Origin of the sequence: Pedobacter frigidisoli (assembly GCF_004331675.1) — a bacterium.
Taxonomy (GTDB): Bacteria; Bacteroidota; Bacteroidia; order Sphingobacteriales; family Sphingobacteriaceae; genus Pedobacter; species Pedobacter frigidisoli.
On sequence record NZ_SJSN01000005.1, the window covers coordinates 57,672 to 288,357 of the forward strand.

General features: G+C 37.6%; 193 protein-coding genes, 8 tRNA genes and 1 riboswitch (2 of these 202 only partly in view). Of the genes, 102 read left to right on the forward strand and 99 right to left on the reverse strand.

What is annotated here, in order from left to right; translation table 11 throughout:
• The 14 genes from EZ449_RS07375 to EZ449_RS07440 all read right to left on the reverse strand — a co-directional run.
• A protein-coding gene (locus EZ449_RS07375; RefSeq protein ID WP_131557325.1) for a glycoside hydrolase domain-containing protein crosses the window boundary here: on the reverse strand, nt 1-532 show its 5' portion. Its footprint begins 2,429 nt before the window's first position; 532 of the gene's 2,961 nt are visible here — the first part of the coding sequence; its start codon is at nt 530-532; its stop codon lies beyond the left edge, outside the window.
• Nucleotides 533-786: 254 nt separating this feature from the next.
• Nucleotides 787-3,261: a glutaminase family protein gene (locus EZ449_RS07380; RefSeq protein ID WP_131557326.1), complete on the reverse strand. Its 2,475-nt coding sequence runs from the start codon at nt 3,259-3,261 to the stop codon at nt 787-789.
• An 891-nt stretch (nt 3,262-4,152) separates the two neighbouring features.
• A complete protein-coding gene (locus tag EZ449_RS07385; RefSeq protein ID WP_165499718.1) occupies nt 4,153-4,986 on the reverse strand; it encodes a PKD domain-containing protein in 834 nt (277 codons plus the stop codon).
• Nucleotides 4,987-5,011: 25 nt separating this feature from the next.
• Nucleotides 5,012-6,451 (reverse strand): PA14 domain-containing protein, encoded by a 1,440-nt coding sequence (locus EZ449_RS07390; protein ID WP_131557328.1) that lies wholly within the window; start codon nt 6,449-6,451, stop codon nt 5,012-5,014.
• Between the two features lie 32 nt (nt 6,452-6,483).
• Nucleotides 6,484-8,181 carry a DUF4983 domain-containing protein gene (locus EZ449_RS07395; RefSeq protein ID WP_165499719.1) on the reverse strand — a complete coding sequence of 566 codons (1,698 nt, stop codon included), beginning with the start codon at nt 8,179-8,181 and terminating at the stop codon, nt 6,484-6,486.
• 38 nt (nt 8,182-8,219) lie between these two features.
• Nucleotides 8,220-9,839 carry a DUF5008 domain-containing protein gene (locus EZ449_RS07400; protein ID WP_131557330.1) on the reverse strand — a complete coding sequence of 540 codons (1,620 nt, stop codon included), beginning with the start codon at nt 9,837-9,839 and terminating at the stop codon, nt 8,220-8,222.
• Nucleotides 9,840-9,866: 27 nt separating this feature from the next.
• Nucleotides 9,867-10,592, reverse strand: coding sequence for a hypothetical protein (locus EZ449_RS07405; protein ID WP_131557331.1), 726 nt, complete (start codon nt 10,590-10,592; stop codon nt 9,867-9,869).
• A gap of 18 nt (nt 10,593-10,610) precedes the next feature.
• Complete coding sequence (locus tag EZ449_RS07410) at nt 10,611-12,134, reverse strand: RagB/SusD family nutrient uptake outer membrane protein (RefSeq protein ID WP_131557332.1); 1,524 nt, start codon at nt 12,132-12,134, stop codon at nt 10,611-10,613.
• A gap of 11 nt (nt 12,135-12,145) precedes the next feature.
• Nucleotides 12,146-15,295: a SusC/RagA family TonB-linked outer membrane protein gene (locus tag EZ449_RS07415; RefSeq protein WP_131557333.1), complete on the reverse strand. Its 3,150-nt coding sequence runs from the start codon at nt 15,293-15,295 to the stop codon at nt 12,146-12,148.
• A 21-nt stretch (nt 15,296-15,316) separates the two neighbouring features.
• A complete protein-coding gene (locus EZ449_RS07420) occupies nt 15,317-16,414 on the reverse strand; it encodes a DUF5007 domain-containing protein (protein WP_131557334.1) in 1,098 nt (365 codons plus the stop codon).
• Between the two features lie 36 nt (nt 16,415-16,450).
• Nucleotides 16,451-17,560, reverse strand: coding sequence for a discoidin domain-containing protein (locus EZ449_RS07425; protein ID WP_131557335.1), 1,110 nt, complete (start codon nt 17,558-17,560; stop codon nt 16,451-16,453).
• Between the two features lie 11 nt (nt 17,561-17,571).
• Complete coding sequence (locus EZ449_RS07430) at nt 17,572-19,086, reverse strand: RagB/SusD family nutrient uptake outer membrane protein (protein WP_225872257.1); 1,515 nt, start codon at nt 19,084-19,086, stop codon at nt 17,572-17,574.
• Nucleotides 19,087-19,115: 29 nt separating this feature from the next.
• Nucleotides 19,116-22,112 carry a SusC/RagA family TonB-linked outer membrane protein gene (locus tag EZ449_RS07435; protein WP_131557337.1) on the reverse strand — a complete coding sequence of 999 codons (2,997 nt, stop codon included), beginning with the start codon at nt 22,110-22,112 and terminating at the stop codon, nt 19,116-19,118.
• 516 nt (nt 22,113-22,628) lie between these two features.
• Nucleotides 22,629-24,161: a SulP family inorganic anion transporter gene (locus EZ449_RS07440; protein ID WP_131557338.1), complete on the reverse strand. Its 1,533-nt coding sequence runs from the start codon at nt 24,159-24,161 to the stop codon at nt 22,629-22,631.
• A 218-nt stretch (nt 24,162-24,379) separates the two neighbouring features.
• On the opposite strand from EZ449_RS07440, the gene EZ449_RS07445 reads away from it, so the two are divergent.
• Nucleotides 24,380-24,880, forward strand: a complete 501-nt coding sequence (locus EZ449_RS07445; protein ID WP_131557339.1) for a GNAT family N-acetyltransferase — start codon at nt 24,380-24,382, stop codon at nt 24,878-24,880.
• A gap of 30 nt (nt 24,881-24,910) precedes the next feature.
• Here the strand turns inward: EZ449_RS07445 and EZ449_RS07450 are convergent, their stop codons facing one another.
• A complete protein-coding gene (locus EZ449_RS07450) occupies nt 24,911-25,477 on the reverse strand; it encodes a DUF4256 domain-containing protein (RefSeq protein WP_131557340.1) in 567 nt (188 codons plus the stop codon).
• A gap of 227 nt (nt 25,478-25,704) precedes the next feature.
• Between EZ449_RS07450 and EZ449_RS07455 the strand changes: the two genes are divergently transcribed.
• The gene (locus EZ449_RS07455) at nt 25,705-26,475 is read left to right on the forward strand and encodes an alpha/beta hydrolase family esterase (protein ID WP_225872258.1); all 771 of its coding nucleotides are present in this window, start codon (nt 25,705-25,707) and stop codon (nt 26,473-26,475) included.
• Between the two features lie 273 nt (nt 26,476-26,748).
• Here EZ449_RS07455 and EZ449_RS07460 read toward each other — a convergent pair whose 3' ends face one another.
• The 3 genes from EZ449_RS07460 to EZ449_RS07470 all read right to left on the reverse strand — a co-directional run bounded on the left by EZ449_RS07460 (nt 26,749) and on the right by EZ449_RS07470 (nt 28,393).
• Entirely contained in the window at nt 26,749-27,897 is a 1,149-nt protein-coding gene (locus EZ449_RS07460) for a DmpA family aminopeptidase (RefSeq protein WP_131557342.1), read from the reverse strand.
• Between the two features lie 260 nt (nt 27,898-28,157).
• Nucleotides 28,158-28,234, reverse strand: a tRNA-Asn gene (locus EZ449_RS07465).
• Nucleotides 28,235-28,319: 85 nt separating this feature from the next.
• Nucleotides 28,320-28,393 (reverse strand) — tRNA-Asn (locus EZ449_RS07470).
• A 145-nt stretch (nt 28,394-28,538) separates the two neighbouring features.
• Here EZ449_RS07470 and EZ449_RS07475 point away from each other — a divergent pair.
• The gene (locus EZ449_RS07475; RefSeq protein ID WP_131557343.1) at nt 28,539-29,459 is read left to right on the forward strand and encodes a PfkB family carbohydrate kinase; all 921 of its coding nucleotides are present in this window, start codon (nt 28,539-28,541) and stop codon (nt 29,457-29,459) included.
• A 79-nt stretch (nt 29,460-29,538) separates the two neighbouring features.
• Here EZ449_RS07475 and EZ449_RS07480 read toward each other — a convergent pair whose 3' ends face one another.
• The 3 genes from EZ449_RS07480 to EZ449_RS07490 all read right to left on the reverse strand — a co-directional run bounded on the left by EZ449_RS07480 (nt 29,539) and on the right by EZ449_RS07490 (nt 31,265).
• A complete protein-coding gene (locus EZ449_RS07480; protein WP_131557344.1) occupies nt 29,539-29,772 on the reverse strand; it encodes a cytochrome b5 domain-containing protein in 234 nt (77 codons plus the stop codon).
• A 265-nt stretch (nt 29,773-30,037) separates the two neighbouring features.
• Entirely contained in the window at nt 30,038-30,733 is a 696-nt protein-coding gene (locus tag EZ449_RS07485) for a lycopene cyclase domain-containing protein (protein WP_131557345.1), read from the reverse strand.
• A 1-nt stretch (nt 30,734) separates the two neighbouring features.
• On the reverse strand, nt 30,735-31,265 hold the full coding sequence (locus EZ449_RS07490) for a hypothetical protein (protein WP_131557346.1): 531 nt from the start codon (nt 31,263-31,265) through the stop codon (nt 30,735-30,737).
• Between the two features lie 363 nt (nt 31,266-31,628).
• Between EZ449_RS07490 and EZ449_RS07495 the strand changes: the two genes are divergently transcribed.
• Complete coding sequence (locus EZ449_RS07495) at nt 31,629-33,110, forward strand: phytoene desaturase family protein (RefSeq protein ID WP_131557347.1); 1,482 nt, start codon at nt 31,629-31,631, stop codon at nt 33,108-33,110.
• A gap of 600 nt (nt 33,111-33,710) precedes the next feature.
• Here the strand turns inward: EZ449_RS07495 and EZ449_RS07500 are convergent.
• The 5 genes from EZ449_RS07500 to EZ449_RS07520 all read right to left on the reverse strand — a co-directional run bounded on the left by EZ449_RS07500 (nt 33,711) and on the right by EZ449_RS07520 (nt 37,597).
• A complete protein-coding gene (locus tag EZ449_RS07500; RefSeq protein ID WP_131557348.1) occupies nt 33,711-34,241 on the reverse strand; it encodes an RNA polymerase sigma factor in 531 nt (176 codons plus the stop codon).
• Nucleotides 34,242-34,371: 130 nt separating this feature from the next.
• A complete protein-coding gene (murB, locus tag EZ449_RS07505) occupies nt 34,372-35,388 on the reverse strand; it encodes a UDP-N-acetylmuramate dehydrogenase (protein ID WP_131557349.1) in 1,017 nt (338 codons plus the stop codon).
• Between the two features lie 71 nt (nt 35,389-35,459).
• A complete protein-coding gene (locus EZ449_RS07510; RefSeq protein WP_131557350.1) occupies nt 35,460-36,590 on the reverse strand; it encodes a TlpA disulfide reductase family protein in 1,131 nt (376 codons plus the stop codon).
• A gap of 45 nt (nt 36,591-36,635) precedes the next feature.
• Nucleotides 36,636-37,085 (reverse strand): outer membrane protein assembly factor BamD, encoded by a 450-nt coding sequence (locus EZ449_RS07515; protein WP_131557351.1) that lies wholly within the window; start codon nt 37,083-37,085, stop codon nt 36,636-36,638.
• 11 nt (nt 37,086-37,096) lie between these two features.
• Nucleotides 37,097-37,597 (reverse strand): sterol desaturase family protein, encoded by a 501-nt coding sequence (locus tag EZ449_RS07520; RefSeq protein WP_317130428.1) that lies wholly within the window; start codon nt 37,595-37,597, stop codon nt 37,097-37,099.
• Nucleotides 37,598-37,702: 105 nt separating this feature from the next.
• On the opposite strand from EZ449_RS07520, the gene EZ449_RS07525 reads away from it, so the two are divergent.
• The 5 genes from EZ449_RS07525 (at nt 37,703) to EZ449_RS07545 (ending at nt 45,168) form a co-directional block, all read left to right on the forward strand.
• Nucleotides 37,703-38,308: a TetR/AcrR family transcriptional regulator gene (locus tag EZ449_RS07525; RefSeq protein WP_131557352.1), complete on the forward strand. Its 606-nt coding sequence runs from the start codon at nt 37,703-37,705 to the stop codon at nt 38,306-38,308.
• A 111-nt stretch (nt 38,309-38,419) separates the two neighbouring features.
• A complete protein-coding gene (locus EZ449_RS07530; RefSeq protein ID WP_131557353.1) occupies nt 38,420-39,760 on the forward strand; it encodes a TolC family protein in 1,341 nt (446 codons plus the stop codon).
• A 2-nt stretch (nt 39,761-39,762) separates the two neighbouring features.
• Nucleotides 39,763-40,830: an efflux RND transporter periplasmic adaptor subunit gene (locus tag EZ449_RS07535; RefSeq protein ID WP_131557354.1), complete on the forward strand. Its 1,068-nt coding sequence runs from the start codon at nt 39,763-39,765 to the stop codon at nt 40,828-40,830.
• An 84-nt stretch (nt 40,831-40,914) separates the two neighbouring features.
• Nucleotides 40,915-44,109: an efflux RND transporter permease subunit gene (locus EZ449_RS07540; RefSeq protein ID WP_131557355.1), complete on the forward strand. Its 3,195-nt coding sequence runs from the start codon at nt 40,915-40,917 to the stop codon at nt 44,107-44,109.
• Between the two features lie 255 nt (nt 44,110-44,364).
• Entirely contained in the window at nt 44,365-45,168 is an 804-nt protein-coding gene (locus EZ449_RS07545; protein ID WP_131557356.1) for a hypothetical protein, read from the forward strand.
• Between the two features lie 138 nt (nt 45,169-45,306).
• Here EZ449_RS07545 and EZ449_RS07550 read toward each other — a convergent pair whose 3' ends face one another.
• From EZ449_RS07550 to EZ449_RS07575, 6 genes are all read right to left on the reverse strand, one after another.
• The gene (locus tag EZ449_RS07550; RefSeq protein ID WP_131557357.1) at nt 45,307-46,509 is read right to left on the reverse strand and encodes an MFS transporter; all 1,203 of its coding nucleotides are present in this window, start codon (nt 46,507-46,509) and stop codon (nt 45,307-45,309) included.
• Nucleotides 46,510-46,647: 138 nt separating this feature from the next.
• The gene (locus EZ449_RS07555; protein ID WP_131557358.1) at nt 46,648-48,186 is read right to left on the reverse strand and encodes a choice-of-anchor I family protein; all 1,539 of its coding nucleotides are present in this window, start codon (nt 48,184-48,186) and stop codon (nt 46,648-46,650) included.
• 362 nt (nt 48,187-48,548) lie between these two features.
• Nucleotides 48,549-49,955, reverse strand: coding sequence for a dihydrolipoyl dehydrogenase (lpdA, locus tag EZ449_RS07560; protein WP_131557359.1), 1,407 nt, complete (start codon nt 49,953-49,955; stop codon nt 48,549-48,551).
• A 103-nt stretch (nt 49,956-50,058) separates the two neighbouring features.
• The gene (locus tag EZ449_RS07565) at nt 50,059-50,727 is read right to left on the reverse strand and encodes an HAD family hydrolase (RefSeq protein ID WP_131557360.1); all 669 of its coding nucleotides are present in this window, start codon (nt 50,725-50,727) and stop codon (nt 50,059-50,061) included.
• A 95-nt stretch (nt 50,728-50,822) separates the two neighbouring features.
• Nucleotides 50,823-51,860: an esterase-like activity of phytase family protein gene (locus tag EZ449_RS07570; protein ID WP_165499721.1), complete on the reverse strand. Its 1,038-nt coding sequence runs from the start codon at nt 51,858-51,860 to the stop codon at nt 50,823-50,825.
• 220 nt (nt 51,861-52,080) lie between these two features.
• Nucleotides 52,081-52,983, reverse strand: a complete 903-nt coding sequence (locus EZ449_RS07575) for a DUF6515 family protein (protein WP_131557362.1) — start codon at nt 52,981-52,983, stop codon at nt 52,081-52,083.
• Between the two features lie 193 nt (nt 52,984-53,176).
• On the opposite strand from EZ449_RS07575, the gene EZ449_RS07580 reads away from it, so the two are divergent.
• The 11 genes from EZ449_RS07580 to EZ449_RS07625 all read left to right on the forward strand — a co-directional run bounded on the left by EZ449_RS07580 (nt 53,177) and on the right by EZ449_RS07625 (nt 65,059).
• Complete coding sequence (locus EZ449_RS07580) at nt 53,177-55,045, forward strand: CocE/NonD family hydrolase (protein WP_131557363.1); 1,869 nt, start codon at nt 53,177-53,179, stop codon at nt 55,043-55,045.
• A 6-nt stretch (nt 55,046-55,051) separates the two neighbouring features.
• The gene (locus EZ449_RS07585) at nt 55,052-56,917 is read left to right on the forward strand and encodes a CocE/NonD family hydrolase (protein WP_131557364.1); all 1,866 of its coding nucleotides are present in this window, start codon (nt 55,052-55,054) and stop codon (nt 56,915-56,917) included.
• Between the two features lie 125 nt (nt 56,918-57,042).
• Entirely contained in the window at nt 57,043-58,701 is a 1,659-nt protein-coding gene (locus tag EZ449_RS07590) for a M1 family metallopeptidase (protein ID WP_131557365.1), read from the forward strand.
• Nucleotides 58,702-58,930: 229 nt separating this feature from the next.
• On the forward strand, nt 58,931-59,191 hold the full coding sequence (locus EZ449_RS22610) for a hypothetical protein (protein ID WP_165499722.1): 261 nt from the start codon (nt 58,931-58,933) through the stop codon (nt 59,189-59,191).
• Nucleotides 59,188-59,973: an AI-2E family transporter gene (locus tag EZ449_RS07595; protein ID WP_131557366.1), complete on the forward strand. Its 786-nt coding sequence runs from the start codon at nt 59,188-59,190 to the stop codon at nt 59,971-59,973. The genes EZ449_RS22610 and EZ449_RS07595 overlap by 4 nt, the downstream gene beginning before the upstream one ends.
• Before the next feature lie 80 nt (nt 59,974-60,053).
• Nucleotides 60,054-60,785, forward strand: coding sequence for a head GIN domain-containing protein (locus EZ449_RS07600; protein WP_131557367.1), 732 nt, complete (start codon nt 60,054-60,056; stop codon nt 60,783-60,785).
• Nucleotides 60,786-60,895: 110 nt separating this feature from the next.
• A complete protein-coding gene (locus EZ449_RS07605) occupies nt 60,896-61,342 on the forward strand; it encodes a DinB family protein (protein ID WP_131557368.1) in 447 nt (148 codons plus the stop codon).
• Between the two features lie 121 nt (nt 61,343-61,463).
• Nucleotides 61,464-62,117, forward strand: a complete 654-nt coding sequence (locus EZ449_RS07610) for a hypothetical protein (RefSeq protein WP_131557369.1) — start codon at nt 61,464-61,466, stop codon at nt 62,115-62,117.
• A 78-nt stretch (nt 62,118-62,195) separates the two neighbouring features.
• On the forward strand, nt 62,196-63,083 hold the full coding sequence (locus EZ449_RS07615) for an archaemetzincin (RefSeq protein ID WP_131557370.1): 888 nt from the start codon (nt 62,196-62,198) through the stop codon (nt 63,081-63,083).
• Nucleotides 63,084-63,234: 151 nt separating this feature from the next.
• Nucleotides 63,235-64,128, forward strand: a complete 894-nt coding sequence (locus tag EZ449_RS07620) for an NAD(P)H-binding protein (protein WP_131557371.1) — start codon at nt 63,235-63,237, stop codon at nt 64,126-64,128.
• A gap of 16 nt (nt 64,129-64,144) precedes the next feature.
• On the forward strand, nt 64,145-65,059 hold the full coding sequence (locus EZ449_RS07625) for a helix-turn-helix domain-containing protein (protein WP_131557372.1): 915 nt from the start codon (nt 64,145-64,147) through the stop codon (nt 65,057-65,059).
• Between the two features lie 28 nt (nt 65,060-65,087).
• On the opposite strand, the gene EZ449_RS07630 is transcribed toward EZ449_RS07625, so the two are convergent.
• Together EZ449_RS07630 and EZ449_RS07635 are read right to left on the reverse strand one after the other, a co-directional pair.
• A complete protein-coding gene (locus tag EZ449_RS07630; RefSeq protein WP_225872259.1) occupies nt 65,088-65,978 on the reverse strand; it encodes a hypothetical protein in 891 nt (296 codons plus the stop codon).
• An 85-nt stretch (nt 65,979-66,063) separates the two neighbouring features.
• Complete coding sequence (locus EZ449_RS07635; RefSeq protein ID WP_131557373.1) at nt 66,064-66,768, reverse strand: DUF2490 domain-containing protein; 705 nt, start codon at nt 66,766-66,768, stop codon at nt 66,064-66,066.
• Between the two features lie 384 nt (nt 66,769-67,152).
• Between EZ449_RS07635 and fabV the strand changes: the two genes are divergently transcribed.
• From fabV to EZ449_RS07660, 5 genes are all read left to right on the forward strand, one after another.
• Nucleotides 67,153-68,346 carry an enoyl-ACP reductase FabV gene (gene fabV, locus EZ449_RS07640; RefSeq protein WP_131557374.1) on the forward strand — a complete coding sequence of 398 codons (1,194 nt, stop codon included), beginning with the start codon at nt 67,153-67,155 and terminating at the stop codon, nt 68,344-68,346.
• A 309-nt stretch (nt 68,347-68,655) separates the two neighbouring features.
• Entirely contained in the window at nt 68,656-69,195 is a 540-nt protein-coding gene (locus tag EZ449_RS07645; protein ID WP_225872260.1) for a GNAT family N-acetyltransferase, read from the forward strand.
• Between the two features lie 274 nt (nt 69,196-69,469).
• A complete protein-coding gene (locus tag EZ449_RS07650; protein ID WP_131533794.1) occupies nt 69,470-69,922 on the forward strand; it encodes a cold-shock protein in 453 nt (150 codons plus the stop codon).
• A 662-nt stretch (nt 69,923-70,584) separates the two neighbouring features.
• Nucleotides 70,585-71,286 (forward strand): SIMPL domain-containing protein, encoded by a 702-nt coding sequence (locus EZ449_RS07655; protein ID WP_131557375.1) that lies wholly within the window; start codon nt 70,585-70,587, stop codon nt 71,284-71,286.
• Between the two features lie 99 nt (nt 71,287-71,385).
• A complete protein-coding gene (locus tag EZ449_RS07660; protein WP_131557376.1) occupies nt 71,386-71,700 on the forward strand; it encodes a hypothetical protein in 315 nt (104 codons plus the stop codon).
• Between the two features lie 242 nt (nt 71,701-71,942).
• Here EZ449_RS07660 and serS read toward each other — a convergent pair whose 3' ends face one another.
• Complete coding sequence (serS, locus tag EZ449_RS07665; RefSeq protein ID WP_131557377.1) at nt 71,943-73,214, reverse strand: serine--tRNA ligase; 1,272 nt, start codon at nt 73,212-73,214, stop codon at nt 71,943-71,945.
• Nucleotides 73,215-73,303: 89 nt separating this feature from the next.
• Here serS and rsmI point away from each other — a divergent pair, with 89 nt between their 5' ends.
• The 9 genes from rsmI to EZ449_RS07710 all read left to right on the forward strand — a co-directional run bounded on the left by rsmI (nt 73,304) and on the right by EZ449_RS07710 (nt 79,546).
• Complete coding sequence (gene rsmI / locus EZ449_RS07670; protein WP_131557378.1) at nt 73,304-74,017, forward strand: 16S rRNA (cytidine(1402)-2'-O)-methyltransferase; 714 nt, start codon at nt 73,304-73,306, stop codon at nt 74,015-74,017.
• A gap of 19 nt (nt 74,018-74,036) precedes the next feature.
• Nucleotides 74,037-74,339, forward strand: a complete 303-nt coding sequence (locus tag EZ449_RS07675) for a nucleotidyltransferase family protein (RefSeq protein WP_131557379.1) — start codon at nt 74,037-74,039, stop codon at nt 74,337-74,339.
• Complete coding sequence (locus EZ449_RS07680) at nt 74,336-74,680, forward strand: HepT-like ribonuclease domain-containing protein (RefSeq protein WP_131557380.1); 345 nt, start codon at nt 74,336-74,338, stop codon at nt 74,678-74,680. Before EZ449_RS07675 ends, EZ449_RS07680 begins: the two co-directional genes overlap by 4 nt.
• A gap of 8 nt (nt 74,681-74,688) precedes the next feature.
• The gene (locus EZ449_RS07685) at nt 74,689-75,339 is read left to right on the forward strand and encodes a PH domain-containing protein (protein WP_131557381.1); all 651 of its coding nucleotides are present in this window, start codon (nt 74,689-74,691) and stop codon (nt 75,337-75,339) included.
• 130 nt (nt 75,340-75,469) lie between these two features.
• Nucleotides 75,470-77,083 (forward strand): apolipoprotein N-acyltransferase, encoded by a 1,614-nt coding sequence (gene lnt / locus EZ449_RS07690; RefSeq protein ID WP_131557382.1) that lies wholly within the window; start codon nt 75,470-75,472, stop codon nt 77,081-77,083.
• On the forward strand, nt 77,068-77,574 hold the full coding sequence (locus EZ449_RS07695; protein WP_131557383.1) for a hypothetical protein: 507 nt from the start codon (nt 77,068-77,070) through the stop codon (nt 77,572-77,574). The genes lnt and EZ449_RS07695 overlap by 16 nt, the downstream gene beginning before the upstream one ends.
• Before the next feature lie 6 nt (nt 77,575-77,580).
• Nucleotides 77,581-78,102 carry a signal peptidase II gene (gene lspA / locus EZ449_RS07700; RefSeq protein WP_131557384.1) on the forward strand — a complete coding sequence of 174 codons (522 nt, stop codon included), beginning with the start codon at nt 77,581-77,583 and terminating at the stop codon, nt 78,100-78,102.
• 96 nt (nt 78,103-78,198) lie between these two features.
• Entirely contained in the window at nt 78,199-78,615 is a 417-nt protein-coding gene (locus tag EZ449_RS07705; RefSeq protein WP_205942958.1) for an OsmC family protein, read from the forward strand.
• Between the two features lie 193 nt (nt 78,616-78,808).
• The gene (locus tag EZ449_RS07710) at nt 78,809-79,546 is read left to right on the forward strand and encodes a BspA family leucine-rich repeat surface protein (protein WP_131557386.1); all 738 of its coding nucleotides are present in this window, start codon (nt 78,809-78,811) and stop codon (nt 79,544-79,546) included.
• 56 nt (nt 79,547-79,602) lie between these two features.
• Here the strand turns inward: EZ449_RS07710 and EZ449_RS07715 are convergent, their stop codons facing one another.
• Both EZ449_RS07715 and EZ449_RS07720 read right to left on the reverse strand, forming a co-directional pair.
• A complete protein-coding gene (locus EZ449_RS07715) occupies nt 79,603-81,243 on the reverse strand; it encodes an NAD+ synthase (RefSeq protein WP_131557387.1) in 1,641 nt (546 codons plus the stop codon).
• 30 nt (nt 81,244-81,273) lie between these two features.
• Complete coding sequence (locus EZ449_RS07720) at nt 81,274-81,948, reverse strand: porin family protein (RefSeq protein WP_131557388.1); 675 nt, start codon at nt 81,946-81,948, stop codon at nt 81,274-81,276.
• Between the two features lie 106 nt (nt 81,949-82,054).
• On the opposite strand from EZ449_RS07720, the gene gldB reads away from it, so the two are divergent.
• Both gldB and EZ449_RS07730 read left to right on the forward strand, forming a co-directional pair.
• A complete protein-coding gene (gldB, locus tag EZ449_RS07725; RefSeq protein ID WP_131557389.1) occupies nt 82,055-83,086 on the forward strand; it encodes a gliding motility lipoprotein GldB in 1,032 nt (343 codons plus the stop codon).
• Nucleotides 83,087-83,163: 77 nt separating this feature from the next.
• Nucleotides 83,164-83,979 (forward strand): patatin-like phospholipase family protein, encoded by an 816-nt coding sequence (locus tag EZ449_RS07730; protein WP_131557390.1) that lies wholly within the window; start codon nt 83,164-83,166, stop codon nt 83,977-83,979.
• Nucleotides 83,980-83,987: 8 nt separating this feature from the next.
• Here EZ449_RS07730 and EZ449_RS07735 read toward each other — a convergent pair whose 3' ends face one another.
• From EZ449_RS07735 to gcvT, 3 genes are all read right to left on the reverse strand, one after another.
• A complete protein-coding gene (locus EZ449_RS07735) occupies nt 83,988-84,407 on the reverse strand; it encodes a DUF695 domain-containing protein (protein ID WP_165499723.1) in 420 nt (139 codons plus the stop codon).
• Between the two features lie 22 nt (nt 84,408-84,429).
• Nucleotides 84,430-85,146 (reverse strand): 2-phosphosulfolactate phosphatase, encoded by a 717-nt coding sequence (locus EZ449_RS07740; RefSeq protein WP_131557392.1) that lies wholly within the window; start codon nt 85,144-85,146, stop codon nt 84,430-84,432.
• Nucleotides 85,147-85,229: 83 nt separating this feature from the next.
• Nucleotides 85,230-86,309, reverse strand: a complete 1,080-nt coding sequence (gene gcvT, locus EZ449_RS07745; RefSeq protein ID WP_131557393.1) for a glycine cleavage system aminomethyltransferase GcvT — start codon at nt 86,307-86,309, stop codon at nt 85,230-85,232.
• 304 nt (nt 86,310-86,613) lie between these two features.
• On the opposite strand from gcvT, the gene EZ449_RS07750 reads away from it, so the two are divergent.
• From EZ449_RS07750 to EZ449_RS07785, 8 genes are all read left to right on the forward strand, one after another.
• A complete protein-coding gene (locus tag EZ449_RS07750) occupies nt 86,614-87,072 on the forward strand; it encodes an SRPBCC family protein (protein ID WP_131557394.1) in 459 nt (152 codons plus the stop codon).
• A gap of 62 nt (nt 87,073-87,134) precedes the next feature.
• Nucleotides 87,135-87,689 carry a PH domain-containing protein gene (locus EZ449_RS07755; protein ID WP_131557395.1) on the forward strand — a complete coding sequence of 185 codons (555 nt, stop codon included), beginning with the start codon at nt 87,135-87,137 and terminating at the stop codon, nt 87,687-87,689.
• A complete protein-coding gene (locus EZ449_RS07760) occupies nt 87,686-88,264 on the forward strand; it encodes a YdeI/OmpD-associated family protein (protein ID WP_317130429.1) in 579 nt (192 codons plus the stop codon). The genes EZ449_RS07755 and EZ449_RS07760 overlap by 4 nt, the downstream gene beginning before the upstream one ends.
• A 93-nt stretch (nt 88,265-88,357) precedes the next feature.
• On the forward strand, nt 88,358-89,182 hold the full coding sequence (locus tag EZ449_RS07765) for an SDR family oxidoreductase (protein ID WP_131557396.1): 825 nt from the start codon (nt 88,358-88,360) through the stop codon (nt 89,180-89,182).
• A 5-nt stretch (nt 89,183-89,187) separates the two neighbouring features.
• On the forward strand, nt 89,188-89,490 hold the full coding sequence (locus tag EZ449_RS07770; RefSeq protein ID WP_131557397.1) for a hypothetical protein: 303 nt from the start codon (nt 89,188-89,190) through the stop codon (nt 89,488-89,490).
• 16 nt (nt 89,491-89,506) lie between these two features.
• Complete coding sequence (locus EZ449_RS07775) at nt 89,507-90,430, forward strand: helix-turn-helix domain-containing protein (RefSeq protein WP_131557398.1); 924 nt, start codon at nt 89,507-89,509, stop codon at nt 90,428-90,430.
• A gap of 9 nt (nt 90,431-90,439) precedes the next feature.
• Nucleotides 90,440-90,763 carry a nucleoside triphosphate pyrophosphohydrolase family protein gene (locus tag EZ449_RS07780; protein WP_131557399.1) on the forward strand — a complete coding sequence of 108 codons (324 nt, stop codon included), beginning with the start codon at nt 90,440-90,442 and terminating at the stop codon, nt 90,761-90,763.
• 108 nt (nt 90,764-90,871) lie between these two features.
• Nucleotides 90,872-91,069, forward strand: coding sequence for a hypothetical protein (locus EZ449_RS07785; RefSeq protein ID WP_131557400.1), 198 nt, complete (start codon nt 90,872-90,874; stop codon nt 91,067-91,069).
• A gap of 27 nt (nt 91,070-91,096) precedes the next feature.
• Here EZ449_RS07785 and EZ449_RS07790 read toward each other — a convergent pair whose 3' ends face one another.
• Both EZ449_RS07790 and EZ449_RS07795 read right to left on the reverse strand, forming a co-directional pair.
• On the reverse strand, nt 91,097-92,299 hold the full coding sequence (locus EZ449_RS07790; RefSeq protein ID WP_131557401.1) for a glycosyltransferase: 1,203 nt from the start codon (nt 92,297-92,299) through the stop codon (nt 91,097-91,099).
• 21 nt (nt 92,300-92,320) lie between these two features.
• Nucleotides 92,321-92,929, reverse strand: a complete 609-nt coding sequence (locus EZ449_RS07795; RefSeq protein WP_131557402.1) for a ribonuclease HII — start codon at nt 92,927-92,929, stop codon at nt 92,321-92,323.
• Between the two features lie 79 nt (nt 92,930-93,008).
• On the opposite strand from EZ449_RS07795, the gene EZ449_RS07800 reads away from it, so the two are divergent.
• The 7 genes from EZ449_RS07800 to EZ449_RS07830 all read left to right on the forward strand — a co-directional run bounded on the left by EZ449_RS07800 (nt 93,009) and on the right by EZ449_RS07830 (nt 103,758).
• Entirely contained in the window at nt 93,009-93,356 is a 348-nt protein-coding gene (locus EZ449_RS07800; RefSeq protein WP_131557403.1) for a TfoX/Sxy family protein, read from the forward strand.
• Nucleotides 93,357-93,424: 68 nt separating this feature from the next.
• Nucleotides 93,425-96,280 carry a sensor histidine kinase gene (locus EZ449_RS07805; protein ID WP_225872270.1) on the forward strand — a complete coding sequence of 952 codons (2,856 nt, stop codon included), beginning with the start codon at nt 93,425-93,427 and terminating at the stop codon, nt 96,278-96,280.
• 44 nt (nt 96,281-96,324) lie between these two features.
• Nucleotides 96,325-96,945 (forward strand): response regulator, encoded by a 621-nt coding sequence (locus EZ449_RS07810; RefSeq protein ID WP_131557405.1) that lies wholly within the window; start codon nt 96,325-96,327, stop codon nt 96,943-96,945.
• A gap of 216 nt (nt 96,946-97,161) precedes the next feature.
• Entirely contained in the window at nt 97,162-99,477 is a 2,316-nt protein-coding gene (locus EZ449_RS07815) for a hypothetical protein (protein ID WP_131557406.1), read from the forward strand.
• Nucleotides 99,478-99,500: 23 nt separating this feature from the next.
• Nucleotides 99,501-101,777: a hypothetical protein gene (locus EZ449_RS07820; protein WP_131557407.1), complete on the forward strand. Its 2,277-nt coding sequence runs from the start codon at nt 99,501-99,503 to the stop codon at nt 101,775-101,777.
• Nucleotides 101,767-103,122 (forward strand): proprotein convertase P-domain-containing protein, encoded by a 1,356-nt coding sequence (locus EZ449_RS07825; RefSeq protein ID WP_205942959.1) that lies wholly within the window; start codon nt 101,767-101,769, stop codon nt 103,120-103,122. Before EZ449_RS07820 ends, EZ449_RS07825 begins: the two co-directional genes overlap by 11 nt.
• A gap of 102 nt (nt 103,123-103,224) precedes the next feature.
• Nucleotides 103,225-103,758, forward strand: a complete 534-nt coding sequence (locus EZ449_RS07830; protein ID WP_131557409.1) for a DUF4251 domain-containing protein — start codon at nt 103,225-103,227, stop codon at nt 103,756-103,758.
• 33 nt (nt 103,759-103,791) lie between these two features.
• Here EZ449_RS07830 and EZ449_RS07835 read toward each other — a convergent pair whose 3' ends face one another.
• The 15 genes from EZ449_RS07835 to rsgA all read right to left on the reverse strand — a co-directional run bounded on the left by EZ449_RS07835 (nt 103,792) and on the right by rsgA (nt 119,118).
• On the reverse strand, nt 103,792-104,877 hold the full coding sequence (locus EZ449_RS07835; protein WP_131557410.1) for a glutaminyl-peptide cyclotransferase: 1,086 nt from the start codon (nt 104,875-104,877) through the stop codon (nt 103,792-103,794).
• A complete protein-coding gene (locus tag EZ449_RS07840; RefSeq protein ID WP_131557411.1) occupies nt 104,855-105,220 on the reverse strand; it encodes a YraN family protein in 366 nt (121 codons plus the stop codon). The genes EZ449_RS07835 and EZ449_RS07840 overlap by 23 nt, the downstream gene beginning before the upstream one ends.
• A 109-nt stretch (nt 105,221-105,329) precedes the next feature.
• Complete coding sequence (gene dnaG, locus EZ449_RS07845; protein ID WP_131557412.1) at nt 105,330-107,315, reverse strand: DNA primase; 1,986 nt, start codon at nt 107,313-107,315, stop codon at nt 105,330-105,332.
• Nucleotides 107,316-107,467: 152 nt separating this feature from the next.
• A complete protein-coding gene (locus EZ449_RS07850; RefSeq protein WP_131557413.1) occupies nt 107,468-108,127 on the reverse strand; it encodes an SGNH/GDSL hydrolase family protein in 660 nt (219 codons plus the stop codon).
• A 19-nt stretch (nt 108,128-108,146) separates the two neighbouring features.
• Nucleotides 108,147-108,380 carry a DUF3471 domain-containing protein gene (locus EZ449_RS22800; RefSeq protein ID WP_205942960.1) on the reverse strand — a complete coding sequence of 78 codons (234 nt, stop codon included), beginning with the start codon at nt 108,378-108,380 and terminating at the stop codon, nt 108,147-108,149.
• Between the two features lies 1 nt (nt 108,381).
• Nucleotides 108,382-109,716 (reverse strand): serine hydrolase domain-containing protein, encoded by a 1,335-nt coding sequence (locus tag EZ449_RS07855; protein ID WP_205942961.1) that lies wholly within the window; start codon nt 109,714-109,716, stop codon nt 108,382-108,384.
• 58 nt (nt 109,717-109,774) lie between these two features.
• Nucleotides 109,775-110,716, reverse strand: a complete 942-nt coding sequence (locus EZ449_RS07860) for a hypothetical protein (RefSeq protein WP_131557414.1) — start codon at nt 110,714-110,716, stop codon at nt 109,775-109,777.
• Nucleotides 110,717-110,795: 79 nt separating this feature from the next.
• Nucleotides 110,796-111,980 carry a M20 metallopeptidase family protein gene (locus EZ449_RS07865; protein ID WP_131557415.1) on the reverse strand — a complete coding sequence of 395 codons (1,185 nt, stop codon included), beginning with the start codon at nt 111,978-111,980 and terminating at the stop codon, nt 110,796-110,798.
• The gene (locus EZ449_RS07870) at nt 111,967-112,407 is read right to left on the reverse strand and encodes an SPOR domain-containing protein (RefSeq protein WP_131557416.1); all 441 of its coding nucleotides are present in this window, start codon (nt 112,405-112,407) and stop codon (nt 111,967-111,969) included. Before EZ449_RS07870 ends, EZ449_RS07865 begins: the two co-directional genes overlap by 14 nt.
• Nucleotides 112,408-112,514: 107 nt before the next feature.
• Complete coding sequence (locus EZ449_RS23470; RefSeq protein ID WP_131557417.1) at nt 112,515-112,808, reverse strand: type II toxin-antitoxin system RelE/ParE family toxin; 294 nt, start codon at nt 112,806-112,808, stop codon at nt 112,515-112,517.
• Complete coding sequence (locus tag EZ449_RS07880; protein ID WP_131557418.1) at nt 112,793-113,020, reverse strand: hypothetical protein; 228 nt, start codon at nt 113,018-113,020, stop codon at nt 112,793-112,795. The genes EZ449_RS23470 and EZ449_RS07880 overlap by 16 nt, the downstream gene beginning before the upstream one ends.
• Nucleotides 113,021-113,166: 146 nt before the next feature.
• Nucleotides 113,167-116,469: a preprotein translocase subunit SecA gene (gene secA, locus EZ449_RS07885; protein ID WP_131557419.1), complete on the reverse strand. Its 3,303-nt coding sequence runs from the start codon at nt 116,467-116,469 to the stop codon at nt 113,167-113,169.
• A gap of 140 nt (nt 116,470-116,609) precedes the next feature.
• The gene (locus EZ449_RS07890; protein WP_131557420.1) at nt 116,610-116,909 is read right to left on the reverse strand and encodes a hypothetical protein; all 300 of its coding nucleotides are present in this window, start codon (nt 116,907-116,909) and stop codon (nt 116,610-116,612) included.
• Between the two features lie 162 nt (nt 116,910-117,071).
• Nucleotides 117,072-118,022 (reverse strand): Smr/MutS family protein, encoded by a 951-nt coding sequence (locus EZ449_RS07895; protein WP_131557421.1) that lies wholly within the window; start codon nt 118,020-118,022, stop codon nt 117,072-117,074.
• Between the two features lie 175 nt (nt 118,023-118,197).
• On the reverse strand, nt 118,198-119,118 hold the full coding sequence (gene rsgA / locus EZ449_RS07900; RefSeq protein ID WP_131557423.1) for a ribosome small subunit-dependent GTPase A: 921 nt from the start codon (nt 119,116-119,118) through the stop codon (nt 118,198-118,200).
• A gap of 322 nt (nt 119,119-119,440) precedes the next feature.
• Between rsgA and EZ449_RS07905 the strand changes: the two genes are divergently transcribed.
• The 4 genes from EZ449_RS07905 (at nt 119,441) to thrC (ending at nt 125,648) form a co-directional block, all read left to right on the forward strand.
• Nucleotides 119,441-119,887 carry a GyrI-like domain-containing protein gene (locus EZ449_RS07905; RefSeq protein WP_131557425.1) on the forward strand — a complete coding sequence of 149 codons (447 nt, stop codon included), beginning with the start codon at nt 119,441-119,443 and terminating at the stop codon, nt 119,885-119,887.
• A 677-nt stretch (nt 119,888-120,564) separates the two neighbouring features.
• Nucleotides 120,565-123,009, forward strand: a complete 2,445-nt coding sequence (gene thrA / locus EZ449_RS07910; protein WP_131557427.1) for a bifunctional aspartate kinase/homoserine dehydrogenase I — start codon at nt 120,565-120,567, stop codon at nt 123,007-123,009.
• Between the two features lie 125 nt (nt 123,010-123,134).
• Nucleotides 123,135-124,157, forward strand: a complete 1,023-nt coding sequence (locus tag EZ449_RS07915) for a homoserine kinase (RefSeq protein ID WP_225872263.1) — start codon at nt 123,135-123,137, stop codon at nt 124,155-124,157.
• 183 nt (nt 124,158-124,340) lie between these two features.
• Nucleotides 124,341-125,648 carry a threonine synthase gene (gene thrC / locus EZ449_RS07920; protein WP_131557429.1) on the forward strand — a complete coding sequence of 436 codons (1,308 nt, stop codon included), beginning with the start codon at nt 124,341-124,343 and terminating at the stop codon, nt 125,646-125,648.
• A gap of 25 nt (nt 125,649-125,673) precedes the next feature.
• Here thrC and EZ449_RS07925 read toward each other — a convergent pair whose 3' ends face one another.
• The 9 genes from EZ449_RS07925 to murQ all read right to left on the reverse strand — a co-directional run bounded on the left by EZ449_RS07925 (nt 125,674) and on the right by murQ (nt 135,729).
• Nucleotides 125,674-126,540: a hypothetical protein gene (locus EZ449_RS07925; RefSeq protein ID WP_131557432.1), complete on the reverse strand. Its 867-nt coding sequence runs from the start codon at nt 126,538-126,540 to the stop codon at nt 125,674-125,676.
• A 78-nt stretch (nt 126,541-126,618) separates the two neighbouring features.
• Entirely contained in the window at nt 126,619-127,173 is a 555-nt protein-coding gene (locus tag EZ449_RS07930) for a hypothetical protein (protein WP_131557434.1), read from the reverse strand.
• 99 nt (nt 127,174-127,272) lie between these two features.
• Nucleotides 127,273-127,692, reverse strand: coding sequence for a tail fiber domain-containing protein (locus tag EZ449_RS07935; RefSeq protein ID WP_131557436.1), 420 nt, complete (start codon nt 127,690-127,692; stop codon nt 127,273-127,275).
• 85 nt (nt 127,693-127,777) lie between these two features.
• Entirely contained in the window at nt 127,778-128,077 is a 300-nt protein-coding gene (locus EZ449_RS07940; RefSeq protein WP_131557438.1) for a hypothetical protein, read from the reverse strand.
• Between the two features lie 124 nt (nt 128,078-128,201).
• Nucleotides 128,202-129,155, reverse strand: a complete 954-nt coding sequence (locus EZ449_RS07945) for a methylenetetrahydrofolate reductase (RefSeq protein ID WP_131557440.1) — start codon at nt 129,153-129,155, stop codon at nt 128,202-128,204.
• Between the two features lie 147 nt (nt 129,156-129,302).
• Nucleotides 129,303-133,031: a methionine synthase gene (gene metH / locus EZ449_RS07950; RefSeq protein WP_131557443.1), complete on the reverse strand. Its 3,729-nt coding sequence runs from the start codon at nt 133,029-133,031 to the stop codon at nt 129,303-129,305.
• A gap of 121 nt (nt 133,032-133,152) precedes the next feature.
• Nucleotides 133,153-133,258: riboswitch (SAM riboswitch) on the reverse strand.
• 115 nt (nt 133,259-133,373) lie between these two features.
• A complete protein-coding gene (locus EZ449_RS07955; protein WP_131557445.1) occupies nt 133,374-134,129 on the reverse strand; it encodes a Bax inhibitor-1/YccA family protein in 756 nt (251 codons plus the stop codon).
• A gap of 39 nt (nt 134,130-134,168) precedes the next feature.
• On the reverse strand, nt 134,169-134,735 hold the full coding sequence (locus EZ449_RS07960; RefSeq protein WP_131557447.1) for a hypothetical protein: 567 nt from the start codon (nt 134,733-134,735) through the stop codon (nt 134,169-134,171).
• A gap of 187 nt (nt 134,736-134,922) precedes the next feature.
• The gene (murQ, locus tag EZ449_RS07965) at nt 134,923-135,729 is read right to left on the reverse strand and encodes an N-acetylmuramic acid 6-phosphate etherase (protein WP_131557450.1); all 807 of its coding nucleotides are present in this window, start codon (nt 135,727-135,729) and stop codon (nt 134,923-134,925) included.
• Nucleotides 135,730-135,919: 190 nt separating this feature from the next.
• Here murQ and EZ449_RS07970 point away from each other — a divergent pair, with 190 nt between their 5' ends.
• Nucleotides 135,920-137,527 (forward strand): S41 family peptidase, encoded by a 1,608-nt coding sequence (locus EZ449_RS07970; RefSeq protein ID WP_131557452.1) that lies wholly within the window; start codon nt 135,920-135,922, stop codon nt 137,525-137,527.
• Nucleotides 137,528-137,711: 184 nt separating this feature from the next.
• Complete coding sequence (locus EZ449_RS07975; RefSeq protein ID WP_131557454.1) at nt 137,712-138,221, forward strand: GNAT family N-acetyltransferase; 510 nt, start codon at nt 137,712-137,714, stop codon at nt 138,219-138,221.
• Between the two features lie 30 nt (nt 138,222-138,251).
• On the opposite strand, the gene EZ449_RS07980 is transcribed toward EZ449_RS07975, so the two are convergent.
• From EZ449_RS07980 to era, 3 genes are all read right to left on the reverse strand, one after another.
• Complete coding sequence (locus tag EZ449_RS07980) at nt 138,252-138,761, reverse strand: GNAT family N-acetyltransferase (RefSeq protein WP_205942962.1); 510 nt, start codon at nt 138,759-138,761, stop codon at nt 138,252-138,254.
• Between the two features lie 547 nt (nt 138,762-139,308).
• Complete coding sequence (gene der / locus EZ449_RS07985; protein ID WP_131557456.1) at nt 139,309-140,610, reverse strand: ribosome biogenesis GTPase Der; 1,302 nt, start codon at nt 140,608-140,610, stop codon at nt 139,309-139,311.
• A 130-nt stretch (nt 140,611-140,740) separates the two neighbouring features.
• Nucleotides 140,741-141,637 carry a GTPase Era gene (gene era / locus EZ449_RS07990; protein ID WP_131557458.1) on the reverse strand — a complete coding sequence of 299 codons (897 nt, stop codon included), beginning with the start codon at nt 141,635-141,637 and terminating at the stop codon, nt 140,741-140,743.
• A 115-nt stretch (nt 141,638-141,752) separates the two neighbouring features.
• On the opposite strand from era, the gene EZ449_RS07995 reads away from it, so the two are divergent.
• From EZ449_RS07995 to EZ449_RS08010, 4 genes are all read left to right on the forward strand, one after another.
• Nucleotides 141,753-141,828: transfer RNA gene (locus EZ449_RS07995), tRNA-Met, on the forward strand.
• Between the two features lie 62 nt (nt 141,829-141,890).
• A tRNA-Glu gene (locus tag EZ449_RS08000) sits at nt 141,891-141,962 on the forward strand.
• 346 nt (nt 141,963-142,308) lie between these two features.
• Nucleotides 142,309-142,384, forward strand: a tRNA-Met gene (locus EZ449_RS08005).
• A gap of 31 nt (nt 142,385-142,415) precedes the next feature.
• Nucleotides 142,416-142,487, forward strand: a tRNA-Glu gene (locus tag EZ449_RS08010).
• A gap of 240 nt (nt 142,488-142,727) precedes the next feature.
• Here the strand turns inward: EZ449_RS08010 and EZ449_RS08015 are convergent.
• Nucleotides 142,728-143,810 (reverse strand): AI-2E family transporter, encoded by a 1,083-nt coding sequence (locus EZ449_RS08015; protein WP_131557460.1) that lies wholly within the window; start codon nt 143,808-143,810, stop codon nt 142,728-142,730.
• 170 nt (nt 143,811-143,980) lie between these two features.
• Between EZ449_RS08015 and EZ449_RS08020 the strand changes: the two genes are divergently transcribed.
• A complete protein-coding gene (locus tag EZ449_RS08020) occupies nt 143,981-145,531 on the forward strand; it encodes a L,D-transpeptidase family protein (protein ID WP_131557462.1) in 1,551 nt (516 codons plus the stop codon).
• A gap of 6 nt (nt 145,532-145,537) precedes the next feature.
• Here the strand turns inward: EZ449_RS08020 and EZ449_RS08025 are convergent, their stop codons facing one another.
• Nucleotides 145,538-146,347 carry a murein L,D-transpeptidase catalytic domain family protein gene (locus EZ449_RS08025; protein ID WP_131557464.1) on the reverse strand — a complete coding sequence of 270 codons (810 nt, stop codon included), beginning with the start codon at nt 146,345-146,347 and terminating at the stop codon, nt 145,538-145,540.
• A 451-nt stretch (nt 146,348-146,798) separates the two neighbouring features.
• Here EZ449_RS08025 and EZ449_RS08030 point away from each other — a divergent pair, with 451 nt between their 5' ends.
• The 6 genes from EZ449_RS08030 (at nt 146,799) to EZ449_RS08055 (ending at nt 157,103) form a co-directional block, all read left to right on the forward strand.
• Nucleotides 146,799-148,148, forward strand: coding sequence for a serine/threonine protein kinase (locus EZ449_RS08030; RefSeq protein WP_131557466.1), 1,350 nt, complete (start codon nt 146,799-146,801; stop codon nt 148,146-148,148).
• 46 nt (nt 148,149-148,194) lie between these two features.
• Nucleotides 148,195-149,148 carry a hypothetical protein gene (locus tag EZ449_RS08035; RefSeq protein ID WP_131557468.1) on the forward strand — a complete coding sequence of 318 codons (954 nt, stop codon included), beginning with the start codon at nt 148,195-148,197 and terminating at the stop codon, nt 149,146-149,148.
• A gap of 94 nt (nt 149,149-149,242) precedes the next feature.
• Complete coding sequence (locus EZ449_RS08040; RefSeq protein ID WP_131557470.1) at nt 149,243-150,688, forward strand: PP2C family protein-serine/threonine phosphatase; 1,446 nt, start codon at nt 149,243-149,245, stop codon at nt 150,686-150,688.
• Complete coding sequence (locus EZ449_RS08045; RefSeq protein WP_131557473.1) at nt 150,675-154,763, forward strand: FtsW/RodA/SpoVE family cell cycle protein; 4,089 nt, start codon at nt 150,675-150,677, stop codon at nt 154,761-154,763. Before EZ449_RS08040 ends, EZ449_RS08045 begins: the two co-directional genes overlap by 14 nt.
• Nucleotides 154,764-154,912: 149 nt before the next feature.
• Nucleotides 154,913-155,713 (forward strand): FHA domain-containing protein, encoded by an 801-nt coding sequence (locus EZ449_RS08050; protein WP_225872264.1) that lies wholly within the window; start codon nt 154,913-154,915, stop codon nt 155,711-155,713.
• Nucleotides 155,706-157,103, forward strand: coding sequence for a serine/threonine protein kinase (locus EZ449_RS08055; RefSeq protein WP_131557475.1), 1,398 nt, complete (start codon nt 155,706-155,708; stop codon nt 157,101-157,103). The genes EZ449_RS08050 and EZ449_RS08055 overlap by 8 nt, the downstream gene beginning before the upstream one ends.
• A 123-nt stretch (nt 157,104-157,226) precedes the next feature.
• Here the strand turns inward: EZ449_RS08055 and tssD are convergent, their stop codons facing one another.
• Entirely contained in the window at nt 157,227-157,721 is a 495-nt protein-coding gene (gene tssD, locus EZ449_RS08060; RefSeq protein WP_131557477.1) for a type VI secretion system tube protein TssD, read from the reverse strand.
• A 168-nt stretch (nt 157,722-157,889) separates the two neighbouring features.
• Between tssD and EZ449_RS08065 the strand changes: the two genes are divergently transcribed.
• Together EZ449_RS08065 and EZ449_RS08070 are read left to right on the forward strand one after the other, a co-directional pair.
• Nucleotides 157,890-158,114: a CDGSH iron-sulfur domain-containing protein gene (locus tag EZ449_RS08065; RefSeq protein WP_131557479.1), complete on the forward strand. Its 225-nt coding sequence runs from the start codon at nt 157,890-157,892 to the stop codon at nt 158,112-158,114.
• A gap of 75 nt (nt 158,115-158,189) precedes the next feature.
• Nucleotides 158,190-158,642 carry a GNAT family N-acetyltransferase gene (locus tag EZ449_RS08070; protein ID WP_131557481.1) on the forward strand — a complete coding sequence of 151 codons (453 nt, stop codon included), beginning with the start codon at nt 158,190-158,192 and terminating at the stop codon, nt 158,640-158,642.
• Nucleotides 158,643-158,670: 28 nt separating this feature from the next.
• Here EZ449_RS08070 and EZ449_RS08075 read toward each other — a convergent pair whose 3' ends face one another.
• Nucleotides 158,671-159,474: a helix-turn-helix domain-containing protein gene (locus tag EZ449_RS08075; RefSeq protein ID WP_131557483.1), complete on the reverse strand. Its 804-nt coding sequence runs from the start codon at nt 159,472-159,474 to the stop codon at nt 158,671-158,673.
• A 183-nt stretch (nt 159,475-159,657) separates the two neighbouring features.
• On the reverse strand, nt 159,658-160,533 hold the full coding sequence (locus tag EZ449_RS08080; RefSeq protein WP_131557485.1) for an oxidoreductase: 876 nt from the start codon (nt 160,531-160,533) through the stop codon (nt 159,658-159,660).
• Nucleotides 160,534-160,688: 155 nt separating this feature from the next.
• Between EZ449_RS08080 and EZ449_RS08085 the strand changes: the two genes are divergently transcribed.
• From EZ449_RS08085 to EZ449_RS22805, 6 genes are all read left to right on the forward strand, one after another.
• Nucleotides 160,689-160,898: a hypothetical protein gene (locus EZ449_RS08085; protein ID WP_131557489.1), complete on the forward strand. Its 210-nt coding sequence runs from the start codon at nt 160,689-160,691 to the stop codon at nt 160,896-160,898.
• Nucleotides 160,899-161,015: 117 nt separating this feature from the next.
• Complete coding sequence (locus EZ449_RS08090) at nt 161,016-161,450, forward strand: MarR family transcriptional regulator (RefSeq protein WP_131557498.1); 435 nt, start codon at nt 161,016-161,018, stop codon at nt 161,448-161,450.
• Between the two features lie 17 nt (nt 161,451-161,467).
• Complete coding sequence (locus EZ449_RS08095; RefSeq protein WP_131557500.1) at nt 161,468-162,727, forward strand: MFS transporter; 1,260 nt, start codon at nt 161,468-161,470, stop codon at nt 162,725-162,727.
• 4 nt (nt 162,728-162,731) lie between these two features.
• Nucleotides 162,732-163,292, forward strand: coding sequence for an isochorismatase family protein (locus EZ449_RS08100; protein WP_131557502.1), 561 nt, complete (start codon nt 162,732-162,734; stop codon nt 163,290-163,292).
• A gap of 281 nt (nt 163,293-163,573) precedes the next feature.
• Nucleotides 163,574-163,966 (forward strand): winged helix-turn-helix transcriptional regulator, encoded by a 393-nt coding sequence (locus tag EZ449_RS08105; RefSeq protein ID WP_131557504.1) that lies wholly within the window; start codon nt 163,574-163,576, stop codon nt 163,964-163,966.
• 110 nt (nt 163,967-164,076) lie between these two features.
• Nucleotides 164,077-164,673: a hypothetical protein gene (locus EZ449_RS22805; protein ID WP_205942963.1), complete on the forward strand. Its 597-nt coding sequence runs from the start codon at nt 164,077-164,079 to the stop codon at nt 164,671-164,673.
• A gap of 578 nt (nt 164,674-165,251) precedes the next feature.
• On the opposite strand, the gene EZ449_RS08115 is transcribed toward EZ449_RS22805, so the two are convergent.
• The 6 genes from EZ449_RS08115 to EZ449_RS08140 all read right to left on the reverse strand — a co-directional run bounded on the left by EZ449_RS08115 (nt 165,252) and on the right by EZ449_RS08140 (nt 174,847).
• Nucleotides 165,252-166,130 carry a glycoside hydrolase family 16 protein gene (locus tag EZ449_RS08115; protein ID WP_225872265.1) on the reverse strand — a complete coding sequence of 293 codons (879 nt, stop codon included), beginning with the start codon at nt 166,128-166,130 and terminating at the stop codon, nt 165,252-165,254.
• Between the two features lie 65 nt (nt 166,131-166,195).
• On the reverse strand, nt 166,196-167,599 hold the full coding sequence (locus tag EZ449_RS08120) for a PKD domain-containing protein (protein WP_131557506.1): 1,404 nt from the start codon (nt 167,597-167,599) through the stop codon (nt 166,196-166,198).
• Between the two features lie 14 nt (nt 167,600-167,613).
• Entirely contained in the window at nt 167,614-169,122 is a 1,509-nt protein-coding gene (locus EZ449_RS08125) for a RagB/SusD family nutrient uptake outer membrane protein (RefSeq protein ID WP_205942964.1), read from the reverse strand.
• An 11-nt stretch (nt 169,123-169,133) separates the two neighbouring features.
• The gene (locus EZ449_RS08130; RefSeq protein WP_225872266.1) at nt 169,134-172,490 is read right to left on the reverse strand and encodes a TonB-dependent receptor; all 3,357 of its coding nucleotides are present in this window, start codon (nt 172,488-172,490) and stop codon (nt 169,134-169,136) included.
• A 214-nt stretch (nt 172,491-172,704) separates the two neighbouring features.
• Entirely contained in the window at nt 172,705-173,877 is a 1,173-nt protein-coding gene (locus tag EZ449_RS08135; protein WP_131557510.1) for a FecR family protein, read from the reverse strand.
• A gap of 391 nt (nt 173,878-174,268) precedes the next feature.
• Complete coding sequence (locus EZ449_RS08140; RefSeq protein WP_131557512.1) at nt 174,269-174,847, reverse strand: RNA polymerase sigma factor; 579 nt, start codon at nt 174,845-174,847, stop codon at nt 174,269-174,271.
• Nucleotides 174,848-175,021: 174 nt separating this feature from the next.
• On the opposite strand from EZ449_RS08140, the gene EZ449_RS08145 reads away from it, so the two are divergent.
• The 3 genes from EZ449_RS08145 to EZ449_RS08155 all read left to right on the forward strand — a co-directional run bounded on the left by EZ449_RS08145 (nt 175,022) and on the right by EZ449_RS08155 (nt 177,600).
• Nucleotides 175,022-175,324: an ArsR/SmtB family transcription factor gene (locus EZ449_RS08145; protein WP_131557514.1), complete on the forward strand. Its 303-nt coding sequence runs from the start codon at nt 175,022-175,024 to the stop codon at nt 175,322-175,324.
• A gap of 13 nt (nt 175,325-175,337) precedes the next feature.
• The gene (locus tag EZ449_RS08150) at nt 175,338-176,438 is read left to right on the forward strand and encodes an NADH:flavin oxidoreductase (protein ID WP_131557516.1); all 1,101 of its coding nucleotides are present in this window, start codon (nt 175,338-175,340) and stop codon (nt 176,436-176,438) included.
• A gap of 271 nt (nt 176,439-176,709) precedes the next feature.
• A complete protein-coding gene (locus EZ449_RS08155; protein WP_131557518.1) occupies nt 176,710-177,600 on the forward strand; it encodes a pirin family protein in 891 nt (296 codons plus the stop codon).
• Between the two features lie 194 nt (nt 177,601-177,794).
• Here the strand turns inward: EZ449_RS08155 and EZ449_RS08160 are convergent, their stop codons facing one another.
• Both EZ449_RS08160 and EZ449_RS08165 read right to left on the reverse strand, forming a co-directional pair.
• On the reverse strand, nt 177,795-178,970 hold the full coding sequence (locus EZ449_RS08160) for an outer membrane beta-barrel protein (protein ID WP_131557520.1): 1,176 nt from the start codon (nt 178,968-178,970) through the stop codon (nt 177,795-177,797).
• Nucleotides 178,967-179,605, reverse strand: coding sequence for an RNA polymerase sigma factor (locus tag EZ449_RS08165; RefSeq protein ID WP_131557522.1), 639 nt, complete (start codon nt 179,603-179,605; stop codon nt 178,967-178,969). The genes EZ449_RS08160 and EZ449_RS08165 overlap by 4 nt, the downstream gene beginning before the upstream one ends.
• A 156-nt stretch (nt 179,606-179,761) precedes the next feature.
• Between EZ449_RS08165 and EZ449_RS08170 the strand changes: the two genes are divergently transcribed.
• A complete protein-coding gene (locus EZ449_RS08170) occupies nt 179,762-180,607 on the forward strand; it encodes a hypothetical protein (protein ID WP_131557524.1) in 846 nt (281 codons plus the stop codon).
• A 54-nt stretch (nt 180,608-180,661) separates the two neighbouring features.
• On the opposite strand, the gene EZ449_RS08175 is transcribed toward EZ449_RS08170, so the two are convergent.
• Entirely contained in the window at nt 180,662-181,063 is a 402-nt protein-coding gene (locus tag EZ449_RS08175) for an HIT family protein (RefSeq protein WP_131557526.1), read from the reverse strand.
• An 87-nt stretch (nt 181,064-181,150) separates the two neighbouring features.
• Nucleotides 181,151-181,624, reverse strand: coding sequence for a transcription elongation factor GreA (gene greA, locus EZ449_RS08180; protein ID WP_131557528.1), 474 nt, complete (start codon nt 181,622-181,624; stop codon nt 181,151-181,153).
• 297 nt (nt 181,625-181,921) lie between these two features.
• Here greA and EZ449_RS08185 point away from each other — a divergent pair, with 297 nt between their 5' ends.
• Complete coding sequence (locus EZ449_RS08185) at nt 181,922-183,802, forward strand: M1 family metallopeptidase (RefSeq protein WP_131557530.1); 1,881 nt, start codon at nt 181,922-181,924, stop codon at nt 183,800-183,802.
• Between the two features lie 160 nt (nt 183,803-183,962).
• Here the strand turns inward: EZ449_RS08185 and EZ449_RS08190 are convergent, their stop codons facing one another.
• Nucleotides 183,963-184,439, reverse strand: coding sequence for an OsmC family protein (locus EZ449_RS08190; RefSeq protein ID WP_131557532.1), 477 nt, complete (start codon nt 184,437-184,439; stop codon nt 183,963-183,965).
• A 464-nt stretch (nt 184,440-184,903) separates the two neighbouring features.
• Between EZ449_RS08190 and EZ449_RS08195 the strand changes: the two genes are divergently transcribed.
• Nucleotides 184,904-186,604, forward strand: a complete 1,701-nt coding sequence (locus EZ449_RS08195) for a glycoside hydrolase family 3 protein (RefSeq protein WP_205942965.1) — start codon at nt 184,904-184,906, stop codon at nt 186,602-186,604.
• Nucleotides 186,605-186,877: 273 nt separating this feature from the next.
• The gene (locus EZ449_RS08200; RefSeq protein WP_131557534.1) at nt 186,878-187,090 is read left to right on the forward strand and encodes a hypothetical protein; all 213 of its coding nucleotides are present in this window, start codon (nt 186,878-186,880) and stop codon (nt 187,088-187,090) included.
• Nucleotides 187,091-187,189: 99 nt separating this feature from the next.
• Here EZ449_RS08200 and EZ449_RS08205 read toward each other — a convergent pair whose 3' ends face one another.
• Nucleotides 187,190-187,723: a thioredoxin family protein gene (locus tag EZ449_RS08205; RefSeq protein WP_131557536.1), complete on the reverse strand. Its 534-nt coding sequence runs from the start codon at nt 187,721-187,723 to the stop codon at nt 187,190-187,192.
• Nucleotides 187,724-187,820: 97 nt separating this feature from the next.
• Between EZ449_RS08205 and EZ449_RS08210 the strand changes: the two genes are divergently transcribed.
• The 9 genes from EZ449_RS08210 (at nt 187,821) to EZ449_RS08250 (ending at nt 201,281) form a co-directional block, all read left to right on the forward strand.
• A complete protein-coding gene (locus tag EZ449_RS08210) occupies nt 187,821-188,486 on the forward strand; it encodes a TatD family hydrolase (RefSeq protein WP_131557538.1) in 666 nt (221 codons plus the stop codon).
• Between the two features lie 70 nt (nt 188,487-188,556).
• Nucleotides 188,557-189,351 carry a tRNA threonylcarbamoyladenosine dehydratase gene (locus EZ449_RS08215; RefSeq protein ID WP_131557540.1) on the forward strand — a complete coding sequence of 265 codons (795 nt, stop codon included), beginning with the start codon at nt 188,557-188,559 and terminating at the stop codon, nt 189,349-189,351.
• A gap of 120 nt (nt 189,352-189,471) precedes the next feature.
• Entirely contained in the window at nt 189,472-192,735 is a 3,264-nt protein-coding gene (locus EZ449_RS08220) for a UvrD-helicase domain-containing protein (RefSeq protein ID WP_131557542.1), read from the forward strand.
• Nucleotides 192,736-192,742: 7 nt separating this feature from the next.
• Nucleotides 192,743-195,664, forward strand: coding sequence for a PD-(D/E)XK nuclease family protein (locus EZ449_RS08225; protein ID WP_131557544.1), 2,922 nt, complete (start codon nt 192,743-192,745; stop codon nt 195,662-195,664).
• Nucleotides 195,665-195,857: 193 nt separating this feature from the next.
• Nucleotides 195,858-196,415, forward strand: coding sequence for a GNAT family N-acetyltransferase (locus EZ449_RS08230; protein WP_131557546.1), 558 nt, complete (start codon nt 195,858-195,860; stop codon nt 196,413-196,415).
• A 21-nt stretch (nt 196,416-196,436) separates the two neighbouring features.
• Nucleotides 196,437-196,640 (forward strand): hypothetical protein, encoded by a 204-nt coding sequence (locus tag EZ449_RS08235; protein ID WP_131557548.1) that lies wholly within the window; start codon nt 196,437-196,439, stop codon nt 196,638-196,640.
• A gap of 258 nt (nt 196,641-196,898) precedes the next feature.
• Nucleotides 196,899-197,885 (forward strand): pyruvate dehydrogenase complex E1 component subunit beta, encoded by a 987-nt coding sequence (locus EZ449_RS08240; RefSeq protein ID WP_131557550.1) that lies wholly within the window; start codon nt 196,899-196,901, stop codon nt 197,883-197,885.
• A gap of 375 nt (nt 197,886-198,260) precedes the next feature.
• A complete protein-coding gene (locus tag EZ449_RS08245) occupies nt 198,261-198,635 on the forward strand; it encodes an iron chaperone (RefSeq protein ID WP_131557552.1) in 375 nt (124 codons plus the stop codon).
• A 354-nt stretch (nt 198,636-198,989) separates the two neighbouring features.
• Nucleotides 198,990-201,281 carry a Tex family protein gene (locus EZ449_RS08250; RefSeq protein WP_131557554.1) on the forward strand — a complete coding sequence of 764 codons (2,292 nt, stop codon included), beginning with the start codon at nt 198,990-198,992 and terminating at the stop codon, nt 201,279-201,281.
• Between the two features lie 60 nt (nt 201,282-201,341).
• On the opposite strand, the gene EZ449_RS08255 is transcribed toward EZ449_RS08250, so the two are convergent.
• A complete protein-coding gene (locus tag EZ449_RS08255; protein WP_131557556.1) occupies nt 201,342-202,421 on the reverse strand; it encodes a mechanosensitive ion channel family protein in 1,080 nt (359 codons plus the stop codon).
• 150 nt (nt 202,422-202,571) lie between these two features.
• Here EZ449_RS08255 and pnuC point away from each other — a divergent pair, with 150 nt between their 5' ends.
• Nucleotides 202,572-203,240: a nicotinamide riboside transporter PnuC gene (gene pnuC, locus EZ449_RS08260; protein WP_131557558.1), complete on the forward strand. Its 669-nt coding sequence runs from the start codon at nt 202,572-202,574 to the stop codon at nt 203,238-203,240.
• Nucleotides 203,241-203,439: 199 nt separating this feature from the next.
• Here pnuC and EZ449_RS08265 read toward each other — a convergent pair whose 3' ends face one another.
• Complete coding sequence (locus EZ449_RS08265; protein ID WP_131557560.1) at nt 203,440-204,246, reverse strand: hypothetical protein; 807 nt, start codon at nt 204,244-204,246, stop codon at nt 203,440-203,442.
• Nucleotides 204,247-204,466: 220 nt separating this feature from the next.
• Here EZ449_RS08265 and rplM point away from each other — a divergent pair, with 220 nt between their 5' ends.
• From rplM to tsf, 4 genes are all read left to right on the forward strand, one after another.
• On the forward strand, nt 204,467-204,910 hold the full coding sequence (rplM, locus tag EZ449_RS08270) for a 50S ribosomal protein L13 (RefSeq protein WP_131557562.1): 444 nt from the start codon (nt 204,467-204,469) through the stop codon (nt 204,908-204,910).
• A 3-nt stretch (nt 204,911-204,913) separates the two neighbouring features.
• Nucleotides 204,914-205,300, forward strand: coding sequence for a 30S ribosomal protein S9 (gene rpsI / locus EZ449_RS08275; RefSeq protein ID WP_025145383.1), 387 nt, complete (start codon nt 204,914-204,916; stop codon nt 205,298-205,300).
• Nucleotides 205,301-205,318: 18 nt separating this feature from the next.
• Nucleotides 205,319-206,179, forward strand: coding sequence for a 30S ribosomal protein S2 (rpsB, locus tag EZ449_RS08280; RefSeq protein ID WP_131557564.1), 861 nt, complete (start codon nt 205,319-205,321; stop codon nt 206,177-206,179).
• Nucleotides 206,180-206,308: 129 nt separating this feature from the next.
• Nucleotides 206,309-207,154: a translation elongation factor Ts gene (gene tsf / locus EZ449_RS08285; protein ID WP_131557566.1), complete on the forward strand. Its 846-nt coding sequence runs from the start codon at nt 206,309-206,311 to the stop codon at nt 207,152-207,154.
• A gap of 636 nt (nt 207,155-207,790) precedes the next feature.
• Here tsf and EZ449_RS08290 read toward each other — a convergent pair.
• Complete coding sequence (locus EZ449_RS08290; RefSeq protein WP_131557568.1) at nt 207,791-208,996, reverse strand: FN3 domain-containing metallophosphoesterase family protein; 1,206 nt, start codon at nt 208,994-208,996, stop codon at nt 207,791-207,793.
• A gap of 89 nt (nt 208,997-209,085) precedes the next feature.
• Here EZ449_RS08290 and nagA point away from each other — a divergent pair, with 89 nt between their 5' ends.
• Genes nagA through frr form a run of 3 tightly spaced genes read left to right on the forward strand, consistent with a single transcriptional unit; the run spans nt 209,086 to nt 211,556 of the window.
• Nucleotides 209,086-210,186 carry an N-acetylglucosamine-6-phosphate deacetylase gene (gene nagA, locus EZ449_RS08295; RefSeq protein WP_131557570.1) on the forward strand — a complete coding sequence of 367 codons (1,101 nt, stop codon included), beginning with the start codon at nt 209,086-209,088 and terminating at the stop codon, nt 210,184-210,186.
• 60 nt (nt 210,187-210,246) lie between these two features.
• Nucleotides 210,247-210,951 carry a UMP kinase gene (gene pyrH, locus EZ449_RS08300; protein ID WP_131557572.1) on the forward strand — a complete coding sequence of 235 codons (705 nt, stop codon included), beginning with the start codon at nt 210,247-210,249 and terminating at the stop codon, nt 210,949-210,951.
• A 41-nt stretch (nt 210,952-210,992) separates the two neighbouring features.
• Nucleotides 210,993-211,556, forward strand: coding sequence for a ribosome recycling factor (frr, locus tag EZ449_RS08305; protein WP_131557574.1), 564 nt, complete (start codon nt 210,993-210,995; stop codon nt 211,554-211,556).
• A 145-nt stretch (nt 211,557-211,701) separates the two neighbouring features.
• Here frr and EZ449_RS22615 read toward each other — a convergent pair.
• Together EZ449_RS22615 and EZ449_RS22620 are read right to left on the reverse strand one after the other, a co-directional pair.
• Nucleotides 211,702-211,845: transfer RNA gene (locus EZ449_RS22615), tRNA-Asp, on the reverse strand.
• Between the two features lie 75 nt (nt 211,846-211,920).
• A tRNA-Asp gene (locus EZ449_RS22620) sits at nt 211,921-212,030 on the reverse strand.
• 157 nt (nt 212,031-212,187) lie between these two features.
• Here EZ449_RS22620 and EZ449_RS08310 point away from each other — a divergent pair.
• Nucleotides 212,188-212,664, forward strand: coding sequence for an Lrp/AsnC ligand binding domain-containing protein (locus EZ449_RS08310; protein WP_056848148.1), 477 nt, complete (start codon nt 212,188-212,190; stop codon nt 212,662-212,664).
• Between the two features lie 176 nt (nt 212,665-212,840).
• On the opposite strand, the gene feoB is transcribed toward EZ449_RS08310, so the two are convergent.
• The 6 genes from feoB to gcvH form a co-directional block, all read right to left on the reverse strand.
• The gene (gene feoB / locus EZ449_RS08315) at nt 212,841-214,949 is read right to left on the reverse strand and encodes a ferrous iron transport protein B (RefSeq protein WP_131557576.1); all 2,109 of its coding nucleotides are present in this window, start codon (nt 214,947-214,949) and stop codon (nt 212,841-212,843) included.
• A gap of 10 nt (nt 214,950-214,959) precedes the next feature.
• Nucleotides 214,960-215,175 carry a FeoA family protein gene (locus EZ449_RS08320; RefSeq protein WP_131557579.1) on the reverse strand — a complete coding sequence of 72 codons (216 nt, stop codon included), beginning with the start codon at nt 215,173-215,175 and terminating at the stop codon, nt 214,960-214,962.
• 95 nt (nt 215,176-215,270) lie between these two features.
• Nucleotides 215,271-218,048: a TonB-dependent receptor gene (locus tag EZ449_RS08325; protein WP_131557581.1), complete on the reverse strand. Its 2,778-nt coding sequence runs from the start codon at nt 218,046-218,048 to the stop codon at nt 215,271-215,273.
• Between the two features lie 172 nt (nt 218,049-218,220).
• Nucleotides 218,221-221,040 carry an outer membrane beta-barrel protein gene (locus tag EZ449_RS08330; RefSeq protein WP_131557583.1) on the reverse strand — a complete coding sequence of 940 codons (2,820 nt, stop codon included), beginning with the start codon at nt 221,038-221,040 and terminating at the stop codon, nt 218,221-218,223.
• Nucleotides 221,041-221,296: 256 nt separating this feature from the next.
• Entirely contained in the window at nt 221,297-221,695 is a 399-nt protein-coding gene (locus EZ449_RS08335; RefSeq protein ID WP_131557585.1) for a VanZ family protein, read from the reverse strand.
• A gap of 11 nt (nt 221,696-221,706) precedes the next feature.
• Complete coding sequence (gene gcvH, locus EZ449_RS08340) at nt 221,707-222,087, reverse strand: glycine cleavage system protein GcvH (protein ID WP_131557587.1); 381 nt, start codon at nt 222,085-222,087, stop codon at nt 221,707-221,709.
• A 309-nt stretch (nt 222,088-222,396) separates the two neighbouring features.
• Between gcvH and EZ449_RS08345 the strand changes: the two genes are divergently transcribed.
• The gene (locus EZ449_RS08345; RefSeq protein WP_131557589.1) at nt 222,397-222,852 is read left to right on the forward strand and encodes a hypothetical protein; all 456 of its coding nucleotides are present in this window, start codon (nt 222,397-222,399) and stop codon (nt 222,850-222,852) included.
• A 361-nt stretch (nt 222,853-223,213) separates the two neighbouring features.
• Here the strand turns inward: EZ449_RS08345 and sov are convergent, their stop codons facing one another.
• Together sov and ruvA are read right to left on the reverse strand one after the other, a co-directional pair.
• Nucleotides 223,214-230,395 (reverse strand): T9SS outer membrane translocon Sov/SprA, encoded by a 7,182-nt coding sequence (sov, locus tag EZ449_RS08350; protein ID WP_131557591.1) that lies wholly within the window; start codon nt 230,393-230,395, stop codon nt 223,214-223,216.
• Between the two features lie 11 nt (nt 230,396-230,406).
• A protein-coding gene (ruvA, locus tag EZ449_RS08355) for a Holliday junction branch migration protein RuvA (RefSeq protein WP_131557593.1) crosses the window boundary here: on the reverse strand, nt 230,407-230,686 show its 3' portion. The gene runs 305 nt beyond the window's last position; 280 of the gene's 585 nt are visible here — the last part of the coding sequence; its start codon lies off the right edge, out of view — the gene reads right to left on this strand; the stop codon is at nt 230,407-230,409.

Here is a 230,686-nt window from a genome sequence, read left to right on the forward strand (position 1 = left end):
ATGGATATTTAGATTTTATTGCTGCAGTTTCTTTTGCCATAGCGATAACTTCCATTGGGTAAAAAGAGTTAAAAGCATCAATAGATTGAATTTCTGAAACAGTCGTATTAACCGCTACCTGATTTGATTTACTTACTTTTTTATCATCAGCTTTTAGATAAACGCCTTTTGGATAATTGCTCTTACCCTCATTTTTATAAGGCATGTAATAAACAAAGTATTTCCCTTTCGTTGGTGCTTCAAAATATACATCGGCACTTTCTCTGCTAAAATTATCCACGCCCAAAACCGAAACATTTTTGCCTGCAGCGTCTTGAATAATTATTTTCTTCGATTCAGCATGTTCATCTCTTCGTCTCCAATCTATTTTCACGTGAGCAACTTTGCCTGTTCCATTGAACTGAACCATTACTCTGTGGTTCCCAAGTGAATCAGGATTCCAAGCATTATTTCCGTTAGTATATTTAAGAATTTGAGCACTAACAGATAACTGACAAAGCACCGTGAGGAATAGAAAAAGCCTAAATTTCATTTCGAATTTGTTTTAGGCTAATTTATAGATACCTAGTGGAAATACCGCTATTTAATGAAAAATGAAACAAACGTTTGTTTAGCTTCATCGTTAAGATTATCAATTGCAGGTAAAACAAATCAGCCATGAATGAACCAAGAGGATCTGCCAATTTTGATTTTCTCAAACAGCATAATTGCTTTTAATGTAGCAATAAAAAAGGCTCCACATAAAAATGCAGAGCCTGAAATTGTTAATTTATTTGGTTGAAATTTTTATTTGCCTTGAAGCTTATCGGCGAACATTTTCATATAAAAACCACCTACAACACTACGGGCTTTAAAGTTATCGCGAATACCAGTATTTGAATCATAAAAATCGTTCAATGGCACTCTTGATTCCGTTTCGATTGCATGTTTATAAACCGGGTGAACCAAAGCCTCAAAATCCTTACGCGTTGGTGCGAAAGTAGCTGTCCACAAAATCCAATCGTTCTTGGTGTAAGCTTTTCTACTATCTAATGGAATACCGTATCTATTCTGCTTAGTTAAATAATATTTAGTTTCGGTATCATAGATTTTTTGAGGAAACAAGTTCAATCCCAATACCTTGTCCCAAACCAAATTATATTTTTGACTCCAAGTATTTTTATCATCAAAAGTTAATGCGTAATGATCACCAGCATCGGCCATATCAATCCATTTTGGCACCATACTTTCTGCAATTGCTCTATATTTATTGGCTGTTTCGGAGTACCCAAGCGTTTGTGCCATCTGTGCATAACAGGCAATACCAACAATAGCTTTTACCGATAAGTTTGCGTTTCTAGCCAAGTGACCAGCAAAATCATCCGTACACAATTGCGTTTTTGGATCCAATCCCTCTTTGGTTAAATAATCAGCCCAAGTGGTTAAAGTTTTCCAGTGCAGTTTAGCGTAGTTTGCATTTCCTTGTGCTTTAGCGATTGCTGCTGTTAGGATAATCATGTTTCCCGATTCTTCCACTGGCATTGGCTCGCCGTAAGTTTGACCATTCGCCAAAGGATAAGTACCTAAATCATGAGCAGCCCAAGGGTGAGGATATTTTCCGCTTTCACTGAAATAGAAAATACCATTCAACATCCCTTGTAATAAAGATGGATTGTAAATTAAATATAACGGCGCCGATGGATAGGTTACATCAACCGTATTAATGAAACCACCACTATTATTTTCTTTAGATAACCATAAGATTTCTCCCTCAGGACTTTTAACCAATGTGTGCGCTGCGATACTTTGGCGATAACCCAAAATGCAAAGTTCTGCGTATTCTTTTCCGCCAGATTTTAATGCATCGGCATAAACTGAATTATTGAACGTATTACATTTCTGCATTACTGCAGTATATTGTGTAGCGGCATCTGTTAATTGTCCCTCAATAGTTTCCTTACCAGAAGTGTTCCACCAAGGTCTTAAATTCTTTGTAAAATATTGAACGGAGTAGATTTCATCGTAACCTAATTCAACAAATTTTTCCATTGGCGATTTACCAACAGCACCAAAAGGGATAATGGTATTTAATGAAAGTGCTTTCCCTTGCTTAGCAGTTGATGCAGAATTACCTTTTCTAAAAGCATCAGCAGCATCTTTTTCTGTGGTTACAAACTGAATCGTATTGCTTGTTTTCGGTGCTGCAACATAAAAATATCCCCAATCAATACGCATATCGTCACTAGCCTTTTTCAAAATTGGTTGTTCTACTGTTCCAGTTTTTAGAATAGATAGTTTAGCTGTAGCATATTTGGTTGCTGTAACTTCTTGTGATGGACGATAAACAGCAATATTAGATGATGCGCTTAAGTAAGCCTTAACCTGATGGGTTTTGTTATCATTAGCTTTTACCTGATAAGTGATGTAAGATACTGGTCTGGCGAACAAACCAAGATCGTTCATTAAAAGCGGCGACGTAAATGTTAATTTTAGATCGATTTTACCACACGTAAAGTTATAAATGGTTTGCGTTGCCGTTACATCTACACTCTTTTGCTTAGCAACTTGTACTTTTTGTGCGTTGTCTTTTTCCTTGTCGACCAATCCGAAATCGAGATATCGACCACCGGCAGTGTTTAACAAGTGGATGGCAATAACGTTTTCGCCTGACTTTAAAGCACTTTTATCGCTACTACTTAAGGCAATGTACTGGAAACCACTTGTCCAGCCTTCCTTCGAGTAAACTTTCTTACCATTTAAGAAAACCTCGATATTATCATCGTGATTAATCTTTAAGAAAAGTTCATTTATTGACGCTGGATTGGCAACCGTAAAGTTTCTTCGTACCCAAATATCATGAGATTTCCATAATGTTTTAACGTTTTTTTCATCATCACCAATTGGTGCAGAACCAGTTTTCCAATTGCTGCCCGAATAACTAAATGCGTTCCAATCTCCCTGCGGTTGGTTTTCGGTATATTTTACCTCATATCCTTTTTCATCCGAAGTAGATAATACAGTTTTATAGCTAGGCGTTTCTTTTCCTAAGAAGCGATAAATATTTCCATCGACATTGATTAACCCTAATAAAGATTGATCAGCACCGGTCCAATGGGTTGTTGACGACTCGTTTAACTTATCTGTATTAGACCAAATACTGAAATAAGTGTTATGCGTAATTAACGGATAAGACGGCGCCTTTCGTTCTTGCGCCTGTAGTAAACTGCTAATTAAAAGGCAGCTCACCATGCTCAATAATTTAATGGTTTTGAATTTGTTCATAATTTGTGTGTATGAGTTTTATATGTGTGTTTCGGTTAGAAAAAACTTGGTTAAACGTTTTACTAAAGTATAAAATATTTATTTATTAATTGCCTAAATTTACCATATTCCTGAACTAGATAGCCAGAGAAAAATAAGTAGTTACTCGTATTATCGAGTAGGAAGATAGGGATTAGTTCCCTATCTGTCCTCTCACACCACTGTACGTACCGTTCGGTATACAGCGGTTTGTTGAAACAGTATCTCTTGTCAACTGATGATATTCACCTATTGCCAGGCATTGTGCCCATTGGTTGCACGGCTCGGCTCAGCTCCTCTTATATTTTACTCTCGGATTCCGTCCTACCCTCATATAAGCAGTTCTCTAATGTGGTTCCGCTGTAAACGCTCTACCATAAACTTCCTGTTTCCTTTGCCATTTCAACATTTGGTCCTTCCTGCACCCTAAATGCAGTACTATTACCGCTGCTGACTTCTGAGTGAGCCATTGAACGTCCCCGCCAAATGTTTCCTCTCCTGTAATCGCGCTTACACTCGACAGAACTCATTCAGATCTCCCGGGGTAAGACAATTTACTTCCTATGGATGTGGCCTCTGTATATACGTAATAGTCCCCGTGCAGTATTGGGCTTCTGTCTGTTGGGCAACATCACCCGGACTAAATCCGCCTCATATACAGTTTCTGTTCGTAAGCCCCCATATTTGCCGCAGACTTCTTTCAGATTCGCAGTCACCCACGACACCCTTGTCTCTAGCTAACACTTCCCACTGCTAAGCGTGTTCGGGACTCTAACCCTATAGTCGATTGCCATGCCCGGCGCACCCAAAAAAAATACATGAAGCTTTTACTCTTCATGTATCTCTCAAATTGTGTGCAAAACCAAGCGCTAACTATGGTTGTTTTTTATTGATGGTCCATTCAGACAATTGGAAAACTGTTGCAGATCTAGTTTGCTTAATATAAAGCCTGTAAAACTTGTAAGCTACATAATTATCGAAATGGAATAATTTAGTTTGGTTTCTACTTGTTCCAGTATTTGTATTTTCCCACGGGCTAACACTAACTGTATGCAGATCTCGGTATTGTATACCATCGGTAGAACCTTGTAGTATCCATAACTTCGGGTCGCGGTCGGCGGCATCATTACCAGAGGTTAAGGTATAAGCACCCACCACTTGAGGCGTTTTGAGCTCAAATGTACATCGTTGCGTTCCATCAAAGCCAGCCTGTAAAAATTTCGATTTCGTATCGCCATCTACCAATTTTTTAGAACCCTCTGCACTATCTGCACCAGGCCCAGCCTCTAAATTTACAGAGAAAATTCCACCTACAGTTTGCATGTAGTTTTCGCCACAAATTGAATAGTTTATTGTTGGATCAACTACAGTAATATTTATCTCCTGGCTAGCAGAATATCCTTGACCATTTCTTGCAGTTAATACTACATGATATTTACCTGGAAACCTGTAAACATGTTTAGGTGAAATTTCTACTGAAGTGCTATCATCTCCAAATTGCCACAGTAAAGACTTGTAATTTTGCACATTTGCTGTGAATTGGACTTCAAGAAACTTTGTTGGATCTGGTAATTTAGTCTCAAATACTACTATTGGCTTAGGCTCTTCAACTTCTTGCACAACCTCTACCGGTTCATCTTTTTTACATTTTACCGTTAGTACCACGATAAGTAACAAAAGAGATAATACCCCGAATAATCTTTTCATATTATTTTTCATATCTACTTATTATTTATGGAGTTGGAAATAATTGTTGCTTTGGTATTACCCTTTTGCTTAAAACATTTGGAACTTCAATTTCCAAATAAGCTTGTTGTCCACCTACATTTTCACGGTGATGAGCTTCTATTGTATAACGTTTGCCACGCTCTAAAACTATTGTACCTTTTCTGAAATCCTTATCCCAAGTTGTATTGTAATCATTCACCAGCGCTACACCGTTTACATATAACCTCGAGCCATCATCCCAACGGGTTTGATAGAAAGTATAAGTTCCACGTACTGGAGCTAAAAATTCGCCCTTCCATCTACTTGCATAATTATCTCTACTCAAAGAAACTCCTGCAGAGTTTTTAACATTGTCTGGCCATCCATCCCCACCAAAATTAATCGTTTCATCTACTCTGGTTACAAATGGCGCACGTCCATCATCTGGATCTAATTGAGTATTAGTATAATATTTTGCTGTTAAACCTGTACCATTACCAATAATATAAGAGTTGTTGTCTAGGTTAACATTAGGATCAACAACTACGATTACCTTACCCTTTGTTGGATGGATAACATGGTTGGTTGCATCGCTGATACTGAAAGCGAAAGCAAATTTCTTATTGGCTATAATATTTGCATCGAAAACTGGCCATGGAATGGTAAGTCTAACGGTTGCACTTGATGCACCTGTTGCAAACCTCACTAAAGTATCTATGCCATAATCTTTGGCAGCCAAGTGAATAGCATTTGCGGGAAGCGTACCCTTGGATACTAGGGTTGCAATGGTATCTACGTTTTCCTTAATCTTGATATTGAATGCAGTAGATGGCGCATTTTCCAAGCTTACAATTAACGGAATAGTCACCCCTTCTGGGCCAACAATATAATTTCCACCAAACACCACATTATAAGTCCCACCACCTTGGAAAGTCAAATAATGAATATCTGTAGTCTTAAGTATCTCAGCTGTGTTGATAATTACCAAAATGGATGATTTGCCAGCTGCAATCTTATTGCCTTTTCCAGGAGCGGATAACTTTAATGCAAATGCTACTTTTTTACCAAAGTTACGTTCCAATACCGATCGACGAACGATTGCTATTCCTTCTGAATTATCTGTACCATACGCCACATTAATTACATTTGGATATTCTACGCCTGTTGATGGCATTAAAATGGTATTTGTTAAGGTTCCGTTATTAATCAACTGCGTTACAGTATCGTTATTTAAGGTTAAACCTACCTGAAATGCTTCCTCGGCCATTCCGTTTAGAGAAATTTTAAATGGAACCCTTACAAACTGATTGTCGATAGTAACATTACCAACAACAATTCCCTCACCAGTTATACCTCTACTTGGGGAATCGGCTAACTTCAAATCATCTATTTGTGATTCCTTACAAGAATAGGCGCCAATCATGATGGCAAAACCTATTACTACTGAATATATATTTTTTTTCATTTTCGATATATTTAAATTATCAAATATTCTTGTTATTGATCTAACCAAACTCTACCATCAAGACCCCAAGTTTGCTTATTGGCGACTTTTAACCAGTTTATTATTTGAGAAGGTATATCAGACGTTTGAGGAACCAAAACTGCCAATGTACTTGCAGATGGTGGGCAAATTAAATCGTTAAAATTTTCCCAAGTAAATGCCCCTTGTAAGTTAAAATCACGGGCTTGAGAAGATAAATCGACCATTTTTGAGCCGTTACCATCAGTTGCTGGCCAATAACCTACCAAGAAATTGTACGAAGGGTGACTTTGATCTATAGATGTTTCACAAGCATATTGACCAATTACGCCATCGGGCACACTTAATTTAAAGAAGCGGATATCAGTTACATATACATCGGGCTCACCATGACCATTTCCATTCAAATACCCTAGCTTTAAGGCATTTGTATTGGCTAATGAACCAGAGGCTGTAATCTCTACTTCATTATTAAAAACACCGTTTGTGTAGGTACGGATAAATCTTTGATTACCCCTTTGCTCTAGCTTTACTGAAAGATTTTCCCATCTACCTTGTGTTAAATCTGCACCACGGCATTGTTTATAGTCACCATCAGTTTTACCTCTCCATTCAAAATACCAATAACGCTCTTCCAAATAAATTACCCAGCCAACACTTGGGTGTCCGCTAGACCACTCGTTCCGCTTACCTAAAATACTTGGCCATCTAAAAATATCCTGATTCTTTTTTACCTTAAGCTCAATAGTCATTTTTGTGGTATCATTAATATTATAAACATCAGCATCCACACCAGGAATCTCAGCTCTAATTTCTGTCCCTTTTAATTTAACTGTTTTCCCTAAATATCTATTCCCTGTAAAAGGCTTAACAATAATTCTTTTCTTATAGGTAGAACTATAATAAATGATAAAAGCATTATTGGCAGGTTTGCTAAAGATAGTTTGGTCATCGGTATTTGGAGGTAACGTAAATGCACCACCATCGCTAGATGCAATAACAACTAACCAATCTTCATTATTGTATGTTGGACGTTTTTTTAATGCTGCCATAACCTCACCAACACTTGTATCAAACTTTTCTATTGCAGATTTGTAGCCAGGAAATGAGTTGTCGTACCCATTCGCTATTCCAGCCTTGTCAACATCAGTAAAATGCCCAACAACAACAGAGGCGGTATCTGTAGTTAATTGATTAATTACTGCTGCCTTAACTTGATCATCCGTAGTTAATAAGGTGCTAATGTCTGCACCTGTAGTTAACGACTTAAATACGGTAGAGGAAGTATATGCAGCAATTTTAGTTTGTGGTCTACTTTCCTTTATTCTCTTAAAGATAATTGGATAGTTCTGCAGGTTGTTATTGGTAAGTGCATCATCATTTACCAAATGTTTGGGCTTCTTAACGCCTGTTAACATATTGGCCCAGTTACTTGAGTTTTGTGTTGCCTCAGGTTCGTTTAACGCTACCCAACTATAAATTGATGTTGGCAGCAAAGCTGTGATATTAGGAATGTTTGCAGCCGCTACCGATTGGCCTCTAGCCCCATCTACTATTAGATACAAAACCTTACGATTTCCGTATCTAACCTTTGTAGTGTCGGTTCCATCCTTATCGGTGAGTGTTCTATCGAAATCTTTGTTACAAGAAAATATGGCCGTAGTAATTATTGTGGCGATTACACCAATCAATAACTTATATTTTTTCATCATGCTCATCTTAATTTATATTTGATTAGGCTTCCTAATGGTTATTCAATGGTAACTCTCATAATATTATTCACTGGCTGATTATCGAACCGGTTAAAATTACCAATCAACAATAATGCTTTTTTACCATCGGCAGATTTTGTCTCAATCACATCAGATAAACCTCCATTGAAAGGACCTGTAGCATTGTATCCAGCAGCGAGTTGACCAGCTGCAGTAAGAACCATGAAACCATTTCTAGTAACATTATTGTACTTTCTAAAACCACCACTAACTACAATTAAACCGCCCGAGAGTTGTTTGGCGAAACTTGGAAAACCACCCTCAAGCGATCTTGGAATAAAGGATTCATCCAAACTTCCGTCTTCATTTATAAGCGCCATGCCATTAACAGGCTTGCCATTGTATCGGGTAAAGATCCCAGTAATTAAATATTTTTTGGTAGTTGCGTTATAAGTCAGTGAGCTAATGCCGTTATCAACACCACTACCAGGGTTAAAGCTAGGATCTATTGTTCCATTTGCCGTTAACCTGAGGATGCGCACTGCTGGCTGATCATCAAACGTAACGAAGTTCCCAAATACCATTAGCTTTTCTAAATTCGCAGCATCAGTGTGCATATAAGAATCGATAGGACCATTACCGCTTACATTACCTTTATTTGTTGCAGCATTAAAACGGTAGGTTTTATCTAAACTTCCATCTAAGTTAAACCTCAAAATCTGACGGATTTCGGTACTATCTAAGATAACAGTATCTCTGCTAAAATCATAATTAGCCTTGCGATAATCTCGCTTTACATAATACCTAAAGTTACCTGTTACTAAAATTTTTCCCTGGTGAGGATAAACGCGATTGATGTATTCGTTTGTGCCTCCATTAAATTTAGGGAACCACTTATGAGTGATTGTATCCGTTAAGGTTGGTCTTCTTTGCGTCCTAATGTAAACCGTATCGATTGCACCATTAGGAAATAAGGTTGTGATATTGCTAATATTTTCGGTACGCTGATTGTAGCCATTGAAACCCCCAGCTATTACAAAACGACCCCCAACTTCGATTACTCTAGATAGCTGTCCATTAGCACCTCTACCCGTTCTAAAAGTACGATCGTAATCTCCATCTAGAGATACCCTGGCAATTCTGTTGATAGGCGTAACAATCCCTTTGTTATCATAGTTGTTAAACCCACCAACCACTAAGGCCCTGCCATCGTTCATTTCATAATACTGACTTACATAACCATTAGCACCAGCAGTAGCTTTCCATGTAATATCTGTTTTGATTAAGCCTGTTACAATAAACTGCGGACCCACAATTAATTGATCTCCGATAGAAATTGATGTAACACCAGTACTTCCAGCTTCTGGCACTTTAACAACAATCTCGGTGGCAGAAACGCTTACAACTTCAGCTTTTTCGCCATTGAACATAAATGATAATTGATCTTTGTATGGCATTAGACCTGTTACCTTAACAGTAACTGTGCTTCCCACAATACCCTCAGCAGGTACGGGGGCAAGCGTTTGGCTAATTACGATACCTAAAGGCTGCTTTCCATTACCATACGGATCTTCCCCTAAGTCTTCTTCCTTTTTACAGCTCTGAATAGCCAAGCTAATTAGGAAAAATATGGCTAGAATATATTTGATTCTTTTCATGATTAATTCTTTAATATTAAAACCCAATTATTTGGAAACACTTGGCCTTAAGCCGGTAAAATAAACATCTGAGAAAAACTCGTTAATGTTAAAACCAATATATGTACCATTGTAATTTAAGGTGTGAACAAGCCCATTAGTTGGCTTTATATCTGACGATGAAATAAAATTAGAAAACCAGTTATCGTTAGGTTTTGATATATCGGGGATGTACGAAAGCACCAATTGCCTATAACCGATGTATCTAACGCCATTTGCATCATTAAAATTTACACCAATGTTGGCCACGTTGTTGTTGTAATCGTAATACAATGCGCCAGGGTACACGCTTCTTAAACCTAGATCAATCTGCGGATAATCTTTCAAGCGGTTTATGCCTTTAAACATATAACGTTGGAGGTATTTTTTCCAAATTGCAGGATCGATCTGATCTAATGTTTTGACGGTGTCTCTACCGGAGTAAAACAGCATGTTGTTTAATCCAAAAGTTTTTATGTTGCCGATTGTTCTCTTCACAACATCATCATCAAACGCAAAGAAAGTAAAATCCTCCGTACTAAACTGTTGTTCCATCCCTGCAAGTTTTACAATTTGAGCAACAGTATCGAAAGGCACTTTTTTGGCTTGAAGGTATTGTAGCATATTGCCTTGATAATCAGGATTTGCCTTGCCTCCATCTATATAATATTCATCACGTTTACAGGCATTTAGCATCAGTAAAAGTGCTGCACATATAATAACTAGCTTTTTCATATATAATTTGTTAATAAATTAATTACCACCATTAACCCAATACTCGTTCAATACCATAAATGGATTGTTGTTTAGCGCATTAGCACTTAATGGCCATGTCCAAGCACCTCGATTAAATTTATCAGAGCTCAGTACGTTGTAGGTCCATTGGCTACTTAGAATTCTTTTGGTACGCACTAAATCGAAATAATGATGACCTTCGCCGATAAGTTCTCTAGACCTTTCATAGAATATAAAATCCTTAAGCGCTGAGCCGCCACCACCAGAATATCTAGAGGCTTGGGCACGGTCTCTCACTAAATTAACTAATTTGATAGATTCGTCATCTTGGCCCAGGTTTGCAAGTGCTTCCGCAGCCAAAAGAACTTCGCCACCGTATCTGAAAATCATGAATGTATTATCCGGGTTGGCATCCTCTTCTCCAGTTGAGAAAGAGTTTTGTGCAAATTTCAACATCATAAATTTTCCATTATCGGCAAAAATATCCTCATTAAACCAAGTGGTAATTCTTTTATCGCTCCCATCTTGAAAAATCTTTTGCATATATTCTCCTCTATAATAGGCAAAGCTTACACGGTGTGTGTATTCAGGCCTTTTATATGGGTAATGCAAAAACATATCTGCAACAGGAGAAATATTCGTATTTGCATCACCATAGTTGATACTGCGATAAAACTCGAACAAGCTCTCATCTGATCTTCCCTTAACTACCGTTGCCCACTCATTTATCGGCAGTAACCTAAATGCGCCACTGGCCATCAGTTCTTTACCTAAATCGGCCGTTTCCTGATAATACTTGTTCGCATTGTTCGGATCGAAACCTGCATTCCACATGTTCATTTCCATCATTAATGCAACAATGGCACCTCTGCTTGCACGCACGCCTTTTAACGATGGATCTGTATATGTCCAAGCAATTGAGCCCTTATAAGTTTTTAAATCTGCAATGCACTTGTTTAGCACCGAAACGAAATTCTCTCTCGGCTGGGCAGTAGAGTGGAATGCGTCGGTATAGTACACTACATTTCCGTATAAGCGTACCATAATAAAGTAGCTTAATGAACGGATAAATGCAGCTTCTGCCTTAAAAGAATTTTTTTCGGTTTCTGAAACCCCGGGAACACCTTCATCAAGTTTCGAAATTAAAATATTTGCACCTTGAATGGCTTGGTAATATGCTGTCCAATCGGTTATTCTACCAAAGTTGTAGAAATCCCAAGGTCTGCCGCCAGAAATTAAATTAAGGATATTGTTCTTCCCTAAAATCTCAACAAACTCACGAGCTGGTGCTAAGTCAGATAAGCTTTCGTACAAAACCTCTCCTGAACGATATTCGCCGGTGGCACCAATGAAATGTGTTTCGTTGAATTTACCAAAAACGATTCTCGATAGATTGTAGATATTGGCAACAACATCTTCCTTAGATTGGAAGAAGTTATTTCCAGTTAATTTATCTAAAGGCTGAATATCCAAAAACTTTTTGCACGATGGCAGGCAAAATGATGCTGCAATAACTATGGTATAAATAATAACTTTTTTCATAATAATATTTATTAGTTGCCTGTATTAAGTTCTAAGTTTAAACCAATATTATAGGTACGTGGCACAGGATAGCCTGTTGAAATATCTCTACCCAGAGTGGTTACGTTTTCTGGGTTAGGTCCACTGTACTTAGAGAAAGTAATCAGGTTATTTGTTGAGGCATAAATTCTTAATTGATTTAAGCCAAATCTTTTAATAAACTTTTTATCGAACATGTAAGAAAGTGTTACATTACTTAATTTTAAGTAGGTCCCGCTTTCCTGCCAAAGGGTTTGATCGGCCCTTAATGGTTGAATTTGGTCGAAGCGTTTGTAATCATATGGATATGGGTACTTTGCAACATCACCAGGTGCTCTCCAGATATCCAGATCGTTTAAAGGGACAACGGATGTTAAAGAGAATGGATCACGCATGATTCCGATTCTGTCAGCCAAAGCATTATTCAAAATTGTTCTATCTGCAGTATAGGTTGCATATAAGTTTAACCCCCAGTTTTTATACCTAATGTTGGTTGATAAACCACCCGTTACCAAGGGTTGCGAATTACCTGTAACTTCGTAATCACGACCATCAAGTATGTAATCTCCATTGACGTCTTTCATAATAGGGTCGCCACCTAAAAAGAACTGACCATTAGCTTGGTATCTTCTACCAGTAACAGGGTCTGTCGGAACATCAGTATCGTTTTTGTAAACACCTTGATTAATTCTTAAATAGTTTGATAAAGTATTTCTACCAACGCGATAAACGTTGTGCTGCAAATAGGGAGAGGTATCAAATCTGATGTACTGACCGTTGTATTCGGCTGGTAACTTTAACAACACATCGCGGTTAATTGCGCCATTTACAGAGAATGAAATATCCAAGTCCTTACTCACTACTGGTCTAACGGTAATCATTAATTCCGTACCGTAATTTGCAATACCTAAATCGTTACTTGCCAATTTATTAAAACCAGTACTATTCGATAAAAATCTATCAAACAACAAGTTATCTACTTTTTTATAATAGGTATCGAAGTTTAGTGAAATTCTTTCATTAAATAAACCTAAATCAAACCCTAGGTTATATTGAGAAGTTGTTGTTGGTTTTAAATTTGGATTTGGAACAAGATCATAGTTAATACCTATCGTTGGGTTATTGTTGAAATTTCCGTTTAGGTTATAAATACCATAAATACTCTGTAGATTACCGGTTGGAACAATGTTTTGTCCCCAAGTTAACCTTAAGCTACCATATGATAACCATTTCATATCAACCAGCCAATTCTCTTTGTTAAAGTTCCATCTTAAACCTACGGATGGGTTTTTAGAGTATGGATTTTCTAATCCGCTTGATGACGTACCATCTAAACGATACGAGAATTCTGCTACATACTTTTTATCATAATCGTAAGAAAGTGAACCTGCAAAAGATGCAATGGTAGCATTTCGGTAATTTCCTAATACACCACCTCCTCTTGAATTGTAGGCATCGTAACCTACCGGACCTTGTAACTGATCGTTAGGTGTTCTCTCCTGACGTGTAATTCCTGCCTGCGCTCCTTGTTTGTAAATCTCGTTAAAGGTATTTATGAACAAGTTATGTTTTTCGCCAAACGTTTTTGCATAAGTAATACCATTACGATTATATAACTGGTAATTTCTACCAACATAATCATAAACCTTTGCAAACTGCCCGTTGGCCGCAGCAGGCGTAAAGGTACTTTCCGTATCAGATGTATAGTCATAACTTACTGTTGAGGATACAGCTAAACCAGGTATAACCTCATAACGTGCTTCAACATTTGTTCTTAAGTTTCGAGAATTATTGTCATTTAAGGTTTGTAGTGCAGATAAAACACCACCTGATGCTTGATAGAAAGATGGCGGAGGCAATAATGTAGATGCCTGACCATTTGCTGCAACGCCAGATTGTAAGAGCCCTACACCATTACCCTTATTTTGCTTACCTACCGAACCATTTATGAAACCAAAGAACCTAAACTTTTCATTCGGCTTGAATTCCATGTTCATGTTCAAGTTATAGCGATCGTAACCTGTATTTTTAATTACCCCCTTTTCGGTATAGTAACCAACATTGGCTTTATAGTTGAATTTTGGATCGCCACCATCTAGAGCCAAATTATGACTTTGGTTATAAGTAGTTTGATAAAAAACACTCTGCCAATCGGTTGAGTTGTTCCAATAAGCGTTTAAACTATCGGCCAAGAATGGCGTATTAGAGATCGCTCTGATATCGTTAACGTTTTGCGCATTTAGGATAATCTGTTGAATTTTTAATTGTCTTTCTGAATTACCACCTAAGGTTTCCCGGAGTTTTGGCGGTGCATTTACGAAAGCATTGGTTACATATCTAATTCTTGGAATTTTAGAGTTACCTCTTTTAGTGGTAATGATGATTACACCGTAAGCACCTCTGGACCCATACATTGAAGTTGCCTGAGCATCCTTTAAAATCTGAATATTTTCAATATCCTCCTGCGGGATTAATGAAAGCGGACTTACGCCTGGTCCTTGTGTTTGAAAACCGAATTCAGCTGCTTTATCAGCATCTAAAGGCACACCATCAATAATATACAATGGTGAGGTTGGTTGCAAAAATGATTCGTTACCGCTTCCTGAAATGCTTAAGCTAGATAAACCCCGAACTTGTACAGAACCCCTAAAACCCGGGGCACCAGTATTATTCTGGATATTTAAGCCCGGCACCTTTCCTTGCAAAAGCTGTTCTACATTGGAAACTGGGATATCCTGAACATCTTTTGCCTGTATCAATACCGAAGATCCTGTTGTTGTTTCCTTGCTTCTTTTTTGATAGGCTACAATAATTACCTCATCTAAAGCTGTTCGATCTTCACTAATGGTTACATTGATATTGGTTGCCCCAGTAATTTTGACTCTTTGAGTTGTAAAACCCAAAAACTTAAAAAGCAGTGTTCCACCAATTGGCACATTAACAGAAAACTGTCCTTTACCATTGGTTTGAGTTAGCCCCTTATTCGTTTGCTCCAGTATTACCGAAACCCCTGGAACCCCTTGTTTAGATTCTTTATCCACAACGGTACCATTCACAATAATAAATTTATCTTGCGAGTAAGCACTTGTGCCACAAATTATACATACAATAAGTAATGCATAAAAAAGTATATTTCTTCTCATAATAATAGCTTTAAATGTCACCTACTCGCTGGCAAATTTTGGATTTTCTTTTCTAAAGTGAAACACAATTTCCCAGTCTCCTGCCTTGTAAATGGCGAAATCAACACCGAAGTTGGCTACCGTGCGACCACCACCAAAAGCACCTCTCGAATAACTGAGTTCGGCTTTAGCTCTAGATCCACCCTTGGCATAAAATGTTGGTACTTCTACTAATGGAATAGGATACGCCACGTCATACTGAACATACTTATCAGTCTTTTGCATGTTAAAACCATGGATCATTTTATCCCAAACGGTTTCATTAAAAAATGCTGGATTGATCTCAACCGAATCCTTATTAAGTGCTTTAATCCTAAGTGTATGTCCATTGCCTCCACTAAATGGACGTATGTAGACTACCAAATTATTTTCTTTTTGATTCTTACCCTTATCATTCAAGTCAATATTTGAAGCAACCCCAATTACATTACCCATATAAGGCCTGATGTAGTTCTTAAAACGCTTATCAAGTGGATTGTTAGGATCGGGCGCAGGCCCTCCTGTGTAAAGATTAACATCGTCTGCTGGCTCATACGGGCGCTCTCTCCATGGCCTGATCTGAAAATCCTTAATTAATCTTTCACCACCTGTGTTTTTAACTTTAACATCGAAAAACCTAGTGTCTTGAGAGAAGTTTGTACTGTCAATTGGTCTTGGTTTTATCAGTTGGTTAGTAGATGAAGCCCATAGAATAAATTGACCAGATGAGCGCATTTCGAATAATTGATGCTCCTCAATCTTTCTTTTTGCCTCAATTTCTGCCAGACTGGTTTCAAACCCTGTGTAAGGTGCAGTCCAAACGTAAGTGGGTACTTTCTGAAATATATCGGTAACCGGCTTTCCATCTCCAAACCTTGCATTTATAATTTCGAAGGTAATAGGTTGCGTGGAGTTATCTCCGTTAAACCCGCCTATCAAATTATTTCTGCCGATTATAGGTTCTAGCACTTTATTATCGAAATTTACATTATTACTTAAATAATCCTTTTCTTCTGGTAAATCGTAAAGCTTTTTGCAACCACTGAATAATGCCAGTGCAAATAAGATAAATACAAACTCCTTTTTTATAATTGATTTCATAAGTTTTTCTCTTTTATTTTTTCCGTATTCCATCGCTTATTTCGTTTTATTTATTGTCCATTCTGCAAGCTGGAAAGTACCTCCACTTCTTAACTCAGTGATATTTATGCGGTAGTATTGGTATGCTACTGTATTTGTACACCTAAAAACTTTTTGCTGATATCTTTCCTCGAAAAAGAAATTGTTTACACGATGTAGTTCAGTCCAATTTAGGCCATCATTTGATGCTTCATATGTCCAAGCTTTTGGATCTCGTTCTTGGGCATCATTTGCCGAAATTAAGGTGTATACTGATGAAACCTCTGGCGTCTTGAGTTTGAACTGCATGGTTAAAAAGCCCTGTAAATCACATAAAAACTTGGTATGGTCATCACCATCTATTACTTTTTTAGAGTTTTCGCCACTTGTTGGTCCACCACCATTTTCTCGATTGGCTGAGAATGTACCACCTACCGTAACCATTAAATTTGGTGGAGGTGGAACAAAGGTTAACCGGGTAACAAAACCATCGAAGCCAAAAATATGATCAGGACTTATCACATGTACAATACCGTTTTTAGTTTTGATATTATTAGAAGCAGTTGTACTGGTAGCCCAGTTTCTAATAAATTTGCTTTTTTTGGTATTGCTAAATTCGATAACCTCCGGGCCAGCACCTACCTCTCCAGAAGCAGATCCCTTGGTTGATTTTGCATGCATAGGATAACCAATTTTAACACTGGCCAAATTAAGCCCATCCTGAAGTTTTAAGGAATCAGTTGGTTTTTTACCACGAATGATATAATACGATACCATTGTATCTAGTTGAATTCCGTCAATATTGGATAAGAATAATGGATCCTTATCTGATTGTCTTCTAAGCGTATTTAAGTTTCTTAAAGCCAATTGGAAACTTGGGTTGGTAACAGCGAACAACGTAACGCTACTATCCATTAATGTTTGTTTCAAACCCATTCTATCAATCGCTACAATTAGCGAATCGTAAATACCTGGCTTGCTTTTTAAGTATTCGTATGTATTTCCCGCAAAAGGCGTTGCCTCTTCAGAAGCATCATAATAGCCACCATTTTTTTTACAAGCAGAATACATTAAGGTGAGTGACAACAGCATTGTTATCGCTCCCATATATTTGATTAATTTTTTCATATATGTATGATTTAGCGCCAGTAAGGATTCTGAGTTAATAAATTATTTTGAGATAAAAGCTTACGAGATATTGGCCAGTATATACCACCAGAACTGATTAAAGCATTGAATTTGGCATCGTTTTGTCTAATTTTATTAAAACGAATTAAATCGTACCATCGTTGTCCTTCGCCCATTAACTCACGATGTCTTTCTTCGAAAATAACCTTAAGAACATCATCTGTAGTAGTGTAAGGTGAAGCTTCCCCAGCTGTACGTCTTCTAGAAATGACATTGTTAAGTTCATTTAAAGCACCAATTTGGTCTCCTAAAACGGAAAGCGCTTCAGCACGTAACAACACAATATCTTCTAATCTGGTAAATATTAGGGCACTGGTAAAATACCTGAAGTTTGGATCAGTACCACCACCTTGTATAACTTTAATTTTGCTAAAGATTGGATACTTACCATTTAGGTTGGTAAAATATCGTTCAAATCTTGATTGTCCTAATGTATCCACCGAGAATCGCTCATCTTTGGTCAAATTGAAGTACTTTAAGATCGAATCCTTTGGCAGATAGATATCAGGTATTGATTTCGTGATAACTGGTTCCGCTAAAGTAAGCTCCTCTAAGTGACCTGTTGATGAGCCATCGATATGACCGTAATCAGAGTTAAAACCAAACATTTGTCTGGTATTTTTATTGTAGAAAAAACCATTAGAATTGCTTAGATCTGTTACCGATGTATAACCACCCCCACTTCTGCCATAGTTGTCTTCCACAAATTTTGCATACTTGGCCACATTGGAATAATCTCCGTTCCATGCAGCAACATGTGCTAAAACAGCATAGGCCGTAACTTTTGTGGCAAGCGCCCCGCCCCAACGAACCCGATCTTCATTGTAATAATTACTGGGTTGCTGGATATCGCCATCACTGTATATGTATGGAAGATCCGCTGAAGCCCTTAACATTTCCGACTCCACCCAAGCTAATACCTTCGCTTGGCTCTCACGCGGCTTATTTTCAAAAACACCCTCGTTCGAAGAGATCACAAATGGAACATCACCCCAAATGCGCACCATGTAGAAATAAGCAAAAGCCCTTAAAAATCTAGCTTGAGCAATATCAACGGTCATGTTGTTATCTGAATAGCGTTTATCGTTGGCCTTTACATGCGCAACATTCTCTAAGAAAACATTCGCACCGTTAATAATTGCATAAAACCTGGTCCAATCTGATAATGATTCTATAACAGGATAAGATGCATTTAAATTATTGCTAATCACCGCTTTTAAATCCTGTCTTTTTGGACTTACAAATTCTGCTGTCCTTACATCTCCATAAATCCAGTGTCCGTTGTTATCAGATAGTGCAGCACGAGTTAATGCGTAAACACCCATAATACCTGCACGTGAATCTTCTACGGTATTCCACATGTTCTTCTCCCCCACAACTCGAGTAGAATCTGTTTCCAATGCTTTGTTGCAACTAGACAGTACAATTACAGCAAGCAGGAATGTGTATAATATATTTCTCATCATTGTTGATGTTTTGTTAGTACTTTTTTCCATTATAATTCCATTTTAACACCCAATGTATAAGTTCTTGGTATTGGCTGGCCGTAGCCTGTATCAATACCATCGTAACTAACAAGTTCAGGATCCTGACCGGTGTAAGGCGTAATTACGAACACATTGTTAACCGAGCCATAAATAAAGAATTTATTAATCTTTATATTTTTCTTCTTCAATACATTACCTAAATCATAGCCAACAGATACAGATCTTAGTTTTAGGAATGACCCATTTTCTAAGAATAAATCTTGATCAACACGGTATGGAATCACAGTACTCCATGGATTGTATAGCGGATATTTGGTATAATCACCTCTTTTTTCCCAGAAAGTAATTTCTTTAACTGAAGTGACATCGGTATTTCCTTCACGATTAACGAAGTCGAAACGATTCGCCATATCTTGGTTAATTATCTTTCTACCGAGGTTGAAGTATAAAGTTGTACCTAGGCTCCAATTGCCGTATTTGAATGAGTTATCGAAACCACCTGCTAAAAGCGGCATTGAATGGCCCTTTAACACTTTGTCTTTCTCATCAATAATATTATCACCGTTTTGATCCTTCCAAATCGGGTCTCCGGCTTTTAATGGCGTACCATTGTATTTAAGTGGTTGTCCGTTCACTACTGGAACTTGACTATTTGCTGTGTAAATACCTTCATTCTCCAATAACCAATATTGATCTACCGGTTGGCCAACTTTTAAGAATCGGTTACCAATAATAATTTGATCTAAGCCCCTAGGTAGCGCTTTTAATTTGTTGGTGTTATGATTTAAGTTCAAGGCTGAATTCCAAGAGAATTTACTTTTAGCAATAATTTGAGCGCTGATTGAAAGATCTACACCCGTATTTGTCATATCCAAGCCACTCTCTATAGATTGTTTGTAGCCGTATTCTGCATAGGCTGGAATATTGATCAATTGATTTTTTTCTGCTTTAGTATAGAAATCTACTGATACGTGTAAGCGGTTTTTTAACATAGAAACATCAGCTCCTACGTTTAGCTGATCTGAATAAGACCAAGGAACATCATAGCCTACCCATCCAAAGGAATAAGGTCTGGTAAGTACACCGATTGCATTATAACCTGGAACCGTTAAGTTACCTGTATAACCAACTGAGGCCGTATATTGCGGACCTTGAGCATAGTTATCATAAGTGAATGTACGGCCTAATCTTCCAACACTTGCACGAAGAACTAAATCATCTACAGATCTTGTATCTTTTAATAACTCATTTTTGATGTTCCACGCTGCAGATAGTACTGGTGAATAAAACCAGCGTTTAGTAGGTTGTGCATTTGATGATCCATCTAAGCGCAATGTTCCTGATAAGAAATATTTATCGTTGTAAGAATAATTTGCCTTTCCGTAGAATGACAAAAGATTATCAGCTGTCTTATCTAAGAAACGATAGGTTAGTTCCTTAGGAAATGCCAATGGATTCAAATAGTTTCCATTAAGCGGGTCAGATTCTAATAAATTGATCTTGATATAATCATTAGCACCTCTATAAGCATAAGCGTTGTTATACTTGTAAATATCCCACATCATGGATTGGCCTAATTCTACATGAAAATCGTGAACAGTTTGAAGTTTAAAATCATAGGTTAATTTGTTATCCATCATCAACCTTTGATTAAAGCCATAGTAGTTTGATGCATAACTATTTCCTTGCAGCAATGTTCTCGCATAGAAAATATCTCTATAACCTTCATTATAATCTACATTGAAAGATGAAACAGCCTTAAACTTGCCAAAAGTTGCTATTAACTTTGCGAAGCCCTGAATAGTATTTGTTTTATTATCATCAAAACCTTTGTCATATTCATTTAAATAACTAGCATAGTAATCCTTATTTGGTGCTAATGGAGCACTTAAATCAGGAAAATAATTTAGCTGAGCAAATCGATCTCTTAAGCTTCGGTTTCTGGTACGGTTTATCCTGTTACCATTAATCATAGCTGAGAATAATAACCACTTAACCGGTCTCATATTAATATTGAACATTGCACTGTAGCGATCTAAACCAGTTCCATCTGCTACGCCTTCACTTTTGGTGTTTCCTAATGAAAACCTAAAACTTGCTCTATCAGAACCACCACTCAAGCCTAAGTTAACACCATAAATAAGGGCGTTCTTATAATAAAGATCTGTCCAATCAGATTTACCACTATAAACATTGTTTAGCGAGTCGCTTAAATAAACAGGGTAAATCTCATCATCAGAATATCTACCATTTGTGGTATAAATATCGTAGAACCTTTGTCTAAATTCATTTTCATATCTCCCATTGATAGTGTTAACCGTTGGTTTTTGTACCATTCCGATGTAAGAATTAAAACTAATGCTGCGGGCAACTCCCTCAGCAGATTTTGATTTTAATACAATAACACCATTAACTCCACGTGGCCCGTATTCTGCAACACTTGCAAGATCTTTTAATACTTCGATAGATGCGATGTTATTAATATCGATACCCGCAAGTAAATTAGTTGCAGGGCCAATTCTATTGAAATCGTATTGCTGGATATCAAAGGCAAATGGGTGCTCGCCAACCATAGGGATACCATCTAAAACAACCAGTGGTTGAGAAGAATAAACATCCTTTTTAGACAATAGCGGCATCGGCGCACCTCTTAAGAACATATTCTGGATTGAGCCAGGTTCGCCTGATGGCTCCTGAACATATAACCCAGCATAATTGCCCTTTAAGTTTTGTTGTAGTGAAATGGCTGGAAAAAGAGATAAATCCTTTGTATCCTTTAATACACCACCAGACAATTTATCGTAAATTGTTTTCAGTTTAAGTCGGTCTAGACTATCTTTTCTCAAAGAATCTTTTGGGGTTACAAACTTTACCTTAGTTGTATCCTGAAAGAGAGAATAATTATTTGTTAGACTTGTGTTAAGCCCAGTACTTGCCGCAAAGCTTGATAAAACGTTTAATGAAAGCAGCGCAAAAAGTGCAAGGCACACCCATAAGTATCGCATAGTTAATGGATCTTTAATTGGTAAAAAAATGATTCTTAAAATTTATTTTTTTGGAAGCAGCAAGATATGTCCTGACTTAAAAAGATAGGTACATTGGTTGTAGTAGTTGTTCAATCTCATAATTAGTTAATTTGGTTAAATCAAATATATATAATAGTAAAACGTTTTAATTACAAAATTTAATTTTTATTAAAAATATCACAAATAATTAATAAAATTATTAAAATGATAAATAATAAAGGTTATTATAAATTTTAATTTAATGTATTAAGTTTTATTTTGCCAAAATGAAATACCCAATTATAACATTTAAATGTACTTTTTATGCTGAAGTGCAATAATTTAAGTCGTTTTATGTTAAGCAAACCCAGATCTAGTTAAACGTTTTACCTAAAAGAAAATCATTACGCATTTATAACTGTTAAATTAACGATTATAAATTGGTAAATTCTACTGATTAAAAAGTAGGTAGCTAGTCATACAAGCTTATTCCTCAAGGTTATATTTGGATTAAGGTTACTTTTCGGTAGCAACACGATAGATTGGATCCTCGATGATGTTAACATCAATAATTGCATCAGCATTTTTTAACAAACGTTTACAGTCATTGCTTAAATGTCTTAACTGAAGGGTTTTATTTTGATTACTATAGCTTTCCGTAAGTTTATTTAAGGCGTCGATCCCTGACATATCGTAAACACGACTATCCTTAAAATCCAACACGACAAGCTTAGGATCGTTTTTTACATCGAATAATTCATTAAAATTGGCTACTGACCCGAAAAATAAAGGACCGAAAATTTGATAAACTTTTATTCCATCAATTGTTTCTTCCCTTACCATTATTCTTTTCGAACTTTCCCATGCATATACTAAAGCAGAAATAATTACCCCTACTAATACCGCCAATGCAAGGTTGTGTAGCCAAACCGTAATAACAGCCACCAAAATCCCTATTACTATATCTTGTTTAGGCATTTTATTAATTACCCTAAAGCTCATCCACTCAAAGGTGCCTATTGCAACCATCATCATAACACCAGCAAGTGCAGCCATGGGTAAACGATCGATAACTGGCGCACCTACCAAAATGATTATAAGAATTGTAATGGCGGCGACTACGCCTGATAATCGAGCACGTGCACCAGCAGATAAATTAACGAGCGTTTGGGCAATCATTGGGCAACCTCCCATTCCAGTAAAAAATCCATTAGTAATATTGGCTATTCCCTGTGCAATACTTTCTTTATTTCGGTTTCCCTTTGTGTCGGTAATTTCATCAACTAAATTAAGTGTTAATAACCCTTCGGTTAAGCCTACGCCGGCCATAATTATTGAGTATGGAATAATGATTCTTATGGTCTCAAGATTAATGGGGATTTTGGGAATATGAAACGGAGGAAACCCACCTTTTACCGAAGAAATATCGCTCACCAACTTAGTATCTATACCAAAACCTAGAACAACTAAGAAAACAACAATTATTGCAACAAGTGAAGCTGGAACTGCCTTAGTAATTTTAGGCAGAAAAATCACAATTAAAACGGTGAGTGCAGCTAAACCCATCATCACATATAAAGGCATTCCTGTTAACCATTCCACCTTTCCGTTTACAACGGTCTTGAACTGCTCCAATTGCGACATAAAAATAATGATCGCTAATCCGTTTACAAAACCGAACATAACAGGCTGAGGAACTAGTCTTACAAATTTTCCAAGTTTAAAAAGCCCTACACCAATTTGTATTACTCCCGCAAGCGCCACCGCTGCGAAAACATATTCTATTCCGTTGCTTTTCATTAAAGCAATTAGTACAATTACAGTTGCCCCTGCCCCACCCGAAACCAAACCAGGTCTTCCGCCAAGAATAGCAGTAATAAGGCCCATTATAAACGCAGCATATAAACCGGTTAAAGGAGGAAAGCCCGCTAGAATCGCAAATGACAAAGACTCAGGAATCATTGTCATTGCAACTGTTAGCCCTGCAAGGATTTCTATCTTATAATTAATTTTTTTTGAGAAATCGAAAAGCTGGAGATAAGGTTTCATTCGGATATACGTGATCTACAAATATCAGTTTTAATAATGAATTAGCGATATCAACACTTGTAGAATTAACAATATAGTGTAGATCAAGAAGTTTTAAATTTTGTTTAGTGTTATGGTTAAAAAAAGCAATCAAATTATTTGCAAGTGATTTTTTAGTTTGGAGCAATTTTTACAAATGTCCAATCAATTTGAATGATTCATTATTTTATCTTTGCGAAATGAAGATTAGACTTGCTGTAGAAGCGGATATACCAAAGATTATGCAATTGGTAAAAAAGGTTGTTCCCTTAATGCAAGCCGCAGGAAATTTCCAGTGGGGAAATGATTATCCAAATCCTGGAGTATTTGCAGAGGATATTGAAATTGGTCAATTATGGGTTGCAGAAATTAATGGTGATGTTGCTGGCGTCTCAGCAATTACCAAAGATCAAGATCCAGAGTATGCTGATGCAGGTTGGGAAATTAACGATGAAGCAATTGTAACACACCGATTAGCGGTAGATCCAGATTGCCGAGGAATGGGTATTGCAAGAGCATTAATGGAACAAGCAGAAATTGTGGCCAAAAATAAAGGCATCAAGATATTAAGAGTAGATACCAATAGCGAAAACTTGGCTACTAGGGCACTATTCCCCAAGCTTGGTTACGAATTTAGTGGAGAAATTGGCCTAGCCAAACGACCGGGCTTACGTTTTTATTGTTATGAAAAGTTGTTATAAACCGTATTCCTATACTTGTATCAGTGCAAGCTATACGCTCAATGCCCCACGAAACCCTCTCGCTGCATAATAAGATTCTGCACCATTATGGTAAATAAATATGTTACCGTAGCGGTAATCGGCAAAAATGGCACCGCCATGGTTTCTTATTTCATCAGGAGTTTTGATCCAACTAGATGTTTTAGTATCAAATTTACCTAATAGTTGTAAAGCACGATATTGTTCCTCATTTAAAATATCGATGCCCATTTCTGTAGCCATATTTATTGCGCTATTGGCTGGCTTATTTTCTTTTCTTGAATCCAATGCTTTTTGATCGTAACAAATACTTCTGCGATTTTTAGGGCTTTCAGCCGAGCAATCGAAAAAAACATATTCATCTGTACCTTTTTCATATCCGATAACATCTGGCTCGCCTCCAGTTTTTTCCATTTCATTTAATGACCATAATTTTTCGGAATTATTCTTCAGCTTTGCTTCTACACTAATCCATTCGAGTCCGTTATGCCGATCCATATTTTTCTCGAATCGAGCTTTCAAAAGGTTTATTAGTTCTTGCTTTTCTACGGATGATAATGCTATTTTATTACTACTCATTTCTTAAACTGTGATTTTATTGTTCTGCCTTATGGCTTATTCCACTTACCAATATAGTAAAATTGATGTTTCCATGAAAAATGATTGATGTTTTTGTGAAGAAAATGTACTTGCAAATTCTTAAATCAGCGAATTAAACCAAAGATGTAATCTTTCGTCTTAAAGTTATGCTTAAGAAACCCTTCTCAAACGCATTCATTAAATCTTTTTTATTCCTAGGAATATTGATGATCGTTTCAATAGTCAACGTTTATGCTCAAGCATTGGTTGCGCCTGTTAAAGTGATGCACTGGGTTGTTGGAGATACGTCGAGAGAAGCCATGATTTACATCCCCACTACAGCGAAGACAAAAGCAACGCCAATTATTTTTGTTTTTCATGGGCATGGCGGAACGATGGGAAACATGTTCAGAAGCCGAGGTTTCGAGAAGCTTTGGCCCGAAGCCATTGTTATTTGCCCGCAAGGCCTTAATACCCCAGGGCAGCTGACAGACCCGCAAGGCAAATTGCCTGGATGGCAAAAAACACCTGGCGATATGAAAGATAGAGACTTATTATTTTTTGACGCCATGCTGAAAACACTCCGACAGGACTGTATGGTTGATAATAAAAGAATTTATGCAACAGGCCATTCAAATGGGGGCGGATTTACCTACTTACTTTGGGCCACCAGAGGTGATGTATTTGCATCCTTTGCACCATCAGCTGCCGTAGGCGGTAAAGTTGTACATTTATTAAAACCTAAACCTGCTATGCACATTATGGGTGAGCAAGATCCCTTGGTTAAACCAGAATGGCAAAGGGCAATGTGCCAGCGGATTTTAAAAATCAACGCTTGCAATAATCAAGGAAAAGCGTATGCCCAATATGCCACACTATATTTTTCAACAACTGAAACGCCTGTTGTATTATATGTGCATCCTGGCGGACATACTTACCCATCAGAAGCAAGTGCGGTGGTGATAAGATTTTTTAAAAGTACGGTAAATAAGCAGTAACACCTCAAATTCGTTGCCAAGGCCACTTAAAACTATATTATGCATTTATTAAGTTTATCTAGATGAACTTTCAGCCACCTGATAAGAATGTAGGTTAATTGCATCTAGTGAGAATAAGTTTAGAAAGCTGATAGGCTATGGGCAAAATGACTTTATAAAACAGCACGGATTTGAGCGTTGGGATCTGCTCATAATTACCAACCAACGACTTAGCGAGGCGCATGAACCAAAAATATTGGGTTGATTTATAACAACAAACAAATATTGGCTGGGCTATCGGTTATACTTTTTAAGAATTTGTTGTAAACGGTTTTGAGGTAAAGCGAACACCTTATTCCCGTTTTTACCTTCCATATCTTCAGCAGCTAACAACGCATTTACAATTGCCTCCTCTGTGGCTTCAACGGTTGCTCTAAATATCGGGTCAAGACTCCATTTTGAAATTACATTCCAGGTTTCTTCTGAGTGTTTACTATTGTAAGTAGGGGATGCTGTACTTAACGCTAAAAAAATTTCACCAGAGCCATTACTGGAAATGGATCCTGTTCTGGCAATTCCATGCGTAACTCTCTTTGCTACTAATTTTAATGTTCCTGGTAGTAGTGGGGCATCGGTTGCTACAATTACTATGATTGATCCATCTTTTCGGTCAACCTTATTCTCAATGGGCATTAAGTCTTGAATTTCCTTACCTACCGGAACTCCTGAAACGACTAAGTCTTTCCTTATCCCAAAGTTTGCTTGCACAAATACACCCAAAGTATATTGAACAGAATCTATGGTGAATATCCTCGAGGCTGTTCCACTTCCTCCTTTAAACCAATAGCAAATCATACCAGTTCCGCCACCCACATTTCCCTCTTTTATTTGTTTGTTAGATGCGTTATCTAAAGCCTGCCATACATGCTCTTTTTTGACATGGAATCCATTGATATCATTCAACATTCCATCCCAGGTTTCTGCAACCACAGGTAAGCCAAAAGAAAAATCATCCTGATTATTATTCGAAAATTTCTTAACGCTCCATTCTCCCACCGCATCACGAACAACGCCCACACTATTTGTATTCGTGATGGCAATAGGGCCATTCCCTTTGCCATAATCTTCGATGTAAGGTAGTCCGGTCATTTCGCCATCACCATTAAGAGAAAACCATGCTGCGGGGTAACTCTTATCTGTTTTACCTTTGGGTAAGATAACAGTAACTCCGGTTCTGGCCGCTTTATTTCCGGAGCCACTAATAAGCGTGTTATAGCCAACTTCAATTCCAGGTACATCAGTAATGGCGTTATATTTTCCGGGAATTCCATCAAAAGGAATTCCTAGATCTCTACCACGTTTTTTTATAGCATCTTGAGCTTTGGTAGGCATACTAACCAGGTAGAGAATTGAAATAATTAATAGCTGTTTTAATATATCCATAGGTTTTGATTTCAATAACGTGTTATAGCTCTCCGTTAAGGTAGGAAATCGAAACACAAATCTTCAACTTTAAATATAAGCTAAGTTTCCGTAAAGTAAAATATCAATAATATAAGGGATAGCTTCAGGAAGTGTACAGCATTATAAATGAAATTTCAAACCATTAGGGTGAGTTTCCTGTTTGCGCATATCTTACAAATAATAGTAAATGATGGGCAAAAAAAAAGGGCAAGCGACCGTTTTACCGTGCTTGCCCATTATGGCTCCCTCTGCTGGGCTCGAACCAGCGACCCTCTGATTAACAGTCAGATGCTCTAACCAGCTGAGCTAAGAAGGAATATTTATCCTGGTTTTTATAAACTTACCAAAATCATTTGGTATTCGTATCATAAAAAATCCCCACATTACTGTGAGGATTTTTGCTCCCTCTGCTGGGCTCGAACCAGCGACCCTCTGATTAACAGTCAGATGCTCTAACCAGCTGAGCTAAGAAGGAGTACTGGTCGTTTCCTAAAACGAGGTTGTTTGTGCTTTGCAGTACATATACCCTTGTTCGTTTTGGGAATGCAATATTAGGGCTTTTAAATTATTTATGCAATATTTGCAGTGAAAAATTTTTAAAAAAATTCAAATTAAAATATATGAGCCTGATAATCATAGGTACTGTAGCTTTTGATGCTATTGAAACTCCATTCGGAAAAACGGATAAAATTGTTGGTGGCGCTGCAACCTACGCAAGTTTAGCCGCTTCTTACTTCTACAATAAAGCAAAAATTGTTGCAGTTGTAGGTGATGATTTCCAACAAGCAGACATTGATATTTTTACAGCACACGGAATTGATACCGAAGGACTACAGATTAAAGCAGGAGAAAAATCATTTTTCTGGTCGGGAAAATACCACAACGACATGAACAGTCGCGATACCTTAGTAACAGAATTAAATGTATTGGAGAACTTCGACCCGATTATCCCAGAAAGCTACCAAGATTGTGAGTACTTGATGTTGGGGAACCTTACACCTCAAGTACAACAAACGGTTATTAAACGCCTTAAAAATCGCCCAAAATTAATCGTAATGGATACCATGAATTTCTGGATGGACATTATGATGGATGATTTATTGGAAACCATTAAAATGGTGGATGTTTTAACCATTAACGATGCTGAAGCTCGTCAACTTTCGGGAGAGTATTCCTTAGTTAAGGCAGCGAAGAAAATCCTAGGAATGGGACCAAAATACTTGATCATTAAAAAAGGTGAACATGGTGCATTGTTGTTTCACGAAGATCAGATTTTCTCTGCTCCTGCTTTGCCTTTAGCAGAAGTGTTCGATCCAACTGGTGCCGGTGATACTTTTGCTGGTGGTTTTATTGGTTATCTTGCCAAAGTTGGAACCATCAACTTCAACAACATGAAAAACGCTATTATTTACGGTTCGGCTTTAGCTTCTTTCTGCGTAGAAAAATTCGGAACAGAGAAATTATTAAACTTAACTGATGAAGAGGTTGCAGGAAGAATTCAGGAGTTTGTTAGCTTAAGCGCTTTTAATATTGAACTCTAATCAATTACAATAAGAAGTTTTCAGTTCTAAATTTAGCCGCTAATTCGCAGATTATTATTTTTAATCAATGAATTAGCGGCTATTTTATTTTCCCTATTGGCTCGAACTTTTCAAAAACAGCTTCGGTGTGTGGTGCATCGGGCAATTCGTCGGTCAAATCTTGCCCCGCCCAATGCTCATAATGTTTGCCGTTTCGCCATAAGCGGCTTTCGGTCATATCATAAATAAAACCCTTGTAGGCCACCCAAATTTGCGGTTTATCCTGTCCGTTGCGTAAGGCAAGCTGCTGTTTGGTGTAACTTGGTAAATCCATTATTTAAATTTTCTATTTTTTGGAGCGCAATGTGATTGCAAACTAATTACTTTTTACTTGCTAATCAGCTGCGAGGGCTGATGCTACTTTTTCGCTACAATCGGGGCTAAATGGCAAAAATTGTTTCTCATTTTTGGGATTTGCAGGGTACAGAAACGATGTTCATAAACCTGACAGTCGCGGCAGCCCCAGCTTTTCTGCTGGGCTACAGCAAATGGCAGGACTGAAAACCTCCAAGAACCACAGGCCGTTCATTTTCAAAAAACTATGCAACTTTTGTTTTTATCGCAACCCTATTTTTAAAAAACTCATACAGATAAACATTCAGCAATAGCAAGCCCATTAAATAAAAATGGTCTTCGAAAGGAATACTTCCTACCCGAAAGCCCAAATTTTCATTGTTATTATACATTACAACGGGTATTGCGGTTAGAAAACCATTAACAATATAAAAAGGAATTAGCGCAACCACGTAAGCTCTATAGAACTTATACATAAACCTAAATTCGATGTTTGCATATTCTACATAACCCAGAACCAAAAACAAAAAACCGAAATTAATGACGGTGTACCATCGGTTATAGCCTAAAAAAAGCATGGCGATACACAGGCCCAATAACAAATTACTTACCGAGAAACTATACTTCTGTAAACTATCTTTAGGGAAGTATGCGTTCAAACATTCGTAAATAAAAATACAGGCATAAGGAACGGTTAAGAAGAATAGAATCTCTTCCAACGGCAATCCTAAAAACTTTAATCCCAAAATATAATCGGGATTGAAGGACCAAACGTTTAGTTTAACAAAGAGCAAATCCCAGATGAGGAAAAAACCACCAGTGATGAAAATAGCTGGCAAAACAAATTTCCATTTACTAAAGAAATGTACCTTTTTATCGAAAGATAAAACTAAGGGGAAGAAAATTACGGCAATATTGATGAGCAGATAGGTATAGTTCATTTTAGCTAAACTTCTTTAAAATTTTAATTTCTTCGGCGGTGCAACGCTTGCTCTCTATCATAAACTTGGCAACATTTTTAATGAGTTCTTTATCGGCAACAACAAAGTTATTGTTTTGGTAATGCTTTACAATTTCCTTTCTATCAACGGTCAAATCTTTGCTGAAACCCAAAAACCCTGGGGTAAAATGCTCTATCGAAAACCGCATAAAACGTATTTCCATATTTTCCTTATCCATGTTAATTGCTTTCTGCATGGTTTTTAAAGAAACCTTTACATACTTAATTTTATTGTATGGATTCCATGAGTGCTTTGCTTTTAAGGCTTCTAGCGTACCACAATAAGCGGTAACTAGCGCATTCTTGTTTGGCAACTTATTAAGTTTATCGTAAATAGAATCTGTAAGCTTTGAGTTTTCGACTGCCTTGATCAAATCTGTTTTTAGAACAGAAATCTCTTTAGGCGATAGTTGAGCGCTGCAAATTTGGACTGTAGCAAAAAGTAGAAGAAATAAAAATCGTAGTTTAATCATGTGTTGGCGTAAAGGTAAGAAAAGGGAATTGGTTTTGTATGATTCTTAGGCGCTGTCCTTAGAAGTCAGTATTTCTTGAAAAATTGCATAATCAAATGAACGAGACCAACCATGACCCGATTAAAACTACTCCCAACTCTTTCCTTGAAGATAAGGAGTGGAGTTTGACAAGCATTTTGAAAATTTCTGCACCATTTAAAGTCGCTGGGTTTAACCTACAGAACTATTATAAAACCTGAAAACTGCCCTCAGCACTAACAGCTTCCCTCCAATTTTAGAAAGGGCAAAGGGGTGATAAATTTTGATATTGGTTGTACACAAATTCTCACAAACAAAATCATCAAAATTCGCTTTATTTACACAATGGATAAAAAACCTAAAATTACGGTTATTGGTGCTGGTTTCGCAGGATTATCTGCAGCTGCCTTGCTGGCTAAGGATGGCTGCGAGGTTACTGTTCTAGAAAAAAATGAAATGGCTGGTGGCCGTGCCAGAACCTGGGAAAAAGATGGTTTTTTATTCGATATGGGCCCAAGCTGGTACTGGATGCCTGATGTTTTCGAAAACTATTACCAACTTTTTGGAAAAACCACTTCCGATTTTTACGAGCTAAAAAGATTAAACCCATCTTACAGAATTTACTTCGGAAAAGAGGACACCATAGATGTTCCGGCAACGCTTGAAGATTTATACCAACTTTTTGAAGAACTAGAACCCGGTAGCACGAAAAACTTAGAATCCTTTTTAAACCAAGCGAAATACAAGTACGATGTAGGAATGAATGAGTATGTTTTCAAGCCATCGCATAGTGTTATGGAATATTTCGACCCGCGACTGGCGATTAGCGGAATTAAATTGCAGTTACTCGGGAACATGCGAAAACATGTACACAAACTATTCAAAAATGAGAAACTGAGAAAACTGTTAGAATTCCCGGTTTTGTTTTTGGGCGCCACGCCACAGAATACGCCAGCTTTGTATAGTTTAATGAATTATGCCGATTTAGTCTTGGGCACTTGGTATCCAATCGGCGGGATGCATAAAATTGTTTCGGCTATGCAAAAAATTGCTGAAGAACAAGGCGTGAAGTTTATATTCAATACCGAAGTGAATAAGATAGAGGTTAAAAATAACCTGGCGGAGGAAGTAATCACCGATAAAGGAGCTTACAAAACTGATTTTGTTGTTGGCAATGCCGATTATCACCACATAGACCAACATCTTTTAGATCAAGAATATAGAAATTATGATGAAAAATATTGGGAAAGTAGAACCATGGCCCCATCTTGCCTGCTTTTTTATATTGGCTTAAATAAAAAACTAAATAACATTCTGCACCATAACTTATTCTTCGATGAAAATTTCGACGAACACGCCGAAGAAATCTATACTGATGCCAAATGGCCAGCAAAACCTCTGTTCTATGCTTGTTGTCCGTCGGTTACAGATGCTAGTGTTGCACCAGACGGCTGCGAAAATCTTTTCTTTTTAATTCCGATTGCACCTGGATTGAAAGATAGCGAAACCAAAAGGGAAGAATACTTCAACTTATTGGTCAATCGCTTTAAAGATTTAACTGGAAACGATATTAGCGACAGCATTTTATTTAAAAGAAGTTATGCTATGAATGATTTTGTAGCCGATTATCATGCCTTTAAAGGTAACGCTTATGGATTAGCTAACACTTTGAAACAGACCGCTTTTTTAAAACCAAGGATGAAGAGTAAGGTTTCGAATCTTTTTTTTGCTGGCCAATTAACTGTTCCAGGACCTGGTGTGCCGCCTGCAATCATCTCAGGACAGGTAGTAGCAAAAGAAATAAAAAAAAAGTTAAAAAAAGCTTGACAAATTTAAAATTTCCCTTATCTTTATAACCACAAAACAAAAACAGTGCAAAACAACCTTAAAACGCATAATTGTTCGGGGTTTGCATTTGTTTCGAAATAAGTGAGAAGGCGAATTGTTGAAAGCAAAAATAAGAATCAACTAACCAAATATATGATAAGCAAGAAGGCCCGGTAGTTTCCAGGCCTTTTGCTTTTTACAAGCTTTTTTCTTTTTGTGATTAGCTTTTGCTCAAGACTCAAGGGCTCGAATCCTTTACTTGCCAGTAACCTGATCTTAGTCCCAAATTAAACCTTTTATTTCCCGCAGATCAAAATGATTTTCGGAGATTTTAAGTAAGTCTTGTTTGCTTTAAAAGAAGGATCTTAAACTACTTTACAAATCAAGGCACATTAAGATTGCTAATTATGAATATGTTCTGTGATTTGCCAAAGTTAAATAGACCCGATTGAACGGATGCTGATGCCCTGCCGAACGATCGGCAGGAGGAAAAGCGGGGCCGAAGCCAACCGATGCAATGCTGTAATTGATCCTCTAAAAAATAAGATCATAAAAAAGGCCCAGACAAATCTGAGCCTTATGCTTTTCATTGGGTATTTTTTATGCCGTTTCTGCAACAGCAATATCTTTCGAATATGTTTTAAGGTATTTTTTAAGTATTCCCCTCGCAACGTGGATACGGGTTTTAACAGTTCCGATTGGAATTTGCAACATATCTGCAATTTCATGGTATTTATAACCTTCAAAATAGCGAATAAATGGCACGTAATATTCTTCTGGTAATTGTGCTAGTGCTTTATCAATATCGCCAAGTACAAATTTACTTTCAGCTTGATTTTTAGTCGCACTAAAAGAAAGATTTGCGGAAGAAATATCTTCACTTTGTGTAATTAAAGTATTTGTTTTTACTAAACGGCGGTAATTATTGATAAAGGTATTTTTCATAATGGTAAATAACCAACCTTTCAAGTTTGTACCTTCTTTGAATTTGTTGTAATAAGTAATCGCTTTCAACATCGTATCTTGAACAAGATCATTTGCGTCTTCTGCGTCTTTGGTAAAATTTAAAGCGTAAGATCTAAGTGATACCGAGTGATGGTTAACCAAATGGTTGAATTCAAATTTTGTCATGACGTGTAGCTTTAGGTAAGATTAAAAAACAAATGAATTGATGTTCATTCGCCTAAACCTAAACAAACTTAGTACCAAAAATTTTTGGCACGATGCCAATTGCGTAGAATTACGCAGGCACAAGGTTTCGTCACAGAATATTTACCTCACGTTCTAAAGTGACTCCAAAAGTAGACTTCACACTGTCTATAATCTGTGCAGAAAAATTAAAAACTTCTTTACCTGTTGCATTTCCATGATTAACCAAAACCAATGCTTGGTTTTTCCAGGTTCCAGTTTCGCCCACAACTTTGCCTTTCCAACCACATTGTTCAATTAGCCAACCTGCTGCGAGTTTAATTTTATCGTCGGCAGTTGGGTAATGCACTACATCGGGATGGTTGGCTACAACATCGGCAAATTCATGTTTATCAATTACAGGGTTTTTAAAGAAACTACCAGCATTGCCAATGGTTGATGGATCTGGAAGCTTACTTACCCTAATGTGCGATACGGCCGCAGAAACATCGGCAATATTTGGGGTTTCAATCCCTCTTTTTTGCAGTTCTGTTTCTATGGCGCCGTAAGAGGTATTTATTTTTGGCTGAGCTGATAAGATAAAAGTGACTGATGTAATAATGTATTGTCCTTTTAAGTCACTCTTAAAAATACTTTCACGATAACCGAAATGGCAATCACTAAAATTAAATGTTTTGATTTCTCCAGTCTTGATTTCGAATGCCGTGCAACTGTCAAAAACATCTTTAAGCTCTACACCATAAGCACCAATGTTTTGGATGGGTGATGCGCCAACCGTCCCAGGAATTAAACTTAAATTTTCTACACCCGCAAAACCGTGTTCAACGCAGTAATTTACAAAATCATTCCAAACCACTCCAGCTCCAGCAGTTACGAGAATATTTTCGCCTTCATTGGAAAATTCGATTCCTTTAATACTGATTTTGATTACCAAACCTTGATAATCTTGCGTGAAAAGCACATTGCTCCCACCGCCAATGATTAAAATTTTTTGCGTAGTTATTAAATCGCTTTCAAATAATTCTTTCAAATCATCTTCATTAAATATTTCTGCGAAATGGCTTGCTTTAACATCGATACCGAATGAGTTGTAAGGTTTGAGCGAAATATTTTGCTGGATTTGAAGCATATGTTTTTTTGATTTGCGCTGCAAAAGTAAGAAATAATAAGCTTTGATCTGATCAATTTACAAGGACGATCTTATTCAAAAATTTCTTTTAGCTTATTTTTCAAGTCTACATGAAATTCATCTCCAGCCCCATCATAACGCCCCGCAATTTTTCCTTCTTTATCAATCAAGATGAAAGTGGGATAACCGGATATGCTGTATTGGTTGATAAGATCGTCGGCAGGGTGATCAAAAATAGCATCTTTAAGTAACATATGTTTCCACAAACCTGTTTGATCAACACCAATTACTTTTTTCCAGACCTTAACATCACGATCGCTTGCAATACTGATGATTTCTAATCCCTTAGCATTTAGTTTTCTATAGATTTCGATCAAATCTGGGCTTAATTTTCTGCATTTCACACACCAAGTGCCCCAGAAATCGAGCAAAACATATTTGTTATCCTTAAACGATGATAAATTTAATACAGACCCATCTAATAATTTCGCCGAAAAATTAACCGCAGGTTGCCCAACCTTACTTAAATCGGCATAGCCTAAATTTTTATGAACTACCCTTCCCCAAACACTATTTTTCACCAAAGGAGAAAAACTGTTGTAAAAAAACCTCATTGAATCAAGGGATAATTTTCCCGCAAATAGTAAATAAGGACTAAGATATGATTCAGGGGAATGCCTAACATAATCTAGTTGAAGTTTCTCGGCGGAATTAATAATAATCGATTTTTGTTTACGCAAAGAATCTACCTTTGCTTTTGATAATTCCGAATCACCTTGTTTTCTGATTTCCTTTTCCCAATAAGATAGGGCGTCATCTACCTTATCTATAGCTTCTTTTAATCGAAGTTCCTCCAAAGTTTTTTGTATTTCAGACCCCGAAATTCTTGCTTTGATGAATTGCCCATCTAAAGCTGCTATTTTCATTTGAGTAGGCTCGATAAAAAATCTAATTGATTTAGGACCTTCCATTAAGTTGGTTTCCCTATGAATGAGCACGGCAAAAGTAGGCTCCTCTAATGGTCCATTAAAATAGAATTGACCATTTAACACAGTCGTAGAGTCATTAACCCCATTATACCTAAAAGAAATCTTTTCTCCATCCTTTAAGTTTGTGGTTCCATTTAGCGTAAAACGATCGCTTTGCTGAGGGAAAGTTTCAATAAAAGAAAACAAAAGCAATAAATAAAGCAATATTTTCATAATATAATTGATTTATAATTGGTTAGCAATGATTAAACCTAATCATTATTCCACAATCTTCGTAATTCCCTTATCAAAATTAAAAATCAAACTTTCTGATTTGTCGCTTTCAATTTTAACATTCGATAATTTCCAGCCAATAAATTGAGGTTTTAGTTTTGCTACTTCAAGCAGACTATATCTTTCTTTGGTAAGCTTTGCACTGATGATGCCAACACTATCCGATTCCTCTTGGTCTAGGTGTTCAATCTCACTTTCTAAAACGGCCAAGGTAGAATCGAGCTCATTCCCTTTTTTAATACTATCGGCATGAGCTTGTGGATATATATTATAAAGACTGTCAAGTTTCGCATTTTCAAAATCTAGCTTTTGATCAGAAGTTTTGTATTTGGATTCGACAAGCTCAATCGCTCGGTCTTTATCGGATTTCTTAGCGCATGAAAATAAAAGTGTGACAGTAACGGCAAGCACGAAAAGGTTTATGTGATTTCTCATATTAGATGGATTTAGCTTTTCAGCAACCCTTTCTTAACAAACAATAATCCAAAAGCCCTCCCTTTTTCCTTACCCCTATTCTTATGGTGGATTTTGTGCGCCCTTCTTACGGCCTGCAAATAAGTATTATTGCTTTTAAAAGTCTTCAAACGTCGATGCACAAACCAATCGTGAACTATAAAATAGATTAATCCATAAACGGTAATGCCTAGGCCTATAAAAAATCGATAGCCAAAATTGGTTCTATCGATATACATCAGGTAAAGCGAAAGCCCAGCAAATAATATAGCGAACAAATCATTCCACTCCAAAAAAGAATGACTTTTTTGGTGGTGACTTTTATGCAAAAACCAAAGCGGTCCGTGGAACAAATACTTATGAATAAACCATGAGAAACACTCCATGAAAATGAGTGTCGCAATTATAATAAGCACATTGAATAAAATCGACATTGTTGGGATATTGTAGAAGGTAAAGATATATAAACCAAAGAGAAACGTTTTCAATGTCATTAAAATGTAACCTTATATTCTATTTTTTAATCAAGTGATTAACATTTGAAATAAACATCTAACTTTGACTAAAATATTAAAAAAGTCAGAAAGTAGAAAAGTAAAATGATTGTAGCTGATAAAAAGAGAGAACAGATTATTGAGGGTGCTATAAAACGCTTCAGCCATTTCGGCATTGGCAAAACTACCATGAACGATATTGCCGAAGATCTTTCAGTTTCCAAACCATCTCTTTATTATTACTTTCCAGATAAGAAAAGCCTCATATTCGGTGTTATAGAAAAGGTATTTACCGATTATTTCGATTTATTAAAAAAGAAATATAATCCAGATGCCCCAATTGAAGCCATTCTCTTCCAAACAATAGATATAAGAAATACTTTTTTTATGAAGTATTTCATGTTGCGTATCTCAGAAGGCATGCCCGATATTTTTAGCGATGGTGCGATGAAAGAAAGACTCACAATACTGAAAGGCTCAGAGAAAGCATTTTATGCGGAGTTATTTGAAAAAGCTCAAGAGAAAGGTGAGATTAAGCACGAAAATATGGGCCACGTAGCCGAGCTGTATTTAGAAAGCTTATTAGGCTTAACCAATATGTGCATCGTAGAGCTCGGAAAGGATTTGTTGCCAGATAAGAAAGCAGTTAATAGAATGACTTTGAAGCAAAAAGACCTCTCAACGATTTTCGTTAAGGGATTAAAGTGTTAGAAAGACTAAAGCAAACAGACTAATATAAACAAAAACAACAGGGCGTTTAAAACTCCCTCTCTGTCGGAGAGGGCTGGAGTGAGGCTCTTTAAAAACAAAAATCAATACATTATGCTTAGAGTAAAAATGGTAAAATTAATGCTCATCCTGATCATCGGCATGGCTTTACCGCAACTGGTATCTGCGCAACAGCAGGTTACCTTAAAGGAAGCCCTAACATATGCGCTTCAAAACAATACCAATGTTCGCAAATCGAAATTGGACATTGAACGCGGAAGATATAAGGTTGAGGAAGTTAGAGCGCAGGCTTTACCGCAACTTACAGGTAATGCAGGGTTAACCTACAATCCTATTATTGGTCAATTGGTTGCAAATTTCGGTGGCGAAACACAAGCAATAAAATTAGGTCAGAATTGGAATTCATCAGCTGGTATTCAGCTTTCGCAACAGTTATTTAACCAACAGGTTTTTACGGGTTTGCAAGCAGCAAGATCTAGTGAAGAGTATTATAACCTAACTTCTCAATTAACTGAAGAGCAGATTATAGAAATGGTAGCCAACAACTATTATATGGTATTGGTAAGCAGACAACAGTTAAATGTAATTGACACCAACATTAAAAATGTGGGAGTGGTAGAAAAAATCGTTTCTAATCAATACAAAAATGGTTTGGCCAGAAAAATTGATGTCGATCGGATTAGCGTAAACATTACCAATTTAACTACGCAACGTGAGCAAACGCTTAACTCCATTACTCAATTGGAAAATCAGTTAAAATTTTCGATGGGAATGCCGGTTACAACAGCTATTGTATTACCTAAAACAGAACTAACAGCTGTTAGCAGCCTGCCACAGTTCTCTGAAGCGATCGAATTTGGAAACCGAACTGAGGTTAAGATTTTAGATACCCAAGACAAACTTTTATCGCTACAAAGAAAAGCTTATGTGGCGGAATATTACCCTAGCTTAGCTTTAACAGGTAATTATACTTATTCGAGTCAGAGTGATAGTTTCGATTTCTTAAAATCTAATGCAGCCGCTATTGGATACGGCGCATCAGCAGTGGGCTTAACTTTAAGGGTGCCAATTTTTAATGGTTTTTTAACACGTTCAAAAATCCGTCAGGCAGATGTTGATATCAAGAAAGCCCAAGAAGATAGAAAGGAATCCCTTAACTCCTTAAACTTAGCTTACGAGAATGCTAAAATTCAGCTTCGCAACAACTTGAACACCATCACTTCTCAACGTAAAAACGCAGATTTAGCGCAAGAGATTTACAAGAGCACTCAAAACAACTACAATAACGGCTTAGCTTCATTAACTGATTTATTGGATACTGAAAACTCATTAACCCAAGCTCAAAACAGTTATACACAGGCATTATTAAATTATAAAATAGCCGAAATACAATTAATCAAATCAAACGGAAATATTAAATCGCTAGTACAATAAAAATGAAAAGAGTAATTATAATAATTGTTGTAATTGTTGCAGCCCTTGGTGCAATAGCTTACGTATTAAGCAACAATAAAAAGAAGAACGAAGCAAAAACTGCATTTATTGCTGAAGGTGGTGGCGCAGTTGCTGTTCGTGTTGCTACCGTTGAGAAAAAAGTTGTTGATTTGGATTTTGTTGCAAACGGAAACTTTGCTCCAAAGCAGGAACTAAACTTTTTATCGGAAAATGCTGGTCGCGTTACCGCAATTTATGTTGATGAAGGTGCCCGTGTAAGCAAAGGTCAGGTTTTGGCCCGTGTAGATGCAGAAATCATTAACACAGATAGAGAAACAGCTCAAGCTACCTTACAAAATGCACAAAGAGACGAAGCTCGATACCAAAGCTCTTATGAAACTGGCGGTGTAACACAACAACAGTTAGATCAGGCTAAATTGGCGACACGAAATGCAAAATTGCGTTTACAGGCTTCTCAGAGAAAAGTGAGCGATGCAAATATTAAATCGCCAATTAACGGTATTATAAACAAAAGATATATCGAGGTTGGAGCGTTTGTAAATACACAAGGCACTCAATTATTCGAGATTGTTGATGTTTCTAAATTGAAGTTAAAAGTTAACGTTAACGAATCTCAGGTTGCTAACTTAAAAATTGGTGATAACATCGAGATCAAATCGTCTATATTCCCTGATGAAAAATTCTCTGGAAAAGTAACGTTCATTGCGGCTAAAGCCGATGCAACATTAAACTTCCCAATTGAGGTTGAGGTATCTAACAATACAAAAAACAGTTTAAGGGCTGGTATGTACGGAACTGCAGTATTCAATTTCCCTAAACAAGCACCAAGCATTCTTGTACCCCGCACATCATTTGTTGGTAGTGTAAGTAGCAATCAGGTTTTCGTTTACGATAAATCTAACAATACTTCTAAGGTAAGAAAAGTAGTTACTGGCCGCATTTTAGGAGATAATGTTGAGATTCTTGATGGCCTAAAAGAAGGTGAAACTGTAATTACCAGTGGTCAAATCAACTTAGCTGAAGGTACTGCCGTTAGCATCGTTAAATAGTCTAGTTCACAATTTTCAGTTTGCAGATGTAGAGCAAAGACCATCGGTCTAAAATCTAATATCTCAATACTAATATCTAAAAAAATGAAGATAACAGACATATCTATTAAAAGGCCTTCGCTGGTAATTGTGGTATTTACCGCACTTACCTTACTTGGGCTGCTTAGTTACTTTTCGTTAGGTTATGAATTACTTCCAAAATTCTCAAACAACGTAGTATCTATATCAACCATATATCCTGGTGCATCACCAGCAGAAGTTGAAAATACGGTAACAAAAAAAATCGAGGATGCCGTATCATCGATGGAAAACATTAAGAAACTGAATGCAGTTTCTTACGAAAGTTTATCCGTTGTAACCATTACTTTAACAGATGCAGCAAACATCGATATTTCATTGAACGATGCGCAACGTAAAGTTAATACCATCCTTTCTGATTTACCAGAAGATGTAAAAACACCATCACTAAGTAAATTCTCATTAGATGATTTACCAGTAATTACCATGACAGCTTCGGCAAACATGGATGATGTTACTTTCTACGATTTAATCGACCAAAGAATTGCTCCGGTAATCTCGAGGGTAAGTGGTATAGCACAGGTAAATCTAGTTGGCGGTTCTGAGCGTGAAATCCAGGTTGCGCTAGATGCGGCTAAATTACAAGGCTACAACCTTTCTGTTCCTCAAGTTCAGCAATTGATTTTAAGCTCAAACTTAGATTTCCCTACAGGAAGTGTTAAAACACAAAATCAAGATGTTTTAATTCGTCTATCTGGTAAATACAGAAGTCTTGAGGAGTTAAGAAACTTAGTGTTGATGACCTCTAAAGACGGTGCACAAGTTCGTTTAGGTGACGTGGCCGATGTTCAAGATTCGAAAAAGGAAACAGAGAAACTTGCTCGTATTAATCGTCAATCATCTATTGCCATTCAAATTATTAAACAAAGTGATGCGAATGCCGTAAAAGTGAGTGAAGGTGTACATGCCATTATTGCAAAACTTAAAACTGAATACGGCGCACAAAAGCTAGACATTAAAATTGTAAACGACAGTTCGATTTTCACATTAGAATCGGCAGATGCGGTAATACACGATTTAATTCTCGCAGTGGTGTTGGTAGCATTTGTTATGCTTTTCTTCCTGCACAGTTTACGTAATGCATTAATTGTAATGGTATCTATTCCGGCATCATTAATTGCAACATTTATTGGTATTAGTTTATTCGGTTATACGTTAAACTTAATGTCGTTATTAGGTCTATCACTCGTGGTTGGTATACTAGTGGATGATGCGATTGTGGTATTGGAAAATATCCAACGACACATGGAGATGGGTAAAAACAAAGTAAGAGCAGCCTCTGATGCAACAAGAGAAATTGGTTTTACAGTAGTATCCATTACCATGGTAATTGTGGTGGTGTTCTTCCCTATCGCAGTAAGTTCTGGCTTAGTTTCGAACATTTTGCGTCAATTCTGTGTGGTGGTAATTATTGCAACTTTACTTTCATTAGTGGCATCATTTACCATTGTTCCCTTACTTTTCTCAAGATATGGAAAGCTAGAGCACATTGAAGGTAAAAACATGTTCGGTCGTTTTATTTTATGGTTTGAAAAACAACTTAAAAAATTCACAGTTTGGATTACTAACATCTTAAACTGGTCTTTACGCCACAAAGCATTAACCCTAATTATGGTTTTTGTATTGTTCTTAGGTTCATGTGGTTTATTAGGTGCTGGGTTTATTGGTTCAGAGTTTTTCCCGAAATCTGATAAAGGAGAATTTTTAGTACAGATCGAATTACCGAAAGATGCACCCTTAGAGCAAACGAATTTTTACACCCAAAGGGCTGAAGCTTTCTTAGATAAACAACCAGAAATTATTCAGTTAATTACAACTGTTGGGCAAGCCAGTGGTGATTTTGGTGGAACGCAAGCAACAGCCTACAAATCGGAGATCAACGTAAAGTTAGTCGACCGTAAGGAGCGTGAAGGCGTGTCATCTGATGTATTTGCTACGAAAATGAGTCGTGCATTAGCTAAAGAATTGGTTGGAGCAAAAGTTAAAACCGTGCCGATTAGTATTTTGGGTATCGCAGAAAATGCGCCTATTAGTTTAGTGGTAATGGGCTCAGACTTGGATAGCGCATTGAAATATGCCGAAGGTGCTAAAAAATTATTAGGTACGATTCCGGGAGCTACTGAGATTAAACTTTCTGTAGAAAAAGGAACACCAGAAATTAACGTTCAGGTAGATCGTGATAAAATGGCAGCAGTTGGCTTAACTTTAGCTACGGTAGGTTCTACTATGCAAACCGCTTTTGCCGGCAATACGGATGGTAAATATAGAAAAGGCGAATATGAATACGACATTAACATCCAATATCAAGATTTCAACAGAAAAGATATTGATGATGTACGTAATCTAATTTTCGTAAACGATAAAGGTGCGCAAATTAAGTTATCTCAATTTGCAAACATTACCGAAGGTTCAGGTCCAAGTCAGTTAGAACGTTTAAACAAATCTACATCTGTATCTGTTCAGGCGCAATCAATTGGGCGCCCTACGGGAACAATTGTTTCAGACTTTAAGGCTAAATTAATTGAGTTCCAAGAAAACGGAAAACTGAAAGCACCAGTTGGTGTAAGTTATGCATGGGGTGGCGATGAAGAAAATCAAGCTGAAGGTTTTGGTACTTTAGGTATCGCTTTATTGGCTTCTATTATCTTAGTTTACTTTATTATGGTAGCCTTATACGATAGTTTTATTTACCCATTAGTAGTAATGTTCTCACTTCCATTGGCGTTAATTGGTGCTTTATTAGCTTTAGCTTTAACAAATAACTCATTAGGTATATTTACCATCTTAGGTTTTATTATGTTGATGGGTTTGGTAGCGAAGAACGCGATTATCTTAGTCGATTTCACCAACCACATGAAAGCCGAAGGAAAATCGACAATCGATGCCTTAATTTTAGCCAACCATGCTCGTTTACGTCCAATTTTAATGACAACCATCGCCATGATTTTTGGTATGCTTCCAATTGCATTGGCAAGCGGTGCAGGTGCCGAATGGAAGAATGGTTTGGCTTGGGTTATTGTGGGCGGTTTAACGAGTTCGCTGTTCCTAACCTTAATTGTTGTACCCGTAGTTTACCTCGTTTTCGATAGAATGTTAGACAGACTTGGTTTCAACAAAAAGGTAAAAACAATTGATGAAATGCTAGAAGAACCATACGATCACAAGGATGTATTGGAATATGATGCAGATCTAGAACATTAATATATCCCAAATTAATAATCAAATTAACCTCGATGCAAATCGGGGTTTTTTTATGCTTAATTTTTTGAAAAGGACGGGCAGTTTTTCATCGGGAATCGAAGTCGGGCTGTTCGCTAAATCTTTTTAGTAAAAGCAGCTCCATATCTAAGTAAATGCATCTAAAAAGGATACCACTCCCATCCCGTCTATTTACAAAGTTTGGCACAAAATGCAGATAGCGAAACAAAATAATCCGCAACATTGTATATTAGTGATATGTTTAAAGTCGTTTTATCCCTCTTTCTTATTAGCATTTCATTCTTCGCAAAAGCTCAACATCCACCGGTTTTTCCTGCAATGACTACTGATTCGTCGTTTATTAAGGTTGCAGACCTAAACATCACTTTGGTAAAATACAGTTACAAACCCAATGGCATTAGGTTCTTGGTTGTTCATGATAACGAAGACACAGGCGTAAAAGCAGGTTTCGATTATATCCGCTGGAGCGGTGGAGAATTAATCGACAGCCAATATGGCGGCGTTAGGGATTACACTTTCGATTACATGAGCGATGCTTACAGAATAGATCCTAATGCAATTTATACTGAGGTTGGGGTAAATACACGTTTAAAAAAAGATGCTTACAGCTCTAACGAAGTCGAGAAATTTATCCTCGACGCCGGAAAGCAGATCGTAGATTTTTATGACCCAAAATCTGTTGGTTACTTTTTAACCCTTCACAATAATGCCGATGGTGGTTTTGGAATTTCATCTTATCTACCAGGATACGATTTATCTAGCACTGCAGATTCGGTTTTCATTAACTTCGAAATGGATGGCGATGACTTAATTTATGTAACAGAGCCTCGATTATTTTCTAGCTTAAAAAAAGCAAATGTGAATGTAATCCTGCAATCAAAATTTGTTTCTAACGATGGTTCATTATCTGTTTATGCCATGCAAAATAATATCCCGTACATTAATGTAGAAGTACAGCATGGTCATCAATATGAAAACCTGCGGTTGATTGAGCTTGCCATCGCCGTGCTAAAAGAGCACGGGTTGATAAAGAAAGAGTGATGACTTCCGAAGTTTGAAAGGGCATGATTATTAGAGAAACTTCGCAAATCTTAAAGGATAAATCTCTTTAGTCCGACTTAAACTGACGAAGTTTTCCAACGCTTTGCCCTATGAAATTTCGTAAGTTTATACGTTAACCTAATCAATAGCCCTCATCTTCGTTACCAAAAAGCTAACCAATAACCCAAAAACTCCAATTACACCATACGAATATTGTAGACTAGATAGTGCTGAAATATATCCAATAAGCGGTGGGCCCATTAAAAAGCCCAAGTAACTAACACTAGAAACCATTGCAATTGCCATACCCGGCGATATTTTACCATTTTTTCCTGCTACACTATAAACCGTTGGAACAATACTGGAAACGCCAATACCAACCAACATAAAACCAATTGTGGCCGTAACTACATAAGGTAAAACCACCGAGGTAAACATACCCGCAGAAATAATTAAGCCACTAATTTGAATGGTTCTTTTTCTACCCAGTCTGGCTATAATCCTATCGCCAACAAAACGACCCGTAGCCATCATTACCATAAATGATGCATAACCTAAAATAACAAGGGAAGATGGAGCCTTAACGATTTCCTTGAAGTAAACCCCACTCCAATCGAACATTGCGCCCTCAGTGGCCATGCTGCAAAAACCAATTATACCCAATTGAAGCAGTACTCCTTCTGGTTTAACAAACAACTTCCGTTTACCCTCGGTTTTGGTTCCCTTACCTGGAACAAGGTGTTTATAATTAAAAAATACATTTATGAAAATTAAAGCAACGATTATCCAAAAATGATGGTATGGAGCAATGTGCAGATTCACCATCAACAAACCTATTAAGGCCCCCGTAAAACCCGCAATGCTCCAAGCGCCATGAAACGAGGTCATAATCGGCATGCCGAATAATTTTTCTGCTTCCGAACCTTGGGTATTTACAGCAATGTTGCACATGTTGCCAATTACCCCAAATAAGAAAAGAAAAGCAGCCAAATGCCAAGGCGCACTGGCTAAGCCCAAGTTGCTTAAAGCCAATACATACAGTGGGGCAGTAATCGTTAAAATTGCTTTACTACCATATTTCGTTACTAGGCCGCCAGATATTGGCATAGTAACTAATTGACCTAATGGAAGTGCCAGAAGAATACTCCCCAACTCACCATCAGATAGGCTTAGCGTATGCTTAATATCTGGAATCCTACTTGCCCAACTGGCAAAGGCAATTCCCTGTCCGAAGTAAAACAATGAAACTGCTAAACGAATGCGATTTAGGGAAATTGTAGCAATTGGAGGCTTAACTTCTGTTTGTTTTAATACTTCCTGACTAGCGTTTACTTCTTCCAAAATGTGATTATTATATGAACCGTGGGATGATTTGGCAAAGCTCCTCAAATCAATTGGAAAACTAAAGGCTCTTTTATCATTTGGATATAATTAAAAAGCCCCGATTTTGGGTCGGGGCTTCAAATTTTTGTTTATAAATTAAATTTTGTCGGGTTGAAAAAACCTTACTGTTCCATCCGCCTCATTGGAAACAATCAGCAAGCTACGTCCATTCGGACTATCTTTTGGTTTCACAAATAACACGCCTTCAGGTGCATCGCCAGTTGCAAATAATTGTACAAATTTTGGAGATGCTGGAACACTTACATCATAAACGGCAATCATATCTACCCGCTCCATTCCAATAAAAGCCAAAGTTTTGCCGTTAACTTGCGCAACAGTTACGCCTTCTACTTCCACACCCTTATTATCAGAACGACTATCATCATATTTACCTGCATCTATAACACGCTGCTCTAAATCCTTGCCAATATTAGCAACCAAAGCACCAGTATTAGCATTTAAAATACTTAAGCTTCTTCCTCCTGTTGCATATAATTCATCGTAATCGCCATCACCGTCGGCATCTCCATAGGCTTTGCTTACGGTCAATCTACCAAGATTTGCATCTAGCTGTAAAGTTGCGGCTGTTGGGAATTTCGTTGGATCTAATTTCAAGCTTTTAACCCTTGCTTCTTCATCATATCCTTTCCAAGCCCTGGTATCGCCTTCATTTGCCAGAGCCAAATAAGATGTTCCGCCGGTTGTAAAATATGAAATGGCATCTGGCAAATAGAATGCTTTGATAGGCCAAGTTTCCAATTGTATTTTCTTTCCACTTTTCTCATCGTCACTCACATCCCAAGCGTTTTCAGCCAAGCTAATATCTCTTGTACCTAGCGGATTGATTTTCGTGATGGTTCCTGCAACAATATCAACTTCTGCTACGCCATTATTTTCTTGTAGCGTAACATAAGCCTTTTTAGAATCGGTACTTACCGCAATATATTCTGGTTCGATATCTTGTGCAAAACTTGCATTCGGACCGTAAATTCTAAAACCGCCCGCTACTAATGTTGCCTTTTGCGATTCGAATGAAGTAAAATCAATGGTTTTAACGCTATAATTATCTTTTACATTGATAATTGAAATTGTTCCCTTTGGATCAACTGTATAAGCATCGTTGGGTTCTCCCTCATTGGCAGAAAGAATGTAGTTTCCATCAGGACTAAAAGTTACCATATCTGGCATTGCACCAACGGTGATCTTTTTAACTTCTGATAAATCTGATGTTTTTAACACAACCACATCACCATTTCCCTGTTTATCGGCACCGTCTAAAGCGATAGCCAATAAACCATTGCTAACGGCAACACTATTTATGCCTGCATTACTTGCGAAGGTTAACGTTTTAAGTTTTGTTACCGTTGGGAAAGCGCTCATATCTACAACATCTACCTTCGTACCGCCATCGTTGCTCACCACAAATAATTTTTTTGTTGATGGATCATAAGCAGAAATTTCTGAAGCAAACTCCCCTCCTAAATCAATCACAGCGGTTTCTTTGAAGCTATCGATTTTCTCAGGTAATATGGTTTCTACTGGATCTACAATTGGCTCATCTGTTGAAGTTTTTTTACATGCAGCAAATGCTACAGACGCAATAAGCAATGCGCCAAATAGTTTTTTAAGGTTCATGGTTGTATTAATATCTGAACCGCAAAAATAAATCTGCTTAACGCTCTTTTCTAGTCTCGATCTGTTATCATTTTGTTAAGGAATTGTGAAAGGAAGACTAGAGGTGAAAGACTAAAGCTTAAAGACCAAAGGCCGAATTTGAAATTTGGGCGCTGGGTTTTACATGAGGGATAGTAGTGGAAATCCTTTTTTGATTTTTCTTCAAAAAAGATTGCAACAAATAGCCCGACCCTTGCGCAGCTTGGGGCATGCCCAAAAAATTTGGAAGTGAGATTTTCATCGGTCAACACCATAAAAAAAGCCGATAATTTCTTACCGGCTTTCTTCTATATATTAGCCTGTGATGGCACAGACCAAGGATTTTAAATGTGTATTGCTCTATTATCGGTTGCGGCCAAAGCAGCTTCTTTTAACGCCTCCGTGTAAGTTGGATGCGCATGGCAGGTACGAGCGATATCTTCTGCAGATGCACGGAATTCCATGGCAATAACTGCTTCGGCAATCATATCTGCAGCACGTGGGCCAATCATGTGTACGCCCAAAACTTCATCAGTTGTAGCATCGGCCAAAACCTTAATGAAACCATCGGTATCCATACTCGCTTTTGCTCTTCCGCTTGCCTTGAATGGGAATGAACCCGCCTTATATTTTGTTCCCTTTTCTTTTAATTGCTCTTCGGTTAAACCTACAGAAGCAACTTCTGGCCAAGTGTAAACTACTCCTGGGATTAAATTATAGTTGATGTGTGGTTTTTGTCCGGCGATAGTTTCAGCAACATAAGTTCCCTCATCTTCCGCTTTGTGCGCCAACATTGCACCAGTAATGACATCGCCAATGGCATAAACACCCGGAACCGAAGTTTCTAAATGTTCGTTTACAGGAATTTTCTTTCCTCTTTCTTCTATTGTAATTCCGATTTTATCTAAGCCTAAACCTTCAGAATAAGCCGTACGACCAACAGCAACAATGCAATAATCTGCATCGAAATTTACGGCCTCACCTTTAGCATTTTCTGCAGTAACGGTAACAGTTTTACCTTTTGTAGTTGCGCCTGTAACCTTGTGGTTCATGAAGAATTCCATGCCCAGGTTTTTCTTCAGCACACGTTGAAGTTCTTTACCCAAACCGGTATCCATTGTCGCAATAATTGAAGGTAAAAATTCAATAACTGAAACTTTTGTACCTAAACGAGCGTAAACAGAACCTAATTCTAAACCGATAACACCACCACCGATAACAACCATCGATTTTGGAACTTCTTTAATATTTAAGGCTTCGGTTGAAGTAATAATACGTTTTTTATCGATTGGCAAAAACGGTAAAGCTGTTGGTTTAGAACCTGTAGCAATGATTACGTTTTTAGCGGTTAAGGTTTCAGTAGAACCATCTTCCTTGGTAATTAAAACAGTGTTTTTATCTACGAATGAACCAACGCCCTCGTAAGAATCGATTTTATTTTTCTTGAATAAATAAGTGATACCGGCAGTATTTTGTGCAACAACATCGTCTTTTCGGGCGATCATTTGTGGCATATTAACCTTAAGATTTTTAAGATCGATACCATGAGTGGTAAAAGTATGAGCAGCGTTGTGATAGTGTTCTGATGAATCTAACAATGCTTTTGATGGAATACAGCCTACGTTTAAGCAAGTGCCTCCAAAAGTTTTGTATTTTTCTATAACGGCAGTTTTTAAACCTAACTGAGCACAACGGATTGCGCCTACATAACCGCCCGGCCCTGAACCGATAACAACGACATCGTATTGCATAATTTCTTGAGAATTTTGATTAGTCAAAGGTAATTAAAAAAAGCTGAAAGACTAAAGACCAAAGCTCAAAGCAAAAACATGCAGTAGTAAAATTATGGCGTATTTAGTCGATTAAGTGATTTTTGATGATATAATCTTTAACGTTACCCAGATTCAAAAATAACTGATTGGCAATTTTTAGCTTTTGATGTGCCCTGATATTATTTTGAACGGCGAAACAGGTTATTCCAGCTGCAACTGCAGATTTTACGCCATTTAAGGTATCTTCCAAAACGATGCATTCATCTTTTTGAAAGCCCAACTGCTCCACACAAATATTATAACTTTCGGGATCTGGCTTGCTTTTGCTTACATCGGTTCTGGTAATGAACAAACTGAAATATTTTGCCAAGCCATTTCTTTCAAAAACAGCCTCTACATCTACCCTTGGACTAGCTGTAACGACCGCAAGCGTAAGCCCTTTTTCGTAAAAAAATTTGATAAAATCTAAGGCAAAAGGCATTAATTCGATATCTTTTGTTTTAAATCCATCGAAAGTGATTTGTTCTCTTCTATTGACAAAGTCTTCGAGATTTGCATTAATTTTGTACTTATCGATGATTGTCTTTGCATTCTGCGGTAAAGGAATGCCTGCATAATTTGTTAGCCAATCCTTAAAGTCTAGCGTAACATTGTATTCGCTTAAAAACTCATTCCAACAGTCGAAATGGAATTTTTCTGAATCAATTAATGTTCCATCTAAATCAAATAATAACGCTTTTATTTTACTCATTCTTTCTTAGGGTTGATTGCACAGATTAAGGGATTACACTGATTAGTTTTTTTCGGCTCCCAAACTTCGGACTCCCGACTTCGGACCTCCGTCTATTAAGGAAACACCTCAAACAGAAAAAACTGCTGAATCTGGGCTTTGCCAAAGTTATTATCAACACAGAATACCAAAGATTGATGTCCGTTAGGCAATTTAGGTCCAAAAGTAATTCCCTCAATATTATCGATGTGCATATTTAATGTATCAAAATCGAAAAGTAGTTTTTTGGTTAAAGGTTTTGGAGGATTAGCAACAAATGATGGATTGTTGATTACGTTTTCTGCACCCTTTAAATCGACCAAATAAAGCTTCACAAAGGAATGATCGTCTCGCCCTTTTGCCCAAGCCCTTTCCATTACCAAAAGCATATGGTTATTGATGGCTAATATTTCTGAAATCCCATTCAAATTCCAATCGCTTTCTACAGTTGGCTTAATTGGCAAAGCATCTAAATTGTAGGCGTACTGCGCAACATTCTTTTTATTTTCCATGTCGAATTTCAAAATTCGAGTAAGGGCTTTATCAAATTCAAAATGAGATTGCTGCCCATCTTGATAAAGTGGTTCCTCTAAACTAGCGTACAAGGTTTTGTAATGATCAGCATAAGCTAAGCCCTCGAAAAATGCATTTTTCCTTACACCACTTTCTTGTTTGGTAATGTGGAAACCAGCTGGCAAAGGAATGGTGTCTAAAAATTTTCCATTAGTAGAAATTCGAGTTAACGCAGGTTGAACAATTGTTATATCCGTTTTACGGAATAATCTTTCTCCCTCGTTGCTCCAAATAAAAGTTTGATATATGGGATTGTATCGAACCGATTCTCCATCGGCCTTTGAATTTACGCCATACTGATATTTTGGATATTGGCTACCGTTTTCCTGTAGGATAAAAGTAACGCCAGTAAGTTTAACGGTGTCTATTTTGTTTTCCTTAATATCGATTTTAACAGTATAAATCCTGGCGGGACTAAACTGCGAGGGATCATCGCTGATTAGGTAATATTGATCATTTTTAGCATCGTAATCTATTCCTGATAAACCACCAACCAAGGTGTTTTGGAAAGTACCATTTAATGGCAAAACATATTCACTCAAAAATTTAACAGACGAAATGGAGGTTTCCCTTTTGTTTAGCGGGGCAGATTTATTGACTGCGCAAGATGAGAGAGTTAAAATTATTGCAAAATAGAAAAGGGAGATCTTCGAGGATATTTTTTTCAAATCAAAAATTTTTGTTGTAAAAGTATCGAATTAGATTAAATAAATAAGCCGCTCCAATTTAATATTGAAACGGCTTACCAAAATCAATAATGATTTAAAATAACTTCCCAATTACACGATAAGAAACATTAGTTCCATCAACCACTTCTTCGTAATAAACATCATCGGGAGAAACAAAATATTTCTCATTTTTGATGGTTACTTCCCTGCATCCCTCTGGTAATTGATTAATAATATCCCCAATCTGGTGCGTATCAACAGGACCATCGGTAGTGTTTAAAACGCCATCTTTCCCTGCAACTATATAAACGGTTTTGCCATCGGCATTTTCACCTTGAGTATAATAAACGCCTTTGTACTCGTAATAATCAACACCATCTATTGTTACTAAATTGGCATCAGATGGTAAAGTTGGCACTTCGGCACCTACTGGTGGAACTACAACTTGATAGTTATTTTCATACTGACGATAAAATAAGCCACCGGAATAATAAAACTGATCCTGGCCATAATAAAATGGATAATATCCGTAAGGCAATACATTTAAACGGAAACCGATAAATGGTCTGTAATAATTATAGTAACCAAAATAAGCCCTATTGTTATATCCTGGCCTGCCATAACCTGGGCGGTAACCGTAACCTGGTCTGTAATTTCCACCCGGACGGTAGCCCGGATTTGGACGATAGCCTGGTCTGTTGTAACTATAACCTGATCGCTCTGGCCTTACGCTGGTTCTGCCTGGTCCTGGTGCATAACCACTTCTATTAGGTGCTTGCGAAATTCTATTGCCAGATGATGGAGCTTGCATCGATGGCCTTGAAGAAATTGACCCTCCTCTTGATGGCGATACAGAACTTGATCTGCCACCTCCACTTGGAGCACCACCACCTCCGCCTCTGCTTGGCCTTTGTGCAGAAACATTCTCTACGCTAAATGTTGCAATCATCGCTGCTGCAGCGAAAACAACCAATCCTTTATTTAATAACCTTTTCATTTTCTGTGTTTAATTCAATTATCTATATGACGATGAAAATTCTTAAAAGATTATCCCTTAAAACAATTTAACTAAATTTTGATAAAGGGATGACGAATCCTTTTTTCTTGCTAACAAACCTTTTACGGGATGTTTTTTCTAATGAGTTCTTAATCGCTTATATTTAAATTTTATTCCTAAAAACTAAACCTAAATGAACCTTACTAGAATTTTCAGTCTTTTATTTTGTTTGTTTATATCTCATGAATTGTTGGCTCAGCAAACCGATTCGGCATACGTTAGAGAAAACTATACCAAAATAGAAAGCCAGATTCCCATGCGAGATGGGGTTAAACTCTTCACTTCCATTTATATACCCAAAAATCAATCCAAAAAATATCCTTTTCTGATCAACAGAACACCTTACACCGTTGCGCCGTATGGAGCAGATAAATACAAATTAAGCCTCGGAAATTTCCCAGCAATGATGCGTGAGGGATTTATTTTTGTTTACCAAGATGTACGTGGCCGATGGATGAGCGAGGGCAAGTTTGAGGATATTCGTCCACAGACTACCAAAAAAGGCAAGAACGCAATTGATGAAAGTACCGATACTTACGATACCATTGATTGGTTGGTTAAGAACATAAAGGGCAATAATGGTAATGCAGGGATTTATGGTATCTCTTACCCAGGTTTTTATTCTACTACATCGCTACCAAATGCACATCCTGCCTTAAAAGCGGTTTCACCACAGGCACCCGTTACCGATTGGTTTATGGGAGATGATTTTCATCACCGTGGAACTTTATTTTTAATGGATGCCTTTAGCTTTATGGGCAGTTTTGGCGTTCCTCGTCCGAAACCGATTACACCAGATAAAGGTCCGAAAGGCTTCCAATTTCCTATTCAGGATAATTATCGCTTTTATTTAGAATCTGGTTCCATTAAAAACCTAAAGGATAAATATTTTGCAGATAGCATTCAGTTCTGGAATGATTTAGTGAAGCATCCAAATTTAGATACCTTTTGGAAAGCGAGATTAATTACCCCACATCTAACCAATGTTAAACCAGCCGTAATGGTGGTAGGTGGCTTTTTTGATGCTGAGGATGCTTACGGAACTTTCGATACCTATAAAGCAATTGAAAAACAAAATCCTGGGGCCAATAATATCCTAGTTGCGGGACCATGGTTTCATGGCGGCTGGGTACGTAGCGATGGGTCTTATTTTGGCGATATTCAATTCGGAAAAACTACCAGTATCGATTATCAGCAACAATATGAATTACCTTTCTTTAAACATTACCTAAAGGGTGAGGGAGATTTCAATGCAGCCGAAGCCAATATTTTTGTAACTGGAAGCAACGAATGGAAAAAATTTGCCAGCTGGCCACCAAAAGACGTAGAAAACAAAAATCTTTACCTTCAACCTAATGGGAAACTGGGCTTTGAAAAAGTGGGCAGAACCGATAGCTGGGATGAATATGTAAGCGACCCGAACAATCCTGTACCTTACCAAGATGGCGTTCAAGCCAGGCGTACACGGGAGTACATGATCGATGATCAACGTTTTGCAGCCCGCAGACCAGATGTTAAAACTTTTCAAACCGATGCCTTAACCGAGGATATCACTTTTACTGGGCCAGTTTTAGCAAACTTAGTGGTTTCAACTACCGGAACTGATGCAGATTATGTGGTAAAGTTAATCGATGTTTATCCTGAGGATGCGCCAAACCCAAATCCAAACCCTAAAAATTTAATTATGGGTGGATATGAAATGTTGGTTCGTGGTGAGATTATGCGTGGAAAATACCGCAATAGTTTCGAAAAACCAGAGGCATTTACACCTGGTGCAATCACTAAAGTGAATTATCCATTGCCTGATGTTGCACACACCTTCAAAAAAGGACATAAAATTATGATTCAGATTCAAAACTCTTGGTTTCCACTAGCTGATCGTAATCCGCAAAAATTTATGGATATTTATCAGGCAGAGCCTAGCGATTTCCAAAAAGCAACTCATAAAATTTACCACGACGTGAATAATAGCTCATTCATTACCGTTTCCGTTTTAAAATAAATCAACATGAAATACCTTAGCCTTATTATCATTCTATTTTCGGCCTCAAATTTATTTGCGCAAAGCGATGCCAATTATCCGAAAGAAAACTACACTAAAAAAGAGATTTATATCCCGATGCGAGATGGCACCAAACTTTTTACCGCCATTTATACACCGAAAGATGCTTCATCGAGCAAAAAATATCCAATGATTATGCAGCGCACCTGCTACAGCATTGCACCTTATGGCGAAGATAAGTTCCCAGCACGTTTAGGTCCATCAGAATTGATGATGAAAGAGGGCTATATCGTGGTGATGCAGGATGTTCGTGGTCGTTGGAAAAGTGAAGGCACCTGGACCAACATGACGCCTGTAATCGATAACAAGAAAACTAAAAAGGATGTGGATGAGGGATCAGACACATACGACACGATTGATTGGTTGGTAAAAAATGTAACCAACAATAACGGCAAAGTTGGTCAGTGGGGAATTTCGTACCCTGGTTTTTACACCGCAGCAGGAATTTTAAGTAACCACCCAGCCTTGAAAGCATCATCTCCACAAGCACCAATTTCCGATTTTTTCTTTGATGATTTCCACCACAACGGCTCATTTCTACAAAGCTATTTTTCTACTTTCCCAGTGTTTGGTGTACAGAAGACGGATACCACAAGTAAGGCTTGGTACAATAATCAATTGATCAATCCGAAAACAAAAGATGGTTATCAATTTGCTTTAGATTTAGGTCCATTAACCAATGCAGACAAATACTATAAAAATAATTTCTTCTGGCAAGAAACGGTAAATCACCCAAATTACGATGAATTTTGGCAAAAACGAGGTTTGCTTAAACACTATAGCACCGTTAAACCGGCTGTTATGGTTGTAGGTGGCTGGTATGATGCAGAAGATTTATCCGGTCCGCTGAATATTTACAAGACCATTGAAAAGAAAAATCCAAATGCATATAATACGATTGTAATGGGGCCGTTTGGCCATGGAAGATGGAGTCGTGAAACTGGCCACACCATGCACAGCAACGTTTATTTTGGAGATAGCATTGCTACATTTTATCAAAAGGAAATAGAATCGAATTTTTTTAATCATTTCTTAAAAGGCAATGGCGATAAAAATTCTGGATTGCCAGAGGCTTATATGTTCGATACTGGCAAAAAAGAATGGGAAACTTTCGCAAAATGGCCGGCTGAAAAAGCTTCAAAACAGAAATTGTATTTAGGTTCAGATGGTAAGTTAAGCATGACAGCTGCTGCCAAAGCGGGTTCTGTTAATTACATTAGTGATCCGTTGAAACCTGTACCTTATACCGAAGATTTGACTACAACTTTAGGCTTTACACCACATAATTACATGAGCGAAGACCAGCGTTTTGCGGGTCGCAGACCTGATGTTTTGGTTTATCAGACTGATATTTTAGATAACGATATCACTTTGGGTGGCGAAATAATGTCGCACTTAAAAATTGCCACTACTGGAACTGATGCAGATTTTATTGTAAAATTGATTGATGTTTATCCTGCTGATGAACCAAATAATCCATACATGCCAAACAAGAATATCACTTTAAGCAATTATTGGCAAATGGTACGTTCAGAAATTATGCCGGCTCGTTTCCGTAACAGTTTCGAAAAACCTGAAGCTTTAGTGGCCAACCAAAAAACCGATGTTAATTTTCAGTTGCAAGATGTATTGCACACGTTCAAAAAAGGGCATAGAATTATGATTCAGGTACAAAGTACAGCATTTCCGTTATTTGCTAGAAATCCTCAGAAATTTGTAGATAATCCTTATAAGGCAACGGAAGCCGATTATATAAAAGCCACTCAAACTATTTTTAACGATAGTTTTATCGAGGTTGATGTGATTAGATAAATTGAATTACAAATATGTCTATGGCAACCGTCATTGCGAGGCACGAAGCAATCTTACTACTAATGTTGATAGCGACCGCGTTAAGATTGCTTCGTGCCTCGCAATGACGAAAAATATCACAAAAAATGAAAAAACTACTCTTACTTTTTGCTTTCGCTTTAAGCATTTTCAGTGCAAACGCTCAACTCCTTGGCAAAGACCAAGTGAATTCCCGAGCAGATAGTCTGCGTGGAATGCTTACCCCTTTACGCACTTGCTACGATATTAATTACTACCATTTGGATGTTAAGATCGATCTTGATCAGAAATCAATAAGCGGCAGTAATGAGTTTGCTTTTACGGCGACACAAGATTTTACCAAATTACAATTCGATCTTTTTGCTAATTTAAAAATAGAAAAAGTCGTTTATAATGGCGCATCACTACCTTTTACTAGAGAATACAATGCAGTTTTTGTAACATTTCCTAAAGCGATTAAAAAGGGAAGCAAGGATAAATTCACGGTTTTCTATTCGGGTAACCCGGTAATTGCCCGTAATCCACCTTGGGATGGTGGCTTTATTTTCAAGAAAGATTCGGCAGGAAATCCATTTGTATCTGTTGCTTGCCAAGGTTTTGGCGCAAGTTGCTGGTGGCCAACTAAAGATCATCAAAGTGATGAGGTGGATAGCATGTTAATCAGCATCACCGTAGCCAAAACATTGCAAGAAATATCCAACGGAAGATTAAGAAATACGGTAGATAAAGCAGACGGTTACAAACAATATAATTGGTTCGTGGGTAATCCAATCAACAATTATGATGTATCATTTTACATTGGAAAATATGCGCACTGGCAAGATAGTTACAATGGAGAAAATGGAAAACTTTCCATTGACTATTGGGCCTTACAGGTTGATAGCGCTAAAGCTCGTCCACATTGGGATGCTGATGTAAAGCCAATGCTGAAGTGTTTCGAATATTGGTTCGGACCTTATCCTTGGTATAAAGATGGCTACAAATTGGTTCAGGCACCGCATTTAGGAATGGAGCACCAAACTGCGGTTGCCTATGGAAATCAATTTAGAAAAGGGTATTTGGGCAGAGACTTGAGCGGAACCGGACATGGTTTAAAATGGGATTACATTACCGTTCACGAGAGCGGACACGAATGGTTTGGCAATAATATCACCTCAAAAGATATTGCTGACATGTGGATACACGAAGCCTTTACCGATTACTCTGAAACGCTATTTACCGAATGCTCAGAAAATAAGGAAGCTGGCAACGAATATGTAATTGGTCTGCGAAAAAATATCGATAATGATGCTCCGATTATCGGTCCGTATGGCGTAAATAAAGAAGGTTCTGGCGACATGTATTATAAAGGTGCAAACCTCATTCATACCATCCGCCAGTTAATCAATAACGATGAAAAATTTAGGCAAATTCTTCGTGGCTTAAACAAAACATTCTACCACAAAACAGTAACTACAGCAGAAATAGAAAATTACATAACCAAGCAAAGCGGATTAAAATTAGACAAGGTTTTCGACCAATATCTTCGCCATGCAAAAATCCCTGTGCTGGAATATAAGATCAAAAACAGCACATTATCTTACCGTTGGATCACTGATGTAAAAGATTTCGATATGCCAATTCCAGTAACTTTAAAGGCTGGAAGTTTTGCGCTAATCAAACCAACGAACGAATGGAAAACCACTAAGATTGATGCAAGTGTAACCACTGAAAATTTTAAGAATGATCCGTTATACTACATCCAAATAAAAAAGGATCAGGATTAAATTGATTTAAGGATTTTTAAGATCTATGTCAAGAGATGAACCCAATGCAAATTCGCATTGGGTTTTATTTTTAGCAAAAATTTAATTCGATTGCCGTTAAACATTTGAATATCAATTTATCCAAAACCGAAAACTCAAAATTTATTCTTAATTTGGGTAATCAAACAAAGTTGTATGCTTACCAATCCAAAGACCTCTTCACGCAATGTGATTAAAACTGTTTTTAGTAATGCTGCTTTTGCTCGCACTCATGTTTGCTTTGTATGATGTTCTTCGGGCATTTTTTGGTGTATTTACATTCGCATTAATTTTCTCGGTCTCATTTGCTAAACCCTATGAAAAGTTGGTTAAACTTTTAAAAAACAAACGAAAGTTAGCCGCAACCATTTATGCTGTTTTGTTAATCTCCATTATCACACTGCCATTTGTATTTATCATATCTGCAATTGCCAATCATGTAAAAGAAGCCTCAATTTTATTACTGATGTGAAGCAACATGGCTTGCCACCGCTTCCAAATTGGATTGCAACCTTACCAATAGTTGGTGAACAAATTAAATCATTCTGGAAAAATATATTAATCAATCCACAGGAAACCATAGGCCCGCATGAGCCCCAGATTAAGGCAGCATTTAACCATGTTTTAACTACTGGTGCAGGAATGTTAGGTGCTACATTTCAGTTCGTACTGGGCATCATTATTTCGGCATTCTTTTTAGCTGGAGCCGAGAAAATGTTACTGCCTGTAAAGGCTGCAATGAAACATTTATTGGGTGCAAGAGATGGAATAGAATTGCTCCAAGCAACTGGCCAAGCTGTAAAAGGAATTTCTATTGGCGTAATGGGAACTGCATTTTTTGCGGCATTAATTTCATGGATTGGCTTTGCAATAGCGGGTGTTCCTTTTGCTTTGGGCTTGGCAGCGCTCGTCTTCTTTTTGGTGGTAATTCAAGTTGGACCTTTACTTGTTTGGATACCTTTAATTATCTGGTACGCAACTTTAGGTCACACCAGCTGGACCATCTTCTTAGTGATTTATGCGGTCGGCGTGATGATTATCGATACCATTTTGAAACCTATCCTCATTGCTAAAAGCGGTGGTAAACTTCCCTTTCTGGTTTTATTTCTAGGCGTTGTTGGTGGCATGATTGCTTGGGGATTTACAGGGATGTTTAAGGGCACAATTATCATGGCGGTTTTCTATACCATCTTTACAAAATGGCTCGAAAGAAGAAAAAGTGAACAAGATTTAACAACTGGTGCAACTTTTTAAAAAATCTACCGTCTTATAAAGAAAACCTATTTTAATCGCCTGTTGAGATCAACCTCGAAAAGGCACTAAACTCTACAATAATGAAAAAAATATTCGCCATTTTATTAGCTACATTAACCTTAACATCAAGCATTAATGTAATTGCAAAAGAACAAATCAACATCAATTCTTCAAAACATAACGATGATGAAAGAGATGTAAAAAACTTCAGCGGAGTTGCTGCCGGCGGCCCGATTAATGTAGTAATCACTTTAGGGAGTAAGGAAAGTTGCCGTTTTGAGGGAGATGAAGATGCCATTGCAACCCTAATTACTGAAGTAAAGGGAAATGTACTCATCATCCGCCCACAAAACAGCTGGAAAAGTTGGGAGAAAAAATACGAAAACAGAAAAATTACTGCTTATGTTACCGCTAAAACGATAACAAGCTTAACCATGAGTGGCTCTGGAAGCATGGCTATAAATGGAGCTGTTAACGCTAAGGATTTGGCAGCAACTTTAAGCGGATCGGGCAGCATCAAAGCAACGGTTGATGTTGATGATTTTACTGGCGTAATCAGTGGTTCGGGAAGCATCTCAATAAATGGAAAAGCAGATGATGCAAGCGTGGTAATCAGCGGTTCTGGAAATTTTGCAGGAAAAGGATTTTCAGTGAATGACTTATCTACAACAGTGAGTGGATCTGGTTCTGTGAATATCAAGGCTGATAGAAAAATTGATGCCGTAATAAGCGGTTCTGGAAATGTAAACTATTCGGGAAATGCAACTGTAGATAAAACAGTTATCGGTTCTGGCCGAGTAAGAAAAATCTAAAAAATTCTAATTAATTATAGGAACGTCTCGAAGCAATTCGAGACTTTTTTTTTGTTAAAACACTCCAGATCCCTACTATATTTCTTAAGTTTATTCAATTCTAAAGCTCAATGTATATAGTAATACTCCAATCACTTTTCAGTCGCGATCTTAAACGACTTAAGACTGAAATTGAATCTTATCAAACCGAATCAAATCTGTGGATTATTGATGCTAGCATTTCAAATTCTGCCGGCAATCTTTGTGTCCATTTAATTGGAAATCTGAATACTTATATCGGTGCAACTTTAGGCGGCACTAACTATATTCGAAATCGTGAACTAGAATTTTCATTAAAAGATATTCCGCAAAAGGAATTAATTCTTAAGATTGAAGAAACCGCTAAAATCGTAGATGAAACTTTAAGTAGGCTCACGGATCAGCAAATTGAAGTGGAATACCCAATGTTGGTTTTAGAAGATAAAAGCTCAACAGCATATTTCCTTACCCATTTAACAACACATTTGGCTTATCATTTAGGGCAGATAAATTATCATAGAAGGTTGTTGGATGAGTGAGCTAAACAACTACAATTGGGTATTAAACACTTATATTCGTGTATAAATATTTAAATTGAAATAGTAGTGCAAAGCGATGAGTTATTTGCCACTTTAGGAAGCCCCTGCAACAAACAGAAGAATGATAGAAATTGACGACATAATAGAATTAAAAACTAATAGAGAATCGGAACAGCTATCGTTTGCGACAAGATATTTAGTTCAAATCAATTTTACTTTCGACTTGACAGTAATTTCAGATGGCTTCCGCGGAACTTCTCATTTTTGTGTGAGGCGTGACCAAATTGAAAAAATGTGTTCTGACTTGACTACAATGAGGCAAGTAATATCAGGCAACACAATAATTGAAGACAACGATAGTGATGCAAATATAAATTTCCAAATGAAGCCTCACGGACAAGTAATTGTATATGGACAAGTTGGTGGTTCACATGAAGAAAATTACTTAAAATTCAGTTTTGAACCAGACCAGACTGGCATAGAACCTCTTTTGACAGACTTTCATAAGCTACTTAAAAACGAAGAACCTACAAATCTTTATGAAGCAATTGACTTGATATTATGGAAAGATTGGGACCCAATTGGCATTAATGATATTGCACCAAGGGATGAATATCAAAGCTACACACCAACTATTTTTAAATTAAAAACAATCGGAGCAGACAGTGAGACCATAGCAAAGGCTTTGCACGAAATAGAAGCAGTGACAATTGGAGTGTTAGGAAACCTTGACCATTGCAGGCAAGTTGCAGACAAAATAGTAACCCTGAAATGACAGAAAGAAAAGAGGCATTACCTAAACCGTTATAAACCATTTTGAAAAAACCGAGTAAAAACGAAAAACAAACTTAAAATGCGCTCTTACTTCATCATTGACCTTAAAATAATCATTTATAGCATTTTCCTATTGTCAATTTTACATTCATGTTCTACAGATAAAAAATCTTATTTTAAGACAATAGCCAAAAACGACCTCCCTTTGCAAATGCCTAAACGTGGAGAATGGCGTTATAATCATAACGAAACACCACAAACTCTAGAAGATTTTGTCAATGCTAAACCACTAACACCAAATCAACAACAAAAAATAATTTATCTAAAACCTATTGGTAACTTTTCCCCTCTCCAATTAAAGCAGATAGAGTATACCAGATCTTATATGGCTTTATTCTTCCAACTTAAAACGGTTATATTAGATAAAGTAGGTAATGTTGTAATCCCAAAAAATGCCAGAAGAATCGGACCGGAAAATCATGAGCAACTATTTGCGCCTTATGTTCGAGATTCGGTAGTAATGCTAAATAAACCAGCCGGCGGTATCGTAATAATGGGGATAACAGAAATGGATCTGTACCCAGATAAAAAGTGGAACTTTGTTTTTGGATTAGCATCCTATCAAAAAGGAGTTGCTGTAAGCTCAACTTTTAGATTACAGCACGGTCCCTTATCAGAAAGAAACTACCGGTTGAGTTCAACGAGGTTACTAAAAGTGAGTGCTCATGAAATTGGACACATGTTTGGCTTGAGCCACTGCCTGTATGCGCAATGTTTAATGAATGGAACAAATAGTATGAAAGAAACAGATAAAAGTATTTTAAGGCTCTGCTCACACTGCCAGAGAAAGTTAAATTCAACTCTAAAATACAACAATGAGAATCGCTTAGCACAGCTGATAGCATTTTCCAGAGAGAATAAGATGATCACCGAACTCTCCATGCTCAATGCAGATTTAAATGAGTGAACCAACTATCATAAACTTTATAAAGCGGCGAACTTTATTGTTAAACTAAAATACAAATCTTCTTCTCTCTTTTTCGGCTACAAATCCAGTAGATTCGGCTTCATTTATCAATTTGATTCTTCTGAAATTTGAAGCATCAAATCAATAGAAAATGAAAATTATCATAACAGGTTCGTTAGGTCATATTAGCAAGCCACTTACAAACGAGTTGGTGCAAAAAGGACATGAGGTTACCGTGATCAGCAGTAACCCCGAAAAACAAAAACAGATTGAAGCCTTGGGGGCAAAAGCTGCCATCGGTTCACTACAAGATGTAGATTTTTTAACAACAACTTTTAATGGTGCACATGCCGTTTACACCATGGTTCCTCCAGGAAATTACTTCGATCCTAACCTCGATTTATTAGCATACTTTACCGGCTTTGGGAAAAATTATGTACAAGCCATTCAAGCTTCAGGCATAAAACGTGTGGTTAACTTGAGTACAATTGGTGGAAATTTAGCAGAGGGCAACGGTATTTTAGCGGGTGCACACCAAGTAGAATTGCTTTTAAACGAATTGCCTGAAAACGTAACCATCACACACATGCGTCCCAATTCATTTTACTATAATCTATTTGGATATGTAGAAATGATAAAATCGGCTGGGATTATCGCTGCCAATTATGGTGGAGAAGATATCATTCCATGGGTTTCACCAATTGATATTGCTGCTGCCGTTGCCGAAGAATTAACATCATCCTTTGCGGGTAGAAAAGCCAGATCAGTAGCGAGTGACGATATTTCGGGCAATGAAACTGCCAGGATTTTAGGCGAAGCCATTAGTAAACCAGATTTAAAATGGGTTGTTGTTTCTGATGAAGAAACTTTAAATGGCTTGGTTTCTATTGGAATGAACCCAAAAATCGCAGCTGGTTTGGTGGAGATGTACGGCGCACTTCACAGCGGATTATTAGCGCAAGATTATTACCAAAATAAACCTGCCATAATGGGTAAGGTAAAAATGACAGATTTTGCTAAAGAATTTGCAACTGCATTTAAATAATTAATTACCTTAGATTATGGCCACCACTCATTTTCATAAATTTAAAACGATCAGCGAATTTCATAAGTTCAGAGGTTTACCAAAGCCCGAGCATCCGTTAATCAGCGTTATAAATTTGGCTGATGTTCATAATATGCCTGAGGGTAAAAACAATATTGTTTTCGATTTTTATTCCATTGCCCTGAAGAGAAATTTTAATGCCAAAATAAGGTATGGTCAACAAGAATATGATTTCGATGAAGGCATTATGTTCTTCATTTCACCTGGTCAGATTTTTCGGATTGAGGTAGAGAAAGCAAATCCTTTAAATCATTCGGGATGGATGTTGCTCGTTCATCCCGACTTTTTATGGAACACGCCTTTGGCCAAGATCATTAAGCAATGCGAGTTTTTCGATTATTCTGTACATGAGGCACTTTTTCTTTCTGATAAAGAGGAAAATACCGTCGCGACCATCATGCAAAACATACAGCAGGAATACCATTCGAATATTGATAAATTTAGTCAGAATGTGATACTTGCTCAACTAGAACTGTTGCTTACCTATTCAGATCGATTTTATCATCGCCAGTTTTTGACCAGAAAAATAGCCAATCATACCATCCTCGATCGAATAGAAAGTATGCTAGAAAAATATTTCGAAAATGATCAGCCAACAAAAGGTTTGCCAACCGTTCAATATATTGCACAGACTTTAAATATGTCTCCCAATTATTTAAGTGGCTTGCTAAAGGTTTTAACCGGGCAAAGTACACAACAGCATATTCACGATAAACTCATTGAAAAAGCAAAGGAAAAGTTATCAATAACCAACTTATCGGTGAGTGAAATTGCTTACGAATTGGGCTTCGAACATCCCCAATCCTTCAGCAAATTATTCAAAACCAAAACCAATCTTTCGCCATTAGCGTTCAGGGCTTCTTTTAATTAGGATCTGCAAATAGAATAAGATCGTTAGCTTAGAACTGCACGCCAATTACCCACATATTCTCCAGGTAATTAATCTTCTGACTAGCCTTATCCAGCTCATCCCAACCAGTGGTATGCACATTGGTTAAGTTTGTAGCGCCAACTTTGGTTGTATTTTGGAGATAAATGTTTTTCCAAACGTAGAATTTCAAACCCAATTTAGCCGAAATGCCATAACCAGAAATACTGAAATGGTTATTCCTGCCTTCACCAAAAAGTCGAACATCACTACGTGGAACGAGTAAACCTGCACCCAAACCTGTTTCTAAAGTCAACGACGTATTCCCTCCAGGAGCAACCCAAATATCGTCATACCGCTCAACCTCGATATTGGCATAATTGAAACCATCTGTATGTTCATACGTTAACATGTTTTCTTTAACGTTAATGGTTTGGCCGTTGTAATCTCCAGCCATGGACCCTGTAGGTACATTATCATGGGAAATGTTAGCACCAATATGGCCTGTAATGGCTACATTTTGTGGAATATCCATTACATATTTCATGTGATCCCAACCAATGGAAACACTGTAATTATCTTTAATGAAATAGCCAACGCGGATGTTATATTGAGGAACAGTAATTAAACCTGGATTTAAATATTGCCAACTCAACTTCGATTGCCTATCGTGAGCAACTACATCTTTTAATGTGAAATCGTAATTCGGACCTTGAAATCTGATATCGCTCTTATCATACCAAGAATGGTTATATCCCCAATGAAAATAAAAATCGCCCTTGCGAGAATCTTTTCTTTTATGTTCAGGATTAAATAAGCTTTTTGAAGTGGGTGCAACATCGGTTGATGAAGTAGTAATCTCTTGTGCCTGCATCCGCTTTCCAAACAAGAGCGCTAAAAATAAAATGGAGAATTTTTTCACGCGACAAATTGAGCAAAAAGCAGCATCAATTACAAGATCTTTAACATTTCGTAATCCTAGTGAGACAAAAAATGACTTTTAGACTTTAAAACCTAGTATATACAGCTAATTGAATGATGCTATTATTGGTATGGTTTGATAAATTTTTAACAGCTTGATTCATGTAACCTGCCTCAATATCTAACTTTTTCGAAAAACGGTACCCTAAGGCCAAATAGGCTCTATTTTGGTCGAAAACACTGTTATTAATCTTATCCTTATTTTGGAAGTTTAAGAAAACCTCGTTTTGTAAAGCCACGAAAGCGCCATTGGTAAATGTTGGCTGAGCTTTTTGCAAGGGCTGAATCAACCTAAAAAAGTAACGGAAACGCTGAGAAAATACTTCTTCATTAGGTCGCTCAATAAATCTTTGTTCAACCCTAAAACGATGACTTGCAAAAATTGATTTTAATTTATGTGTATAAATATATTGTTCGAAAATTCGGTGCTCGTTAAATAAATTTTTACTTGTGCCAATCAACCTCAAATCTGTAGTTTGCCACAAATATCCTAGTGCCACATTATGTTTATCATTGATAAAATATTGTAGTGCCGGGCGAATTAAGGTATTCCTAACATATCCCCAATCATCGGCAGAACGGATTTGAGCATCGAACTGCAAGCCCCATTTTTTATTAAACTTAGTGTTGTTTAAAAAAAAGAACCAGCCAGAATTTTGATATTGCGTTTGTGCAGAAAGCTTTCCTAATGCCATGAATGAAATCATAGCCAGTAATAATATTTTTCTCATAAAAAGATAATCCGGTTTATCTGTTGTGCCGCTAAATTAGCAGAAAATTATTAATGTAGAATACTAAAGTTTGGATTCGGGTCTTTCACATGGATAAGTCTTGAACTATGCAACCTTAAATAGTTGTAATATTTTAGCCACTTAAACGGGATAGTAGCGGCAGCCTCCGATTTTTCTATCGGAGCTATAGCGTATAGCCCGAAGAAATAAGCATAAAACTTACTGCAACTGCTTTTCTAATAAAACCCCTATCCGCTACTAAAACTGCTTTATTAAAATTTCATTTAGCGTTAAGGAATTAAAAATTTATCTTCGTTAAAGATTTGGCCTCAACATTACAATAAAAGCCAATTTCTATATTACAAAACGTAAAATAAGAACAAAATGATTATTGAACCGAGAATGAGGGGCTTTATCTGTTTAACGGCACATCCAGATGGTTGCGCTCAAAACGTGATGAACCAAATTGAATATGTAAAATCTAAAGGTGCTATTAATGGCCCTAAAAAAGTTTTGGTAATTGGTGCCTCTACAGGCTTCGGCTTGGCATCGCGAATTGCCGCAGCTTATGGTTCTGATGCAGCTACAATTGGTGTATTTTTCGAGAAAGCACCATCAGCAGGCAAAACAGCCTCTCCGGGTTGGTACAACAGTGCGGCTTTTGAAAAGGAAGCGCATGCGGCAGGTTTATATGCTAAGAGTATTAACGGCGATGCTTTTTCGAAAGAAATTAAGGAGCGTACTTTAGCAACCATTAAAGCTGATTTGGGTCAGGTAGATTTAGTGATTTACAGTTTGGCTTCTCCAGTAAGAAAACACCCTGATACGGAGGTTTTACACCGCTCTACTCTGAAACCAATTGGCGGAACTTACACCAATAAAACGGTTGATTTTCATACCGGAACTGTCTCGGAAATTTCTATTGAACCAGCAACTGAAGAGGATATCGAAAATACAGTGGCTGTTATGGGTGGCGAAGATTGGGCAATGTGGATTGATGCTTTAAAGGCAGAAAACCTATTGGCTGATGGCGCTACAACAGTTGCTTATTCATATATAGGCCCATCTTTAACTGAAGCCGTTTACCGTAAAGGAACCATCGGCAGAGCCAAAGATGATTTAGAAGCAACGGCTTTCAAAATCAGCGATAAATTGAAAGATATTAATGGCAAAGCTTACGTTTCTGTAAACAAAGCATTGGTTACACAGGCAAGTTCAGCGATTCCGGTAATTCCATTATACATTTCTTTATTATACAAAATAATGAAAGCGGAAGGTATTCATGAAGGTACGATTGAGCAAATCCAACGTTTATATGCAGAAAGATTATATACTGGCAGTGCTGTCCAAGTGGATGAGCAAGGCAGAATCAGAATCGACGATTGGGAAATGCGTGAAGATGTACAAGCTAAGGTTGCACAACTTTGGAAAGAAGCCACAACTGAAACCTTACCTGCAATTGGTGATTTAGCTGGTTACCGCTCAGATTTCTTAAGCTTATTTGGTTTCGAAATTGATAAGGTAGATTACCAGAAAGATGCGAATGAATTGGTGGAAATTGAGGGGTTAGTAGAATAAAAATACTTACATCCTCACCCTGTGAAAGTTTGTTCTTTGGATAATTAGTGGAAATCCCTCTCCAAAGGGGAGGGAAACAGCGTTTTTGCTTTTAACCAAGTAATTATAAGATAAATTTTAGAGGCACATCTTTGTTTTTCACAAAACACTTTAAAGCCCTTTCCTTGGGAGAGGGCTAAGGAGGAACAGCATTATTACTTACCTTAATTGGGTAAGGCTTTTGGGTTTCCGCAAAACACTTTAAAGCCCTTTCCTTTGGAGAGGGCTAAGGAGGAACAGTATTTTATTACTTACTTTAATTGGGAGAGGATGATGAATTTCGATTTACAACCTACATTAGAAAACGATTTAATTAGCCTTGTTCCGCTAAAAGCCGAAGATTTCGAAAAATTATTTACTGTAGCTTCAGACCCTTTAATTTGGGAACAGCACCCGAATAAAGACCGCTATAAACGTGATGTTTTCGAGAACTTCTTCAAAGGTGCTATGGAATCGAAAGGTGCTTTTATTGTTTATGATAAGGAAACTAGCGATGTTGTTGGCAGTTCTAGATATTACGAATTCGATGAGGAAAACAGTTCGGTAGCTGTAGGTTATACCTTTATCGGTCGCGATTTTTGGGGTAAGGGGCATAATGCTTCTTTGAAAAAACTGATGCTAGATTACGCTTTTCAGTTTGTAGATAAAGTGATTTTACATATTGGAGCCACTAACTTCCGCTCGCAAAAGGCAACGGAGAAATTGGGCGCCATAAAAGTAAGCGAAATCGAGGTAGCTTATTATGGTGAAGCCGTAAAATGGAATTTCGTTTACCAGATTGATAAGGATAAATGGGAGAACAGAGGATAGAACCGCTGATTCGCAGATTAAAATATTTTAATTAGCCACAGCTGAACGCAGATAAACCGGATATTATGAGGTTCAGCATTTTTATAATCTCAATCCTAAAAATCGCGGTGTCCATCCTTTTTATCTGTGGTTAATCTACGGTTGAAAATCTTTTTAAATCCATAGTTACATACAGCGCTAATTGGAATAAAATCGTATTTCTGCTTTAGTATTGTTATATTTGTATAAATCTCGATTTCACTCACTCCACATAAAACAAAACAATTAAATAAATATGGCTAAATCTCAGGCAACATACAGTAAAAAAGAGAACGAAAAAAAACGACTAAAAAAGCAAAAAGACAAGCAAGAGAAAAAAGAAGAGCGTCAGTCTAATGCAAAAAAGGGCCTAGCGCTTGAAGAAATGTTTGCATACGTTGATGAAAATGGTAATATCTCATCTACTCCACCAGATCCGAAAAAGAAGAAAGTTTTCAATATTGAAGATGTTCAAATCGGAATTACGAGACAAGAAGATATTATTGATGAAAACCCGATTAAAAAAGGAACAGTTACTTTCTTTAACGACAGTAAAGGTTACGGTTTCATTAAAAACACAGAAACTCAGGATAGTATTTTTGTTCACGCAAATGGTTTGGTAACTCAAATTAAAGAAGGCGATAAAGTTACGTTCGAAGTAGAAATGGGTCAGAAAGGACCAACTGCTGTTAAAGTATCAAAGGTTTAAGAAACCTAAAATTAATTCTCCATTTTACAGTTTTCTAAAACTGTAACACGATAAAAATTCTGCAGAAATATCTGCTGCGCTAGGTTTTATAACCATTTATAATTCCGTCTATTTAAGCATAAAACCTTGCGCATATTTTTTTTTTCTAAAAGACTTTTGTCTTTCCATTTAGTATAAATTCTAATTATTAGAAAAGCAGGCTTCGGCATTAATCGGCTACATCAGTCCCGCCATTGCTCATAGTCCTCATTCGCTGCGCTACACTCCGGGCTATTTAGCGCTGTCGGGTTTAAGGGGCAAAAACAATAATTCTTTTTTAACATATCGAAAATCCAATCCCGTCACTTGGGGAGGGCTCATGGGTAGAAAAAAGAAGTTATTTTTTCGTTTCGTAGGAACGTTTCGTACATGTAATTGGCAAAACTGGCTAGCCAAAATGCAACCCGAAATAGCAGTACAATCCTTTGTAAATAAACCCGATAGCAGCGAACACGTAGAGGCAGTCCTCGTGGCTGACAACGTAGTAAAGCGAATAGCGGCATAGGTTTCGCCATTAATTTTCAGTCGATCATTTCCAAAAAAACTAAAAAATAATTCAATCTCGGTGTGGAATTTGCAATACATTTACATCATTACAGCACACACAAAGAAAAATTTGAATTATGAAAAAGTTAATAGCAATTGCATTCGTTGCATTTTTCGGCCTAACCTCAGCAATGGCCCAACAAGTAGATTTACGCAAAAAAATAAGCGTTAGTGGCTCTGCCGAAACGGAAGTTACACCTGATATTATTTACATCAGCATTTCGTTGAAAGAGTACTTAAAAGACAACAATAGCAAGAAAAAAGTAGAGATTACTGATTTAGAAAACCAACTTTTTGCTGCTCTACAAAAAGCAGGCATAGCAAAGGAAAATTTAACAATTAGCAATTTAAGCAGTTGGAATTATGCTACAGAAAAAAAGAAAAACCCTGATTTTTTAGCGAGCAAACAATATCGTTTAAAGGTGAGCGATTTAAACAAGTTCAACGAAATTATTGCTGCAGTTGATGTTAAAGGGATTGCAAACACCAATATCGAAAGCTATGATTATTCGAAAATGGAAAGCTTAAAGAAAGAGCTTAAAATCAAGGCCATTCTAGCTGCAAAGGCAAAAGCAACTTATATGGTCGAGGCTCTGGGCGATAAATTAGGCGGCGTTATCGATATTCAAGATGGTGGTGATGGCGCTATGCCGCAAGCAATGTACAGTAATGTGAGAATGTTGAAATCAGACATGAGTGCTGGTCAAGAATCGGCTGAATTAGATTTCAAAAAAATTAAGCTAAACTTTAGCGTAAACACAGTTTTCGAAATTAAATAGAGAAAGTCGACAACTTTATTAGTCAATATGAAACCTACCAGAACTTTTTGGTAGGTTTTTTGTTAGGTAGACATCGAAACACTAAAAAAATTAAATATTATGAAAAAATTCGTTTACACCCTAGCCCTTATTTTCACATTAGGAATTAGTTTCAACTCTGTTCAGGCTGCTGAAAAACCTGCAAAAAACCCTACGGAATTAACTGCAGAACAAACTTTAAAGTTAGAAAGAATTAAAACCCGTGTTGAAGAAATCAGAGACATGGATAAATCAAACCTGACAAAATCTGAGCGTAAAGCATTACGTAGCGAACTGAGAGAGTTAAAAGGTCAGGCTCGTGCAGTTTCTGGTGGTGTTTACCTTTCAGTTGGTGCAATTATCATCATCATCTTATTATTGATCTTGATTTTATAATCAAACATCGAATACAAAACACATCTACCTATAAAAAACAAAAAGCTTTGCATTACTGCAAAGCTTTTTTTTGTGATAAATTCCCTCATTTCGGTCTGTGATGACACAAACCGAAGAATGAATTTACGCAAGGTATGGAGTTTTCGTCATTGCGAGGTACGAAGCAATCTTAAAGCGGTCGCTACTGGGCTACCCCTAATAGTAAGATAGCTTCGTACCTCGCAATGACGAATTATTGATAATTAATCAATCATATCAAAGCCTGTGTATTTCACTAATGCTTCGGGAATTTTTATTCCATTTTCTGTTTGATAGTTTTCTAAAATCGAGGCAACAATACGCGGCAATGCCAATGCGCTTCCATTAAGTGAATGTGCCAATTGTGCCTTACCTTCTTTTCCTTTAAAACGAAGCTTCAAACGATTGGCTTGGTAAGTCTCGAAATTGGAAACTGATGAAACCTCTAGCCAACGTTCTTGCGCCGCACTCCAAACTTCCATATCGTAAGTCATTGCAGAGGTGAAACCCATATCGCCACCACACAAACGCAAAACACGATAATGTAAGCCCAATTCCTGCAATAAAGATTGCACATATTGGCTCATTTCCTCCAGCGTTTCGTAAGATTTATCGGGATGCGTAATTTGCACTACTTCAACCTTATCAAACTGATGTAAGCGATTTAAACCACGAACATGAGCACCATAAGAACCTGCTTCTCTACGGAAACAGGGAGTATAAGCAGTATTTTTAATCGGTAAATCTTCTTCCTTAAGAATCACGTCACGATATAAATTGGTAACGGGAACCTCCGCAGTTGGAATTAAATATAAATCATCGACAGTTGAGTGGTACATTTGTCCCTCTTTATCTGGCAATTGCCCTGTTCCAAAACCTGAGGCTGCATTAACCAAATGAGGAACTTGCATTTCTCTGTAACCCGCAGCAGTCGCATGATCTAGAAAAAAGTTAATTAAAGCACGTTGTAGCCTCGCTCCTTTTCCCTTATAAACCGGGAAGCCTGCGCCAGTTATCTTCACGCCTAATTCAAAATCAATGATATCGTATTTTGCGGCCAGCTCCCAATGTGGTAAGGCTTTAGTTGGTAATTCTGCTGGCGAACCATGGAGATAAACCACTTCATTTTCTTCTGCAGTTGAACCTTTTGGCACTAAATCATAAGGGAGGTTTGGCAACTGAACCACTGCGTTAAATTGAGCTGTTTCCAATTCATTTAATTTTTCAGTAAGGTTTTTAATATTTTCTTTATGAGAAGTTGTTTCTGCTTTGATTGCTTCTGCTTCTTCTTTTTTGCCGGTACGCATTAAATCGCCAATTTGTTTGGCTGCTGCATTTGCTTCTGCGGAAATACGATCGAGCGAAGTTTGAGTAGAGCGACGATCTTCATCAATTTTAATGATTTCATCTACCAACTCTGGTTGTTTAAAGTTACGCACACTTAAACGTTCTAAAACTTTCTCTCTATTTTCGCGGATATAGTTAACTTGCAGCATTATTTAATTTTTTTACAAAGATAGAAAGAGTTTTCAGTTTTCAGTTTGCAGTTTTCAATCTTGATACTTGATACTTGATACTTGATACTATGAGTGGCAAACTATTTCTCGTACCCACGCCAATAGGCAATTTGGAAGATATGACCTTTAGGGCTATCCGGATTTTAAAAGAATGCGATTTAATTTTGGCGGAAGATACCCGCACCAGTGCCCCAATGTTGAAGCATTTCGGAATCGATAAAAAAGTATTTTCTCATCACCAGCATAATGAACATAAAGCAACCTCGGAGATCATTAAATTCTTAAACGAGGGACAAAAAATTGCCTTAATTTCTGATGCTGGCACGCCAGCAATTTCCGATCCTGGTTTTTTCTTGGTTCGCGAAGCGATAAAAAATGAAATCGCTGTAGAATGTTTGCCTGGTGCTACGGCCTTTGTTCCGGCTCTTGTTAATTCTGGTTTACCTGCCGATGCTTTTTGCTTTGAGGGATTTCTTCCCGTAAAAAAGGGCCGACAAACGAAGTTTAAAAAACTGGCGGAAGAAGATAGAACAATTATACTTTATGAAAGTCCACATCGTTTATTAAAAACTTTGGAAGAATTTGCACAATATTTAGGTGCTGACAGACAAGCATCTGTAAGCAGAGAATTAACCAAGATGTTTGAGGAAACTGTTCGCGGAACTTTAGTTGAAATAAAAACACATTTCGAGAACAATACTTTAAAAGGAGAATTTGTAATTTGCATTGCTGGAAAATCGGTAACGAAAAGCAAAAACAAATATGATGATGCTGAAGAGTAGGATTAATTGAATTAGCGACATGGAAAATTTAATTGAAGAACATTTGCCAGAAATAAAAAGTCTTTTTAAAAAATATGATGTTAAAGAGGCCTATTTATTTGGTAGTGCAGCAAAAAATAAACTAAAAGAAGATAGCGATATTGACTTTCTAATTAATTTTTCTGATAAATCTAACTTTGAAAACTACGGCAATAATTATTTTGATTTGCTTTATGCCTTACAAGATTTACTGAAGAGAGATGTTGATTTAGTTGCAGAGGAAACACTAAGTAATCCATATTTAATTGAAAGTATTAATCAAAGTAAAATTAAATTGATATGAGATTATTAGAAGAAAAAAAACTTCTTACTGATATCAAAATCTCAATTGAGTCTATTTACGACCACTTAGAAAACAACTTTGATTTCGAAATCTACAAAGCAAATAAAACCAAAAGAAGAGCTGTTGAAAGAGAGGTTGAAATTATTGGTGAGGCAATTAATAAGCTACTAAAAGTAAATGATAAAATAGTTATTTCTTATTCAAGGCAAATCGTTGATTTGAGAAATAAAATAATCCATTCTTATGATAATGTCAACGATATCGTTATATGGAAAATTATAATTAAAGATATACCCGTTTTACAAAAAGAGATATCAAACTATCTCGAAGAAAAAATTTAAACCACATTATGATTAGCATAGATAGATTTTTAAGTGACGAACAAGATCCAAAGGCAGTTGAAAAAGTTATTGGAAAATTAAACGACCTTTTAACTATAGGCGAAGAAATTTTATATTTAGCGGTACAAAAAAAACCAGCAGTAAACTTGTTGCCAGATAGCATTGCCATCACCAATAAACGTATTTTTTATTGTGAGCCAGGTAATTTGGGCTTAACAATGAACTTCAAGGATATTTCTTTGAAGAACATTAAAGAGGTTTCTTTTAAGGAGGAATTATTTGGTTCTAAGTTTATTTGTGTGCCGCAAACGGGAGAAAATATCGTTACAGAATTTATCCCTAAAACGCAGGCAAGAAAATCATACCAAGCGGCGAATGAGCAACTCGAAATCTATAAAGAAACGCTTCATCAGCAAAAAATAGAAGAAAATAAAGTTGCTGATGCACCTGTTATTGAGCCTATCCAATCTTTTGCCGATTTTGCACCAATCGAAGCGCCAAGCCCCGAACCAGAACCCATTCAAATTGCAGAGGTTGTAGAAGAACCAGAGGATGAGGCAACGCTAAAACTTAGGAAGTTGAAAACCTTGTACGACAAACACTTGATTACTCAAGAAGAATACGAAGCCAAGAAAGCGAATATTTTAGATAGTTTGTAGCTACAATAATCCGTCATTGCGAGGAGGAACGACGAAGCAATCTTATTTAAAGAATCAAAATCTCAAAAATCACAATTAAAGATTGCTTCGTCACGATAAAATCGTGCCTAGCAATGACGGAATATCCAAAATGAAATCCAAACAAACTTACCTCCTCGCTTTATTAAGCGCATTTTTACTTTGGCTTGCCTGGCCTCCAATACCTTTTACAACTCCACTGTTGCTAATTGCGTTGGTGCCACTATTTATTGCCCTAGAAAGCATATCCAAAAGCAACATTAAAAAAGCAGGCAAACGTATTTTTCTGACCGCAGGCTTAACATTTCTACTTTGGAACACCGCATCCATTTATTGGGTTTATAATGCTATAAGTGCTTATAATGGTGTGGCAGTGGCCATTCCAGTATCCTTAATACCTTATGGTTTAGGTGCTTTATTAATGACATTTGCTTTCTGGCTCTTCTACCGTTTAAGCAAATACGCCAACAGAAAAATCGCTTACCTCGGTTTAATTTCATTTTACATTGCTTTAGAATATTTACAGCAAACCTGGGATTTAGCTTTTCCTTGGATGACCTTAGGCAACGGCTTGGCTGGCATGCACCAATTGGCACAATGGTACGATTACACCGGAATTTATGGTGGTTCGCTTTGGATTTTATTTAGTAATATTTTGGCTTTCGAAGCTTATAGAAAGTTCAAATCTCAAACTGGTTATTTAAAATATAAGCCGCTGGGAATTTGGGCACTCATTGTCATCATTCCCATTGGAATATCATTAACTAAATATCTTACCGCCAAACAAATAGGAACCCCAAGTAACGTAGTGGTGGTTCAACCGAATATTGATCCTTATTTAAAGCTAAGCGATATTCCACCTGCAGAACAAATCAAGATTTTAACCCATTTATCAGATTCTGTAGCCCAAACCAATACTGAATATTTTATTTGGCCTGAAACAGCACTTCCAATTTATGCAGATGAAGACAGAATAAGAAGCTATCCGGAAATCATTGGTTTACAAGGATTTTTAAATAAATACAAGAACGGGACATTAATTACTGGAATAGAAACTATAAAAATCTATCCTGATAAGCGAACAATATCTGCTAAAAAATATCCTAATGGAATGTATCTCGATAACTTCAACTCTGCTATGCAGCTCGAAAACTCTGCTAACGTTCAGTTTTACCATAAATCGAAACTGGTTCCAGGTGCAGAAAAAATGCCTTTCCCAAAAGTTTTCTCTTTTATGGACGGTGTATTTTCTCAGCTAGGCGGAAGTGTAAGCGGTTGGGGTTGGCAAGAAAAACCTAGCGTTTTATATGCTCAAAGTGGAATAGGCGCCGCTCCAGTAGTTTGTTACGAAAGTTTATGGGGAGATTGGATTGGCAAGCAGGTTAAGGATGGAGCGCAATTTATAGCCATTATTACCAACGATGGCTGGTGGGGAAATACTTCTGGTAAATCTCAACACGAAATGTACGCCAAATTGCGGGCAATAGAAACCCATCGTGATGTTGCTCGTTCGGCCAACACAGGAATTTCTTGTTTCATTAATCAACGTGGCGATATTAGGCAAAGTACCAAATGGTGGACAAGAACCGCAATTAAAGGAGATATTAACCTTAATGATGAAATTACTTTTTACGTTAAAAATGGCGATCTTATCGCAAAAATATTAAGTGCTTTGGCCGTTATCTTGGCACTAACTATTCCATATAGAAAATGGGTAAAAAAATAAAAGTTCTAGCTGTGCTATTTTTATTTATAGGTTGTGCAAAAGCACAAATTTATTTAGATAGTCTTGATAAACAATCTAAAGCAATGGTATTAGCATTTAAGGAGAATGATTTTCAAACGCTATTAAAATATACACATCCAAAAATCATCTCACTTATGGGTGGGGTTGATTCAGCTCTGGTAACTCTTAAAAAAGGTGTGGAAATAATTAAAGAACGAGGTGTTTCATATATTGAAGTGAGTACGGGAAAATATGAACAAATAATTAAATTGGGGCAAGTAATTCAATGTTTAATACCTCAAATTTCTGAAGCGAAAGTTCGGGATGAAAAGATCAAAGCTAAGAGCTATTTGATAGGCATTTCCTACAATAATGGAAAAAATTGGTATTTTATTAATGCCAATAAAGAAAGGGAAATGCAACTTAAAAAGTTAATTCCAGAGATTAGTAAAGAGTTAATTATACCAGAATTCACAATGACAGCTAACTAAAATAACATGCAGCACATTAAAAATCTTCGTTGGTCTATCCTTATATTATTGTTAACCTTAAACTTTGGATGCGATCAAATTTCAAAAAAAATTGTGCGTAGCGAGATTAGCGATTATGAGCACATCAGTATTATCAAAGATCGTTTTACACTTACTAAGGTAGAAAATAGTGGTGCTTTTCTAAGTTTGGGCGATCAAATGCCCTATATTTTCAGGTTAATTATCTTAACTGGATTACCATTATTGTTCCTCGGTTATGGTTTGTATTTCTTATTTGCAAAACGTAATCTGCCAATTAGCATGCAAATCGCTCTGTGCTTTTTAATAGGTGGTGGAATAGGTAATCTTTATGATCGCATTGTTCATGGATCTGTAACCGATTTTATGCACATGGACTTCTACATCTTCCAGACTGGCGTTTTTAACTTCGCTGATATTTCTATTATGATTGGCGTTGGTGTGCTTTTAATCCAATCGTTTCGAGGCAAGGTAAAACAGACCGAAGAAACTTCAACTGAAATGGAATAATTGGTTTAAAATGATGATTTCTTAACAAATGAGAAATGCATTTTTACAAACATATAATTATCTTTAGTTGTTAATCAACCAAAATAAAATATCATTATGAAAAGAAATGCAACAGCCGTATGGCAAGGCTCTATTAAAGAAGGAAGTGGTAAACTTACTACTCAAAGCACAACTTTAAGCGATACACAATATTCATTCAATTCTCGTTTTGCTGAAGGCGTAGGAACAAATCCAGAAGAATTAATTGCAGCTGCCCATGCTGGATGTTTTACCATGAAACTATCTGCAAACTTAGCTGAAGCAGGTTTTACGGCTACTAAATTAGAAACTAAATGCGAAATTAACCTAGATCCATCAAAAGGAGAAATTGTAGAATCGCATTTAACATTAACAGCATCTGTTCCAGATTTAACGCAAGAAAAATTTGATCAATTGGTTGCAGATGCAGAGAAGAACTGCCCAATCTCTAAACTATTAAATACAACCATTACTGTTGATGCTACTTTAGCATAAGACAATAAAAAATATTATAGAGCAACTTCTACATAGGGGTTGCTTTTTTTATGAAATTTATACAGGTTGTTATTAAACTGGTTAATTGTGAGAAAACCTGTAAAACACAACTATTTAATTGACAGTTATTTGTGCAATTGAAAACTGACTAATCTCAACTTTATTTAATAGCTTGGTATCTCAATTCATCGATATGAAAAAGTCCCTTATTATTTTAAGTATAGCTGTCTACCTAGTAGGCTTAAATAATGTTAGCGCAAGCACGTTGAGTCAATCCCATCAAAAAGCTTTTATCTCATTAAAGGCTATACAAAAAGTTGATGATGATAAAGAGAAAAGGAAGTTGGCAGTACAGAAAATGACCAACCAGCAGGATTTATTTCATGTTGCCAGCACTGATGAAGATAAGGAGATCAGAAAAATTGCGGTAGGAAAATTAAAAATACAGGAAAGCTTATTTCATGTTGCAAGCACCGACGAGGACAAGGAAATAAGAAAACTGGCTACCGGAAAAATTACTAATCAAGAAAGTTTATTTCACATTGCCAGTATCGATGAAGATAAAGAGATTAGAAAACTAGCTGTTGGTAAAATCAGCAATCAGGAAAGCTTATTCCATATTGCAAGCCTTGATGATGACAAAGAGATAAGGAAAATGGCAGTTGAGAAAATGAATACACAAGATCATTTATTTCACATCGCCAGTAATGATGAGGATAAGGAAATCAGAAAGATTGCAGTGGAGAAGATGAACATAGAGGAAAGTCTATTCCACATTGCTACGTTTGAAAAAGATAGAGAAATTAGAAAAATGGCTGTCGAGAAAATCAGTGATTCAGAAAGTCTTGCTCACATTTTGAATTCTGAAAAGGACAACGAGATTAAAAAAATTGTCCGTGAGAAATTAGATAAATCAGCTGCAAGCAACTGATCTAACTGAAATGCTGAGGTATTCAGTAGTTGATTTCCATCAGCATTATTATTCTTTTAAGCCATATATTTCCCTACAATTGGCATTCTTCTTCCCATACCAAAAGCTTTCGGCGAAACGCGTAAGATTGGTGGAGTTTGATAGCGCTTAAATTCTGCGATATTCACCATTTTTAAAATCCGCTGAACCAATGCCTCATCAAAACCTTGGGCGATAATGGCTTTTGATCCCTGTTTCCTTTCGATATGTTGATACAGAATTTTATCAAGAATATCATATTCGGGTAGCGAATCAGAATCTTTCTGATCTGGCCTTAACTCAGCCGATGGCGGTTTAACAATGGTATTAATCGGAATAATTTCTCGATCCTTGTTGATGTACTTTGCCAGCTCAAAAACCTGTGTTTTATAAACATCGCCAATCACGCCGATTGCACCGCACATATCGCCATATAATGTTCCGTAACCCACGGCGCACTCACTTTTGTTAGAAGTATTAAGCAAAATATAGCCAAACTTATTACTCATTGCCATGTTAACTATCCCACGAATACGGGCCTGAATATTCTCTTCTGCTAAGTTAAATGGTAAACCTTTAAACGCTGGAGCAAGGATAAGATCAAAGGCTTCAGCGGCTTCTTTAATGGGCACAATTTCATGCATACAGCCAATATTGTTCACCAAATCCATAGCATCATTCACAGAATGATCTGAAGAGAATTTAGACGGCATTAAAACCGACATTACATTTTCTGCTCCCAAAGCCCGGCAAGCCAAAGCACAAACTACTGCAGAATCGATTCCGCCAGATAAACCTAACACAGCTTTACTAAAACCAGATTTCCGAAAATAATCCTTAATTCCTAAAACGAGCGCATCGTGAATTTGCTCAATATCAGTCAATCGCTCTGGTTTAGGATATTTATTGCGCACATTTTCTACCTCAGCCAAATCAAAAACCTGAAGATCTTCCTCAAAGTATTTCATTTCAGCTTTCATTGCACCATCGGCATCGAAAACTAGCGAACCACCATCAAAAATAATTTCAGTTTGCGCACCAACTTGGTTTACATAAAACACCGGCAAATTATATTTCTTGGCATTATCAGCCAATACTTGAATTCGCTCATCATCATGTGTATAAGAAAATGGAGAAGCGGCGATATTAATCATGATATCAGGCTGCTGCTTGATCAGTTCATCCATCGGGTTAGAAACATACAACGGATTATCGTTAATGTTCCAAAGATCCTCACAAATGGTTAACGCGATTTTTTTTCCCTTGAAATCGATACAATTGAAATTGGTAGCGGGCTCGAAATAACGGTATTCATCAAACACATCATAAGTAGGCAAAAGCGCCTTTTTCGCCACGGCCTTAACTTGACCATTTTCTATAAAATATGCTGCATTAAATAAATCCTTACCCTGAAGAATATCATTTCGAATGGGTAAGCCCACAATGCAAGCAATATCAATACAATGTTTGGCAATTTCTAAAGCTGCAGTTTCACAGAGTGAGATAAATTCATCAAACTCCAAAAAATCGCGAGGCGGATAACCGCAAATGGCCAACTCGGCAAATACGACCAGGTCTGCACCTTTATCTTTTGCCAATTGAATATTATCGATTATTTTTTTTGTGTTCGCCTCAAAGTTTCCGATATGATAATTGAGTTGTGCAAGCGCTATTTTCATTTTCTAAGTATTGAGTATCAGGTATCAAGATTAAAAGAACAAGCCAAAGTTAAGGGCTAGATAATGATTTTTAACATCTCTGGTTCCATCTTTTGCAATATTAGTAAAACCATTGTTAAAGGTTAAGCCTGCAAGGATACTCGTATTTCCAGAGATATCAAATTCACCTCCGCCGCCAATGATTAAGCCGGCACGGTAAAATCTACTGTAATCGGTGATGTTAACATTGTCGCCAACTTGTGCACTGCTTCTGATAGCATCTTGTTTCGCACCAATCATAAAAGAGTTCGATAAGCCAAACTGCCCGTACCAACGTTTCCCATCAGCTTTTAAAGTTTTTAATTTTATGGTTAAAGGCAAATCGATATACTGCATTCTGTATTTTAAATCGTAACTCACTGGAATGGCATTACTGCTTGTTGCATGGTATGGCGATACATTTACCTCTGTACTTTTCCCGTTGATGGTAGTTATGGTCAAAGCAGTTGAAAAACTGTAGTTCGGGGCGAAGTTAAAGTCTCCAATTAAGCCGTAAGAAAATCCAAGCCCAACGCCTTCCGTTTTACCTTGCTCGGGTTTTATCCACCCAATGGTTGGTGTAGCCGTTAAACCCAATCTAAAACCATAGTTCCTTACTGCAAAATCTTGCGCGTAAACACCAAAGCTAATAAAGGATAGAAGTAGAATTGTCGTTATTTTTCTCATGCTGATTTGGATTAATTACCTCAGTAAAGCTGTACTGAGATTGATCGTTAAATTTGTTTTTACAATGTATTTAACAACAAAAGTATTTTCTCTAAGTTTGTTGTACATGATGTATAACGTAAAACACAGGCAAATTTATCTAATTTTTCTTTTTGCCATCATATTTATTTCTTGCAAGCATAGCAACAGGCCTGATGTAAGTAATATTAAACTCGATATTAAAATAGAAAGATTTGATAACGAGCTATTTGCTGGCAAAAACAAAAACATTGTTGAGGTAGATAAACAACTTGGCTCAAAGTATGGCATCTTTTATGATGACTTTATCCGTAAAATGCTTGACAGTAAACTTTCAAATACGGAGTCATTATCAAGCTTATATCAAGATCAGGCTTATTTAGATTTAACCAAGGAAGTGGATAGCGTTTTTCCGAACCTCAAAGTACAAGAAGCGGACTTAACAGAGACTTTTAAATACATTAAATACTATTATCCGAAAGCAAAGGTTCCTAAAATGATCTCCTTTGTTTCGGGTTTTGCTTACCAAATGCCCGTTGGCGATAATTATTTAGGCATTGGCTTGGATATGTTTTTGGGCAAGGATAGCAAATTCTATAAATCTATTATAGAAAATGTTCCACTCTACTTATCTAAAAGATTTACACCTGAATATATTGTCCCTCGTGTAGCGGAAACCTATGCACATGAAGAGCTTTTTCAAGAACCTGATGAAAACAGAACCCTCTTATCGAAAATGATCTTTCAAGGGAAAGTGCTGTATTTTCTAGATCAGGTTTTACCCGAGAATACTGCTGATAGTACTAAAATAGGTTATACAACACAGCAAATGGAATGGGCACAAAATTTTGAAGGCGATATTTGGGCATACTTTTTAGAGAATAATTATTTGTTTGAAACCGACTATCAAAAGATACAGGTATTTTTATCTGAAGGACCTTTTACGCCTGGTTTGGGTGAAAATAGGGAATCGGCACCAAAATTGGGTGTTTGGACTGGTTGGCAAATTGTGAGGAAATATATGGCTGCGCATCCTGATATAACCTTGCAACAATTAATGGCAGATAACGATGCACAAAAGATTCTGAATCAATCAAAGTATAAACCGAAACAAAAGTAATTGGGCAGTTTTCAGTTAGCAGTTTTCAATATTATACAATTAACCGATTAGACATTTCAAAAAATCAACCCTTAAACATGAAAGTTGGCATTGTATTATCAGGCGGAGGAATTAGAGGAATAGCTCATTTGGGTGTTTTGAAAGCTTTCAGCAATTTAGGTATTACCTTTAGTCACATTAGCGGTACAAGTGCCGGGGCAATAGCCGGAGCATTTTTTGCTGCAGGAATCGATCCAGAGGAAGGACTAAATATATTCTTAAGAACTAAATTATGGCGTTTCGTTCGTCCAGCAGTTGGCTCCTTAGGTTTAATTAATATAGAAAATACCGCACAGATATTAAAAGAATATTTCCCTGAAGATTCCATCGAGAAACTAAAAATTCCCTTAACCATTGCTGCCGTAAATTTTAGCGAGGGCAGGTTGGTTTATTTTACAAAAGGCCCGTTAATTAGAGCAATTCATGCTTCAAGTTGTATTCCAGGCATATTCAGACCCATTATGATTGACGGTCAAATGTATGTGGATGGTGGGATTTTGAATAATTTCCCAGTAGAACCCTTAATGGAGGAATGCGATTTTATTATCGGGTCATCTTGCAATCATTTAAAACCCGTTGATAAAATTACTGGAATTACGAATTTAATGGGTAGAGCTGGTGTAATGTCGATCAATCATGATATGGAACGAAAAGCGAAGTTTTGTAACGTCATGATCGAACCTAAAGGCTTAGGCGCAATTAGTACTTTCGATATGAAACGAGCTGAAGACATTTATTGGCTGGCACACGAAGAAGCGCTAATTACAATCAGAAACCATCCAACGATTAGGGAGCTTATAACCCCCAACCCCCTAAAGGGGGCTTTGCCTTCCCAACGGAAAGGCAGTTTGTAAAGGCTTTTTTATTTATTGTAAATTTCGAAAGGATATGATTTAATGAATCCCCAATTTGTATCATCGTTCAAATCGGATTCTATAGCATTATTAGGAAATTCCTGTCTAATTCTTTCTATCTTATTCAGATAATCGGTTTGCTCTGATATATAGTACCAGTAATTTCGTTCACCTCCGTATGTTTCGATTAAAAAAATAATTCCTTCTGAATGATCATCAAAAAGATTGCATAAATCCGAATCAAAATCACTCAAGGATAAATTATAATCAGATTCAGGAAGACCGTTTTGCTTTACTTTATCAAGATGGTGTGAAATATTTAAACGTTGTGTAAATCTGATCTTGTAATTCCAAACATCTTGATAATCGGGACGTCTTAAATACAAAGGAAATTCATCATATACAACATTCGTACTAATCCATTTCATATTCTTATAATCTAATGGAACGCTAAGAAACCAATTTAACCAACTTTTCTCCCTGTAAAACTGGAATAGCCTCGCAAACATTCAACTGCAAACAAAAAACCACATCTTCCTCAATATTCAATTGCGCCAAACGGTGACTATGAGAAGATTTATGAAGATATTTCCGCAAATCATCTTTCGCTAAGCTATATAAATCCTCAGCTGCAACACTAGAATCGTCGAAATGTTCAAAGTTTTTACGAAGCTTGCTTACCACTGCCCCAGCAAATAAGGTATCTTCCAAGTTGAATTGATCTTTCCATCCTGCACAAAGCAACAACACATTTTTGTCTTGTTTTTTGAGATACTCGCAAAGCGAATCTAGATTTAAAAAAGAACCAATAACCACCTGAAAAGCCCTTTTATTAGCTAAATGCAGAGCTTTCGTTCCGTTTGTTGTGGTGAGCACAATTATTTTTCCACTAACCTTTTCTTTAGTGTAAGAAAAAGGCGAGTTTCCGAAATCATATCCTTCTACAACCTCACCATTTCGCTCTGCAGCAAGCAGATACCCTTTATCTGAATAGTTTAGGCAATCTTCTACATTGGCTACTGGAATAATAGCCGTGGCACCATTTTCTATTCCGTAAGTAATGGATGATGTTGCCCTTAAAATATCAATCACCACCACAATACTCTGTTCGATATCGTATAAATCAATCAGTGAAGGCGTTAAACAAACTTCTATTTTTTTTGACATTTTTTGAGATTTGAGTATTGAGATTTGTGACATGAGATTTAGATGCACACCGCTCTCAAATCTCATATCTATTTTCTCAAATCCTATTTATAAAATGGAAACTTCACAATTTTAGCCTTAATTGGCGTATTGCGGATTAAGATAAAAACCTCAGTTCCTTCTTTCGAAAATTCTTTTGCAACATAACCCATACCAATTGCTTTTTGTAACGATGGTGCTTGCGTTCCTGATGTTACCTTACCAATAATATTTCCATCAGCATCAGCAATTTCGTAATCATGGCGAGGAATTCCTCTCTCTATCATTTCAAAACCTACTAATTTCTTTTGAATACCTGCTTCTTTTTGGGCTAACAAAGCCTCAGAATTGGTAAAAGGCTTAGAGAATTTGGTAATCCAACCTAAGCCAGCTTCAATTGGAGAGGTGGTATCATCAATATCATTTCCATACAAACAGAAACCCATTTCCAAACGTAAGGTATCGCGAGCGCCTAAACCAATAGGCTTAATACTATTGGCCTTTCCAGCTTCGAAAATCGCATCCCAAATTTTATCAGCATGTTCATTATCAAAGTAAATCTCAAAACCACCTGCACCAGTGTAACCTGTAGCAGAAATCACTACATTATCTACACCAGCAAAAACACCTTTAACGAAAGTATAATATTCCATCGATGCCAAATCAACATCCGTTAAACTTTGTAATGCATCAGCAGCTTTTGGACCTTGAATAGCCAAAAGAGAAGTTTTATCCGAGATATTGTGCATTTCCACACCTTTATCATTAAACTGCTGAATCCAGTTCCAATCTTTTTCAATGTTCGATGCATTAACCACCAACATATAACTTTTCTCATCAATACGGTAAACCAAAAGATCATCAACAATTCCACCATCCTTATTTGGCAGGCAAGAATACTGAACCTTTCCATCGTACAATTTCGATGCATCGTTACTGGTTACTCGCTGAATTAAATCTAGGGCATTTTCGCCTTTCAAAATAAATTCGCCCATGTGGCTCACATCAAAAACACCCACGCTAGCACGAACAGTTGCATGTTCTGCATTAATACCCTCGTAAGTAACAGGCATATTATAACCTGCAAATGGAACCATTTTAGCGCCTAAAGCGATGTGTTTTTCAGTTAATGCGGTATTTCTCATCGTATTTTTATTCTTGCGGCAAAACTACTAAGAAAAAGACAAAATTTTGAGGTTAAATTTTATGTAGGTTTAATTAGGTTTTGGAAATGAATGGAAGTATTTCATCGCATTTTTACCCCTGCTTTACGCTTTACTCACCCGATAAAAAAAATCGGGTTTCGTGTTCGCTCCAATCAGGTTCAATTAACGCAATTTCTTCTGTAAAACTTAAATTGCTATAAACCGTACAAGTCTTTATATTCGTTAAATCTAATTGTGAGACTTAATAATTAAAGCCCAGCTCAAACAACAAAATATCGTCAAGATGGCAACAGAAATTATCTCAACTACACCAGATCCTGAGATTGTAAGCACCAGAATTTTTAATTCACCGCAAGAGCTTGTATATAAAGCCTGGACAAATCCAAATCACTTGAAAAACTGGTGGGGGCCAAATGGCTTCACAAATACGTTTAATGAGTTCGATTTTAGGGTAGGTGGAAAATGGAGCTTCATTATGCACGGGCCAGATAAAGGCAATTACCCCAACGAATGTGAGTTTATTAAGATAGAGAAACCATCGCTGGTTGCTTGGAAACGTCATTCAAAGCCACTTTTTCAAGTTGTCGCAACATTTGAAAAAATTTCAGATAATGAAACGCAAGTAATTTTCAAAATGCTTTTTAATTCGCCTGAAGAATGCAATAAACTTAAAGGTTTTGTGGTGAATAAAAATGAGGAAAATTTCGATCGATTGGAGGTTGAGTTGGAGGCAATGAAATAGAACTTTGTCTAAATAATCACAATCTACCTCAACAACACTCAAATTTAACGCTAAAGTGCTTTATGATTGATTATAACATTGAAAATGAACTAAGACCTATTTTAGGTTTAAACGAACAAATTATCTGGACAGGCAAACCAAAGACTGGAATTATACTGAGAGGATCAGATGCATTTTTAATTCCGTTTAGTATACTCTGGGGAGGTTTTGCTGTTTTCTGGGAAAGCACTGTGATAGCTTCTGGTGGACCATTCTTTTTCAAGCTTTGGGGAATTCCATTTGTACTTGCTGGGCTTTACATTACCATTGGCCGTTTTTTCGTTGATGCAAAAAAGAGATCGAATACTGTTTATGGAATCACCTCCGACAGAATAATCATTAAATCTGGAATATTTAGCAGAGAGATCAAATCCTTAAATATCAGAACACTTTCAGATATCACCATCAATCAAAAGCCAGATAATACTGGAACGATTACACTTGGTCCGGTTGATTTTAGGTCTTCGATGATGCAAGGTGTGGAATGGCCAGGAGTAAAGCAAACACCTCAACTTGAATTCATCGAAAATGTAAAAAGTGTTTACGATAAGATTATCGAATTTCAAAGAAGCAAATGATGAATCCCAAAGTTGATTTTTACTTCGCCAAGGAAAAATGGCATAATGAACTAGAACTTTTAAGAAAAATTGTGCTCGATTGTGGCCTTAACGAAGAATTGAAATGGGGCGTTCCGTGTTATACATTTCAAAAAAGCAATGTTGTTCTATTACATGTATTTAAAGAGTACTGCGCCATTTTGTTTTTTAAGGGTGCTTTGTTAAAAGACAACAACGCTGTATTAATTCAACAAACCAAAAATGTACAAGCAGCCCGACAAATACGTTTTACAAGCATCGGCGATGTTTTAGAAAAGGAGAGTATTTTAAGATCTTACATTTTTGAAGCGATCGAGATAGAAAAAGCAGGCTTGAAAGTTGAGTTGAAAAAGAATACAGAACTGGAGCTTCCAGAGGAATTTCAAAATAAACTATCAGCAATTCCTGATTTGAAAACTGCTTTTGAAGCATTAACGCCGGGCCGACAAAGGGCTTACAACCTCTATTTTTCTGCTACGAAGCAATCCAAAACACGGGATTCGAGAATTGAAAAATGCATACCTCAGATTCTTAATGGAAAAGGATTAAATGATTAGGAACGTCATTATGGCTACAACATTCTTCAATATGGCAACATAGAACATTCTGCATAACAACACCTTTGTGATGTAAATTTTAAACAGAGAAAAATGAAAACAATTTTCATCACAGGTGCTTCAACAGGTTTGGGAAAAGCTACCGCAAAGTTATTTCAATCAAAAGGATGGCAAGTTCTTGCTTCTATGCGCAATCCCGAAAAGGAAACAGATTTAAATCAATTGCCAAACGTTAAACTTTTGCCATTAGACGTTACTGACCTTAGCCAAATCAATAGCACTGTAAAGGAAATCACTTCCAAATACAACATTGATGTTGTGTTCAATAATGCTGGCTATGGATTGGTAGGTGCGTTGGAATCGTACACCGATCAACAAATTACCCAACAAATCGATACGAATCTCACAGGTGTGATTCGTGTTGTACAAGCATTTATTCCTTATTTCAAGGCACAAAGAAAAGGGCTTCTTATTACCACCACTTCAGTCTGCGGATTTTCGTCAAATCCAATGTCGTCGGTTTATAATGCTACCAAATGGGCATTGGAGGGCTTCAGCGAAAGTATATCCTATGATTTAGCACAGTTTAATATTGGCATTAAAACCGTAGCTCCCGGTGGTATCAAAAGTAACTTCATCAACGGAATGCAAGCGGTAATTGACCAAGATTATGAAACGCTCAACAAACGACTTGGAGAATTATTCGCCGATGGTACCTTGATTGAATTTACGGAAGCCGAAAAAATAGCCGCAGTAGTTTTTGAAGCCGCTACCGATAACAAGGATCAATTACGTTACCTTGCAGGAAACGACGCTATAAAAATCAATCAACAAAGGCTGGAGCTTGGTGCTGAAAGCTTCAGAAAGAACTTAACGCATCTTTTTAATCTTGAATCTCCTTACAAAAGCATTAATTAATAGAAATGAAAGACAACACAGAGGCAGTAGAAATTACCACTTTCAAATTGAATGGTTATAGCTGTAAACAATTTATAAAAGCGAATAAGGAGATCGATGAATTTTTACAACGCCAAAAAGGTTTCAAATCGAGGAGAATATTTGAGCAAGGCAGCACCATCGTAGATATGCTGATTTGGGATGACGTGGAAACAGGCACCAACGCAATGCACAGATTAATGGCTGAGTTGAGCAATTCCATTGTACACGATATGATTGATCAAAGCACAGCGAGTTGGAATATTTCCACAGTGGAGCACGCCATTTAAATAATAAATTTGATAAATGAAAAGTAGCGATCGTATTCCTCAACAATTTACTTCCATACCGGAATTGCACAGGGCATTAGGCTTACCTAAACCCCTGCATCCGTTAGTAAGCTTAGTTAATTATGCAGATATTACTACGCCAGAAACCGATTTACCCAAAGTAATGACATTAGACTTTTTCAAAATATCCTACAAATTCAACTTACAGGGTAAAATAAAATACGGACAACATTATTACGATTTTGATGAGGGCGGCATATCATTTATATCACCTCATCAAATTATCGCCTCCAAAGAAGATGAGAAAGATTATTCTGGATATACCTTGCTTATCCATCCCGATTTCCTGCATAATTATCCATTATTAAAGACTATAAAAAACTATGGCTTCTTTTCTTATTCTGCTAATGAGGCCTTGTATTTATCCGCCAAGGAAAAGAGGACTATCTCCGAAGTTTTTGAACATATTTTAGAAGAACTGAATGGGAACATTGATGACTTTAGTCAAGATGTAATTATTTCGCACATTGAAGTATTATTGAATTACAGTAACCGATTTTATAAGCGTCAATTTATCACCAGAAAAGCAGCCAATCATAATATATTAACACAGCTGGAATCGCTTTTAAATCATTATTTCGATAATAAAAAGTCTTTAATTCAAGGAATTCCAACTGTTCAATATCTTGCAGAACAATTAAATCTTTCGCCTCGTTATTTAAGCGATATGTTGCGTAACCTCACCGGTCAAAATACGCAACAACATATCCACGAAAAACTGATTGAGAAAGCCAAGGAGTACCTTTCGGGTGATCGATTAACAGTGGCAGAAGTAGCCTATCAATTGGGCTTCGAACACCCACAATCATTCAATAAGATTTTTAAGAGAAAAACCCATTTCACCCCGATTGAATTTAAACAATCATTCCAAAAAAACTAAATAACCAACATGGAAAAAACTGATTTTGACACACTAATCGAACGCTCAAAAAATATAAGAACAGCGTATCATCAATTAGAATTACAGCATCATGGCAGTAAATGGACAATTGAGGAAGATACTTTGGCATTTCTTACCGATGCTGGTTTGGTTGGACGAAATACCATGTCGCAACAAGGACGATGGCCAAAAACAGAAACAGATGCTGAGTTAAAGCACAAATTAGGAGAATGTGTTTGGTGGTTAACTGTAATCGCAGACCGCATGAACATTGATATTAAGGATGCGGTTGAACACTTTTTAACAAAAACAGAAAATTTATTAGAGAAGTAAGCATTATACAAATACCCCGGAGAAAACTGCCTTGCATTTTTTTTAATATAAATTTGAGGTATATTAGATTTAAATATTAATCATTAACGCAATTATCCCTCAAAACGAATGAAAGTTAAACACACCATAATCATATTTGCCCTTGGCTTCGGTATGGATTTTATTGGCGCAATTTTAAAAATAATGCATGTTTACGGCGGAAGTTTTCTATTAATTGCGGCATTGGTCTTTAAGGTAATTGGCGGTCTTTTATTTTTCTACAAATTAATTACAAGCCCAAAATTAAAAGCTTTTATGAATTCATAATTTTTATCTTCCGGTTCGTAAATAAAGCTAAGCACTTACCAATCCATGATAAATTTCTAACATCTTTTTCGATATGAGATAAATACCGTGATCCTGCTCAACAGTTTTTCGGGCATTCTCCCCTATTTCCATCCAGCGTTTGGGGTTAATAATACATTGTAAAATGGACCGGTAAAACTCATCAGCTGTGTTTGCAATTAGAATATCATGGCCATGCCTACAGTTGATTCCCTCGGCAGCTGTTGTTGTGGCAATAATGCATTTCTGCATAGCCATTCCCTCAATAATTTTAACACGCATGCCCGTTCCAGAAATTAGCGGAACAATCATGATCGCCTTAGAATTTATGAACTCAATGGCATCAAAAACTTCTCCTTCGACAATTAAATTTTCAGAATCGTATTCAAAGAAATGCTTTTGCATGTTTTTCCCGGCAATGTAAAACCGCAGATCTTTGTTTAGTTTTTCGATATCTGGCCAAATATCATCCAAAAACCACTCTAAACCCTCTTGGTTTGGTCGCCAATCCATCGCTCCCAAATGAAAAAGTGTCGGGAAACTCGTTTTCGATTTATCGACCTTATATTTTTCCAAGTCAATGGCCACAGGAAAAACCGTCATAGGCACTTCACAACCAAAGCGTAAAATACTTTGTCTATCGGGTTCGCTAATCGCAAAAATCTGGTGAAACCGGTTGATTTGATCAGTTTCATAAGCCCTTAATCGCTGCGCTAGAAAGGCAAGGTACTTTCTTCTTATCAAGAATTTTTCCGAATGTGAAAGTCGCTCCCAAAGTGTAAATTCGATATTATGCGCTCGGTAAATCAATTTTGCACTGCTGTTGGCTTTTACAACATCAAGATAAGGCACAACAAAAAGTCCTTCGAATTGGATGACATCAAAAACGTTTTCACGAAGCAAGTTTTCGAGTTGTCGTGCAGCATCTTCGTTGTAATATCGAGAGACATTGTAAGATTCGTTTGTAAAAATATTAAAGAATGCCGACCAAACATTTACTTCTGTATCCAGATCTACAATGTGGTATTTAATTTTTTCAAAAACCGGATCGGAAATATCTTCCACATCAATTTGGCCTTTTGTGGGGTTCAGGCTAAACAAAGTAATATCTGCACCAAGTTGCAGTAGGCCTTTCATGGTATTGTAAACCACAATCGGATAACCACTGTTTGGCGGGAAGGGAATCCGCTTAGTAATTAATAGTATTTTCACTTGTTGTGAAAATACGAATTTTTAGATGCTTTTAGAAAACAATTCTAACTGAGGATCGCTAACGTTGAAAGTTTTGCGATGGAAAGGCGATAAACCAATTTCGATAACCGCTCTACGGTGCGCTATGGTTGGATAACCCTTATTCTGTTGCCAGTTGTAATGTGGATAATCTACATGAAGATTCCCCATAAATTCGTCTCTATGCGTTTTCGCCAAGATAGATGCCGCAGCGATATTGAGGTATTTTCCATCGCCTTTTATAATGCAACTGTGTGGAATTTGGGGATAAGACTTGAAGCGATTGCCATCTATTACTAGATATTGAGGCGGAGTATGTAATTTTTCAATGGCTCGGTGCATGGCCAAAAATGAAGCATTTAAAATGTTAATTTGGTCGATTTCCTCATGATCGCAAGATGCAACCGCCCAAGCCAAGGCTTCTTTTTCGATAATTGGCCTTAACAAATCTCTTTGAGCATGAGACAATTGTTTGGAATCGTTTAAACCCTCAAGCACAAAACCCTTCGGAAGAATTACAGCTGCAGCAAAAACAGGCCCGGCAAGGCAGCCACGACCAGCTTCATCGCAACCAGCCTCAATAAATTCTTCTTGGTAACAGTTTAATAACATTGATGCAAATTTAAAGAATAACGGTTAAATTTTGTCAAACGGATATGGAAACAGTAAATTAGTTTTAAACAAATAGCTGATGAGATACAATGAACACCTTGCCGCTCGCGTAGCCGAAAAACTGGAGCACCTTGCTGATGTAGAAGGAAAAGAAATGTTCAGTGGATTGGTTTTTATGGTGAATGGCAAAATGTGCATCGGTGTAATGAAAGATAAACTCATGCTGAGAATTAACCCAGCCAGCATTGCTGCATTGGAGGATAAGGACGGCTGGGAACAAATGACAATGCGAACCAAAGCAATGAATGGATATATCTTAGTTTCTGAAGATGTTTTAATTAGAAATGAAGACTTAGACTTTTGGATCGAACTTGCATTGGAATTCAATCCATTGGCAAAAGCATCGAAGAAAAAGAAGAAAGTATAATTGGATGTTTTTGATTAGATTTAACTAACCAAATATCTTAATCCATCAAAACGCCTCTAGTTATATTGATGATCTTTTTTTTCTTGTACAAACCTGTACACGGGCAAAACTATGTCAAATTAAATACCTTTAATACCGACCAAGGTCTGCCCAGCAACCACATTTACGATATAGTTGAAGACAATCGAGGCTTTCTTTGGATCACTACAGATAATGGCATATCGAGATTTGACGGCAAATATTTTCAGAATTTTTCGGTGCGACAAGGGCTTCCATCCAATGAGGTTTTACAGGTTTTAAGGGATAAGGATGGCATCATTTGGGTAAATTGCTTTAAGCAACTTCCCGCCTATTTTGATGAGGTGAGCAACAAATTCATCACCATAAATAGCAATGAAATACTCAACGAAATTTCTAAATCGCTTTTAAGAACTACCATCACCGCAGATGGAAATGCAAAATTCTTTAACCTTTTGGGCACTGTTACTTTCAAGAATAAAAAGCCAATAAGCGCTAATAATGTTTATTCGCATGAGTTTATTATTGCCAAGCAACAATTGGTTTTGCACACTGAGGGAGGCTTGTTAAAAGACAATTCATATTGCGAAAAGCTTGTGATTACTCAGGGGAAGAAAAAATTAGATAGCATATTATTTAAAACTGCTCTTAAAATGCAGAACTATATGGTAGATAACAATAACCTATTTCTTTTTTCGAGCGGGAATATGGGTTATAGAATTTGCTTGTTAAGTCTTAAACCTTTTAAGTATAAAATTGATACCATCAATCTGTTCTCTAATAACACCTTGCAAAAATTTACCAATGGCAAATTAAACATTATCGGCAGAAATGGTAAGGTATCTATTTTCGACAGAAATAGCTTAAAGCTCCAGCAAAAAATTGATATTGGATTGGCCACAAACTGTGCATACGTTGATAAATACGAAAACTTGTGGATTGGAACGTTAGATAAAGGTTTAATATTTTACAGCAGGAACACTACTAAAACCATAAAAACTGCCGAAAATTTTATCAATAATAATTTCCTAAGCATAGCAACAAGTGCTAGCGGAGAAGTAACTGCAGGCAACTATTACGGAGAAATTCTTCAACTTAAAAATAAATTGATATCAAAAAAAACAATAGAAAATGTTGGAAGAACTACCTGGATTAGAAAAATTATTTACGCCAAAAATAAAACCGTTGCCATTCATGATATGGGTTATAGCGTTAATTTTGGAGCAACCAAAAGAATATTAACCGAAAAGGGGCAGCCTGCTTATGTAAAAACAGCAACACTAATTAACGATAGCCTAATCATGATTGGGAGCAATTCTGGCTTAATTAAGTTAAATACCAATACCCTTAAATCCTCACAGGTTCATCACAATGGGATAGAAATTACTTTAAGTTTGGTAAAAGCTGGCAATTCGATGTACTACATTGGCCAAAAAGGATTGTATAAATATAATTTACAGACCGAGTTATCTCAGTTTATTCCATTAGATAAAAATAGATCAACAGAAAAATTTAATACGCTTGCTTATGCTGCCGATGGTACACTTTGGGCAAGTACCGCAAGTGGTAAGCTGTTAATTTTTTATAAGGATAAAATTATTAGTTGCATACCAGAAAGTGCAGGAATGCCCGAAAACATCAATTGCATTCTGGCTAATAAAAATAGAATTTGGTTGGGCAGTAAATCAGGAATTTCGATAATTGATTACTGCATCAAACCATCTGGAGCCACTTATTCTATAAAAAATCTATCCAAAAACGATGGATTATCATCAAACAACATTAACGATTTTTCTTTATATAACGATACCATTTATGCCGCTACAGAAAATGGAATAACCAAGATTCCAGCAAATTATCGGAATAAAATTTTTGAGATAAAACCGGAGCTAACCGGAGTAAAAATCAACCAAGAAGTAGTAAAAACATCTAATAAGTATAATTTAAAAAGCGATCAGAATAACATTACACTTCAATTTGCAGGGGTAGAACTGAGCGGGCATTTCAAGAATATTCAATATGCAATTAACAACAAAACCAAGTGGAACGACTTGGATGGCAACACCCTTAATATTCAACTTAATAATGGCGAAAACGATATTTTCGTAAGGGCTAGAGATGTAAACAATCATATCAGTACGCAAAATTTAAAGATTCATTTTTACATTAAAACGCCTTTTTACAAGGCAATATGGTTTTGGGCAAGCATGGCTATATTTTTATCGGCCATTATATTTTGGTTTCTAAGCAGGCGAAAATTATCGATACAAAGAACCATGTTCGAGCAACAACTGGCATTAGAACAACAGCGAAGTAACATCACAGCCGATCTTCACGATGATATTGGCGCAACATTAAGTAGCTTACAATTAAACAGCGCAGTTGCCAGTCAACTCATTAATAAAGACATTAAGCAAACGCAGAAAATTTTAGAGAAAATCGAAAACCAAGCTAAAAGCCTTGCCGATAAAATAGGTGATATTATTTGGAGCATGAAACCTGGAAAGGATGAATTTATGACCATTAGCAGTCGAATTAAAAACTTTGCCAATGATATTTTGGGTGCTACAAATATTAACTATAAAGTGCAGATAGATGCTGTTATTAACAAAAAACTGATCGATATACACACCAGAAAAAACATTGTGTTTATCACTAAGGAGGCCATTAACAATGTAGCCAAATATAGTCATGCTACGCAGGCAACAATTAGCATAAAGGTGGTAAACGATTTAATTTACCTCAACATTATCGATAATGGAGTTGGTTTTGAGGTTTGCAAAGCGGCGGGAAATGGTTTGGCAAACATCAAAAAAAGAGCAAAAGAACTTAATGGAAGTTTTAATATACAATCTGCTGAAAAAAAAGGAACGATCATCGCTGTTGTAATTCCGCTTGTCCCTTGATTTAATTACAATCCATTGCCAATTTTAGTAATTACTTTTATGATATGAGCATTCGCATATTCATTTACGATGATAGCATCGAGCGTAGAGATAGCTTAAAAGCATTATTAAGTCTAAATGATGATATTATTGTTGTTGGCGAAGCATCGAATTGCAAAAACGCAATTGCAGATGTCGAGGCCTTTTATCCAGATTTGGTTTTAATGGATATTAACATGCCAGAAGTAGATGGTTTGGAAGGTTTAAAATTGATCAAGAGCAAGTATCCTCAGATTAAGGTTTTAATGCAAACCGCTTATGATGATAGCGAAAAGATTTTCACTAGTATTAAAAATGGTGCCAGTGGTTATATTTTAAAGAACGATAAGCCTCAGCGAATTTTACAAGCCATTGAAGAGGTTAATGAGGGTGGTGCTGCCATGAATCCGGCCATCGCACAAAAGGTATTGGATTACTTTAAGCCAAATAAAAATAAATCGCCATTAAGCCCTAAAGAAAACGATGTACTCTCCTTATTGGCAGAAGGATTAAGTTATAAAATGGTGGCCGATAAACTTGGCGTAAGTTACACCACCATAAATACGCATACCAAACGCATTTACGAAAAACTCCATATCTCTTCACTTGGTGAGGCCATTGCCTACTATTATAAAAATTTAAAATAGTCAGGTTCTATCAGTTAAACAATGTTTTCCTAACAAATCTCCATCCCTACATCTAGGGATTTTCTGCATTACCAAATTCTACAAATTAGTGTATTCATTAACAGCCAAATAAAAGAAATCGAGCAATTTCTATGAAGCGTCTTTTCTTGAATTTAAAATTAACGGTTGCCTATCTCGCTTGAGAAAGGCTTTCTTTAACGCACTAATTGATAAATTATGAAGAAATTATTTACAATTTTAATTTGCATTTGTACTATTTATGCAAAGGCCCAAACGCCCGGAAACCCAATTGGCGGCATCGTAGTTAAGGGCGGTAGAAACCCAGGTGGAAGTATGTTAATATCACTAGATGGAGGCATTACCAATCCCACAAAACCGACTAAAGATGGCGCCAATTTATCCAATCTAACCAATATTAACGTTGGTGCTTATGTTCCCCTAACCGATTTTGGTAGAGCTACTAAAGGCGTAATCAACAAAACCTTGGGCATTAACTTCGGTGGTGGGTATTTATCTGGCAACAAGGATTATAACTTAAGTCCTTATACGCCGATTAATATTTCTGGGCAAAGTGGATCTCCAACAGTTTCGGCTAATGGCGCTGGAAGCCCCAAACAACAGGGTTTTAAATTTGAGAGTGGAGCACAGGCCAATTTTTCTTTTGGCGATGTTACCATTTCACCCATCTTAAATGGGAGTTACCTTAGCCTAAAACAACAGGCTTTTACCATTACTCAAACCAGTACCGTTAATGGCAAAACTGCAGACTATAATCTTTACACGCAAGCCGAAACTAAAACCTCTGGCTTTGCCGTTATTCCTAAATTAAGGGTAGCATATTTCCCTGGTAAACTTGGCCTTTTTGTAGAGGGAAATTATACCGCCGGACCAACAATAAACAATGAGACAACATTTTTTAAGCCTCAAGGTGATGCGCTAAAAGATGGCAGTTATAACATCGATCAAATGTTGTTGGGAACAAATCAGGCATTACCTAAAAGCACCAAATACGATGCACTAGGGTTTAATTTTGGGCTGAGCTACGCTCTATCGAAAAAAGGTTTCGATTCTTACAAAGCACATAGTGATATGGCTTCTGCAAAAGCCCAAAACCCACTTTACGAAGATAAATCGGGAAGCACAATCAATCCATTAGCCGAAAGAAGAGTAGAAGTTTTGAAAAGTAATAAAGAGGTTAGTAATCCCTCCCTTGATTTGATGCAAACCAACGATCAAGAAAACTGTAATCCATCGATTACCTCTCCAAAGCAATCTCAAAGATTTAATTTGAAAGAAAAAATCAGGTTTGCAGTTAATTTTTCATCAGCATTTACTGGAGAAAAAAACGTTAGGGTTTACAAGGTTTCTGATAACCCAGATTATTTGGGCACCCTAACAGAAAACCAAAGAAATGAGATTATTAATCCAGTAAGTTTAAGCGGCGGTAGAATGGTTGAGCAAAGCATTAAGGGTAAAGCAATAACAAAGAGCTTATCTGCAAGTGGCGCTGGCTTTGCTACAAATTTGGATAGGTTGGATGAGGGCAGTTACATCGCTTTTGTGGGAAATGGAACATGCAACGCAAATCCTGTATCGTTTAGTGTAAGCTCGGCACTTCACCGCTTGGATGTTTTGATTGATACCGCAAAATGTACTGGATTTAATGCCGCAGGGAAACCGGTTTATTCAATTAACATCACATTAAAAAACTTCAGCACTCCAACAGAAAACGTTACTTACGATGTCAATAATGCGCTTAACGTTGCTCAAAATGTAGCTATTCCTGGTAACATCATAACCAATATTGTTTATGCAGGTGCGGCAGGCACGTTTACCCTCGCTGCGAGTACCTATCCAACTACTTTGGGACCAGGCGCACAACAAACTTTTACCATTAATTATGTACCAACAAATGTAAATGCAACCTGTTTGAATCTAGAGATTTACATCAGCAGTAAACAAGGCGCAACCGTAATAAACGACAATACATTTTCATGCATACCCGTAAAACCTTGCACTTGTAACTATTGCGATAATATTAAGTGGGAATTTTCGAAAGAAGAGGTTACGGCCACCACGCAAGCAACAAACAACAGCATCAACATTTCTACAACGATAGCTTCGCCAAATGTTATGATCAAGTATTTCAAGGCTGAGCTAATCAGTTTTATACATGTGGCCGCTAACGGAACAGAAGAATGTTTTGGTTGCAATAAAGACAGTAATACATTTGGAAACTTTACCTCAGGAACCTTTACATCATCTGGTTGGGAAGTTCAAAATGGGCTGTTTCCTGTAATTCCATCGGGTGGAGGCAATACGCATCATACCTTGAGTTGGTTTTCGCTTAGTCCACCAGTTACCCAATTGGCAGGCTCGCAGGTGAGCATGAATATTTCGGCCCCGCCTTTTAGCACACTTGCCTGCTGTGATGATGTAATCAAATTTTGCATCAGATATAGCTTTACCAATAGAGAGTGCCAAACATGCAGTTTTGTAAAATGCTATGTGGTAACAAGGAAACACAAATAATTAACCTTTCAAAAGAAATTAAGATGAAAAATGCCATTTGTAAAATATTCTTGTTGCTTGCGATAATGCATTTTGCAACAAGCTACAGTAAAGCCCAATTACCACTTTTGCAGGGCGATGCAGTAGTTACCCACAGTCCGAATAATAATAGTGGCGGCATAAGTGCGGGTAACATTGTACTCAGAACAGTTAAAACCAACAATACGAGCTCTGCGCCATTGGGTGCAAATTGGAACACGGCAACAATGGTTCCTGCTGGTTTAAAACCCACCAATTGGAATGCTTCAAATTGGACATTTCAAAATTTAGGAAGTATTTTCGGAATTACTTTGGATGATCAACCACAACCAAATATCTACGTATCATCGAGCCAGATATACAGTGGCTCTGCCACAAATGCCAGCAAAATATGGCGATTAAATGGTAACACTGGTGCACATACCTTGGTTTATGATTTTGCAAATACTTCAAAATCTCTGGGAAACTTAAAATACTTTAGAACACCAAGTACGGAAAACATTTATGTATCCAATTGGGATGACGGAAAAATTCATCGGCTTACTGGAAATTCAGCATCGGCAAGTTTATGGGCGATTTCTACACCATTTAACCCAAAGTTTGGTTTGGCGGTTGATGATCCCACTTTATTACCTTATGGGTTGGCCATTAGAAATGTGAGTGGTGGGGCTTTTAGACTTTATTATTCTAAAATTAACACCAATAGTGCTCCGTATAGTGGAAACCAAATTTACAGTGTTGATATTGATGCGGCGGGAGCGTTTTTGCCTGCTACAGAAACATTGGTAACTACGCCAGCCATTCCCACTTATCAACCAATTGCAGATATAGCTTTTACCTCAAACGGAAAGAGTATGTTGGTTGGCCAACAAACTTGGTATGGCTTTGGATCCTTAAGCGCACACCAATCTTCAGTTGTAGAATTTACTTTTGTTAGCGGCAATACTTGGATAGCTAGCGCCAATGTTTTCCCATCTGGCAAGGGATCGTTTACAAACTGCGTTGGAGGGGTAAGCTACTCCAATAACGTTTTATTAGGAACTGGAACTGCTTTGGCTTGTGATACCTCGGCATATTTCACATCCGATTACATTAAATTTGGAGATCCACCTCCACCCGCCCAATATGTATATGGCATGCAGGGAATGAAAAGAGGCGTTGGAAATTCTTTGGCAAATTCAATCTGGATTGATCAGGATGATAACGTAAGTGCTGGTCCAGATAAAATGCAGTTGGGCGATATTGAAGTTTACAAAAAACCGATCAATTGTGTTACCTGTGGTTGTGGTAAATGGGCATCAGCCCCAACGCTTGGAGATATTCCTATCCCTGCGGTATCTTCAATAATTCATCCCGAATTATCGACAGGAAACTCAAGTAAGATTAAGCAAAATCAATCTTTAGATCAAGCGGAGCAATTACAACTTCCAGTTAGCTACCCCTTACAATTTATCCAAGGGAATGTTATTGGGATAATAAATGCGCTATACATTTGCACCGGAGATTGCGGCGCAACCTATTCTTGGCAAATTACAGCAATTACAGGCGTGAATGTTGCCTCGGGAAATAGTTTGCCAATTAACTTGAGTGAATACAACACCAAATTTACCTGTGGTAAATATGTACTAACCATTAAGGCTAAATGTGGGGATAGCAATTGCGAAAGTTTAACAATTCCAATTACCATTATTTGCGAACCACCTAGCTGTTGCAAGGCAGAAATTACGATTAAACAAACTGCTGCATCTTTTAATATCGTAAATAATTTAGCCAATCCAAATGCTTTTTCGATTGGATCAAGTAGCTTTAATATTTCAACAACAACGCCAATGAGCGAAGTGCGGGTAAGTGTTGAGGAATTTAGATTAAGTGCCTCCTCGCCAAATTGCTTAAACTGTAATAACAGGCCTGTAACTTGGGGAAATATCCTAGCAGCCAACATTAATGCGCAACCTATGACATTAAGTGGATACGTTGGGCCAACAACTGGAAGCATCGCTGCAGATTACAGAGAAGCGGTATTGAGTTCAACATCACCAATATTTTTGAATCCTGCAACATTGAATATTAAACTCTCCTTACCTACAATAACTGAGTTATCTTGTTGCGAAGTTAAAGTGTACCTATGCCTAAAATTCACTTTCAAAGATTTAAATTGCAATGAATGTGTGAAGATGGTTTGTGGTGAATTTATTTTAAAACCACCAACAGGTGGGCATGGCGTAACCGATGTTTTACCAGCCGATAAGAGCAAAATTAAAATATTTAATATTGAACACTAAAAGCACTCCATTAAAAAAAACCAGCAGCCTAATTTGGCTGCTGGTTTTTACTTTACTCCTCAATTCTTTGCCAAGTTCTGCACAAACATTTACCAAAAAAGGTGCAGAACTGTACGATTATTACGGCTACTATTTTAGGCAGGAATTTAAGATTGAGGTAAGTGGCTTATCATCTATTGCAGATAGCACATTTGGTTTAGCTGAAGTAAAACTGAATTTACATCACGAACGAGTTAGCGATTTAAAGATCACTTTAGAAAGTCCTGATGGCACGAGTATTTGGCTTACCAACAGAAACGGAAAAGATTCTGGTGCCAATTACATTAATACCACTTTTTCACAATTTGGTAAATCGGGGTTAATCAGTGCAGCAAGATCTCCATTTACAGGGAATTATCGCCCAGATGGCCAATTAGAATTTTTAAACCACGGCCAAAACCCCAATGGAACTTGGAAACTTTATATCGAGGATTTAAAGAAAGATTACACAGGCTTTTTAGATAGCATCCAACTTAGTTTCAGTAATAATCCTGCAAAGCCGATTGTTATTAAGAAATGTGATTTTGAAAACATTGGCTTATGCGATTGCGCTTCAGGAAAACAATCGTGTGAATTGCTCCCCGATTTGGTAATCATTCCGTTTTTTACAGAGAATCAAATTCAGGAATATGCTTGGAATGATAAATTGTATCCTGGTCAGTTGCGTTTGGCTGCTACTATCGCCAATATTGGTTATGGGCCAATGGAAATAAAAGGAACAAAAGATTGGTACTGCGGAACAACAAAGGTTGATGGATCACAAACCTGTCCCGATGGAAAAACCAGTCGCTTAAATGTTAACCAGCGAATCTATAGCAAAGAAAAGGGCACTTTAACTTTTAAGGATTTGCCTGCAGGAACCATGTATTTTGAGAACAAGCCTGGGCATAACCATTACCATGTTGATGATTGGGTTGAATTCCGATTGGTTAAAATGGAAGGCAAAAAACGTTACATTATATCTAGGGGATCAAAGGTAAGTTATTGCTTATTCACCACTGGCATACTTTATAAATCTGATAATTTTAGCTTAATCAATGGCAAACAGTATGGAGAGAATATGCCAAATTATGGCCTCGGATTTTACCCAACTTGTAATTTCGATCAACAAGGAATTAGCGTTGGCGGCTATGATACTTACGGAATGTTGTACGAAGGACAATATTTAAACCTCCCAAAAAACTTAAAGAATGGAGACTACACCTTGGAGATTGAGATTGATCCACATCATTGGTATAGGGAAAGCAACAAGAAGAATAATGTCTTTAAAATGAAGATTCATATCGACAAACAAGAGCGGCAATGAGGTTTAATGAGTAAATTTACTTATCAATCATTTTTGGCATCGTTATGGAATCTTGGAAACTGATGCATCTTTAAATTGTTCATTCTTTAAAACACACACACTATGAAACATTTAAAATTTATATTAGGCCTAGCTTTTATTTCTTTTACCGTCCAAACATTTGCCCAAACCGACAAAGAAACTACAGCAAAGATTGTAGCAAATAAAACCTATAATTTTGTTGCAAGTACAGCTTTGCCAATGGCTAACAATGATATTAATAGAATCTTTAGTGCTATGCCCGGCGCTCAAAGTGGCTCCATGATTAACCTTACCGGATCACAGTATGATGTTCGAGTTACTAAGGATAGTGTTGTGGCGTATCTACCTTACTTTGGAAGATCTTACAGCGCACCGATGAACCCAAGCGAGGGTGGGATAAAATTTACCTCAAAAGATTTCACCTACACCGAAAGTAAAAATAAGAAAGGCGCTTATACCATTCAGATTAATACGAAAGATGTGCAGAGAGAGAATTATAGGTTTACACTGAACATCACTACAAGTGGTTACGCCTCGCTGGTGGCCAGCAGCATTAACAAGCAACCAATTGTTTTTAATGGGTATTTAGATGAGCCAAAGAAAAAAGATCAATAAAAAAAAGCCAGATTTTTGAATCTGGCTTTTTAGTTATTTCTTAATTAATTTAATTTCAAAAACATGAGGCCACTTTTTACCAGTAACAAAAAGTCGTTTTCCAACCTTATCGTAGGCAATTCCGTTTAACACGTTATTGGCCTTGGCATCATCATTCTTAAAATAATTATCTGGTATCAAGCCTATTAAGTTGATTTTACTGTCTACAGCGCCAGTTTCTGGATTGATAATTAAAATATTATTGGTGGTGTAAACATTGGCATAAATTTTCCCATCAATAACTTCTAATTCATTTAGGTTTTCAATTGCGGCTTTATCATCATACACATCGATTGATCCTATTTGGGTAAACTTATTTTTATCCAAAAAATAAATCGTGTGCGATCCGTCGGTATTTAACACTTTTTTGCCGTCGAAAGTTAAGCCCCAACCCTCGCCTCTACCAATTGAGAAAGGAAGTTCAGAAAGCTTTTTAAGTGTTGCCTTATCATAAACAAACCTCACTTTCTCGCGATAAGTAAGCTGAATAATTTTATCACCAATTACCGTCATCCCCTCGCCAAAATATTTCTTATCTAGATCCGTTTTTTGCAAAACCTTACCTGTTGCAGGATCAACTTTACGCAGACTCGAATTTCCATAATCACCAGCGCTTTCATAGAAAAATCCATCATGATATTCCAAACCCTCTACATATGAGGAGGTATCATGAGGAAGTGTTTTAATTATTTTGTACGAATATTCTACTGGAGGCTGTGCTGCCAAAACATTAATATTGGAAGTTAATTCCTCCGATTTTCCTTCACCATAAATGCGGGCAGTTAATAGGTGATTACCCAATTTTAAGCCAGCGGTTTTTAGTTTTATTGCCGTGGTATCTGTTTTAGAAATAACTGTTGTGGTATCTAATAAATAAACTACAGAATCCACTTTTTGCTCTTTACCAAAAAGTACTTTCACCTCAAAATCATTTCCAGAGGAAACATTTAAACCCACCAAGGGAGCAATAAAGCTACGATAGGTATTTGGAGTATCATCCTTACAAGCGCTAACAAAAGCGGTCGCAACTGCGATAAATAATAATGTTTTTATTTGGTTAGTCTTCTGGCCAAAAAGCATCCTCAATGTGGTTTAATGTATATTTATTATTTTTTGTAAATGTAATGGCAATAATATCAAAACGAATATCATTTTGATGATTCATGATTTCAATATATTCTGTTGCCGCCAACTCCATTTGAAGTTGTTTAGCCTTTTCGACAAAATCTTCAGGTGCCCCAAAAGCTATGGATGTTCTTGCTTTAACTTCAACAAAGATCATGATTCTATCCTTGTAAGCAATTAAATCTACTTCTGATTTACCATGAGTCCAGTTCTCATCTAAGATTTCATCACCATTATCCTCCAGATATTGTTTGGCAATACGTTCTCCATCCTTACCTAAATCGTTATGAGTTGCCATTTTAATGAATTATTGAATGATGGGTTATTGAATGAGTGAATGATACCTTTCTGAAAAAATGAATAAACTGCCCTGATCCAAAAATCCCTAAATCTTGTTAATCTTGATCCTATTTAACGATAACAGAACCCAAGAATTTTGAAATCTCTCGCTCTACACCTTTTATCACGCCATAACGTTGCATTAAAATCATTTGGTTATCCTGATCTTTTTCATCCTTAATTTCTTTTAAAAGGTTGGTTAAAATTCGATCAACCTTACGCTTTTTAAGGTGAAAAATTCCACCTAAAATTGTTGCTTTCAAATTCATGCTTTCATCCTTAACATAAATTAAGTGTTTGTTTAACCAATTTTCACTCAGGGCATATTCTGATGTTGAAAGTGTAATGGCCATATCTGCAATGTCCCTCTCTTGATGTTTAACAAAGTGATTTGCGGTAGGCAACCTTCCATTGTCAATTTCAGATTTATAGTAATCAATAATTTTCTTGCAAACTGGATTTTCAAAGTCAACATCTGCTAGATTCTGCATAATGAAAGAGCCAATGTACATGTCATCGATGTTATCCCAATTTACAAACTCATGTCCATAAGCTAATAGCAAACGCACAATTTCCTTTTCTTGATGCTCATCGTTTTCCGTGCTATTGCTTTGTTGATCAAGTGGTCCGGCATTATCATCCCATAAATTATCTGGTGGGCCAAGCGGTTCTGGCGGACCAGAGGAATATGGACTGTTACTTGAATTGTTATTGTTAGCCCTTTGATTACTTTCGAAGCTTTTCTTAACCTTGGCCGAGCGCATTTTGTTCAGTTCACTCATTAAGATTCGTTCTTCAATTTCGAGCAAACTACTACACTCCCTAATAAAAACTGAAGCTTTAATCTGATCGGGAATTTTGGCAATACTTTCAACTATATCGCGGATAATGCCTGCCCTTTTAATTGGATCATCGCCTGCATCTTTTAATAATACATTGGCTTTATATAGGATAAAATCGCGTCTGTTATTTTCTAGATAAGTTTTAAATGCACCTGCACCAACATGATGCATATATGAATCAGGATCATGTCCATCAGGAAAGGAAACAATTTTAACATTGAGTCCTTCTTCCAAAATCATGTCCAAACCACGGAGGGAGGCTTTAATACCTGCGGCATCTCCATCAAATAAAATGGTAATGTTTTGGGTAAACCGCCCAATTAATTTAATCTGCTCAACCGTTAATGAAGTTCCTGAAGAAGCAACCACATTCTCTATCCCAGCCTGATGCACCGAAAGCACATCGGCATAACCCTCTGCTAAATAACAATTATCTAAATCTCGAATTGCCTTCTTAGCATGGAAAAGTCCGTATAAAACATTCGATTTATGATAAATTTCACTTTCTGGAGAGTTTACATATTTCGGAACATTCTTATCTGTTTTGAGGGTTCTACCTCCAAAACCAATCACTCTACCTGTAAAACCATGAATTGGAAACATTACCCGACCTCGAAAACGATCGTAAATTTTCCCGTTATCATTTTTTATGGATAAACCTGTTGATTCCAAAAACTCGAGTTTATGTCCTGCATTGATCGCACTTTGCGTCATGGCATCCCAAACATCAGGCGAATAACCTACCTCGAATTTTTTAAGGATATCTTCTCTAAAACCTCTTTCCTTAAAGTAGCTTAATCCAATGCCTTTACCCTCATCAGTTTCCCAAAGCTGTTTTACAAAAAAGGTTGCCGCATATTGAGAGACAATATAAAGACTTTCCTTGGCGCTTTGCACTTCAGCATCTTGAGGGGTAAGTTCGGCCTCCTCAACTTCTATATTGTATTTATTAGCTAAAAACTTAAGTGCTTCTGGATATGAATATTTTTCATGATCCATAATAAAGCGCACCGAATCGCCACCTTTACCACAGCCAAAACACTTGTAAATGCCTTTGGTAACTGATACGTGAAATGATGGCGTTTTTTCGCCGTGAAAGGGACAATTACCAATTAAACTGGTTCCGCGTTTTTTTAAGTGCACAAAATCCCCAACTACCTCCTCTATACGAGCGGTATCCATTATCTTATCTATTGTTTCGCGGTTGATCATAACCCCAAACCCCTAAAGAGGCTTTTCCTTTCTATCGTTTTAATACCTATTCCCAAAAACTTTGCTTCTATATCTGTCTACGGAATTTACACTTATTGTACAGCGTTATTTCCAACTCGCCTGTATTTCCCCCTTCGGGAGCTAGGGGGAATTTACTTTACCAACGGCAATAATTGATCTGCAACCAATTTATTGCCTATATCATTTAAATGCACCCTATCAACAGTTAGAATTCCTTTTTCATTATCTTCTGGATTATTACTTGCCTCGTAATCGGCAAAGATTTTCCTTAAATCACAAACTGGCAAATTGTTTTTTGCAGCCAGTTCTCTAATTCCAGCGGCATATTTATTTAAATCGGCATCTAGTTCATTGGTTCCGTCTTTCTTTTCTCCAACAACCGATGGAGTAACCAACACAACCTTGCTTCCAACACCTTGAATCTTATTGATCAATGCTTGATAAAACTTCAAATACTTATCGTAATCGGTACCGGTATGTGATGATTGTTTATGCCAAACATCATTAATGCCCACATAAATGACCACTAAATCTGGCTTTTTACTAAGTACATCATCCTCTAACCTCAAGTATAAATCATAAACCTTGTTACCACCAATTCCGGCTCCAAGCACATTGTACTTTGTAGAATCTAAAGCTTTTTTAATGAGGGTTACGTATCCATTTTTGGATAAGCCTTGCTGTGTAATTGAATCGCCAAAAAAGATGATTCGTTTCGGTTTAAATGTCATTGATGTTAATGCGATTAAGCAAAAGCCAAGTAAAATACTTGTTTTAAATAGGTTTTTCATGTTATAAATTGGTTAGGGATTATTTCTTATCGATCTTTTTGAAATCCAGATCCTGAAAATCAAAACTAAAATCTGTTAATGGTGAAATGGCTTCCATTTTGAAACCATTAGCAACTGCGTTATTATCGAGACTAAAGTTTACAAAGGCATCAGCATCTAAGCTTCTATCGTACCATTTTACAATAAAGGTATTTCCTTTGTAGTAGGTCATGTCGCCACGTAGCTTTGGTGCGTTTTTAGCTTGAAAATGCATTTTACCCATTTACTTCGCTAATGGTAACTTCTCCAAACCAAGCATCGCGATAAGTTCCAAAATAGCTTTTAACATCAGGTTTTGTGGCATTTGATTTTTGCTGAGCACTAATATCTGCCCAAACCTTTGTCACCATTTCGTTAGCCTGTTTTTCGTTTGCAAGCCTATTATCGTTGTAAGTTTTTATCCTATTCTGACCTTTAATGCCAAGATAACCATCTTTGATTGAATTTGTAATGGCGCTAAATGCAGCACCAGATTGTTGATTGGTTAACACGATAATACCCAATTTAAGATCGGGAAGAATGGTAACCTGCGTTACAATGCCAGATAACCCACCGGTATGCGTTGCCTGGAAATTACCATTAACATTACTCAAGAACCAGCCTAATCCATAACTACTAAAACTTGCAGGATTTCCACCAGTAATAATAGTTTGGGGTGTCCAAAGTTCTCTAGCAACAGCAGGAGTAAATAATTTCTTATCCATGCTATCACCGTATTTTCCACCGTTCATCATTGCCATTACCCATTTACTCATATCGGTAACGTTAGAATAAATACCGCCTGCAGCATTTGCAATTTCCCCAAAACTTAATCCTACCGGAAGCAATTTCCCCTCGTAAGGCGCATGACCATCGATTACATTCGATTTATCTTTTAGGCGATACCAAGAGGCGGCAGTTTTTGTCATCCCCAAAGGTTTAATGATTCTGCTTTCTATAAAATCTTCATATGTAATTCCCGATACTCTGGCCACCACATCTCCCGCAACAATATACATTAGATTGTCGTAATCATATTTAGTTCTAAAAGATGAAACGGGTTTTAGATAGCGAAGATTGTGAATCAACTGTTTTTTGTCAACCGTTGAAGAATCTGGCCAAATCATTAAATCGCCAGCACCCAAACCCAAGCCACTGCGGTGCGTTAGCAAATCGCGAATGGTAAATTCACTGGTAACGTAAGCATCGTACATCTTAAATTCTGGAATAACATCGGTTACTTTTGTATCCCAAGTGATTTTCTTTTCATCAACCAGCATACCCAAGGCAGCTGCAGTAAGAGCCTTGGTATTTGATGCCACACCAAAGAGTGTATTTTCATCAACCTTTTGATTCGTTTTTATGGAGCGAACCCCATAACCTTTCAAATGGATTATCTTACCATCTTTTATGACCGAAACCGCAATTCCTGGAACATTAAAAGTGGTTAAGGTTTTTTCTACAACACTATCAATCTGTTTTGAGGTAAGCACTTGTGCCTGCAGATTAACGCCGCAAAACATGAATAAAATGGCTGTTATTTTAAATTTTAAAGAAGAAAGGAATTGCATTTTGATGGGTTTAAATAATCGTTTAAAGATAATAAATCTTTTATGCGTTAGTAAATCCTTATTTGCCCTTTTCGAGTTGGTAATCTTTATGAACGATTAGGAAACTTGCTCGTTCTTCCTTTTTGAAAGGATAATCCCAATTGCCTTGATAAGTGATTTTAGTTGGCAATTTATCATCACCGAAATAACCCATTTCAATATTCATCTGGACATCAAAATCAAAAAGCATATTGCCATATTTCATATCGACATATCGCCCGAGAATATTAAAATTCCGCTTATCGAAAATGGTAATCAGTTCCTTAATCATTAATCCATCTTTAGTCCAGCTGCTTAAATCTGGTTTCATAGAAACCTTAAAACGGTAGACCGGAATAGAATCCAAATAGGTTCCGCTGGTAAAACCATAATCATAATACTGGCGCATATTTGCCGAGAAAATTTCGGTCTTGCTACCAATAAAAGGCACCTTAACTGGCCTGCCTGGATTGAAGATCAAGGTTTTCAATTTATCCTTATAACTTTCGTTTGTTCCACCTTTACCATCGCTAGCTGGCGCATTTGGGATAAAGTCGGTGTTATAAGCATTCATAAAGATATAATCGAACATCTCGATGGTGTAAAGCTGGTACTTACCGTTTTTCTTGTAAAGCTTACCACTTTCCTCTTTTACAAGATACTCCATTTTATACTGTCCGCTATTGTTATGTTTGATCTTGCGGTAGATTTTGCCCTCAACCTTATTCTTTTTATCGTAGCTAAAAATCCTATTTTCAGCTACAAAACTATATCGTTTCATATCCCTAAAAGACTGATAAAATGAAGTATCATTTACCACTTTATTGATAAAAGTTTCGATGTTTAACTTTTCGGCCTTAATGTTTACGGTAGAATCTAAAGTAATGGTTTTAATGGTATCGGGATTGAAACGTGGAATCTCTTGTGCGAAACCATTGTAAAAAAACGATGTGATGATTATAAGTAAGAATATTTTCTTCATGTTTGGTTGTGGTGGCAAAAACAATGCCCTTTTAGATATGCATGGAAATTCCATTATCCATCTTACATTGTCCGTTTTTCTAATTGCCCAATTGCTTTAAGGCAATGAAAGCCATTAAGCCAGTAGATATTTTAAGCGCATCTTCATCAACATCAAATCTTGGCGTGTGGACTGAATATTGAGTATCTTTCGCTGCATTTCCAGTTCCTAAACGGTAAAAACAGGCATCTGTTACTTGTGAGTAGAAAGAAAAATCTTCGGCAGCCATCCAAATATCTAAATCCACTACATTTTCTTTACCCAAAAATTCTTCAGCAAAACTTCTTGCATTTGCAGTTAGTTTCTCTTCATTAATTAAAAATGGATAGCCCCTGTGAATATCAAAATCGCAACTTCCACCCATGCTCTCGGCCATGCCTTCTGCCATTTTCTTCATGCGAACATGCGCTTCAGCTCTCCAATCTTCATCCAAAGTTCTAAAAGTACCTTCGATTTTAACTTCATTTGGAATGATATTGGTTGCTCCATTGGCGGTTACCTTGCCGAAAGATAAAACGGAAGGTAAACGTGGGTCTGCATTTCGGGAAACAATTTGTTGTAGGGCAACGATGATGTGCGAGGCAATTAAAACCGGATCGATATTTTGATGAGGCTGTGCACCATGCCCACCTTTTCCGGTAACTGTCACATATAATTCGTCGGTAGAGGCCATATAAATGCCAGAGCGAAAGCCAACTTTACCCGTTTCAATTAACGGCATCACATGCTGACCAACAATATAATCGGGCTTCGGATTTTCCAAAACACCCTCTTTAATCATAATACTAGCGCCCCCAGGAAGCAGTTCCTCAGCAGGTTGAAAAATCAATTTAATGGTTCCACCGAAATCATCTTTCAATTGATTTAAGATATAAGCTGTACCTAAAAGTGATGACGTATGCACATCATGTCCGCAGGCATGCATTACACCATGGTTTTTTGAGGCATAAGGTTTATCATTCGCCTCGTGAATTGGTAATGCATCCATATCGCCACGTAAGGCAATTACCTTATCTGATGGCAGATTTCCCTTAATTAAACCTACAACACCCGTATTTGCACAACTGGTAAACTCAATTCCCCACTTCTTTAATTTATCTTTAATAAATAATGAGGTTTCAAATTCTTTATACGATAATTCTGGATTGGCATGAATATGTTGACGATAGCCTACGACATCGTTGAAGATGTTGGCGGCTAATTCCTGTATTTTATCTTTGATCATCAGTTGTTGTATCTAAACTTGGTGCATTAATTTTTTCCCTAAAAATAAATAATGTTGGGAAAGTTGATCTGATTTCGCTCATTAAACGTTGAGCTTCTAATCGTGTTCTAAAATCGCCGACCCGAACATAATAGTTTGGCTCTTTATAAATGAGATAGGTATTAAATCTTGGATAAAGGCTTTTAAAGCGAGCTTGTTGGCTAAAAACTTCCCGTCTATCTGACCCATAAAAAATCTGGACACGATAACCGTAGGCAGAAACAATTGGCTTACCAATCTTTACCTCGCCAGGTGTTTTATAAACTTGCGAACGCTTGGCAATCAAACTGTCTATTAATGGATCTTTTATAACGGTTACTTCGCCCCTTTGAGCAAAAGACGTAGTAAAAAGGAATAAACAAAATATAAAAGTTAGTGTTATTTTCATGTGTAATTAAACCCTGACTATTCGAAAATTGTTTAGAAAACAAAAAAGCCAAACTTCGTGCAAAATTCGGCATTCTTTATGGGTTGTGCAAATGGTAGTTTACACTGTTAAATTATTAATTTATCTGGATTTTGATTGGTAGGCCAAATGGCATGAATGATAATCCGAAAATCTTCGCTCTCATAAAAAATTATATAATCTAATACAATTAATCCTCGAATATTTGCTTTTGAGGATTGAATGCCCAGGTGAGGGTTCTTTATTAGGAGCCTAATGTCCTTATTGAATCTTTTATAAAGTATTGCAGAATACTTTTTATTGCCATTTCTTTGAGCATAAAATTCAAGTATAGCGTAGAGTTTAATTCTCGCTTTGTGAGACCAAATTATTTTTTTAGCCATTCGTTTACTTCATCATCAAGTGCAGATTGTTCTACAAATAAGCCATTTTTAACTTGTTCTTGGGATGAAATAATCTCTTGTTTCTGTTCGGGAGACAGATTTAAGATTTTGCTTTGTGAGTTTGTGCCGATAATGGTAACGCCAAATTCTTTTAGAATTTGTTTTACAATTGAACTTTTATCATCAGGTATGTTAATCGTTAAAGTTTCCATCTATCTAAATTACAAAATAAAATTTGCAATTCTTTAGGCAATTAGATTGAATTATACCAATTCATTGTTACTTTAATTTTATTAAAGCAATCAAAAAGGCCACATCATTTGATGTGGCCTAGCTATAATATTATCGCAAATTGCTATTAAAAGTTTGCTCCGTGACAGTTTTTGAATTTCTTACCACTTCCACAAGGGCAAGGTTCATTACGACCAACAGTTGCTTCCTTGCGAATTGGCTGTTGAGGAATCGCCTCTCTTGTATCTCCAAACTCAACACCTGGCTGCTCGGCACCAAACTCTTGTTTAGTGGTTTGCAACTTAGGCTGTTTTACAGGAGCTGGTGCTTCTCTAACATCCTCAGCTTCTTGCTGAACTGGAATTCCACCTTTATACAAGAAACTCACTACTTCCTTATTCACCGCATTAAGCATGTTTTTGAATAAGTTGAAAGCTTCCATTTTGTAAATTACCAATGGATCTTTTTGCTCGTAAACTGCATTTTGAACTGATTGTTTTAAATCATCCATTTCACGTAAATGCTCTTTCCAGCTATCGTCAATTAAGGCAAGTACAATTGTTTTTTCGAACGAACGAACAACCTCTTTTCCTTTGTGATCAATAGCTTTTTTCAAATCAACTGCAACTTGAATTCCACGAATACCATCGGTAAATGGCACAACAATCTGCTCAATATGCTGACCGCGTTCTTCGTAAACCTGCGTTAAGACTGGTAACGATTGCTGAATAATTGCCTCTGATTTACGAGCATAAAATGCTTCAGCTTCTTCGAATAATCTTTCTGTTAAGGTTGGAATATTTGTAGAAGAGAATTCCTTTTCAGTGATGGCAGTATCAACCGAGAAGTTTTTAATTACTTCTAGTTTGAAACCATCGTAATTTGCCTCTTCCTTATATTCTGTTACGATATCTTCGGCAACATCGAATACCATATTGTTCATATCTACATCTAAACGCTCTCCAAATAAGGCGTTTTTACGTTTAGCATAAATAACCGTACGTTGCGAGTTCATCACGTCATCGTACTCCAATAAACGTTTACGAATACCAAAGTTGTTTTCCTCAACTTTCTTTTGGGCACGTTCGATGGATTTGGTAATCATCGAGTGTTGAATTACTTCTCCATCCTCAATTCCCATACGCACCATAATGCTGGAGATTCTCTCCGAACCGAACAAACGCATTAAGTTATCTTCCAATGAAACGAAGAACTGAGAAGAACCCGGATCACCTTGACGACCAGCACGACCACGTAACTGTCTATCAACACGACGAGATTCGTGACGTTCCGTACCAACGATTGCTAAACCACCAGAGTCTTTTACGCCAGCGCCCAATTTAATATCCGTACCACGACCAGCCATGTTGGTTGCAATGGTAACCTGACCAGCCTGACCAGCTTCGGCAACAATATCTGCCTCTTTCTGGTGCATTTTCGCGTTTAACACATTGTGCTTAATTCCACGAAGTTTAAGCATACGGCTCAATAATTCCGAAATCTCAACTGAAGTTGTACCTACTAATACTGGTCTTCCTGCCTCTGTTAATTTTACAATCTCATCAGCTACAGCATTGTATTTTTCACGAACTGTACGGTAAACATAATCCTGTTGATCTGATCTTGAGATATTTCTATTGGTTGGGATTTCAACAACATCTAGTTTATAAATCGACCAGAACTCACCTGCTTCTGTAGTTGCAGTACCCGTCATACCGCAAAGTTTGTGGTACATACGGAAATAATTTTGCAAGGTTACTGTAGCATAAGTTTGAGTTGCATCTTCAACTTTTACGTTTTCCTTGGCCTCAATTGCTTGGTGTAATCCGTCAGAGTAACGGCGGCCATCCATAATACGACCCGTTTGCTCATCAACAATTTTAATCTTTCCCTCATCGATGATGTATTCCACATCAATTTCGAATAAAGTATAAGCTTTTAATAATTGGTTAACCGAGTGAATACGTTCCGCTTTAACAGAATAATCACGCATTAAGGCATCTTTCTGAACAACTTTCTCTTCCAAAGGCAAATCAGATTTCTCTAGATCTGCAACCTCAGTACCTACATCTGGTAAAACGAAAAAGTTTTGATCCTCACCCGATTGGGTAATCAATTCAATACCTTTTTCAGTTAGCTCAACCTGATTATTTTTCTCATCAATGTAAAAGAACAATTCAGAATCTACCTTAGGCATGTTCTTAGATTGATCTGCCATGTAATGATTTTCAGTTTTTAGCAACAAACCACGAACACCGCTTTCACTTAAGAATTTAATTAATGCCTTATTTTTTGGCAAACCACGGTAAGCACGTAATAAAGCTAAACCACCCTCACCTTCTTCAGTTCCACTGTTTCCAGCATTGATTAATTTTTTAGCTTCGTTTAAAGCTGAAGACACATAAGCTTTTTGCGCATTTACCAAACGTTCGATACGTGGTTTCAACTCATAAAATTCATGCTCATCGCCACGAGGAATTGGACCAGAAATAATTAACGGTGTACGGGCATCATCAATCAAAACTGAATCGACCTCATCTACCATTGCAAAATGTTGCTTGCGCTGCACCAATTGGTCTGGCGTTTGCGACATATTGTCACGCAGGTAATCAAACCCGAACTCATTATTGGTTCCGTAAGTAATATCCGATGCGTAAGCTTTTCTCCTTTCTTCTGAATTTGGTTCGTGTTTATCAATACAATCAACACTTAAACCATGGAACTCGAACAATGGTCCGTTCCATTCACTATCACGACGAGCAAGGTAATCATTCACCGTTACGATGTGAACGCCTTGTCCGGCAAGTGCATTTAAATATGCAGGAAGCGTACTTACCAAAGTTTTACCCTCTCCAGTAGCCATCTCGGCAATTTTACCGCTGTGTAACACGATACCACCAATCAACTGCACGTCGTAATGAACCATGTTCCACGCTACCTCAGTTCCGGCAGCATCCCATTTATTAGCCCAATGCGCTTTATCGCCAACAATTTTCACATTGTTTTTACGAGCTGCGTAATCTCTATCAAATTGTGTAGCTGTAACTTCTAAAAAATCGTTTTCACTTAAACGACGAGAAGTTTCCTTTACTACAGCAAAAGCCTCAGGAAGAATTTCCAAAAGCACTTTTTCTAATTCTGCATCTCGGTCTTTGCCTAAAGCATCAACCTGATCGTACAAGGCAGTTTTTTGGTGAAGATCTAAATCTTCTCCATCGGCATCTGCTTTTAAGCCCGCAATTTTTGCATCGATATCACTTAAGAAAGCAGAAATTCTTTCCTTAAATTCTATGGTTTTTCCACGCAAATCATCGTTGCTAAGCACTGAAAGTTTATTGTATTGTTCGTTAATTTGAACAACTAATGGCTGAATAGCCTTTATATCTCTATCTGATTTACTTCCGAAAACCTTCGCTAAAAATCCTAACATTATTATATATTAAATCGTAAATTTTATTAAAAATTGATGTGATACAACAACTGAGCCATGGCTTTTTGCAAGTCATTTTGGCTGTTGCTGGTATAAATGAGGCTCAAAAACCTTATATAAGATTTGATAAGAAAAGAAAACTAAGGACTGTTATTCTTTGGATTTTTACGAATGGTTAAATCGGCAATTACCTGATTAACACTGATATATTTCGCAACCCTTAATGGATTTTGGGTTCCTATTAAAGCTAGACTGGTGTAAGATAATAAATAGGGATTGTGTTGTTCGTTGAGCTGAACAGAACTTCTATCCGTTACATTAGCACCAATTTTATGCTCATTACAATATTCATTTAATATTCTAAGCCCTTCAACACGTTCGGCTTTTGCCAAATGTGTTAAGCTAAAAAATACAAGAGATATGGTAACTAGGTGTTTCATTAATTTGGGGCAAAGCTAGTTTTAATCTTTTATAAAAAGAAATTAGATTGGCTCAAAAACTGTACCTCGATTTTTATATGAAATTTCTATCCTTTTATATTCATCCGATGACTGATCCTGCATTTAGCAATTCAGCAATCAAACAATCCAACAATATATCAATTACTTAAAAACTACCTCTGTCGCACCATAACCAAATTTCTCTTTGCGAGCATCCATATAGGTTTTTACATTTGGATTTTTGCTGATCAGCTTGTGGATTTTATCCCGCAAGGTTCCGTTTCCTGATCCGTGAATAAAAATCATTTTATCGAAATGATGAACCACAGCAGCATCGATAGCGTTTTGAAAATGATTCAGTTGAATTTTAAGCATTTCATCGGGCTCTAGAAAATGATGATCGTCTCTTAACTTTTCGATATGCAGATCTACCTCTTTCGCAGGCGCATCTATCGTTTTCTTTTGATCCGCACCCTTAAAAAAGCTTTCCTTTAATTTTTGCACATCAATAATTGGAGCCTGCTCGTCGAGGCGAATTAACCATCCTTTTTGTTTTGAATTTGGCAACTCTTTCAGCTCGCCACTAAAATCCTTTGCACGGAATTTCTTGCGAATAACCAAGGGCGCTAATGGTTTAATATCAGCTGTGCTGAATAATAAAACCTGAAATAAAAACTCGGGCCAAATATCTAAATCGGCTAAAGATGCCGAGTAAACCAGCACTGAATTATATGAAGAGATAACGCCATGGTAAGCACCAGCATACTTTTCTTTTCGCTCCGTATTTAAGGCAACTAATAAAGCGCTTGGTGTTTGATTCTGCAAGTGAAAATGAACCACATTACCGGCTTTATTATCATTTGCAACCGCCAAATAAATACCATTTTCAATTTTACTTACGCTCGGAATATTAACCTGAATGGGTTTAGGCGCATCAATTTCTTCAGCAGAAACACCATGACCATGCACAGAAGTTAGATTACTCACCGCAACAGGTATTTCGAAACCATCCTCATCGGTAACACCTAATGTTTGGCTATCGATAATCTTCGTTACATAACCCTCACGTTTTTCATCAACAAAACGAACAAAATCTCCTAGTTTGAATTTCATATCCCCTAAATCCCCTAAGGGGACTTCTCCTTTCTAAAGTTTTAACCCCCAAACCCCCTAAAGGGGGCTTTTGACTTTCTATAGCTTTAGCACAACGCCAAAACATTTATTTTTGTTTATTGCACTCTTGCCTAACCTTCCTGTTATTCAGCTCCCCCTTTAGGGGGCTGGGGGGTTAATGCCTTGTATCGTTCCCATGAAAAATACTTAGGTAGCTTTCATATCTCGAAACGGCTATATTGCCCTCATTTACAGCTTCGATTACTGCACAGCCAGGCTCGTTAACATGGCGACAATTGTTAAAGCGGCAATCGTGCGAAGTTTTAAATATCTCTCTGAAAAAATGACCTAACTCTTCTTTTTCGATATCGATAACGCCTAATTCCCTAATGCCAGGTGTATCTACAATGAAACCACCTTGAGGCAATTCGAACATTTCTGCGAAAGTTGTGGTATGCTGTCCTTTATCGCTCCATTCTGAAACTTCACCTGTGCGCAAATCTCTGTCAGGCAATAAAGCATTGATTAAACTCGATTTCCCAACTCCTGAGTGACCTGAAATCAGTGTAATTTTATCCGTAATTAGCTCTTGAATTAGCGGAATATTGATGCCTTTCAAAGCCGAAACTTCGTAGCATGGATAACCAATGGCTTGGTAAATTTCCTTAAAATCTTGCAGAATTTCCAAACCCTCTTTGCTAAACAAATCGAGTTTATTAAAAACCAAAACCGCAGGCACATCATAAGCTTCGGCAGTTACTAAAAACCTGTCTATAAAACCTAACGATGTTCTTGGCGAAGCCAAAGTAACTACCAAAATAGCCATATCTAAATTAGCAGCTAAAATTTGAGCTTGCTTACTTAAGTTAATCGACTTGCGGATAATGTAGTTTTTTCGTGGCAGCATTTCGTTAATCAAACCCTGGTTACTATCTCTCTCCAAGTCAAATTTCACACGGTCGCCAACCGCGATGGGGTTAGTGGTTTTAATCCCTTTGATTCTGAATTTGCCCACAATACGGCAGTTGTAGCGTTCGCCGTTATCGGCCAAAACGTTGTACCAACTTCCCGTAGATTTAATAACTAAGCCCTGCATATTTGCATCAAAGGTAAGAAAAGGATGGAAGATGTAGGAGGTAAAAATGGAAGATGATTTTTAAGGATTTGGAAAGCAAAACCTGTACTTCATTTTAATGTTTGCCCTGCTGTACGCTTTATCCCGAAGAAATATCGGGATGCTCGCTGCCATCAGGTTTAGAAACTGAAGATTTTGCAATGAAACTTAGGTTTCTTGCAGGGTTTATATCCACCTTGTCATCCTTAGCTTAGCGTAAGGTTAAGGCAAAAAGGTCTTCGACAGGCTCAGACTGACAATATTAATATTATAGATTCTCTTATCTTCGCTTAAAATCTAACTCATGGAAAACTTCAAAATTATTGGTATATCTATAGAAACCACTAACCAAAATAATCAAGCGGCATCTGACTTAGGTAAACTTTGGCAAAGATTTTATGCTGAGGAAATCTTCAATAAAATCCCTGATAAAGAAAGTGAGGACGTTTATGCCATTTATACCGATTATGAAAGTGACTACACAGGTAAATACACCAGCATTATCGGGCAAAGAGTAGGTTCTTTAGAAAGCATTCCAGATGGATTGATTGGCAGAAAAATTAAAAATGAAAAACTTTTTAAATATATAGCTAAAGGCGAAATGCCCAATGCAGTTGTAGAAACTTGGCAAGAAATCTGGGCTAATGATGCTACATTAAACAGAAGTTATGTTGCCGATTTTGAAGTTTATGGAGAAAAATCTCTGCAAGGAGCGGATTCGGAAGTAGAGATTTTTATAGGTATTGAATAGGAGATTACTATTTTTCTAGATAAGGCCTCAACCGCTTATATTCTTTTCTTGATTCTTTTTGTTTTATGGCAACAATGATAACGCCCGCTGGCGCACGCGTGTCGCGTGTGCAACTTCAATATGTACACAAGAAATTTTTATTATTTCGAATGTCTAACCCACCATACCGGCAACAAACTCAGATAGTACCTTAACCCTAATTAAATTAAACCTGATCGCAACGGCAGCCTCCGATTTTTCATCGGAGCTACAGTGGAGAGCAGGACTGCTACATCCGAAGAGTTACTGAAGCACCTTTTCTAATGGTTGTAATATCAACCACCCTGCCCTACGGGCACCCCTCCTTAAAAAAAGGAGGGGAGTTAAACCTACCGCCCAATAATCTAAATCAGTTTTCGGTTCAGAAAATGTATTCATTTCATCTCATTAAACGTTTTATTAAAATATTTTCAAATAAATTTCGAAATCGTTTGCAATTAAGAAAAATAATCTGCTTCTTTACGGTGTAGATAATACACAGGAAGAAATGAATTTTAACACTTCGATTATTACAACGATTATTATTACCACCGGGATAAACCAGCGGGGCTAATTTGTTGTAAGTTGAATTAAAAACATAAAAACACAGAAAGCGTCCCGACACAAATCGGGGCGCTTTTTTTTTAAACCCAAACCAAATGAAAGTATTAAAATTCGGCGGCACATCCGTAGGTTCGGCCGAGAACATTAAAACGCTGCTGAGCATAGTGGCCAAAGAAAAATTACAAAGCAATCCGGTAGTTGTATTATCGGCAATGAGTGGCGTAACCAATTTGCTTACCGACATGGCCGAAAGGGCCGAACGTGGCGAAGATTACGATGCGAGTTTAAAAGAAATTGAGGCGAAACATTTCGCGGTTATTCGTTCGCTTTTACCGGCAGCGGCACAAAACCCGGTATTTACCCGCTTGAAAATCTTTTTTAATGAGCTGGAAGATTTATTGCAGGCAGTAACCAACCTCCGCGAGTTGAGTTTGCAAACCAAAGACCAGATTTTGAGCTACGGCGAACGTTGCTCATCGTTTATGATTGCGCACATCGCCTCGCAGCAATTCGTTGAAGCGCTGTATGTGAACGGTTCGGAATTAATTAAAACTGATAGTAATTTCGGGCAGGCAAAGGTTGATACCGACCTAACCGAAATGTTGATTAACGATTTTTATAAGGCGAATAAAAGCACGGTTTTATTTGTTACGGGTTTCATTGCCAGCAATGCGGCAGGCAGAGTGACAACTTTAGGTCGTGGCGGTTCTGATTACACTGCAGCAGTTTGGGGAGCAGCTTTAAATGCCGAGGAAATTGAAATCTGGACGGATGTAAACGGAATGATGACTGCCGACCCACGCATCGTGAAAAAGGCCTTTTCGTTGCCTGAATTGAGTTATACGGAAGCAATGGAATTGAGTTATTTCGGAGCGAAAGTGATTTATCCGCCAACGATGATTCCGGCTTTCATGAAGAAAATCCCGATTGTAATCAAGAATACTTTTGAACCTGATTTTTCAGGAACCTATATTAAAAGCGATGTGAAAGCATCAAGTCTGCCAATTAAAGGCATCTCTTCTATCGACCACATCAGTATCATTAACCTTACCGGAAGCGGTATGGTGGGTAAAGCTGGTTTCAGCGGAAGATTGTTTTCTTTGCTTTCTCGCGAACAGATTAACGTGGTGTTGATTACCCAATCTTCATCTGAGCATAGCATAACTTTCGCGGTTAAACCGACTGATGCCGGACAGGCGATCTCGTTAATTAAAAAGGAGTTTGAATTGGAACTGGATGCCAATAAACTTGCTTTACCGGAAGTGGAAAATAATTTGGCAGTGTTAGCCATCGTAGGCGAAAACATGAAACGTACGCCGGGTATGAGCGGAAGATTGTTTAATGCTTTGGGCAGAAATGGCATCAACGTTCGGGCGATTGCGCAAGGTTCTTCTGAATATAATATCTCGGTAATTATCAACGCAGCCGATTTATCGAAAGCCGTAAATGCTGTTCACGATGCTTTCTTCACCGATTTAAAACGTACGCTGAACATTTTCTGTTTGGGAACCGGAAATATCGGCAAAACGTTGTTCAACCAATTGAAAGAGCAAATGCCATTTTTGGCAGCTAATAATGATTTACAGGTTAAAGTTGCGGGAATCAGCAATACCAGAAAAATGATTTTCAACCCCGAGGGTTTATCTCTTGAAGATTGGGAAACGAACTTAGTCATGAATGGTGAACAAGCGGATTTGGCTAGTTTTGTCGAACGTATGAAAGCCTTAAATTTACCAAACTGCGTTTTCGTGGATAACACAGCAGCAGAATCGCCGATTGAGTTTTATCAGGGCATTTTCGAAAGCAGCATCTCCGTAGTAACTTGTAATAAAAAAGGAAACTCTGCTGATTTCGCCCAATATAAATCGTTTAAAGATACGGCCCGTAAATTCGGTGTAGATTTTTATTACGAAACCAATGTTGGTGCAGGTTTGCCTATCATTCGTACTTTGAGAGAATTGATGATGAGTGGTGATAAAGTGGCTCGTATTGAGGCAATTTTATCAGGAACCATTTCTTACATATTCAACAATTTTAAAGGCGATGCAGGTTTTTACGAAACGGTTAAAGAAGCGCAGGAATTGGGCTACACCGAACCCGACCCTCGCGATGATTTGAACGGAAAGGATTTCATGCGTAAAATGTTGATTCTGGCTCGTGATGCCGGTTATCCTTTGGAAGCCGTGGATGTAAAAATCGATAATATTTTACCCGAAGCTTGCTTAAATGCCACTTCTGTGGAGGATTTCTACGCTGAATTACAAAAAAACTCGGCCTACTTCGAAGAATTGAAAACTAAGGCAGCAAACGACAAAAAAGTATTACGCTACATCGGAAAACTCGAAGATGGCAATGTCGAAATTAGTCTGCAAATGGTAGATGATAGTCATCCGTTCTATATGCTTTCAGGAAGTGATAACATTATTTCGTTCACAACGGATAGGTACAAATCTCGTCCGTTGGTGGTAAAAGGGCCAGGTGCAGGTGCAGAAGTTACCGCAGCGGGTGTTTTTGCTGATATTATAAATGTTGGGGCATAAATCCCATAATCTAGCCCCCGAAGGGGGAACTAAAGGCGAGGTGGAAATAGATAGAGCAAAAAAACCAAAATAAATGATTAGCGTATAACTCAGTTTTTAACCCTGAAAACAATATTTAAAATATAATGTCAAAAAATATAAATAACAATTCAAGCCCTGCTGAGACGCTAGATATTACCTCTAGAAAGGCAAAAGCCCCCTTTGGGGGTTTGGGGGATTTGAATTCTATCCGCGTTTTCGCTCCAGCAACCGTTGCCAACGTTGTTTGTGGTTTCGACGTGTTGGGTTTCGCAGTTAACGAACCAGGCGATGAGGTAGAAATGCGCTTGGTAACCGAGCCTGGTGTTCGATTATTAAAAATTACCGGCGATGATGGTCGTTTGCCTTTAGATGCTGCAAAAAATACGGTGAGTGCAAGTGTTCAACATTATTTGAAACACATTGGTAGAGAAGATGTTGGCGTTGAAATAGAACTCCACAAAAAAATGCCTATCGGAAGCGGCTTGGGTTCGAGCTCTGCCAGTACGGTTGCGGGTTTATTTGCCATTAACAAACTGATGGGCGATTTATTAACCGCAAAAGAATTGGTTCCCTTTGCCATGAAAGGCGAGGAATTGGCTTGTGGGTATGGTCATGCCGATAACGTTGCTCCGGCGATTTTAGGGGGCTTTGTTTTGGTGAGAAGTTATGAACCTTTGGATGTAATTTCCTTACCAACACCTGCCGGAATGTATGCTGCAATTGTTTATCCTGAAGTTGATGTTCCTACAAAAGATGCCCGTCAGATGATTCGCAGCAAGGTATTTTTAAAAGATGCTGTTACCCAATGGGGAAATGTAGCGGGTTTGGTTAGCGGGTTATTCATGAACGATTTCGATTTAATTGGCCGTAGTATGAAAGATGTGCTGGTAGAACCGACACGTTCAATCTTGATTCCGGGCTTTGAAGAAATGAGAACCATTGCCATGGAAAACGGCGCCATCGGCTTTGGAATTTCAGGCTCAGGCCCATCAGTTTTCGCATTGACGAAAGATGAGGAAACGGCTAAGAAAATAACCAAAGCACAACAATTATATCTTCAAAAAATTAATATTAATAGCAAAGCTTACGTTTCTTCGGTTAACGCCGAGGGACCGAGAGTAATGTAAATATGTATAATGGGAGATTGAAAATGGAAGATGTGAAAATACACTATACATCTTACCAGCTCCTCGTTCTGTGTCCCCACAGAACGAAAATAATACATGATGGTCTGTGGGGACACAGACCATGGATAAAATGAATATCAAGATTGGACTATCCAAACAATTAAACAATAAAGCAGTTTAACAATGCAACTTTATAGCACCAACAATAAATACCTACGTGTTTCCTTTAAAGAAGCCGTTTTTAACAGCATGCCGCAGGATAAAGGCTTGTACATGCCTGTGGAAATTCCTCAATTAGATGCTGATTTTATAGGCAATATCGAAAAATATTCTTTGCCGGAAATTGCTTATAAAATAGCCTCAACCCTGTTAAAAGATGAAATTCCTGCTGAAGATTTAAAAGCATTAATTGAAGATGCCATTAACTTTGAGGCACCGGCGGTAAAGCTTGACGATAACACTTTTGTTTTGGAACTTTTCCACGGACCATCATTGGCCTTTAAAGATTTTGGTGCTCGTTTTATGAGCAGAGTGATGGCTTATTTCCTGAAAGACGGCGAACAATTATTAGATGTTCTTGTAGCCACATCAGGCGATACAGGTGGTGCAGTTGCCTTAGGTTTCTTAGGTGTACCAAATACAAGAGTTACCATTCTTTATCCGGAGGGAAAAGTGAGTCCGATACAGGAATTGCAGTTAACCACCAACGCCGAAAACATCAGAGCAGTTCAGGTTAAAGGTACATTTGATGATTGCCAGGCTTTAGTTAAACAAGCTTTTGCTGATGAGGAACTGAACGCAAAATTCCGTCTGACTTCTGCCAATTCGATTAATATTTCGAGGTTAATTCCGCAGACATTCTATTATTTCAACACTTATGCTCAACTGAAAAAACAGGGTTTAAATGATGTAATTTTCTCCGTTCCAAGTGGAAATTTCGGCAACATTGGTGCAGGTTTATTGGCTTATAAATTAGGTTTGCCCGTTAAACAGTTTATCGCGGCAACAAATATAAATGATACGGTTCCCCGCTTTCTGGAAAGCGGTATTTACGAAACCAAACCATCAACCCAAACCTATTCAAACGCCATGGATGTTGGCGCACCAAGCAATTGGGTTCGCATTATGGATTTGTTTAATGGCGATGTTGATACATTGAAAAAAGTGGTTACTTCTTATCGTTTCAATGATGAAGAAACGCTTGCTGGCATCAAAGAAATCGATTCGAAATTTGATTATGTTGCTTGTCCACATACGGCGATTGCATATTTGGCCATTGAAAAATTTAGAGAAGAAAATCCAGACGATGAAAGTGCAGCCGTTTTCTTATCAACAGCACACGCCTGCAAGTTCCCTGATATTTTTCCAAAAGAAATTGCGGCTAAAATTAAAATTCCCGAGCAAGTAAAAGCTTTGGAAAGCAAACCACAACACGCAGACAAATTGAATGTAGATTTTGAGGGTTTTAAGAATTATTTACTGAAAGGTTAAACGTATAAAAATGTAATTATCGGGGCTACAAAGGTTTGTCGACCCGATTTAATGGAATAATTAAAACATCATCGGCTACCAATTCTTGTTCAACTTTCCGTTTCCACCACCAAGTGTAGATGTAAAACTCCACTATTGGAATTAACAGGATCAGAAATAATAAAAAAAAAGTGCTTTTAATGAGTGCATTTATTTTCGCTGAAACCAATTCATCTACTTTTTCTGTGAGCCTAATTTTTATAGATTCTTCTATCTTTTTAGGCTCCAAAGTATTTAAGGTGGCAACCAGCGCCTTTAAATCATTGTAACTTAAATCCTCGATTTTTACATGTCCTCTTCCCGCCGCAAGCAGCATTCCGTATAAGCTTGCACTGTAAATATCTTCTTTATATTTATCGAAAATATAAAACGCCAGTTTGTTTTTGCCGTTATCAACAAAGCCGATTCCTACATTTTTAGATGCCACATATTTACTTAAAGCAACTGCAGTATTTTTAGTGCCTGCTTGAATTTCGATGGTACCATCTTGAATCTTTCGGATAAAATTATTTCGCAGTTCGGGTGTTTCAAAAGCCATCACTGCTGCTTGCTCATAAATTTGAGATACAATTCGGTTTTCTTCTTTTTTGATGATGCTTTTTGCTGCAAAAATAAAGGCAAGGTGAATGGAAAAATAAATGAAAGCGCCCATGCTGGCTACAATATAAAGCTTAGCCCCCCAGTTGTAATATTTTGGTGCTCTTTTATAGAACTGTTTCTTCCATAAAATTAAATTATATATCAACCCACAAACAATCCCAACAATAAAAAATAATATAAGGTAAAGAATTAGCGTTCCAACGTGTGGTATAACAATTTCCTTTAGCAAACTCCACCAGTCTACTTTATTCAAGAATTTCATTTTAAAATGGATAAAAAATTTAAAAAATAATTAGATAACAATAGGGAATCGCAATCAATTATAGTTTAATTATTTCCACTTATCCAGCTTATCCCAATACTCCTTAACATAGGTTTTTAGGCTCTCGGGTAACGATACATAATTAGCACTAAAGGTATTTTTCTTGTCAGGGGTTTCAGTTATTGTGTAACTTTCCCCTTTATGCATCAACAAAAGGCTCACCGATAGTTGGTTTTTCATATCAGTATCGTGAAAACTATAGATGAATAAAGCATCAACCTGTTTATCCTTATCGGCATCGCCGAAAGCCTTTCTAGCACCCCAAATGCTAATTATACCTTTGTACGTGATGGCGTTTTGCTGCACTAATTTCCATACCTCATTTATTTTGGTGAATTTCTCTGCATATAAAGTATCTGGATTACTACCAGATTTTACTTTCGAAAACACAAAGATGTTTTTCGATGAAGCATCATCTATCCGATCAACCATCATTGCCCTAGTTCCCTTAAACTTAAATGGCGCATCTTTCAAATCATCCACACTCATTGAGATGGAAGTAATTTGAGCATGAAGATAATTTAGGGATAGGGAAAGGATGATGATTAGAGCGGTTTTTTTCATATAATGATTTTAATTTGTTTGAATCTACACTAAATATATTATTAAATAAAAAAGGCTGAGATTTTCATCCCAGCCTCCAAACTAAAAACTAAAAAAAAACTATTTCGCATTTTGAGCCTTGAGGCTATTTATTTCTCTTTTGAGCTCATCAATTTGCTGTTGCTGCTCTTTTATGCTACCCACTAGTAAAGGGATTAGGCTTTCGCTATCAACCTTGGTTATGTTGGCAGAACTGAAAGCATTTTTACCTGCTGGATATTGTTTCGCTTGCACATTCACCACTGATGGAACCGCAGCTTTTGCATCTACGCCTACAAATCCATACTGAGAAGTCGACGGGAGTTTCAGTTTTTCAGCCCAAGCTTTATCGTAATTAAAAGTTACAGGCTGAAGCTTTGAAACCATCTCCAAAGCCTTTTCAATTGGTTTTACATTTTGTTGCGCAACTTCTTGTGCGCTTATTTTTAGAGATGCCGATATTAAAAATACGGCAAAAGAAAATGAAATTGCTCGTTTCATAGTATAATGATATTTGAAATTAATGAAATAGTGAGTTACTTTCCACTGCTTAAAACAGGGAATTAATCGAAAAAAATGAGTCGTATTAAACTGACGGAGGAGGTGTTAAAACCTCGGGGAAATAATTTGGTTTACTAAAGTGAATAGGACTAATCACTTTTTTACAGCTTTGTAATGCATAAAGGTTATCCTCAAAAAGAAAAACACTATGAACCAGACATTCGGTCTCGATTTTCTTCTCTTCTTTTTCTGTTGCATCGTTAGTAGCAACATTTTCAATATCTACAGATGAATTGCCAAAATACCATACCACATTGCTAACCTTTAAGAACAAGGTGAGCGCAATAGCTACAATAAATAGATATTTTGGGCTTTTGATATTCATTAGCTACAAATATAAGTTGTTCAGTTTAAGAATATTCATTTGTATGTAAAGTTCTGGTGGCATAAAAAAATCCGTTATTCATAACCTAGAATAATGGATTTTATAAAGTAAATGCTTGTGTAGATTAAAATATTGCCTTTGCAATTTCCTTTGTTTGGCCGGGCCTACCCATGGTATAAAAGTGCAAGACCGGAGCACCAAAATCCATCAATTCCTTAGCTTGCTTAATCATCGCCGCTGTTCCAATTTCCTTTGCTTCGGCGTTACTTTTGGCATAAGATAAAGCATCTGTTAATTCCTCTGGCAAATCTATGTGAAAGATTTTTGGCAACACATTTAGTTGCGAAAGCGTACTAATTGGCTTCAAACCAGGTATAATCGGCACATTGATATCATTTTCTCTGCACTTTTTAACGAAATAAAAATACTTCTGATTATCGAAAAACATTTGGGTTACAATAAACTCAGCACCCATATCTACTTTCTTTTTCAAAAATTTAAAATCAGCATTTAAGTTGGGCGCCTCGAAATGCTTTTCTGGGTATCCGGCAACGCCGATACAGAAATCACTTTTAAAGGTTTCGATATCCTCGTGTAAAAACTTGCCTTCGTTGTGATTTTTAATATGCTCAATTAAATCCGTCGCATAGCAATGTCCGCCTTTGGTAGGTACGAAAGAATGATCGGCAGCACGGGCATCGCCACGTAACGCCAAAACATTGTCAATTCCCAAAAACTGTAAATCGATCAATGCATTTTCTGTTTCTTCTTTCGTAAAACCGCCGCAAATTAAATGCGGAACAGCATCGATATTATATTTATGAATAATGGCAGCGCAAATGGCAATCGTTCCCGGGCGTTTACGGTAAGAAACCTTTTGCAACAATCCATTTTCTTGCTCTTTGTAAATATAATCTTCCCTCAAAGAGGTTACATCAATAAAGGGTGGATTAAACTCCAATAAAGGATCAATGGCATCGTAAATCCATTGAATACTTTGTCCTTTAATTGGCGGCAAAAGTTCGAATGAGAATAAGGTTTTACCCTTTGCGTTTTTTATATGGTCTGTAATTTTCATACCTATTTTATATCTGTCATGCTGAGGCACGAGGCATCTCTAACATTTTAGCAGTAATTCTTTTGTTGCTTACTTCCGTAAATTAATGATTTGTGTTCTTGGCTTGGAGATCCTTCGTTCCTCAGGATGACAGAAAGCAGAACAACTTTAATAAGCCAAATTCGGTCCTAACCACCGCTCTACTTCTTCAATTGGCATTGCTTTTCGTTCTGCATAATCCTCAATCTGATCTTTGGTTATTTTCCCTAATCCGAAATATCTCGATTCTGGATGAGCAAAGTAAAAACCACTCACGGCAGCTGTTGGATACATGGCATAACTTTCGGTTAATCGCAAGCCAATCTCATTTTCGGCATCAAGCAATTGGAATAAAGTTCCTTTTTCGGTATGTTCCGGACAAGCTGGATAACCTGGCGCCGGACGAATACCCGCATATTCTTCCTTAATTAATTCTTGATTACTTAAATTTTCCTCCTTGGCATAACCCCAATATTCCTTACGAACTCGCTCATGCATACGTTCTGCAAATGCTTCTGCCAACCTATCCGCTAATGCTTTTACCATGATGCTATTATAGTCGTCGTAATTCGCTTCAAACTCGGCAACCAATTCATCAACACCAATTCCAGTTGTAACCGCAAATCCACCAAAATAATCTTGGATTCCTGTTTCTTTCGGAGCGATAAAATCTGATAAAGCATAATAAGGTTGTCCATCAACTTTTTCTGCCTGCTGGCGGAGGGTGTGAATGGTTACGGACGATGGAAGATGGCCAATGGACGATGGAAGATGGCCAATGGATGATGGTTTTTCATTTCCATTTTCCATATTACCTCTTACATCCAATACAATATCGTCTCCTACCGAATTCGCTGGCCAAAAGCCTATTACGCCTCTCGCAGTTAGTAATTTTTCATCCAAGATTCGTTTTAATAATACCTGAGCATCATCAAAAAGTTTCTTGGCCTCATCGCCAACATTTTTATCAGCAAATATTTTTGGATAACTGCCACGAAGTTCCCAAGTATGGAAGAAAGGTGTCCAATCAATGTACGGAACCAATTCTTCTAACGGATAATTATCGAAAACTCTCGTTCCGGTAAATTCAGGAACTGGAAGATCCTCTTTAAAATCGATTTTAAACTTGTTTTCACGAGCCTGCTCTATTGTTTTAAAACGCTTGTCAGATCGTTTGTTTAAATGTGCTTCACGAGCTTTATCGTACTCTGCTCTAATTCCAGCAACGTACTCATCCTTTGTTTCTGGATTCATTAACGTGCTGCAAACGGTAACACTTCTCGACGCATCCAAAACGTGAATTGCTGGTCCGGAATAGTTTGGCGCAACCTTAACCGCAGCATGAATACGAGAAGTTGTAGCGCCGCCAATAATCAATGGAATGGTAAAACCCTCACGCTCCATTTCTTTGGCAAAGTGAACCATTTCATCTAACGATGGCGTAATCAATCCACTTAAACCAATAATATCGGCATTTATTTCTTTGGCTTTTTTAATGATTTCCTGCGCAGGAACCATTACGCCCATATCTATAATTTCAAAGTTATTACAAGCCAAAACTACGCCTACAATATTCTTTCCAATATCATGAACATCACCTTTTACAGTAGCCATTAAAACTCGTCCAGCAGATGAACTTTGGTTTTGATCGGGATTATCTAGTTTTTCCTGCTCGATAAAAGGCAACAAATAAGCAACAGCCTTTTTCATTACCCTTGCAGATTTTACCACTTGAGGCAGGAACATTTTTCCTGCACCAAATAAATCTCCAACAATGTTCATCCCATCCATCAACGGACCTTCGATTACTTGGATTGGTCTAGCGTATTTCTGACGAGCTTCTTCCACATCATCATCTAAATATTCTACAATTCCTTTTACTAACGAATGCGATAATCTTTCCTCAACCGTTCCTTTTCTCCATTCTTCATCACGAACAATTTCTTTGCCTTTACTTTTGATGGTATCGGCGTATTCAACCAAACGCTCGGTTGCATCCTCACGGCGATTAAGCAAAACATCCTCTACCCTTTCCAACAATTCTGGCGGAATCTCTTGATAAACCTCAAGCATACCAGCATTTACGATTCCCATATCTAATCCAGCTTGAATAGCATGGTAAAGAAAGGCGGAATGCATCGCTTCCCGAACCGTATTATTTCCTCGAAAAGAGAACGAAATATTGGAAACTCCTCCGCTTACTTTAGCATGAGGTAGGTTTTCTTTTATCCACCTTGTGGCATTTATAAAATCGACTGCATAATTATTATGCTCTTCCAGTCCTGTAGCAACGGTTAAAATATTTGGATCAAAAATAATGTCTTCGGCAGGGAAACCAATCTCATGAACCAAGATATCGTAACTTCTCTTACAGATTTCTTTTCTACGCTCATAGTTATCGGCTTGACCTTTTTCATCAAAAGCCATTACTACAACGGCAGCACCATATTGCATAATCTTGCGGGCACTTTCACGGAATTTATCCTCTCCTTCTTTTAAAGATATGGAGTTAACAATTCCCTTTCCTTGCAAACATTTCAAACCATTTTCAATCACCGACCACTTAGATGAATCGACCATGATGGGCAGTTTTGCAATATCCGGCTCAGAAGCAATTAAGTTTAAGAACTTAGTCATGGCAGCTTCCGAATCCAGCATTCCTTCATCCATATTCACATCGATTACCTGCGCACCACCTTCTACTTGTTGCAAGGCAACGGCAAGGGCAGCTTCGTAATCGCCCCCTAAAATCAGTTTAGAAAATTTTGGAGAACCAGTAATATTTGTTCTTTCGCCGATGTTCACGAAAATGCTTTCTGGTGTGATGGTAACGGGTTCTAACCCGCTTAAGCGCATGAATGGCTCAATTTTAGGGATTTTTCTTGGTGATGCTTTTCTAGCATTCTTAGCAATGCAGCCAATATGCTCTGGTGTAGTACCACAACAACCACCTACGATATTCACAAAACCCGATTCAATAAAATCATCAACCAAATGTGCAGTTTCATGTGGCTGTTCATCATAAGCGCCAAATTCATTAGGCAAACCTGCATTTGGATAAGCTGAAACATAACACCCAGCTTTTGCAGCCAATTCCTCAATATGTGGACGCATTTCTTTTGCACCTAATGCACAGTTAAAACCAATACTCAATGGTTTGGCATGCATTACCGAGTTCAAAAAAGCTTCTGCCGTTTGTCCGGACAGTGTTCTGCCTGAGGCATCGGTAATGGTTCCAGAAATCATAATTTCCAGTTTACGACCGATAATTTCCTCGTATTTTTTGATGGCAACAATGGCCACTTTTGCATTTAAGGTATCGAAAATGGTTTCGATTAATAGCACATCAGAACCACCATCTACCAAACCACGAACTTGCTCGTAATAGGCAGTTTCCAGTTCATCAAAATAAACTGCCCTATAACCTGGGTCGTTTACATTTGGCGACATAGAAAGCGTACGATTGGTTGGGCCTATTGCACCAGCTACGAAACATTTCCGATCGGGATTGGCCGCCATAAATTCGTTAACGGCTTCCTTGGCAACACGAGCACCTTCAAAGCTCATCTCGTAAGAAAGATCTTCCATCTGGTAATCGGCCATGGAAATCCTTTGAGTACTAAAGGTATTGGTTTCGATAATATCGGCGCCAGCATTTAGATACTCTAGGTGTATAGCTTTTATAATATCTGGACGAGTGATATTCAGCAAATCGTTGTTGCCTTTTACATCGCAAGGATGGTTTGCAAAACGTTCACCTCTAAAATCGGCCTCCGTTAAAGTATATCGCTGAATCATGGTGCCCATCGCCCCATCAATCACCAAAATACGTTTCTCTAATTCTTCTCTTATACTCATTCTGTTATTAGATGTGGGATGGAAAATGGAAAATGGAAAGACACATCAAACATCTTACATTAAACATCTTACATCTCCAAAAAGGCTTATTCAAAAAGTTGGTACGTGAATCGTAATCCTAAACTTATCTGGTCCCGAATTTATTCGGGATAGAATGTAGCACCTTGTGTGGTCACAGGTTGCTAAGACTTCGTTGGGTCTAATCCCTCCGTCTTTCTTAATAAGCATACAAAAATGCAACAAAGCATCATCAATTCCAAAATTTATCGGTTAGCTACCAAATAAAATTACAAAGGCCACGCAAAACTGCATGGCCTTAAGAATATTGTTCTGTTTGGAGGATTATTTTTTTCCTCCGAAAATACGAAGTAAGAAAAGGAAGATGTTTAAGAAATCCAAGTATAATGATAAGGCAGCTACAATAGCCATCTTTTTAGACTCTACAGCCAAAACCTGTTCTCCACTTGCCTCAATACCTTCACCAATACGCTTAATTTTTTGAACATCATAAGCTGTTAAAGCTGTAAATATTGCAATACCAATGTATGCCATAAATAAACTAAAGCTTTCGCTCTGGATGAACATATTGATTACTGTTGCGATAACTAAACCAATTACACCAACCATTAAGATCGGTCCGAATTTGCTTAGATCGATATTTGTCGTGTACCCCATGAAGGCCATGATACCGAAAATACCAGCAGCACCAGCAAAACAGCTTACTACCGACCCTGATGTATATGTAAGGAGAATAAAGCTTAAACTAATTCCCGTTAGCACAGAATAAAGTACAAATACGCCTATTAACGACGGTAATGAAAGTTTACTTAAACCAAATCCCATTAACAAGACCAAGCCAAGTGGTGCAAACATGGCTATGTAGCCAAATATCGACATACCAACTTTCCCAGTTTCAGGATTAATTGTCATTAAGTATTGCATTAATTGTTCATTTGTACCGAACAGATATGCCGCAACAGTCGATAAGCTCAATGCTACAAACATCCATAAAAAGACATTTGCGAAGAACTTTTTAGAAACTGATCCTTCTTGCACAAAAACACTGTCCTTTTGATAATTATAATTTTGTTGTTCCATTTTAATTTTTATGTATTTAAACAGTATAAAAATAATATTTTAATTCAATCTTTTTGTCAGCAATTCTTCAACTTTTTTGTAGAACTGTAGCGGCTTAAGTGTTCGCCAGGGCATATTATCAAAAGCACCACCAAAGTTAATGTAATAATCAATGCTATTATCCCTAAACTCGGTAATTACATGTTCCTGAAAGTTTACACCAACAATCCAGCCATCTTCCACTTCTTGAAACCATTCTTCATAATAACTATCATCAGAAGCATGAAAGTTTAATACATTTTCTCCTATCAGGATAAATTTATCAATGCCTTCATCCATCATCAACTCCAAAATATCACGCTTCAATAACATGATATCGTTATTAATGGCATCGTTCCATTCGCCAATAAATTCTATAATGGCATAGCAGCGATCGTAATCTGCATACAAAACTTTCATGTAAAGCGTATTCGATCCAAACTCATCCCATTGAGGGTGTAATAAGAAGTTATAGATCTGCTTATCGAAATAAAGCTCAGAGTATTCGGTGTTGTAAAATGGAGAACGCTCATCTTCTGCCGAGATATAATCATCTCTCCATTGGTAATAAGGCTCTATTTCATGCATAATATTAAATTAGTGGATGATTTACTGGCGATCGATAAATAATTTTGAATGGGTGAGTTTTGAATGAGTGAATGGCTTACTGGCTATCGAAAATAAATTTTGAATGAGTGAGTGTAGTTAAACGATCGCTATATTCTCTCATTCACTCATTCAAAATTCACCCATTATTCTCTAACTCAATCATTCCCTATTGTTGCCCTGCCTCTACAGCTTTTCTCACACTTCCGTATTGTGATAATAAACTTGCGGCTTCATCATATTCAATGTTCAATTCATCGGCCACCATTTGCGTTCCGCGATCTACCAATTTATTATTGGTTAACTGCATATCCACCATTTTGTTTCCGACAACACGACCCAATTGAACCATTACTGTGGTACTCAGCATGTTTAAAACCAATTTTTGAGCAGTTCCAGATTTCATACGCGTTGAACCCGTAATAAATTCAGGTCCTACTACAACCTCAACAGGAAAGTCAGACTCAGCAGCAATTGGCCCGCCGGTATTGCAAACTATGCATCCCGTTAAAATACCATGTTTGCGAGCCGTGTTTAAACCGCCTATCACATAAGGCGTAGTACCAGACGCGGCCAAACCCACTAAGCAATCCTTTTCGTTGATGTTAAACTCTTGAAGATCTTTCCAGGCCTGCACATCATCATCTTCGGCGAATTCTACCGCTTTTCTAATTGCAGTATCGCCACCGGCAATTATACCCACCACCCAATCAAAAGGTACACCGTAAGTTGGCGGACATTCGGATGCATCCACAACGCCCAAACGGCCACTTGTACCAGCACCAATATAAAAAAGACGACCGCCTTTTTTCATTCGCTCGGCAACAGCCGACGTTAATTTTTCTATTTGAGGCAAAGATTTCTCAACTGCATAGGCAACAGTTTTATCTTCGTTGTTAATGCCCTGCAGAACTTCCAACACAGACATTTCATCAATGTGGTTATAATTAGAATCTTGCTCGGTAACTCTATTCATAAAATTAATTTTGATAAAATTCGGTAAATTCTTTCTAAAAACTACCCTAAAGACCCAAAAATATGTGTCATAAATTTCAAATGGCACATCTACCCCGTTAATTTATGTTAAATATTAGAAACAAAAGACACGAAATTACCGTTAAAAAATAGACCAACTCGCTAATTTTCATAAATTTGCAGTAAGGCTGATGAAAAAAAATACCCGTAATAATATATTAATTGCAATAAGCTATTCTGTGATTTTAATAGTGGGTATGGTTTTGGGCATAAAGTTCATCAAAGACCAAGGTTTTGGCGTTAAAAGAAGTCCGCAACTAGCCAGCAATAGCGACGGAAAATTAGCGGAAATTCTACACATCATCAACAAGAATTATGTCGATGATATCAATACAGATTCACTCGAAAATCTACCAATCGATAGCGTTTTACATCAATTAGATCCGCATAGTGTTTACTTGCCGCCAACAGATGCGCAAGATATGACCGACAATTTGGAAGGCAATTTCGAGGGTGTTGGGATAGAATATTACATGCTCAACGATACCATGATGGTAACTGGCGTAGTTAAGGATGGGCCGGCTTCTCAAGCTGGCATAAAACTGGGCGATAAAATCTTAAGCATAGATACCGCAGTTGTTAGTGGTAGAAATTTACCGAAGGATCAACTTACTGGCCGTTTTAGAGGTAAGGCAGGCAGTGGCGTTAGCGTAGTTTTAATGCACAACGGCACCCAAGCGCAAAGCCGTTTAATGGTTACCCGAGGCAAGGTAAACATTAGCAGTATTGATGCTGCCTACATGATAAATGCTGAAACGGGCTATGTTCGCATTAGTAAGTTTGGCGCCAATACCGATAGCGATTTTTCTGCAGCAGCCAACAATTTAAAAGCAAGGGGAATGAAAAAACTCATTCTCGATCTTCGCGATAATGGAGGTGGATATTTTTCTGCCGCCACAGGCTTGGCAGATCAATTTCTTGCTGAAAACAAGCTTATCGTTTACACGCAGGGCAAGCATGAGCCCCGAACCGATTATTTTTCTACTGGAACAGGCGCTTTCCAAAATGGAAAACTTGCTGTACTGATTAATGAAAACACCGCATCGGCCAGTGAAATTGTTGCAGGCGCCATTCAAGATTTAGGTCGTGGAATTATAGTTGGTCGCCGTTCTTTTGGAAAGGGCTTGGTTCAGGAACAGTTTGCCTTTGATGATGGTTCTGCGCTTAACCTGACCATTGCTAGATATTACACACCATCGGGTCGTAGCATCCAAAAATCGTATAAAAAAGGCTACGATGCCTACAAACACGAGTTGGATGAACGGATGATGGATGGTGAACTTACCGGAGATCATACCTCTTTTCAAGATTCTATAGAAAAAAATGAGGGTGTAAATGTTCAGCCGAATAAAAGGATTAAAACCAGCGGAGGTATTCAACCTGATGTATTTGTGAAGCTAGATACTTCGGGATACAATAAGTTTTACGCCAATTTGGTGAGCAAAAAAGTATTGTCAGATTATGTTTTCAATGTTTTAACAAATCGTTACAGCGCCAGTTTTATAGATCAGAACATCAATTCGTTTGCCTTGGGCGATACCGATTTTAGAGATTTTATTGGTTACATCCAACGTAAGAATGTCGCTATCGATCGGATGCAATTATACAGTTCGAAGGCTGTTATCTTAAACGATTTAAAGGCTTTGCTTTGCCGCTATTACCTTGGCGATGTTGGTTATTACCGAGCCGCAAACCAAACAGACAACGCTATTAAACAGGCACTCGTAAATTTGCAATAACTAATTTTCACTTACTTTTAGAAAAGCAAGGACAGCAGATTTTTTTAGTGTTCGTCCTGCTGTGCATTATAGCTTCGCAAAAAGCTCCGCTGCCATTCCCATCAGGTTTAGTTAACAAAAGCTTGATTTAAAAACTTCGGTCTTAGGAGCCAAAGATCTATATTCGCCTATCTAATTTATCAAAATGATAGAAACCGAACGTTTGATATTAAAACCCCTCACCCACGATCAGCTATTGAAATACATTAAGGATGATCATTCTTTAGAAAAGGAACTTAAGCTGCTTCCAACTAAAAAGAACATCTCCCCTGCCCTACATGATGCCTTGGAGCAAACCATTCTCCCCAACGTTTTCGATAAGGATAAAGATTATTTGTACAATACCTTATGGACCATTATTTCCAAACCAGACAATAGAATGGTTGGCGATATTTGTTTTGTAGGCGAACCCGACCCAAATGGAGAAATTGAGATTGGTTATGGCACTTATGAAGAGTTTCGTGGTAAGGGTTTTATGACAGAGGCCGTTGGCAGAATTGTGGAATGGGCAAAAGAACAAGCTCAAGTAAAATCAATATTCGCCAATACCGCAAAAGACAATATTGCCTCTTACTCTATTTTAGAAAAGAATAACTTTATCCATGTCGGCGAAGTTGATGATATGTTGATGTGGAAGATTATAATAAGAAGCTAAACTAACCGCTCAGCCCAAAAGATGAATCAACTATATTACAATCTCAAATAAGCTTAAGCTTATTCCCTCGTAGTGTTTAGGCAAACCCTCAGTTTCGTTTAGGGTTACCATACCAACATAATCAAAGCCGCAGCCGGTATAATATGCTAACAGCTTCTCGTTATCAGCCCAAGTATCCATGCGGATATATTTTAAATGATTTTCTAAGGCGTATTTTTTAGCCCATTTAATAATTTCCTTAACAAAAGAATAACCACGGAAATTTGGATGTGTTACAATCCTGTGGATATAAATGGAATCGTGATCTCGATCTCCCCAGATTAATTTATCATTAAAAGTTACGGCAAAAACACAGGCCACCACGCCATCAACCAAGATCTTATATTGGCGATTTTCTGCAATTTCATTGGTTACTAATTCTCTGCTGAAACCCTGCCAATGTTTATTAAAAACCTTTTTTTGGTGAGCAATCGCCATATCGTAAAACTCGAAAATAACATCGATATCAGTTGACTGGCTATTTTGTATTTGAATTTGCATGGGCGAAGATAAGGATTTCAGTCTTGAGTTATCTGAACCTGATTGAAGCGGAAATAATTTTTATTCTTAGCATTATTAGATCAAATGTCGTGTTGAGGATTAATTCATTTTATGAAAATCAATATAAATTATATGTAAGGCTGAGTGTTACGATTTGCTTTCCTCCCGATAAATTGGGAGGGGTTCGCAAGACGGACTTCTATTTGTCCTGGCCGGACAGGCTTTTTTCTTTTTGACAACAAAAAGAAACAAAAATTGCTGGCTGAAAATTTTTCTATTCAAGTTAGTGGTTCGGCTTGGACTGTATATTCCGAAAAATTTATTAGGCCGGATTAGAGTTGAACGGAGATGGAGTGGTTAGGCCTTAACAGATGGATAATCAAGTAGCAAAATAATCATACCAAATATATTGTATAAACCAACAATCCCTAGTCATTCGATGAATATCTGCATCCTTTTAATAATCATTTGAGGACTACAAAAAAAGGGCTGCTTTCCCCGATGGAATGCAAGCCCTGCTTTTCTAATTATTTTATAAAATTTAAGCTTATTTCTGTCTGAAATAAATTTGGATTGGCGAACCAGAAAAATCAAAATTCTCTCTTAATTTATTCTCTATGAAGCGTTTGTACGGATCTTTTATATACTGTGGCAGGTTGCAGAAAAATGCAAACATTGGCGAAGTGGCATTAATTTGTGTAATGTATTTAATCTTAATGTGCTTACCTTTCAATGCTGGCGGTGGGAATTTCTCGATCAACGGCAACATAATATCGTTTAGTTTAGACGTTGGAATTTTCTTGCTACGGTTTTGATAAACCTCTAAAGCAACCTCAATCGCCTTAAAAATACGCTGCTTGTTCAACACTGAAGTGAAAACGATTGGCACATCAGTAAAAGGACGAATCCGTTCGTGAATGTGCTCTTCAAAAGCTTTCATGGTTTGGGTATTCTTTTCGATCAAATCCCACTTGTTAACCAAGATTACGATACCTTTTTTGTTTTTCTCTGCAAGGTGGAAGATGTTGATATCCTGACTTTCGATTCCCTCAACAGCATCGATCATTAATACCACAACATCAGCTTCTTCCAAAGCCTTAATGGTACGCATAACAGAATAGAACTCTAAATTTTCCTTAACCTTGGTTTTCTTACGTAAACCTGCAGTATCGATCAACATAAACTCATGACCGAACTGGTTATAGTGAATTTTGATTGAATCGCGAGTGGTTCCTGCATTTGCAGTTACGATATTACGCTCCTTACCAATTAAGGCATTTACTAAAGATGATTTACCAACGTTCGGACGACCAGCGATGGTAATCTTCGGCAATTGATTTTCCTCTTCAGGAATATCCTCAAAGTTTTTAACGATCTCATCCAATAACTCACCTGTTCCAGAACCCGTCATTGATGATAGTGGGAAAACCTCACCTAATCCGAAACCATAAAACGTATGGATTTCGCTATGCAAAGCCGTGTTATCTACTTTATTAGCCGTAACATAAACTGGCTTGTTGCTTCTGCGTAAAACTTGTGCAATGTCATCATCCAAATCGGTAATGCCAGTGGTAACGTCAACCATAAAGATTAAAACGCTGGCTTCTTCAATGGCGATCATTACCTGTTCGCGGATTGCGGCTTCGTAAACATCTTCAGAATTGGCTACATAACCGCCAGTATCAATGATGGTGAATTGTCTATCCGTCCATTCGCCTACACCATAATGTCTATCGCGGGTTACTCCGCTGATATCATCTACAATTGCTTTACGGCTTTCTGTTAATCTATTAAAAAGGGTGCTTTTGCCTACGTTTGGCCTGCCTACGATGGCTATAATGTTACTCATGGTATTTCTTATTGATAGTTAATGGCTTATAGTTAACGGTCGGGATGTTAAGCAATATGCTTAAACTATTTGGCTATCAGCCATTGACTATCAACTACTAACCGATTTCTTTCGGGCTGCAAAGGTACGGTTAATTATCGTAACCAAAGCTTTTTAGGTAGTTCTTTTTACTTCTCCAGTCTGGAATTACCTTAACAAACAGTTCTAGGAAAATCTTTTTATCCAAAAACTTCTCAATTTCCAAACGGGCTTCGGTACCCACTTTTTTGAGCATATTACCACCAGTGCCAATTAGAATATTTTTTTGCGAATCGCGTTCTACCACAATTTCTGCACTTATTCTAATCATTTCACCTTTACCATTTTTAAGTACTTCTTCTTTAAAGCTCTTTACAATAACCTCAGTACTGTAAGGTATTTCCTTTTGATAATTGAGGAAGATTTTCTCACGAACAATTTCAGAAACGAAGAAACGTTCAGAGCGATCTGTATATTCCTCTTTATCATAATATGGTGGATGTTCGGGCAACTTTTCTAGCACAAGATCCAAAATTCCGCCGACATTGTGTTTATGAAGCGCAGAAATTGCATGTATTGATACCGGATTTAGCTTCTCTTGCCAAAAAATAATTTTCTCATCAACCTGTTCTTGTGTTGCATTATCAATCTTATTAATCAACACGATTGTTGGGATATCTCGGTTCAGAATTTTCTCCAAAACATCGTCTTCATCGTAAGATTCATTGATGTCTGTTACGAACAAAAGCAAGTCAGCATCAGTTAAGGATCCGTTAACAAAGCTCATCATACTCTCTTGCAAGCTATATTTCGGCTTAATTATACCTGGAGTATCAGAGAAAACGATCTGATAATCTTCTTCATTTACGATCCCTAAAATGCGGTGTCTTGTGGTTTGAGCCTTTGATGTTATAATGCTAAGTCGCTCGCCTACAAGCACATTCATGAGGGTAGATTTACCTACATTTGGTTTACCTATTATACTAACAAAACCTGCTTTATGCGCCATTAAAATATTTCTTAAAAAAAATTTGCACTACAAAGAAACGAATTATATCTTTGCATTCCAATTCGGAAAAGGAGTTAAGGATTTAATTCGAGACAAAAAAACGAGTTGTATAGAGTGCGGGGTGGAGCAGTTGGTAGCTCGTCGGGCTCATAACCCGAAGGTCGCACGTTCGAGTCGTGTCCCCGCTACCAATTCAGTTAATAGTTCTCAGTTAGCAACTTTAATTGCCTACTGGAAATTTGAAACTGAAAATGGCCCGTTCGTCTAGGGGTGAGGACGCCAGATTTTCATTCTGGAAACAGGGGTTCGATTCCCCTACGGGCTACAGGAAATTCAAAAGCATCAATCCATAAGATTGGTGCTTTTTTGTTTTAAGCCGAACTTATATTTGATTAAAAATCTTTATAAAAATATTTCTCATGTTATCCACAAGAAATATCTTTGATTATTTTCATTCATCTACCGTGATAAAAAACTGCAAAGACCTTCTTTTACACCACTTTACAAACTCCTCATTATCAGATTATAATTTGTTAAAAAATGCCATTAAGCAAGCAGATTAGGTTCTTAAATCTATTTTCTTGAAAAATATGTTGCCATATGTTTTGCAAATACCAAAACATATTATACCTTTGCACTCCTTCAAACAAAGAAAATTTGAAGATATAGAGTGCGGGGTGGAGCAGTTGGTAGCTCGTCGGGCTCATAACCCGAAGGTCGCACGTTCGAGTCGTGTCCCCGCTACCAAAAAGAGTTGAAAGACACTCTTTTATTTTTTGGCCCGCTCGTCTACCGGTTAGGACGCCAGATTTTCATTCTGGAAATAGGGGTTCGATTCCCCTGCGGGCTACTTCAATAAAATTCAAAACCTGTAAATTAATCATTTGCAGGTTTTTTTGCTTCTAGCAAAACCACATCATACATCACGCCCAATTTTCCGATTTGTCACATTAGCCTTTTTGGGCTATACCTCAAGAGCTGGTTTAACTTTAGTTTTGTACCGATACACGGGAATGTATTAACAATAGCTAATAAGTCACACCTTGGATAGGGTGTGACTTTTACTTCCCCATATAAAAAAACAAAGCTATTAGTTTTTAGAGAATAACTTTTTAAGGTAATCTACAACCGAGGTTTTTGGCTTTCGAGGATTTTCAGGCCCGAGTAAATAACCATAAGGCTGTAAATGAGGGTAGCTATCACAAATGATTTTCAACATACCAATGAGTGGCACCGCTAATACCATTCCCGCAACACCCCAAATCAATTCACCCAGAATAATCGCCATAATGGTAAACAATGGATTAATATTAACCTGTTCGCCTACAACTATGGGTTCTAAAATATAAGTCTGTATAAACTGAACAAGAAAATAGGTGATCAATACGCCAATGATCATCTTGCTATCACCACCCTGAGCCACTACCGCAAGCACCGTTAAACTCGTACCAGTTAGATTACCTACAAAGGGCACAATTTCCAATAAACCGCATAACACCGCAAAGAACAGCGCACTTTTAACGCCAACGATACTGAAACCAATGCCATACATAATCCACAACATCACAATCATGGCAGCAAGTCCGCTTAGGTATTTCTGTGCCACTTGGCCTGTTTGCTGTATTACATCTGTAGTATCGGCGTTTTCTTTTTTGGGCACTAGTTTTAAGATAAACTTTTTGATGTGCCCTCTCATGGAAAGGAAAAGGAACATGTACACCAGCACCAGTATGGTATTGATCATAATGCCCATAAAGCCCGCTGCAAAAGAAAGGATCATTCCGCTAGATTTTCCCTTAGTGCTTTGATCGATCACCTTTTGTTGCGCATCTTTTTTAATACCAACAGCCTCATTCACCCATTGCTTTAGGGATTCGAACATATTGGTAAGCCGTTTTTCCATTCCGCCCAAATTCTCTGCCAAGCTGCCCAGCTGAATGGATAATAAGCCAATAATTAAACCCACCGAAAGCACAAAAAGCAATATGCACATTAAACTGGCATAGGCCCTACCTACTCCTTTTCTTTCTATAAAGTTGCATAACCTAATAAATACCATGGATAGCACTGCTGCAAGCGCTACCGGAATTAGAAAGGGCGATGCGAAGTAAATACCTGCAAATACCAGTACAAAGAGAAATATTGTATTAACTGATTGGTTGAGTTTTTCCATTTCACCTTAACAATGTTTATGCACATAAGTTTATGTAAAATACTTGGCTAACTTTTTGAGGTCTAGCACGAGGAGTTTTAGCCATAATAAACCCACATGAACTATGCGCTTCCAAGTCCGAGAAGCCGATAAAACAGAAATTTTTAAGGATTCCAAACAAAAAGAGGATTATGGAGATTTATAGGGTTATGAATAGTAAAAACTCCTCTCGCCCGCTAGCATCGTGGCTTTTATTAATAACACTTTTTTTAGTAGTAACACAGGGCTGTAAGAAGAGTCGATCTGATATTGCCGCCGCCATATTTAAGGAAACAGGTAACAAGGTATTTAAGGATGTGGATGCGGAGGTTTTTGCAGAAAAATTGAAAGTAGCCATTGCGGCAGATAAATCGCTACGCAATCCAAAGTTTATGGAAGCTTTTTATGCTGCGCATGATTATTCGCCAATTTTAGTGATGAAATTTTTGGCAGATAGCGGCTTGAGAAATGCCGCTATACAAATTTCACAAGTTGGTGAACATGGCCTTTCGCCAACGATGTTTAAATCTAATAAACTAAGTGATCTTGTGGCAAAGGTTTATAACAAGGCTTCGATAAAAACAGTCGATGATGCCTATAGCACATTAATTGCACTAGAGATATCGGCCTGTTCCTCAATCACAGACTATACCAATGCCATGCGATTTGGCGTAATGTCTCCTCGAAAAATATATGCCCAATATTATACCGCTACCAAGCGCCCCGATTCTGTAAGTTTTGGAAAAGTATTCGAAACATCCAACTTGGATTCCTTTTTAGATAGTATTCAACCAAAAGCGCCTCCCTATAAAACCCTGCAAGCGGCATTGAAAGAAAATGTAGCTGCACCGGGGATGTCTGTTGAAGAAACCAATCGAATATTATTGGTGAACCTAGAGCGTTTGCGTTGGCAAAATCAACCTACGGAAGAGAAATATGTTTGGGTAAATATTCCAGATTTCTCGCTTCAGGTAATAGATGCAGGAAAAGTAGCCTTAACCATGAAAGTTTGTGTAGGCGAAGGCAGGAATAATAATGCAGCAACATCGCTTGTAGAATATGACGAGGGTGAACTGAAAAAAGATAGACCTTTTAACCGGGAAACTCCTCAGCTAAAAAGTGAGATACATAGTGTGCAAGTAAATCCTATTTGGAATATTCCCGAAAGCATTGCCACCAATGAGATTACGAAATATGCGGCTAAGGATCGTTATTACCTGGCTAACAAAAATATCGATGTCTTTTACAAAGGCAAACTGGTAGATGATCCAGAAACGATAGATTGGTCTGCCGCAGATGTGGGTAAAACCTATTCCTTTAAACAGCGCCCTGGCGATGACAATTCTCTCGGAAAAATTAAGTTCCTATTTAACAACGAATGTAGTGTTTACCTGCATGACACTCCTGCACAAGATGCTTTTAACTTACCTGTTAGGGCAGTGAGCCATGGATGCGTTCGCCTTGAGAAACCATTAGAATTGGCTGAAATCCTTTTTGGAAAAGGAACCAAGACAGAGAAAATTAAGGCTGAAATGGCAAGCGACCAGCCAAAGGCAGAAGATATTGGCTTGAGCCCGAAAGTTCCATTATACCTGAGTTACTATACCTGTTGGAGAGATTCAGGTACGGGTAAACTCAGGTTTGCAAAAGACATCTACGGACTCGATGCAGTACTGTATACCCATCTAAATAGCCTTAATTAAAATCGATTAATCGAATTGATGCTGGTAATTATTCTCGCTGAAACCAGCTTGCGGATTACTTGGTAAACTGGCATAAACGGCGGCAACCTTTTCATCAAGATATTTTGAATGATATTCTTCATCCGTTTTATTGATGTAAAGTACACTCCCTGAGCCTAGCGTATTAATTACCAGCTCAGAGAGTTCTGGCGCCACCGCTGGGCAACCCTGACTGCGACCTAATCTTCCTAATGCCTCAATAGTGCCCTCACTAACATAAGAAGCGCCATGGATTACGATTGAGCGTAATCTGGCATTGTCATTATATCCATAATCCATCCCATCGAGCCTTAAGGAACGCCCATGAGCACCTTTATATTCTTCAGCCGTAAGATAAAAGCCAATGCTGCTACTAAACGAATCGTTTTGGTTTGAAAACTTTACAGCAGTATCTTCACCACTTCGCTGACCATGTGCCACCCAAGTATTGAGTAATACATGCTCTTTTTTGAGATCAATGATGTACAATCTTTTTTTTCTGCTCGATTGATCAAAATCGGCAATGGTTAGTAAAGAATTTTCAGATACTTTTCCGATTTTCTTTAAATTATAGTAACCAGTAAGTGCTTTCTCAAATACGGTAAAGGTAAGTCCGGCCTGATTTAAATGTGCTGAATCGTAAACTTGCTTAGCATAATGCTTGTAGGCATCCTCGATACGGATAACTTTAACACTAGTTTTATTTTCTGCTGCACTATGTTCGTTCTTGTAAGCACTAATGAGCAGTGAAAAAGCAATAACGGCGATACCTGATATCTCTAAAATGTATTTTCTCATAGGAATGATTTGAGTGAAATGATAGAAAAGTAGGTGTGTTTATCGATAGGCTATAAGTAATTAATTTGTTACAAATTTACGAAAATCGTGAGGATTTAAGAAATCCTATCCAAAAGATTGCACGTTTATGATGTTTATTTGAGCTGGAATGGAGAGATTCTATATCGTTTTGAGCGCAGTTATTCCATTGATTTACAAATACTTCAATACGATTTTGCATTTATGCTGATTTCATAATGGGAATATATGCGACCATGCTTGTCATATTAAAAAAAATCCATTAGCCTATCTTTTTTGTTTGTTGTAAAGATAATCCGCTGATGATTTATTCTTAGCCACTAAGCGAATAAGATAATATTGGCACAACATTATTACGGCTTTGGGAGGACTGACCATAATTTATTCATTATTTGGCAACAAAAAATTCTTATAATTGTTATCAAGGAGAACTATGAGCAAAGTATTTACAATAACAGAAGGGCTAGAGAATTTAGGGGCGCTGCGTACAGGCGGACAGGGCTCTGTATATAAGGGGAAGCGCATAGGTGCAATCTACTCTGCGGTAAAATTAATCCCAACTCCAATTTACACCGAGGACCGTAACGATAAGAACTACCGCAATTTTGAGAATGAGGTATCAAAACTGCTAAAGGTAAATGAAAATCCTAGTCCGAATGTTGTAAAGATGCTCAGTTTCGGCATAACAGAAAGCGGTTCTTTCCCATTTATAGAAATGGAATATATTGACGGACCCGATCTTTGCGAACTACTTCAACCTCCACACGAAAAAATATTCACATTAAAAGAACTCATTAAAGTAGCACAACAGTTGGCTGCTGCACTCGAGCACTGCCATAAACTAGGGGTTAAACATGGTGATGTTAAAAGCAATAATGTTAAATATAATGTACACACGGCCAACTACGTACTCCTCGATTTTGGGTTGGCCATTATGAGTGAGGAACAGCGGCGAAGTAGCATTAGGCATGCGGGTGCAGTTGAATTTATGGCGCCTGAACAGAATGAGGGCAAAATGCTCCTGCAAAGTGATGTTTACAGCTACGGCATAATCTTATATGAATTATTGGGCGGCCAAGTTCCCTTTCCCTTACCTGGAAATAGTGATACAGGTCGCAATACAGTGATGCTTGGCCACATGGAAAGCGCAGTACCGAATGTTTTGGATTTACGCAAAACGAACTTACCCGCAAGCTGGTCAGAGGAACAGAAAACAAGGGAAATGCAGGTTCCTGATTGGCTTTTAAAACTAATCGACAAATGCCTGCAGAAAGACCCAATGCTTAGGTACGATGATGGAATGGCATTGCATGAGGCGGTTGTGGATGGAGGCTTATCTCACACCGCATTACCGATTGATGATGCTGCAATTGATCTATTGAGAAGTGAGAACGAATCTCTTCGACAACAAGTAGAAACACTGGAAAATGTAGAAGTGGAACAGGAGTCTGAAAGAAAGGGCATACTATTATCTCATTTTGCATTCACCTGTTTAATAATATTAATTATTGGATTGATTGCCTTCGTTGGATATTCGCAGTTTGGTAATGAACCACAGGCACAACAAGTTTCAAGCCCAATCGATTCGATACCACCTGCTGCCGATACCACAGAAATTGATAGAAAAAGATTAGCTAATGAGCGCAAGGTAGCAGAAGCAGCCGCCACAAAGCGAATAGTGGATAGTGCCATTAGGGCAGAGATTAAAAAAGCTGGAGAGAAAGCTACCGATAGTACCGAAGACCTTACCCCAGACACTTCACTTAAACCAGTGGAGTTTTAGCTCAAACAATACAATTGCCTTAATCGGCACTTAGGCATCGTAATTTATGGAAACAAAATCAAATTTCTGGCAGCGTATTGGCATTCAAGATTGGTTTCTAACCGATGAAACCAAAGGCAGTAACGAGAAAGTCCCGCAGCTCACTCCAGAAACAATCTATAGTTTTATCGTCGATAAATTTAGGGAATCCATCAAGGAGCTATCATTTGCCGACCGCGTTGTTTTTTATCACGAGTTCATCATCACTTTCAATGCGGAAGATTACAGGGCATTTATAGATAACAAACAAGGTATTTTTGGCTTAATTGTTCAAGAAACCGTAAAAAAATTTTACGAGATTTTAAAGGAATACCGTCAAGCTGGTAAAACTGTAGAGCCATCGGGTTCTAAATGGGTTTTCCGATTGGTATCACATCCCGATTACTCAAGGGGCGATAAGGGTTTTATTGGAAAACTGCTGCCAGACAATAATCAAAAATCAGAAAATCTCCGTGTAACATTCATTCCTCGTCAAACTGGTATTGCGCAAACATTTGATATAAATAATGATATTTTAAAGGGTTTCACTTATTATAGCGAGGGCTATATGGAAATTCCATACGAAGCGCAACTAGAATATGTTGATGGTGAAACTGTTCCAGCATCGAATCAAGCCGTTATCGCTCGGCTGGAAACCATCATTCCAGACAAACAATTTTCAGGCAAAAAAATTGAGTTCCTGATTAAAACAGAAGATACCATTGTTTCAGGAAATGAAGACGAACGTGATGATGCCAATATTTTTAAGATAGCCTCAGAATGGGCCAATTCACCGCATTTACACATTCGCTATAACAAAGCCGACGGTAATTTTTATTTGGCTTCTTTCGGCGAGCTCACGACCCTGAACGAGGTTTTGGTACAGCGAAGTGAGATCAATTCGCCGCAATGGGTTCCCTTGCCACTTAACTCCAGGATGTTGCTCAATGGCATAATTGGATTAAATCTGTTTAAATCATAACACATGTCGCAACTCCTATCAATCCTATTGTTATCACTTGTCGTTGCACTGCTGATCGTTCATTTTAAAGACATTAAAAACTCTCGAAATAAAAATGGATAAACACTTTTTTGGCCTCACAGATACCGGCAAATCCAGAGAAAACAATGAGGATAGCTTTATTGCAGAGTCCCTTTCCGACGATAAATTTATCTTGGCAGCGGTAATCGATGGCGTTGGTGGCTATCACGGTGGCGAAGTGGCTGCTGCCATTGCCAAGGAAGAAATTTCAAGGCAATTTTCAGGTCGCCCTGCCGATCCGATTTCTCAAATGATCAAGGCGTTTAAAAGTACAAACGAAGTGATCGTTGCAAAAAAGCAAGCAGAAAAAGACCTTTCGGAAATGGCTTGCGTAGCTACGCTAGTGCTGGCCGACATCGAAAATAATCAATTTTATTATGCTCATGTAGGCGATACCAGATTGTATTTACTGCGTGATGGATCACTGATTAAAATCTCTAAAGACCATTCATTTGTAGGTTTTCTGGAAGATTCTGGAAGATTGGACGAGGCCGCAGCCATGCAGCATCCAAAACGCAATGAAATTAATAAGGCCATCGGTTTTAGTGACCAAATTGAAACTGACGAAAGTTATATTGAAACTGGCCAATCACCATTTCTACCCGGCGATTTGCTACTGCTTTGTAGTGATGGATTAACCGATATGGTGAACAAGCAAGATATCATAAGCCTGATTCTTCAAGGAGATACACTCGCCAAAAAAGCGGGAAACCTCATCGCCCTTGCCAATGAAAATGGTGGCCGCGATAATATTACCGTTGTTTTACTACAAAACAATAAAAAAGCTCAGCAAGTAGAACCTACCCGACCTAGCCTTGCACAACAGGTTCCCGTATCGGCAGCGATAGAAAAAAATGAAACCACAACACCCGTTGATCATACAAAATCAACAAGACCCACAACGCCAAAGAGAAATTATTGGTTCACTGCGTTGATTATACTATGCCTCATCTTGCTTGGCACTACTGTCTATCTGTATTTGCAAACTCAAGGCAAAGTGAATCATGGTTCTACTTTAACCTCATCACCAAAAAAAATAGTTAGAAATGGCCAAGAGCAGTTGTTACAAGATGCATTCGATCATGCTGTTGGTGATACACTAATACTCTCCGACTCAATTTTTAAAAGTCCGGTTTTGATTAGCGATACTTTACGCCTACGAAAAGACACCTTATACGTTTTTGCTAATGGCATTGTATTGCAAGCAGATAGTGGATATAAAGGTGCGGCTATAAACATGTTATCCCAATCAAAACTTCTAAAATTAGATAGTATGCAATTTACGGGATTTGGAACCGCCATTGCCCTTTCAAACCAAGCGTTGTTGCTTAAAAATATCACTTTTACCAATTGCATATTGCCTGTTAAAAACAGTTACAACTTTCCAAATCAGCAATTGGTAAATGCCGAGATCCCCAAACTTAATCCATTGAAAAATATCACTTCTAAAGAATTAGATTCGAAAAATGGAGCACAATAAAGCGGTCATCAAGGTAAGTCGGCTTCGTGAACGAATCTTCATATTAGCTATTGGAATCGTTCTATCCCTATTCTTCTACCAATTATACACAATCATTCAGCCTAGGTTTGCAGAAGTTGCCCCACGTTTAAAAGCGGGCACTATGGTGAATCTAAATGCTGGAAAACCTGCCGAAAATATTCGAGACTTACTTAAAAAAGGTTATTATTTTGAGGATCAGCGAGACGTTAATCTTATCGAAACAACCGTAGCAAGTGCAACACAAAACATCCAAAAACTTGATAACATTGGCGAAGTAAATAAACGCCGCTACTTTATACTTGCAGATGAAGCCTTTGCAAAAGGGGGAAAATCATTTAAGGCAAGAGTTATGGCATCTCGGGCGTTACTTGGCTATACAGGTGATGATTCACTCCGATTTGCACAAGAACAAAAAAACCCGCTACAATATGCAGCCAAGGTAGATCTCGGGCTGGGCGAGCACAAAATTAGCGGGAAGATACTAGAAAACGAAAAGCCAATTTCAGGGATATTAATCCGCTTGGAAATGATTTTGCCGCAAGACAGTATTTACAATGATGAGCCAACGGAAACCATAAAAAATAGCACAGAAAAAGCGAATGGCATTACCAAGGTTTTTATTTTGGATACTGCTGGCAAACGAAAATTACAACAACTAACAGCTTACCTACGAACAGATGCTTCGGGTACATTCAATTTTAACCAGTTGCCCAACAATGAGGCATTTAAAATATTGCCCTTAAAACCTGGCTTCCAATTTGGCGCTTCTAAAGGAGTACAAAACCTCGATGATAACGCTGTTTTCACTTTTGAGCAACGTCCGCACACCATAAAACTTTTTTCCACCAGGGATTTTAATATCCTAAAAAAGGAAAAATCATTAATCATAAGAACTCCAGAAGAATTTAATAAATGGTTTTTTATTATCTGCGGAAGCCTGATTGGTGGATTTATTATTGTGCACCTTATTTTATCGTGGAAGTTTAGCAGCGCCGACCAAATCATACTGCCGATAGTGATGCTGCTTACGGGCATTTCATTCCTTACACTTTTGAGTTTGCAAGATCCATTACGTGATCGATTTCTAGCCAAGGATTCACTACTATATTTATTAATGGGTTTTGGCGGCATGTTGCTGATGTTGTGCATTAAGTTGCGTCGTTTCAATACCGATACTTGGGTTTACCGCCTGCTCCTATTTAAAAATATTCGATCGGCTGCCAATGGATGGCCTTGGGCTTTAGTGGCCATTGGCTTGCTGGCACTTACCATTTTATTTGGAACTGGGCCAGAGGGCAGTGGTGTAAAGGTAAATCTATTTGGTTTTCAGCCCAGCGAAGTGGTAAAGTATTTAATCATCTTCTTCCTAGCGGGATTTTTTGCGGTAAACGAAAAACTGATCAGTGAATATACCAGCTGGAATAAAAGATGGTCATTTTTCTCGTTCGCTTTACTGGCGATATTGTTAGCGCTGATGCTCTTCCTAATATTGGGCGATCTTGGTCCGGCGATGGTGGTTTGTTTCACATTTATTATTTTATTTTCATTCTCGCGGGGCGATTTCATGTTCATGGCAGGTGCTGTAGTTTTATATGTTTTGGCCTCATGGATTTTTGATAACATTTGGATATCTACTGGAATAACCTTGCTTTTGGTTGGCTTGCTGATGTTTTTTCAACGCAGGCAAATCAGCGAATCGGCTATCATAGTGCTGGTAATTATGTCGGCCTTTTTAACAATTGATCAAATCCCCTATTTAGACCAAGTTTTCCCCGGTCCGGTACAGCGTTTAGGCGATCGTAAAGCAATTTGGCAAGACGCCTGGAATAATGAGGTTTATGGCGGCGACCAAGTGGCAAATGGTTTATGGGCCATGTCTACAGGTGGCGCAACTGGTCAAGGCGTTGGAGAGGGTTTTGCGAAAACCATTCCCGAGGCTCATACCGACATGATTTTACCATCAATTGGTGAAGAATTCGGATTAACCGGAATGTTGTGCATCTTTTTGCTGTTTCTATTGTACTTACACAGGTCAATCATTATTGGTAGGCGAACAGGCTCTCCATTTCTATTTTACTTAAGTGCAGGGATTGGTGCATCAACCTTTGTTCAGTTTCTGCTCATCGCAGGTGGTTCCACCGGCGCCTTACCATTGTCGGGTGTATCCCTACCTTTTCAAAGCTATGGCGGATCATCATTGGTGCTCAATTTTTTAGCTGCAGGTTTTTTAATGTCGGTTTCTACAGTACGAGGTACAGAAGTGCAAATGGAATATATAGCCAAGCAGCAAGACAAAAATCTTGTCCCTGCTTTAATCGCCGCTTGTTTGGGCATTATATTATTGGGTGCTAACGTAGCGAGCTATGTACTAAACAATCAAAAATGGGTAGTGCAGCCCGCTTTGGTGGCCGATCGGAGTGGTGCACGAATGTTCAGTTACAATCCACGTATTGCAATACTAATGAACAGGTTAAAGGCGGGCACCATACATGATCGTAATGGAATTTTATTGGCAACAAGTAACGTTGATAGTGTAAAGGCCCAACATTTTAAACTTATAGGTGCAGGTATCCCCCATTACAATCTCGATTCTGCAGTACATCAACGCCTAGACAGATATTATCCCTTTGAAGAACAATTATTTTTTTGGACAGGCGATGCAAATTCAGGCATCTTTAATGGAAGTGTAAATGGTTATTTTGCCGATTATGAACATGCAGCCGAACTTCGTGGATTTAAACTGCCTACAAAGAGCTTCGCTGTACTTGCAAATAGATACAGCGAAAACCGTTTCTTGGCAAGAGGCGTTAAGGAAATGACCGTTGTTAAAAAAGATTATGCAGCACTTTCTCCATTACTCCTTGCCGGTATCACTAGCGAAGAAGTGGAAGCTTTTAAAAATAAGAACCGCGATGTACAATTAACAATGGATGCAGGTTTGCAAACCAAAATACAAAAATCAATTGCCCAAGATACTTCGTTGTTGGATAATCGGGTTTCTGTGGTGATTATGGAAGCAAGCACTGGCGATGTACTTACCTCAGCTGTATATCCACTACCGCCCATTCACGATTGGGAACGGTTAACCATGACCAATACAGAACAGAATCAGCTTTCTGGCTGGATAACCACTGCCGACCTTGGCTTTACTAACTTTACGCAGCCAGGCTCAACAGCTAAGTTGATTACGGCCATGGCTTCATTCAATAAACTCGGCATGGCGGCTCCCGATAAAAAATATCAGGTGGCATCTTGGGAGCGTATTCGTACCAAAGGCATAGAGCCAGATGAAACGGGATGGATAAACTTGGAAAGAGCGGTTGTAAAATCAAACAATGTCTATTTTATTAAACTGGCTAACCAAGAACAACTGCAAGAAAACATGGGCGATCTGTACCTAAAAACGGGCATGTTTCTACACGGAGCTGGAGGGTATTATTACAATAAACCCAGCGAAAATGGTGCTCAAGAAGAAAAATGGAAACAGCTTTGGCGCAAGACAGAATTTAATACCAAACCAAAATACGACCCTAATAACATCCGCAGAACGAGGGCCAAAGGAATTTCAGGCATGTCTTGGGGGCAAGGTGCACTCATTGCAACGCCAGCTGCAGTGGCAAGGATGGCGGCTGGAATTGCAAACAATGGAAATATGATTGCCAATAGATTTGTACTTAAGGTAAGTGATCAGCCGCAGGCTATAAAAACTGGTACGAAATTGGTAAATAATCCAGCGTACGCAAAACTGATGCAAGTTTACATGATCAAGCAAAGTGAGCTGAAGACAGGAACGCTGGGCTTGGCAGTTGCCGGTAAAACAGGTACGCCAGAACGAATTTGGAAGAAACAGCAAATTAATGATGGTTGGTATGTATTTTTTGCTCCAACCGCAAATGGCAAAGGCAATGTCGTAGTTTGTGTACGTATTGAGGCAACAAAAGGTTCATCAGATGCGGTGAGATTGGCTGGTAAACATGTAATACCGTTCCTGAAAGAAGGTGGCTACATCAAAAGCATTGTTCCGCCGCCTAAATTTGATAATAATAATTTGTAAAACCCTAATTAATCAAATGAACCATCCTGATTTATTGATCGCAAAGAGGAAATAAATCAGGATAGCTTTATTACTATTGAGAACAAACTGAGTTTACAAGTTCATTAATTCCAATGAAGCAGTAGCAAAGTATTTATAAATCCAAACAGATGAAAATGATATTCGACTTATTCAAAAGCGGAAGTGGAGAACATCCCGATGATGTAAAGGGGATCAGACATGCGTTACTGCAATTTGTGAAGCAAGAACTTCAGAAAGCAGAGGGCGGTGAAGGAGCAAATATCAAAGGTTTAAGCATCTACATTAACTGTGCATCTGCAGAGCGACAAGTGTATGAAGCTGCAGTTTTTACTGAAGATCCCGATCAACTCAAGAATGAAATACAGCGCATTAGCGATGATTATTCACTCGATTTACCTACAAACTGGGCGCTCACGATTTCTTTTGATGATGCTTTTCCAGATGATGCTGTAAAAATGCAAAATTTACCAGTTGCACTTTTTGTTAAAACCAAAACCCATTTTGTAAAACAGCAAGCAACAGCCTACGTAAAAGCCCTTAGCGGTAAAACTTTACAATTAAGCTATGTGATAAGTTCGGAGGGTGGAAAGTACAATATTGGCAGAGATGAAAAGGCACAGTCTGATGAAGGCTATTTCCGCACAAACCACATTGCATTTCCTTCAGAAAGTGATGATGAACGCAATAAGTATATCAGCAGGCAACATGCGCATATCGAATGGAATAAAAATCTAGCCAAATTCGTAATCTTTGCCGATGAAGGCGGGATACCACCACGCAATAAGGTAAAGCTTAGATCTGCACTAACTGAAAAAATAGTAAAACTGCATGCCACGCAAATTGGGCAAGAATTAGAGGAAGGCGATCAAATCATCTTGGGAGAATCGGTTGTATTGGAGTTTAGTTTTCAGCAACAAAACCATGAGTGAGATTTTTACCATTACCGAAGGGCTGCAAAATCTTGGCGCATTAAAAACTGGTGGACAAGGCTCAGTTTATAAAGGCATGCGTATGGGTCCGATTTACTCGGCTATTAAACTCATTCCTACGCCAATTTATGTGGAGGATGATAGCGATAAAAACTACCGAAACTTTCTGAATGAGGTTACCAAACTACAACAGGTAAATATCCATCCTAGTCCGAATGTGGTGAAGATACTAAGCTCTGGCATTACCGATAGCGGGTCGTTTCCTTATATTGAAATGGAATACATTGAAGGGCCAGAACTGGGCGAACTGTTATTGCCGCCTCATCAAAAAGTTTTTACCGTGAAGGAATTGTTAAAGGTTGCCGAACAATTGGCCGCAGCACTTGCACACTGCCATCAGGTTGATGTTAAACATGGCGATGTTAAAAGCAATAATGTAAAGTACAATATTCAAACGGCCAATTATGTGTTATTGGATTTTGGCCTTGCCATTATGAGCGAAGAGCAGCGCAGAACTAGCATCCGCCATGCGGGAGCTATAGAATTTATGGCGCCAGAACAACATGAGGGAAAAATGTTGTTACAAACCGATATCTATAGTTATGGAATCATCCTTTACGAGTTGCTCGCTGGCCAGGTTCCTTTCCCGCTAGAGGGCAATGGCGATACTGGCCGCAATTCAGTAATGATTGGACATCTGGAAAAGGAAATTCCTGACGCCATGGCGCTTCGTAAAAATAATTTGGCAAATGCAGTTCAAGATGAGGTGTTAATTAGCGAAATGCAAGTACCGCATTGGTTACTCAAGTTAATCGAGCGCTGTTTACAAAAAGATCCCGCCGAAAGGTTTGCCAATGGAATGGAATTGTATAAGGCCGTAACAAATGGATTAATATCGTCGGCACCTCTGAATTTCCAAAGTACGGAAAGTACCTTTCCAAACGAATCATTAAATTTTGAAGCATTAAAAGGCGAGGCAAGGCAAAAGACCGAAAAGCTCGAAAATGAACTAGCAATTTTGAAACCCTTAGCTTTCAAAGCTGGCATTAAATACAATGAGGCAAGTGGAAAGTATCAGCAAGAAGATTATTTGAACATCCCTAGAAAAGTTTTTTTAGGCTGTGCGGCGGCATGCCTAATCCTTATTGCATTCTTAAGTTATAATTTCTTTAAAACTCCAAATACCGTTGTTACAACTGCGCAAACCACCCCTTATGAATCGCCATTTATAACCTATAATAAACAATATCAACAGAGATTAGTAAAAGCTAGAGAGGATAGCATTCGAACAGCAAAAATGCTATCACCAGAACAAGTAAAAATTGCAGAGAAGGCTAGAAAACAAAATGGTAAGCAGAAAAAAAAGAAGAAGTTTTTAGGGATATTTTAATTTGTGGAATCTTAGGCAATGCAAAACACCTCCACTTTACACTGGAAATGTTGTGGCATCAGAAATTTCAATCTTCCGCTTTTCTTTAATCAGTTTACATTAAAAAAGATCTAGTAAGCGGTTTTAGATTACATTCCAATCATCCATGGCGGTTATGCCTCCAGTTGTCCACAACCATTCTATTTTTTCGTATGAAAATGAAATTTCTTCATACTCTGTGAACTTTACCAATTCTGGGTTTTTATTATTTAGCATAATGAAGTTGATGTTGGTAATTCGGGCATTGGTAAGCTTAACCGTATACCGTTGCATATCAGTTCCCGATCCTGATGAAGCCATATTTTGTGGTGCCCAAAATTGCAATATCCATTCGGTTAAAACTTCATTACTTGCCAATGCGCTAAACAATAGGGGCGTAGATTTATCTAACTCTTTGGTAATTATAAAAGGGGTATGATGCGTCCCTCCACCCGATCTACCAATAATACTTGGATTTGAACTTATTTGATGGGAAACGGCAATAACCATAATTTTATTTTCTCTCCCTTTTTGAATAACAGATCCTTTTATCTGACCGAGCTTTTCTCCCCTTAGCGATAAGTATGCATTGAGTGCCATAATTTTGATATTTGATTAACATAAATATAAGAATTAATTATACTGATAATAAGATGTTTACAAAAAAAATATCCCCTAATTTTCAATGCATTGAGAATGTGTCTAAATTGAAATCAAATCAAAATTTACGGTACCAATATTTTAGTTTTGTGGTAAACTAACAATTACATGTCTAAAACAAAACTTACAATCAATAATAACGGTTCGGTTAAAATTGAAGGCGATTTTGAAATCGTTGATAGAAATGGAAACCAATATGGCTTGCAGGGTAGAACTGTGCTTTCAATATGTCGCTGCGGACTTTCGAAAAACAAACCATTTTGCGATGGTGCACACAATGGGCATTTTGAGCATGAAGCAATCGCTTTCGATCTTCCTCCAAAAAAAGTATAATTATTAAGAAGATGAGTTAAGCCTCATCTTCTTCCCCTCTCAAAAACCTGTTGGTATTTCACTAAATAAGCTTTAATGAACAGTCCTGAATTCTATAAGCCATCACCAACAGATTATCCTGAAATTATCACCGTTTGGGAAGCATCAGTTCGGGCGACACATCACTTTTTAACCGAAAGTGATATTCAAACTTATAAAGCACTAATCCTGAACGAATATCTTGACCAGGTAGATCTTTATTGCATAAAATCAGAGGATCGAATTTTAGGTTTTATTGGGCTCAATGAAGATAATATCCAAATGTTATTCATCCATCCCGATGCTCGTGGAAAAGGTTTGGGAAAGGCATTCATAAAATTCGCCATCAACGAAAAGCAAATTCGAAATGTAGACGTTAACGAACAGAACGAGCAGGCAGTTGGGTTTTATCAGCACTTAGGTTTCTCTATCATAGAGCGCTTTAGCGAAGATGCTGCAGGCAAACCTTATCCAATCTTATCAATGAGCATATACAAAATTGACTTTTAACATCAACCAAAAATGGTGTTGCTTTTTTTTAAGCAATTAATTTCGATGGAGCAATTCCATAAGCCTTTTTGAAAGCGAAAGAGAAATGCGAAAAATCCTTAAAGCCTACCTCCATATAAACATCCGATGATCTCCAGCCTTTTTCCTTAATCAAGTAGTGGGCATCAGCTAAACGCTTCTTTTGCAACCATTTATTTGGCGAGAGACCGAAAACCTTATCGAAATCGCGTTTAAATGTAGCCAAGCTCCTGCCTGTTAAATAGGCAAAACGTTTAAGGTCTACATTAAACTTATAATGTTTATTCATGTAGGCTTCCAAATCGATCTTACCTGGCTCAGAAAAATCAAAGAGGATATCCTTCAGCGCTGGGTTTGTTTCCAATAGGATCATAATCGCCTCCCTAACCTTTAAATTAGTTAAAAGCTTATTAAATTCATTGGTATCTTCCAAATATGGCCTTATCGATTCCATATAATTTTGAAAGAGCTTATTGGGCTCCAACAACATCGCTTTGGCGGTTTGCGAATTTACTTTTGCCGTTAATCCATACTCCTCGCTAACCTTTCTTAACGTTTCCTGATCCAGCACAATCGATATCGATTTATAAATACCTCCCGGTGGTGGATATTTGGTGTACTTCGTTAGTTGATTTCTCCTAAACAACCTAAAATCGCCCTCCTTAAAAACATATTTCTCGTCGCCAATGTAGTTTTCAGATGTCCCAGAAATCATATAGCCAAAAACATGATCAGGTATAAATTGCTCACCCTCACTACTTTTTTGCGAGTAACAGGAATAAAGAATATTCGGGCGTTTAAGTTGATTTGGCATCGTAATCAAATTTATAAAATATTATTTACATCAAAATTTATGATTTGGAAAGCACTTGCAGTACAAATTTTAATGTGAGTCCCGCTTTACCTACGGCCAAGAAAAATGGCCTTCATACAATCGGGTTTAGCTTGCAAAAATCGCTGCTAATGGCAACAAAAAAACATGGCAATAAGCTATATTTTACCTCTTCGTAAAAGATTTACCCAAATCGGTATCTAAAAAATTAGTAGCCTCATCGTGATCTGTTGATAAACTTACGTCCATCCATTTTTCCATTTCTTCGGTTCGTGCAGTATCGGCATGTTTTAACATCCCAATAGCTTCGCTACCTAAAACCAAGTGAACTGGTGGTTGTGGATGGTCAACTAAATCGAGCATTACTTTCGCAGCTTTTTCGGGGTCACCGGTTGGAATAAAGTCCATGCTTTGGAAGAAATCACTTCTTTTATCCACCAATTCGTAGCCGTCAATTTTTGGGGCATACGTCATAGAATCGCCCGCCCAATCGGTACGAAAACCACCTGGTTCTATGCTGGTAACTAAAATACCTAAATCAGCTACTTCTTTCGCTAATACTTCGCTAAAGCCGCTTAAACCAAATTTCGCTGCCTGATAAATACTTACTCCAGCATTCCCTACTCTCCCACCAATTGAGGATATTTGTAGAATTCGCCCTGATTTCTCTTTGCGCATATAGGGCAAAACAGCTCTAGTAATTTCAATTGGTGCGTACAAATTGGTTTCCAGCTGACTGCGGACCTGCTCATCAGTAAAAGCTTCGGCAGCGCCAACGATTCCAAAACCTGCATTATTTACCAACACATCAATTCTACCAAAATGCTCAACTGCTGTTTCAACTGCTAAATGCACCTGGTCGTAATCGGTTACATCGAGGGTAATGGGCAAGATTTGCTCCTTATATTTTTCTATAAAATCTTTTAAGGCGTTTGTATTCCTGGCCGTGGCCGCCACTTTATCACCTTTTGCCAAAACTGCTTCCGTAAGGCTTCTTCCCAACCCGCGAGAACTACCTGTTATAACCCAAATTTTTTCCATATTCTTATTTTTTATTTAATCAAAGGTAAGCCAGTTATAAAATTTACGTTTTGTTGATAGGCTCAAATTATTTTGTTAAAAAGCTCACCTCTATTTTTATCGAACCTTTATCAATTATTTAATGTTATGATTTTATCATTCATAATAATTAAGCAATGGCAAAGGAAAAGAAGAAAGCAGCCAAGAAAAAAGGTGGCAAAAAGAAAGAAAAGAAAAAAGGACTTAAGAAAAATAAGTTAGGCGTTAAAAATTCGCTAGTAAACAACATCAACGCCCGAAAGAAAAAAGGAAAATCGCGATCCAAAAAGAAATCGAAGATTAGTAAAAAGGCCTACAAGAAAATGAAAAAGGGTTGGAAGAAATAATCTCCAACCCTTTTCAATTGTGAAAAATCTTTTAATTGTCAATTAATTTATTTTTTAAAAATTAAATCCAATTTGCATTATATTTGTAAGGTAAACTTATAAGTTTTACTTACAAATATGAGTAAAGAAAACAGCTATTCTATTGCTTCAGCACTTCGCCCCGTTTTAACTAGGTTGAATCGCAAAATGCGAAAGTTATCTCCATCAAATACGGTTTTGTCTCAAACAGAACGTTCTATCTTGGTTTTGCTGGAACAGCATGATTATTTGCTCTCCGCAGAACTTGCTGTATTGGAGAAAATAACACCTCAATCTATGGGGCAATTATTAAATCATCTTGCCAATTTAAATTTAATTTCCAAAACAGCATCAGAAACAGATAAACGAAAAATTCATGTTTCGCTTTCAATAACAGGAAAAGAAATGTTGGAAAGGGTAAGGCACGAACGCGATGAATGGTTGAGTAAAGCCATTGCAGAAGTTTGCACAGCACAAGAACAATTAATTTTAAAAGAAGCTATAGGTCCTTTAACGAAACTGGTTAATTTCTAATCAGATGGCCTTGAATTATGAACATCAGTACATTTAATGCATTTAAAAGTCGCAATTACCGCCTTTACTTTGGCGGCCAATCCATATCCTTAATTGGAACATGGATGCAAAAAACAGCCGCAAGCTGGGTAGTTTACGAGCAAACACATTCTAACTTCATGCTTGGGCTAACGCTCTTTGCCAGTTTATTTCCATCGTTCATTTTCTCGTTTATTGGCGGAGTCGCATCCGATAGGTATGACCGGTATAAACTCTTACTGGTTACCCAAATCGCATCGATGGTACAGGCGATTTTGATGACGGTTTTAATCTTTTCGAAGCACTATGAAATGTGGCAGATTATTGCTCTGAGCGCATTCTTAGGTTTAATAAATGCTTTTGATGTTCCGGCAAGGCAATCTCTGGTTTATGAAATGGTAGAGAACAAGGAGGATTTACCGAACGCTTTGGCGTTAAATTCATCAATGGTAAACCTTTCGAGATTGATTGGACCAGGATTGGCAGGTTTAGCCTTGGAAAAACTTGGCGATGATGTTTGTTTTGGCTTAAATGCTGTTAGTTTTATTGCTGTAATCGGTTCCCTATTAATGATGAAGCTGCCCAAATACATTTCAAAACCACACACCAAAAATATTGTGGGCGAACTGAAAGAGGGTTTCGCCTACATTAAGGATACACCATCTATTGCGTATGTTCTAATTATGCTGGCGATGATTAGTTTATTTGTTCTGCCTTTCAGCACTTTGATTCCGGTTTACGCGAAAGATATTTTCAAGGGAACGGCATCAACATTTGGTGTAATCGATAGTGTAATTGGGCTGGGTGCCTTTTCGGGGGCGATATTTTTAGCATCATTAAAGCCAGGTAAAAACCTAAGGAAAATTTTGGCCATAAATACCTTAATTTTTGGGGCAGGCTTAGCTTTGTTCTCCCACACCACTTTTTACCCCGTAGCATTAATTTTTGCTGCCATTTCAGGTTTCGGAATGATGTCGCAGATTACCATTAGCAATACGCTGATACAAACCACGGTAGACCCGAACATGCGTGGTAGGGTTATAAGTTTTTATGCCATGGCTTTCTTCGGCATGCAGCCCTTGGGCGGCTTGTTGATTGGCAGTATTTCTCAACACATCGGAACGCAGAACACGGTGTTATTCCAAGGCGCAATTGCTGTACTTATTGGTTGTTTATCGTACAGAAGATTATACAAAGGCGAAATTAAAAATACGAAAGCAGTTAAACCCGTTAGTGAACTCGTACTTGAGAAAATATAAAGATATGATTACAGCATTAGACAAAAATACAGCGTTGGTTTTAATTGATTTGCAGAATGGAATTGTAAATCTTCCAGTGGTGCATCCGGTTAAAAATATTTTAGATAACGCAGCAAAATTAGTTGCAGCATTTAGAAAAGCACAATTGCCAATTGTGGTTGTAAATGTTAATCCTACACCTAATAAATTGCGTAAAGATGCAAAAATAGGTGCTTTTGAACCAACAGCAGAATGGTTAAAAATTGTACCACAAATTAAAACCATGGCTGATGATACTTACATCACCAAAAGAACATGGAATGCTTTTACAAACGCTGATTTAGAGGTAGAATTAAAAAGTAGAAATATTACCGGAATTGTTTTGGCAGGGATATCTACCAGTATTGGTGTTGAGGGCACAGCCAGAAGTGCAAACGAACTCGGATACAACATCACTTTTGCTGAAGATGCAATGAGCTATTTATTTGCCGATGCACATGAGCATAGCTTGAAGAGAATATTCCCCAGAATTGGTGAAGTTGGAGCCACTGAAGAAATTATAGAAAAGCTAGGAAGCTTGTACTAAAAATTTGAGGGGCTTTTCGCGTTAGGGATTGTAAGGGTTCAGTACCAATTCTATATTGGTACCGTAGCGAAGCGAAGCCCTGAAAAGCCCGACCCCAATCCCGATTTAAGCATTGGCATTTTAAATTTTAATGGTATGCTTGCTTGTTGCACAGGTTTCTTCGGGATTGGGTTAACGCCCAAAATAGTCTAAAACTAATTCTATTGTCACAATCACTATCAAAACGATACTACTTTCCTAAAAGATAGCGCTATCGTTTTAGAAAGCGATTACCTTTGTATATGGCATTTAGAAGAGAAAACCATACGAAAGAAAGTTGCAGTGCAAGTTTGAATGCAGTAAAAGATGCGCTTTATGTGTTAAATGGAAAGTGGAAATTGCCGCTGATCCTTTCGCTGCAAGATGGTCCAAAACGCTTTAACGAGATTCAAAAATCGCTGGGCGAGATTACACCCAAAATTTTATCGAAAGAACTGAAAGATTTGGAGCTTAACGAATTCGTGATTCGTAAGGTATTTTCTACAACGCCAGTTACGGTAACCTATGAGCTAACAGAATATAGTGGCTCGTTAGAAAAAGTGCTCGATGAACTTAGAAATTGGGGATTTCAGCACCGGGAAAGGTTGGTTGCACATAGAAGAGCTGAAGTTGTTTTAGAAGAGGTTGAGATTTAATTATCCCTAATAAAGCTGAGAATTCGTGGTTGAAGTGGTTGGTTTTAAACGCCTAAAACCAAAAAACTGATAATGATTATTTTCGGCTATCTTTGTACAAAATAAAATCAATGGCGGTATTACATAAAAAAGAAGAAAAAATTCAGGCAGTGCTGGGTAGGTTGCCTAAAAAATATACAGACGAACAATTTGTAGAGATGTTTATCAAACTTTACTCTAAGGATTGGGGCAAAATTAAATCAGCTTATATTAAACAATCTCAAGATAAGGAACGTGGAACAATTATCAATATGCCTAAACCAGAGGTATATTTAAGACAGGTTTTATCGAATTACCTAAATCAAGTAGCCACACCAAAAGCGGCAGAAGTTAAAGAAGAAGTTGTTGTGGAAGCACCAATTATTGAGGCTACTGTAGAAGTTAAAAAAGCTAAAGCTTCAGCCAAGAAAAAAGAGGTTGTAGCTGAAGAGGTTATTGCTGAACCTAAGAAAGCTAAGGCACCAGCTAAAAAGAAAGTTGAAGTAACCGAAGAAGTTATTGCTGAACCTAAGAAAGCTAAAGCGCCAGCTAAAAAGAAAGCTGAGGCAACCGAAGGGGTTAAAAAAGCTAAAGCGCCTGCAAAGAAAAAAGCTGAGATAAAGGAAGAAACTCCTGCTGTTGAAAAGAAACCAAAAGCCGCAGCTAAGAAGCCTGCAGCAAAAAAATAAAAATATTTTCAGCTTGATATAATAAATCGCCTTTTTGGTTGTTTATATATATGAGAGCGTTAATTTAGATGACGGGGATAGGTCGGTATGATTTATCCCCGTTCTTTTTTAGAGGGTATTTCACCAGCTTAGAAAGCTAAGTTTTCTTAGAGTTTCCACCACCTTAGACAGCTAAAGGCACCTAAGAAATGAAAATTAGAACGGTCGTTATCCTCAGCTCGAACTGATAGCTATCGAATGGGGTCTTAATGCAAAACAAAAACGCAGTAAAGATGCTGACCAAGAAGTAGCTACAATGCCTATTAAAAAAAATATATTCTTGTAAATCAAGTTCAGCAGGACGATCGCCTTAAGCAAAATTACATTAACAAATTACCCCTCAGACTGACAAATTCCAAAGGCATAATTACAATATCAAAATTCAACCCCCAGCTTAATTGTTCTTAAATGTCTTAGGTGGTCAAAAAATCAAGCATTAGACTAATGAAGTTCTCCCTCCCACAAAGCCTTTTAAACTTCGTAAGTCATAAAAAAAGCCGTTCCAAATGGAACGACTTAACAATTAAACTAACCATATCCTATTTTTCGATCATTTTATAATATCGAACATAATCTACTTCCATTTTTTGTGGCCAGATGGAATCGTCTACGCCTTGAGCCCCACCCCAATCTCCGCCAACTGCAACATTAAGTAACAGGTGGAAACGTTTATCGAAAGGCCAAGCTTTATAACCCGTTCCTTCATTGGCAAATTCAAAAACCTTAACATCGTCAAAATATCCGCGAATAGCGAAAGGTGTCCAATCTACCCTATATAAGTGGAAAGCCGTACTAACACCATCAATTTTTTTAGTGCTCGATTTTTGGGTATTAATCTTGAAATAATAAGCTTCACTATGCGTGGTAAAGTGAACCATATCCTGATCGTAACCAACATGTTCCATGATATCGATTTCTCCAGACTTTGGCCAATCGCCATAAAAGCGATCAGTAGGCAACATCCAAATCGCAGGCCAGGTTCCTTTGCCCAATGGTAATTTTGCCTTTATCTCAAACCGGCCGTATAAGGCATCAAGCTTATTACGAGTAACCATTCGAGATGAAGTATATGCCATTCCCCCCATGTTTTCTTTTTTCGCAGTGATGGTTAAAAGCCCGTTTGCCACACTCGCATTGTTAGTGGTGTTGGTGTAAAACTCTAGCTCATTATTACCCCAACCACTTCCTCCGGTATCGTAATCCCAATTACTAGTAAGCGGTGCTCCTGTATTTGTAAATTCATCAGCCCAATTTGGGCTGCTCTCGAACGACCAGCCTTTATCTACCGGTGGCCCCACAACAGGCGGAACATAAATCGGCCCATCATCAGTTTTTTTTGAGCAAGAGCTCAATGCGATTACCGTAATTGCAACCGCAGCAAAACCCGCTCTCGTAAAATAATTCATTGAACTTTTCATTTGTAAATTTTTAAAGGGCTGTGCAATTTCCTAATTGAACAGCCCTATTGAGGTACTCAGTTTTTCTATTTGAATTCAAAATCATCCAGGTAAAAAATACCAGGATTTGGATGTCCTTCGCCACCCAATTGAACAACGATCTTGTCAAATACCGTTTGTGCACTGATGCCAGAATAATCAAATTCCAGCTGAATCCAGGTATTATATTGCAAAGCAGTAATTGGCTTAACAATTTCTGCTTGCGTGGTATAGGCATTACCGCCCAATAACGAGTTTTGTAGTTTTACGGAAACTGTTGGTGCCACTTTTGTAAAATCGTTGCCACTAGGAAAGAAAACCTTTAACCTGATTTTATTCTTTGTAGAAAGATCGAAACGATAAGGAAACGTAACATTTAAATTGCCATACTGGCCATCTCCACCTGTCCTTTTTTCATAATAACCAACCTTCGTGGAAGTATTTACAGGGAACTTCGCAGGATTATCGTAAGGTTTGGTGAAGTCGATATTCTCGGCAGTCCAAGTAAAGTTTGCCGTAGCCTGAAAATCATCGGTTAAATTTGCAGCTTGCAAAGGCTTTTGAACAATTGGCCTTACATAGCCTTTTTTGATCAACTTTAAGTACCAAGCATTACCCGCATTTGCTTTATCAAGGCAGCGCAACCACATCTCGTTATCATTAAGAGATAAAATTTGATATTGAGAAACGCCCAAATAATAGCTGATAAATCCTCCTCCAGAAATGGTGATGTATTTTGCGCCATTCGATTCGGTTACTAACCAAGTCAAGTTTGTTGGTGGTGTGTAGTTTACCGTTGGGTCACTTGAACCTGCTGGTCCGCCAATAGCGGTGGCATTTGATGCATTTGCGAAAGTTGTACCATTGTTTTTATAGGTATATTTCAATGCATTCATGTTAAAAGTCATCTCATCATCGTAGAAACCTAATCCGTTTTTCTCATCCGGGCCGGCTTGATACCAATCTGGGGTTTGAGATGTACTTGGCCCTACACCTAAATGTCCTGGCTGTGTTTGATCGATAACCCAGGTAAATCCAGTTGCGTTTGATAATCCTCCAGATAATGTTGTAAAAGCTGGATCGGTTAACATTGCCGGATTTGTTGCCGCAATAACCACTGATTTTGTGCTCGATACTGAACCGCCATCAGTTACAATGGTTAGTTTAACCGTGTAGGTTCCTGCCAGAGGATAGGCCGCGTTTACTGTATTTCCATCGGCAGTTGCACCGTTACCAAAATCCCACAAGGCCTTAAAACCGGGTGACTGATTAACCAAAGTAACTATATTGGCATTGGTTGCAGTTGGTGTAACAGAAAACTTTACCTGATCGGCAGTAGGCATGGCGCCTAAATCCTTATTGGTATTTTCTTTTTTGCAAGCGGTGAAGCTTAACAAAATCAACAGGGCAAAAAACCCAGCCGATTGTTTGATGATATAATTTAATTTCATGATGATATATCTAATTAATTATAGCCAGGATTTTGTTTGATAACCCCTTTGGTTAAATCTATTTCTTGTTGAGGAACGGGTAGATATTCGCTTTTTCCAGCTTTATAACCCACTGGACCTAGAACTGAAACGGCTCTGCCGGTACGTACCAAGTCAAAGAAACGATGACCTTCGAAAGCCAATTCCAAACGGCGCTCGTTATAAATATTATCCAAGGTTGCTGGAAGCTGCGTTAAACCTACCCTAGCACGAACAGCAGTTAATAATTCTAAAGCTCGAGCAGCACTGCCACCTGATCTAACCAATGCCTCAGCTTCCATTAAATAAGTATCTGCTAAACGCATTTCAATTTCATCAATTGGCCAATTTAATTCTGCCGTACCACTGTTAGAACGGTAAGCTTTCAGCGGCGCATATTTTTTGATAAAATAATCGGTGTTTTGGTAGCGGGCATTGTAGGTTCCGCCAGCGGTTTTTAATGCTGCTCCATCAATAATTGAGGTTACAAAACGAGGATCGGTTTTCATTACGTTAACCAAGCTCAATGTTACCGGACAAAAGCCCCAGCCTGCAGAATAGGTATCGCCGTTATAGCTATCCATTCCAACAAATTGTGTTCCCACATTTCCCTCGCCACCGTTAACCCAGCCCCAATCGCCCCAAGCCGCTAATGTAGAATGCGGAATTTCTAGAATTACCTCTGCATTGAATTTATTATCAGGTTTAAAAATATCGGCATAGTTTGGCAAAAGTGAATAACCATACTCATTGCCAACTTTATTTACATCGTTAAATAAGGTTGCTGCCTCGCTCAATTTTGCATTATCGTTTTGGAAAAGCAAAACCTTTCCTAGCAATGCTTTAGCAGCCCCTCTTGAGATTCTACCTTTTTCTCCGTTAGCTACAACTGCTGGCAAATTTGGATAAGAATCCCTCAAATCTTTTTCAATTTGAGCATAAACCGCCGCTGGCGCCACTTGTGTTTGCGTATATAAATCTGCCGTTGGAATCGTTTTAATAATTAATGGAACATTCCCGAAGAAACGCACCAAATCAAAATAAAAATAGGCCCTTAAGAATTTTGCTTCTGCCGTAACCCTCGTTTTAAAGGTTGTGCTTAAAGTTGTTGCCTTATCTATTTTTTCTAAAATGATGTTCGCACGATTTACTCCTGTAAAATTCTTAGACCATAAGCCAACCTGCGGGCCTAATCTCGAATCCATATTGAAGTTATCGTAAGCTACCCAACCTGGTTGATCGGAAGCATTACCGCCACCTGCCCAGCAGTCATCAGAAGCCGCACTCATTAAGGGTTGCTTCATGGTATAACCGCCGGTTGTTCCCCACTGCATTACATCATAAACGGCAATTAAGCCTTGATATACCTCAGTTTCGTTGCGGTAGAAGTTTTCTTCTGTTGCTGTTCCCTTTGGTGTTAATTCCAAAAAGTCTTTCTTACAAGAAACCGTTAATTGTATCATCACCAAAATGGCAATTGAATATTTTATATGTTTAATCTTCATTTTGTGTATTATTAAAATCCAACATTTACACCTGCAAAAAATGATCTCGCTTGTGGATAGAAACCACGATCTACACCCAAACTTCCTCCACCAATTTCCGGATCGTAACCGGTGTATTTTGTTAAGGTGAAAAGGTTGCTCGCCATTACATAAAACTTAAGGTTATCTAAGCCAATTTTATTAATCAATGTTTTCGGAAGTGTATAACCTAACTGAACATTTTTCAATCTGAAGTAAGCACCGCTTTCTAAGAAAAGGCTCGATACACGGCTATAGTTTTTGTTATCATCGGCCAAGGTTGCTCTTGGAACCACGTTGCTAGTACCCTCACCAGTCCATCTATTTAAAATATTTGTTGTATAGTTGGATGGCGTTAAATCGAATCTTCTCAATCCATTAAAGATCATATTTCCCGAAACCCCTTGTCCGAAAATGGAGATATCGAAACCTTTATATTTCGCTGAAAAAGTTAAACCATAAGTAAAATTTGGATTTGATCGCCCTAAGAAAGTTCTATCAGCATCGCTGATTACACCATCGCCATTTAAATCTAAAAATTTGATATCTCCAGGTTTAGCATTTGGCTGAATTAATGTACCTGCACTATTTTTATAATTGTTTATCTCTGTTTGGTTTTGGAATAATCCCGAAGTTTGATACCCGAAGAAAGAATCTACAGGCTGACCAATAGCTACACGAGTTACTTCCAAACCTTGCGGCGTTATCGCTTGTCTACTTGGAATATAATCTTTATCTGCACCTAAAAGGGTAACCTCATTTTTGATGAAAGCAGCGTTTCCGGCAATGCGGAAGCTAAATTCGCCAACTCGTTTGTTCCAACCCAACTCTATCTCGAAACCGCGGTTATATAAATCAGCAGTATTTGCATACGGGCCAGAGTTACCTACATACGAGGGAACCACTTGTTGAAGCAACATGCCATAGGTTTTCTTATTGAAATAGCTGGTTGATAAAGTAATCCCCTCAAACAATGTTGCATCAAAACCCAGATCGAAAGAGGATGTTTCCTCCCATTTTAAATCTGGATTAGAAAGCGCATTCGGACTCACGCCATTTGTTAAAGCCTGACCAGATGCAGTTCCTAGCGAATAGTTTCTGCCTCCACTTACGGTAGCTAGATAACTGAAATCAGGAATATTATCATTACCATTAACACCGTAAGAACCTCGAAATTTTAAGAACGTTACGATATTGTTCTTTGGCCAAAACTCTTCTCTCGAAGCAACCCATCCTGCAGATCCCGATGGAAAATAACCGTATTTGTTGTTCGGACCAAAACGTGATGAACCATCTCTACGAACGATACCAGTGAAAAGGTATTTCTCATCGTAATTATAAATAACCCTTCCGAAAATAGAGTTTAAGGTATTTTGATATTCCCCACCATAAAAATCAGAATTTATCCTCGCAACAGGAAATTGCAAAGAAGCATCCTTGATATTGTCTACTGGAATACCTTCTTTAATTCCACCATTCGTTTCTCCCTTGTTTTTTTGAGCTGAGTAACCCAACAAAGCAGTAATTACATGCTTGCCAATGGTTTTATCATAACTTAATGTGTTTTCCAGTGACCAAAATAAACCTCTGTTGCTATCTCTTGTGTAAGCGGTTAAGGTAGATTGGTTAATGGAGTTTAAGAAATAAATCGGACGAAAAGATTGTCCACCCCAAAAGGCTAAATCTACACCACCTGTACTTCTTAACTTTAATCCTTTGATAAATTCAACTTCGGCAAAGGCATTTCCGACAACCTTATCGCTCCATGCGTTTCCTTGTGCAACTTGCAAAGCGGCAATGGGATTCAATACCTCCGATTGTGCATAGTCTGAAATCCCATAAGGAAAACCTGCATCATTTCTAACCACAGGATTGTTTAAATATTTGGGCAAGCCATATTTAGCTGGATCAGTTTCTACAACAGGTGTAATCGGGTCCATATTAATGGCTCTGCTTAGCGGAGAACCATATTCTGTATTGGTACTTACCCCAGTCGAATTAATTCTTGTATAGCCAATTGAGTTACCAAATTTGATATTTTTAGTGATTTTATGCTCAAAATTAAATCTAGCGGTAAATCTCTTAAATTTTGAATTTGAAGTAGCAACAATACCGTCCTGATCAAAATAACTGAATGATCCGTAATAAATTGACTTTTCATTTCCACCACTCATGTTTAAATCGTGGTTTTGGATCATGGCGCTCTTATTAAAAACGGCATCTTGCCAATCCGTTCCGGCGCCATATTGTGTTGGGTTGGGAAAACGAACTGCTGTAACACCATCTGCCAATTGCGATTCGTTATAAATGGTAGCGTATTGCGTGGCGTTTAATAAATTCAATCGGGTTGATGGTGCCTGTGTACCGATGTAATTGTTGTACTCAACTCTAACTCTTCCAGTATTCGCACCTTTTTTTGTGGATACAATAATTACTCCATTGGCAGCACGTGTACCGTAAATTGCCGCAGAAGCGGCATCTTTTAAAACCTCAATAGATTCTATATCCGATTGATTTAAAAATTCGATCCCTCCATTTATAACTACTCCATCTACAACGTACAAAGGATTGGCGTTATTAATGTTCGCTATACCACGAATTCTAACCGTTCCGCCATCGCCAGGCTGACCAGAACTGGTTGTAACGGTTACGCCAGATGCCCTACCTTGTAGCGATTGCTCGATTCTAACTACAGGCATATCTTTTAAATCTGATGCTTTCACAGATGCTATCGCTCCAGTTACTACGCTTTTCTTTTGCGTACCATAACCGATAACCACCGCATCGGCCAATAGACCAGCTTGTGGCGTTAATGCTATTGTCAATCCGTTTGAGGCCGTAACTTCCTTGTTTTCGTATCCAATGTACGAAACCACTAATGTTGCACCTTCAGTTACATCTCTTAAGGTGAAAGCTCCTGTTTCATCAGTAACGGCACCTTGGTTAGCGCCCTTTACCTTAACACTTGCACCAGCCATAGGTAGTCCCTTTTCATCAACCACCTTACCCCTTATATCAATAAAAGATCTAACCATTAATGGCATGCCATCGGCGGCCTTACGGTGAATAATTATTGTATTATTTTTTATAGTGTAACCTAAAGGCTGCTCGTTAAAAATTCGTTTTAGCGCTTCCTTAATGTCGGTATTCTTAATTTCTATAGTTACTGGCTTGGCCTCTTTTAGAAGATCCAAATCGTACAAAAAGCTATAGCCTACGCTTTTGTTCAACTTTCGAAAAACCTTTAACAGTGTAGTATTCTTTTCGGATAGGGTTACGTTTTGCGCACTTGCAGCTCCGTAACTGAGCTGTAGAAATGTAGTGATTAGCAAGACAAAAGTCAATTTCATAATCAACAGAAATTTAAACAGGCGCCCTTTAGGTTTGGGCAACCATTCAGTATAAAAATTCATATATTTGGTTATTAGGTTTAAAATAGTTGTATCTCACAATTTTACGATTAGCTTAAGGCCTTAAATAGGATCGGGAGCGTTGCCGCGCTTCCGATTTTTTTAGTTAGGCATTATGCTAATCATCATCAATGGTTGATGAAGAAAGTATAGGTTATGGCATAACTAAAATCCTCCTTCCATCGATTTTAAAATGCACGGCTCCTGTAGTTTGCAGCATATCCAACACCTCGTTAACGCTGTTGAAACGTGATATCCTACCGCCAAAAGTTTTATTGATCTTATTGCCACGATAATCGATATCTACATTGTACCAACGGGCAATCTTATTCATAATGGTTTCTAAATTTTCCTCATTAAAACTGAAGAAACCATCTTTCCAAGTTACTGCCTCTTCTGCATCGACAGCTTGAACCAGCACCGAGCCAGATGATGCGCTGATGATTGATTGCTCACCAGGTTTTAGTAGGCTTGTGGTATTCGATTGCAGGTTTTTAATTTTCACACTGCCCTCCAATAAGGTAGTTTTATTGCTTGGCTCATTTCTGTAGGCATTTACATTGAAGTGCGTACCCAAAACTTCTATCTCTTGGTTTCTGCCCGCCCCTAATTCTGTCCTCACTTTAAAAGGCAATCTTGATCCATTTTTAGTAGTTCTTTTTGCAACCTCAAAATAAGCTTCGCCTTTAAGTTCAACCATTCTTTCTAGATCGTTAAAAGCTGCTGGATATCGTAACGATGATTCTGCATTTAGCCAAACCCTGGTTCCGTCGGGTAAATTAATTTGATATTGACCGCCACGTGGCGTTTCGATTGTATTGTAAAGTGATTTTTTACTAGTAGAAGTTGCGGCTATGGTGTAAATTAATTCTCCATTGCCAGTTTTTGTAATGTTGATGCCTGCCTGCTTCGCAATCATACCATTGTTGGCATCGGTTAACGAAATTTTAGAACCATCGCCAAGTGTTAAGGTTGCTTTGTTGCCGCCAGGAAGAATAATTTTATCTTGATTTTTTACTATGCTTTGTGGACTTCCAAACTTGCTTTTAATTTGATTATTGATTACAAAACCAATAAAGAAGAGCACCACAGCCGCAGCTGCAAGTTTTAGCCACAAAGTTTTTTTATTGCCCGAATTAATTTCAGTTTCCAATTCAATAGCATTCCAGATTTGGTTTTTGGCGTCGATTAATTCTGTATGATCTAGATCAGAATTTTTAGTAGATAGCTCAGCTAAATGCCACGATTCTACCAAAGCTTTTTCGTCTTCGGTACAAAGCCCATCGCTGTATCTTTTTAAAAGCTTTTCAACTTCTGCTTTACTCATCACTTTAAAATATTTGGTCTATTAATTACATGTAGGTTAAGCCCAAGCTAAGTAGTAGATGAAATGAAAATAATTTTATTTTTTTTAGATTAGTGCCATAGGAACAAATTGGAGTATCTTTTTTTTAGAAAAGCAAAACCTGTTTTTCATTTCGAAGTTTGTTCCCGCCATTTGCTCAAACGCCTGCAGGCCCCAGGCGCCTGACCGGTATCCGCAATGTCGGGTTTAGAGACGAAGTGGGTTGCACTAACTCAAGTCCCCTAAACCCGAGTGATGCGGAAATACTTTTTGATGTAGAAATGTTCAATATGCACAAACTTTCGCAAAAAGATTGTAGCAAAGAGCGGGGCTGAAGAAACCGATAAGCATTGAAATTGCTTTCCAAAAAAAATCAGCGAATGAATAGAATGATTGCCAGCAACAAAAATGAAGTGAGTTTCAATCGCAATACCTTTAAAGCGTTGCTCATTTGTTTTTTAACCGTCTTATCTGATAAGTGCAAAATCTCAGCAATTTCCCTCTGGGTTAAATGTTGCTGTCTGCTCATTTCAAAAATCACCCTCATTTTTGGAGGCAATAAATTCACTTCTTTTTCTATTATGGAGGCAAATTCCTTTTCGCGGATATAGTTATCGGTAACGTAATCGCCTTTCTGAGAAAAATCTTCCAGCGACTGCAGATAGTTGGTTTTCGATTTATTTTTATCCAACCAATCGAAGATCTTATATCGAACCGCTGTATATAAATAAGCAGATAATTGTGATTTGATTTGAATGTTCGGATTGCTCCAAAGGTAAACGAATATCTCTTGAATGATATCTCTCGCATCTTCCCTATCGGGCACCATTTTACAGGCATAAATGTATAACAGACCGTTAAAGCGCTCGTAAATTTCCTCGAAAGCATACTTATCTCCATCCTGCATAAGGACGAAAAGTTCGTGGTCAGTTAATGATTTATAGGTAGACATTTGGTTAGAATGATTAAACAAATGTAAGAAATTGTTTAACGTAAATCCTAACAAAATCTTAATTATAACGGTGAATTTAAAACGTTTAAATAACGTTTATTAGCGATTTACATGTTATTGTAATCTTTGATTTTTTAATTGGCATATCGGGAAAAGTCGATATACATTTGTGCCATGGATCAAGTAGAAGTTTTTAAAGCCTTATCAAACAAAACCCGTTTACAAATTTTAAACTGGCTTAAAACACCAGCAGAAAGTTTTCCTGATCAGCAAAATGCCGATTTCGAAAACGTTGGTGTTTGTGTGGGGCAAATTCAAATGAAAGCTGGCTTATCTCAAAGTACCATTTCCGAATACCTTTCTATTTTACAGCGTGCCGATCTGGTTTCTGCAACCCGTGTTGGGCAATGGACCTACTATAAACGCAATAAGGAAGGCGTAGAAAAATTAAGCAAAATCATCAATTCCGAATTATAAATTTAAAATTAAAATGAATACAGATAGTTTATTTAGGCCATTTAGCCTTAAAACATTAAATATTAAAAATAGAATTGTAATGGCTCCAATGACCAGGTCGTTTTCTCCAAACGGAGTTCCGACTGATGCTGTTGCAGAATATTACGCAAAAAGAGCAGCTGGAGATGTTGGCTTAATTTTGTCAGAAGGTACCGTAATAAATCGCCAATCTTCCTCTGCTGATCCGAACATTCCTCATTTTTATGGTGATGCGGCATTGGCTGGTTGGCAAGAAGTTATTAACGATGTTCATACAGCTGGTGGCCAAATGGGCCCGCAAATATGGCACCAGGGAATATCTGCAAACCATGCTTCGGGCTGGTTGCCAAGTGCGCCTTTCGAGGGTCCATCTAGTTTTAATAGTCCGGGTTTTGAGAATGGTATTGCCATGACAGATGCTGCAATTGCAGATACAATCGCTGCTTTTGGTCAGGCTGCGGCTGATGCTAAAGCTTTAGGCTTTGACACCTTGGAAATTCACGGTGCACACCAATACTTAATTGATCAATTCTTCTGGGATGCAACCAATAATCGCACAGATATTTACGGCGGTAAAACATTGGCCGAACGCACCCGTTTTGCTGTGGAGGTAATTAAGGAAGTGCGTAAACGCGTAGGTGAAGATTTTGCTTTAATCATTCGTTTATCGCAATTCAAACCTGCAGCTTATGATTTTAAATTGGCAAAAAATGAAAATGAGATGGAGCAATGGTTAACGCCATTAGCTGATGCTGGAATTGATATTTTCCACTGTTCGCAACGTCGTTTCTGGGAACCAGAATTTGAGGGTTCTGATTTAAACTTTGCGGGTTGGGCTAAAAAAATAACAGGAAAAGCAACAATCTCTGTTGGTTCAGTAGGATTAGATGGCGATTTTTTTGGCGCTTTTGCTGGTCAAAGCTCTGAGCCAAGCTCTCTTGATGAATTGGTACGCAGAATGGATCGTGGAGATTTTGATCTGGTAGCCGTTGGTCGCCCACTTTTATCTGATCCAAACTGGGTTGAAAAAATTAAAAACAACCGCATGGGCGAATTAAAGGGTTTTAGTAAGGAAGCTTTGGCCGAATTAGTATAATTTTTTTTCTTTTTATAGTTTAAAAGCATCTCAGCAATGGGATGCTTTTTTTTTAATATTATGAAATTAGCAAGGATTTTCCTAATTATAAAGATCCTGAATCAAGTTCAGGAGGACGACCGTTTATAATTAGCCAAAAAAAACGCGAGACTAGACTCTTTACCCAAGAATAATAGTCAATAAGGGGCAATCAAAATAATCTCGCATCTGCGGCAACCCATTTTTGCCAAGGATTTTCCTTAAATTGACCTCATCAAAAAAACATCATCTCATGTCGAACATTTCACTCATTATAGAAGAACGCCCCGCAAACATTGGTAATTTTATGGTAGGCAGGTTGCTGCCTTTTAGAGACAAACGGATGGTTGGTCCATTTGCTTTTATCGATCACATGGGGCCAGCGGCGATGAGCGATCATGAGAATTTGGACGTCCCTCCTCACCCGCACATTGGATTATCTACCTTGACATTTCTATTCGAGGGAGAAATTGAACACAAGGATAGCCTTGGCAATGATGTAATTATTAAACCTGGGCAAGTAAATTGGATGACATCTGGAAGTGGCATCGCTCACTCAGAAAGAACTCCAGAATATCTTCGCCATACCGATAAAATGCTGCATGGTTTGCAGATTTGGGTGGCCTTACCAAAAGCATTGGAACAAATGGAGCCTGAGTTTTTTCATGTAGATGATGCAGAAATACCAAGTTGGGAACAAAACAACGTAAATATTAAATTAATTGCTGGCGAAGCCTTTGGAAAAAAATCTCCTGTTCCTGTTTATTGCCCACTCTATTTTATTGAGATAAAAAGTACGACAAGGCAAAAGTTAAAGATTGGAGATAATTTATTTGGAGAAAGTGCATTATACATTTTGGAAGGCGGAATAGAAAGTGATGGACACTTGTTTGAGCCCCGACTAATCTTAATCGCTAACGACGCCAAACTTTGCGAGTTTACGATGTTGGAAAATACCACCGTTTATATTTTCGGAGGCAACCCTTTTCCCGAGGAAAGGTTTATTTACTGGAATTTTGTAGCCTCGGATAAAGAATTGATTGAAAAAGCAAAACAGAATTGGTTAGATCGAAAGTTTAAGCCTGTTCCCGGAGAAACTGAGTTTGTTCCATTGCCAAATCAAAATCCTTATCAGAAGAAATAAAACAAATGAGCTGTAATTAGTTTGTCTTGCTGAACTTGATTCAGCATCTTTCCTTTTAAGCATTTCTATCATTAGGATCCTGAATCAAGTTCCGCTCATAGTAAACTGCCTATAAATGAAATTTGCCGCCATGTCGTTATCCTAAAAATCGTTCTAAATTCAGTTTCGTGAGGACACGAACCGAGGCATAAGCATTACCTCTTAAACAAATCCATATTTACAGAAATGGCTATACCTGTAGATGATAGTTTAGAATTGCCATAACCAATGTTAGTTAACGGGATTTTCATAAATGGCCTAGCGCTTATACTTAATTTGTTATTTATTTTTCGTTGAAACTCAATGCCAATATTCGCAATGCCCAAAATGTGCTGATTTTGGTTTTTAACCTCATAAGAATCTCGTCCAGCGCCATAAGAACTAGCATAAGAATAATAATAATCCTCTTTCAACATTAAATAAGTAGATAAACCGGTGCTTAACGTAATTGAATTTCGATTGCTTTTTAAAATGTTATAATTGACATTTAAAGGGATATCCAAAACATCGCAATTTGCATGGATATTCGTAGGTATTGTCTTAAAAAAATAACTGGAATTGGGATTGTACAAACTAAAATCTGCATCGTATATTTTTTTTGCATAAGCAGCTCCAGTAGAAATGCTCAGTTTTTTGGTTAAGAAAATTGTAGCCTCAATACCTAAACCTCCACTTAAGCTACTTCTTCCCGATTTTTGTACGCTTGTTAAATCTGGGGCGGCAGATAAACTTAAAACTATTCGTGGTTTGGATTTGATTACTGCAATCGCGTTTTTATCAATTTTTGGAAGTGTTAAATCCTTTACTGCGTTATTGTTTTTGTATTCCGCAGCATGGTATCTTAACGCTGAAATTGTTTTTGGTGGATTCAAATTGGCCAACATATTGGAATTTACTGAATCAAGAGTTGATGTTGAAGAAGTTTCCTTTACCGAACCTATTTTTAAATATTCATTCTGGTTGGGCAAATTATCGTTAGGGTAAACATTTTCTATCGCTTGCGGATTAGTTGCTACCAACGGTGATTGATTTGATAATTGAGTATTGGCATCTAATTTTTTCTTTCCTTCACCAGCCTTATTTCCTTTTGTTTTATTAACGATTACAGTATTTTTTGATTCATTTGAACCTGGCTTAACCCATAAAAAAACGATTAACAACATTGCAGCAATGCCTGCTATGGCACTAAGCCAAATCAAAGGCACAATCCTCCTCTTCACTTTTGGATACATTTTATCCTCCAGATTTTCCCAATCTAAATCGTTAAAAGGAATGTCTGGATTATCCAAACCATCCTTAAAAAATTTATCAATATCTTTTCCCTCTTTCATTGCAAATTTGTGTTTAACCTAACCTGTAAAAGATTTCGATCAACCGTAGAACTTCTAATTTCATAGGTTTTAAAATCAGTTACCTTTAACATTTCCTGTAATTTTTGTCTTGCTTTAAATAGGTTAGATTTTGATGTTCCGATGGATATTTTTAGGGTTTCACTAATTTCTTCATGAGTATATCCATCAATGGCATAAAGGTTAAAAACTGTACGGTAAGCAGGGCTTAGTTTCTGAACAAGTGCTAATAAATCATTGTATGCCAGCTTATCGTAAACCGAACTCACTTGACTGATATTTTCATGATCTTCCAAATCGACATGATCGGCAAATTTTAGGTTGGCACGATAATAATCAATAGCAGTGTTGGTAATAATCCGGCCAAGCCAAGGCATAAAAGCTTTAGCAGGTTCATATTTAGAAATATTTTTAAAAGCCTTAAAAAATCCATCGTTCAATATCCCAGCAGCATCCAATCTGTCGTTTGCATAACGTAAACAAATGCCCATAGCAAAGCTGTAGAAATGTTTGTATAGCGCTTTTTGGCTATCTCTTTCATTTCTAACGCAGCCCTGAATGTGCTTTTGTATAATATGTTCACTATCGCGATTAGCGGTCACAGATTCTCCTTTCAAAACACATTACGTTGAAGATTTACTAAAGGTTGCTAGCAATAAAAATATTTGTTCAATCAGATATCTTTAAAATTTAAACACTAAGCAACCATTTACAACTTCGAGGCGTAATGTAAGCATAGTCGCTTATTACAATTTAAACTAAAACAAAATCTTATGCTAATCTACTTAAAAAGACATCTAATTGCTATAACCTGTGTAGCATTGATATTTGCAGTTTCTTGCAAAAAAAACTCAACAGATCCTGCTATTGACAAAAAAGGAATTCAGCTGGCTGCTGATGCAAAATTTGGAGCCGTATTAACCGATAAGGATGGAAAATCCTTATATATGTTCGCCTCTGATGTTGCTGGAACGGCAAATTGTACGGGCGGATGCGAAACCGTTTGGCCTTTATATTATTCGGCAGATGCCAGTTCGGACTTAAACCTTGATAAAACAATGGTTGGAGAAATTATTAGGCCTGATGGCCGAAAACAAAGCACCTACAAAGGCTATCCGTTATATTATTATGCAAGTGATGCTGTGATCGGAGACATTAAGGGAGATGGTGTAGGCGGCATTTGGTTTGTGGCAAAGCCAGATTATTCCCTAATGATCGCCAATGCACAATTGCTTGGCTTAAATGGCAAACAATATACAAGTGCCTACATTGAGGGAACAGGAAACACCAAATATTTTACCGATGCAATGGGAAGAACGGTTTACGCATTTTCTCGTGACAAAAATAACAAGAACACCTTTACCGCTGCAGATTTAAGCAACAATGCCATCTGGCCTGTGTATGAAATGGAGCTTAAAAGTCTACCATCAGTAATAACAAAAGATCTAATAACTGTGATTGATGTTTTCGGAAAGAAACAGTTAACCTATAAAGGATGGCCTTTATACTATTTTAGTCAAGATACCAAAAGAGGTGAAAACAAAGGGGTAAGTGTTGGTCCAGCGCCAGGCTTTTGGCCAATATTAAACACAACTTCGTTGGTTGCTCCAAATTTATAATCATATGGGTTAGGCGGGTTAGAGAAGTCGGTTGGTTTGGGCCAACCAGCTTTTTTATTCTGCAAGCAAAGCCAGCTTAATTTTTTCTGCAGCTTCTGTTAATTCTGCATCTGTTGGCTTCAGTTTTTCCTTACTAAAATTCATATCACTTACATTATTCATAGGTATTAAATGAATATGGGCATGAGGAACTTCTAATCCGATTACGGAAACACCAACTTTTTTACATGGAAAAGCAGCCTTAACACCTTTCGATACAATTTTCGCGAACATCCATAAACCAACATAAAGATCTTCATCCATATCGAAAATGTAATCAACTTCGATTTTGGGAATCACCAAAACATGGCCAGCAGTTAATGGCTGAACATCTAAAAAAGCTAAATATTCTACAGTTTCTGCAACAACATGTGCGCTGATTTCTCCTGCAACAATTTTGGAAAAGATGGTAGCCATTTTTGAAATATTAAAAGGTGGAAAACGTAATATGGAAGATGTAGGATGGCCTCTAAACCTTAAGCCCTACACCTTTTATCCTAAGTCCTATCTAGAGATTTCGAGTACTTCGAATTGCATTTTACCTGCAGGCACTTCAATTTCGGCAAATTCACCAACAGATTTACCTAGCAAACCTTGAGCAATTGGCGATTTTACAGAAATTTTTCCCGTTTTTAAATCGGCCTCAGTTTCTGCTACCAATTGATAAGTCATGGTGGCACCGTTTTTAACATTTTTTATTTTAACGATGGATAATGCCAATACTTTCGATAAATCCATTTTAGATTCATCAATTAAGCGGGCATTCGCCAAAGTATTTTTTAATTTTGAGATTTTTGCCTCATGCAATCCCTGCGCCTCTTTTGCGGCATCATATTCTGCATTCTCCGATAAATCACCTTTATCTCTCGCCTCGGCAATTGCTTTAGATATTAGCTGACGGCCGGTTGTGGTTAGGTAATGAACTTCTGCTTTCAATTTATCTAACCCATCTTGTGTGTAATACGTTACCTCTGTCATTGCTCTATTAATTATTATTCAAATGCTATAAAAAACAAACAAGACTACATAGTTGGTTTGCTACATAGTCTTGCTTCAATTATAACGAAGATAAATTGTGGAAATTACAAAAGCAAATAAAAGATCAAGATTTACAGGATTTTTAGATTTTGAGATCAATCAGCCCTTAATCACCACATTAATAAAACGTTCATTCCCTAATTCAATCTTTCGCTTAAAACTCAAAAGTAACATTCAACCCGATACTCATTCAAAATTCATCCAATTGTGATATTTTAGTGCAAATTATTCAGAAAAATGAAAAAAATATTTTCACTGGCCCTGCTAATTGGCTTGGGCAGTTATTCGCTTTCGGCGCAAGAGTTGTATATGCCAAGAAATATTAAGGCCGCTTACGATAAGGGAACACGATCTATTAGTGGCACACCCGGTCCTAATTACTGGCAAAACCACGGAAAATATAATATGGATATTAAAGTGGATGCTGAGACAAAAGTGGTAAGTGGACAAGAAGAAATTGTTTATAGCAATAACAGTAGCGATACCTTAAAAACACTTGCCATACGCTTTGTTAATAATTTGCATAAGCCAACCTCACCAAGAGGAGGCGCTGTGAGCGAGGATTTCTTAAGTACAGGTTTAAACATCTCTGCCTTTTCTGTTGATGGAGAAACCTATCAAGTTGACAGCAAGAACTGGGGTACCGTTGGAAATGTGAGATTGAAAAAGCCATTAAATCCGAAATCAAAGATTACCGTTAAAATAGATTGGGATTACCCTTTATCAAAAGAAAGTGGAAGAGAGGGACAGATAGATCCAAACTCTTTCTTCGTGGCTTACAGCTATCCACGCATTTCGGTTTATGATGATTATAACGGTTGGGATAGAATTCCGCACACTGACAGGGCCGAGTTTTACAACGATTTTAACGATTATGTTTTCTCCGTTAAGGCGCCAAAAAATTATGTAGTTTATGCCACAGGTGATTTCTTAAATCCCGACGAAGTTCTACAGCCAGAAATTTCTGCTCGCTTAAAGAAATCTTACAATACGGATGAGGTTGTTCACATTGCAACAGAACAAGAATTAAAAGATGGAAAAGTAACTACCCAAAAAGATTGGAATACTTGGAAGTTTAAGGTAGATCACATTACTGATGTTACTTTCGCCTTGAGTAATCATTACATTTGGGATGGTGGAAGTGTAGTTGTAGATCCAAAGACTGGCCGTAGAGCAAGCGCACAAGCAGCTTATAATCCCACAACTGGAAAAGATTTCATCAATTCCGTTAAATACAACGTAAATGCTTTGGCGTGGTTTTCGAACAATTGGCCAGGTATTCCCTATCCTTTTGTAAAAACAATTGCTTTTCAGGGTTTTGCAGATATGGAATACCCAATGATGGTAAACGACTCCAATTTCGGCGATCCTGTGTTTGCACAGTTGGTGCAAGATCATGAGGTTGCACATACTTATTTCCCTTTTTATATGGGTATAAACGAAACCCGTTACGCTTATATGGATGAGGGTTGGGCAACTACTTTTGAGTACTTAATTGGCATTGCCGAGCACGGCAAAGAGGCTGCAGATGATTTCTACAAAAAGTTTAGGGTTGATAAGTACATCAATGATAAATCCGCAGAAGAAGATCAACCAGTGATTTCTATGTCAGATCAGGTTTCTGGAGCTGGCTATGGAAACAACTCTTATGGAAAGGCATCTCTTTCTTACTTAGCATTAAAGGATATGCTTGGCGATGCGCTTTTCAAAATGGCATTGCACAACTATATGAATACCTGGAATGGCAAACACCCAATTCCCTGGGATTATTTTAACTCGATGAATACAGGTGCGGGACAAAACTTAAACTGGTTTTTCCAGAATTGGTTCTTCACTAATAACTACTTGGATTTAGCCATAAGCAAACCTCAAATTTCATCAGGAAAAGCAACTTTTGTAATTAAAAACATCGGAGGTTTTGCCATTCCTTTTGATATTTTGGTAACAGATACAGATGGCAAAACGGAAACCATTCATAAAACACCTGCTGTTTGGAAAGTTAACCAGAAGGAAATAACGATGACGATTAACACCAATCGCAAAATTAAATCAATTGCCTTGGATAATGGTATTTATGTAGATGCTACTCCAAAAGATAATGTTTATGAAGTAAAATAATTCAGTTTTCAGTTGGCGGTTTTCAATTTGCAAACCGCCAACTGAAACTGTCAACTGAAAATTACACAATTGTTTAACTGTTGAATTCAAGCCGCCAACTGAAAACTGTCAACTGTCCTTTTCCTTCAACTTTTTACTTCAAACTGCCAACTGAAAACTGCTAACTGTTCTCCGCTTTACAGCTGGGCTCGTGTTTAACAGGAAAATTTAACGAGTTTGCAATAAAACACATTTTATTGGCTTCAATATGTAGCGATTCGGCAAGCTCATAGTGTGCCTTGTCTGCAATTAAAACCTGAGGATGCAAAGTAACTTCCCTAAACTTGCCGCTCCCATCTGCCGATTCTTCCATTGTTCCTACGGCCTCATCCTTATAATCGATTACCACAATTTCATTTTTAGAGCACAGGTGTAAATACCAAAGCATGTGGCAGCTCGAAATAGAGGATAACAACAAGTCTTCGGGATTGTATTTGGATTTGTCGCCAAGAAAAGCAGAATCTGAAGAACCGGAAATATCGGATTTTCCTTTAATCGAAATCACATAATCTCGGTCGTAAGAACGATAATCCATTGTACCCGAGCCTTTATTGCCCGTCCAAGTAACTGTAGTTGAATATAAATGATCTTTCGGCATGATAAAATTGGTTAGAATTGTATTGCCAATTTAAGAAAATATTATGGTGATTGAGATTTTTAAACATCAATTTATTTTGACTTGTACACCTCGGAAGGCAATGTATGGAGGTATTTGGTTTACGAATCGTTACGATTGAAAGTATGTTAATTTTTGTGATTGGTTCAGAATGGTTTACAACGCTTTAGGGGAAATAAGCTTTTAAAAAGAACCATTTACTTTGTTAATTAAACCCAATAGCAGCGGCAGCTCCCGATATTTCATCGGGACTATAGCGAACATTGGGGCTGCTATTTCCGAAGAATTGCTGAGCGTTCATTTTCAAATTAATTCAGAAAAACATTATCCATAATAACTCTGACATTAACCATTCCTTTACAACCTACTGTATTAAATCGATTAATGGATTGGTTTTTGTTTAATTTAAATATTACTTATTAATTTAGCCGTTACAACAAAACAACGTGAAAAAAAATCTATTCCTAGCAATATTTGCCTGCATTATTACATTTTCGGCAAGTGCACAAAAACAATCTTATTTAGAAATGTTAGCCAATCAGCCTAAATGGGTTGATTCGGCATTTAAAAAACTGAACCGTAGAGAACGCATCGCACAGATGTTTTTCGTTCGGGCGCATACAAACTTGGGCAAAAAATATTCTGACTCGGTTGGGATGGTGATTAAGAAAGAGCAGCTTGGAGGTGTTATCTTTTTTCAGGGCGGACCAGGCAGACAAGCAACCGTGACCAATGCCTATCAAAAGGTTAGTCATGTGCCTTTAATCATCGCTAACGATGGCGAATGGGGCTTGGGCATGCGATTGGATAGCACAATTTCCTTCCCTTACCAGATGACTTTAGGCGCCATCCAGAATAAGGATTTGATTTACAAAATGGGGCAAGAAGTGGCGAAGGACTTTAAGCGAATGGGTATGCAAATGAATTTAGCGCCCGATGCCGACATTAACAACAACGCCAAAAACCCTGTAATTAATTACCGTTCTTTCGGCGAAAATAAATATAATGTGGCGACCAAAGCGGCTGCCTACATGAAAGGGATGCAAGATGGCGGCTTGCTAACAACGTTAAAACATTTCCCTGGTCATGGCGATACGGATGTAGATTCGCATTACGATTTGCCCCAACTTACTTTTAGTGCAGCACGATTGGATAGCTTGGAAATGTATCCCTTTAAAGAATTGATTAAGCAAGGCGCATCGGGAATTATGATTGCCCACATGAATATCCCATCGTTAGATAATACACCAAATTTACCATCTACCTTATCAAAACCAATTGTTACGGGCATTTTGAAAGAGAAACTGGGCTTTAAAGGCTTGATTATTTCTGATGCGATGGACATGAAAGGCGTGGTTAAATATTTCAAAAATGGCGAAGCCGACTTATTGGGAATAATTGCAGGCAATGATATCTTGGAGCTTTCGGAAAATAGCGATAGAGCTATTAATTTAGTCCGTAAAGCAGTTCGTCAAAATAGAATTGATATAAAAACCATTGATGAAAGCGTACGTAAGATTCTAACTGCAAAATATTGGGCAGGCTTGAATAAACGCGACACCATTGTAACGCAAGGTATTATTGCTGGTGTAAATCGTAATTCCAGCAATGCTTTGGTTCAGGAATTGGCTAATGCTTCGGTTACTTTATTAAAAGGGAAAAATTACATCAAAAACATGATTCCGATTAGAAGAACGGCGATTATTAGTATCGGTGTTCCATCGGTTACGAAATTCCAAAAAGAAGTTTCGAAAGGTTTTTACAACTCTGTTTACTACGTTTTGGACAAGGATGCAAATGCAACCCAAATTTCTAACATCGCTCGTGAAATTGGCGCTTTTGACCAAGTGATTGTCGGCATTCACGATAGTAGAGCGAGACCAGGAAATAATATTCCATTAAATGCTGGAGTGAAAAATTTCATAAAAGAATTAACCACTAAAAACTCGGTTTTTGCGCTATTTGCAAATCCATATAATTTAGCAGGATTGCCTGGCTTAGAGAACAGCAAAGGGTTAGTCATTGGTTATCAGAAAGAAGATTACATGCAGATTTCGGCAGCGGCAGTGATTAATAATCGCTTAGTGCCAACTGGAAAATTACCTGTGAGTATTTTGCCGAATTATAAGTTTGGCGATGGGTTGTAGACCCCTCCCAACCCTCCCCTGAAAGGGGGGGCTTAGCGAGATTCATAAATGGAAAGTGGCAAGATTTAATTACAAAGTTATTAAGAACACCAACGAGATGCCAGATAAATAATCTGGAATTTTTTGTTTAACTCAATTTCCGAGTAAGCATAGAATTTACGGAGTAGTTGTAGCAAAAGGCCTCTGGTCTTTCAGCTTTAGTCTTTTAGCTTGATAAAAAACTTAAAACAATTCTCTTATCTAAATCATTATCTATTTATAAAACTCAAAGTTATGATAGACCCAAAAGATGAAGATTATTCGAACGACCCGAACGATGCTTTACGCAGAGAAGACGATACAGAAAATATTAATGAATTAGATGGCGATGATACCAACATAGAACACGATAAGGATTTGTTGGAACAAGCTGATGAAGCATCAAGAGCATCTTACGAATTAAACGTAGATGACCTAAAAGATGATGAAGACGATTTAGATGACTAAAAGGAAAGCCGCAGATTCGCAGATTAATATCTGAAAATCTGCGGCTTTTTATTAGCGTTGGATTTTGCCCTCTACCCCATGCCTTTAAACCCTCTACCTCTATTTAGCTTTTGGCTTATATGTTTCAGGATTTACGGCAGCAACCGTCCAGCCTTTTAAGAATGATATTGTTTTTTTAACATCGTGACCAACTTTCTTTTTACCATTTGCACCGATTTCATCAGTTTCTAGATAAGCAGAATTTTCGATGTGCAACACTTTTCCTTTTCCATCCAATACTACAAAAACAGGATAACCAAAACGGTTGGGGAAACCTAAATATTTCATGGCTTCATCATTGTGGTGGTCTTTATCCCAGTTCACCAACACATATTCGTAATTATCGTTAATGGTTTGTTTCAATATTGCAGTGGTATCAACCAAATTGTGAAAGGCAATACACCAGCTGCACCAATTTCCACCAACCTGAACCAAAACATGTTTGTTTGCCTTAGCTGCCTTTTCTGTGGCTGCTTTCAAATCTCCTAATGCGTTTGCTTCAGGGTTGTAAATATGTACACCCGCTGCCTTTTCCTGACTAAAAGCCGCAGTTGAAATAAATGCAGCCGTTAAGAATATTAATATTTTCTTCATGATTTTTTAGAATGATGCTGTAAAATTAATAAAGTCTACTAATTTTATAGATTATTATCGAATTCTTTACAGAGCGGATACATTTTAACTTTTAGAAATGCTATATCTTGATATTCATACCCATCAGCCTATACCAAAACAGCACGTTCAAAGCATTTTGAGTCTATCCTTAACTGATGATGATTTATATCCGCTAACGAACGCAACTTCAGTTTCAGTTGGATTACATCCTTGGTTTGCTAAATTGCAAAATCTGGAATTTCAATTGCAAAATCTTGAGATTAAAGTGCAACAACCAAATGTTAAAATGATTGGTGAATGTGGCTTGGATAAGTTGCGAGGCGAAAGCTTGGCCAATCAGATTATCATTCTTGAAAAGCAAATTGGGCTAGCCGAGAAATTGAACAAACCAATTATTCTTCATTGCGTTAAAAGTTTTGCTGAATTAATCGAGATAAAAGATAAACTGAAAGTTAAAGTTCCGATGATTATTCATGGTTTTAACAAGAATGAAGAACTCGGAAAACAATTAATTTCCAAAGGATTTCTGCTCTCTTTTGGAACGTCGATTTTAAGAACGGATTCAGGAGCTGCAAAATTGATTCAAGATATCAATAACTTTTTTTTAGAGACTGATGATTCAGTAACGCCCATTGAGGAAATTTATCTGGCTGCTGCTAATTTAAAAAAATGTTCGGTTGATGAATTGAAAGCACGTATTTTTGCCGACTGGAAGAAATTGAATTTAACCCCAAGCCCCTAAAGGGGCTTTAGTGGGACAAAAAATTATATATTTTTAAATTTAAACTCCCCTTTAGGGGTTGGGGGTTAATATGTCTGATACAAGCTGGCTTTCACGGTCTGCCCTTTTAGTTGGGAATGATGGAATTGATAAACTGCAATCCAAACATGTTTTGGTTATCGGTTTGGGTGGCGTGGGTTCTTTCGCAGCCGAATTTATTTGCCGTTCGGGCATTGGCGAAATGACCATCGTTGATGGCGATGTGGTTGACCCAACAAATCGCAACAGACAATTACCTGCTTTAGCAACAAATCACGGTGTAAGTAAAGCGGCCATCATGCAAGAACGTTTGCTGGCGATAAATCCTGAATTAAAACTTCATGTGGTAAATACTTTTCTCACACCCGAAAAATGCAGGGAAATTTTAGAGTCGAAATTCGATTATATTATGGATTGTATCGACAGTGTGATGCCGAAGATTACTTTGCTTTCTACTGCTTTAGAAAAAAATATTCCGATTGTAACCTCAATGGGTGCTGGTGGCAAAATGGACCCAACCAAGTTGAGAATTACAATGCTACCTGATACTTATCAATGTGTTTTCGCCAGTTATGTGCGTAAAAGATTGAATAAACTTATTGGAGCCGATAAAATTAAAGCCGTTTTTTCTACCGAAGAAATGGATAAAAACTCTATGATTATGACCGACGGAAGCAATTTCAAACGTTCTGCTTATGGAACGGTTTCATATCTTCCTGCAGCATTTGGTGGCGCTTGCGCATCGGTTGTGATTCGGGATTTATTAGATTTAAAAATCGAAATGGCCCAAAGACCAGCGAGGATTAGTCATAAAACATTGGCTAAGAAAAAGAAGAAAAGTTCATAGCGTTAATTGGTTCGTGAGGACACGAAACAAGGCAGCAAGGTTTCGACCAATTGTGGATATCATGATTTCGGGAAAATTTTAAATTGTTGTAAGTTTAAAATTCCGAAACGAAATCATTTTATGCCCCAACCCGTAAAAATTCTTCAAGCCTCCGCAGGTTCAGGTAAAACGTTCAGTCTCACTGCACATTACCTTACACTATTATTTTCTGGCGAGAACAAATACCGCGAAATTTTAGCCGTAACCTTTACCAATAAGGCTACAGAAGAAATGAAAACCAGAATTTTAGAAGTGCTACTTGGTTTTGCAAAAGGCGACCCATCAAGAAAAATTGAAGATTATCGGATGCTGGTTTTGGCATCTCATCCAGAGCTCAAAGCGGAAAATCTAAAGCTTAAAGCAGATGCAATTTATCGCAAAATCCTGCATGACTACAGTCGTTTTTCGGTAAGTACGATTGATGGTTTTGTACAAAAAGTAATTCGTGGTTTTGCTTTTGAGCTGGGCTTAGAAAGTGGCTATAGTTTGGAAATGAATACCGAAAAGGTAAAAAAGGAACTCACCACTAAACTGGAAAAATTACTAGATGAGAAAGACAATTTGTTGCAGTGGGTTGTAGAATTAGCACTAGACAGAATCAGCAATAACAAATCGTGGAATTACAATGCCGAACTTCTAAAACTTGTCGGCGAAGTTTTTAAGGATAAATTCTCATCCTTTGAACTTGCAGTAAATAGCTTTGGAACTGAAAATACCGATGTCGTTTTTAAAAAATATATCGATTTCTCTAAAAATTTAATCAAGAAATTTGAAACAGATATTGTCGATTTGGCCGAAACGGCACTTGGCATTATTGAAGTAAGTGGCTTTTCTGCTGATGATTTTAAGGGTAAAAGTCGCTCGCCGTTATTAAAGTTCAGAAGCATAATGACTGGCAATTTTGCTGATGTAGAAAAAGTTTTGAAGCTTATTGATGATGAAGAAAATTGGTTTCCAAAAGGAAAATCAAACGAACTTTTTAGCGACATCAATCCTATTTTACATCGAATAGCAAACCTTTATAATACAGGAATCGGCGATTACACCTTAGCCAAAGCATTTATCAAAAACGGTTACTTTTTGCGTTTAATGCAAGAAATAGCAGTTTTATTAACCGAATATCGTGAAGAAAACGAGACGCTTTTAATCAGCGATGCACAAAAACTATTAAACGGAATCGCAAAAGATGCAGGTGAAAATCCATCCTTTATTTGGGAGAAAATGGGAAACAGATACCGAAACTTTCTTTTTGATGAATTTCAGGATACATCAGGCAACCAATGGGACAGCTTTTTCCCTTTAGTCGACAATGCGGTTTCGACTCATAATGGAAAACTCCACGACCATTTAATTGTTGGCGATGCTAAACAATCTATTTACAGATGGCGGGATGGCGATTATAAGTTATTGCATCAAAAAGCCAAAGCCGATATACTGGAGCATAATGTCTTCGATGATAAACTTCTGGAGAATTACAGGAGTACGGAAGAAATCATCAATTTCAACAATCAATTGTATCAGAAATTGGCGGTGCTTTTGCAAGAGAAAATCAATGGAGAAGTTCCTTTGGATGATGAGTTATTGAGCAATTTTTGGAATCATCCAGCCAATCAATACAACAACATCATCACGAATATTTACAAAGGCGTAGAGCAAAATACACACCCAAAAACAATCAAAGGCGGGATTATCAAAATTAAAAAAATCGAGTTCGATAAACCTAAAAATAATGTAGATGGAATTGTAGAAACCATTGTTACCGATACAGAACCCGAAAATAAAAAGGAAGCTTCACTGGCAGAAATGCTACAAGAAGTGAGGCTTCTGTTAAACGAAAAAGGTTATCAGCAACGCGAAATAGGCATTTTGGTGCGCTCAAATGCTGAAGCTACCGAAGTGGTTAATGCTTTAATGGAAGCTGGTTTGGACGTAATATCTGGCGAAGCCCTAAAAATTGCAAGCAGTACGGCCATCAAGCTCATCATTAATCTGTTAAAATTGCTAATTGTAAGTCCTGCTAATTCTGCTTTGTACAAGGCAAACTGTATTGCTTTATATGCGCAGTTGCATGAAAAACCAATTAATGGCGACGAATATTTTGCATTGAAAGATTTAGCAATGGAGCATCTGCAACATGTTTTGCCAGCAGATTTCTGCCTCAATTATAAAACCTGGATGGCTTTGCCCGTTTCAGAATTGATAGAAAAAATAATCACGGCTTTCGAGTTGGATACTTACCAAAAGAACGGAATAAATCCATTTCTGCCCTATCTATTAGCCTTTAGGGATTTGACAAACAAAGCATCGCGACAGGGAGAAAAAGGCATTTCTTCGTTTTTAAAATGGTGGGAAGAAGAGGGCCATAACAAGAATTTGCCATCACCAGAAACCGCAAATGCAATCCAGGTAATGACCATCCATAAATCGAAAGGCTTGGCATTTAGGGCTGTATTTATTCCTTTTTGCGAATGGCCTTTGGGCGGGAAAGCCAACAACGCTTTTTGGGTACCGATGGAGGGAACGCCTTATGAAGATTTGCAAAGCATTCCGCTTCAATTTACGAGTACTTTAAAAGGTTCGAGCGTGGCTAAATATTATCTCGAAGAGCTTTTGATGAATTATATGGATGCCTTGAACAGTCTTTATGTGGCTACCACAAGAGCCAAGGATTACATTTATATTTCATTTGCTGGGAAGAAAAAACCATCGCTTAGCCATATTGGCGATGCCGTTTTTAGTGCTTATGCAGAAGATTTTGAACATACAGATGAAATTCAAATCGGCACATTTTCGAATAAAGGAGATGGTATTGAAAGTTTAAAGGCATTGAATCTAGCTACTTATCCAACAACTGACAGGCTGGAAGATGTTTATGAGGAAAGCGAAAACAGGCCACAGCGATATATAGACAATATTACCAAATCTGGCAAAAAGGGAAGCAATCTGCACTTAATTTTAGCTGAAGTAAACAAAGTTGATGAAATAGCAGAAACGGTTGAAAAATTAACTTTGGAGGGTTTGATTCTTGAAGTGGAAAAAGAGGATTACATCAATCAGGCTACGGCTGTTTTGGCACATCCTGAATTAAGCAAATTATTGAGTCAAAACGCCAATCAGATTAATGAAAAATCGATTATCGGTATTGACGGAAAAACTTATCGACCAGATAAATTGGTAATGAACGGGAAACAGGTTTCTATCATCGATTATAAATTCACGGCTGAAGAGAGCCAGACTCATGTAGCACAAATTACCAATTACAAAAACTTAATTGAAGCAATGGGATATCAGGACGTGAAACCGTACTTATTTTATGCCACATTGGGGAAACTAAAAGCTGTTTAAAGAATATATGAATCCGTTTTTACAAGAAGTTGCCGAAGATTTAGTTGCCAAATTTGGACAGAATTTGCAGGATTGCGCCATTGTTTTTAACAATAAGCGCCCAACAGCTTATTTACAAAAGCACCTGGCCGATATTTATAAGAAACCATTTTGGAGTCCGTCTTTTTATACCGTTTCAGAGTTTTTTGCAGAGGCAACGAACCTAAAAATCGCCGACCATTACACGCAGTTTTTTACGCTTTACGATTGCTACATCCAATTATTAAAGAAAGAGGGCATTGAAAAACTTCCCTCTATTGCAAAATTCCACAACATTGCCCGAATTATTTTAGGCGATTTTAGTCAGATAGACAATGATTTGGTTGATGCCAACAAGCTTTTTACCGAACTCGAAGATATCGCCGTAATTAACCAGCAGTTTGATTTTTTAACAGCAGAACAGAAAGCATTTTTATCGCAATTCTGGCAATCTTACTCGGAGGGGAAATTTAAAAAACAGCAGGAATTATTTATCAAAATGTGGCATCGGATGCCATTGCTATACAACGAATTTCATCAGCAATTAAAAGCCAAAGATTTTATTACTATGGCTCGGCTCTATAAAAACATCGCCGAAAACACGAATGAAATCGATTTTACTGCTAAGTACACAGGCAAAAAACTTGTTTTTGTTGGCTTCAATGCTTTAAGCAAAGCCGAAGCAAAGGCATTTAAACGCTGGCAAGATGAGGAGAAAGCGATTTTTTATTTCGACACGGATAGCTATTATCTGGAGGATGAAATGCAGGAATCGGGTTTGTTTTTGAGAAGAAATTTACAGCAAATCGGTTTGGTAAATCAGTTGTCCAACCAATCCAGCTTTATCAAAGCTTCGCCACGCGATGTAAATGTGTTTAAAGTACAGGGACAAACCGCGCAGGCAAAAATTGTAAATGAGTTGCTCGCCAAAGAAAAGGAACTGATTGTAAACAATCAAGCCATCACCTCAACAGCAATTATTTTGGCTGATGAGAGCTTGCTTATCCCGTTGATGCAAACCATTCCATCAACAATAGAAAATAAGAAAATTGATGTAAATATTACCATGGGCTTTGGTTTGGCCAACTCTTCCGTATATGGTCTTGCCGATTTATGGTTAACGGTTCAATCGGAGCTGTACGCAAAAAAAACGGTTAAATACCAAACCGCAGAGGCATTTTTATCGCATCCCTTAACTGGAATCAGCGAAATCATGCGTCCGAAAATTATCGATGCGTTGATTAAGGAGCAATTGGTCGAAATTCCATATCAACGTTTAACGCGACAAGGAGGTTTGCTGGCTAAATTTTTCGAACCGATTGATTCGACAACAAATGCAGTAAGTATTTTAAATGATTTGCTGGATTATGTTCTGCATCGGGAGCTTGCAAGTAAAAGTTTGAAGAGAATTGATGCCGAGTTATTTGGCAAAACCATTCAGGAACTTAACCGACTGCAAGATACTTTGCAACATCACATCGATAAATATAATAAGGAAATCGAACTAAGTTTCGTGCTTTCGCTAATTCAAAAATCTTTGGCAGAGGTTGCGGTTCCGTTAGAGGGCGACCCATTAAGTGGCATTCAAATCATGGGTTTGCTGGAGAGCAGAAATCTAAATTTCGACAGGGTAATTATTCTGGGCTTGAATGAGGGAATTGTTCCGCAGGCATCAACAGCGACAACTTTTATTCCAGATAGTTTGAGGCGGGTTTATGGCTTACCCGTACTCGAAAATCAAGATGCCATTTCTGCTTACATGTTTTATCGCTTGATTCAAAGGGCGCAAAATCTGGATTTTGTTTACAACAGTTTAACCGATGAAAGTAACAGTGGCGAACCATCAAGATTTATTAAGCAACTGGAATATGAAAGTGGCTTTAATTTTAATCATCAGGAACTTCAACTCGCCGTTAAAACGGAACTGAAACGAGAAGAGGTGGTTATAAAATCTGAAAAAGTACAAGCGGTTTTAAATAAATATTTATCAGGACAAAAGTATCTTTCAGCTTCTGCTTTAACCACCTATATCTCCAATCCGATTGATTTCTTTTACAAATACATTGCTGGAATTGAAGAGCCAAAAGAAGTAGAGGAAACTGTTGAGGCCTACAAAGTTGGTTTGATTCTGCATTATGCCATGGAGCAATTTTATGAGCAGTTGCGCATGGAATCGCCAGAAATTACTGCTGAAAGAATAAAAGAAAAACGAAAAGATATTCGCGAATTAATTATAGAGGGTTTTGCAGATAGTTTGTATGGTGATAAAAAAGAGCCAAAAGAAATCCGATTAATCAATGTAAAACGATTGGCCAAAACCATCAAATTAAATGGAATGGAGAAAATTGTTTTCGCCATTGTGAATGAGTACATCAACATTATCTTGAAACAGGATACTGAAGATGCGCCGTTTACATTGATTGGTTTGGAGCAGAAAGGGAATGTTGGTTTTAATTTCGAGGCGAATGGTGCTAATCAACAAATTAAACTTTACGGCATTATAGACCGTGTTGATTTAAAAAATGGCATTTATAGAATTGTGGATTACAAAACTGGAGGCGATAAACTCAAATATTCATCCATAGAAGAAAGTTTTGATACTGATTATGGCAATATTAATAAAGCGCTGATTCAAACGCTCTTTTACACCCATGTTTATGAGCAGATTTCTAAAAATGAGAATGTAGAGCCGAATCTCTACGTGGTTAAAAGTATGAGCAAAGACGGGATTTATTTTACAGGAAAAGGTGGCTTGCTTAAGAGTGAATTTCTCGCATCGGAAAAGCAGTTATTTCTAAATGCCTTACGGGAAAAGCTTAAAGAACTATTCGACTTCAATATCCCTTTCAGAGCAAGTCAGAATTCGGGCAACTATGTATATTCTATCTATACTACGCTGTTTGGGAGATAAAAGGAAAGCTTAAAAACTAAAGATGAAACTTTACAGCGAAACTTCATAGCCTCATCGTCATTGCGAGGCACGAAGCAATCTTATAACTTTCGCTAATAAACCCATAGCATTAGGATTGCCTCGTACCTCGCAATGACGAGCACCCAAAAGAAAAAACTTTGTGCCCTTTGCGGTTAATCTCTTAAATTTAAAAATGCTAACCCTCAACTTCACTAAATTCCCAACCCTCGAAACCGAGCGATTGATTCTTCGCGAACATGCACTTTCTGATGCCGAAACATTGTTCGCCATGCGCACCAATGAAACGGTAATGAAATATATCGACCGCGAAAGACCACAGGATTTATTGGAAATCAAAACATTCATTACCACATTTAATCAGGGCTTTGAAAATGGTGATAATTTGGCTTGGGTAATTGTACTGAAAGAAACCCCAAACCAAATGATTGGTTCCATTGGCTACTGGCGAACAGATTTCGCCAACCACCGAGCAGAAATCGGTTACATGCTTCAGCCTGATTATTGGAGGAAAGGAATCATTTCCGAAGCCTTAAAAAGAACAATCGACTTCGGTTTTGATGATATAAATCTGCATACCATCAAAGCAAATATCAATGTAGAAAATGATGCATCTCGACAAATGCTTATCAAACATGGTTTTGTAAAAGAGGCTCATTTTAAACAAGATTTTTATTTCAGAGGGCAGTTTTTAGATAGCGAGATTTATGGATTGTCAAATCCTAATCACTAAATCCAATCATTATATTTGACTATGTATCGTTTAGACAGAACAGCATTTAAAGCTCAAACAGCAGTAGAAGCCTCAAAATCTCATGCCGAATATTATCGTACTTTAACCTGGCAAGAACGTTTGCAAATTGCAAATTATTTAAACAGCATTGCTTACAATTTCCCTGAAGACAATCCGCCACGAATGGATAAAACAAAGTTTAGTGTTAGAGCAATGAATAAGTAATGGGAAATATTTTCAATGAAGATTGCAGTATTTTCAATCTACATATTTCGGAAAAACCATAAAACCTGATACAAAAACAAGTTTTAAGAAAGTAACACGAAATAATATTTCAGTCTATCCAAAATACCTTAAAATTCAAGGGCTAAAAACCTGCAAAAAACTTCATTATCAACCATAATTATTACAAAATACATGCTTAATTCCCTTTGGTTTGGTAACGATTAATAATTATATTTGCCACCGTTATTAAAATTTACAATGAGAGAAATCCAATTTAGAGAAGCACTACGCGAAGCTATGCAAGAAGAAATGCGCAAAGATGACCGCGTTTTTTTATTAGGTGAAGAAGTAGCAGAATATAACGGAGCGTACAAAGTAAGTCAGGGCATGCTTGATGAATTTGGTGCGAAACGCATAATCGATACCCCAATTGCCGAGTTAGGTTTCGCAGGTATTGCAACTGGTGCCGCGACAGCTGGCTTAGTTCCAATTGTTGAGTTCATGACATTTAACTTCTCATTAGTAGCAATCGACCAGATTATTAATGGTGCTGCTAAAATTTTATCAATGAGTGGTGGTCAGTTCTCATGCCCAATGGTTTTCCGTGGCCCAACAGGTAACGCTGGTCAATTAGGTGCACAACACTCTCAAAACTTCGAAAACTGGTTTGCAAACACACCAGGTTTAAAAGTGGTAGTTCCATCTACACCTTACGATGCAAAAGGATTATTGAAACAATCCATTATCGACCAAGACCCAGTTATCTTCATGGAATCTGAGGTAATGTACGGCGATAAAGGCGATGTTCCTGCAGAAGAATACTATATCGAGCTAGGTAAAGCAAACGTAACCAAAGAGGGTACTGATGTAACCATCGTAACTTTCGGTAAAATGTTAACCCGCGTGGTAAACCCAGCTGTAGAAGAATTAACTAAAGAGGGAATCAACGTAGAAGTTATCGATTTACGTACCGTTCGCCCTATCGATTACGATACAATCATTTCTTCGGTTAAGAAAACAAACCGTTTGGTAGTAGTAGAAGAAGCTTGGCCATTGGCATCACTTTCAGGCGAAATCGCCTTTATGGTTCAAAAACATGCATTCGATTATTTAGATGCACCGGTTTTACGTATCACCTGTGCCGATGTTCCGCTTCCGTATTCGCCAACTTTAATTGCTGCCAGCTTACCAAATGCTGATAGAGTTGTTAAAGCGGTTAAAGAAGTGATGTACGTTAAAAAGTAAATTAGACAATAGTCTATTCAAAATACAGAATCCTCCAAAGTAATTTGGGGGATTTTTTATTCCCCTCTCCCAGAGAGCTTGCTCCGATTATTCGGAGGGTGCCCGTAGGGCGGGGTGTTCATTTCCTTGTTTCCGTGGCAAATAATTTGAAAACCAACGTTCAGTAATTATTCGCTATCAGTAGTCCCGCCATCCATTAATCCGATGAAAAATCGGAATCATTTCTGTCCCTTTATTTTACAAAGACCTGTGCAAAAAACGCAGTTCTGCTCCTGCTCAAACCTTGAAGTAAATCGTTAAAACTATAATCAAATCTTATTCTGATAAATCAAGTTTCTAATCATTTTTGTATTTTCATATCAAGATTTCAATGTTATGGAAAAATCAGAACCAAAAACCATCGATGAATACATTGCTTTATTTCCGCTAAAAACACAGGAAATTCTACAACAAGTTCGCGAAACTATTCATAAAGCAGTACCAAATGCAAAAGAAGTTATCAGCTATAAAATGCCTGCATTCAAACAAAGTGCTGTTCTGGTTTATTTCGCAGCTTATAAAAATCATATTGGATTTTACCCAACAGGTTCGGGCATAGAAGCCTTTCAGCATGAATTCGGAGATTATAAATGGAGCAAAGGAGCCGTTCAGTTTCCTATAGATAAACCCATGCCTTTAGATTTAATTACAAGAATTACTAAGTTTAAGGCAGAACGAGATTTGGAGAAAGTTGTGAAGAAGAAAAAATAAGCACTCTTTGATTTTTTTCGGCATCACACAACCAAAAATAGCAGCGACCCTGAATTTGCTGTCATGCTGAGGCACGAAGCATCTGCAACCGATGAAACAGATGCTTCGTGCCTCAGCATGACAGAAGTTGTTTTATTAAAAGATTTAGCGTAAAGCCCGACTAACAATAAACAAAGCTTCTGCCTCTGCTTTTCAAAAAATTCTAAAAACTTTTGAAGTTAACCCATGCTCTATCTTAAAAAACTTCGCAAGTTAATTGAGAAATTTTACTCACATATTTCGGTGGAAAACTTGATTTTAAAAATCCTTAAATCCCGCAAATCCTGATTAGCTTTGCCCCTTTAATTTTTGAATATGTTAGCTCACCATAAAATAATTGCAGCCGAATTAAAAGTTGCAGAAAAACAAGTAACCGCAACCGTAAGCTTGCTAGACGAGTGCGCAACCGTACCATTTATTTCGCGTTACCGTAAGGAATTAACGGGAAGTTTAGACGAAGTTCAGGTTGCGGCAGTTCGCGACAGGGTTTTGCAGTTACGCGATTTAGATAAACGCCGTGAAGCGATTTTAAAATCGATGACCGAACTTGGAAAGTTAACCCCAGAGCTTGAAAAAAAAATTAACGAAGCCGAAACCATTTCGCTTTTAGAAGATATTTATTTGCCTTACAAACCAAAGCGCAAAACCCGTGCTTCGGTAGCAAAAGAAAAAGGCTTGGAGCCTTTGGCCTTACAAATCTTCGACCAACATAATTTCGATTTAGAAGCATCGGCAGATAAATTTATCGACATAGAAAACGGTGTAAATACTTTGGATGAAGCCTTAGATGGAGCAAGAGATATCATCGCCGAAATGATTTCGGAAAATGCAGAGGCACGTACTAAAATGCGTACTTATTTCCAGGCAAAAGCAGTTTTTAAAGCTGAAGTAATTAAAGGAAAAGAAGAAGAGGGCATTAAGTACAAAGATTATTTCGAGTGGAATGAGCCAGTGAAAACTGCAGCTTCGCACCGGGTTTTGGCCATGCGCCGTGGCGAGAAAGAATTGATTTTACGTTTGGATGCCTTACCTCCTGCCGAAGATGCATTGGCGATTTTGGAAAACCAATTTATTACGGCTAGCAATGCTGCATCAAAGCAAGTGCAACAGGCTTTGGAAGATGGTTATAAGCGTTTGTTAGAGCCAGCTATGGAAACCGAACTTCGTGTATTAACCAAGCAAAAAGCTGATGAAGAAGCCATTCGAGTTTTCGCGGAAAATGCCCGTCAGTTGTTGTTGGCCGCACCAATGGGACAGAAAAATGTTTTGGCTATCGACCCAGGTTTCCGTACGGGGTGCAAAGTGGTTTGTTTAGATAAACAAGGTCAGCTGTTGGAAAACACGGCGATTTACCCGCACACAGGGCAAGGAAACGTAAAAAATGCGGAAGCCACCATTTTAGAACTTTGCAAAAAGTATGAAATAGAGGCAATCGCCATTGGCAACGGAACTGCAGGCAGAGAAACCGAAGCCTTTATCCGTGGCCTAAATTTACCAAACACAACTGTTGTAATGGTTAATGAAAGTGGCGCTTCAATCTACTCTGCGTCTGATGTTGCACGTGAGGAGTTCCCAACTCAGGATATTACCGTTCGTGGGGCAGTTTCTATTGGTCGGAGGTTAATGGACCCGCTAGCAGAATTGGTAAAAATCGATGCAAAATCTATCGGTGTTGGCCAATACCAGCACGATGTTGACCAAAATAAATTGCAAGCCAGTTTAGATGATACGGTTATTAGCGCCGTGAATGCCGTTGGCGTAGAATTAAACACGGCTTCGAAACAAATTCTAGCTTACGTTTCTGGTTTAGGCCCAACTTTAGCACAAAACATTGTTGATTACAGAAACACAAATGGTGCTTTTAAAAATCGTGCAAGCCTGAAAAAAGTACCTCGTTTAGGCGATAAAGCTTACGAGCAAGCGGCAGGTTTCCTACGCATCCGCAATGCGGAGAATGTTTTAGATACAAGTGGCGTTCACCCAGAGCGTTATGCCGTGGTTGATAAAATGGCCAGGGATTTAGGAACTACGGTTGCTGCTTTGATGAAAGATACGCAGTTACAAAAACTCATTAAGCTACAACAATACGTTACTGATGAAATCGGTCTACCCACGCTTACAGATATTTTAAAAGAGTTGGCGAAACCTGGCCGCGACCCACGCGAACAATTCGAAGCATTCAGTTTTACTGATGGCGTAAACGAAATTGCCGATTTAAGAACTGGCATGAAATTACCAGGAATTGTAACCAACATCACCAATTTTGGTGCTTTTGTAGATATTGGCGTGCATCAAGATGGTTTGGTTCACACCAGTCAATTGGCTAATCGTTTTGTAGCTAACCCAAATGATATTGTTAAAGTTCATCAAAAGGTAGAAGTTACTGTGATGGAAGTTGATGTTGCTCGTAAAAGAATTTCACTTTCAATGAAGACTGAGGTTAGTCCGAAGTCTGAAGTTCGCAGTCAGAGGCCTAAAGAGCAAAAGCCTAAACAAGATTTCAAACCGAATAATAGCAAACCTAATTTCAAGTCAAAGCAAGAACCCAAAAATGCTGATGGCGATTTACAGGAGAAATTGGCGAAGTTGAAAGGGATGTTTAAATAGCTTTCTAAGCTTGTCGAAGTATCTTTATAAGTCTTCGACAGGCTCAGACGGACAATCTATCTATATCCCCTCGAACTTATCCTTATGTTCCAACCTCGTTTTAGGTAAACTATCAGGATAATTGGTTTGAATAAACGTAATCATCGCTTCCCGTACAATACATCGCAAATCAAATGCCCTGGAAGAATTAGAAGCACTCATTAAAAAACGAATCTCTATTGAGCCATCTTTATTGGTATCGGTAACCTGAACCACATTTACTCTTTTATCCCAAAGTGAATTATTGGTTAGAAGCCTTGTTAATTCTTGGCGCAAAGGCTCTATAGGGATAGTATAATCCATATAAAGAAAAACTGTTCCAAGCAAATCTGCCGAAACACGAGTCCAGTTTTGAAAGGGTTTTTCGATGAAATAAGTGATGGGCAAAATCAATCGGCGTTGGTCCCAAATATTCACCACAACATAAGTTAGCGTAATCTCTTCCACCTTTCCCCACTCACCCTCCACAATTAAAACATCATCAATTCGAATAGGCTGTGTAAAAGCAATTTGAAAACCTGCCAATAAATTTCCAAGCGATTTCTGTGCGGCAAAGCCGATAATAATTCCGCCGATTCCGACTCCAGTAAGTAAGCCCGCCCCAATTCTTCGCATGCTCTCGAAGCTCAATAAAATAATTGCAGCGGTAATTAGAATGATTAGCGAAACAATAAATTTTCGAACAAACTGGAGCTGAGTTCTAATCTTTCGTTCCTTTAAATTATTCTCTTTATTTAAATCATATTTTAGGAAAAAGTAATCTTCAAGCACATCAATAATTCGAATAAGAATCAACGCAAATAGGATGGTTAACGTAACTTCTAATATTTTCGTAAGCGGTAATCGGTACACCACATCCATTTCCATAAGCGACAAGGAAAAATTCAGGAATAAGACTGGAATAAACACACCAACAGGATGTCGTAAATGTTTTATTGTCGATTTTATAATGATGGAATCCCACCAACGAGACACCAACAAGAAAATTTTATGAATGACAAATTTAATCAGGATACCAAGCAATATGGCCACAACTCCAATAATAAGATTCTTAAAAAACAACGGAATGGGGTAACCGAAAAAATGGTCGAGATACTGCATAAACAAATTTGTTGGTTAAATAATCTAGGCGAATTGCCAAGGAGATAAATTAACAACAACAATCTTTTACATTTTGTTTGTCGGGATGATTTTACGCCAATAATAATTTCAATACATTAGGGTTTTCAATCATTAAGAAAAATCGATAAAATGGATTTCTTCAATAGCCACATCATTTTTTTTACCGTACTCGATTACGAAATGAGTTACCTAGAGTTTTTCGCCGTAATAACGGGCATTATCTCAGTTATACTTTCAGCAAAAGCCAATATCTGGAGCTGGCCAGTAGGAATTGTAAATGTATTTTTATCAGCCTTTTTTTATTATCAAATTCAGCTTTATCCAGATATGTTTTTAATGGTTTTCTTTTTTGTTACCAATATTGTGGGCTGGTACCGATGGGCAAATCCAAAGCCTGAAGAGGCCGATAAAAAGAAAGAATTACGCATCAGTTTTATGCCCCTTAAACATTTCCTCATTTTACTTGGCATCGGAATATTAGGAACCTTTTTAATAGGGACGTTAGCAAGCAAGCTCCATAGTTGGCTTCCGTTCTTGTTTAATTTACAGAGTGCCTATCCTTTTGTCGATTCTTTCATTTTGGTAATGAGCGTAATCACTACCTTTTTAATGATTCAAAAAAGAATAGAATGTTGGATCATTTGGTTGATTATCGATGTAGTTGCAACCTACTTGTACTTTTTAAAAGGTGCTAAGTTCTTTGGAATAGAATATTTAATCTTTACCATAATTGCTGCGTTTGCGTTATGGAATTGGATAAAAGAATACAGGAGTTATTCGAAACTTTTAATTAAATAAATACTGGCACTTCTTAGGTGTTATGGCAACATTTCTGGAAAGGGATACTTTGCCAATCGCTCTAACAGCGTTAAATAGAATGAGAAATAACTAGTTAAGATAACTAAAATTAAGACTACACGGTTTTGTAATCAAGGTTAACCTATTTTTAAAAAAAAATTAATAATTTGAATTTAAGATATAATTAATCACAAACGTATTAAAAATTGTAGGTAAGATTATCTTTCGGGCTTAAGGTTTCTACATTATTAACACTTAGATCACCATATACCCTATCAACGATAATTTTCGAAAGTTGATTATTTTCATTTGCAGAATAACCTAGGTAATACCTTTCAGAACTACCAAATCCATAAGTTTTATTTCTTTCTTTTTTGATTACAGTTAACAACTTGTTTTTACTCACCTTACCAAAAAAACCGGGCAACACCTCATACAAACCGATATAACTTATCGGATCAGCCAATCTCACCGATGTTGAAGCCGTTTTACCAAGGTCATATGTAAAATCAATTGTTATAGCTGTATTATAACCAGAATTTTCACCAATAATCCTTGAAAGATTTCCATTGTCATAAAAAAAAACATAACTGGTAATATGTGTTGGATCTTCTACAACTCTTGCCGTAGATAAATTACCATCTGCATTATAGGTAAAAGTGTAGTCGTAGAACTCATGAGCAATGATTACTTTTTGCTTGTCATCCAATTGGTAGGTCCAATCTCCAGAATATTTTGTTTTTAGCACGATTTGATTTAATGACTTTAGAACAGAAAAAGAAATGAAAGCAGAGTCCTGAGTACTAACAACACGAGAAATATTTTTATCAGTATCGTAGCCAATCGTACAACTTTGCACATCGCCGCCATTATAACTCATATCTACATAATTAATTCTACAGCTGAGTTTAGGAATTGGATTTTCGTCTGGAGCCTCCAAAGGTTGTTTTCCACAACTGAAAATAATTAGGAAAAAAGGGATGACATAGAATAAAGATTTTTTCATATAGAGCATTGAATTTACAAATCTATTATTAAAGTTGATATCCATTTCATTTTTAAAAATAATCACCTTATTAATTCAGAAGGATTCAAAATCATTACGCTCTTTAAAATAAAGGATCTTTTTTCTCTTCAACTATTTGATAATAAAAGTATTCTACCTATCTTTGCAGTCCCAAATTTAATGGGAATAAATAATTGTTTAATAAATTAAATACAAGCAAGTGAATACGTTAAGTTACAAAACTGTCTCTGCCAATGCGAAAACTGTTAACAAACAGTGGATTGTTGTTGATGCACAAGGCGAGATTTTGGGGCGCTTGTCATCGAAGATCGCTATGATCATCCGTGGTAAAAACAAGCCTGAGTACACCCCACACGTAGATTGCGGAGATAACGTTATTGTTATCAATGCAGACAAGGTTAAATTGACAGGAAACAAATTCAGCGAAAAGCAATATGTTTCTTATACTGGCTATCCAGGTGGTCAACGTTTTATCTCTCCAAAAGAGTTAATGGCGAAACACCCTCAACGTGTAATCGAGAAAGCGGTACGTGGTATGTTACCGAAAACTAAATTGGGCAAGAAATTATACACAAATCTTTTTGTGTATGCTGGTGAATCTCACCCTCATTCGGCTCAATCTCCAAAAACCATTAAACTTTAAGAAATGTCAGTTACTAACACTTCAGGAAGAAGAAAAACAGCTGTTGCACGCATCTACTTAAAAGATGGTGCTGGCGCAATTACCGTTAACGGTAAAGATCACAAAGTATATTTCCCAACTTTACCTTTGCAATATATCGTAAACCAAAGTTTAGAGGTTTCTGAGCTTACTGGCCGTTATGATATTACTGTAAACGTACAAGGTGGTGGAGTAAAAGGACAAGCAGAAGCTGTTCGTTTAGCTATTGCTAAAGCGATTGTAGAACTAGATGCGGAGAAAAAACCAGCATTGCGTGCTAAAGGTTTAATGACTCGTGATAACCGTATGGTTGAGCGTAAAAAACCAGGACGTGCTAAAGCTCGTAAGAAATTCCAATTCAGTAAACGTTAATCACAGGAGGCAAGAACAATGGCAAGAACAACTTATCAAGACTTATTGGATGCAGGTGTACACTTTGGTCACCTTACCCGTAAATGGAATCCAAAAATGGCTCCTTACATTTTCATGGAGCGTAATGGAATTCACATTATAGATTTAAATAAAACTTTAACTAAAACTGAAGAAGCTGCGGCTGCGATTAAACAAATCGTAAAATCAGGACGTAAAGTATTATTTGTTTCAACAAAAAAACAAGCTAAAGGAATCGTAGCTGAGCAAGCTAAAAAAGTAAACATGCCTTTCGTAACCGAGCGTTGGTTAGGTGGTATGTTAACTAACTTTGCTACAGTTCGTAAGTCAATTAAAAAGATGGTTACCATCGATAAAATGACTAAAGACGGTACTTATGCTATTTTATCTAAAAAAGAGCGTTTGATGATTCAACGTGAGCGTATTAAATTGGAATCACTTTTAGGTGGTATCGCTGATTTAAACCGTTTACCTGCAGCGTTATTCTTAATTGATGTTAAGAAAGAACACATTGCAGTAACTGAAGCATTAAAATTAAACATCCCAACTTTTGCGATGGTTGATACAAACTCTGATCCTTCTAACATCGATTTCCCTATTCCAGCGAATGATGATGCTACAAAATCAATCTCTTTAATTACTGATGTAATTATCAAAGCTATTGAAGAAGGTTTAGATGAGCGTAAACGCGAAAAAGATGATGAAGCTGAAAAAGAAGCAGTAGCGGCGAAAGTTGCAGCTGATGCTCCTGAAGCAAAAGAGCCTAGAGCAGCTGGTGAAAAAAGACCAACTACTAAAAAGGTAACTGCTGAAGCAGAAGTTGAAGCGCCTTCATCAGAAGAAACTAAAACAGAAGAATAGTAATATTTTTTAATTGCAGGTTACTGGTTTCAGGTTTTAAGTTGGCTTAACATGAGTTTAACTTTCGGCTTGTAACTTGTAACCTGTAATTGTTATAAACAAGATTGTAAAATTTAAATAGGAAATAAAATGTCTACAGTACAAATTACTGCCGCAGATGTAAACAAATTACGCCAACAAACTGGCGCTGGCATGATGGATTGCAAAAAAGCTTTGGTAGAAGCTAATGGCGATTTTGAAGCTGCTGTTGATTTATTGCGCAAAAAAGGTCAAAAAGTATCTGCCGCTCGTTCTGGTAATGCTACTTCTGAAGGTCTAGTATCCATCGCTGTTTCAGCAGATGGCACAAATGGCAAATTAGTTGCTTTAGCTTGCGAAACTGAGCCTGTTTCTAAAGTTGAGGATTTCCGTAACCTAGCTCAAGCTGTTTTAGCTGCAGCAGTTGCCAACAATCCTGCTTCTGCTGAAGAATTATCAGCGATTACTTTAGAAGATGGACGTACAGTTGCTGAAACCATTACTGAACTAACCGGTAAAATTGGAGAGAAAATCGTTATTCAGGAGTACGCAAATGTATCTGGAGAGAAAATCGTTTCTTATATCCACTCTAATGGTAAAATGGGTGTTTTAGTTGTATTTGAAGGTGCTAATGGCCTAGATATTACTGATGCTGGTAAAGATGTTGCGATGCAAATTGCTGCAATGAACCCAGTTGCTGTTGATAAAGACGGTGTTGATCCTGCTACTATCGAACGTGAAATCGAAATTGCTAAAGATGTAATCCGTCAAGAAGGCAAACCTGAAGAAATGGTTGAAAAAATCGCTGCTGGTAAATTGAATAAATTCTACAAAGACAGTACTTTATTAAACCAAGAGTTTGTTAAAGATGGTTCGGTAGATGTTCGTAAATTTTTAGATAACACAGCTAAAGGCTTAACAGTTACTGCTTTTAAACGTGTACAATTAGGTGCATAAGCATTTATAAATCATATTTAAGAGTCCCAATGAAAATTGGGACTTTTTTTATGCGCTTTATTTTAGTCAAGGAATATGTGTTTTTGAACAAGATTGGACAGCCCTTTCATCATATTGAAAATGTTGAGGTATCAAACACAAACTAATAAAAAACCACCCCCTAACCTCCTCCTTGAAATTAAGGAGAGAGCTGAACATTGCTTGCTGAAAGTTTGATGGTCATTTTTAAGGTGGTGAACTTAAGCTAACGCGTCCAAAATTTTAATACAAAGTTGTTAAGCAATAAAAACACAGATTAATTAATGATATAAAACACAAAGCTGATAAAAACCAACCCATTAACCCTACTTGAAATTAAAAAAGCGAGCTGGAAATTGCTTGCTGAAAGTTGTATGGTAATTTTTAAGTCGATGGGCTTAAGCTACCGAACCCAAAATATAATTACAAAGTTGACCAAGTACTAACGGCACCCCTCCTATTTAGGAGGGCAAGGGGTGGTATGCTTGTATAAGTATCCTTTCTGCCATGCCACTTTATTATGAGTATCTGTATCCGATTTTAAATCTTGATGAAGTAAGAACCGTTCAATAAAAATACCAACTAGCTGGTACAAAAGCACATCATTAATCTACGCTTTTACTTTTTCAAAGCCGTGTAAGCACCAACTTCCTTTCCCGAATCATCAAGCATACTCACTACAATTTTGTTCTTATTCGCTTTTATCTTTGTAATGGTCCTTGCTCCGTCTCTTGGGCCTCCACCAATGATCAATGGATAATGGTTTAAATCTTTATCGGGTTGATGGACCATATACTTATGCGTATGTCCGCTTAAAACCAAATCTATTTTCCCTTGGTTTAACAGTGGCTCAAATAATTCTGTACAATGTTTTGGTCCATGGGCATCGCCTGAGAACCGTGGCGGAATATGCATGAGCACAATCCGAAATGGTGCTTTTTTAAATGCTTTAGAATTAATTTCTGTTTTAAACCATTCTGCCTGTTGAATTCTGTAATCATCAAAATCTACTATTCCGGCGTAAACTGGATGTGAATCTTCCTTATCCTCTCCGGTATCTAGAACTACAAACCGAACAGGCCCTAGCGTAAATGCTGCATAACCGACATGCATATAATATTGGGGAAAAACTCTGGCGAATTTTCCTCTGGTTTCATGATTACCTCTCACATAAATAAATGGTGTTTGCTTGGCAAAATTATCTACACAAGGTTGCAACATGTGGTCGATAATCTGTTTTTCATCGGTTTGATAATCAAAAACATCGCCGTTAAAAAAGATAAAATCTTGTTTTTTAGCGGGAACTAAATTTAAAAGGAGTGGAATTGATTCCGGTCTATCATGAATGTCGTTCATCATTAAGAACGAAATCTCTTCCTTGTTCACATCAGTGTTTATAAATTCCTCAACCTTACTTGTAACTGTTTCTCCGTAGGTTAATTTGTAGGGCTGGAAATCCTTTATCTCTTTTGAAACTAATTTGTAATAATATTTTACCCCAGGTTTTAAATTATTGATTGTAACTGCATTTAATTTACTATTTGCCTGCATCAAACCCAATTCGGTTTTGCCATAAGCTTTTTGGTTTAGGTTTTCTGCAGTTTCGCCAAACTCTACCCATCCTGCTGCATTTTTATTGGTAAGCCATAAAATGGTAATCGAATGATTAAAATTTGTTTGAAGATAAGGTCCGACAGCAATTTTAAATTCATCATCATTTCTAGCGATATCTGCGATTGCATTTGCAGGAGCAACCATTGTTGCAGCGCTTAAGGTTAAGCCAACTTTTAAAAAATTCCTTCTATTACATTGATTATCATTCATTTGGAAACAAGGTTTATCTGGTTAGCCAAATATATAGGTACAATAGCTAAATTGCACCGTGTAAGATTAAATTTACTCAAACGTTTGTTATGCGGGAAATAATTGAGAATGTAGCCTATTTTGACGGTTCAGGTTTAAAATCAAATCAAGACATTTTTATCAATAATGGAAAAATTATTGAAATCAGGAATTCAAAAAGCGATGATGCAAATGTTTTGATTGCAGTTCCAGGTTTTATTGATCTGCAAATCTACGGTGCGGGCGGAAGATTATTTTCGGCACAACCCACAGTAGAATCATTAACCATCATGGAAGATGATTTACTAAAAAAGGGAACAACGGGTTTTTTAGCATGTATGGCCACTAATACTGCAGAGGTTTTTGATAACTGTATTAAGGCTGCTAAAGAACATCGCACTCACGCAAAAAACTTCCTTGGCCTGCATTTGGAAGGTCCGTTTTTAAACCCAAAGCGTTTAGGCGCACACGTACCCGAATTTGTACGTAAGGCAACGCTCGATGAAATTAAGGCACTTTTGGATTTTGGCGATGGCATAATTAAAATGATGACCATTGCACCCGAATGTCAGGATTGGGATGTAATCCAATACCTGCTTGATCATAATGTAGTGGTTTCGTTAGGACATAGCAATGCCACTTTCCAGCAGGCAACTGATGCTTACAATAAAGGCATTCAAACCACAACGCATCTTTTTAATGCCATGAGTCCTATTCACCATCGCGAGCCGGGCATTCCAACTGCTGTTTTTAATCATGATAAAGCAATGAGTAGCATTATTGTAGATGGCCAGCATTTAGATTTTGAGGTGGTTAAGTTTGCTAAGAAATTATTGAAGGAACGATTATTTTTGATTACCGATGCTGTCACAGGCTGCGAAAAAGGGCCATATCAACATATAGAGAAAGATAATAAATTTGTAATGCCAGATGGAACATTATCCGGATCATCGCTAACTATGCTTCAGGCAGTGAAAAATTGCGTATCACATTGTGATATTGGCTTAACCGAAGCAATAAAAATGGCAAGTGTGTATCCAGCAAAATTAATTGGTATAGAAAACCTCGCCGGCGAGATTAAGAACAATCATCAAGCAAATATATTAGTGCTAGACCATGAATTAGGCCTGAAAGAGGTAATTTTCCAAGGCAAACATATATCAACTAAATAATTACATCAATTATTAAAAACCATAGCTAGGTATTAAAAAAATGTTGATATTTTTGAGATCATGAAATACAAACGCATCCTACTTAAGCTTAGCGGCGAATCGCTAATGGGCGAAAAACAATACGGTATTGATAATGAACGTGTTAAGCAATATGCTATAGACATAAAAGCTGTACACGATAAAGGGCTAGAAATAGCAATCGTAATTGGTGGAGGAAATATTTTTAGAGGCTTAAGCGCAGAGAAAAGTGGAATGGATAGAGCCCAAGCAGATTATATGGGGATGTTGGCCACTGTTATCAATTCGATGGCCTTGCAAGATGCCTTGGAAAAAGTTGGTATCAAAACCCGTTTGTTAACTGCTATTAAAATGGAACAAATTTGTGAACCATTTATTCGTAGAAGAGCTGTTCGCCATTTAGAAAAAGGCCGTGTGGTTATTTTCGGAGCAGGAACAGGAAACCCTTATTTCACAACAGATTCTGCAGCTGCATTACGTGCAATTGAAATTAAGGCAGATGTAGTTTTAAAAGGAACTCGAGTTGATGGCATTTATACTGCCGATCCTGAGAAAGATCCATTGGCTACAAAATATGAGGAAATTACTTTTAGAGAGGTTTATGATAAAGGCCTAAATGTAATGGATATGACCGCTTTCACACTTTGCGAAGAAAACCAAGTTCCTATTATTGTGTTTGATATGAACAAACATGGAAACTTCATGAAAATTGCCAACGGCGAATCGATTGGTACGCTAGTGAAGTAGCATTTAAAAAAATTACTATTTTTGTAGAAATACACACAATTATGAACGACCTCATACAATTACAATTAATGGATGCCGAATCTGCAATGGAAAGGGCAATCGAACATTGTGAATCTGAATTAACTAAAATTAGAGCTGGTAAGGCATCAGCAGGAATGCTTGATGGTATTTTCGTAGATTATTATGGCGCATCAACTGCGTTGTCTCAAGTATCGAGCATTAACACACCAGATGCAAGAACTATTGTAATACAACCATGGGAAAAAACATTGCTTGTTCCGATAGAAAAAGCAATCCAAGTGGCCAATATTGGTATTAACCCACAAAATGATGGTATTGTAATTCGTTTAGTGGTGCCGCCATTAACTGAGGAGCGTAGAAAAGATCTTGTTAAAAAAGTAAAGGAAGAAGCTGAACGTGGACGTATTACGGTTCGTAATATCCGTAAAGATGCCAACACCAAAATCCAAAAATTGAAAGGTGAAAGTGTTTCAGACGATGAGATTAAAACCGGTGAAGGCGAAGTTCAAAAACTAACCGACGCTTATATTATTAAGGTTGATAAACACGCTGAAGCGAAAGAAAAAGATGTAATGACGGTATAACTCTGTTAAATTACATTTATATAAAAGGGAATAGATCGAGGTCTGTTCCCTTTTTTTGTGACCTATTTTACGAAAACCCTTAAAAAGAAAAAGAGCAACCTATCCAGGATTGCTCGATTAACTAACTTATTATTCATAAAAAATGCTGTTGGGGAAGGAGTCGAACCTTCAAGGGGTAGTTAGCTACAGTTCAAAAAATTAATTGTGGTCAACCCAATAAACTGCGTTTGTCCCATTATTCCCCACCACCGAGACAAGGAGGCGTGTCTGCCAATTTCACCACCCAACATTATAAGTATTCAGTAAGCAGTTTTCAATTATCAGTTATTGCTAACTGTATATTGGCTACTGTCAACTGAAACAGCTGTAGGGGAAGGAATCGAACCTCCAAGGAGTGGTTAGCCATTGCTGGTTTTCCCATTTTTCTCCGCCACCGAGACAAGGAGGTGTGTCTGCCTATTTCACCACCCTACAATATGTTATGCAATTTGTGAAAGAACGTTCCCTTTTTGTTAATTGCTTGATACAAATGTAAAAGAACTATCAATACCTTGCAAATATTTTAAACATTTAATTTTATTTTTATAATATTGATAAATAATTGTAAATTCGCTTATCATAATTCAAAAATATGCTTAAAAAAGACAATTCCAATTTAGAAATTGACAACCTCGACATCGATATATTAAAACAGTTGATGCAGGATGCAACAAAACCATATACCGAAATTGCAAAAGACTTGATCGTTTCTGGTGGCACAATACATGTTAGAATGAAGAAACTGCAAGAAATGGGCATTATTAAAGGTTCCCACTTAATTATCGATCCACAAAAAGCTGGTTATGATATTTGTGCGTTCTTAGGTATTTATTTAGAAAAGGGAATTCAATATAAGGATGCCGTTGCGCAGTTAAGCAAAATAAAGGAAGTTGTGGAGCTGCATTACACTACTGGCTCTTACAGTATGTTTGCTAAAATAATTTGTAGAGATACCAATCATTTGCGCCATGTACTAAACGAAGAGATTCAGGCGGTTAATGGAATTCAACGTACCGAAACCTTAATTTCTTTGGAGGAAAGTATTAAAAGACAAATTGAGTTGGGATAAGGCCTCACCCTATGAAAGTTTGGTGGATTAGGTTGGGTAGTGCTGTCCCTCTCCCGAAGAGAGGGAAACGTTAGTCACTAGCTATAACCCAAAGCAAAGATCTATCTTAAAGTAAAATAGCAAAATAGATATGAACGCTTTACGCTCCTCGCCTCGGGGGAGGTTGGGTGGGGCTTTTATTTCAACAATTGGTATGCTATTAGTGCTGCAACGTAAGCCATAGCAGTCATATACACCAATTGGATAACCGGCCATTTCCAGCCTTTGGTTTCGCGATAAACGATAGCAACGGTACTCATGCACTGCATTGCAAAAGCATAAAATAACATGAGTGAAATTCCCGTTGCAAAGGAATATACAGGCAAGCCCGTTCTGCTATTAACAGAGGCCGACATCCGCTCTCTTATCGTCGATGTATCTTCATCGCCACCATCTACACTGTAAATCGTGGCCATGGTCCCAACAAATGCTTCCCTAGCTGCAAAGGAGGTAATTAAACCTATCCCAATTTTCCAATCATAGCCTAGCGGACGAATTGCTGGCTCAATCCAATGACCTAAAATACCAACGTAAGAATTTTCTAGCTTTTCTGTAGCAACGAGTGTTTTTATATGATCGGTATTTTTAGTGGTATCGCTTAGCGCAGATTGGTATTTTTGATCTATATCTTCAAAACGACTTCCGGGCCCGAAAGCCGCCATTACCCAAAGAATAATGGAGATGGCAATGATAACCTTTCCCGCCTCGAATACAAAGGTTTTCGACTTTTCGTACATGGTATAGAAAACATTTTTCCAACGTGGCATACGATACACGGGCAGTTCCATAATAAAATAAGAGCGCTCTTTACTCTTGATAATCAACTTCATTACCCAAGCTACCACAACCGCAGCGACAACGCCCACCAAATACATGACCATTAAGGCAAGGCCCTGCAGGTTAAAAACACCTAATATATTTTTCGATGGAATGATTAGGGAAATTATTAAAATATAAACCGGAAGTCTCGCTGAACAACTGATTAATGGCGTAACCATGATGGTAATCATTCGATCTTTCCAGTTTTCGATGTTCCTGGCTGCCATGATGGACGGAACCGCACAAGCCAAGCTACCAATCATTGGAACAACTGATTTTCCATTTAAACCGACTTTACTCATGATTTTATCCATCATAAAAGTAACTCTAGCCATATAACCAGTATCCTCTAAAATGGAAATAAAGGCAAATAGAATGGCAATTTGTGGGATAAATACAAAGATTCCGCCAAGACCTGCAATAACGCCATCCAAAACTAAATCGGTAAGCATTCCTGCCGGAAGATATTGATGCCCTAATTCAGTGATATAACCAAAAGTAGTCTCAATCAAATCCATTGGATAAGATGACCATGCGAAAATGGCATTGAAAATAACGAAAAGGATCAGCAAGAAAATGGCAAAACCCCAAACCTTATGCGTTAAAATCGAATCTAATTTATCGCTGAGAGAATATTTTTCGGCTACACCATTATCTACAACAACATCAGATAATATTGTTCCAAGATGTTTGAACCTGGCAATGGTTTCTGCAGCTTGAACCTTTGAAGATTCGAAATGGTATTCTTGTTCGATCGCTTCAATTTCCTCTTGCTCTTTTGGACTAAAAAAAGTTAAATATTCATGCTGGTGCAAAACCTGCAATGCGTAATAATCATTCGCAGTATGTAATTTCGACTTTATGGCATCGATAGCTGCTGGAGCTAAAAAATTAACATCAACATCTTGAAACTGTGTTGCAATTTTATTGGTATTGGCGATGGCCAATTTTAATCTGTCGATCCCGATATTGTTTCTGGCAGAAATTGATACCACCTGGATTCCTAATTTTTGGGCAAGTTTATCAAGATCGATATTGATTCCCTGCTTTTCAGAAAGATCGATCATATTTAAGGCCAAAACCATCGGAATGCCTAAATCTGCAACTTGCGAATACAATAGCATGTTGCGTTTTAGGTTAGAGGCATCGGCAATAAGTACAATTACATCAGGATGGCTGCTGTTTTTTTTATCGGCCAATACTTGAAAAACAATGCTTTCATCGCTGCTTTTTGGGTATAGGCTGTATGTTCCGGGTAAATCAATAATCTCTACCTCCCTATCGTTGGTAAGTTTCGTGAAACCGGTTTTCTTATCAACAGTAATACCTGGGAAATTTCCTATTTTTTGATTTAACCCCGTTAGGCGATTAAACAGGGTAGATTTACCTGTATTGGGATTACCAACTAACGCAACTTTAATATCCAAAACTGCTTATTTATTGAATGAGAATGACATCGGCTTCGCTTTTACGCAAACAAAGCTGATAACCCGCAACACGAATAGCCATTGGATCGCCAAGAGGTGCAAAACGCTCTACTTCCACCACCTCGCCTGGCAAGCAACCCATCTCCATCAACTTTACAGACATATCAAGATCGGTAAATGCGATGATTGTTCCTTTTTCTCCAACTTTTAGATGCGAAAGTTTCATGTGCTAAATTTGGCACAAGTTAACCTTTCTTTAGATTTATTCCAAATAAGATCACCCCTCATTCCATATCGAAATTAGCTTTGACGTTGGTGTGATTAATTCCTTTGTCGGCCACCACCAAAACCGCCACCACCATTTTCTCCGCGGTTTCTACCGCCGCCTTCTTGGTTGCCCCTTATCCTGTTCTTACCACCCATTCTATTTAATGAATAGGTAAAAGAAAACATAAAATAGCGCTGCAAAACGTTATAACTAACATCCTCAATTCTATTGTTGTTAGAGGTACGACTAATACCCTGATTCTCGTTTAACAAATCATTAACCGCGGCCTTAAGTGTTCCACGGTTTTTAAAAAACTGCTTACTCACTAAGGAGTTAACCAGCGTAAAATGGGTGTCGAAAGCTTCGCCTCGGCCTGTGTTTTGATTATAATCGGCATCTACCGACCAGCGAATATCGCCAGGGAACATGTAACTCACACTAATATTCGGACTAAAAGTGTAATATCTGGTATTTGAATTTGGCTGAACCGAATAAGTTGACCTGTTGATTGAACCATTTATACCTGCTGTCAAATCAAGTTTATCTAAGCTAGAAACCAAGCGGTAACCGTTATTAATGCTCCAGCTATTGGTGATGTTTCTTATGGAATTGGTAAAATTTACATCGCGATCGTAATTTCCACCAACATTAATATGGAAATTAAGCTTGTTCTCTGCCATCAATGGCAAGCTTAATGATGATGAAATATTCCCAGAATACACGCCATTTACGTTAACTGGCAAAACCGCCAACTTGCCCTGATCTGGTCCGCTTTGTATCAAACTGCTACTATTCGCAATCCTATTCGATGTTTGTGTTAAGTTTAAGTTTACAAATAGCGATCTATTTTTACCTACTGTAAATGTGTTATAAGCGATGCGTAAGGTATTGTTAAACTCAGGCTTCAAATCCGGATTTCCGACAGGAATACTTTGGGTATTGGTATTGTTTGGGATTGGCTGCAATTGCTGTATTGTAGGTTGATTTGTGCTTCCACGATAGTTAAAAACCAAACGTTTGCTATTGCTAAAGTTATACCGAAACATTGCCGATGGCGTGTAATTAAAAACATTCTGCCTTAATACAAATCCTCTACTAATGTTATTATTTGTTCTATCAGTATTTTGCACAGCCATACCAATATTCCAATTGTACTTTTGCTCCATTTTATTAAAGCTAAAACCTGCGTTATTGGTTAGAATGGTATTCTCATAGGAGTTACTAAAAGTTTGATCGAGCAAATCATACTGCAAGGTTACAGGATTGAAATTATAAGTAAAACGATCAGATGTATTGTGGTTATAACCATTTTGATAGTTAAACTCCAAACTTAGTGTTTTACTTAGTGGCTCGGTATAAACTAACCTTGTGCTTTGGTTTAGCGACTCGCTTTCCTGATCGTTAAATTGATTGGTAACCTTATTTGTAATTACGCCACCACTATCAATTCTGGTTTCGGGGTTATTGTTATAATTATCGGCATCGTTATTATTAATATTTGTATTAAGGTTTAGAGATAATGTTCTTCCTCTACGCATAAACTTTTTTCGTAATAAGATATTATTGCTGATAGATGGGGAAGTGTTATGATTGCTTAGCGATTGCGTACCGTTAATGATGTACTTTCTATAATCCCTTGTGTATTTACTTGAATTTAGGCTTTCGTTATCTGTATAACTTAAATTCGGCTCAATGCGTAGGGAAGTTAGCGAATCCAATTTAGTATCAACCATGAAGTTTAACCGATGATTTAAACGATCTGAATTATTAACTTGATTATTGTTGAATATCGTTGTTACATCGCCTAAAAGGTTTTGCGTAACACTATTTCTTAAGATTAGGTTATCAGATTTGTTAACGAAGTAACTCAGGCTAATTTCTGTTTGATCGGCATAAACATCAGAAAAATTAAATCCCGCAGCTTTTGTATCGGTAATACCGCCACGTCCGCCATTACCGCCCCCGTTTCCACCGCCAAGGCCACCACCAAAATTCTGTTTATTTACATTATTAAACTGTGCGATTACACTCAGCCTTTTATCTTGATTAAACTTATTGATGTTTGCATTGATATCGTATCGATCATCAGATCCATAACCAGCTGTTGTATTTCCGAAATAGCCATTTTTCCTATCTTTCTTGGTGGTAATATTGATAATCTTCGTCCTGGAGCCATCGTCGATCCCAGTAAATTGCGCCTGATCTGAAAGCTCATCAATGATCTGAATTTTATCAATCATATCTGCGGGTAGATTTTTAGTCGCCAAAAGTGGATCGTTACCGAAGAATTCCTTGCCATCCACCCTTACTTTGGTAATGGTTTCGCCTTGCGCCTTAACGGTTCCCGCCTTATCTACCTCCACACCTGGCAGCTTTTTAAGCAAGTCCTCTACTACAGCGTTTTCTATCACCTTGAAAGAGCTCGCATTAAATTCAATGGTATCTTTTTTGATGACGATTGGGGGCACCTCTGCTTTGATCTCAACCGTTTGAAGATCGATAGCTGCACCCTCGAGCGTAATATCGCCTAATGCAACATCGGTTTTATCAGCAACAATGGTAAAATCCTTTGTTGTATTTTTCAACCCTAGAAAAGCAGCATACAGCCTGTAGCTTCCCGGCTTAAGGTTTTTGAAAATGAATTTACCATCTTCAGTAGTGCTAATTGCACCCACCATACTCGAATCGCTCAGGTTTTTAATGGCAATTGAAGCGAAATCGATTGGCTTTTTATCTTTCGACTGGATAATTCTACCGCTTATTGTACCTGATTTTTGTGCATAAACGAAAAGTGTAGAAAATATGAGAAGTAGCGTAAAAATTTGTTTCATTCGGTTAGTTTTCTGGTTCTAATGTAAAGACTAGCCGATACTTTAAAGGTTTATTTGGGTTAAGTAACAAATGAAATACATAATTGTCATTTGTACAGTTATTAAATTCTTAACCTAACATAAAACAAAAAGGCCCGTTAAAAAACGAGCCTTTAAAAAATGATTGTGCTTTTTACATTCTTATGCGTTGTCCGCCGCCGCCTCCACCTTGACTAGGCATCTGCATATCACTACTCATATTTCTTCCGCCAATGCGGGTTAATGAATAAGTGAACGAGAACATAAAATATCTTTTTAAAACGTTGTAGTTTAAATCAGTAATGGTGTTGTTAGTTGCTGTTCTGCTAATCCCTTGGTTTTGGTTGAAAGCATCATTAACTGCAACTTTAAAGGTTCCTCTATTCTGGAAAAACTGACGGCTGATGTATGAGTTTACCAATGTAAATTCGGTGTTATAATCTTCTCCACGTCCTGTATTTTTAATGTAATCCAAATCTATAGCTAAACGAATATTTCCTGGGAAAAGATAACTAATATCGAAGCTAGGATTTAGCGTGTAGAAGTTGGTAGTTTGAGCCGGATTAGCCGAATAGGTAGCTCTGTTGTATGTTCCAGAAATACCACCAGTTAAATCGAACTTATCAAGGTTGGTTACAAAATTATATCGGTTTGTTACAGAATAGGTATTGGTTACGTTCCTAACCACATCAGCCGGATTATTATTGGCTGTGGTAAAGTTTACGTTTCTGTTGTAATTAGCATTTAACGAAGCGTTTAAGTTTAGTTTTCTTTCAGGTAGAAGAGGCAAGCCAACGTTTATACTTCCCGAACCAGAATACACACCATCTACGTTAACATAGGTGGTTCTAATTTTGCCGAAATCCACATCACTTTGATCAGTAACCAATTGACTGCTATTTCCAATGGCATTGAATGTTTGGCTTAAATTGATGAAAGCAAAAAACATTCTGCTTTTAGCAAAATCAAAGTTGTTATAGTTGAATGTTAAATTATTGTTGAATGCCGGTTTCAAGAGTGGATTACCCACAAAAACACTTTGGGTATTCGTATTATCAGGAATTGGCTGAATTTGGTTGATGCTTGGTTGTTGTGTATTACCTCTATAACGAATATTTAATCTTCTAGCATTGCTGAAATTATATCTGAAGTTTGCCGAAGGCGTTAAATTAATGAAATTTTGTGTCCTAACCATACCGGTGGTAACGTTTGTATTTACACGATTGGTTTGTTGAGCCGCTATACCAATATTCCAATTGTATTTCTTCTGGTTAGTGGTATAACTTAAGCCACCAGCATTTGTTAAAGTTTGATTTTCGTAAATGTTCGTGTAATCCAAATTAACCAAATCATATTGGCCACTTGCCGAATTGAAATCCAAAACCTGTCTTCCCTGATTATCGTGGGCGTAACCATTTTGGTAATTGAACTCTAAACTCGTTGTTTTTGAGAGTGGTTCAGTATATACTACTCTTGATGTATTATTAATCGAGTTGCTATTTACTTTATTCAATTGATCAATAAGTGATGGTGTGGTTACATTGTTTACCGTATTGCTTTCAGAAATGTAATTGTAAGTATCTGCATCGTTATTGTTAACGCTGGTGTTTACATTTAGTGAGATTGTTCTACCACGTCTTTTGAATTTTTTACGAACCAATAAATTATTGGTAATGTTTGGCGTAGTTGAATTGCTGATGTAACGCTGATCTCCAATAGTTGAAGTAGCGATTAAATTTCTGTTATAACTACTAATATTTGTTGCATCAGCTTCTGTAAATGATACATTTGGTTGAATCTTAATTGTTGTTGATGAATCCAATTTGGTATCAATCATGAAATTGAACCTGTGATTGATTCGATCGGTATTGTTATCTGCAGTATTGTTAACCGTAGTAATTGAATTTCCCAATAAGTTTTGAGTAAAACTGGTTTGCTGATTGGTGACATCCGATCGATTAAAAAAGTAACTACCTTGAATTTGGGTTCCATCCTTATAATTATCGGCAAAGTTTAAACCGCCAGCATTGGTATTGGTAATACCACCGCTACCTGCGCCACTACCTCCGCCACCAAAGTTGCCTCGGCCACCGCCGCCAAAACCGTTTCCAACACCATTACCTTGGCCAAAACTTTGTTTATTTACATTATTGAACTGACCGATAACACTGAATTGTTGGTCGTTATCGAATTTATTTACGTTGATGCTGGCGTCATATCTATCATCGGTACCATAACCAATCGTACTGTTACCAAAGTAACCTTTCTTCATTCCTGCTTTAGTTGTGATATTTAAGATTTTATTCCTAGTGCCATCATCAACGCCAGAAAATTGTGATTGCTCCGACATCTCATCGATAACCTGAATTTTATCTACCATATCCGCAGGAAGATTTTTTGTAGCTAAAAGCGGATCGCTTCCAAAGAATTCCTTACCATCAACTTTTACTTTAGTTATTGTTTCTCCTTGCGCTTTTATACTTCCATCTTTGGCAACTTCAACACCCGGCAGTTTCTTTAAAACATCTTCGACAACAGCATTCTCCCTTACCTTGATTGATTTTGCATCAAATTCTAATGTATCAGTTTTAACAACCACTGGAATACTTGCCGTAACATTTACATCTTTTAGATCAAGTCCATCATCGGCCATTGCAATTTCTCCAACGTTAACGGCAGCCTTGGCTACCTCAACATCTTTAGTTACTGTTTTCAAGCCCAAAAAAGCAGCATAAATTCTATACTTACCAGCAGCAATTGCCTTAAAGCTAAATGTACCGTCAGGGTTTGTTTGTCCAGAGGCTACTACGCTAGAATCTTTCAAGCTTTTGATTGCTATCGTTGCAAAATCGACAGGCTTCTTATCTTTTGAATTTATTACTTTACCACTTATAGCACCAGTATTTTGAGCCTGGGCGATATATCCGCTAAATAAAAGAACAATGAATATTGCCCTTTGAACGTTCTTTTTCATTAGAAAAAATTAGATTTATATACAAAACTAAGCTATCAGACTACGGAAAAGCCTAAAGGTTTGTTAAGAGTTGTTAAAAGCTTAGTAACAATTTAAATACAGCTTATTGGTAAGCCGGCAAATCATTTGGGAAATGATTTAAATTTTTTATTTCTGTTGAGCAGGATAGCTCTTGTAATATACTTTTGGGCAATTACAATCCTTTTTGAAGATACTGCATCCGCTAAGGCAAAAAGCTACCAACACACAAATTATACTAATTTTTCTTTTCATCGAAATTTAATTTATGGAGCAAAACATAGCTAAATACAGCCATACATGCACCCAACATATCACAAGCAAAATCCCACCACTCGGCAGAGCGGTAAGTAAAAACTTTCCACTGTAACAACTCTATGCCTCCGCCAATTATTGCGTTGATAACGAGTATTTTAAAAATAGTCAACGTTCGGAAAGCAAATGTATGCTGATATTTTATTTTGCCATAAAAGAGCAATACAGATAAAATAAAGAAGAAGCCCAAATGGGTCATTTTATCGAAACCCTCAAAGAAAAAACCATCTCCTTTGGTTTCGGGCATTCTTATATTACAAAGCACTAAAACGACAAGCGTCCAGAATATTGCCCACTTTTGCTGTTTTAGTGCTTCGAACAAAATCTTATCAATTAAGCGCCAACTAATTCTTGGTAGGCTTCTGCAGAAAGTAAAGCTTCCACCTCAGCCAAATCAGCTAGTGAAACTTTAACCATCCAACCTTTTCCATAAGGATCAGAATTAACCAATTCAGGGTTATCATTTAATTCAGCATTAATTTCTAATACTGTTCCAGTAACTGGCATATATAAATCAGAAACCGTTTTAACGGCTTCAACAGTACCGAAAACTTCTTCTTTTGCTACTTCTGAGCCTACAGTGTTAATATCTACATAAACGATATCCCCTAATTCGCGTTGAGCGAAATCTGTAACCCCTATGTAAGCTTCATTGCCTTCAACCTTAACCCACTCGTGGTCTTTTGTGTATTTTAATTCTGATGGGAAATTCATTGTTTTTTATTGTTTTGTTTCAGTGATTTACGATTGAATCCTAAACGGTTATGCGGAATCATATAGGCACAACCGTTGCGAACCAAAAATACATATTAGTTTAACGATTAACAATGACTCCCAAATTAACTTTGATAAATAATTCATTTATTTAACTACCAATCTCGGAATTAAACCAAATTACATATTTTTTTTACTAGCCATGGGCTTCGATTTCTAAGGGGTTATTTATATTTCTCTTTTTCCAGCAAAAAATGCTAATAATAAATAACTAATTTAGCATTAACTAAATCAACGACATCCCAATTTATGAAAGAGGCAATACTGTATACGCTTAAAATTTGCATAACTACATTTGCAGTAACGGTTCCAGTAACTATGGCGATAGGCATAGGTTACATTAGTCTCATGATGGCGCTCAATCCATCAAACTTTAATTTCAGCTTCAACCTTGGATTTATTGATGTTGCCGTATTTACGGCAATAACCGCTTTATTTATCTTATTTAAGTTGAATAAAACGGCAAGTAATAAAAAGCAAAATGATAAAAATAACTTATTAAGGCAAGCTTTTGTACCTATTTTCATCTTTATCCTTTATTTGCTCATTGCTGGAAAATTACAGGGAGTTCCAATAGATAACTTTCTATTTAGCTACAGTCCAATGTTTGTTATTATGTTTTTCTGTATGAAGTTATTTCCGCTTTATACAGAAAATTTATTTTTATCAAACGAGAACAATGAACTGCCTACAAGCGCTCAGTAATTAAGCAGGATATCACTTCATTGATTTAAAATCGTCATTTTGAGCAGCATTTTTTCAACGCAACGCAGCAATACTTCCGCTTTCGCTCAGCACTTATTAAGCAAGTAAATTATGCTTCTTGCTGTTTCGAAAAAGAGATTTACCTAGGTTTATAAACCTGATATAATTGGAAAGCTCCCGATTTTAGCAGCTGTATTTTTGTTTTTGTCTGAATGCTTTACGTACTTGCACAGGCTCTCGGGACTTGAAACTTAACAGGGCTATCGGCTGCCATATTTAGCAGACCTTCATTTCCAAAACATGAAAATTTGAGTTCGACGGTGTTAATCGAACCCAAATTTTTTCAATATCAAAATGCAATCTAATTCAGGGTAAACCTTAAGCTAAATCCAAAATTACTAAACGAGGTGTTAAACGTTTGCGAGGTGTATGGCTTGGTGATATTTGAATCGTAGAATAATTTGATGTTAAATTTTTGATTTAAAACATAATCAACACTTGGCCTTAAGGTAATATTCTTGGCACCAGATGATATTTCAGCTTCTGTTATATCAGCACGATAGATTACCGTCTTATTGTCTCTAATGGCTACATCTAGCTTGAAATCCATATTGTTATCCATTTTTAGGCTCTTAAACCAACCGAAAGGAAAACGGAATTTGTTGGTTCTGTAACCTAAACCTAATACCATATTGTTTTCTGATAGTTGGGCAAGCTGGCTGTTGGATAAGCTCAATCCTAATAACCTCGATCTGTTCAACTCAAAAGATGCTGTTAAGTTATTCTTAAACCTGGTATCGACTCCAATTAATGGAGAGAAATATTCTGATATCGTAACCTGTGCAAACTGATATTCTGGCAAGAAGTTATTGTTAACATCCCTGGTGCTAGAAAAACCATTCACTTCTTGATACCTCAACAAGGAATTAAAGCCGTTGATGTTGTATGATGAGCGGTAGCCATGCCTGATATCAACAGATGAAAACTTATCTGCAATAAATGGAATTCTGGTTAAGCCACTGTAAGTTAAATTCCAGTTCGGAAGTGGAATTTTGGGGAATGCATTCATCTTCGTAGAGCCAGCATCTTTCCCAGTGTAAGCCGCCATAAAGGCAGAGATAATTACATCCTGACTTTCCTTACTGTACCCATCTGCAAAACCTCCTATTACGCCACCAGAATTTGGATTTTGAGCGCCCAATCTTCTGGAAATAATAATTCTGTTCGCCATAAACTGGTTAAACAATGTAGATATTACAGTCGAATTATTTTCCTTAAAAGCGGTTCCAAGTGCGATGTATGATACGCTGTAATCTCCAGTGGTAATGGCGCTTAGATTCTCAAAAGAAGAAACACTAGCCACATACCTAAAGTTGGTTGAGAAATTTTTGGTTTGCGCCTTATTTGCCCTCAAGGTAATTCTAAGATCACGGAAAGGCTCGAGTTGACCCGTTAACTGCAAATCTTCTCTTAAGGTATTTACATATAATTGGTTTTGCAAGGTATCAGTTGTTAACCAGCCATTACTTAAGGCTGTATTTCTAATGTCTCGTTGACTACCAAAAACAAAACCAAGTCCTGGTGCTCCAGTTACATCATCAACGCCAAAATATTGTGTAGTTGGTAAGTAACCAGGCAAGAATATTCCTTTGGTTTGCACGTAATTTCCACTAACATTTTTTAAGCTTGTTAATAGGTTGATGAAAAAGTTTTTGACCTTGCCGCCTGTTTCATCGCTGCCGGATTTTCTAATAAATCCAAATTTGTTGTACAGCGTTGCCAATGTTAAAGTTGGATTAACCTGTATGGTTCTACTATTTTGAACGGTATTCCCCAAGTTAATATTCGGATCGAGCAAGGTAGAGAGCGGCTCGGTTTGCCAGTTAAAGTTGGTTCCGTAACGGGTAGTTACTTTTACCCAATTCAATCCAGGAATCTTATCGATCGGCAGGTTATATGTTACGTTTAGGTTATGGTTATAATCCGTGGTACGACCTAATCTTTTTAGGTTTTCCCAAACGGTATCACGTTTTAAGCCCTCAATTCTACCATCTGGTTCATCAATAATCGAATAGTTGGTCGCGTTGAAATCCAATTGAAGCGAACGAGTAAGGTTCCAGGCAATACCATAGATCCGGCTTACGGTAAAGTTCTTGTTAAAGGTTGTTCCATAACCACTTTGGTAAACACCTAAGGTATTGTTAGGATCGTTATTCCTCAATGTGTTTTCAGAATACAAACGATCTACATCAATTCTAAAATTAATGGCACTTGGAAAAATGCTAAAGTTAAAATCTCTTAAAAGTGCTAAGGTATTCGACTTGATAATCTTCTCAAACGGCGCAATTGTTTTGGCCTCTTTGGAATAACTGTACTGTAATGATGCTCTATAGGTACTTTGAAGACTACTTTGATTAATAAAATCGCGGTGGTTAAACTGTGTATAAGCATAACTAGCCGCAAAATTCTCAATATCCCAAAGTCTTACCGGTTTAGCATTATTCACCCTGTCTTTTCTCACATTGGTGAAGTTAATTCCTCTTCTTACGGTATAATCTTGAGCAAAGTTAAGTATCGAATCCTTTTGTGCTTTCGACGATTGATCGAGTGCATTTTTAAGTTCGATATCTGGTGTACGCGGATTGTATTGTGGCGTAGAAACCTGCTTAGAATAATTTACAAACATTGGGATTTTTACACCCGATTTTTGCGGTAAAAACTTACCTAGCTCAACTGCCGACGATACATCTAACAATACATTATCAGCACGGTTTCTTTCACTTACCTTTGAATCAATCGAACCAAAACCAATAGAGGATTTACTTGCTGAAATATTGACATCAGCAAAATCTGCTAATTTTAGGTTTAATCTTCCAGTTGCTGCCCAACCACCTTTTTCATCAAATTCAGTTAATCTTAATTCGTTAAACCAAACCAATGCATTTTTATCAAAACCATCATCTGTATTACCTGCAGCATCCAAGTTCCGAATTGGGTTTTTGATACCGAGCATATATACCCTTACCTTACTCATATCGGGCTGGCCCTTAACCACAATCGTTCTATTTCCATCAGTAAAAGTAAATGGGATATTGATTGGCCACGGTTGCCCATTAGCAAGCCTTGCGGTATTACGAGCTAATTTTGCATTTTGGAAAAGCGTAAGGTCTACATCCATCCTATTTGCCTCAGGCCAAATTGCATCAGGATCACTGGTTCCCGGTGCGGTAACCTGTAATGGCATCACGTATTCGTAATAGTTATCAATATTATCTGTTCCAATTCTTAAAAAGGCAGAAACATCATTATTATTTAAGATCTGATTATTTACGGCTTCGGCATGCACAAACATTTCCAGGTGTTTGTAAGATCTAAAATCGCTATAAGCCGTTTTAAAAGCTGCCCTACCATAACCATCTCTCAGGGTTTTAACCGTAACAGAAAGAGATTGCTCATTCAATCTGGTATCACCACGATAATTGCTGTAATCGCGTTCGCGTAAAATGCCTGGAGGTGTAACATAAGGAATTGGTGAACGTTTTCCATTCTCCTCAATGTTTACGGTCGATACCTCTATGCTAGAATTATCTGGTGTAAGTGCTGGCAAAGATGGATCTACAATTACTTGAGCAGCTTCATTCGCAGCATTGAAAGCTCTCCATTCTCCACGAATCAACTGCAATTTTGCAAAACGCAAAACTGCGGTATCAGCAAAATTAGTCATGAACATTCTAAAGAAACGGATCGATTTAAAATCCTGAATACCACCAACCTTTTGTTGATACTGGCTGATAGGAATCCTGAACTGATACCAAGACGCAGATTGGGTATTTCCATTCGCCAATTTTACTTGAGAGGTAACTTTATCGGTAATGAAATTCTGCCCAACCACCAAATCAGAAGGACGCATAGAAACTTTATATTGGAAATACTCGTCGCTTTGCGTCATGTTGTTATCGCGGTTGATATCCTCTCCATCTGGCAACGAAGTTGATGCTGAGTTTTCTAAACCCAATTCCTCTTGCGATTGTTGAGCGGTTTTCGAGTTTCCCTCCGAACCATTATATTTTTCATAACGTTTTAAGATACCCGCATTGATCTGGTCTAAAGTCGGACCCCTGAAATAGGTGTAATTATCAGAAGATGGATCGGCATCTATTACCGCAGCGGCTGTTGCGTTCAACTGCCCTTTTATCTGATTAATTGCTGCTGCAAATTTCGCCCTTTCGTTTGCATCAGATAATCCATCTAAACCAATATCCTGTGCCCTACGAGAATCGGGATTGTTATCAAATGCTTGAACAACAGGCTGTAATTTTGGCACTCTTCCCCAATTTGTCTCATCATATTTGGTAGGATCATTCGTATCTGGCAAACCATTTTCCAATGATTTTCTACCATCCTTAAGAATATCCTCGGAGATATTACCTAGGTTAAAATACATATCACCACCCGTAGAATTAGGCTTATAAATGAATGGATCCAAAACCCAAAACTCGATGTACCCTACGTTTAATGCCTCAAAATCGTTGGTTTCTATTTTCCTTTGGAAACCACCCCAGTTGTTTTGGGGTTGCAATAATGATCCGTCAGTCTTAAAACCAGTGGTTCTAAAGTTATACGGACCTCTTACCGTTGGATAATACGCGACATCTAAAGTGGTAATATTTAAGGCTTGGCCAGTAGCGGTTTCCTTAAACGGGAAAACCTCCTGTTCGATTACCTCTCTTACATAATGATTGGAAAGCTCGTTTCTATTGTTGCGGATATTTGCTGGTGTAGTGGATGCTGCAGAATTATAAAAAGTAGGATCGATATTATAAAAGGCAATTCTAGCCCTATTATATCCATAAGCTAAATTATCTACCAATTGAGATTCTGAGAAAAGTTGCGGTGTGCCAGATAGTTGCCAAGAAATGGCACTCTTTAAATCGATAATTGATCGCGAAGCCTCAAAATCATCTAAATAACTTACGCCATTTTTACTTCCAGCAAAGTTTAAAGCCCTCGGGTGACCAGGAATTAACTGCGCATACTCTCCATAAAAAGTAACGCTAGATGGTACCTTCGTAGAAATTAATGGAAGCTTATCTACCAATTTGGTCAAAAATCTCGATGGCGAACTGTAATTGATATCGGCTCCCCAAATGGTGTTAGAGATCGGTTCCTCTCCGAGATTTACTTTTTGGGTAAGTGGCTTTTCCGTTAAGTTCATAATGGTACCACCCAGATTCAACTTGCTGTTAACGCGATAATCTAACCTGGTTCCAAACAAGGATCTCTGTTGCAGACCAAAAAGCTCATTGTTTTCGGTGGTAATCCTAATCGGTTGGCCAGAAACTAAAAGCGCCTGATTGATGATGCTCACTCTTCCACCCTGATAATCTACCGTGAAATCTACACCCTCGGTTAATGGCATGGTTCCGGCAAATACTTTTACAGATCCCTCTGGAACATTAATTGCATTTAAGCTAAATTCTGATGCAATATCCGATTGATAATTAACCTTGATTACATACCTGTTCTTGTTTTGAAAAAGCTGCTTTGCTATCGTTTGTGTGGAATCGTAAAGTGCTGTAAAAGTATATTTATCAATTAAGGCTTGCTCACTCGGTAAGAAACGAGCTGCTAAATCTTTACCAAAAGGTTCTATAACAGGAAAGATAATTCTTCCATTTGCCGGATCGATAGTAATATAGCCCGTATTTGTATTGGTAATCAGCGAAGCTACGCCAGAACTATTTGTTCCGAATAAGCTATTGGTATTGGAATTACTTGCTGTGGAGTAAGATCCAAACGCATTGTTAGCGGCCACAAAATCGAAGATTCCATCTGGCTTACGTTCATTTTGTTGGTTTAACCTATCAAATTCCGTCAAGGCGATCCACTGCTTATTAGCAGTATTCTGTCCTTCGGTCATTACCGGATTATCTACGCCCGTTTCATTGTCAATGCGGTAAATATCCAATTTAAAGTTCTGGCTACTGATTTGATATCCTCCAATGGAATAGATATTTTTCATCATCAAATCCCAAATCGGCAGACTGATTTTATTGGTTTCGTTCTTTAATAGTTTAGCGTAAAGCACTTTTGGATTAGCAGCATCAAAAGGAATATCTGTAGAAAACTCTCCAACCTGATACTCTACGCCATTGTAAGTATAACGATATGCCACTGCCAAAACCTCATCTGCATTGAGTGGATTATTTAATGAAACGTAACCCAGTTGAGGTTGAAAAGTAAATTCTCTATCGGTTAATTTTCTGGCGTAGGTTAATTTTGCAAAGTTATCTGTACTTCCGCTCGATTGGAAAAATGGGATGACATCATTCGAATTGGTGAACCTTGCACCTGCTGGAAGTCTGGATAATAAATTATTTGATTGCTGATTAAAGCCAGTTGCTGTAGTTCCAGCAGGCAGGCCCGAAGTTCCACCAGTTAATAAAGTGGTATTGTAAGGCTGGTTTTCACCCAAATCCAAAAAGCCCAATACATCTCTAGAATCGATCGTATTTCCTGCCTTGTTGGTAATCCAAACCTCCATCTTTGTAATCTGAATTGGCGAGGTAATAATCGGCGCATTCGCTAGGTTTTTATTGTAGTTATTCCGGAAATACTGAGATAAAAAGTAATGTTTATTGGCCTCGTAACTATCAATATTTACGGTTGTTGTATTTTGCTGGGCGCCATTGGTAATCCGCAGTTCCCTTGATTCTGATTTCTGCTGCGTGTAAACACTCGTTACATTTAATCGACCAAACTTCAACTGTGTTTTAATACCGAAAAGTGCTTGTGTACCTGTAATTAACGAGGTATTAAGCGGCATGCTCACATTACCAGCCTCAATTTTTTGGATAATATCATCGGCACCACCAGTATAATCTAACTTAATCTGGTTCTCGAAATCGAACTGCGCTTCGGTATTGTAATTACTTTTGATCTTAAGTTTCGTTCCGATGTTACCCACAAGATCCATCTGAATTCTCTGGTTAAAATCGAAATTGGTTTGAACCCTTTGTCTTTCGTTAAATAAAGGGTTTTCGTTTTTATTTATGCGTCCAAGAAAAGTAAGCTCTGCTTCTCCCCGTGGTTGAATATCGATTACCGTTCCTCCGAATAATTTTTCAAAGGCCTTACTATTTACCTGAATTTGAGGAATAATTCCTGTGCTTCTATAATCACTTACCTCTGCATTGGAAATACTTCTCCAGTTACCTCTTTTAATCTCACTATTTACCAAACGTTGGTATTCATCAATAGTTAAATATTGGGTTTGCAGCACATAGCTATCGCCGATAAGCTCTTTTACAACGTAACGTTTATTTTTTGCATCGTACTCTACAATACGTTTTAAGTTACTTGGTGATGGGTTAAACGGATTTGTACTGGCACCCAAGCCCAAGCGTTCTTTTTCGCGTAGGCCAAAGTTATTTTTAGACGTAGTTGTATCAGCTTTGCTTGGAACAACTTGAGAGAAAGCGTTTTGGGAAGCAAGGAATAGGAAAAGTGGGATGAGAAATAGGAGTGTAGATATTCTCTTCAAAGGCGTTTGATCTATAAATTTTTTAAAGCTTGTTTAATTAGTTGCTCTACCGATAGCGTTCCTTCAGTTACCTTTAAAATCTGATCAATAGTTTTTTCGGCAGTTTGTTTGGCGAATCCGAGCATTACCAATGCAGATAACGCTTCATCCTTAACCGTATTGTGTTGAGGCATAGAAATTAATGAATCTGAGCCTTCTTTTTTTAACTTATCCTGCAATTCCAAAACCAAACGTTGGGCAGTTTTAGCGCCTAAACCTTTAATCCGTTGAATTAAAGGCAAATCTGCCTGA

Coding starts and splice junctions, on each gene's coding strand:
- EZ449_RS07380 (WP_131557326.1), bottom strand. CDS start 3,261: ATGAACAAATTCAAAACCATTAAATTATTGAGCATGGTGAGCTGCCTT.
- EZ449_RS07385 (WP_165499718.1), bottom strand. CDS start 4,986: ATGAAAAGATTATTCGGGGTATTATCTCTTTTGTTACTTATCGTGGTA.
- EZ449_RS07390 (WP_131557328.1), bottom strand. CDS start 6,451: ATGAAAAAAAATATATATTCAGTAGTAATAGGTTTTGCCATCATGATT.
- EZ449_RS07395 (WP_165499719.1), bottom strand. CDS start 8,181: ATGATGAAAAAATATAAGTTATTGATTGGTGTAATCGCCACAATAATT.
- EZ449_RS07400 (WP_131557330.1), bottom strand. CDS start 9,839: ATGAAAAGAATCAAATATATTCTAGCCATATTTTTCCTAATTAGCTTG.
- EZ449_RS07405 (WP_131557331.1), bottom strand. CDS start 10,592: ATGAAAAAGCTAGTTATTATATGTGCAGCACTTTTACTGATGCTAAAT.
- EZ449_RS07410 (WP_131557332.1), bottom strand. CDS start 12,134: ATGAAAAAAGTTATTATTTATACCATAGTTATTGCAGCATCATTTTGC.
- EZ449_RS07415 (WP_131557333.1), bottom strand. CDS start 15,295: ATGAGAAGAAATATACTTTTTTATGCATTACTTATTGTATGTATAATT.
- EZ449_RS07420 (WP_131557334.1), bottom strand. CDS start 16,414: ATGAAATCAATTATAAAAAAGGAGTTTGTATTTATCTTATTTGCACTG.
- EZ449_RS07425 (WP_131557335.1), bottom strand. CDS start 17,560: ATGAAAAAATTAATCAAATATATGGGAGCGATAACAATGCTGTTGTCA.
- EZ449_RS07430 (WP_225872257.1), bottom strand. CDS start 19,086: ATGATGAGAAATATATTATACACATTCCTGCTTGCTGTAATTGTACTG.
- EZ449_RS07435 (WP_131557337.1), bottom strand. CDS start 22,112: ATGCGATACTTATGGGTGTGCCTTGCACTTTTTGCGCTGCTTTCATTA.
- EZ449_RS07440 (WP_131557338.1), bottom strand. CDS start 24,161: ATGAAACCTTATCTCCAGCTTTTCGATTTCTCAAAAAAAATTAATTAT.
- EZ449_RS07445 (WP_131557339.1), top strand. CDS start 24,380: ATGAAGATTAGACTTGCTGTAGAAGCGGATATACCAAAGATTATGCAA.
- EZ449_RS07450 (WP_131557340.1), bottom strand. CDS start 25,477: ATGAGTAGTAATAAAATAGCATTATCATCCGTAGAAAAGCAAGAACTA.
- EZ449_RS07455 (WP_225872258.1), top strand. CDS start 25,705: ATGATCGTTTCAATAGTCAACGTTTATGCTCAAGCATTGGTTGCGCCT.
- EZ449_RS07460 (WP_131557342.1), bottom strand. CDS start 27,897: ATGGATATATTAAAACAGCTATTAATTATTTCAATTCTCTACCTGGTT.
- EZ449_RS07475 (WP_131557343.1), top strand. CDS start 28,539: ATGAGCCTGATAATCATAGGTACTGTAGCTTTTGATGCTATTGAAACT.
- EZ449_RS07480 (WP_131557344.1), bottom strand. CDS start 29,772: ATGGATTTACCAAGTTACACCAAACAGCAGCTTGCCTTACGCAACGGA.
- EZ449_RS07485 (WP_131557345.1), bottom strand. CDS start 30,733: ATGAACTATACCTATCTGCTCATCAATATTGCCGTAATTTTCTTCCCC.
- EZ449_RS07490 (WP_131557346.1), bottom strand. CDS start 31,265: ATGATTAAACTACGATTTTTATTTCTTCTACTTTTTGCTACAGTCCAA.
- EZ449_RS07495 (WP_131557347.1), top strand. CDS start 31,629: ATGGATAAAAAACCTAAAATTACGGTTATTGGTGCTGGTTTCGCAGGA.
- EZ449_RS07500 (WP_131557348.1), bottom strand. CDS start 34,241: ATGACAAAATTTGAATTCAACCATTTGGTTAACCATCACTCGGTATCA.
- murB (WP_131557349.1), bottom strand. CDS start 35,388: ATGCTTCAAATCCAGCAAAATATTTCGCTCAAACCTTACAACTCATTC.
- EZ449_RS07510 (WP_131557350.1), bottom strand. CDS start 36,590: ATGAAAATATTGCTTTATTTATTGCTTTTGTTTTCTTTTATTGAAACT.
- EZ449_RS07515 (WP_131557351.1), bottom strand. CDS start 37,085: ATGAGAAATCACATAAACCTTTTCGTGCTTGCCGTTACTGTCACACTT.
- EZ449_RS07520 (WP_317130428.1), bottom strand. CDS start 37,597: ATGACATTGAAAACGTTTCTCTTTGGTTTATATATCTTTACCTTCTAC.
- EZ449_RS07525 (WP_131557352.1), top strand. CDS start 37,703: ATGATTGTAGCTGATAAAAAGAGAGAACAGATTATTGAGGGTGCTATA.
- EZ449_RS07530 (WP_131557353.1), top strand. CDS start 38,420: ATGCTTAGAGTAAAAATGGTAAAATTAATGCTCATCCTGATCATCGGC.
- EZ449_RS07535 (WP_131557354.1), top strand. CDS start 39,763: ATGAAAAGAGTAATTATAATAATTGTTGTAATTGTTGCAGCCCTTGGT.
- EZ449_RS07540 (WP_131557355.1), top strand. CDS start 40,915: ATGAAGATAACAGACATATCTATTAAAAGGCCTTCGCTGGTAATTGTG.
- EZ449_RS07545 (WP_131557356.1), top strand. CDS start 44,365: ATGTTTAAAGTCGTTTTATCCCTCTTTCTTATTAGCATTTCATTCTTC.
- EZ449_RS07555 (WP_131557358.1), bottom strand. CDS start 48,186: ATGAACCTTAAAAAACTATTTGGCGCATTGCTTATTGCGTCTGTAGCA.
- lpdA (WP_131557359.1), bottom strand. CDS start 49,955: ATGCAATACGATGTCGTTGTTATCGGTTCAGGGCCGGGCGGTTATGTA.
- EZ449_RS07565 (WP_131557360.1), bottom strand. CDS start 50,727: ATGAGTAAAATAAAAGCGTTATTATTTGATTTAGATGGAACATTAATT.
- EZ449_RS07575 (WP_131557362.1), bottom strand. CDS start 52,983: ATGAAAAGGTTATTAAATAAAGGATTGGTTGTTTTCGCTGCAGCAGCG.
- EZ449_RS07580 (WP_131557363.1), top strand. CDS start 53,177: ATGAACCTTACTAGAATTTTCAGTCTTTTATTTTGTTTGTTTATATCT.
- EZ449_RS07585 (WP_131557364.1), top strand. CDS start 55,052: ATGAAATACCTTAGCCTTATTATCATTCTATTTTCGGCCTCAAATTTA.
- EZ449_RS07590 (WP_131557365.1), top strand. CDS start 57,043: ATGAAAAAACTACTCTTACTTTTTGCTTTCGCTTTAAGCATTTTCAGT.
- EZ449_RS22610 (WP_165499722.1), top strand. CDS start 58,931: ATGCTGCTTTTGCTCGCACTCATGTTTGCTTTGTATGATGTTCTTCGG.
- EZ449_RS07600 (WP_131557367.1), top strand. CDS start 60,054: ATGAAAAAAATATTCGCCATTTTATTAGCTACATTAACCTTAACATCA.
- EZ449_RS07605 (WP_131557368.1), top strand. CDS start 60,896: ATGTATATAGTAATACTCCAATCACTTTTCAGTCGCGATCTTAAACGA.
- EZ449_RS07610 (WP_131557369.1), top strand. CDS start 61,464: ATGATAGAAATTGACGACATAATAGAATTAAAAACTAATAGAGAATCG.
- EZ449_RS07615 (WP_131557370.1), top strand. CDS start 62,196: ATGCGCTCTTACTTCATCATTGACCTTAAAATAATCATTTATAGCATT.
- EZ449_RS07620 (WP_131557371.1), top strand. CDS start 63,235: ATGAAAATTATCATAACAGGTTCGTTAGGTCATATTAGCAAGCCACTT.
- EZ449_RS07625 (WP_131557372.1), top strand. CDS start 64,145: ATGGCCACCACTCATTTTCATAAATTTAAAACGATCAGCGAATTTCAT.
- EZ449_RS07635 (WP_131557373.1), bottom strand. CDS start 66,768: ATGAGAAAAATATTATTACTGGCTATGATTTCATTCATGGCATTAGGA.
- fabV (WP_131557374.1), top strand. CDS start 67,153: ATGATTATTGAACCGAGAATGAGGGGCTTTATCTGTTTAACGGCACAT.
- EZ449_RS07645 (WP_225872260.1), top strand. CDS start 68,656: ATGATGAATTTCGATTTACAACCTACATTAGAAAACGATTTAATTAGC.
- EZ449_RS07650 (WP_131533794.1), top strand. CDS start 69,470: ATGGCTAAATCTCAGGCAACATACAGTAAAAAAGAGAACGAAAAAAAA.
- EZ449_RS07655 (WP_131557375.1), top strand. CDS start 70,585: ATGAAAAAGTTAATAGCAATTGCATTCGTTGCATTTTTCGGCCTAACC.
- EZ449_RS07660 (WP_131557376.1), top strand. CDS start 71,386: ATGAAAAAATTCGTTTACACCCTAGCCCTTATTTTCACATTAGGAATT.
- serS (WP_131557377.1), bottom strand. CDS start 73,214: ATGCTGCAAGTTAACTATATCCGCGAAAATAGAGAGAAAGTTTTAGAA.
- rsmI (WP_131557378.1), top strand. CDS start 73,304: ATGAGTGGCAAACTATTTCTCGTACCCACGCCAATAGGCAATTTGGAA.
- EZ449_RS07675 (WP_131557379.1), top strand. CDS start 74,037: ATGGAAAATTTAATTGAAGAACATTTGCCAGAAATAAAAAGTCTTTTT.
- EZ449_RS07680 (WP_131557380.1), top strand. CDS start 74,336: ATGAGATTATTAGAAGAAAAAAAACTTCTTACTGATATCAAAATCTCA.
- EZ449_RS07685 (WP_131557381.1), top strand. CDS start 74,689: ATGATTAGCATAGATAGATTTTTAAGTGACGAACAAGATCCAAAGGCA.
- lnt (WP_131557382.1), top strand. CDS start 75,470: ATGAAATCCAAACAAACTTACCTCCTCGCTTTATTAAGCGCATTTTTA.
- EZ449_RS07695 (WP_131557383.1), top strand. CDS start 77,068: ATGGGTAAAAAAATAAAAGTTCTAGCTGTGCTATTTTTATTTATAGGT.
- lspA (WP_131557384.1), top strand. CDS start 77,581: ATGCAGCACATTAAAAATCTTCGTTGGTCTATCCTTATATTATTGTTA.
- EZ449_RS07705 (WP_205942958.1), top strand. CDS start 78,199: ATGAAAAGAAATGCAACAGCCGTATGGCAAGGCTCTATTAAAGAAGGA.
- EZ449_RS07710 (WP_131557386.1), top strand. CDS start 78,809: ATGAAAAAGTCCCTTATTATTTTAAGTATAGCTGTCTACCTAGTAGGC.
- EZ449_RS07715 (WP_131557387.1), bottom strand. CDS start 81,243: ATGAAAATAGCGCTTGCACAACTCAATTATCATATCGGAAACTTTGAG.
- EZ449_RS07720 (WP_131557388.1), bottom strand. CDS start 81,948: ATGAGAAAAATAACGACAATTCTACTTCTATCCTTTATTAGCTTTGGT.
- gldB (WP_131557389.1), top strand. CDS start 82,055: ATGATGTATAACGTAAAACACAGGCAAATTTATCTAATTTTTCTTTTT.
- EZ449_RS07730 (WP_131557390.1), top strand. CDS start 83,164: ATGAAAGTTGGCATTGTATTATCAGGCGGAGGAATTAGAGGAATAGCT.
- EZ449_RS07735 (WP_165499723.1), bottom strand. CDS start 84,407: ATGAAATGGATTAGTACGAATGTTGTATATGATGAATTTCCTTTGTAT.
- EZ449_RS07740 (WP_131557392.1), bottom strand. CDS start 85,146: ATGTCAAAAAAAATAGAAGTTTGTTTAACGCCTTCACTGATTGATTTA.
- gcvT (WP_131557393.1), bottom strand. CDS start 86,309: ATGAGAAATACCGCATTAACTGAAAAACACATCGCTTTAGGCGCTAAA.
- EZ449_RS07750 (WP_131557394.1), top strand. CDS start 86,614: ATGGCAACAGAAATTATCTCAACTACACCAGATCCTGAGATTGTAAGC.
- EZ449_RS07755 (WP_131557395.1), top strand. CDS start 87,135: ATGATTGATTATAACATTGAAAATGAACTAAGACCTATTTTAGGTTTA.
- EZ449_RS07760 (WP_317130429.1), top strand. CDS start 87,686: ATGATGAATCCCAAAGTTGATTTTTACTTCGCCAAGGAAAAATGGCAT.
- EZ449_RS07765 (WP_131557396.1), top strand. CDS start 88,358: ATGAAAACAATTTTCATCACAGGTGCTTCAACAGGTTTGGGAAAAGCT.
- EZ449_RS07770 (WP_131557397.1), top strand. CDS start 89,188: ATGAAAGACAACACAGAGGCAGTAGAAATTACCACTTTCAAATTGAAT.
- EZ449_RS07775 (WP_131557398.1), top strand. CDS start 89,507: ATGAAAAGTAGCGATCGTATTCCTCAACAATTTACTTCCATACCGGAA.
- EZ449_RS07780 (WP_131557399.1), top strand. CDS start 90,440: ATGGAAAAAACTGATTTTGACACACTAATCGAACGCTCAAAAAATATA.
- EZ449_RS07785 (WP_131557400.1), top strand. CDS start 90,872: ATGAAAGTTAAACACACCATAATCATATTTGCCCTTGGCTTCGGTATG.
- EZ449_RS07795 (WP_131557402.1), bottom strand. CDS start 92,929: ATGTTATTAAACTGTTACCAAGAAGAATTTATTGAGGCTGGTTGCGAT.
- EZ449_RS07800 (WP_131557403.1), top strand. CDS start 93,009: ATGAGATACAATGAACACCTTGCCGCTCGCGTAGCCGAAAAACTGGAG.
- EZ449_RS07805 (WP_225872270.1), top strand. CDS start 93,425: ATGATCTTTTTTTTCTTGTACAAACCTGTACACGGGCAAAACTATGTC.
- EZ449_RS07810 (WP_131557405.1), top strand. CDS start 96,325: ATGAGCATTCGCATATTCATTTACGATGATAGCATCGAGCGTAGAGAT.
- EZ449_RS07815 (WP_131557406.1), top strand. CDS start 97,162: ATGAAGAAATTATTTACAATTTTAATTTGCATTTGTACTATTTATGCA.
- EZ449_RS07820 (WP_131557407.1), top strand. CDS start 99,501: ATGAAAAATGCCATTTGTAAAATATTCTTGTTGCTTGCGATAATGCAT.
- EZ449_RS07830 (WP_131557409.1), top strand. CDS start 103,225: ATGAAACATTTAAAATTTATATTAGGCCTAGCTTTTATTTCTTTTACC.
- EZ449_RS07835 (WP_131557410.1), bottom strand. CDS start 104,877: ATGCTTTTTGGCCAGAAGACTAACCAAATAAAAACATTATTATTTATC.
- EZ449_RS07840 (WP_131557411.1), bottom strand. CDS start 105,220: ATGGCAACTCATAACGATTTAGGTAAGGATGGAGAACGTATTGCCAAA.
- dnaG (WP_131557412.1), bottom strand. CDS start 107,315: ATGATCAACCGCGAAACAATAGATAAGATAATGGATACCGCTCGTATA.
- EZ449_RS07850 (WP_131557413.1), bottom strand. CDS start 108,127: ATGAAAAACCTATTTAAAACAAGTATTTTACTTGGCTTTTGCTTAATC.
- EZ449_RS22800 (WP_205942960.1), bottom strand. CDS start 108,380: ATGCATTTTCAAGCTAAAAACGCACCAAAGCTACGTGGCGACATGACC.
- EZ449_RS07855 (WP_205942961.1), bottom strand. CDS start 109,716: ATGCAATTCCTTTCTTCTTTAAAATTTAAAATAACAGCCATTTTATTC.
- EZ449_RS07860 (WP_131557414.1), bottom strand. CDS start 110,716: ATGAAGAAAATATTCTTACTTATAATCATCACATCGTTTTTTTACAAT.
- EZ449_RS07865 (WP_131557415.1), bottom strand. CDS start 111,980: ATGATCAAAGATAAAATACAGGAATTAGCCGCCAACATCTTCAACGAT.
- EZ449_RS07870 (WP_131557416.1), bottom strand. CDS start 112,407: ATGAAAATAACACTAACTTTTATATTTTGTTTATTCCTTTTTACTACG.
- EZ449_RS23470 (WP_131557417.1), bottom strand. CDS start 112,808: ATGGCTAAAAAAATAATTTGGTCTCACAAAGCGAGAATTAAACTCTAC.
- EZ449_RS07880 (WP_131557418.1), bottom strand. CDS start 113,020: ATGGAAACTTTAACGATTAACATACCTGATGATAAAAGTTCAATTGTA.
- secA (WP_131557419.1), bottom strand. CDS start 116,469: ATGTTAGGATTTTTAGCGAAGGTTTTCGGAAGTAAATCAGATAGAGAT.
- EZ449_RS07890 (WP_131557420.1), bottom strand. CDS start 116,909: ATGAAACACCTAGTTACCATATCTCTTGTATTTTTTAGCTTAACACAT.
- EZ449_RS07895 (WP_131557421.1), bottom strand. CDS start 118,022: ATGAAATTCAAACTAGGAGATTTTGTTCGTTTTGTTGATGAAAAACGT.
- rsgA (WP_131557423.1), bottom strand. CDS start 119,118: ATGCAGGGCTTAGTTATTAAATCTACGGGAAGTTGGTACAACGTTTTG.
- EZ449_RS07905 (WP_131557425.1), top strand. CDS start 119,441: ATGGAAAACTTCAAAATTATTGGTATATCTATAGAAACCACTAACCAA.
- thrA (WP_131557427.1), top strand. CDS start 120,565: ATGAAAGTATTAAAATTCGGCGGCACATCCGTAGGTTCGGCCGAGAAC.
- EZ449_RS07915 (WP_225872263.1), top strand. CDS start 123,135: ATGTCAAAAAATATAAATAACAATTCAAGCCCTGCTGAGACGCTAGAT.
- thrC (WP_131557429.1), top strand. CDS start 124,341: ATGCAACTTTATAGCACCAACAATAAATACCTACGTGTTTCCTTTAAA.
- EZ449_RS07930 (WP_131557434.1), bottom strand. CDS start 127,173: ATGAAAAAAACCGCTCTAATCATCATCCTTTCCCTATCCCTAAATTAT.
- EZ449_RS07935 (WP_131557436.1), bottom strand. CDS start 127,692: ATGAAACGAGCAATTTCATTTTCTTTTGCCGTATTTTTAATATCGGCA.
- EZ449_RS07940 (WP_131557438.1), bottom strand. CDS start 128,077: ATGAATATCAAAAGCCCAAAATATCTATTTATTGTAGCTATTGCGCTC.
- EZ449_RS07945 (WP_131557440.1), bottom strand. CDS start 129,155: ATGAAAATTACAGACCATATAAAAAACGCAAAGGGTAAAACCTTATTC.
- metH (WP_131557443.1), bottom strand. CDS start 133,031: ATGAGTATAAGAGAAGAATTAGAGAAACGTATTTTGGTGATTGATGGG.
- EZ449_RS07955 (WP_131557445.1), bottom strand. CDS start 134,129: ATGGAACAACAAAATTATAATTATCAAAAGGACAGTGTTTTTGTGCAA.
- EZ449_RS07960 (WP_131557447.1), bottom strand. CDS start 134,735: ATGCATGAAATAGAGCCTTATTACCAATGGAGAGATGATTATATCTCG.
- murQ (WP_131557450.1), bottom strand. CDS start 135,729: ATGAATAGAGTTACCGAGCAAGATTCTAATTATAACCACATTGATGAA.
- EZ449_RS07970 (WP_131557452.1), top strand. CDS start 135,920: ATGAAAAAAAATACCCGTAATAATATATTAATTGCAATAAGCTATTCT.
- EZ449_RS07975 (WP_131557454.1), top strand. CDS start 137,712: ATGATAGAAACCGAACGTTTGATATTAAAACCCCTCACCCACGATCAG.
- EZ449_RS07980 (WP_205942962.1), bottom strand. CDS start 138,761: ATGCAAATTCAAATACAAAATAGCCAGTCAACTGATATCGATGTTATT.
- der (WP_131557456.1), bottom strand. CDS start 140,610: ATGAGTAACATTATAGCCATCGTAGGCAGGCCAAACGTAGGCAAAAGC.
- era (WP_131557458.1), bottom strand. CDS start 141,637: ATGGCGCATAAAGCAGGTTTTGTTAGTATAATAGGTAAACCAAATGTA.
- EZ449_RS08015 (WP_131557460.1), bottom strand. CDS start 143,810: ATGGAAAAACTCAACCAATCAGTTAATACAATATTTCTCTTTGTACTG.
- EZ449_RS08020 (WP_131557462.1), top strand. CDS start 143,981: ATGGAGATTTATAGGGTTATGAATAGTAAAAACTCCTCTCGCCCGCTA.
- EZ449_RS08025 (WP_131557464.1), bottom strand. CDS start 146,347: ATGAGAAAATACATTTTAGAGATATCAGGTATCGCCGTTATTGCTTTT.
- EZ449_RS08030 (WP_131557466.1), top strand. CDS start 146,799: ATGAGCAAAGTATTTACAATAACAGAAGGGCTAGAGAATTTAGGGGCG.
- EZ449_RS08035 (WP_131557468.1), top strand. CDS start 148,195: ATGGAAACAAAATCAAATTTCTGGCAGCGTATTGGCATTCAAGATTGG.
- EZ449_RS08040 (WP_131557470.1), top strand. CDS start 149,243: ATGGATAAACACTTTTTTGGCCTCACAGATACCGGCAAATCCAGAGAA.
- EZ449_RS08045 (WP_131557473.1), top strand. CDS start 150,675: ATGGAGCACAATAAAGCGGTCATCAAGGTAAGTCGGCTTCGTGAACGA.
- EZ449_RS08050 (WP_225872264.1), top strand. CDS start 154,913: ATGAAAATGATATTCGACTTATTCAAAAGCGGAAGTGGAGAACATCCC.
- EZ449_RS08055 (WP_131557475.1), top strand. CDS start 155,706: ATGAGTGAGATTTTTACCATTACCGAAGGGCTGCAAAATCTTGGCGCA.
- tssD (WP_131557477.1), bottom strand. CDS start 157,721: ATGGCACTCAATGCATACTTATCGCTAAGGGGAGAAAAGCTCGGTCAG.
- EZ449_RS08065 (WP_131557479.1), top strand. CDS start 157,890: ATGTCTAAAACAAAACTTACAATCAATAATAACGGTTCGGTTAAAATT.
- EZ449_RS08070 (WP_131557481.1), top strand. CDS start 158,190: ATGAACAGTCCTGAATTCTATAAGCCATCACCAACAGATTATCCTGAA.
- EZ449_RS08075 (WP_131557483.1), bottom strand. CDS start 159,474: ATGCCAAATCAACTTAAACGCCCGAATATTCTTTATTCCTGTTACTCG.
- EZ449_RS08080 (WP_131557485.1), bottom strand. CDS start 160,533: ATGGAAAAAATTTGGGTTATAACAGGTAGTTCTCGCGGGTTGGGAAGA.
- EZ449_RS08085 (WP_131557489.1), top strand. CDS start 160,689: ATGGCAAAGGAAAAGAAGAAAGCAGCCAAGAAAAAAGGTGGCAAAAAG.
- EZ449_RS08090 (WP_131557498.1), top strand. CDS start 161,016: ATGAGTAAAGAAAACAGCTATTCTATTGCTTCAGCACTTCGCCCCGTT.
- EZ449_RS08095 (WP_131557500.1), top strand. CDS start 161,468: ATGAACATCAGTACATTTAATGCATTTAAAAGTCGCAATTACCGCCTT.
- EZ449_RS08100 (WP_131557502.1), top strand. CDS start 162,732: ATGATTACAGCATTAGACAAAAATACAGCGTTGGTTTTAATTGATTTG.
- EZ449_RS08105 (WP_131557504.1), top strand. CDS start 163,574: ATGGCATTTAGAAGAGAAAACCATACGAAAGAAAGTTGCAGTGCAAGT.
- EZ449_RS22805 (WP_205942963.1), top strand. CDS start 164,077: ATGGCGGTATTACATAAAAAAGAAGAAAAAATTCAGGCAGTGCTGGGT.
- EZ449_RS08115 (WP_225872265.1), bottom strand. CDS start 166,130: ATGAAAAGTTCAATGAATTATTTTACGAGAGCGGGTTTTGCTGCGGTT.
- EZ449_RS08120 (WP_131557506.1), bottom strand. CDS start 167,599: ATGAAATTAAATTATATCATCAAACAATCGGCTGGGTTTTTTGCCCTG.
- EZ449_RS08125 (WP_205942964.1), bottom strand. CDS start 169,122: ATGAAGATTAAACATATAAAATATTCAATTGCCATTTTGGTGATGATA.
- EZ449_RS08130 (WP_225872266.1), bottom strand. CDS start 172,490: ATGAAATTGACTTTTGTCTTGCTAATCACTACATTTCTACAGCTCAGT.
- EZ449_RS08135 (WP_131557510.1), bottom strand. CDS start 173,877: ATGAGTAAAGCAGAAGTTGAAAAGCTTTTAAAAAGATACAGCGATGGG.
- EZ449_RS08140 (WP_131557512.1), bottom strand. CDS start 174,847: ATGTCTACCTATAAATCATTAACTGACCACGAACTTTTCGTCCTTATG.
- EZ449_RS08145 (WP_131557514.1), top strand. CDS start 175,022: ATGGATCAAGTAGAAGTTTTTAAAGCCTTATCAAACAAAACCCGTTTA.
- EZ449_RS08150 (WP_131557516.1), top strand. CDS start 175,338: ATGAATACAGATAGTTTATTTAGGCCATTTAGCCTTAAAACATTAAAT.
- EZ449_RS08155 (WP_131557518.1), top strand. CDS start 176,710: ATGTCGAACATTTCACTCATTATAGAAGAACGCCCCGCAAACATTGGT.
- EZ449_RS08160 (WP_131557520.1), bottom strand. CDS start 178,970: ATGAAAGAGGGAAAAGATATTGATAAATTTTTTAAGGATGGTTTGGAT.
- EZ449_RS08170 (WP_131557524.1), top strand. CDS start 179,762: ATGCTAATCTACTTAAAAAGACATCTAATTGCTATAACCTGTGTAGCA.
- EZ449_RS08175 (WP_131557526.1), bottom strand. CDS start 181,063: ATGGCTACCATCTTTTCCAAAATTGTTGCAGGAGAAATCAGCGCACAT.
- greA (WP_131557528.1), bottom strand. CDS start 181,624: ATGACAGAGGTAACGTATTACACACAAGATGGGTTAGATAAATTGAAA.
- EZ449_RS08185 (WP_131557530.1), top strand. CDS start 181,922: ATGAAAAAAATATTTTCACTGGCCCTGCTAATTGGCTTGGGCAGTTAT.
- EZ449_RS08190 (WP_131557532.1), bottom strand. CDS start 184,439: ATGCCGAAAGATCATTTATATTCAACTACAGTTACTTGGACGGGCAAT.
- EZ449_RS08200 (WP_131557534.1), top strand. CDS start 186,878: ATGATAGACCCAAAAGATGAAGATTATTCGAACGACCCGAACGATGCT.
- EZ449_RS08205 (WP_131557536.1), bottom strand. CDS start 187,723: ATGAAGAAAATATTAATATTCTTAACGGCTGCATTTATTTCAACTGCG.
- EZ449_RS08210 (WP_131557538.1), top strand. CDS start 187,821: ATGCTATATCTTGATATTCATACCCATCAGCCTATACCAAAACAGCAC.
- EZ449_RS08215 (WP_131557540.1), top strand. CDS start 188,557: ATGTCTGATACAAGCTGGCTTTCACGGTCTGCCCTTTTAGTTGGGAAT.
- EZ449_RS08220 (WP_131557542.1), top strand. CDS start 189,472: ATGCCCCAACCCGTAAAAATTCTTCAAGCCTCCGCAGGTTCAGGTAAA.
- EZ449_RS08225 (WP_131557544.1), top strand. CDS start 192,743: ATGAATCCGTTTTTACAAGAAGTTGCCGAAGATTTAGTTGCCAAATTT.
- EZ449_RS08230 (WP_131557546.1), top strand. CDS start 195,858: ATGCTAACCCTCAACTTCACTAAATTCCCAACCCTCGAAACCGAGCGA.
- EZ449_RS08235 (WP_131557548.1), top strand. CDS start 196,437: ATGTATCGTTTAGACAGAACAGCATTTAAAGCTCAAACAGCAGTAGAA.
- EZ449_RS08240 (WP_131557550.1), top strand. CDS start 196,899: ATGAGAGAAATCCAATTTAGAGAAGCACTACGCGAAGCTATGCAAGAA.
- EZ449_RS08245 (WP_131557552.1), top strand. CDS start 198,261: ATGGAAAAATCAGAACCAAAAACCATCGATGAATACATTGCTTTATTT.
- EZ449_RS08250 (WP_131557554.1), top strand. CDS start 198,990: ATGTTAGCTCACCATAAAATAATTGCAGCCGAATTAAAAGTTGCAGAA.
- EZ449_RS08255 (WP_131557556.1), bottom strand. CDS start 202,421: ATGCAGTATCTCGACCATTTTTTCGGTTACCCCATTCCGTTGTTTTTT.
- pnuC (WP_131557558.1), top strand. CDS start 202,572: ATGGATTTCTTCAATAGCCACATCATTTTTTTTACCGTACTCGATTAC.
- EZ449_RS08265 (WP_131557560.1), bottom strand. CDS start 204,246: ATGAAAAAATCTTTATTCTATGTCATCCCTTTTTTCCTAATTATTTTC.
- rpsI (WP_025145383.1), top strand. CDS start 204,914: ATGTCAGTTACTAACACTTCAGGAAGAAGAAAAACAGCTGTTGCACGC.
- rpsB (WP_131557564.1), top strand. CDS start 205,319: ATGGCAAGAACAACTTATCAAGACTTATTGGATGCAGGTGTACACTTT.
- tsf (WP_131557566.1), top strand. CDS start 206,309: ATGTCTACAGTACAAATTACTGCCGCAGATGTAAACAAATTACGCCAA.
- EZ449_RS08290 (WP_131557568.1), bottom strand. CDS start 208,996: ATGAATGATAATCAATGTAATAGAAGGAATTTTTTAAAAGTTGGCTTA.
- nagA (WP_131557570.1), top strand. CDS start 209,086: ATGCGGGAAATAATTGAGAATGTAGCCTATTTTGACGGTTCAGGTTTA.
- pyrH (WP_131557572.1), top strand. CDS start 210,247: ATGAAATACAAACGCATCCTACTTAAGCTTAGCGGCGAATCGCTAATG.
- frr (WP_131557574.1), top strand. CDS start 210,993: ATGAACGACCTCATACAATTACAATTAATGGATGCCGAATCTGCAATG.
- EZ449_RS08310 (WP_056848148.1), top strand. CDS start 212,188: ATGCTTAAAAAAGACAATTCCAATTTAGAAATTGACAACCTCGACATC.
- EZ449_RS08320 (WP_131557579.1), bottom strand. CDS start 215,175: ATGAAACTTTCGCATCTAAAAGTTGGAGAAAAAGGAACAATCATCGCA.
- EZ449_RS08325 (WP_131557581.1), bottom strand. CDS start 218,048: ATGAAACAAATTTTTACGCTACTTCTCATATTTTCTACACTTTTCGTT.
- EZ449_RS08330 (WP_131557583.1), bottom strand. CDS start 221,040: ATGAAAAAGAACGTTCAAAGGGCAATATTCATTGTTCTTTTATTTAGC.
- gcvH (WP_131557587.1), bottom strand. CDS start 222,087: ATGAATTTCCCATCAGAATTAAAATACACAAAAGACCACGAGTGGGTT.
- EZ449_RS08345 (WP_131557589.1), top strand. CDS start 222,397: ATGAAAGAGGCAATACTGTATACGCTTAAAATTTGCATAACTACATTT.